The 230,686-nt window shown below is 34.5% G+C and carries 186 protein-coding genes, 1 tRNA gene and 1 pseudogene (1 of these 188 cut by a window edge); 98 read left to right on the top strand and 90 right to left on the bottom strand.

The annotated features are described in order from the left end of the window. The 6 genes from HNP25_RS03730 to HNP25_RS03705 form a co-directional block, all read left to right on the top strand. Window positions 1–609: the final stretch of a rhamnogalacturonan lyase gene (locus tag HNP25_RS03730; RefSeq protein WP_229202779.1), read on the top strand. 1,152 nt of this gene lie to the left of the window's left edge; only the last 609 of its 1,761 coding nucleotides appear in the window; its start codon lies off the left edge, out of view; its stop codon occupies window positions 607–609. A gap of 122 nt (window positions 610–731) precedes the next feature. After that, complete coding sequence (locus HNP25_RS03725) at window positions 732–1,862, top strand: glycoside hydrolase family 88/105 protein (protein ID WP_184130488.1); 1,131 nt, start codon at window positions 732–734, stop codon at window positions 1,860–1,862. Window positions 1,863–1,883: 21 nt separating this feature from the next. Next, window positions 1,884–2,651, top strand: coding sequence for a rhamnogalacturonan acetylesterase (locus tag HNP25_RS03720; RefSeq protein ID WP_184130485.1), 768 nt, complete (start codon window positions 1,884–1,886; stop codon window positions 2,649–2,651). 213 nt (window positions 2,652–2,864) lie between these two features. Further along, entirely contained in the window at window positions 2,865–4,973 is a 2,109-nt protein-coding gene (locus HNP25_RS03715) for a beta-galactosidase (protein WP_221432387.1), read from the top strand. A 942-nt stretch (window positions 4,974–5,915) separates the two neighbouring features. Continuing rightward, complete coding sequence (locus HNP25_RS03710; RefSeq protein WP_229202778.1) at window positions 5,916–6,446, top strand: transposase; 531 nt, start codon at window positions 5,916–5,918, stop codon at window positions 6,444–6,446. Window positions 6,447–6,627: 181 nt separating this feature from the next. Continuing rightward, on the top strand, window positions 6,628–6,978 hold the full coding sequence (locus tag HNP25_RS03705) for a DUF1801 domain-containing protein (protein WP_184130483.1): 351 nt from the start codon (window positions 6,628–6,630) through the stop codon (window positions 6,976–6,978). Between the two features lie 11 nt (window positions 6,979–6,989). On the opposite strand, the gene HNP25_RS03700 is transcribed toward HNP25_RS03705, so the two are convergent. Together HNP25_RS03700 and HNP25_RS03695 are read right to left on the bottom strand one after the other, a co-directional pair. Further along, window positions 6,990–8,894, bottom strand: a complete 1,905-nt coding sequence (locus HNP25_RS03700) for a tetratricopeptide repeat-containing sensor histidine kinase (RefSeq protein WP_221432386.1) — start codon at window positions 8,892–8,894, stop codon at window positions 6,990–6,992. 186 nt (window positions 8,895–9,080) lie between these two features. After that, window positions 9,081–9,635, bottom strand: a complete 555-nt coding sequence (locus tag HNP25_RS03695; protein WP_184130479.1) for a type 1 periplasmic-binding domain-containing protein — start codon at window positions 9,633–9,635, stop codon at window positions 9,081–9,083. A gap of 258 nt (window positions 9,636–9,893) precedes the next feature. Here HNP25_RS03695 and HNP25_RS03690 point away from each other — a divergent pair, with 258 nt between their 5' ends. Beyond that, window positions 9,894–10,616 carry an SGNH/GDSL hydrolase family protein gene (locus tag HNP25_RS03690; RefSeq protein ID WP_184130477.1) on the top strand — a complete coding sequence of 241 codons (723 nt, stop codon included), beginning with the start codon at window positions 9,894–9,896 and terminating at the stop codon, window positions 10,614–10,616. 3 nt (window positions 10,617–10,619) lie between these two features. Here the strand turns inward: HNP25_RS03690 and HNP25_RS03685 are convergent, their stop codons facing one another. Next, on the bottom strand, window positions 10,620–11,219 hold the full coding sequence (locus tag HNP25_RS03685; protein WP_184130475.1) for a HupE/UreJ family protein: 600 nt from the start codon (window positions 11,217–11,219) through the stop codon (window positions 10,620–10,622). Between the two features lie 129 nt (window positions 11,220–11,348). On the opposite strand from HNP25_RS03685, the gene HNP25_RS03680 reads away from it, so the two are divergent. The 6 genes from HNP25_RS03680 (at window position 11,349) to HNP25_RS03655 (ending at window position 19,208) form a co-directional block, all read left to right on the top strand. After that, window positions 11,349–11,738, top strand: coding sequence for a hypothetical protein (locus HNP25_RS03680; RefSeq protein WP_184130473.1), 390 nt, complete (start codon window positions 11,349–11,351; stop codon window positions 11,736–11,738). Window positions 11,739–11,921: 183 nt separating this feature from the next. After that, complete coding sequence (locus HNP25_RS03675; RefSeq protein WP_184130469.1) at window positions 11,922–14,285, top strand: TonB-dependent receptor; 2,364 nt, start codon at window positions 11,922–11,924, stop codon at window positions 14,283–14,285. Between the two features lie 235 nt (window positions 14,286–14,520). Then, window positions 14,521–16,155: a PepSY-associated TM helix domain-containing protein gene (locus HNP25_RS03670; RefSeq protein ID WP_184130466.1), complete on the top strand. Its 1,635-nt coding sequence runs from the start codon at window positions 14,521–14,523 to the stop codon at window positions 16,153–16,155. A gap of 144 nt (window positions 16,156–16,299) precedes the next feature. Beyond that, complete coding sequence (locus tag HNP25_RS03665) at window positions 16,300–17,109, top strand: MbnP family protein (RefSeq protein ID WP_184130463.1); 810 nt, start codon at window positions 16,300–16,302, stop codon at window positions 17,107–17,109. A 59-nt stretch (window positions 17,110–17,168) separates the two neighbouring features. Then, window positions 17,169–18,266: a cytochrome-c peroxidase gene (locus tag HNP25_RS03660; RefSeq protein WP_184130460.1), complete on the top strand. Its 1,098-nt coding sequence runs from the start codon at window positions 17,169–17,171 to the stop codon at window positions 18,264–18,266. Between the two features lie 15 nt (window positions 18,267–18,281). Further along, window positions 18,282–19,208 (top strand): transporter, encoded by a 927-nt coding sequence (locus tag HNP25_RS03655; RefSeq protein ID WP_221432385.1) that lies wholly within the window; start codon window positions 18,282–18,284, stop codon window positions 19,206–19,208. Between the two features lie 162 nt (window positions 19,209–19,370). On the opposite strand, the gene HNP25_RS03650 is transcribed toward HNP25_RS03655, so the two are convergent. The 6 genes from HNP25_RS03650 to carB form a co-directional block, all read right to left on the bottom strand. Then, window positions 19,371–20,801, bottom strand: a complete 1,431-nt coding sequence (locus HNP25_RS03650) for a hypothetical protein (protein WP_184130457.1) — start codon at window positions 20,799–20,801, stop codon at window positions 19,371–19,373. Next, window positions 20,788–21,339, bottom strand: a complete 552-nt coding sequence (locus tag HNP25_RS03645; protein WP_184130454.1) for an RNA polymerase sigma factor — start codon at window positions 21,337–21,339, stop codon at window positions 20,788–20,790. Before HNP25_RS03645 ends, HNP25_RS03650 begins: the two co-directional genes overlap by 14 nt. 46 nt (window positions 21,340–21,385) lie before the next feature. After that, entirely contained in the window at window positions 21,386–22,648 is a 1,263-nt protein-coding gene (locus HNP25_RS03640) for an Ig-like domain-containing protein (RefSeq protein ID WP_184130451.1), read from the bottom strand. A 52-nt stretch (window positions 22,649–22,700) separates the two neighbouring features. After that, entirely contained in the window at window positions 22,701–23,882 is a 1,182-nt protein-coding gene (locus HNP25_RS03635; protein ID WP_184130448.1) for a hypothetical protein, read from the bottom strand. A 294-nt stretch (window positions 23,883–24,176) separates the two neighbouring features. Further along, a complete protein-coding gene (locus tag HNP25_RS03630; RefSeq protein WP_184130446.1) occupies window positions 24,177–26,867 on the bottom strand; it encodes a CHAT domain-containing protein in 2,691 nt (896 codons plus the stop codon). Window positions 26,868–27,188: 321 nt separating this feature from the next. Continuing rightward, window positions 27,189–30,029 (bottom strand): carbamoyl-phosphate synthase large subunit, encoded by a 2,841-nt coding sequence (carB, locus tag HNP25_RS03625; protein ID WP_184130444.1) that lies wholly within the window; start codon window positions 30,027–30,029, stop codon window positions 27,189–27,191. 440 nt (window positions 30,030–30,469) lie between these two features. On the opposite strand from carB, the gene HNP25_RS03620 reads away from it, so the two are divergent. Together HNP25_RS03620 and gcvP are read left to right on the top strand one after the other, a co-directional pair. Then, entirely contained in the window at window positions 30,470–31,546 is a 1,077-nt protein-coding gene (locus HNP25_RS03620) for a DUF5694 domain-containing protein (protein ID WP_184130431.1), read from the top strand. A gap of 281 nt (window positions 31,547–31,827) precedes the next feature. Next, window positions 31,828–34,716 carry an aminomethyl-transferring glycine dehydrogenase gene (gene gcvP, locus HNP25_RS03615; RefSeq protein ID WP_184130428.1) on the top strand — a complete coding sequence of 963 codons (2,889 nt, stop codon included), beginning with the start codon at window positions 31,828–31,830 and terminating at the stop codon, window positions 34,714–34,716. 79 nt (window positions 34,717–34,795) lie between these two features. Here the strand turns inward: gcvP and HNP25_RS21955 are convergent, their stop codons facing one another. Then, window positions 34,796–36,577, bottom strand: coding sequence for a T9SS type B sorting domain-containing protein (locus HNP25_RS21955; RefSeq protein WP_184130425.1), 1,782 nt, complete (start codon window positions 36,575–36,577; stop codon window positions 34,796–34,798). Window positions 36,578–36,853: 276 nt separating this feature from the next. On the opposite strand from HNP25_RS21955, the gene HNP25_RS03605 reads away from it, so the two are divergent. Next, window positions 36,854–37,102 (top strand): DUF1456 family protein, encoded by a 249-nt coding sequence (locus HNP25_RS03605; RefSeq protein ID WP_184130422.1) that lies wholly within the window; start codon window positions 36,854–36,856, stop codon window positions 37,100–37,102. Window positions 37,103–37,112: 10 nt separating this feature from the next. On the opposite strand, the gene rlmF is transcribed toward HNP25_RS03605, so the two are convergent. The 7 genes from rlmF to tilS form a co-directional block, all read right to left on the bottom strand. Beyond that, a complete protein-coding gene (gene rlmF / locus HNP25_RS03600; RefSeq protein ID WP_184130419.1) occupies window positions 37,113–38,075 on the bottom strand; it encodes a 23S rRNA (adenine(1618)-N(6))-methyltransferase RlmF in 963 nt (320 codons plus the stop codon). An 86-nt stretch (window positions 38,076–38,161) separates the two neighbouring features. Then, complete coding sequence (locus HNP25_RS03595; RefSeq protein WP_184130416.1) at window positions 38,162–39,406, bottom strand: MFS transporter; 1,245 nt, start codon at window positions 39,404–39,406, stop codon at window positions 38,162–38,164. A 51-nt stretch (window positions 39,407–39,457) separates the two neighbouring features. Further along, the gene (locus HNP25_RS03590) at window positions 39,458–40,306 is read right to left on the bottom strand and encodes an MOSC domain-containing protein (RefSeq protein WP_184130413.1); all 849 of its coding nucleotides are present in this window, start codon (window positions 40,304–40,306) and stop codon (window positions 39,458–39,460) included. A gap of 114 nt (window positions 40,307–40,420) precedes the next feature. Further along, window positions 40,421–41,296 carry a TraB/GumN family protein gene (locus HNP25_RS03585; protein ID WP_184130410.1) on the bottom strand — a complete coding sequence of 292 codons (876 nt, stop codon included), beginning with the start codon at window positions 41,294–41,296 and terminating at the stop codon, window positions 40,421–40,423. Window positions 41,297–41,346: 50 nt separating this feature from the next. After that, window positions 41,347–41,949 (bottom strand): hypothetical protein, encoded by a 603-nt coding sequence (locus tag HNP25_RS03580; protein ID WP_184130407.1) that lies wholly within the window; start codon window positions 41,947–41,949, stop codon window positions 41,347–41,349. Between the two features lie 40 nt (window positions 41,950–41,989). Then, window positions 41,990–42,490 (bottom strand): RNA polymerase sigma factor, encoded by a 501-nt coding sequence (locus tag HNP25_RS03575; RefSeq protein ID WP_184130404.1) that lies wholly within the window; start codon window positions 42,488–42,490, stop codon window positions 41,990–41,992. A gap of 154 nt (window positions 42,491–42,644) precedes the next feature. Continuing rightward, window positions 42,645–43,973, bottom strand: coding sequence for a tRNA lysidine(34) synthetase TilS (tilS, locus tag HNP25_RS03570; protein WP_184130401.1), 1,329 nt, complete (start codon window positions 43,971–43,973; stop codon window positions 42,645–42,647). 35 nt (window positions 43,974–44,008) lie between these two features. Here tilS and HNP25_RS03565 point away from each other — a divergent pair, with 35 nt between their 5' ends. Next, window positions 44,009–45,739 (top strand): OstA-like protein, encoded by a 1,731-nt coding sequence (locus tag HNP25_RS03565; RefSeq protein WP_184130387.1) that lies wholly within the window; start codon window positions 44,009–44,011, stop codon window positions 45,737–45,739. 220 nt (window positions 45,740–45,959) lie between these two features. Beyond that, entirely contained in the window at window positions 45,960–46,535 is a 576-nt protein-coding gene (locus HNP25_RS03560) for a T9SS type A sorting domain-containing protein (protein WP_221432384.1), read from the top strand. Between the two features lie 31 nt (window positions 46,536–46,566). Here HNP25_RS03560 and coaE read toward each other — a convergent pair whose 3' ends face one another. From coaE to nusB, 6 genes are all read right to left on the bottom strand, one after another. Beyond that, complete coding sequence (gene coaE / locus HNP25_RS03555; RefSeq protein ID WP_184130383.1) at window positions 46,567–47,199, bottom strand: dephospho-CoA kinase; 633 nt, start codon at window positions 47,197–47,199, stop codon at window positions 46,567–46,569. Then, a complete protein-coding gene (locus HNP25_RS03550) occupies window positions 47,199–47,873 on the bottom strand; it encodes a YbbR-like domain-containing protein (protein ID WP_184130381.1) in 675 nt (224 codons plus the stop codon). Before HNP25_RS03550 ends, coaE begins: the two co-directional genes overlap by 1 nt. Before the next feature lie 76 nt (window positions 47,874–47,949). After that, window positions 47,950–48,264: a preprotein translocase subunit YajC gene (yajC, locus tag HNP25_RS03545; protein WP_184130379.1), complete on the bottom strand. Its 315-nt coding sequence runs from the start codon at window positions 48,262–48,264 to the stop codon at window positions 47,950–47,952. Window positions 48,265–48,295: 31 nt separating this feature from the next. Continuing rightward, the gene (locus HNP25_RS03540; RefSeq protein ID WP_184130377.1) at window positions 48,296–48,736 is read right to left on the bottom strand and encodes a DUF1573 domain-containing protein; all 441 of its coding nucleotides are present in this window, start codon (window positions 48,734–48,736) and stop codon (window positions 48,296–48,298) included. Between the two features lie 28 nt (window positions 48,737–48,764). Next, window positions 48,765–49,064, bottom strand: coding sequence for a YtxH domain-containing protein (locus tag HNP25_RS03535; protein ID WP_184130374.1), 300 nt, complete (start codon window positions 49,062–49,064; stop codon window positions 48,765–48,767). A 67-nt stretch (window positions 49,065–49,131) separates the two neighbouring features. After that, window positions 49,132–50,289, bottom strand: coding sequence for a transcription antitermination factor NusB (nusB, locus tag HNP25_RS03530; protein ID WP_184130371.1), 1,158 nt, complete (start codon window positions 50,287–50,289; stop codon window positions 49,132–49,134). 199 nt (window positions 50,290–50,488) lie between these two features. Between nusB and HNP25_RS03525 the strand changes: the two genes are divergently transcribed. Together HNP25_RS03525 and HNP25_RS03520 are read left to right on the top strand one after the other, a co-directional pair. Then, window positions 50,489–52,270 carry an ABC transporter ATP-binding protein gene (locus HNP25_RS03525; protein ID WP_184130530.1) on the top strand — a complete coding sequence of 594 codons (1,782 nt, stop codon included), beginning with the start codon at window positions 50,489–50,491 and terminating at the stop codon, window positions 52,268–52,270. 161 nt (window positions 52,271–52,431) lie between these two features. Next, a complete protein-coding gene (locus HNP25_RS03520) occupies window positions 52,432–53,244 on the top strand; it encodes an ion transporter (RefSeq protein ID WP_184130368.1) in 813 nt (270 codons plus the stop codon). 9 nt (window positions 53,245–53,253) lie between these two features. On the opposite strand, the gene porD is transcribed toward HNP25_RS03520, so the two are convergent. From porD to HNP25_RS03500, 4 genes are all read right to left on the bottom strand, one after another. Next, window positions 53,254–54,198, bottom strand: a complete 945-nt coding sequence (gene porD, locus HNP25_RS03515; RefSeq protein ID WP_184130365.1) for a type IX secretion system protein PorD — start codon at window positions 54,196–54,198, stop codon at window positions 53,254–53,256. Next, window positions 54,188–55,408 (bottom strand): bifunctional phosphopantothenoylcysteine decarboxylase/phosphopantothenate--cysteine ligase CoaBC, encoded by a 1,221-nt coding sequence (coaBC, locus tag HNP25_RS03510; RefSeq protein ID WP_184130362.1) that lies wholly within the window; start codon window positions 55,406–55,408, stop codon window positions 54,188–54,190. The genes porD and coaBC overlap by 11 nt, the downstream gene beginning before the upstream one ends. 121 nt (window positions 55,409–55,529) lie before the next feature. Further along, complete coding sequence (locus tag HNP25_RS03505) at window positions 55,530–55,850, bottom strand: DNA-directed RNA polymerase subunit omega (protein ID WP_184130359.1); 321 nt, start codon at window positions 55,848–55,850, stop codon at window positions 55,530–55,532. A gap of 51 nt (window positions 55,851–55,901) precedes the next feature. Next, entirely contained in the window at window positions 55,902–56,798 is an 897-nt protein-coding gene (locus tag HNP25_RS03500; protein ID WP_184130356.1) for an outer membrane protein assembly factor BamD, read from the bottom strand. Between the two features lie 423 nt (window positions 56,799–57,221). Here HNP25_RS03500 and HNP25_RS03495 point away from each other — a divergent pair, with 423 nt between their 5' ends. Next, window positions 57,222–60,281 carry a PVC-type heme-binding CxxCH protein gene (locus tag HNP25_RS03495; RefSeq protein ID WP_184130354.1) on the top strand — a complete coding sequence of 1,020 codons (3,060 nt, stop codon included), beginning with the start codon at window positions 57,222–57,224 and terminating at the stop codon, window positions 60,279–60,281. A 199-nt stretch (window positions 60,282–60,480) separates the two neighbouring features. Here HNP25_RS03495 and HNP25_RS03490 read toward each other — a convergent pair whose 3' ends face one another. Continuing rightward, complete coding sequence (locus HNP25_RS03490; RefSeq protein WP_221432383.1) at window positions 60,481–63,336, bottom strand: T9SS type B sorting domain-containing protein; 2,856 nt, start codon at window positions 63,334–63,336, stop codon at window positions 60,481–60,483. Window positions 63,337–63,728: 392 nt separating this feature from the next. On the opposite strand from HNP25_RS03490, the gene HNP25_RS03485 reads away from it, so the two are divergent. The 4 genes from HNP25_RS03485 (at window position 63,729) to HNP25_RS03470 (ending at window position 67,823) form a co-directional block, all read left to right on the top strand. After that, window positions 63,729–64,400 (top strand): succinate dehydrogenase cytochrome b subunit, encoded by a 672-nt coding sequence (locus HNP25_RS03485; RefSeq protein ID WP_184130349.1) that lies wholly within the window; start codon window positions 63,729–63,731, stop codon window positions 64,398–64,400. Between the two features lie 95 nt (window positions 64,401–64,495). After that, window positions 64,496–66,478 (top strand): fumarate reductase/succinate dehydrogenase flavoprotein subunit, encoded by a 1,983-nt coding sequence (locus HNP25_RS03480; RefSeq protein ID WP_184130347.1) that lies wholly within the window; start codon window positions 64,496–64,498, stop codon window positions 66,476–66,478. Between the two features lie 140 nt (window positions 66,479–66,618). Then, window positions 66,619–67,008, top strand: a complete 390-nt coding sequence (locus HNP25_RS03475) for a four helix bundle protein (RefSeq protein ID WP_184130345.1) — start codon at window positions 66,619–66,621, stop codon at window positions 67,006–67,008. Window positions 67,009–67,076: 68 nt separating this feature from the next. Next, window positions 67,077–67,823: a succinate dehydrogenase/fumarate reductase iron-sulfur subunit gene (locus HNP25_RS03470; protein WP_221432392.1), complete on the top strand. Its 747-nt coding sequence runs from the start codon at window positions 67,077–67,079 to the stop codon at window positions 67,821–67,823. Window positions 67,824–67,887: 64 nt separating this feature from the next. Here HNP25_RS03470 and HNP25_RS03465 read toward each other — a convergent pair whose 3' ends face one another. Next, window positions 67,888–69,324 (bottom strand): hypothetical protein, encoded by a 1,437-nt coding sequence (locus tag HNP25_RS03465; RefSeq protein WP_184130341.1) that lies wholly within the window; start codon window positions 69,322–69,324, stop codon window positions 67,888–67,890. A gap of 396 nt (window positions 69,325–69,720) precedes the next feature. Here HNP25_RS03465 and HNP25_RS03460 point away from each other — a divergent pair, with 396 nt between their 5' ends. After that, window positions 69,721–70,596 (top strand): aldo/keto reductase, encoded by an 876-nt coding sequence (locus HNP25_RS03460; protein WP_184130339.1) that lies wholly within the window; start codon window positions 69,721–69,723, stop codon window positions 70,594–70,596. Between the two features lie 66 nt (window positions 70,597–70,662). Here HNP25_RS03460 and HNP25_RS03455 read toward each other — a convergent pair whose 3' ends face one another. The 5 genes from HNP25_RS03455 to HNP25_RS03435 all read right to left on the bottom strand — a co-directional run bounded on the left by HNP25_RS03455 (window position 70,663) and on the right by HNP25_RS03435 (window position 75,336). Further along, a complete protein-coding gene (locus HNP25_RS03455) occupies window positions 70,663–71,247 on the bottom strand; it encodes a LutC/YkgG family protein (RefSeq protein WP_184130336.1) in 585 nt (194 codons plus the stop codon). A 208-nt stretch (window positions 71,248–71,455) separates the two neighbouring features. Next, window positions 71,456–71,848: a VOC family protein gene (locus tag HNP25_RS03450; RefSeq protein ID WP_184130333.1), complete on the bottom strand. Its 393-nt coding sequence runs from the start codon at window positions 71,846–71,848 to the stop codon at window positions 71,456–71,458. Window positions 71,849–72,202: 354 nt separating this feature from the next. Beyond that, entirely contained in the window at window positions 72,203–73,579 is a 1,377-nt protein-coding gene (locus tag HNP25_RS03445; RefSeq protein WP_184130331.1) for a lactate utilization protein B, read from the bottom strand. 86 nt (window positions 73,580–73,665) lie between these two features. Then, complete coding sequence (locus tag HNP25_RS03440) at window positions 73,666–74,382, bottom strand: (Fe-S)-binding protein (protein ID WP_184130328.1); 717 nt, start codon at window positions 74,380–74,382, stop codon at window positions 73,666–73,668. Window positions 74,383–74,460: 78 nt separating this feature from the next. Then, complete coding sequence (locus tag HNP25_RS03435; RefSeq protein WP_184130325.1) at window positions 74,461–75,336, bottom strand: AraC family transcriptional regulator; 876 nt, start codon at window positions 75,334–75,336, stop codon at window positions 74,461–74,463. 252 nt (window positions 75,337–75,588) lie between these two features. Here HNP25_RS03435 and HNP25_RS03430 point away from each other — a divergent pair, with 252 nt between their 5' ends. From HNP25_RS03430 to HNP25_RS03400, 7 genes and pseudogenes are all read left to right on the top strand, one after another. Beyond that, the gene (locus tag HNP25_RS03430; RefSeq protein WP_184130322.1) at window positions 75,589–76,845 is read left to right on the top strand and encodes an MFS transporter; all 1,257 of its coding nucleotides are present in this window, start codon (window positions 75,589–75,591) and stop codon (window positions 76,843–76,845) included. A gap of 112 nt (window positions 76,846–76,957) precedes the next feature. Then, entirely contained in the window at window positions 76,958–78,472 is a 1,515-nt protein-coding gene (treF, locus tag HNP25_RS03425; RefSeq protein WP_184130320.1) for an alpha,alpha-trehalase TreF, read from the top strand. A gap of 229 nt (window positions 78,473–78,701) precedes the next feature. Next, window positions 78,702–81,512 (top strand): TonB-dependent receptor, encoded by a 2,811-nt coding sequence (locus tag HNP25_RS03420; protein WP_184130317.1) that lies wholly within the window; start codon window positions 78,702–78,704, stop codon window positions 81,510–81,512. Window positions 81,513–81,597: 85 nt separating this feature from the next. Next, window positions 81,598–82,341, top strand: a complete 744-nt coding sequence (locus HNP25_RS03415) for a GLPGLI family protein (protein WP_184130315.1) — start codon at window positions 81,598–81,600, stop codon at window positions 82,339–82,341. Window positions 82,342–82,632: 291 nt separating this feature from the next. Then, a pseudogene (locus tag HNP25_RS03410) lies at window positions 82,633–82,839 on the top strand (2,3-bisphosphoglycerate-dependent phosphoglycerate mutase); the annotation flags it as partial. A 337-nt stretch (window positions 82,840–83,176) separates the two neighbouring features. After that, window positions 83,177–85,201 carry a DNA methyltransferase gene (locus HNP25_RS03405; protein ID WP_184130311.1) on the top strand — a complete coding sequence of 675 codons (2,025 nt, stop codon included), beginning with the start codon at window positions 83,177–83,179 and terminating at the stop codon, window positions 85,199–85,201. Between the two features lie 7 nt (window positions 85,202–85,208). Further along, window positions 85,209–87,767: a DEAD/DEAH box helicase family protein gene (locus HNP25_RS03400; protein WP_221432382.1), complete on the top strand. Its 2,559-nt coding sequence runs from the start codon at window positions 85,209–85,211 to the stop codon at window positions 87,765–87,767. 332 nt (window positions 87,768–88,099) lie between these two features. Here the strand turns inward: HNP25_RS03400 and HNP25_RS03395 are convergent. Together HNP25_RS03395 and rho are read right to left on the bottom strand one after the other, a co-directional pair. Continuing rightward, a tRNA-Pro gene (locus tag HNP25_RS03395) sits at window positions 88,100–88,173 on the bottom strand. Between the two features lie 91 nt (window positions 88,174–88,264). Further along, window positions 88,265–89,971: a transcription termination factor Rho gene (gene rho / locus HNP25_RS03390; RefSeq protein ID WP_184130304.1), complete on the bottom strand. Its 1,707-nt coding sequence runs from the start codon at window positions 89,969–89,971 to the stop codon at window positions 88,265–88,267. Window positions 89,972–90,436: 465 nt separating this feature from the next. On the opposite strand from rho, the gene HNP25_RS03385 reads away from it, so the two are divergent. From HNP25_RS03385 to HNP25_RS03375, 3 genes are all read left to right on the top strand, one after another. Next, on the top strand, window positions 90,437–90,685 hold the full coding sequence (locus HNP25_RS03385; protein WP_184130302.1) for a hypothetical protein: 249 nt from the start codon (window positions 90,437–90,439) through the stop codon (window positions 90,683–90,685). A 97-nt stretch (window positions 90,686–90,782) separates the two neighbouring features. After that, entirely contained in the window at window positions 90,783–91,844 is a 1,062-nt protein-coding gene (locus HNP25_RS03380) for an NAD-dependent epimerase/dehydratase family protein (RefSeq protein ID WP_184130299.1), read from the top strand. A 98-nt stretch (window positions 91,845–91,942) separates the two neighbouring features. Further along, entirely contained in the window at window positions 91,943–92,689 is a 747-nt protein-coding gene (locus HNP25_RS03375; RefSeq protein ID WP_184130296.1) for a glycosyltransferase family 2 protein, read from the top strand. On the opposite strand, the gene HNP25_RS03370 is transcribed toward HNP25_RS03375, so the two are convergent. Beyond that, a complete protein-coding gene (locus tag HNP25_RS03370; RefSeq protein ID WP_184130292.1) occupies window positions 92,678–93,121 on the bottom strand; it encodes a small multi-drug export protein in 444 nt (147 codons plus the stop codon). The two genes, HNP25_RS03375 and HNP25_RS03370, sit on opposite strands and share 12 nt — an antisense overlap. Window positions 93,122–93,271: 150 nt before the next feature. Between HNP25_RS03370 and HNP25_RS22115 the strand changes: the two genes are divergently transcribed. Next, a complete protein-coding gene (locus HNP25_RS22115) occupies window positions 93,272–95,017 on the top strand; it encodes a hypothetical protein (RefSeq protein WP_184130289.1) in 1,746 nt (581 codons plus the stop codon). Here the strand turns inward: HNP25_RS22115 and HNP25_RS03360 are convergent. The 3 genes from HNP25_RS03360 to HNP25_RS03350 form a co-directional block, all read right to left on the bottom strand. Next, window positions 95,009–96,550 (bottom strand): glycoside hydrolase family 10-like protein, encoded by a 1,542-nt coding sequence (locus tag HNP25_RS03360; RefSeq protein ID WP_184130286.1) that lies wholly within the window; start codon window positions 96,548–96,550, stop codon window positions 95,009–95,011. The two genes, HNP25_RS22115 and HNP25_RS03360, sit on opposite strands and share 9 nt — an antisense overlap. A 196-nt stretch (window positions 96,551–96,746) precedes the next feature. Next, window positions 96,747–97,442: a response regulator gene (locus HNP25_RS03355; protein WP_184130284.1), complete on the bottom strand. Its 696-nt coding sequence runs from the start codon at window positions 97,440–97,442 to the stop codon at window positions 96,747–96,749. Window positions 97,443–97,671: 229 nt separating this feature from the next. Continuing rightward, the gene (locus HNP25_RS03350; protein ID WP_184130282.1) at window positions 97,672–98,523 is read right to left on the bottom strand and encodes an SdiA-regulated domain-containing protein; all 852 of its coding nucleotides are present in this window, start codon (window positions 98,521–98,523) and stop codon (window positions 97,672–97,674) included. Window positions 98,524–98,730: 207 nt separating this feature from the next. On the opposite strand from HNP25_RS03350, the gene HNP25_RS03345 reads away from it, so the two are divergent. Together HNP25_RS03345 and cysM are read left to right on the top strand one after the other, a co-directional pair. Next, a complete protein-coding gene (locus tag HNP25_RS03345; RefSeq protein WP_221432381.1) occupies window positions 98,731–99,531 on the top strand; it encodes a serine O-acetyltransferase in 801 nt (266 codons plus the stop codon). 9 nt (window positions 99,532–99,540) lie between these two features. Next, window positions 99,541–100,425, top strand: coding sequence for a cysteine synthase CysM (cysM, locus tag HNP25_RS03340; RefSeq protein ID WP_184130278.1), 885 nt, complete (start codon window positions 99,541–99,543; stop codon window positions 100,423–100,425). 84 nt (window positions 100,426–100,509) lie between these two features. Here the strand turns inward: cysM and HNP25_RS03335 are convergent, their stop codons facing one another. Beyond that, window positions 100,510–100,875 carry a hypothetical protein gene (locus tag HNP25_RS03335; RefSeq protein ID WP_184130276.1) on the bottom strand — a complete coding sequence of 122 codons (366 nt, stop codon included), beginning with the start codon at window positions 100,873–100,875 and terminating at the stop codon, window positions 100,510–100,512. A 413-nt stretch (window positions 100,876–101,288) separates the two neighbouring features. On the opposite strand from HNP25_RS03335, the gene HNP25_RS03330 reads away from it, so the two are divergent. Next, window positions 101,289–102,530, top strand: a complete 1,242-nt coding sequence (locus HNP25_RS03330) for an RsmB/NOP family class I SAM-dependent RNA methyltransferase (RefSeq protein ID WP_184130274.1) — start codon at window positions 101,289–101,291, stop codon at window positions 102,528–102,530. Between the two features lie 142 nt (window positions 102,531–102,672). Next, window positions 102,673–103,890, top strand: coding sequence for a peroxiredoxin family protein (locus HNP25_RS03325; RefSeq protein WP_184130273.1), 1,218 nt, complete (start codon window positions 102,673–102,675; stop codon window positions 103,888–103,890). A gap of 142 nt (window positions 103,891–104,032) precedes the next feature. Here the strand turns inward: HNP25_RS03325 and nhaD are convergent, their stop codons facing one another. After that, complete coding sequence (gene nhaD / locus HNP25_RS03320; protein WP_184130270.1) at window positions 104,033–105,328, bottom strand: sodium:proton antiporter NhaD; 1,296 nt, start codon at window positions 105,326–105,328, stop codon at window positions 104,033–104,035. Window positions 105,329–105,611: 283 nt separating this feature from the next. Here nhaD and HNP25_RS03315 point away from each other — a divergent pair, with 283 nt between their 5' ends. The 8 genes from HNP25_RS03315 (at window position 105,612) to HNP25_RS03280 (ending at window position 114,203) form a co-directional block, all read left to right on the top strand. After that, window positions 105,612–106,817 carry a pyridoxal phosphate-dependent aminotransferase gene (locus HNP25_RS03315; protein WP_184130254.1) on the top strand — a complete coding sequence of 402 codons (1,206 nt, stop codon included), beginning with the start codon at window positions 105,612–105,614 and terminating at the stop codon, window positions 106,815–106,817. A gap of 281 nt (window positions 106,818–107,098) precedes the next feature. After that, entirely contained in the window at window positions 107,099–108,142 is a 1,044-nt protein-coding gene (locus tag HNP25_RS03310; protein ID WP_184130251.1) for a sensor histidine kinase, read from the top strand. Between the two features lie 294 nt (window positions 108,143–108,436). Further along, window positions 108,437–109,171 carry a LytR/AlgR family response regulator transcription factor gene (locus tag HNP25_RS03305; RefSeq protein ID WP_221432380.1) on the top strand — a complete coding sequence of 245 codons (735 nt, stop codon included), beginning with the start codon at window positions 108,437–108,439 and terminating at the stop codon, window positions 109,169–109,171. Between the two features lie 315 nt (window positions 109,172–109,486). After that, window positions 109,487–110,248 carry a lysophospholipid acyltransferase family protein gene (locus HNP25_RS03300; RefSeq protein WP_229202777.1) on the top strand — a complete coding sequence of 254 codons (762 nt, stop codon included), beginning with the start codon at window positions 109,487–109,489 and terminating at the stop codon, window positions 110,246–110,248. 135 nt (window positions 110,249–110,383) lie between these two features. Then, the gene (locus tag HNP25_RS03295; protein ID WP_184130248.1) at window positions 110,384–111,163 is read left to right on the top strand and encodes a TIGR00266 family protein; all 780 of its coding nucleotides are present in this window, start codon (window positions 110,384–110,386) and stop codon (window positions 111,161–111,163) included. 98 nt (window positions 111,164–111,261) lie between these two features. Beyond that, window positions 111,262–111,885 (top strand): gliding motility lipoprotein GldD, encoded by a 624-nt coding sequence (gldD, locus tag HNP25_RS03290; RefSeq protein ID WP_184130245.1) that lies wholly within the window; start codon window positions 111,262–111,264, stop codon window positions 111,883–111,885. Between the two features lie 104 nt (window positions 111,886–111,989). Then, window positions 111,990–112,715, top strand: coding sequence for a nitroreductase family protein (locus tag HNP25_RS03285; RefSeq protein ID WP_184130243.1), 726 nt, complete (start codon window positions 111,990–111,992; stop codon window positions 112,713–112,715). A gap of 21 nt (window positions 112,716–112,736) precedes the next feature. Further along, window positions 112,737–114,203, top strand: coding sequence for an amidohydrolase (locus HNP25_RS03280; protein ID WP_184130241.1), 1,467 nt, complete (start codon window positions 112,737–112,739; stop codon window positions 114,201–114,203). 533 nt (window positions 114,204–114,736) lie between these two features. On the opposite strand, the gene HNP25_RS03275 is transcribed toward HNP25_RS03280, so the two are convergent. Then, window positions 114,737–115,471, bottom strand: a complete 735-nt coding sequence (locus HNP25_RS03275) for a hypothetical protein (RefSeq protein WP_184130238.1) — start codon at window positions 115,469–115,471, stop codon at window positions 114,737–114,739. A 306-nt stretch (window positions 115,472–115,777) separates the two neighbouring features. On the opposite strand from HNP25_RS03275, the gene HNP25_RS03270 reads away from it, so the two are divergent. Continuing rightward, a complete protein-coding gene (locus HNP25_RS03270; protein ID WP_184130235.1) occupies window positions 115,778–116,749 on the top strand; it encodes a hypothetical protein in 972 nt (323 codons plus the stop codon). A 51-nt stretch (window positions 116,750–116,800) separates the two neighbouring features. Here the strand turns inward: HNP25_RS03270 and HNP25_RS03265 are convergent, their stop codons facing one another. From HNP25_RS03265 to HNP25_RS03250, 4 genes are all read right to left on the bottom strand, one after another. Next, complete coding sequence (locus HNP25_RS03265) at window positions 116,801–118,132, bottom strand: vanadium-dependent haloperoxidase (RefSeq protein WP_184130232.1); 1,332 nt, start codon at window positions 118,130–118,132, stop codon at window positions 116,801–116,803. Further along, window positions 118,129–121,470: an FG-GAP-like repeat-containing protein gene (locus HNP25_RS03260; protein WP_184130229.1), complete on the bottom strand. Its 3,342-nt coding sequence runs from the start codon at window positions 121,468–121,470 to the stop codon at window positions 118,129–118,131. The genes HNP25_RS03265 and HNP25_RS03260 overlap by 4 nt, the downstream gene beginning before the upstream one ends. A 161-nt stretch (window positions 121,471–121,631) precedes the next feature. Beyond that, window positions 121,632–123,239: a SusD/RagB family nutrient-binding outer membrane lipoprotein gene (locus HNP25_RS03255; RefSeq protein WP_184130226.1), complete on the bottom strand. Its 1,608-nt coding sequence runs from the start codon at window positions 123,237–123,239 to the stop codon at window positions 121,632–121,634. Window positions 123,240–123,257: 18 nt separating this feature from the next. Continuing rightward, window positions 123,258–126,344, bottom strand: coding sequence for a SusC/RagA family TonB-linked outer membrane protein (locus HNP25_RS03250; protein WP_184130223.1), 3,087 nt, complete (start codon window positions 126,342–126,344; stop codon window positions 123,258–123,260). A 651-nt stretch (window positions 126,345–126,995) separates the two neighbouring features. Here HNP25_RS03250 and HNP25_RS03245 point away from each other — a divergent pair. The 4 genes from HNP25_RS03245 to HNP25_RS03230 all read left to right on the top strand — a co-directional run bounded on the left by HNP25_RS03245 (window position 126,996) and on the right by HNP25_RS03230 (window position 131,650). Further along, complete coding sequence (locus HNP25_RS03245) at window positions 126,996–128,228, top strand: ROK family protein (RefSeq protein WP_184130209.1); 1,233 nt, start codon at window positions 126,996–126,998, stop codon at window positions 128,226–128,228. Between the two features lie 324 nt (window positions 128,229–128,552). Next, a complete protein-coding gene (locus HNP25_RS03240; protein WP_184130206.1) occupies window positions 128,553–129,029 on the top strand; it encodes a hypothetical protein in 477 nt (158 codons plus the stop codon). 223 nt (window positions 129,030–129,252) lie between these two features. Beyond that, a complete protein-coding gene (locus HNP25_RS03235; protein WP_184130203.1) occupies window positions 129,253–129,720 on the top strand; it encodes a MarR family winged helix-turn-helix transcriptional regulator in 468 nt (155 codons plus the stop codon). A gap of 130 nt (window positions 129,721–129,850) precedes the next feature. Next, window positions 129,851–131,650, top strand: a complete 1,800-nt coding sequence (locus tag HNP25_RS03230; RefSeq protein ID WP_184130200.1) for an acyl-CoA dehydrogenase family protein — start codon at window positions 129,851–129,853, stop codon at window positions 131,648–131,650. A 75-nt stretch (window positions 131,651–131,725) separates the two neighbouring features. Here the strand turns inward: HNP25_RS03230 and HNP25_RS03225 are convergent, their stop codons facing one another. After that, a complete protein-coding gene (locus HNP25_RS03225) occupies window positions 131,726–134,431 on the bottom strand; it encodes a TonB-dependent receptor (protein WP_184130197.1) in 2,706 nt (901 codons plus the stop codon). A 367-nt stretch (window positions 134,432–134,798) separates the two neighbouring features. On the opposite strand from HNP25_RS03225, the gene HNP25_RS03220 reads away from it, so the two are divergent. The 3 genes from HNP25_RS03220 to HNP25_RS03210 all read left to right on the top strand — a co-directional run bounded on the left by HNP25_RS03220 (window position 134,799) and on the right by HNP25_RS03210 (window position 137,730). Beyond that, on the top strand, window positions 134,799–135,794 hold the full coding sequence (locus HNP25_RS03220; protein WP_184130193.1) for an alpha-E domain-containing protein: 996 nt from the start codon (window positions 134,799–134,801) through the stop codon (window positions 135,792–135,794). A gap of 189 nt (window positions 135,795–135,983) precedes the next feature. Next, window positions 135,984–136,718, top strand: coding sequence for a proteasome-type protease (locus HNP25_RS03215; RefSeq protein WP_184130190.1), 735 nt, complete (start codon window positions 135,984–135,986; stop codon window positions 136,716–136,718). Between the two features lie 190 nt (window positions 136,719–136,908). Continuing rightward, window positions 136,909–137,730: an aminotransferase class IV gene (locus HNP25_RS03210; protein ID WP_184130187.1), complete on the top strand. Its 822-nt coding sequence runs from the start codon at window positions 136,909–136,911 to the stop codon at window positions 137,728–137,730. Window positions 137,731–137,771: 41 nt separating this feature from the next. Here HNP25_RS03210 and HNP25_RS03205 read toward each other — a convergent pair whose 3' ends face one another. Then, window positions 137,772–138,584, bottom strand: coding sequence for a tRNA threonylcarbamoyladenosine dehydratase (locus HNP25_RS03205; protein ID WP_184130184.1), 813 nt, complete (start codon window positions 138,582–138,584; stop codon window positions 137,772–137,774). A 261-nt stretch (window positions 138,585–138,845) separates the two neighbouring features. On the opposite strand from HNP25_RS03205, the gene HNP25_RS03200 reads away from it, so the two are divergent. The 4 genes from HNP25_RS03200 to tamL all read left to right on the top strand — a co-directional run bounded on the left by HNP25_RS03200 (window position 138,846) and on the right by tamL (window position 149,116). Next, window positions 138,846–140,678: an alpha-amylase family glycosyl hydrolase gene (locus HNP25_RS03200; RefSeq protein WP_229202776.1), complete on the top strand. Its 1,833-nt coding sequence runs from the start codon at window positions 138,846–138,848 to the stop codon at window positions 140,676–140,678. Between the two features lie 219 nt (window positions 140,679–140,897). Next, on the top strand, window positions 140,898–141,623 hold the full coding sequence (locus tag HNP25_RS03195) for a hypothetical protein (RefSeq protein WP_184130181.1): 726 nt from the start codon (window positions 140,898–140,900) through the stop codon (window positions 141,621–141,623). A gap of 156 nt (window positions 141,624–141,779) precedes the next feature. Then, the gene (locus HNP25_RS03190) at window positions 141,780–146,714 is read left to right on the top strand and encodes a translocation/assembly module TamB domain-containing protein (RefSeq protein WP_184130178.1); all 4,935 of its coding nucleotides are present in this window, start codon (window positions 141,780–141,782) and stop codon (window positions 146,712–146,714) included. 23 nt (window positions 146,715–146,737) lie between these two features. Further along, window positions 146,738–149,116: a translocation and assembly module lipoprotein TamL gene (gene tamL, locus HNP25_RS03185; RefSeq protein ID WP_184130175.1), complete on the top strand. Its 2,379-nt coding sequence runs from the start codon at window positions 146,738–146,740 to the stop codon at window positions 149,114–149,116. Between the two features lie 275 nt (window positions 149,117–149,391). Here tamL and HNP25_RS03180 read toward each other — a convergent pair whose 3' ends face one another. Both HNP25_RS03180 and HNP25_RS03175 read right to left on the bottom strand, forming a co-directional pair. Next, a complete protein-coding gene (locus HNP25_RS03180) occupies window positions 149,392–150,003 on the bottom strand; it encodes a hypothetical protein (protein ID WP_184130173.1) in 612 nt (203 codons plus the stop codon). A 563-nt stretch (window positions 150,004–150,566) separates the two neighbouring features. Beyond that, window positions 150,567–151,022, bottom strand: coding sequence for a hypothetical protein (locus HNP25_RS03175; protein WP_184130170.1), 456 nt, complete (start codon window positions 151,020–151,022; stop codon window positions 150,567–150,569). 51 nt (window positions 151,023–151,073) lie between these two features. Here HNP25_RS03175 and HNP25_RS21665 point away from each other — a divergent pair, with 51 nt between their 5' ends. Continuing rightward, window positions 151,074–151,229, top strand: a complete 156-nt coding sequence (locus tag HNP25_RS21665) for a hypothetical protein (RefSeq protein ID WP_221432379.1) — start codon at window positions 151,074–151,076, stop codon at window positions 151,227–151,229. A 151-nt stretch (window positions 151,230–151,380) separates the two neighbouring features. Here the strand turns inward: HNP25_RS21665 and HNP25_RS03170 are convergent, their stop codons facing one another. Next, window positions 151,381–152,565, bottom strand: a complete 1,185-nt coding sequence (locus HNP25_RS03170; protein WP_184130167.1) for an AI-2E family transporter — start codon at window positions 152,563–152,565, stop codon at window positions 151,381–151,383. A 237-nt stretch (window positions 152,566–152,802) separates the two neighbouring features. Next, on the bottom strand, window positions 152,803–152,979 hold the full coding sequence (locus HNP25_RS22025; RefSeq protein ID WP_221432378.1) for a DUF5670 family protein: 177 nt from the start codon (window positions 152,977–152,979) through the stop codon (window positions 152,803–152,805). Window positions 152,980–153,199: 220 nt separating this feature from the next. On the opposite strand from HNP25_RS22025, the gene HNP25_RS03165 reads away from it, so the two are divergent. Both HNP25_RS03165 and HNP25_RS03160 read left to right on the top strand, forming a co-directional pair. Beyond that, a complete protein-coding gene (locus tag HNP25_RS03165) occupies window positions 153,200–154,144 on the top strand; it encodes a YihY/virulence factor BrkB family protein (protein WP_184130164.1) in 945 nt (314 codons plus the stop codon). Window positions 154,145–154,153: 9 nt separating this feature from the next. Next, window positions 154,154–154,996, top strand: a complete 843-nt coding sequence (locus HNP25_RS03160) for an MBT domain-containing protein (protein ID WP_184130161.1) — start codon at window positions 154,154–154,156, stop codon at window positions 154,994–154,996. On the opposite strand, the gene HNP25_RS03155 is transcribed toward HNP25_RS03160, so the two are convergent. From HNP25_RS03155 to rpoN, 5 genes are all read right to left on the bottom strand, one after another. Further along, complete coding sequence (locus tag HNP25_RS03155; RefSeq protein ID WP_184130158.1) at window positions 154,983–156,419, bottom strand: hybrid sensor histidine kinase/response regulator; 1,437 nt, start codon at window positions 156,417–156,419, stop codon at window positions 154,983–154,985. The two genes, HNP25_RS03160 and HNP25_RS03155, sit on opposite strands and share 14 nt — an antisense overlap. After that, window positions 156,416–156,880 carry a response regulator gene (locus HNP25_RS03150; RefSeq protein ID WP_184130155.1) on the bottom strand — a complete coding sequence of 155 codons (465 nt, stop codon included), beginning with the start codon at window positions 156,878–156,880 and terminating at the stop codon, window positions 156,416–156,418. The genes HNP25_RS03155 and HNP25_RS03150 overlap by 4 nt, the downstream gene beginning before the upstream one ends. Window positions 156,881–156,891: 11 nt before the next feature. Continuing rightward, window positions 156,892–158,910: a PAS domain-containing sensor histidine kinase gene (locus HNP25_RS03145; RefSeq protein ID WP_184130152.1), complete on the bottom strand. Its 2,019-nt coding sequence runs from the start codon at window positions 158,908–158,910 to the stop codon at window positions 156,892–156,894. A gap of 194 nt (window positions 158,911–159,104) precedes the next feature. Beyond that, complete coding sequence (locus HNP25_RS03140) at window positions 159,105–160,571, bottom strand: sigma-54-dependent transcriptional regulator (RefSeq protein WP_184130150.1); 1,467 nt, start codon at window positions 160,569–160,571, stop codon at window positions 159,105–159,107. A 93-nt stretch (window positions 160,572–160,664) separates the two neighbouring features. Beyond that, window positions 160,665–162,122 carry an RNA polymerase factor sigma-54 gene (gene rpoN, locus HNP25_RS03135; protein WP_184130147.1) on the bottom strand — a complete coding sequence of 486 codons (1,458 nt, stop codon included), beginning with the start codon at window positions 162,120–162,122 and terminating at the stop codon, window positions 160,665–160,667. Between the two features lie 363 nt (window positions 162,123–162,485). On the opposite strand from rpoN, the gene HNP25_RS03130 reads away from it, so the two are divergent. Continuing rightward, window positions 162,486–163,883, top strand: coding sequence for a sensor histidine kinase (locus HNP25_RS03130; protein ID WP_184130144.1), 1,398 nt, complete (start codon window positions 162,486–162,488; stop codon window positions 163,881–163,883). Between the two features lie 11 nt (window positions 163,884–163,894). Beyond that, window positions 163,895–164,341 carry a response regulator gene (locus tag HNP25_RS03125; protein WP_184130141.1) on the top strand — a complete coding sequence of 149 codons (447 nt, stop codon included), beginning with the start codon at window positions 163,895–163,897 and terminating at the stop codon, window positions 164,339–164,341. Here HNP25_RS03125 and HNP25_RS03120 read toward each other — a convergent pair. From HNP25_RS03120 to HNP25_RS03110, 3 genes are all read right to left on the bottom strand, one after another. Then, window positions 164,331–164,855: a hypothetical protein gene (locus HNP25_RS03120; RefSeq protein ID WP_184130138.1), complete on the bottom strand. Its 525-nt coding sequence runs from the start codon at window positions 164,853–164,855 to the stop codon at window positions 164,331–164,333. The genes HNP25_RS03125 and HNP25_RS03120 overlap by 11 nt on opposite strands. Next, on the bottom strand, window positions 164,836–165,207 hold the full coding sequence (locus HNP25_RS03115; RefSeq protein WP_184130135.1) for a hypothetical protein: 372 nt from the start codon (window positions 165,205–165,207) through the stop codon (window positions 164,836–164,838). The genes HNP25_RS03120 and HNP25_RS03115 overlap by 20 nt, the downstream gene beginning before the upstream one ends. Window positions 165,208–165,293: 86 nt before the next feature. Then, window positions 165,294–165,602, bottom strand: coding sequence for a YtxH domain-containing protein (locus tag HNP25_RS03110; protein ID WP_184130132.1), 309 nt, complete (start codon window positions 165,600–165,602; stop codon window positions 165,294–165,296). Window positions 165,603–165,931: 329 nt separating this feature from the next. Between HNP25_RS03110 and HNP25_RS03105 the strand changes: the two genes are divergently transcribed. After that, window positions 165,932–166,276, top strand: a complete 345-nt coding sequence (locus HNP25_RS03105) for a response regulator (protein ID WP_184130129.1) — start codon at window positions 165,932–165,934, stop codon at window positions 166,274–166,276. Between the two features lie 57 nt (window positions 166,277–166,333). On the opposite strand, the gene HNP25_RS03100 is transcribed toward HNP25_RS03105, so the two are convergent. The 6 genes from HNP25_RS03100 to HNP25_RS03075 all read right to left on the bottom strand — a co-directional run bounded on the left by HNP25_RS03100 (window position 166,334) and on the right by HNP25_RS03075 (window position 174,143). Next, a complete protein-coding gene (locus tag HNP25_RS03100; RefSeq protein WP_184130126.1) occupies window positions 166,334–167,440 on the bottom strand; it encodes a M15 family metallopeptidase in 1,107 nt (368 codons plus the stop codon). Between the two features lie 59 nt (window positions 167,441–167,499). Continuing rightward, window positions 167,500–168,363, bottom strand: coding sequence for a DMT family transporter (locus tag HNP25_RS03095; protein ID WP_184130123.1), 864 nt, complete (start codon window positions 168,361–168,363; stop codon window positions 167,500–167,502). Window positions 168,364–168,459: 96 nt separating this feature from the next. Next, window positions 168,460–170,808 (bottom strand): ChbG/HpnK family deacetylase, encoded by a 2,349-nt coding sequence (locus HNP25_RS03090; protein ID WP_184130120.1) that lies wholly within the window; start codon window positions 170,806–170,808, stop codon window positions 168,460–168,462. A 506-nt stretch (window positions 170,809–171,314) separates the two neighbouring features. Beyond that, the gene (locus HNP25_RS03085; RefSeq protein ID WP_184130117.1) at window positions 171,315–171,920 is read right to left on the bottom strand and encodes a hypothetical protein; all 606 of its coding nucleotides are present in this window, start codon (window positions 171,918–171,920) and stop codon (window positions 171,315–171,317) included. 3 nt (window positions 171,921–171,923) lie between these two features. Beyond that, window positions 171,924–173,336, bottom strand: coding sequence for an AAA family ATPase (locus tag HNP25_RS03080; protein WP_184130114.1), 1,413 nt, complete (start codon window positions 173,334–173,336; stop codon window positions 171,924–171,926). Window positions 173,337–173,429: 93 nt separating this feature from the next. Further along, entirely contained in the window at window positions 173,430–174,143 is a 714-nt protein-coding gene (locus tag HNP25_RS03075; RefSeq protein WP_184130111.1) for a methyltransferase domain-containing protein, read from the bottom strand. A 103-nt stretch (window positions 174,144–174,246) separates the two neighbouring features. Between HNP25_RS03075 and HNP25_RS03070 the strand changes: the two genes are divergently transcribed. Further along, window positions 174,247–175,035, top strand: coding sequence for an SDR family oxidoreductase (locus tag HNP25_RS03070; RefSeq protein WP_184130108.1), 789 nt, complete (start codon window positions 174,247–174,249; stop codon window positions 175,033–175,035). Between the two features lie 126 nt (window positions 175,036–175,161). On the opposite strand, the gene HNP25_RS03065 is transcribed toward HNP25_RS03070, so the two are convergent. After that, window positions 175,162–175,599: an NUDIX domain-containing protein gene (locus tag HNP25_RS03065; protein ID WP_184130102.1), complete on the bottom strand. Its 438-nt coding sequence runs from the start codon at window positions 175,597–175,599 to the stop codon at window positions 175,162–175,164. A gap of 123 nt (window positions 175,600–175,722) precedes the next feature. Between HNP25_RS03065 and HNP25_RS03060 the strand changes: the two genes are divergently transcribed. The 5 genes from HNP25_RS03060 (at window position 175,723) to HNP25_RS03040 (ending at window position 180,829) form a co-directional block, all read left to right on the top strand. Continuing rightward, on the top strand, window positions 175,723–176,442 hold the full coding sequence (locus HNP25_RS03060) for a head GIN domain-containing protein (RefSeq protein WP_184130099.1): 720 nt from the start codon (window positions 175,723–175,725) through the stop codon (window positions 176,440–176,442). A 93-nt stretch (window positions 176,443–176,535) separates the two neighbouring features. Next, the gene (locus HNP25_RS03055) at window positions 176,536–177,633 is read left to right on the top strand and encodes a Nif3-like dinuclear metal center hexameric protein (RefSeq protein WP_184130096.1); all 1,098 of its coding nucleotides are present in this window, start codon (window positions 176,536–176,538) and stop codon (window positions 177,631–177,633) included. 132 nt (window positions 177,634–177,765) lie between these two features. Next, window positions 177,766–178,524 carry a zinc ribbon domain-containing protein gene (locus HNP25_RS03050; RefSeq protein WP_184130078.1) on the top strand — a complete coding sequence of 253 codons (759 nt, stop codon included), beginning with the start codon at window positions 177,766–177,768 and terminating at the stop codon, window positions 178,522–178,524. 150 nt (window positions 178,525–178,674) lie between these two features. Then, on the top strand, window positions 178,675–180,222 hold the full coding sequence (locus HNP25_RS03045; RefSeq protein WP_184130075.1) for a tetratricopeptide repeat protein: 1,548 nt from the start codon (window positions 178,675–178,677) through the stop codon (window positions 180,220–180,222). Between the two features lie 151 nt (window positions 180,223–180,373). Next, the gene (locus HNP25_RS03040; RefSeq protein WP_184130072.1) at window positions 180,374–180,829 is read left to right on the top strand and encodes a hypothetical protein; all 456 of its coding nucleotides are present in this window, start codon (window positions 180,374–180,376) and stop codon (window positions 180,827–180,829) included. 62 nt (window positions 180,830–180,891) lie between these two features. Here the strand turns inward: HNP25_RS03040 and HNP25_RS03035 are convergent, their stop codons facing one another. The 3 genes from HNP25_RS03035 to HNP25_RS03025 all read right to left on the bottom strand — a co-directional run bounded on the left by HNP25_RS03035 (window position 180,892) and on the right by HNP25_RS03025 (window position 185,247). After that, complete coding sequence (locus tag HNP25_RS03035; RefSeq protein ID WP_184130068.1) at window positions 180,892–182,646, bottom strand: OmpA family protein; 1,755 nt, start codon at window positions 182,644–182,646, stop codon at window positions 180,892–180,894. Continuing rightward, entirely contained in the window at window positions 182,643–183,959 is a 1,317-nt protein-coding gene (locus HNP25_RS03030; protein ID WP_184130065.1) for a hypothetical protein, read from the bottom strand. Before HNP25_RS03030 ends, HNP25_RS03035 begins: the two co-directional genes overlap by 4 nt. A gap of 76 nt (window positions 183,960–184,035) precedes the next feature. Beyond that, entirely contained in the window at window positions 184,036–185,247 is a 1,212-nt protein-coding gene (locus tag HNP25_RS03025) for a LamG-like jellyroll fold domain-containing protein (protein WP_184130062.1), read from the bottom strand. 64 nt (window positions 185,248–185,311) lie between these two features. Between HNP25_RS03025 and HNP25_RS03020 the strand changes: the two genes are divergently transcribed. The 8 genes from HNP25_RS03020 to HNP25_RS02985 all read left to right on the top strand — a co-directional run bounded on the left by HNP25_RS03020 (window position 185,312) and on the right by HNP25_RS02985 (window position 193,610). Continuing rightward, complete coding sequence (locus HNP25_RS03020) at window positions 185,312–186,016, top strand: class I SAM-dependent methyltransferase (RefSeq protein WP_184130059.1); 705 nt, start codon at window positions 185,312–185,314, stop codon at window positions 186,014–186,016. 3 nt (window positions 186,017–186,019) lie between these two features. After that, a complete protein-coding gene (locus HNP25_RS03015; RefSeq protein WP_184130056.1) occupies window positions 186,020–187,120 on the top strand; it encodes a glycosyltransferase in 1,101 nt (366 codons plus the stop codon). 4 nt (window positions 187,121–187,124) lie between these two features. Further along, window positions 187,125–187,865 (top strand): TylF/MycF/NovP-related O-methyltransferase, encoded by a 741-nt coding sequence (locus HNP25_RS03010; RefSeq protein ID WP_184130054.1) that lies wholly within the window; start codon window positions 187,125–187,127, stop codon window positions 187,863–187,865. Next, entirely contained in the window at window positions 187,865–189,364 is a 1,500-nt protein-coding gene (locus tag HNP25_RS03005; RefSeq protein WP_184130052.1) for an oligosaccharide flippase family protein, read from the top strand. Before HNP25_RS03010 ends, HNP25_RS03005 begins: the two co-directional genes overlap by 1 nt. A gap of 55 nt (window positions 189,365–189,419) precedes the next feature. Further along, window positions 189,420–190,652: a glycosyltransferase family 4 protein gene (locus HNP25_RS03000; protein ID WP_184130049.1), complete on the top strand. Its 1,233-nt coding sequence runs from the start codon at window positions 189,420–189,422 to the stop codon at window positions 190,650–190,652. Between the two features lie 132 nt (window positions 190,653–190,784). Further along, window positions 190,785–191,591 carry an FkbM family methyltransferase gene (locus tag HNP25_RS02995; protein ID WP_184130046.1) on the top strand — a complete coding sequence of 269 codons (807 nt, stop codon included), beginning with the start codon at window positions 190,785–190,787 and terminating at the stop codon, window positions 191,589–191,591. Window position 191,592: 1 nt separating this feature from the next. Next, on the top strand, window positions 191,593–192,855 hold the full coding sequence (locus HNP25_RS02990) for a glycosyltransferase (RefSeq protein ID WP_184130043.1): 1,263 nt from the start codon (window positions 191,593–191,595) through the stop codon (window positions 192,853–192,855). Beyond that, entirely contained in the window at window positions 192,852–193,610 is a 759-nt protein-coding gene (locus HNP25_RS02985; protein WP_184130039.1) for a glycosyltransferase family 2 protein, read from the top strand. The genes HNP25_RS02990 and HNP25_RS02985 overlap by 4 nt, the downstream gene beginning before the upstream one ends. Here HNP25_RS02985 and HNP25_RS02980 read toward each other — a convergent pair. From HNP25_RS02980 to HNP25_RS02960, 5 genes are all read right to left on the bottom strand, one after another. Beyond that, window positions 193,585–194,019: a hypothetical protein gene (locus HNP25_RS02980; protein WP_184130036.1), complete on the bottom strand. Its 435-nt coding sequence runs from the start codon at window positions 194,017–194,019 to the stop codon at window positions 193,585–193,587. The two genes, HNP25_RS02985 and HNP25_RS02980, sit on opposite strands and share 26 nt — an antisense overlap. A gap of 698 nt (window positions 194,020–194,717) precedes the next feature. Further along, complete coding sequence (locus tag HNP25_RS02975; RefSeq protein ID WP_184130033.1) at window positions 194,718–195,770, bottom strand: sugar phosphate isomerase/epimerase family protein; 1,053 nt, start codon at window positions 195,768–195,770, stop codon at window positions 194,718–194,720. Window positions 195,771–195,859: 89 nt separating this feature from the next. Beyond that, window positions 195,860–196,252 carry a four helix bundle protein gene (locus tag HNP25_RS02970; protein WP_229202775.1) on the bottom strand — a complete coding sequence of 131 codons (393 nt, stop codon included), beginning with the start codon at window positions 196,250–196,252 and terminating at the stop codon, window positions 195,860–195,862. Between the two features lie 68 nt (window positions 196,253–196,320). Continuing rightward, complete coding sequence (locus HNP25_RS02965; protein ID WP_184130030.1) at window positions 196,321–197,466, bottom strand: Gfo/Idh/MocA family protein; 1,146 nt, start codon at window positions 197,464–197,466, stop codon at window positions 196,321–196,323. Between the two features lie 247 nt (window positions 197,467–197,713). Further along, entirely contained in the window at window positions 197,714–198,289 is a 576-nt protein-coding gene (locus tag HNP25_RS02960) for an SPOR domain-containing protein (protein ID WP_229202774.1), read from the bottom strand. A gap of 158 nt (window positions 198,290–198,447) precedes the next feature. On the opposite strand from HNP25_RS02960, the gene murB reads away from it, so the two are divergent. The 4 genes from murB (at window position 198,448) to HNP25_RS02940 (ending at window position 202,907) form a co-directional block, all read left to right on the top strand. After that, window positions 198,448–199,464, top strand: coding sequence for a UDP-N-acetylmuramate dehydrogenase (gene murB / locus HNP25_RS02955; protein WP_184130027.1), 1,017 nt, complete (start codon window positions 198,448–198,450; stop codon window positions 199,462–199,464). 12 nt (window positions 199,465–199,476) lie between these two features. Next, window positions 199,477–200,286: a 3-deoxy-8-phosphooctulonate synthase gene (kdsA, locus tag HNP25_RS02950; protein ID WP_184130024.1), complete on the top strand. Its 810-nt coding sequence runs from the start codon at window positions 199,477–199,479 to the stop codon at window positions 200,284–200,286. Window positions 200,287–200,493: 207 nt separating this feature from the next. Then, on the top strand, window positions 200,494–201,879 hold the full coding sequence (locus tag HNP25_RS02945; RefSeq protein WP_184130022.1) for a DNA/RNA non-specific endonuclease: 1,386 nt from the start codon (window positions 200,494–200,496) through the stop codon (window positions 201,877–201,879). Between the two features lie 221 nt (window positions 201,880–202,100). After that, window positions 202,101–202,907, top strand: a complete 807-nt coding sequence (locus HNP25_RS02940; RefSeq protein WP_184130019.1) for a hypothetical protein — start codon at window positions 202,101–202,103, stop codon at window positions 202,905–202,907. A gap of 79 nt (window positions 202,908–202,986) precedes the next feature. On the opposite strand, the gene HNP25_RS02935 is transcribed toward HNP25_RS02940, so the two are convergent. Beyond that, window positions 202,987–203,202 (bottom strand): hypothetical protein, encoded by a 216-nt coding sequence (locus HNP25_RS02935; protein ID WP_184130016.1) that lies wholly within the window; start codon window positions 203,200–203,202, stop codon window positions 202,987–202,989. Window positions 203,203–203,468: 266 nt separating this feature from the next. Here HNP25_RS02935 and rimO point away from each other — a divergent pair, with 266 nt between their 5' ends. After that, complete coding sequence (gene rimO, locus HNP25_RS02930; protein ID WP_184130013.1) at window positions 203,469–204,779, top strand: 30S ribosomal protein S12 methylthiotransferase RimO; 1,311 nt, start codon at window positions 203,469–203,471, stop codon at window positions 204,777–204,779. 117 nt (window positions 204,780–204,896) lie between these two features. On the opposite strand, the gene HNP25_RS02925 is transcribed toward rimO, so the two are convergent. Together HNP25_RS02925 and HNP25_RS02920 are read right to left on the bottom strand one after the other, a co-directional pair. Beyond that, window positions 204,897–205,511, bottom strand: a complete 615-nt coding sequence (locus HNP25_RS02925; protein ID WP_184130010.1) for an inorganic pyrophosphatase — start codon at window positions 205,509–205,511, stop codon at window positions 204,897–204,899. A 92-nt stretch (window positions 205,512–205,603) separates the two neighbouring features. After that, a complete protein-coding gene (locus HNP25_RS02920; RefSeq protein WP_184130007.1) occupies window positions 205,604–206,278 on the bottom strand; it encodes a TatD family hydrolase in 675 nt (224 codons plus the stop codon). A gap of 119 nt (window positions 206,279–206,397) precedes the next feature. Here HNP25_RS02920 and HNP25_RS02915 point away from each other — a divergent pair, with 119 nt between their 5' ends. Next, entirely contained in the window at window positions 206,398–207,897 is a 1,500-nt protein-coding gene (locus HNP25_RS02915) for a cryptochrome/deoxyribodipyrimidine photo-lyase family protein (RefSeq protein WP_310587152.1), read from the top strand. A gap of 91 nt (window positions 207,898–207,988) precedes the next feature. Beyond that, complete coding sequence (gene def, locus HNP25_RS02910) at window positions 207,989–208,567, top strand: peptide deformylase (protein WP_184130004.1); 579 nt, start codon at window positions 207,989–207,991, stop codon at window positions 208,565–208,567. A gap of 279 nt (window positions 208,568–208,846) precedes the next feature. Here the strand turns inward: def and HNP25_RS02905 are convergent, their stop codons facing one another. Further along, window positions 208,847–210,472, bottom strand: coding sequence for an amidohydrolase family protein (locus HNP25_RS02905; RefSeq protein WP_184130001.1), 1,626 nt, complete (start codon window positions 210,470–210,472; stop codon window positions 208,847–208,849). Window positions 210,473–210,613: 141 nt separating this feature from the next. Between HNP25_RS02905 and HNP25_RS02900 the strand changes: the two genes are divergently transcribed. Next, window positions 210,614–211,588 carry a hypothetical protein gene (locus HNP25_RS02900; protein WP_184129983.1) on the top strand — a complete coding sequence of 325 codons (975 nt, stop codon included), beginning with the start codon at window positions 210,614–210,616 and terminating at the stop codon, window positions 211,586–211,588. 266 nt (window positions 211,589–211,854) lie between these two features. Here HNP25_RS02900 and HNP25_RS02895 read toward each other — a convergent pair whose 3' ends face one another. The 4 genes from HNP25_RS02895 to dnaG form a co-directional block, all read right to left on the bottom strand. Next, the gene (locus HNP25_RS02895; RefSeq protein ID WP_184129980.1) at window positions 211,855–212,331 is read right to left on the bottom strand and encodes a hypothetical protein; all 477 of its coding nucleotides are present in this window, start codon (window positions 212,329–212,331) and stop codon (window positions 211,855–211,857) included. Between the two features lie 75 nt (window positions 212,332–212,406). After that, complete coding sequence (locus tag HNP25_RS02890) at window positions 212,407–212,652, bottom strand: hypothetical protein (RefSeq protein WP_184129977.1); 246 nt, start codon at window positions 212,650–212,652, stop codon at window positions 212,407–212,409. A 266-nt stretch (window positions 212,653–212,918) separates the two neighbouring features. Next, window positions 212,919–213,422: a SixA phosphatase family protein gene (locus HNP25_RS02880; RefSeq protein ID WP_184129974.1), complete on the bottom strand. Its 504-nt coding sequence runs from the start codon at window positions 213,420–213,422 to the stop codon at window positions 212,919–212,921. Between the two features lie 16 nt (window positions 213,423–213,438). Then, entirely contained in the window at window positions 213,439–215,538 is a 2,100-nt protein-coding gene (gene dnaG, locus HNP25_RS02875; protein ID WP_184129971.1) for a DNA primase, read from the bottom strand. A gap of 99 nt (window positions 215,539–215,637) precedes the next feature. On the opposite strand from dnaG, the gene HNP25_RS02870 reads away from it, so the two are divergent. After that, complete coding sequence (locus tag HNP25_RS02870) at window positions 215,638–216,807, top strand: aminotransferase class V-fold PLP-dependent enzyme (protein WP_184129968.1); 1,170 nt, start codon at window positions 215,638–215,640, stop codon at window positions 216,805–216,807. Between the two features lie 134 nt (window positions 216,808–216,941). Further along, the gene (locus tag HNP25_RS02865; RefSeq protein WP_184129966.1) at window positions 216,942–217,700 is read left to right on the top strand and encodes a DUF547 domain-containing protein; all 759 of its coding nucleotides are present in this window, start codon (window positions 216,942–216,944) and stop codon (window positions 217,698–217,700) included. Window positions 217,701–217,872: 172 nt separating this feature from the next. Here the strand turns inward: HNP25_RS02865 and HNP25_RS02860 are convergent, their stop codons facing one another. The 4 genes from HNP25_RS02860 to HNP25_RS02845 form a co-directional block, all read right to left on the bottom strand. Next, window positions 217,873–218,610, bottom strand: coding sequence for a hypothetical protein (locus HNP25_RS02860; protein WP_184129962.1), 738 nt, complete (start codon window positions 218,608–218,610; stop codon window positions 217,873–217,875). A 230-nt stretch (window positions 218,611–218,840) separates the two neighbouring features. Continuing rightward, the gene (locus tag HNP25_RS02855) at window positions 218,841–219,320 is read right to left on the bottom strand and encodes a DUF6169 family protein (protein ID WP_184129960.1); all 480 of its coding nucleotides are present in this window, start codon (window positions 219,318–219,320) and stop codon (window positions 218,841–218,843) included. Next, window positions 219,301–219,450 (bottom strand): hypothetical protein, encoded by a 150-nt coding sequence (locus HNP25_RS02850; protein ID WP_184129958.1) that lies wholly within the window; start codon window positions 219,448–219,450, stop codon window positions 219,301–219,303. The genes HNP25_RS02855 and HNP25_RS02850 overlap by 20 nt, the downstream gene beginning before the upstream one ends. A gap of 349 nt (window positions 219,451–219,799) precedes the next feature. Further along, the gene (locus HNP25_RS02845; protein WP_184129956.1) at window positions 219,800–220,168 is read right to left on the bottom strand and encodes a hypothetical protein; all 369 of its coding nucleotides are present in this window, start codon (window positions 220,166–220,168) and stop codon (window positions 219,800–219,802) included. 203 nt (window positions 220,169–220,371) lie between these two features. Here HNP25_RS02845 and HNP25_RS02840 point away from each other — a divergent pair, with 203 nt between their 5' ends. The 7 genes from HNP25_RS02840 (at window position 220,372) to HNP25_RS02810 (ending at window position 228,620) form a co-directional block, all read left to right on the top strand. Continuing rightward, complete coding sequence (locus HNP25_RS02840) at window positions 220,372–221,772, top strand: DASH family cryptochrome (protein ID WP_184129954.1); 1,401 nt, start codon at window positions 220,372–220,374, stop codon at window positions 221,770–221,772. Window positions 221,773–221,932: 160 nt separating this feature from the next. Then, entirely contained in the window at window positions 221,933–222,520 is a 588-nt protein-coding gene (locus HNP25_RS02835; protein WP_184129952.1) for a LemA family protein, read from the top strand. Window positions 222,521–222,791: 271 nt separating this feature from the next. Further along, window positions 222,792–223,226, top strand: a complete 435-nt coding sequence (locus HNP25_RS02830) for a TPM domain-containing protein (protein ID WP_184129950.1) — start codon at window positions 222,792–222,794, stop codon at window positions 223,224–223,226. A gap of 45 nt (window positions 223,227–223,271) precedes the next feature. Next, on the top strand, window positions 223,272–224,063 hold the full coding sequence (locus HNP25_RS02825; RefSeq protein ID WP_184129947.1) for a TPM domain-containing protein: 792 nt from the start codon (window positions 223,272–223,274) through the stop codon (window positions 224,061–224,063). A 123-nt stretch (window positions 224,064–224,186) separates the two neighbouring features. Continuing rightward, a complete protein-coding gene (gene lpcA, locus HNP25_RS02820; RefSeq protein ID WP_184129944.1) occupies window positions 224,187–224,759 on the top strand; it encodes a D-sedoheptulose 7-phosphate isomerase in 573 nt (190 codons plus the stop codon). Between the two features lie 229 nt (window positions 224,760–224,988). Beyond that, window positions 224,989–228,003 (top strand): AsmA-like C-terminal region-containing protein, encoded by a 3,015-nt coding sequence (locus HNP25_RS02815; RefSeq protein WP_184129941.1) that lies wholly within the window; start codon window positions 224,989–224,991, stop codon window positions 228,001–228,003. A 107-nt stretch (window positions 228,004–228,110) separates the two neighbouring features. Continuing rightward, window positions 228,111–228,620, top strand: a complete 510-nt coding sequence (locus HNP25_RS02810; RefSeq protein WP_184129937.1) for a YdeI/OmpD-associated family protein — start codon at window positions 228,111–228,113, stop codon at window positions 228,618–228,620. A 52-nt stretch (window positions 228,621–228,672) separates the two neighbouring features. Here the strand turns inward: HNP25_RS02810 and HNP25_RS02805 are convergent, their stop codons facing one another. Both HNP25_RS02805 and HNP25_RS21655 read right to left on the bottom strand, forming a co-directional pair. Continuing rightward, complete coding sequence (locus HNP25_RS02805) at window positions 228,673–230,466, bottom strand: tetratricopeptide repeat protein (RefSeq protein WP_184129934.1); 1,794 nt, start codon at window positions 230,464–230,466, stop codon at window positions 228,673–228,675. A 33-nt stretch (window positions 230,467–230,499) separates the two neighbouring features. Next, window positions 230,500–230,686: hypothetical protein (locus HNP25_RS21655; RefSeq protein WP_221432376.1), on the bottom strand; the 187-nt coding region annotated here is incomplete at its 5' end.

The following is a 230,686-nucleotide window of genomic DNA, read 5'->3' as shown; positions in this document are numbered from 1 at the left end:
GTATTTGGTGTTCACGAAATTGAAGTGAAAGCCGAAAGACCAGGAGCTGCTTTGTATGATGCAAAAACGGGTGAAATTATCTGGAGAAAAAATGAAGGACAAGATGTTGGTCGTGGAGTAGCGGAAGATATTGACCCAAGTAATGAAGGAGCAGAAATGTGGTGGTCGGGTTCTGGAGGATTGTTTAATGCAAAAGGTGATAGAATCGGAGATAATCCAAGTTCAACCAATTTTGTAATTTGGTGGGATGGCGATTTAAGTCGTGAATTATTAGACGGCAATCATATCGACAAATATAAGGTTGGAAGATTGTTCACAGCCGAGAATTGTTCTTCCAATAATGGCACAAAATCAAACCCTGCACTCAGTGCTGATTTATTTGGCGATTGGCGTGAAGAAGTAATTTTCAAAACAAATGATAAAAAGGAATTACGCATTTTTTCAACGACAATTCCAACTGAGCATCGTTTGCCAACATTAATGCACGACCCGCAGTACCGACTTAGTATCGCTTGGCAAAATGTTGGTTACAACCAGCCTCCGCATACAAGTTACTTTTTAGGAACAGGCATGAAAACTCCACCCAAAGCTAATATAACAGTTAAATAATGTAGTGATTAGTAATTGGTGAATAGTGATTAGACATTTTAATAATAGAAAATCAAAGATATTTAGGCAAGCACAAAGCACAACTATTCACCAATCACTAATCTCTAAATCACTCAAACAAAATGAAAAAAAACATCACAATGGTATGGCTTATCGCTTTGATAAGTATTGTACAAATTCACGCTCAAGGGCTTCCGAAAAAGAAAGAGCTTTTGAAAGGAATGACCGTAGCCAACGAATACTTTATGACAAAATGGGCAGATGTTTCAGCACCCATCGTTCGTCCAGATAAAACTCGTCCAAGTAATATTTGGACACGTGGCGTTTATTATGAAGGATTAATGGCACTTTACGGTGTTGATAAACAAAAACGTTATTACGATTATGCTGTAGCTTGGGGCGAAGCACATAAATGGGGTTTGCGTAACGGCATCAAAACTCGTAATGCCGATGACCAATGTTGCGGACAAACTTATTTGGATTTGTATTTAATTGACCCAAAACCTGAAAGAATCCTTGACATCAAAGCCTCCATTGATAGCATGGTGAATAGCACTAAGAAAGACGATTGGTCGTGGGTGGATGCCTTACAAATGGCAATGCCTGTGTTCGCTCGTTTAGGTGTGATGTACAAAGATGACCGTTATTACGAAAAAATGTATCAGATGTATATGCACACAAAAACCATTCATGGTGACAAAGGTTTGTATAATCCAGCAGAAGGACTTTGGTGGAGAGATAAAGATTTTGACCCACCTTATAAAACGCCTACTGGTAAAAACTGCTACTGGTCACGTGGGGATGGTTGGGTTGTTGCTGCTTTGGTGAAAGTATTAGAAATCATGCCTAAAAATGCTCCACATCGTGAAGAATATGAAAAAACATATCTTGAAATGATGAAAGCCTTGCCGCCGTTGCAACGTCAGGATGGCTTTTGGAACGTTAGCTTGATGGATGAAACAGAATTTGGTGGTAAAGAATTAACAGGAACAGCCTTGTTTACTTATGGCATGGCTTGGGGAGTAAATCATGGTTTATTGAACAAAAAACAATACTTACCAATTATTTCAAAAGCAACTAATGCAATGTTAAAAGACTGTGTTCAACCAAATGGTTTCTTGGGTTATGTACAAGGAACTGGAAAAGAACCAAAAGATGGTCAACCATTGAGTATTGATAAACAACCAGATTTTGAAGATTTCGGTTTAGGCTGTTTCTTATTAGCTGGAGCTGAAGTGTTGAAAATGAAGTAGATTAACCTAAAACAATAACACATGAAACGCATTCTAATTTTATCAAGTATTATTTTTCTTTCTTTTACCTTTTTTAAAAAACAAAAACCTACGTTGTATATCATTGGTGATTCTACTGTGAGAAATGGTTCTGGTAAAGGTTCTGATGGACAATGGGGTTGGGGAAGTGTAATTCAAGATTATTTTGACACGACCAAAGTGCATATCGAAAACCATGCAATCGGTGGAAGAAGTAGCCGTACTTTCTTAACAGAAGGTCGTTGGGATAAAATCATGGCTAATCTTAAAAAAGGGGATTATGTAATGATTCAATTCGGACATAATGATGGTGGTGCATTGAATGATAGTACTCGTGCAAGAGGAAGTATCAAAGGAACTGGTGAAGAAACCCAAGAAATTGATAACATGATGACTAAAAAGCATGAAACCGTTCACACTTATGGTTGGTACATGCGTAAATACATCAATGAAACCAAAGAAAAAGGTGCTACAGCCATCGTTTTCTCGCCAGTACCACGCAATGTTTGGAAAGGTGGAAAGATTCCAAGAGATACTTATGGCAAATGGGCCGCTGAAACCGCACAAACTACTGGAGCTTTCTTTGTTGATTTAAATGAATTAGTTGCCGTAAAATATGAGCAATCGGACGAAGCAACTTTAAAGAAAAACTACTTCCCAATAGACCATACCCATACTAATTACGAAGGTGCAAAAGTAAATGCCATTACGGTAGTAGAAGGTTTGAAAGGAGTAAAAAAATGCAAATTGAATAAATTCCTTAAAAAGTAAATCGGATTTCCAATCCGAAAAAAAAATAGTAATATAAAAGCTAATAGCTTATACCTCATTGTGATGCAAATAACAATGAGGTATTTTTTTGTCTTCAAAAAAGAATCTGTTTTATTGTATCATATTGATACAATTTTATATTATTTTTGAAATAACAGTAAATTTTCAATCAAAAACAATCAAACTCAAAAACATCTCTATTACGCTCCGACTATGAAAAAATCCAGATTATCACTGAAAATCTTGGCTAAATGGCTATTCTCTCTTAGCCTAATTTTCACCAATGTACTCATACTTTCGGCACAAACAGCCGACAATAAATTACTCTTTGGTGTAGCTTATTATGATGAGTACATGCCTTATGAGCGTTTAGAGAAAGACGTTGCCATGATGAAAGAGGCAGGTATCAATGTGGTCAGAATTGCAGAATCTACTTGGAGTACTGTTGAACCACAAGATAATGTCTATGATTTTTCGCATATCGACCGTGTGTTGAATGCCATGCACAAAGGAGGAATCCATGTTATTATTGGAACGCCTACTTATGCTGTACCCACTTGGTTGGTGAAAAAATATCCTGATGTTTTAGCAGTTACGGCACAAGGTCAAAATCGTTATGGCGTGCGTCAGAACATGGATATTAGCAATGAACATTTCAGATTTCATGCTGAAAGAGTCATTCGTAAAATCATGGAACACGTAAAAGACCATCCTGCTATCATTGGCTATCAAGTAGATAACGAAACCAAACATTATAATACCGCAGGCGATAATGTTCAAAAAGCTTTTGTACAATACATGAAAGCAAAGTTTAAAACCGTAGATGCTATTAACAAAGCTTTTGGTTTAGATTATTGGAGTAATAGAATTAACAATTGGGACGATTTCCCATCAATGGTTGGCACTATCAATGCGAGCTTGAGTTCTGAATTTTCTAAGTTTCAAAGACAATTAGTGACTGATTATTTAGCTTGGCAAGTAGCTTTAGTGAAAGAATATAGCAAACCTAATCAGTTTGTTACTCAAAACTTTGATTTTGATTGGCGTGGTATTTCTTACGGAATCCAAACGGACGTAAATCATTTTGATGCAGCCAAATCAATGGACTATGCAGGTGTTGATATTTATCACCCAACACAAGATTTCTTGACAGGTATCGAAATTTCTTTTGGTGGAGATTTAGGTCGCTCGATGAAGAATGGCAAAAATTACTTGGTTATCGAAACAGAAGCACAAGGTTTTCCACAATGGACACCCTACCCCAATCAATTGCGTTTACAAGCATTCAGCCACGTGGCATCAGGGGCAAATATGTTGGAATATTGGCATTGGCATTCAATTCACAACTCAGCAGAAACCTATTGGAAAGGTTTATTAAGCCATGATTTCCAACCAAATGCTACTTACAACGAAGCAAAAAGTATCGGTAAAGACTTTGATAGATTGAGTTCACAGTTAATCAATCTTAAAAAACAAAATGAAGTAGCCATCCTTTTCAGCAATGAAGCACAAACGGCTTTCAATGCTTTTAGTTTTGGTTGGGGAGCCAAAGAACGTTATAATGATATTCTTCGTCCGATGTACGATGCCCTTTATCGCATGAATATCGGTACAGATTTTATCGACCCAAGCTCTACCAATTTTGAAAAGTACAAGCTTATCGTAGTGCCTGCCCTTTATGCAGCCTCGGATGAATTATTAAACCGTTTAAATACCTTTACCAAGAATGGAGGTCATGTAATTTATACTTTCAAAAGCGGTTTTTCTAACGAAAACGTAACGGTAAGAAATAGCATTCAGCCCGGAATTATCAACGAAGCTTGTGGAATTTCATATAATCAGTTTACTATTCCCAATAATGTATCTTTAAAAGACGACCCTTTTCAAGTGGGAACAGAAAATAACAAAATCAATACTTGGATGGAGTTAGTTACGCCTACAACTGCCAAAGTATTGGCATATTACGAACATCCATCTTGGGGAAAATATGCAGCAGTGACAGAAAACGAATATGGCAAAGGTTTAGCGACTTACATTGCTTGTATGACGAATGCTAAAACAACTGAAAATATCTTGAAAGATGCCTTAAAAAAAGCAAAACTTTGGGGAGTGAATCAACATTTGGCATTCCCTTTAATTACCAAAGAAGGCACAAACACAGCAGGAAAGAAAATTCATTATTATTTCAATTATTCTGCCGAAAGTAAAAGCCTTACTTATCCACACAAAAGTGGAAAAGAGTTAATTTCAAATACAAAAATTCAAAACAATCAAACCATAGCTTTAGAAGCTTGGGGTTTTAAAATCATCGAAGAAGAATAATCTCTAATCACACCATATCCATAGCCTCTTTGCACATAAGCAGAGGGGCTTTTTTTGTTTTCAGGATATGAATATGACTTTATTAAGCTTCAAGGGGATTTCTGTAAACAAACAAAGGGATTTTTCATGGGTGAAAAGGTTTATTTCTACCCTATTAAATAGTTTTTCAAGGGTAAAAATATTTGTTTCTACCCTGCTAAATAATTTTTCAAAGGTGAAAATATTTATTTCTACCCTATTAAATAATTTTTCAAGGCTGAAAATATTTATTTCTACCCTATTAAATAATTTTTCAGGGGTGAAAATATTTATTTCCACCCTATTAAATAATTTTTTAAGGGTGAAAATGTTTATTTCTACCCTATTAAATAATTTTTTAAGGGTGAAAATATTTGCTTTTTGTCATTCCTACATTCCAAAACGGTAACTGCAAGAGTTACCGCTACAATTTAGCATGAGATAAAATACCGAATAATAATTTCCATGAAATGAATGAGGTTTTGATTTGGGGATTTTGTGGGAAAGTGGTAGGTTGTGGGAAATTTAGATTTGCTTTTGATAATTAAGATATTGTTCGATAAAACACGAATAATGTTAAAAAGATTAGTAGTTTGTGAAGACACAAACTACGGCAAGAGACACAAACTACGGCAAGAGAGTACTCCCATTTTTACTGACAATAATGAATTCGCTTTTATTGACTTGACTGTATATTTTAAAGTTAGTACTAAACAACCTTTAGATGATGCTTATTTTGGAACAATTGCTTTAGTGTTTCAAAAAAACAGAAACACGTGGAAAAGAATTGCTATAAAAAATTGGCTAATTCTATAAAATAATTCTCCCAACCCTGATGCCGTTGTTCGTGTCTCCACGAACAATTCAACGACAAACAATAGCAAGCATAAATAATAAACGAAAATCTACAAAACCCAATGAGCTATGCAATATTCAAGTATGCAAATAGGCGTTCCATATTTTTACACCGCCACCATTTTAAATTGGCAAAAATTATTAAAGCCTGACAAGTATAAAGACATAATTATCAGTAGCTTACAACATTTAGTAGCTCAACAAAAAATTAAGGTATTTGCATTTGTTATTATGCCAAACCATATTCATCTAATTTGGACTATGCTCGCTAAAAATGGGAAAGAGATGCCAAATGCAAGTTTTATGAAATATACTGGACACAGGTTTTTAGAAGATTTATCATTGAATCATCCGAAAGTTTTATCTTATTTTGAAGTAGAATGTACCAATCGTAAATATCATTTTTGGCAAAGGAATAGTCTTCCAATTGCTTTATATTCGCCAACTGTTTGGCAACAAAAGATTGATTATATCCATAATAATCCTGTCGTTGAAAAATGGAACTTAGCTGATTTACCTGAAAACTATAGATATTCCTCTGCTAAATTTTATGAACATGGAATTGATGAATTTGGAATATTGAGCCATTGGCAAGAGTAATTCAGATTAGTAGCAGAGAAAATTGTTCGTGAAGACACGAACAACGGCGAGAAAATTGTTCGTGGAGATATGAACAATGGCGAAAGATTAGTAGTTTGTGAAGACACAAACTACGGCGAGTAAACTTTTCCTTAAGTCAAATAGTAAGCACCTCCTAACAGAAATCCCCTAAACCATCCTCATGAAAGAAGTCGATAATTTTTATTTGAAGCAAGAAGAGCCTACTAGAAGTTGTTTGATGGCTTTGAGGGAAATTATTCTTTCGCAAGACAATAACATTACGCATGTTTTGAAGTACGGAATGCCCTTTTTCTGTTACAAAGGGAAAATGTTTTGTTACTTATGGATTCATAAAAAATACCAACAACCATACCTTGGTATTGTAGAAGGCAAAAGTATTGAGCATCCCGACCTAATCATTGAAAAGCGTTCAAGAATGAAAATTATGCTTTTTGACCCAACCAAAGATTTACCTTTAGAAACTATTCAAATGATTTTGACAGCAATCATGAAATTGTATAAGGTGGAGTAATCCAAACGCTATTAAATTCTAGTAAATTCTACCACGAATTCTGTTCCTTCTTTTTCTTTACTTGATACAGTAATGGTAGCATTATTTAGTTCTACAAATTTTTTCACAAGAGCTAAACCAATCCCAATGCCTTTTTCTTTTTTGGTACCATAAGTTGAAATACTTTTCCCTGATTCTTGAAAAATCAATTTCAATTTCTCTTCCGACATCCCAACACCATCATCTTTGATAGAAACTTTGATAGCACTATCGCTCACAGCATAACTAATCACGATTTTACCTTTTGATTTTGTAAATTTTATAGCATTCGCAACTAAGTTTTGGAATAGTATTCTAATTTGGTCAGGGTCGCCTTTGATTGATAGAGCTTCTTCAAAATGATGAATCAATTGAATGTTTTTTTCGCCTGCTACCATTACAAAAACGCTGAGAATTTCATTCATAATTCCAGTTAAAGATAAACTTATTGATTGTGTTTTCAACCCTTCTTGCTGACTGTTTGCCCAAGCCAAGAGGTTTTCTAACATGGCAGAAGTGACAGTCATTTGCTCAAAAATTCTATCAAGCATTAGCTGCTTTTCGTCTTCATCCAACTCTCCTATCTTAAATAATTCTAATGCACCAAGCATTGTAGCGAACGGCCCTCTTAAATCATGCCCAATAATAGAAAACAATCTATCCTTTGTTTGATTGGAATAATTAAGCTCTTCATTTTTTTGTTCAATTAATTCACTCTGAGTGGCGATAAAATCTGTTTTTTTCTGAAGTGCTTGATATAATTTCTTGTTTTTCTTAGCATTTCTATAAGTAATGATAGAGATAACCATCAAAAACACAGCAATCAATACGATAACCAGCGTTATCATTCGGTTGATGGCTTCTTTCTCTTCTGCAATCTGATTTTTCTTAATCAATACTTCATTTTCTGCTTGTTCTTGTTTTAAGCTGAGTGCATTAATTTCCTTTTCTTTCGATTCATCAAATAAACTATCGCTATAGATTTTATCCATCAAAAGATATTTGTAGGCATTTTTTGTATCGCCAAGTGCATTATAAGATTCGTGTAATGTTCTTAGTGATTGTTCTACATCCCATTTCGTGTTGTTTTTTTGGGCAAGTAAAAGTCCTTTTTCTCCATTTACTGTGGCTTCTTTATATCTATGAAGTTTAAAATAGCATTTTGCCAAACCCGTATAAGCAAAACTATTTTCCCAATCATTCTGATATTTTTTGTTTCTTAGTACAGAGTAATAATAGAAAATCGCTTTTTGGGCTTGTCCTTTTTGAAGATAATAGTCACCAAGCCTGTTGTTTGCCATCGCAATTAAGTGTTTATCTTCTATGTTTCTGCTGATAGATTTAGATAATGAAAAATAATAAGCTGCACTGTCTGATTTCGCCATTAGGTAGGTAAGTCCTGCATTTAAATAATTTGACGAGAGCCTCGTTTGGTTGTTGATAGCGATATTAATTTTCGAGGCCTTGATGAATTCCCTCAGAGCTAATGATGGTTTCTTTTGTGAAAGATAAATGAGTCCAATCACATTAGAAGCCGCAGCAATACCAGCTTTATCGTTTAATTGAGTACTTAGTTTTAACCCTATGAGGGCATATTTTAGCGATTGGTCATAATTACATTTCATGTAGTGTATTCTACCGATATTGATATATGTAATAGCGGAACCTTTCGTGTATTTTAGGTTTTTGGAAAGTGCTAAAGCCTTTTCTGAAAAAATAAAAGCACTGTCGGAAGCAGTTTGAACGTATTCGTTTGCAATGGAATTCAATAAGTTGATTGTTGAAGTATCTGATTTTTGTTGAGCAACAGAATTTAGCTTCTTCCATTGAGAAAGTAGTTGGTCAAGTTTTTTTTGCTGTGAAAAAGCCAAGAAAGGTGACAGTATAGAAAATACCATCAATACAAGTACTTTTTGAAACATAAACTTAAGATGGGAATTGTAGCTGGATGACTATTAATTTGCTTGTTACTAACATTTCAATTAATTCTAATCTGATATAAAGATAAAATAATCCGCATAATAACAAACTTACTTAGCCATAAAACAAATTAACCCAAAAGAAAATGACTTTAGTTTACTAAATTACTCAGCCGAGAATTCATTGAGTGCTTCAATTTCATTCGATATTTTCACTTCCCAATTTTTTTGTTTTTCATGATTACTTCCATAGCTAGTTTCTGTATCATAAGCTACTCTTCTTTTAGCAAAATCAGTCATTATTTTTGTATTGATTTCGTCAATATTGATTTTCGACCAAGCCAACTTTTTACGATTTTCATAGACAAACTTCCTGAATTGCCTAACGTAGATTTCTCCCAAATCAAACAAGGTTTGTTGATACCTCAATGAAATCGTTGTGTTGTTGGTAGTATCAATCCATGAAGCACTTTTCATAAAGCAATTGGTAATTTGCTTTTTATAGTCTTTAGGTAAACCAAAAACGGCAGATACTTTGTAATCATAACTAAATTGAGCTGAAGAAAATGAATTGCCTTTATTAGCTACTTTGATTTGGAAATCATCAATACTGAGCTTTCTGTTTTTAGACCAACATATCAAATTTGTATCAATTGTAGATTTTTGAGCGAATGATGCAAAAGTGCAAAAGAAGATAATTAAGAATAAGGAATGTTTCATTTTGATGTGGTTTGTTTACAAGAAGTTAACGGACTGAATAATTTAATATTTCAAGATATAAAAAATTACGAAAATTCTAATCGTGTTATATTATGATAAAAAAAGAATGTTTTAATCCAAAAATGTTTTTTTAGATGTAATCAAGACATTTCTTTTTAATCTTTTTAAAGATAAATACAGCTTACTTTCTACTTTATTTCGTATGTACTTTCAAACAAAATACTTTGTAAAGCAATTATAAAGTAAAAATATCAAGGGATGAATCAGTTAAAATATACAATATGTTGCCTGTTTCTGTTGTTGGCTTGTAGTTCAACAGAAGAGAAAAAGTACGTTCCGCAAAATCCCAATCAAAGTGCAATACCTGTTGCTGAAACGACGCTCAAAAAATCTTTTCTGGCTCTAGGCGATTCTTATACCATCGGACAAAGTATTCCTGAAAAAGAACGTTGGTCGGTTTTGTTGAATGATTTATTGGCAAGTAAATATCAAATTACACCTCATGATATTATTGCTCAAACAGGTTGGACAACCCAAGAATTAATGCAGGGAATTAGCAGTAAAAACCTAAGCCAGCAATACGACATGGTCTCATTATTGATTGGCGTAAACAATCAATATCGTGGGCAAAGCCTTGAAAAGTACCGAACTGAATTCAAAGAATTGTTAAGTATCAGTACCAAATATGCTAAAAGCGATGCTCAAAAAGTAATGGTATTGTCAATTCCAGATTGGGGCGTTTCACCAGCAGGAAGTAATGCTGACAGAACAAAAATCTCCAGAGAAATTGATGCTTTCAACGAAGTAGCCCAAGAAGAATGTAAGAAAGTAGGAATCGCTTTTATCGACATTACAAGTATTACCAGACAAAACACTGATGGCTCGATGTTCGCCAGTGATGGCTTACATTTTTCAGGCAAAATGCACCAACTTTGGGCAATGAAAGCCCAAAGTACAGCAGAAACTATCCTGAAAAAATAAAATTTAAGCTTTTAGGAAATCAGTTCCTAAAATTAATGTGATGGCTACACCAGCGACCAAACTTGAGAGAATCAAGTTCCAATCGTGTTTTTTTACTTTGAAAATATCTAATAACAAAGAACTCAACAGTAAAGAAAGTAATACAATCAGCAATTGTCCGATTTCTAAACCGATATTAAAAGAAAGTAGCGGTTGCCAAATACTTTCTTCTTTTCCCAACAAACTTCTAAGGTAATTTGAAAAACCCATTCCGTGAATTAACCCAAAAATCATCGCCATTGGATAACGCAAAACAGAAGATTTTTCTGGTTGAGATGCACGCTCTGAAGATTTATGAAAGAGATTAATAAAACAAGTAAGCACAATGCTTACAGGAATTAAAAATTCTATGAATTCAGAACTATAAGTAATCAATTGAAGCGTAGCCAAAGCCAGCGTAAGCGAATGCCCGATGGTAAAAGCAGTAATTAAAATCGCTACTTTTTTAATATCCTTTAATCGGAAAATTGCACATAGTGCCACCACAAACAAAATATGGTCGTAACCATTGATGTCTGTAATGTGCTGAAAACCAAGCTTAAAAAAAGTTTGAAAGTCTGACATTTTGTTGATGATTATATTTTGTGGTTAGTATTCTACAAAAGTATATATTTTAAATTGATTTTTATTTAAAATAGCATCAGGGTACAACCTATTCATTCCTGTTGTAAATTGCGTGAAATTTTAAAATCCATGAAAACCAAAAACTACATAGCATTACTGCTTTTGGTGCTGATTAGCGTAAAAACGCTACTCGTGCCTGTGGTGTATTTGGATTTTGAATTAAGAAAAGAGTACATTATCCAAAACCTTTGTGAAAACCGTTTCAAACCGCAAATGAATTGTAATGGTCATTGTTATTTAGCCAAAAAACTTGAAAAAGTAGCCGAAGACAATGCCACCAAAGAAACGCAAAAACAAGGGCAGTCTATCAAGAAAATCATGGAAGAAGTATTTGATGCCGAACCATTATTCTCTTTAGAATGGGCTTACGTACCACTTTCTACAAAATCTATTTACACTTTTCTTACTGCAAATTCAGTAAGTATTGCTACTTCTCTTTTTCATCCTCCGATTATCTAATCGTTTCATCTTTCTGGTTTGTTCTTAAAGTATTTGCAAAAACGACTGTTTTTGTATGAATGTTCCTGCATTCTGTACTTTCTGAACCTTTCTTTCTTATTCATTTCTCAAGAAAAAAATGATTGTCCGAAACCTGTTGATGGTTTTTTGTGGACAAAATCGAAACGATTTTATAAAAACAAAATGAAAAATATTTTCCAATTCATGTTCGTCATTTTATTGACGGCAAGTACTTCTTTTGCTCAACACATCATTAAAGGTAAAATTTTCGACAACTCAACCAAAGAACCCGTAGTAGGTGCATCGGTAAGAGCTTTAGGCACAAGCACTGGAACAACTACCAATATCAACGGTGAATTTGCCTTGAAAACCAAGGAGAAAATTAATAAAATTTCAATCTCAAGTATTGGTTTTCAGTCTTTAGAGGTCGATTACAAAGCTGACCAAACATTTAGTATTGCTTTAGAACCTTCGGTTGAAAACCTTCAACAAGTAGTAGTAACTGCCAACCGTGAAGCAAGTTTGCGTACACAAGCTCCTGTGGCGATTTCAAAATTGTCTTCAACCTTGATTAACGATGCCAAGCCAACAAGTATGTACGAAATCATCAACAAAACGCCAGGCGTAGTGATGATGAACTACAACAACGAACAGCATGGGATGGGCATTCGTCAACCAATGGGAACGGCTGCTTACTTTTTGTATTTAGAAGATGGCGTCCCGATTCGTCCGATGGGCGTTTTCAACCACAATGCCATTATTGAAATGAATGTATTTTCAGTTTCATCGGTAGAAGTAGTAAAAGGCCCAGCTTCCTCTTTATACGGCCCAGAAGCCGTTGGCGGTGCGATTAACTTTATTACACAACGCCCAACGGCTGTTCCTACGGCAAGAGTTGGGATTCAGTTTGATAATTATGGTTATAAAAGAATTCAATACGGAGCAGGGGCAACAGTTGGCAAATTTGGTTTGTACTTAGGCGGTTATGTGGCGAAACAAGTAGATTCTTGGCAATCAAGAAGTGATTTCGACAAAACTTCTTTCAATGCCAGAGCAGAGTACAAACTTTCTGATAAAACCCGCTTAGTAAGTACTTTGGCTTATAACGATTACTACTCACAAACAGGCGGAAGCGTTGATTCAATCGCATTTTACAAAAGAGAATATTCTTCAACTTCTGATTTTACTTACAGAAAAGTATTGGCGACACGTGCCAAAATTTCTTTAGAACATACTTGGAATGCCAATGCAGAAACGACTATTACGCCATATTATCGTAATAATTCTGTCGGACAAAATCCAAGTTATCAAATCCGTTGGACGACTGGAGCGACGACTGCCAAAGGCGAAATCAATGATAATTCATTTACTTCTTATGGCGTATTGGCACAGCATTCACAGAAATTCAATTTCTTGAAAGCTCGTTTGTTAGTTGGTGGTACTTATGATTATTCAACAAATCCGTATCGTTCTTATACAATCGACCTTTCAGCGAAACTGCGTGCTGATGGAAAATCGGTTGAAAAATATACTTTGGTAAAAGAAAATCCAGATGTTTTTGTAGCCAAGTATGATGCTAAAATCTTTAACACTGGTTTATTCTCACAATTTGATTTTGAACCCATCCAAAAATTAAGACTTTCATTAGGACTTCGTTACGACCGTATGGCTTTTGATTATTTAAACTATTTGGACAACAACGCCGAAGGAACAAAAGAGTATAGCCAAGTAACGCCAAAAATCGGAGCAACTTATGATTTAGGCAATGGAAAAGGAATTTATGCCAATTATTCACAAGGCTTCTCGCCTCCGGGCTTAACGGCTGTTTTCCGTAAAACACCTACGGGAAGTGCGAATCCATTTTACTATAATTTAACACCTGCCTATTTCGACAACAAAGAAGTAGGCGGTTGGGCTTCGTTCTTGGATAACAAAATTTATATCGACGTTGCCTATTATGAAATGAATGGTAAAAACGAATTATTAAGTATTCGTCAGCCCGACAACTCTACTGATTACCAATCTGCTGGAAAAACTTTGCACAAAGGTATCGAGTACGGCATTACATATAAACCTAGTTCAGAATGGTTTATCCGTTTTGGCGGAACAAATGCCGTTCACCGTTTTATCGAATTTACTTTGAGTACAAGAGCTTCGGATGCTATAAAAGACGTAAACGGAAAAGATATGCCTTCAGCACCCTCGTTTATTGCCAATTCTGAAATCACTTACAAACCAAAATGGGCGAAAGGATTGCGTGCTGCTATCGAGTGGCAACGTTTGTCGTCGTACTACCAAAACCAAATTAATACGGTGATGTACAACGACAAAACCGCTTTCGGACTTTCGGGTGTAAGCGTATTGAATTTCCGTGCAGGTTATCAATTCAAAGGCATTGAAGTATTTACGAACATCATGAACTTGACGGACGAATTGTACGCCAATCAAGCTTCAAGAGGTAATAATGCTAGTGACAGAACAACCTTCACACCAGCCGCTCCACGTACAGTGGTGATTGGCTTGCAGTACAATTTTACGGGGAAATGATATTGAGAGATTGAGTGAGTTAGTGATTGAGTGATTATATGAAAGCAATTATTAATTCACACTCACTAAGTGTCTTTTAGAATATGTTGTTGTAGCGGTAACCCTTGCGGTTACCTCGAATTATACGGTAACCGCAAGGGTTACCGCTACAATAAAATAGATTACTTGGAGACACTCCCAAATCAAAAAAATCACTCAATCACTAATTCACAACTCACTAATTAAATAAAAAAACATGGCAAATAATATTGTAGAAGTAGCCGACGACACGATTCAGAAAGAATCGTACTTAGGAGGAATAAAGAAAAAAGTCAAACGAAATATTTATCGTTGGCACAGAATCATCGGTTTGATTACGATGATTCCTGTAATCTTTTGGTGTATTTCAGGAATGATGCACCCTTTTATGTCGCATTGGTTTAAAGTAAAATTGGCACACGAATTTGTAAAGCCAGAGGCTGTAAATCAAGCACAAATCAAATTGTCTTTGCAAGAAGTATTGAACAAAAATGAAATTACTGAATTTAAAAATTTCAGAATTGTCAGCTTCAATGACCAAACTTATTATCAAGTAAAAAGAGTAAGTAATCGTTTGGCGTACTTCAATGCTACGGATGCCAAAATGCTTGAAAATGGCGATAAAAAGTACGCAGAATTTTTGGCTCGCTATTTTACAGAAGACCCAAAATCAGCCATTAAAAGTATTGAAGAAATTACAGATTTTGATGAAGAATACGCTTATGTGAATCGTTTGTTGCCCGTTTGGAAAGTATCATTCGACCGTGCAGACGGAATGGATATTTATGTAGAAACTGAACAAACACGTTTAGCAAATTTCAACGAAAACCGTAGAAAAGCATTTTTGTGGGTATTCAGAACTTTTCACAACTGGGATTTCTTGACAAAAATTTCCAATAATACGCTCAGGATTTTCATCATGATTGGCTTCCTTGCTATCATCATTATTTCAATGATTAGCGGTTTGGTAATTTATGGTTTCATGTGGGGAAAATTCAAAAAGCCACGCAATGCCAACGATAAAGTAGGAATTTTACGAAAATATCACCGTCAAATTGGGCTTTGGGTTGCTTTTGTCACTTTTACTTTCGCTTTTTCGGGAGCTTATCACGCTACAAAAAAACTTACGCCCGACGAACGCATCAAGTATTTCTATCAACCAAGTATCAAAACAGCAGATTTACAAACGGCTACTTTGGCTTTGCCTTTAGACTGGGCTAAGGTTTCAAATCTTTCTTTAGCCACAATCGACGACAAATTGTATTACCAAGTATATACAAAATCGGAAGAAAAAGGAGCTTGGAAAAAAGAACAACAAGACAAAGCCGAAAAAATGAGCGAAGGCAAAAAGCCTGATGCCAAACCGAATGTGGCTTATTATGATGTACAAACCGCCAGCCTTTTACTAGACGGCATTATGCTTCATGCTAAAGCATTGGTCGGACATTTTATTGAACAAGGAAAAACGGGTGGCGACCCAGCTTGTTGTGAATTAGGAGAAAGTGCAGAAACAAGTGAAGACGAAAGTACTTTGCCAGCCATTGCTTCAACGAGCTATTTAACAAAATTCGACAAAGAGTATGGTTTTGTAAACAAACGCTTGCCAGTAGTAAAATTAGCTTTGGCAACTGATAACCATTTGACTTATTATGTAGAACCAGCCACCAGCAGATTAGCGGCACAAATCGTTGATTCAGACCGCCGTGAAGGACTTTCTTTTGGCGTATTACACAAATTTTTATTGATGGATTGGGCAGGAAAAGACATCCGTGACATCGCTACTATCTTCTCGGCTTTGGGCGTTTTGGTAGTGAGTTTGTTTGGACTTGCTTTGTTTTTGAAGGTGAAGTAAACCTTAAATTGGTAGAGGATATCAGCTTTTCTCTACCAATACATTTTAGATAAAATCATTATAAAGAAAATTTTAATTTTAAAAAATCTGTGTCAGTTGATGGCAAATTGTTTTGCCTTCTGCTGTACCTCAAAATATACAAATATGAAAACGAATAAATTTTTTACATTCTTAGTATTTTTAGTAATTATTATCACAGGTGCTTCTTGCAAAAATGACGAAATTAATCCGAATGATAAAAATTCAATTACACTTTCTTTCGACAATAAAGTGGGAGACAAATCTTTAGTGCTTGGAACAGGTGCTTATACCAACAGTTCTGGCGAAGATTTTACGGTTACTACATTGAATTACTTTATTTCTAATGTTTCGTTCAAGAAAGAAGATGGAACAGTAGTTAAATTCCCGAACAACTATTTCTTGGTAAAACAGTCTGATGCTGGTAGTCTTGAAGCTGAATTGAAAGATGTTCCTGCGGGAAATTACAAGGAAGTTTCTTTCATGGTGGGTGTAGATAGCACTAGAAGTACTTCTGACATCAGCCAAAGAGTTGGCGTGTTAGACCCAGCTTCTTATGGTGATGACGGAATGTATTGGGCTTGGAATTCAGGTTATATTTTCTTCAAATTTGAAGGTACTTCTTCTGTTGTTCCAACAAATGCTACTGGTAAAAGACCTTTTCAACTGCACGTAGGAGGTTTCGGAGGAATGACGACAAAAACCGCCAATAATCTTCGCACAGTTACCTTGCCACTCGCAAATGCAGCGACAGTTCGTGGTAATATTGCTCCAGAAGTACACTTGTTTGTTGATATTTCGAAAGTATTCAACGGGACAACACAAATAAAATTAGCACAAACCAATCTGGTACATGGTATTACAGCAGCAATTCCAATTGCCGATAACTACAAGTCGATGTTTAGTGTAGATCATGTTCATAATGATGCTCAATAATAATAGAAACACTTCTACTCTTCGTTAAATTGAGGAGTAGAAGTTTAATGAAATTAGACATGAAAAATCTATTCTTAACCACCAGCATACTGTTGCTATTTCTGATGGTTTTTTCTTGCTCAAAACAGCCAGATGTGGTAATTGAGCCTGAAAAACTATTTTATCAGCCCAGCAATTTCCAAAGCCCTGTCTATAAAATAGAGAAGAATCCAATCACTAAAGAAGGTTTTGAATTAGGGAAAAGTTTGTTTTATGATGGAATTCTTTCAAGAGATGGCTCAATGTCTTGTGGTGAATGCCATCGTCAAGACTTTGGTTTTACGCATCATTTGCATGATTTAAGTCATGGAATTGATGATCAGATTGGACTAAGAAATTCTTCATCATTACAAAACTTAGCCTGGGAAAAAACTTTTGGATGGGATGGTGGTGTTTTTGACTTAGACCTTTTTGCGATTTCCCCAATCGAAAATCCAGTTGAAATGGACGATAAGGTACCGAATGTATTAGAAAAATTAAGAAAGACAGAAAAATATCCTGTCATGTTCAAAAATGCCTTTGGTTCAACAGAAATTACTTCCGAACGATTTTTGAAAGCGCTTTCACAGTTTTTATTGTCTTTGGTTTCTGCAAATTCTCGGTATGATAAATTCATGAGAAAGGAAGAGGGTGTGATTTTTAATGCCACGGAATTGGCTGGAATGGAATTATTCAAACAAAAGTGTTCTTCATGCCATGCTGGTGAATTGTTTAGTGATGGAAGTTTCAGAAATAACGGTTTACCGCCAACAGAACGCCAACAAGTAGTTTATAGAATGGTGGATGGTGTAAAAAAAGCATTTATCGAACCTGTAATTGACGACGGCAGAATGCGAGTAACTGAAATGCCCGAAGATAAAAATAAGTTTAAAGTGCCAAGTTTGAGAAATGTGGAAGCAACAAAACCTTATATGCACGATGGACGATTCCAAACATTGGATGAAGTAATGAATCATTATATGACTACGGTTACGGCGACTCAAAATCTTGACCCATTGCTTAATCAAAATGGCAAACTTGGCATTCCTCTAACGGCTACAGAAAAAACACAAATTATTGCATTTTTAAGAACACTTACTGATAGAGAATTTCTTACAGATAAAAGGTTTACTCCTTAATCAACAAAAAATATTATGATAAAAGCTATTCAGATTTTTATAGTTTCAATTTTTATTACACTAATTAGTCATACAAATATTTTAGCCTGTGAAGTTTGTGGATGTGGCAATGGAGGCTCATTTTTTGGAATTTTACCGCAATCACACAAAGGTTTTGTCGGTTTACGATACTCTTATAAAAGTTATGATTCACATTTGAGCAGTGTGAACCTAAAAGCTAGAGAGGATTTCTGGAAAACTGAGCTGTGGGCTAGAGCTTATCCATTTAAAAAAGTACAAGTTTTGGCTTTTGTACCTTATTTAATTAATCAGCAAACTATTCAGAAAACGGGCAAACAACTTCATTTGAATGGTTTTGGTGATGTTACTGCATTGGCTAATTATAATGTTATCAATACAGTGAACGATACCGTAAATCATCAATTTAATCATAACTTACTGATTGGCGGCGGTATAAAATTACCATTAGGAAAGTATAAATTTGATTTATTGAGTGAAACAGAAGTAGCCAATGCCAATTTCCAATTAGGAACTGGAAGCGTAGATTTTTTACTTAATTTGGTTTATACAATTCGTCATAAAGATTGGGGGTTGAATTATGATTTTTCTTACAAAATCAATACCCCCAACAGTGATAATTACCAATTTGGGAATAGACTTAACACCAATTTGGCTTTACTTTATTTCAAAAAAATCAATTCAGATTTTACAATTATTCCTAATGTTGGTCTTTCGTTTGAGGATGCTGCTTTTGATACAAAAAATAAAATCATCAATACTCAAACTGGAGGATACTCTACTTTTGGTGCTCTTGGAGTTGAATCGTATTACAAAAGCTTTTCGATGGGAATAAATTATCAAGAACCAATTATGCAAGATTTATCTGGAGGAGAATTAAAAGCGAATGCAAGGTTAAATTTACATTTTACTATACTGATATAAAGAAATGGTTTATTTATTTGAGGAGTATTTCAATCGTGATACTCCTCAAATAAATCTTAGTTTATAATTTACTAACTTGTCCACTGAATACAGCAACTGTTAGCCCAACAACAATTAATACAATACACACTAATCCTTTCCAGAAAAAACTAAATACGCTTATCATTTTAGTTTGAAGTTTATCCCAATATTAAAACCTATTTTATTGGGTTTAATTAATAATAAAGAATTTGAATCACTTTGTTGGTTGAGCGAATAACTATAAGTTGGCTCTACAAACAAATAAGCATGATCTCCAATCTGACGAGTAATGCCATAAGCAATATTTGCAAAGGCATTCAACTGTTTACTTCCATTAATTTTATAGGCTCCCTCCACTCCTACATTTACATAATGTGAAAGTGATTCTCCTCTTAAAAAAGTATATTGTAAATCAATTTTTGTACCTAAATAATAGGCTGATTGAGCATATACTTTATTGAGTTCTGCAAAACTTGCATCTACGCCAGTATTATCGGGCGACTGCACCACTAATGAATCTGTACGAACTTGGTAACTAAAACTATGATTGGTTTTAGTGAAAGTTAAACCTGTTCTTAGCTTAAATTTATCCGACAACGTAAAAACTAAACCTGCCTGCGTATAAAAACCTAATCGGTCTGCCTCATCATTTACTGCAATTTTATGAACATAATTCGCATCATTCCCATTAGCTGTGATGGTATAATAATTAATCAGTGGCATTGCACTCACATACCATTCTACAGGTTTCGATTCTTTAAAATATACAGTAGGTTTTGGTCCACGATACTTTATTTTCGGTGTTCTGAAATGATTTGTAAATGGATGATACGCTTTTCCATCAAGCGTATTTAGTAAAATATAACGTTGGTCAGAAAACTTTGTTGCTTCAACACTTGTGTTGTTTACTGATTCCTCATCAATATTTTCATGCTTACCAGAGAATACAGCAAAACGATTTGTTTTATTGCTTTTATTCGGCGTATATTTTTTTGAATATTGATTGACTAATCCATTTTGCTTTGCTCCATCAGAAAACTCAGGCTGAACATCATCACCTAAATTTACTGGCGGAATTACCCCCTCTGCTTTCAGTCTGTTTTGTTGATTTTTTAAAGTTGTTCTTTTATTCTCTGCTGAATTCTCTTGCTGAATATTACTATTTGATACTAAACTTTCAGTTGTTGAAGGCACTAATTTGTCTGAATTTTGTAAATATTTCTTCTCAATAATTATTGATTTGTTTTCTTTATTTGAGATTTTATTGTTTTTTTCCGATATAACCTCAGAATTAATAGTTTTGTTTAACTCATTTTCAATTGTTTTTTCAATCTGTGTTTCTTCTGTTTCATTATTGGTTAATGAAGACATTAAATACACACCGATGCCTGTCAGCAATAACAAAACTGCTACTGCTGTCATTTGCCAATACGGTAATATCCTTGCTGGATTAGCAGGGAGTTGAGGTTCTATTGATTTCCAGAGTTTATCGTTTGGTTCAGATTCAAAATCAAACAATTTATCTCTGAAAATATCCTCAAAAGGGTCTTTTTCGTTATCAAGTGCGTTCATAGCTGACAATTCCCAGTTGTTTTAATTGCTTTCTGAGTAACTCTTTGGCTCTTGAAAGCTGTGATTTTGAAGTATTCTCGCTTACTCCCAATAATTCTCCGATTTCTGCATGATTATAACCATCTATTACATAAAGGTTAAATACCATCCTGTAGCCGTCGGGTAATTTATTGATGAGTGCAAGAAGTTCTTCGCTTGTAAGTGTTGATAATAGGTTGGGGTAATCATCGTTGCTTAGTACAATATTTTCATATTCTGTATTTTGTTGAAATTTTAAATTTGCATGATAATAATTGATGGCTGTATGAATTACCGCCTTTCTAACCCAAGCACCAACAGCTTTAGGGTTTTCAAGGGTATGAATGTTATTAAATATTTTCACAAATGCTTCTTGATAGATGTCTTCGGCTTCCTCGGGCGTGCGAGTATAACGACGACAAACACCCATCAATTTGCTTTTATACAGGTTATAAAAAGCGGTTTGGGCTTTGCGGTCGTTTTTTTGGCAGGCTTTGACTAATTCCTGTTCGTTGAGCATTTAGTGAGTTTTGTAGCAGTAATAAATTCTAGTTGAAATTCATTACTTATTTTTTAATTCTGATTGTAAAATTGGCTTTGATAATTTCTCCATTTGTACTGGTAACTACATACTTAAATTGATCGTTGTACTCTTTGCCATCTTGTTGTTTAAGCTTGTATAAAAGCTTTTTGTCTTCAATCCGTATCATACCATAAGCAGGTTGGGTTTCAATACTAATATTTTTGATGTTTACACAGCCAGAGATGTATAACCTATACGGAATTTCTATTTCTGCTTCTTTTACCTGACTAGCCGACAATTCCATTTCTCCATTTTTAGCATAAGCTTTACAAGTAGGAATAGCACGAATAAAAATCTCGACAAACATTTTTTGCGGATTCGCTCCATTTTTGTCATAAATCGTGTACTCCAACAAATCATTGGCTTCTTGTTTGGCAGTTTGGATATATTCAATTTCTGAATTAGCATTTACTATTGCTTTACCAAACTGTGGATTAGTTGTAATTTTCAAACTTTTCACATCATAATTATCGCAAATTTTATCGTTTTCAAGCACTTGTATTTTCTGTGTTGAAGTATCATATTTGTCGATAACAATCACGTCTGGAATCAAAATATTTTTACACCAAGTTCCTTCAATATCAATCCTTACCGCAACGATTCTACAAACTGGATTACTCCCGCCTGTGCAGATTTGATAAAAGAAAATGTCATTTTGATAAAAATTACTTTTGGGTGTGTAAACGATTTTATTATGTACAATTTCGGCCTTACCAAAATTGGGACTATCTAAAATGGCCAAAGAACTAGAATCAACAATGGCATTACAGAAACGGTCGTTTTTTAATACATCCAACACCGTTGGCGTATTCAATTTTACCGTAAAGAAATCTGGAATTGCTCCCGCATTGCAAGGCATTTTGCTATGATCCGAAGTAATATTTACTTTAATCGTATCTCGTTTATCTTTTGTAGGATTGCCATTCATCATTTTATAAATCAGGAAGTCGGTTACTTCATTCTTTGTAGAATCTGATTTATAAATTAAATAACCTGTTTTAGAAAATGAATATTTACCGTATTGAGGTGCATTTATAATTTTAATCGAACTATGTCCCGATGCTTTCAGAAGCACTTTGGTGTCAATTGCGATAAAATTATTAGGAGGAGTATAATAATTTTTTGTATCAATCAACGACATAGTAGTAACCGTTGGCTTCACTGTTGGAGCGATTTCCCTGATTTCGTCGCAAGCAACAACCAAACTCAATACCATGATGAAAAATATACCTACAAAAATTCTCATATTATTTTTTGATACTTGTTTGTTGACTTACCAACAAACAAGTATCGTTTTACTATTTATCTTTTTTGGCTGCCACAAAATTCCCGTCTTTATCGAAATAAACATAGTACTTGTCTGTTCCAAAAGTAATCAAAACTAAATATGCTTGTGCAACATCATTTTTAAGACTCACGCTTCCTTTTACAAAAATCCAACCAACATATACTTTGTTTAAATAATCTTTTATAGCCTGCGGAAGGTCGTTTGCCACAATACTTTTATCTTCAATTTTAGGAACTGTTGGTGATTTGGGTTCTAAAACACTGATAAATTTACCTTTTCCATCAAAACTAAGTGTGATAAATTTCCCCTCTTTTACAACAACAATTGTGTAAGAATCAATGATTGTATCTTTTACAAGCACCACTCCTTTTTCAAATTTCCAAGCTGCATAATTGGCTGAAAGATAATCTTTAATTACTTGCGGTAATTCTGTTTCTTTCAAATATTTAGCTTCTAGTTTTGGTACTTGTAATTTTACAGCATTCTTGTTTTTCAATACTCCTGCATTATCAAAAGTTATCTCGTATAAAACATCTCCAATTTTGGCAACAACAAAATATGTTTTCTTCCCATCCGAATTAGTTTTTACTAATGCTCTTACAAATTCATAGCCGCTCAACTGACTTTGAATATTGGCTGGCAACTCGCTTAAAACGACTGTATAAGTTTTTGGAGATTGTTTAGGGTCTGGTTTCTGTCCTTTGGGTTCTATAAAAGTAGCTAATATAGTACCAGTAGCATCAAACAGTAATGTGATTTTTTTATCATTAAATTCGATTAAAATCTTATACGAAACCTTGCCGTCAGCATCTTTTCCAATGGCTACTTTTTCTAATTTATAGCCTTTATAATTGGTTTCCAAATACAATTTTATTGCATCAATCAATGCTGTTTTGGTAGTATCTGCTTTAATTTCATAAGTACTTAAAATCTTTCCAGCAACCGAAACGGTGGCTTCGTGTGCTACACCATTCACTAGAAAATCACAACCATATACTTTATTAGAATCTATTGTTGTTACAACAAGTTGAGTAGCTGTTGGATAGTCTTGTTTAATTACAGCAGAGACTTTAGCCGCTGAAGCAGCATCTGTTGTTTCATTTTGATTTTGCTGACCAAGATCAAGGCTTTCTTCACAACTTGTTAAAATGCTAGTGAATGCCAAAGCAACGACAAATAGTATTTTTTTCATAGTATTTCACAAATTTGGATTAACAATTCAATTGAAAATTAAAAAGAGCTTCCCTTTAGTTTGTGATCACTAAACTCAAGGAAAATTTTGAGATGCATCTCGAACTATAGACAAGCTCAAGAAAGGAAATGGTTGCATGAAGGAAAAATAATTTAAAAAGGTAATAATTACTTATGTAAGAGTGATGAGTTGTGAATGATGAATTGTGAATTTAACTCAATGATATATAGTTATTTAATCTATAAAATTCCCCAAAGGCTATTAATCAAGCAATTAAGTATAAACATGCAGGTTTTACGCTGAATGTTTAACCTTTTTCCAAACAAAAAAAGCTAATATCAGGATTAAAATACCTGAAACAAAATACCATAAAAGATTTGAATTACTCAAGGCAGAAGCATCGCCGACAAGTACCGCTCCAGCCCAAAAAGTTGGTAATTGATTTTCACCTGCTTGGCTTTGTAGAAAAGCTATTTTAGCTTTTTGAAGGGCTAAATCTTTCGACAAACCTTCTGATAAATATTGATAAAATAGTTCGTTTAAGGCATAAGTTGCTTTGTTTTCAACACTCCAAAGCGTGGTTAAAGTAGCAGGAATCCCCAAAGTAGCAAAACCTCTGGATAAACTTAAAATACCTTCACCAGTAGCATTTCTTCCAACGGCAGTTTTGCAGGCAGATAATACTAAAAGTTGGGTTTTATACCGATTTAACGCACCTAATTCTGATAATTTTAGGATAGAATCTGCAAAGTAAACCATTGGTTCTTGGTCGCTATCGTCTGCTTGAGCATGCGTATATAAATGCACAATTTGATAATTATGTGCATTTTCAAAGAAATTTTTCTTGTTAGCAGCTTGATTCACAAAGGTTTTCCCGAATGAGAAATAATCTGCTACTTTCGTCAAAGATTTATCTGAATCTGTTAATTCTGTTTGATTTAAGCCTTTTTGATAAGTAACTGGTGCCATTCCAAAGAATTTATTCGACCAAGAAAAGCTTTCATTATTCATATTTTTCAATAAAAATTGAACAGAATAGGTATAACTCAACGCATAATCTTTCAATAAATATTCCGACCTTTTAGCAGATTTACTCATGGCTTCAAAAGGTAAAAAATACCCATCTTGTGCAATAATTACTCTACCTTTTGGCACACCCAATTTGGCAAAAAGTTGCTGATACAATTGATTTCCCACTTTCAAAAATCCAGAAAAATCTTCATTGGCTTGCTGGTTATCAGCACAATATTTCAGAAAACTTTTTGAGTTTTCTTCATAATTTACAATTGATATTTTCTGTAAAAATGCTTGATTAGGCATTATTTTCATGGCATAAATTGCCTCATTTCCTACAAAATACTCCACTAAACTAATCTCCCCGTTTTTAGTTTCTGTTGGTCTTTTTAAATATTTTTTTACATCTTCCAAAGATGCAGTTGTGGTATCGTACTTGTATTGATAATAAGTTGGATTTTTAAGTTCTAAGCTTTTTATAAAGGCCGATTGTTCGTCTTTAGCTTCCAATAACTGATTTTGCAATGTTGTTAATTTACTTCCTTTAATCTCTTGACCAGCCAATTTAGCATTCAATTCAGCGACTTTTTGCTGTAAAGATTTCTCTTTTAATAAGTCCTCTGCTGAAAGTTGTTGCTTGGCACTCAATTCATTCAGACGGTCATTTAACAATACGGCTTTACTTTTCTCGAAAAAATAAAATGCTTTTTCATAGTTTTTCAGAAGGTAACAAGTTTCAATGGCTTGCTCGTAAAGATGATGAGTTTTGTTTCGCCAATACAATTTTGATTCAGTTCCCGAATGCTCAAAACGCATTAAATCCACCAATTGATCGGCAAGAATATAGGTTTTCAAAGCATTTCTAAGATAGTCTTTTCGTTGAGTAGCCTTGTGATAATCAAGCCAAGTATCGGCTTTATCTTGTAATGTCGTTAGAAAATAAGATTTAAAATCTGCAGCTTGAAGTGACTTTACCGTAGGAATTTCAGTTACATTTTTAGGGTTAAAACCAATTGGTGCTACTTCTAATGCTTTTTGATAATATTCAAAAGCTTTGGGATAATCCTTTTTTTTCCAGTAAACTGCCGCAATATCATCATAGATAATTACTTTCATATAAGCATTATCCATCGTTTTCAAAGCCATTAAATAATTCTTGAGGGCTTCGTCATAATCTTGCAAATATTGGTAATAAGTAAAACCAATTTCCAAAAAATTCAAAGAGTAACTATATGTATTGTTTTTAAGTTTGTATAACGCTTGGCTTTTACGATATGACAATATTGCATCTTGATATCGTTTTTGAGCAGTAAATAATTGCCCAGCACAGTAATAAGCATAAGGCAAATAGCCAATTGGGTCATTTTTTTCTAACAGTAAAATTACTTCTTTCAGATTATCACTGGCTTTTTCAGTTTGCGACATCATCGTGAGTGTTTTTACTTTTTCAATCAAACTAAAGGCTAATCCTTCATCGTTTTTGGTTTGTTTGGCAAAATTGATACCTAAATCTACGCTACTCATTGCTTTTTCAAAATCACCCATTTTGCTAAAAATATTGGCTTTTTGGGCATAAGCTCTTGATAGATAGGCTGTTTTGGCAAGATTATTTTTGGCGATGGCGATACATTTATCAAGATTATCTAAAGCAGTTTGATAATGCCCAAGCTGATTCTCGTACCTTCCTAAATTATAATAGTTGGCTTCTAAATAAAAACGATTGATGTCCGATTTGGGAAGGCTATTCACGACAATAGCCTTTTTTACATAAGCAATGGCTTTATCATAGTCTTTATCCTGTGTATAATAAAAAGTAGCTATTTGCTGTAAAATGGAAGTATAAACAGAATCTTTCCCAAAGCATTTTTCACTGCTTGATAACAAAGTAAATAAACGTTTTTTTTGTTGAGAAGGCTCTAGTTTTGAAATTTTTTGTAGCGTATTGAGCGTTTCATTTTTGGAAGGGCACACTGCCTTCGTTGATAAAGGAAGGAAAAAAAATAAGATTGATAAAATGAAAAGTCTAAGCACAAAAGTAGTTTTTTTAGGTTAGGATCATAATGGAAAGTTTAAATTAATACTTTAAGCTAAGAAATTCATCGTTTCAAAAAACTAAATTTTATCATTTCAAGACTTCCAAAAAAGAAACCTCAGCCAAATGATATTCGACTGAGGTTTCTAAATTAACAGTATTTATTAAATACCTGATAAGCGAAAAAAAAGCAACTTTATTGATGATTGTGATGAACATAATCATCATAAGTTATTTAATCTAAGCTTACAGCTTTTTACTTATTTCGATAAATATAAATTACGTTCGCCATACACTTTGCGGAAGAAATCATCTTTCAATGAATCAATGAAGTAAATTGCTTCACCTGTTGATTTCATTTCTGGTCCTAATTCCATATTTACATTCGGGAATTTGTTGAATGAGAACACTGGAATTTTGATAGCATAACCTTTCTTCACTGGATTGAAAGTAAAATCTTTCAATTTCGCACCCAACATTACTTTCGTAGCATAGTTTACATAAGGTTCTTGGTAAGCCTTACAGATAAACGGTACTGTACGAGATGCACGTGGGTTGGCTTCGATGATATACACTACTTCGTCTTTCACCGCAAACTGTATATTCAATAAACCAACAGTACGAAGTGCCACAGCGATTTTCTTAGTATGTTCTTCGATTTGACGAATAACATTTGGCGATAAATCGAATGGAGGAAGTACCGAGTGAGAGTCACCTGAGTGAATACCTGCTGGCTCAATATGTTCCATAATTCCGATAATATACACATCTTCACCATCACAAATCGCATCTGCTTCCGCTTCGATTGCGTTTTCTAAGAAATGGTCAAGTAAGATTTTATTTCCCGGAATATCTCTTAAAATATCAACAACGTGTTGTTCTAATTCTTGTTCGTTAATCACGATTTTCATTGATTGTCCACCTAATACATAAGAAGGACGAACTAACAATGGATAACCTAATTTACGACCTAATTCTACGGCATTGTCTGCATCTTCGCATACTCCGAATCTAGGGAAAGGGATTTCATTTTCTTGCAATAAAGCCGAGAACGCACCTCTATCTTCTGCTAAATCAAGGGCTTCAAATGAAGTACCGATGATTTTGATACCGTGTTTAGTAAGTTTCTCCGCCAATTTCAAGGCAGTTTGTCCACCCAATTGAACGATTACTCCTTCTGGTTTTTCATGCTGAATGATTTCATAAACATGTTCCCAGAATACTGGTTCGAAGTATAATTTATCAGCAATGTCAAAATCTGTTGAAACCGTTTCAGGGTTCGAGTTAATCATGATGGCTTCATAACCTGCTTCTTTGGCAGCCAAGATTCCGTGAACACATGAGTAATCGAATTCAATTCCTTGTCCGATACGATTTGGGCCAGAACCTAAAACCACTACTTTTTTCTTATCCGTTACAATAGATTCGTTATCCAACGTTTCAGAACCTTGCGAGAAAGTAGAGTAGAAATATGGTGTTTTGGCTTCAAATTCAGCCGCACAAGTATCTACACATTTGTAAACACGTTTGATCCCCAAACTATTTCTCTTTTCATATACTTCAGATTCTAAGCAACGTAAAGAGTAAGCAATTTGGCGGTCAGCAAAACCTTTGTGTTTTGCTTCTTCTAATAATTCTTTTGGAACAGAGCTTAAAGTATATTTCTCTAAAGTGTTTTCAACTCGAACCATATCTTCAATTTGGTATAAGAACCATTTGTCGATTTTGGTAGTTTGTTGAATCGTTTTGAAAGAAATACCCATTTTAAAGGCATCATAAATATGGAATAAACGATTCCAAGATGGATTTGCCAAAGAGTGCATGATGGCATCTTGGTCAACCAATCCTTTACCGTCAGCTCCTAAACCATTTCTTTTGATTTCTAATGATTGACAAGCTTTTTGAAGTGCTTCTTGGAAGTTGCGACCGATACCCATTGTTTCACCAACAGATTTCATTTGCAAGCCCAAAGTTTTGTCTGCACCTTTGAATTTATCAAAATTCCAACGTGGTACTTTTACTACCACATAGTCAAGTGCTGGCTCGAAGTATGCCGAAGTAGTACCTGTAATCGCATTCGTTAATTCATCCAAGTTGTAGCCAATTGCCATTTTTGCAGCAATTTTCGCAATTGGATAACCAGTAGCTTTAGAAGCCAAGGCTGACGAACGAGATACACGTGGGTTAATTTCGATAGCGATAATATCGTCGTTTTCTGGATTTAAAGAGAACTGAACGTTACATCCACCCGCAAACTGACCAATCGCATTCATCATTTTGATTGCCATGTCACGCATTCTCTGATAAATTGTATCAGGTAAAGTCATGGCAGGTGCAACCGTGATTGAGTCTCCAGTGTGGATACCCATTGGGTCGAAGTTCTCAATCGAACAAATGATAATTACGTTTCCTAAATTATCACGCAATAATTCTAACTCGTATTCTTTCCAACCCATGATAGATTGCTCTACCAATACTTCGTGTGTTGGCGAAGCGTGCAAACCTTTGTTTAAGGCAGCATCAAAATCTTTTGGACTGTGTACAAAACCTCCACCAGTTCCACCCAACGTAAATGATGGACGAATTACCAATGGAAAACCAGTTTCCTGTGCAATCTCTTTTCCTTCCAAAAACGAGCGAGCAGTACGTCCTTTACAAACGCCTACACCAATTTCAATCATTTTCAAACGAAACTTCTCACGGTCTTCAGTCGTTTCGATTGCTTTAATATCAACACCAATAATACGAACACCGTATTTTTCCCAAATGCCCGAGGCATCACAATCAATCGCTAAATTCAAGGCTGTTTGTCCACCCATTGTTGGTAAAACAGCATCAATTGGAGTACCTTCTGCTTGATGTTTTTCTAAGATTTCAATGATTGAATTCTTATCAAGTGGTTTTAGATAGACATAATCCGCATTGAGTGGATCAGTCATAATCGTAGCGGGATTGGAATTAATTAAAGCAACTTTGATACCTTCTTCTCGGAGTGAACGAGCTGCCTGCGAACCTGAGTAGTCGAACTCGCAAGCCTGACCGATGATAATTGGACCTGAACCGATAATCAAAACGGACTTGATGGATGAATCTTTTGGCACTTTTTGTATTAGTTTTTGAGTTGGATAGTTTTAACTATGTTATTCCTAAGATATTTACTTCCCAATGTTCTAAAGTTAGAACAATATCCAAGAATTAAATAAATTAAAACCACTGATTTTGGAAAGCTTTGTGGTAATTTTTGAAGAGATACTTAACAAGGAGACTGAAATAATGGATAAAATCAACGAAACTTCGCTAACGTATCCCCAAAAATTGTACAAAGGTAATAGAAACCAACGAAAGTAAAAGGCGTAGATTTTATTTTATGTATTTATTAAATTTATTCTTTAATTAATTATATTTTACAAATTTTATCCTTCTCTCAGCTATCAATCCAAATACTTCAAAAACTTATATTATATAGTTAAAATATGATATTATCACGCAAAAGTTTATCTTTGTACACATGCCCAACATTTCAATAAACATATTTTTTCAAATGAAAATCACATTTTTACTTTTCATATATTTTTTAGTTGCTTTCAAGTTCAATGGTCTTGCACAAAAGAAAATCGAAATACTTTTAATCGGTACTTCGCATAATTATGAGTTGAATGTCACCAACGATTTTGATTATGTAAAAGATGCTGTTAGAGATTTCAAACCTGATATTTTTTGTACTGAATACCTATCAAAAGACAATGAATCTCAATCCGTTATTGAGACATATTATGGCGAGCGGATGATGCAAAGAAGGGAAATGCTCCTTGCCAAGAATATCATGGCAGAAAAGGACATTCCTGAAATCATTAAAAAAAGTTATAAAACCTTAAAGGCAAACCCTGATTCAAAACAAGCTAGAATAGATTTAGCCCATGCTTTGTACCTTAGTGAAGACCTAGGTAATGCGCATTATCAGATTTATCAATTGATGAAAGCTGATTTGGACAAAGAAGAAAGTGACTATTTAAGCAATACATTCGATGCGAAAGATTCGCTTATTAAATATACCTGTCGTAAAAATAATGAATATACTAACCTTGTTTTTCCGTTGGCCACTGAGTTAAACATCCAAAAACTATATGGTTTCGATTGTCAACGCTTTGACCCTCTTTGGAATGTAGCTTGGGAAAAATCAGATAGCCTTTACACAGCATTTGAAGATAAACTAAAAGCAGATACCAACGATTTAAACAGTAAGAAGTCGTTGAAAACAATAGATGCTTTTATGAAAGAGTATTATGCAAGCCAAAAGAGACTAAGAGCGGCGTATCAAGAAGGCACACAAATTCATTTTTTTAATACTAAAGAATTTGATGACTTAGCTGAATGGGGCGATTTTTTACGTGAAGATATTCATCAATTAGAAGGCTTTCCTTTAGAAGCATATCAAGAAAAAAGAAAATATTGGCAATTACGCAATGAACAAATGGTACAAAATACCCTAAAAATTGCCAAACAGAATAAAGCTAAAAAGATTGTAGTTTTTGTAGGAGCATCGCACAGACGACTACTTTCACAAATGTTTGAACGTAATCCGAATGTAAGCGTCAAGACGATTGATCAAGTTAATTAATTAGACTTCTTTTATTTCATTTTCATCAAATAAGGCTTCTGTTCAACACGGAAGCCTTATTTTGTATAATTCCAAGAATTACTATATCATTATTAATTAAAAATATTCTTTAAAACCTTTTTTAAGAACAGCCTGTTTTGCCAATAATTCAATCTCTATCATTTAAGTGAATTCATCCTTTTATTTTAGGTATTGCTCGTCGTTTATCTTTCGTGTTTACGATAAATTATCATTAAATTTGTAGCGTATTTAAAGCAAATAAGAATATTTTTCCTTCCAAAATGAAAATAAACTTTCAGTATCAAGAAAAATTCGAGAATCGCCACAACAATTCAAATGTTGCCGACCGTGAGGAAATGCTAAACATTATTGGAGTAGATTCTATCGAAACACTCATCAATCAAACTGTTCCTGCTGCCATTCATTTACCCCGTCCATTGAATCTTCCAAAGGCAAAATCAGAAGCCAAATTTTTGAAAGATTTCAAGAAACTGTCTCAATTGAACGACACTTACAAATCCCACATTGGGATGGGTTATTACGATACCAATACTCCTGCTGTTATTTTAAGAAACATTCTTGAAAACCCAGCATGGTACACTGCTTACACGCCTTATCAAGCTGAAATCGCTCAAGGTCGTTTAGAAATGTTGTTGAATTACCAAACCATGATTATTGATTTAACTGGAATGGAAATTGCCAACGCTTCTTTATTAGACGAAGGTACAGCTGCCGCAGAAGCTATGACGATGCTTCACGGACAAAGAAAAGCTGGAAAGAAAAATGCAGAAACAATCTTCGTTTCTGAACACTGTCATCCACAAACAATTGATGTACTTAAAACTAGAGCATTGCCTTTAGGGATTGAAGTATTGATTGGCGACCACCGTAAAGTTGATTTGACCCAAGAAGATATTTATGCTTTAGTTTTGCAATATCCTGCTTCTGACGGACAAATTTTTGATTACACCGACCTCATCGCTTCAGCACACGAATTAGGAATTAATGTAGTTGTTGCCTCAGATTTACTAGCACTTACTTTATTGAAATCGCCAGGTGAAATGGGTGCTGACGTAGTAGTGGGTACTTCACAAAGATTTGGCGTGCCAATGGGTTTTGGTGGACCACACGCTGCTTTCTTCGCTACGAAAGATGAATTCAAACGCCATATTCCTGGTCGTATTATTGGCGTATCAGTTGATGCACAAGGAAATCGTGCTTTGAGAATGGCTTTACAAACACGTGAACAACACATTCGCCGTGAAAAAGCTACTTCAAACATTTGTACTGCACAAGTATTGTTATCAGTAATGGCTTCGGCTTATGCTATTTATCATGGGCCAGAAGGTATAAAAGCCATTGCAGAAAGAGTACACGGATTAACCAAATTGACAGCTTTAGCTTTAGAAAAATTAGGTTATGATATTGAAACGGATTCATACTTCGATACGATTAAAGTAAGAGTAGGCGATAATGAAAAACGTTTGAAAATGGAAGCTGTAGCCAATGGCGTAAACTTCCGTTATTATGAAGACTATAATTTCATCGGAATTTCATTAGATGAAACTTGTACGGTTGAAGACGTAGAAACGATTGTTTATATTTTTGAAAAAATCGGAAGAAAAGAAGTAGAAGTTTCTACTTTGTTCGATCAAGTAGATTACGCTTTCCCAGAATCTTTGAAACGTACTTCTTCTTATTTAACACATCCAGTATTCAATAGTTATCATTCAGAGCATGAAATGCTTCGTTATTTAAAAGTATTAGAAAATAAAGATTTATCAATGGTTCATTCCATGATTGCTTTGGGTTCTTGTACGATGAAATTGAATGCAACGACTGAAATGATTCCTGTTACTTGGGCAGAGTTTGGTAATATTCATCCATTCGCTCCGAAAAACCAAGTAAACGGTTATACGCAAATGATTAGCGAATTGAACGATTGGCTTTGTGAAATTACAGGTTTCTCGGCGATGTCGTTCCAACCAAATTCAGGTGCACAAGGCGAGTACGCTGGTTTGATGGTTATTCGTGCTTATCACGAGTCTCGTGGTGATGCTCACAGAAATATTGCTTTAATTCCTTCGTCTGCACACGGAACAAATCCAGCTTCGGCTGTAATGGCAGGAATGAAAGTTGTTGTGACGAAATGCGATGAAAATGGAAATATTGATTTAGCTGATTTAAGAGCCAAAGCCGAACAATACGCTGAAAACCTTTCATGTTTGATGGTTACTTATCCATCTACACATGGAGTTTTTGAAGAATCAATCAAAGAAATTTGTGCGATGATTCATGAATTCGGTGGACAAGTTTATATGGATGGAGCAAACATGAACGCACAAGTAGGTTTAACTTCGCCTGCAACAATCGGTGCTGACGTTTGTCACTTGAATCTTCATAAAACATTCTGTATTCCTCACGGAGGTGGTGGCCCAGGAATGGGACCTATCGGTGTGGCAAAACAATTAGTTCCTTTCTTGCCAAGCCATGCGGTAGTAAAAGATTCTGGTGGAGATTTGGGTATTTCAGCGGTTTCGGCAGCTCAATTTGGTTCAGCCTCTATCCTTACGATTCCTTACGCTTACATCGCCATGATGGGTGGAGATGGTTTGACTCGTGCTACGGAAACAGCCATTTTAAATGCCAATTATGTAAAAGCACGTTTAGAAGGATATTATCCAGTACTTTATACAGGTTCTGAAGGTCGTTGTGCACATGAGATGATTTTGGATTGTCGTCCATTCAAATTATCTGCGGGTGTTGAGGCAGAAGACATTGCCAAACGTTTGATGGATTATGGTTTCCACGCTCCAACGCTTTCTTTCCCAGTAGCTGGAACGTTGATGATTGAACCAACTGAATCTGAGTCAAAAGCAGAATTAGACCGTTTCTGTGATGCCATGATTGCTATTCGTGAAGAAATTCGTGAAGTAGAAAACGGCGATGCTGATAAAGTAAACAATGTTTTAAAACACGCTCCGCATACGCAATCGGTAGTTTTATCAGAAGAATGGAACAGACCTTATACTCGTGAGAAAGCTGTTTTCCCACTTCCTTATGTAAAAGCTGCGAAATTCTGGCCAGCCGTTTCAAGAATTGATTCTGCTTATGGCGACCGTAATTTGGTTTGTAGCTGTTTACCAATTGAAGAATATGCTCAGGCTTAGTGCTGTCACAAACAATATACTTTTACCAAAAAAGGCTTTCAGAACTATTCTGAAAGCCTTTTTTGGTAAATCAAGCATCTTAACGGAGTATCGTTAATGTACCATTATATTGAAAAATGGGATGGTTGGGATATAGGTAAATCTTATAAATGTAAGTCCCTTCTTTGAGCAAATTCCCAGCATTTGTTCCATCAAAAGGTAAATAGTTTCCTTTTGAATAAAAAACGATATCTCCCCAGCGGTCAAAAACTTGGATTTCAGCGTCAGGATAATTATTAATGCCCGATAATTCCCACAAATCGTTTTGTCCATCGCCATTCGGTGAAAAAGCCGTAGGCACATATACTTTATCGTAAACATTGATTTTAATCGTATCTTTTGATTCACAACCTCTATCATTCGTCACAGCAAGAATGTATTCACTCGTTTGTGTTGGCGAAGCTAAGGGATTGGCAATATTAGGATTATCCAAATTGTTATTGGGTGACCAAGTATAAGTATAATCGTTTCCGATATAACCTTTCAAAGTAACGGCATTGCCTTTTCCTAAAAAAATATCATTGCCTAAATCGATTTTCGGATAAGGCGAAATATATACTTCTTGGCTACTTTCTCCATTCAAGCAAGACAAAACACCGTTTACTTTATAATTAATAACATGCTTTCCAAAACCTAGTTTTTTATAATCAAAAATATTAGTGGGTAAATTATCAATGGTAAAAACTCCGCCCGATGGCGTTCCATTTAAAGTAATGGGTGAAAAATTTGTTCCGCAAACAGAGGCAACAGCGTCCATTGATGTAGCACTCGCCGTAAAAAATTTAATTTTTACAGGTGTAGAAGTATTACTACAATTATCGGCATCCGTTACTTTTAATGAATAATCTCCAGCTGCACTTACTGCTAAATCTTTGGTGGTATTTATCGAATTTCCATTTAAAAACCATTCATAACTAGATAAACCTGTAATTCCTGATAAAATCACAGATTCTCCATCACACAAATCTGTTCTATTTAAACTATTATTGATAGTAGCTTTTGGGTCGGAAACTTTAATCGTTATTTTTTCAATAATTTCAGGACAAGTACCGCTATTTCTTACAGCATATTCTATTTCATGGTCGCCAGCTCCTGCTACCAATGGACTAAAAGTGCCTAGTGTTCCATCCGTAATTCCTACTCCTCTGTACACTCCTCCTGCTGGTGAACCTTGAAGATTTAAAGGACTAGCATTAACATCACAAATGGTTGGTACCGCATTTAACTGAACAACCAATGTGGAAAAATAGCTTAAAGTATAAGGAGTGGATACTGTAGTACAACTATTTTGGTCTGTAACGGAAAGTGTGTAAGTACCTGCTTTCCTAGCAATAATACTTAAGCCATTATCGGGTAAAATGGTATTATTATATTCCCATTTATAAAATGCAGTAAGAATTGGATTTGCCTCTAATTTTACTTCTTCTCCTTGGCAAATTTGAGTAACATTGGGCGAAGGAGTAATAATAGATGGAGGAGGAGTTAATAAAATCACATTCAATTGCTTAGAATAATATGTAATACCATTTACATCTATCACTCTCAGTCTGTAAGGCAGTGCTTCATCATGACTTATTGAGGCTGAATTAGCAAAGGGTACAGCAGACCAACCACTTGGACGAAGAATTTCCCAAGAATAAAGTACATAATTTGGATCTGGATCAATATAAACTCTAATCTGACCTCCAGGGCAAAGTCCAGCACCATCTTTTTTTAAATCAAAGGCATCCATAACCTGAGCTTTCAATTGAGAAGAAAGCCCCAATATAAGTATAATGCCAATAAAGTAAGTACTAAAAGTCTTTTGAAGAGTATGAAACACTATTGCTGATGATTTGGGTAAATTTTTCTTCCATTACAAAATGACTATTCTGTAAAAAAACGATAATGAATAATAATTATTATTAAAACCTAATTTCTATAAGATTGAAAATTAAGCAATTAAAATGATTTTATCCCATTTTAGGAATTCATTCACAAAATTAACTGCCATTTAGAAGCAAAGCAATTGAAAAATCAGGAGAAGGAGGTAACTTTGTTGGCTAAAACAATGCTGAGTTGTTTTATAATTTTCAGAAATCATTTACGCAATCATTCCATGTCTAATAACGATATATTAAAAAAACTACGAGTAGCACTTCAACTAAGAGATGATCAAATTGTAGAGATTCTCAGTTTGGTAGATTTCAAGGTTTCAAAAGCTGAAATTGGTGCATTATTTCGTAATGAAGACCATCCAAATTTCAAGCCATGCGGTGACCAAATCCTTAGAAATTTTTTAAATGGTTTAGTGATTCATCTCAGAGGTCCAAAAGAAGACAAAAAGCCTTCTCCTATCAATAAGTAAGCTTTCAGGTTTATTTTGTCCAACGACTTATTCGCCAATTTTCTTGCTGATTTTTTGATAAAAAAGTCCAAGCAAGTAATCTACTTACTTTTTGTCCCTGAGCCATTTCAATGGTTTTTACTTCTAAAGCTTTTACTTTTTTCAGTAAAGAATAGGCTCTGGGCAAAGTGATTTTCTTAGAAATGAGCGAAGTAAACCAAAAACACTGATTAGCAAAAATTGTACTTTCTTCAATCATATTCGATACAAAAGCTTCTTCTCCGCCTTCACACCAAAGTTCATTATTTTGTCCACCAAAATTCAGCGTACTTTTGTTATTTTTTCCTAAGTTTTTCCATTTACGTTCAGTTCCAGCTTTTGCTTCTGCCATTGAGGCATGAAATGGTGGATTACATAAAGTCAAATCAAAATACTCCTCAGGTTGAATAATTCCTTTAAAAATATTTTTAGAGGATGCTTGCCATCTACATGCCACAGCATTTTTCAAAGATTCATTACCTTCCACAATTGCTTGTGCCGAAGTAATTGCTTTTTTGTCAATATCCGCTCCTACAAATTGCCAAGCATACTCGTGATTTCCGATGATTGGATACACACAATTTGCACCAACGCCAATATCTAAAGCACTTACAGAACTTCCTTTCGGAATATTTCCATTATTGGAAGAAGCTAATAAATCCGCTAAATAATGAATATAATCTGCTCGCCCCGGAATCGGTGGACAAAGACAATTGGCTGGAATATCCCAATAATCAATATTATAAAAATGCTTCAAAAGTGCTTTATTAAGTACTTTTACGGCATCTGAATTAGAAAAATCTATACTTTCAACATCATACTGATTCCTAAAAACATATTTTGCTAATGCTGGCAAACTTATTATCAATTCTTCAAAATCATATCGAAAGCGATGTGGATTTCGTGGATGTAAACTTGATTTCTCAGTGATATTTTTAATTAATTCTTTTGACAATTTTTTATGATGATTAACAAATAGTGATTGGATGTGCTTGCCAAAATATAAAAGTAATATGTTGTTGACTACTAATTAACAGACAACTAAAGCTTTAAATTAAATAATTCTTTCGAGCGAATCCAGACTACCGTAACGATGATTAATGTCATCGCTCCGCCAAAAACCACAGAAGGAACTGTTCCCATCAGTTTAGCCAAAAGTCCAGATTCAAAAGCACCTAATTCATTTGAGGAACTTACAAAAATACCATTTACTGCCGATACCCTTCCTCTCATTTCATCTGGCGTAAAGAATCGTAAAACGGTTTGACGAATAATTACACTTACGCTATCAAATACTCCTGTAAAAAATAATGCAACAACCGACAACCAAATATTTGTTGAAAGTGCAAAAACTAAAGTTGCTATTCCAAAACCTGCAATAGATAATAATAAGTTTCGCCAAGCTTTTCCTAAAGGCGGAACATAAACCATTATAATCATACATAACACTGCACCAATTGAAGGAGCAGCTCTTAAAATACCTAAACCTTCTGCACCAACATGTAAAACGTCTTCTGAGTACACAGGTAACAAAGCAATTACTCCACCAAAAAGTACTGAGAATAAATCTAGTGAAATGGCGTAAAGAATAATTTTTGTTTTAAAAACAAATTCAATGCCTTCACGAAGTGAGAAAAAGATATTTACTTTTTGTTCATTCTGTTGAGGAACTGGCGGAGCAGTAATCATCGAAATGAGAATCATTACCACGACTAAAATACCTACTACGCACCATAAAGCATGAGTAAGACCAAGATAAGCATATAAAAAACCTGCAAAACCAGGGCCTAAAATTGCACCAGCTTGCCACAATGAACTTTGCCAAGTAGCAGCATTTGCAAATACTTCACTTGGAATTAAAAAGGGATTCAATGAGCCTGAAGCTGGACTATAAAAGCCTTTTGAAAAACCAATTAACATCACAACACCATAAATTACTGTTAACATCTTGGATTGTTCCAGACCAGTTGCTGGGTCTGTTGCCCAAATTAATATCACTGAACATATAGTAATAAGAGCCAAACTAACTTGCATAATGGTTTTCTTATTTCTTCTGTCGGCAAAATGTCCGCCAAACAATGCCAAAGAAATGTAAGGCAAAGCTTCAGCTAGACCTATTAAACCGAGTGCCAGTGGGTCGTGAGTGATTTTGTAAATAGAATATCCAAGTATTACTTCTTGAATTAATAATGCCATTGTGATAAAACTATTGGCAAAAATGAAGGCTACAAATTCAGGGTATTTAAGGGCTTCGTAAGGAGACTGTTTCTGTGATAAATCTGTCATATTATTAAGGTTGTACTCTTTTGCTTAATCCTATAAAAACTAAGGAGGAATCTATGAAACTTCAATTTCAAATTGAGGTAATTTTTTGGTACTAATTACTTTAATTTCGTCGCCAATCTGAATATTTTCAAGAACGGTCACTAATAAATTTTGTCCAAACAATACTCTTTTACCTGCTTTTCTATACGTCGAAAGTGTAAATAAAGGATCTTTGCCAGATTTTTCACCAGACTCTTGGTCTATCGTCGTCATGATACATCTAGCACAAGGTTTTACACCCCAAAAAGTAGCTTTCCCAATTTGAACTTCGTACCAATTTTCTTCTTCATAAGCTTCGCCTCCTTTAAAAACTAAATTCGGACGAAAACGATTCATTTTTACACCTTCTTTTAAACGATTATTCAAATCATCTAACGAAGATTGTCCGATTACCAAAAAAGGATAAGCATCCGAAAAAGAAGTAATTTCATTGCCAGTTATTGCATATTTTTTATCCACCTCTCTCCTACTGCTTTCAGGCATATACACCAATCTTACAGACATTTCTAAGGCTTTTGAAAACCATTCATTGGCTTCGTTACTTACTTCAAGAGCATCATCAATCGTATCATCCCAAACTTTTACACTTACTTTTTTATGATAATTTGTTGGAGAAAGATTTACTTTTAACGCCTCTAAATTGTTTTTCCGATGCGTAATTGCAAGATTTACTGCATCGATGGCTGTTTGAAAAAGTGCTAATTGAGGGAATTGTCTTTGCGTGAGGAAGTGTCCATTTTCATCCACCAAAAGCCATCTCCGGTCATTTTCTAATCCTCTTTCAGTAACTTTTGCTTCTTGAAGATGAATACCAGCTAATGATTTTACAGGATAAATCCAGATTTCAGAGAGTTGAAGCATAATATTTTTAGTTTCCCCAAAAGTACAAAAACCTGTGGAATTTGAAGATTCTCACAGGTTTTTGTTTTTGAAAAAGAAGTAATCTATTATATTTTGAAACTAAAATTCAGCTATTTATTTTACAGCTTTTACGGTATAACCTTGTTTTTTGAGCAACGCAATTACTCCTTTTTCACCTCCTAAATGTCCTGCTCCAACGCCAAAAAAAGTAGGTTTCTCTTTCATGATTGTACTCATTCTTGGAATCCAATTAAGGTTTCTATTTTCCAATAAATCTTTTTCAAAAGCAGTATCAGCCGTTGGAGAATTAGTCATATCCTTCAATATCGCTTCTACGTCCTGCTTTTTATAATCTGCAACCAATTTTTTAAATTCTTTTTTCCCTTCTGCCCAATTATCAACCATTTTCACGAGCATTAGCTGTGCTTGCTTTTCCATGCCCATATTATCCAAAGCATCAAATTGTTCTTTTACTAATTCTAAGCCTTTTACTTCTTTTTTCTGTTCTTGTGCCATCTTTACAAAAACCTCTTCATAACCTTGCATCGGGCAACCCAACATACTTGGTATCGTCATCGAACTTAAAATAAAAGGTTTCATGCCGTCCATAAAAGCAATATTTGTTTTCAAAGAGTCTTTGAAAAACTTAGCTACTTTTTGATAATCAGGCTCCGACATAATAGTTTTCAAAGTCTTGCCATCGGGCAACATCATGTGCTTTTGCATTTCAGTCATCATCGAAGGGTCGTCCATATCAATTTCTAAATAGATTTGTTGAGCTACCGAAAACTTACTTTTAACAACTTCTGGAAGAAAAAAATCATCTTTACAAATGGCATGAATTGTACCAAATACATAAGAAGGTTGTGAAAGTCCATTGCCAGAAATTTCATATAATAATGATTTCTCGTCTTTTTGACCATAAATCTTTCCGAAGTATAAAAAGCTAAAAATTAAAGAAATCGTAAAAAACTTAATAGGATTTGCCATTTTTGGAGGAATGTTAAAAGTTTTGATGCTTGTTAAAATAATTTCTGTTTTTAATCAATCGTTTCTGATAGTTCAGCTAAACAGTTTTTGAGCTTATCCAAATGCTGACCATATACTTTTCGGATGTAAAACTTAATCCAAAAGTACCCTAAAGGTGAAATAATTACGGTATTAATGAGTAAAAATTTTAATGACAATGTTTCAGCGTTGAGTTCTAAACCCACAATCAAACCATAAAACATCATCGGGAAAAGTAAAACATAATTGATAATCATGTAAATACGGATGAATTTCGAAAATTGCTTTACTGTAATTTTTAAAGACGTAATTAAATCTAACCTTGTTTCAAATGCTTGGAGTGAACGATATTCTACCCAAAAAATAACCAAAGTAGCAACCGTCGTAAAAATCAGTATTGAACAAACATATTTATGAAAAACAGCAACATCTGTAAAGAAAATAAAGTATGAGAAAACTGGTAAAAACACAACACTAACCAAAATTTCGAGTATCAAATTTCTTTTCAATTTTGTAATCACTGCATTTGATTTGCCTTTCATCATTACCAAAAACTCATCATTGCCAATTACTTGAGAAGAGATACTTTCAAGGGAAGTTTGCTGCCAAATATTTTTTAATTCGTCTAATTCCATCTTTTGTTTTGAGAATATTAATCTTAAAATAATTGTAAAACTACTTGGCATTTGCCATCAAAGTCCTCAGTTTTTCACGAATTCTAGTCATTTTTACTCTTACATTATTTTGACTAATCCCGATAATTTCTGCAATTTCTTCGTTAGTTTTCTCTTCAAAATACAACATCATGATGGCTTTTTCTACTTCTGAAAGTTGATCAATGGCTTGATACAATACTTTTAATTTTTCTTCAAAGCTAAAATCGTACTGATTATCAGAAATGTTAGCAATAGATTCCGACAATTCTACACGAATCGGCTTTCTACTTTCTTTTCTAAAATCAGAAATGGCGACATTCAATGCTATTTGATAAATCCAAGTTGAAACCTTTGCTTCCTGTCTAAATTTTGGGAAGGCTTTCCATAGTTGTATTACAATTTCTTGAAACAAATCTTTACGGTCATCAGGGTCACGACGATACATCCCGCACACTTTATGCACGATACCTTGGTGAATTTTGATGAGTTCAACAAATTGATTTTCTATGATTTGGCTCAACGCAAACGAGGTTTTAAAAGATTAGTCGGATGAGTATCGGTGTAATTACAAAAAAAGGAGGTTATTTAAAAAAAAGACCTTTCTGAAACGCATTCAACATTAACTCTTTTAAAATAACCTCTTAGGAATTATAATGTAAAATTCAAACTTCAAATTACTTCACTTCCATCAAGCAAATTTTAGCAGTTTTGTCAGTCACTTTAAATCTATCATCAATTCTAAAACCAATTACCCAAACGATAGAACCATTTGATGTTAGTAAGTAAACTTCTTTTTTCAGGTTCAAAGGTACTTTTTGGTCAATTAAAAAATCACTGATGAGTTTTTTCTTATTCATTCCTAGCGGACAAAACCAATCGCCTTCTTTCCATTTTCTTAGTTGAAGTGGAAAACGAATTTTATCAGCGTCCAAACAAGCTAACTTCTTGGCAGTTGGCACAACGAATCCTTCTTCTATTTCGGTAAACTCTCCGATGTTCAACATTCTATCACCAAACTCTACAACAACATTATTTTTTTCAATGGTTTTACTCGTAAAAGCCTGCAAATTTTTAGGAGTAATTACCAGTTCAGTGCGGTCTTTCACCAAAGTATGCGTAGGCGTTAAGAAAGTTTTCCCTGATTCTTTATCGAAAGCTTCAAAAATATCCTGACTTTGTTGATAGCTAAAATGATAAGGTTTCAACAATTCTGCCAGTTTAATCACAGGTTGCGAAAGTGTTTGAATCGCTTTATAATTAACATAAATCGCTTGTGAATCCGACCAAGTAATTTGCTCCCTCAGCATTTCCATTTCTTGTTCAAAAATATCTTCGACTGCTGTAATTCTTTCTACAGTTTGTTGAATGGTATTTTCAAGATTTGGATTGATTTGTTTCAACAAAGGCACTACTTCATTTCTAATCAAATTACGTTGATATTTATTTGATTCATTAGAAGAATCTTCTCGCCAAATAATCTGATTTTCGACCACATAATCAAAAAAACTTTCTTTTTCAGCAAACAAAACTGGGCGAATAATATGTCCTTTTTTAACCCTGATGCCATGCAAACCAGCGATACCAGTTCCTTTGGTAAGGTTTAATAAAACGGTTTCTAAAACATCGTTTTGATGATGAGCCGTTGCAATATAATCGAACTGATGCTGTATTCTTATTTTTTCAAACCATTCATATCTTAAAATACGAGCAGCCATTTGCGTAGAAATTTTTTCGTTTTCTGCAAAGTCTGCCGTTTGGAAAGTCGTTACATAGAATGGAACTTTGTATTTAATAGACAGTTTTTTAACAAACATTTCATCTTCGTTTGATTCTTCTCCACGAAGTCCAAAATTACAATGAGCAATAGCAAAATCAAGTTTTGCTTTACTGAAAAGGTCGCACATCACGACAGAATCCATACCACCACTTACCGCTAAAAGTACTTTTTGAGACGGTTGAATAAGATTTTGTTTGTTAATAAACGTTAAAAACTCGTTGAGCATGATTTTATTTGGCTAATTTTGCAAGCACAAGATTTATGAAATATTCCACAAAAATACATCAAATTAACGCAATTCAAGAATCGACGAAGGCATTTGAAATAGACAAATCTATTTCTAAGGTTTTATCGTATATATTTTTGAGTTCAATTCTGTTGAACATTACTTTTTTTTCAGCGAAAGCACAAACGTCAACGGGTAATCCAAGTCAAGTAGAAATCATCAAAGCAGATAGTTTAATTGGTCAAAATCAACCTTTTATGCAAATGAAGAAACTCATTGGCAATGTTGGTTTACGCCAAGGGACAACTTTACTTTATTGTAATTTGGCGATTTTGAACGAGACAACTAACATTTTGGAAGCCTACGGAAAAGTAAAAATCATTCAAGCTGATACCGTTACGATTACTGGCGATACCGCTTATTATTTCGGAAATGAAAGAAAGGCAATTATCAACGGACACGTAAAATTGGATGACAGAACGATTATCCTTTCGACAAGTAAACTTGATTATGATTTGAATACAAGTATTGCTTATTATAATACTGGTGGAAAAATTATTGATAAAAAGAGTACATTAACCAGTAAAGAAGGCTATTACAATACTGTTACTAAGCTTTTTGATTTTAAAAAGGATGTTCACGTTCTTGATAAGGAAGGAAGTTTAACGGCGGATTCTTTACGTTACAGTACTTTATCGAAAGAAGCTTTTTTTGTTGCTCCTACTTTGGTTGTGAATAAAAAGGATACGACTTACGCCAATCCGGGTAGTCAGTACAATACGGTAACAAAAATTTCTAACTTAAAAGGTCGGTCAACAGTAAAAACTGAAGACTATACCATGACTGCCGATACGATGATTTATGACCCGCCTACCGAAATTGGTATTGCGATTGGAAATATTCATTTTATCTCTAAAAAAGACAAAGCCATTCTAACTGGCGACCGTGGCAGGTATTCAAAAAAAACAGGCGTAACCAGAGTTTTTGGACATGCTTTACTAAAAAATGTTTTTGAGAATGATACGCTTTTTCTGACAGCCGACACGTTGGTTTCCTTAGATAATAAAGAAACTAAAACTAAGAAACTTTACGCTTATAAAAGAGTATTAATTTATAAAAGTGATTTTTCAGGGAAATGCGATTCACTGAGTTATAATGTGTCTGATTCAACGATTTACTTTTATCAAAAACCAGTTCTTTGGAATTTAAAAAATCAATCCGAAGCAGATTCAATCAATATATTACTCAAGAATAATAAAATCAGCGTGATGAATATGAAAGGTAAATCTTTCGTAATTTCCACCGACACGCTAACCAATTACAACCAAATAAAAGGACGTAAAATGGTTGTAAGGTTCACAAATGATTCAAAAATTGAAAAAGTAAACGTTGAAGGAAATGGAGAAAGTATTTATTATGCTGTAGATGAAAAAAATACGCTAACTGGCATGAATAGAGTACAATGTGCGAAAATGAATATGAATTTCTCTAAAAATAAAATCTCTCGCATAGCATTTTTAGGCAAACCAGAAGGTAGATTTATTCCACCAAAAGAATTAAAAGAAGAAGATAAAGAGTTAGACGGATTTAGATGGAGAGTTACAGAAATGCCTACTAAATCGAGTATTTTAGCAAGAGTTAGCCCTCCAATTATAGTATTAACAAAGGCAATTGTGAAAGACTCTATTGAAGTAAAAAAAGTAGATAAGAAAAATATTAATTTACCGAATAATAAAATAAAGAAAAAATCGTTGCCAAAACTTTGAAAATTGAACATTTTTAATATATTTTTGTTATATAAATAAAAAAGTCAAAAACAAAAGCAACCTTTCATCCGATTTTCCAGTCTTTGGTAATATAAATAATAAAAAATCTTCCTCGATTGATTAATGTTGTTTGCATAAATAATTGATAAATGAAATGAAACCTATACTTTCAAATATAAAATCTTGGTTAGTTTACGGATGCTTGATATCATCAATATCAATGTCATCATTCGCACAAACTAACGAGAACCGATACAAAAGTCGCTTGGACGTTAAGCCTAAGCAAAAGACTATGAGTCAGATTACAACTTCTTCTTTCAAGAAGAAAGCTTTTACCTATTTTCAACCTACGCATTTAACGCTTGATAGAAATATAAATTATCAGCGTTCAGCAGCAATTAGTCAATACTTTACTAATTCTTTGATGGTACAAACACCAAAAAATTATTCGACTAAAACAGAAACGCCAATAGCTTTAGCAGAAAGTAAAGCAGAAGAATCTTTTAGTTTAGAAGATAAATTATTCGATAACGATAAAATTTCAGTTTCAAATATTTACCCAAATCCTGCGGATGATGCCGCTTGGATTAAGTACAATATTTCATCACAAGTAAATGAAGTAAAGATTACTTTTTATAATGTACTTGGTAGTGAAATCAAAGAAGAAATTCTTGACAAAGATGCTAACATAAAGTCTATTTCAACTAAAGATTGGGGAAATGGTATTTATTTATATCAACTTTCGGCTGATGGACGCTCTTTAGTGACCAAAAAGTTATTAGTTAGGCACCAGTGAATAGATGCTAAAAACTAACAAAAAAGGCAATTCATTTATCTGAATTGCCTTTTTTTATGCAAGAATCTTTATTCGAAAATTGATTATACAAATCATACAAATCCAGTACTTGTTCAATCAGTGAGGTTTTCTCATCATTCTGAATGATATAATCGGCGATTTTCAACCGTTCTTCCTCTGGGATTTGTCTAGCAATAATTGCCTCAATTTCTTCCAATGAACGCTTATCTCTTTCTTTTACTCTTTGAATTCTTAATGCCAATGGACAAGTTACCACGATAACTTTATCAAAAAAACTTCCATTACCAGCGGCTTTCATCAATGCAGCTTCGTAAAGTACAAAGGAATAATGTTGATTATTGGCAATCCATTCTCTTGCGTCTTGATGAACAGCAGGATGAACCAAAGCATTTAATTGTAGTAATAAATCAGGATTATTGAATACTTCTGAAGCAACCCATTCCCGATGATAATCGCCATTACTTTTATAGGCATTCTCTCCTAATAATTGAACGATTGAAGCTTTAAGCGATAAATTGTGCGTGATAAGCCATTTAGCACGGGAGTCAGCTTCGTAAATTGGAACACCAAGTATTGAGAATATTTTACAGATAATACTTTTCCCTGAGCCTATTCCACCTGTTATGCCAATTACTTCCCCCATTATTTTATTAATTCTTCAACCTCAAAACTTACATTTACTTTCTTCTTACTTACTTTCAGCATATTGTTTTTTACCAAAGGTAAATTGATTTCATCGTCATAATTATCTTTAATTTTTTGCCCAGGTACTTTAAGATAAATTGTACTATCCATTGCTTTTAAAATAGATTCCGGCCCTTCAATCACTACAGTTCTAGGGCTAAGGTTTATCACACTTGAAACTACATAATTATTTTTCAATGGAATATGTAAACTATCTACTTTTAAGAGAAAGTCTTTCTTGATTTTGCGGTCAAATTCTAACTCAAAACGGTCTGCAACTACATAATTTACCGTCACATCTTGAATATACTCTTGAATTGAATCTGTGAGCATTCCTGTGTTTAAAAATTTAGTTTTTAAAGGTTTCGTAATTTCGTACTGAATAGGAGTTTTGTACAGGGAAAGAGATTTGCGTAATAAATCCCAACCATTACCAGAAACATTAACAGAAATTTTTTCAGGAAGTGGCTGAGTCGGAATATAAAGTGAGTCGTCGTAAGTAATACGAATAGGAAATGATATTTTTTGTGAATAGCCTTCTTTGTTCAAGGCATTCATGATCCAAAAGATGATAGCAGCAAAAAGGCTCACTATTACAGCTTTGTAATCAGTTTTTGTAGGAGCGGGTTTCATCTGAAGAAATTTACAAATTAGCGATGAGTACTTGTCTTATAAAATACTCATCGCTAATTAGAGGAATGACAAATTTTTATTCGCCAATTTGTGCAGAAGAGTCTTTAGAAATAGCTGTTTTCAAAAACACCATTCTTACTCCTTTGCTTGAATCTACTTCTAATACAACTGTTTTTTCTCTAACAGAAGTAACAGTTCCATGCAAACCGCCAATTGTTACTACTTTATCGCCAGTTTTTAAAGCATCAACATAAGCTTGTTGATCTTTTTGTTTTTTTTGTTGTGGTCGAATCATGAAAAAATACATGACAACGAACATTCCACCGATTAATAAAAGAGAAGATGCACCACCTCCGCCAAACGCTCCTTGTAATAAAATACTATTGAACATATCTATTTTTGATTAAACATTTAATGGTTTCTTACTTCTTCTTTAATACTTCTATTTTGAAAGAAAAGGTGTTTTCCGCAGGATTAGTATTCGCAAAAGCGGTTACTGTTTTACTTAATTTACCTTCTTTTCCTTTACTGTCGAATTTAACTTTGATAAAACCTTGCTCACCTGGTTCAACTGGCGTAGTTGAATACGATGGCGTAGTACAACCACAAGAAGCATTTACATTACTTAAAACCAAAGGCATATTGCCTGTATTGGTAAACTTATAAATGTGAACGATGGTATCGCCTTCTGTGATTACTCCTAAATCAACCGACTGAGAGTCTGCTTTCATTACAGGAAATTTATCACTTGTAGGTTGTAAGGCAGCAACTGCTTCTGCCGTTGATTGGTTATCACTTTTTTGCTTATTTTGACAAGCAAAAAAAACACTGATACCTAATGCGAAAATAATTATTTTTTTCATGTGATGAATATTCGAATAAAATTCAAAATTAGGCTTTAGCTTTAATCTGGCTCATCATGCTTTCCACATCTTCCAACAAACGTTCTGCTTTTTCACGTGCTTCGTTTACTACTTTTTTACCTTCAGATTTTGCCATTGTTTCAGGTATTTCTTTACCATCAATCAAGTCTGAAATTAAACCTTGTAATTGGTCACGATACTTTTGAAGTTGATAAAACAGTTTGTTACGGGTATTTTCACCTTTATCGGGTGCATATAAAATTCCTAAAGCAGCACCAACAGCAGCGCCTGTCATGAATGCCCAAAATGTTTTTGATGATTTACTCATGGTATTGTAAGTTATCGGTTAAAAATCAAATTTATAGAATAAGTACAAGGCATGGCTTCATAAACGCTTATTTATTATCAATTAAGCCTCGTCCTGATTTTCTAATGATTCCTTCTTTTTGTAATTTCTGAGAAAGTACATCCAACAAACCGTTAATAAATTGACCCGACTTTGGTGTTGAATAATTCTTAGCCAATTCAATATATTCGTTGATGGATACTTTTACGGGAATACTTGTAAAATGAATCATTTCTGCCAAACCTAATTTAAGAATCAACATATCTGTCATTGCCAGACGGTCGCCTTCCCAGTTTTTAGTTTGGTCGGTGATGAGTTTTTCGTAAGACTCATCATTATCCAAAACATTATTAAAAAGATCTACAAAAAAGTGTTTGTCATCGTCCCAATTCAAGGCTAAAGGTTGTAAAACTAAATCTTCTACCTTTTCAATCTTGAAAGTCTTTACACAAAGGCTTTTAAGTACGTCTTTATTTTCGTTCCAATTTAGGTCTTTTTCCTCGAAATAATCAGCAATGATGTGATGTTTCAATACAAATGTTTTGACAAGATACTGAACCAACGCCAAATCTTCTTCAAAAGTATGTTTGGTAATACGAAGGTACGACTGGAAAGTTGTATCAGGCAAGATTGCTTCTAAGAAAAGTTTACGCAACATATTCTGGTCATCTTCAGCCCATTTTGCATTACTTCTGATAATTCCTGTAGTAAACATTGGTAAATTCTTCAAAGCCATTAACACTTGGTTTCTAGCCAATCTTGAAGTACGATGATCTGTTTCTACCAAACGACGTTGTTCATCCCAAACGGCAATTTCAGTAATTTCTAAGAGTAATTGAAGCATTTTTAGATAAGCATCATAAACACTTTCTACTTCGGCTACCATATTATCAGTAATTGTAGCTTTATCTTTTTTCACATAACTTTTATATGACTCTAATGCGTATCTAGCAGCATTTTTAGCTTCCGCAGGAATATCATCATTGGTAGATTTCAAGTTGAATAATTCCTCAAAACGCTGTTCAGCCAACTTACGCAAAGCATCAAGCTTTTGCATTTGTTGCTCTTTAGGAATCATTAAGTCAAGATTTGGGAGAAAAGAATCAGCAATTTGGTCGAATGCTAACTGATAATCAGCACGTTCCGCTTGGCGGAAGGCATAAAGGCTTTGAAATGCCTTTGTTCGGAGAAGTCGTCTGTTTACCATTGGGTAATTTAGAAAGAACGTTTTGGTCGTGAAGCTCCAACAAAGTCAATTACTTTGTTGAAAGAGGGTGCAAAATTAGTATTTTTTAAAGAAAAAAGCACGATTCAAGCACAAAATTTTCAATTTTAATCATAATTTTACTAAATATAAATGTGCATAATGGATGAAACCTTTACTTTCTTCCATTGGTTATCGAAATATGAAATCCCTAAAGCATCTTAATCAATACTTTCTAAAATATAAATGGTACCTTATTTTAGGTACACTTTTCACTTTCATTTCCAATCTTTTTGGTGTAGTTCCAGCTCAGATTGTGCGTTATGCACTCGATTTGGTGAAAGAAACTATCGACTTATATTTTCTTTACGATGGTTTTATTTCGCAAAAAATGGTTTATGAATTTTTCGCATTTTCCATTCTGTTATATGGTTCGTTGATTTTGGTGTTGGCATTATTGAAAGGATTTTTCCTTTTTCTGGTTCGTCAAACACTTATCGTAATGTCCAGACATATTGAGTTTGATTTGAAAAACGAAATTTATCAACATTATCAGACACTTCCTTTGAGTTTTTACCGTAAAAACAACACGGGAGATTTGATGGCAAGAATCTCTGAAGATGTGAATAAAGTAAGAATGTACGTTGGGCCTAGCTTGATGTACGGTCTTAATTTAATTTCTGTTTTCATTCTTGTGGTTTGGTATATGCTTTCTGTCAATCAAAAACTTACTTGGTATGTATTATTGCCTGTTCCTTTTTTGTCGGGAAGTATTTATTTCGTCAATACGATAATCATGCGAAAATCTGAACAGATTCAGGCAAATTTATCTAAAATTTCTACTTTTACACAAGAAGCATTTTCTGGCATTAGAGTACTGAAAGCGTTTGTTCAAGAAGAACCTTCAACAATTGCATTTACCAAGCAAGCCAATGTTTACCGTGAAAAATCTTTAGATTTAGTAAAAGTAGATTCCCTGTTTACTCCTTTAGTTTCAGTTTTGGCAGGTTTAAGTTCTGTTATTGTAGTGTATGTTGGTGGTTTAGAAGTAATGGCTGGACGACTTACTGCTGGGAGTATCACAGAATTTATTTTGTATGTTTATATGCTTACTTGGCCAATGATTGCTTTGGGTTGGACAACCTCACAAATTCAAAGAGCGGCGGCTTCGCAGCAAAGAATTAACGAGTTTTTGGAAATAAAAACCGATATTATTTCTCAAGAAAATATCAATCATGAGGTTGAAGGAGCAATCGAAGTAAAAAATGTTACTTTTACTTATACAGATTCTGGTATTGTAGCTTTAAAAAACTTCTCGATGTCAATCAACGCTGGTGAATCGGTTGCGATTCTTGGTACAACTGGTGCTGGAAAAAGTACAGTTGCCAATTTGCTTTGTAGAATGTACGATGCAAACGAAGGTGAAATCAAAATAGACGGCTTACCCATCAAAAGCTTGAACGTAAATAAATACCGTTCACAGATTGGTTATGTGCCTCAAGATGTGTTCTTATTTTCTGATTCTATTCGTAATAATGTGCGTTTCGGAAGTAATGAAATGAGTGAAGAGGAAATCATTAAAGCGGCAAAAGATGCAGATTTATACAATAATGTCATTGATTTCCCAGAAGGTTTTGATACTGTTTTAGGAGAAAGAGGTGTAACGCTTTCTGGTGGACAAAAACAGCGTTTATCCATCGCTCGTGCCATTGCCCGTGAACCTAAAATTTTGATTTTAGACGATTGTCTTTCGGCGGTAGATACCAAAACTGAAAACCAGATTTTGAATAATCTACAAGGAATCATGAAAGGACGCACTTCTATAATCATCTCACATAGAGTATCTTCTGCAAAATTAGCCGATAAAATTATCATGCTTGATGATGGGAATATCATAGAACAAGGCTCGCATGAAGAGCTTATGAATGCAAATAATGCCTACAAAGAACTTTACGAAAAACAATTACAAGTAGAAGAAGTGTAAAAATGAGTTGTGAATTGTGAATGATGTATTTCGAGTTGTCTGCCACTGAAGTTTTGAGTTTGAAATACAGGTACTTGACATACAACACTTTAATCATACAAAAAAGTCCTTCATTTTATACATGCTAGTTAACTTTATGTTGTTATAAAATCTTTATTCGAATGGATAGCAATTGGTCAAGAAGAGAAATATATAAAATACTTGAGGTTACTAGGGGCAAAAAAAGTCTAGCCTCTATTATTTTCAATACTATTTTATTAACAACAATTTCTCTGAATACTTTCGCCATTATTTTACACTCTGTAAAAAGTTTAAGACATGATTTTGATACTTTTTTCAGCGATTTCGAATATTTTTCGGTAGTTTTCTTTACCATAGAATACTTCGTTCGGCTTTGGGTTTGTGTTGAAAATGAAAAATACCAACATCCTGTTTGGGGAAGATTCCGCTATATATTTTCGGCTGGTGCCTTGATTGACCTTTTGGCAATCATGCCTTTTTATCTTTCTAATTTCACTTCTGATACCGGTTTAATTAGAATTTTACGACTATTCAGAATTTTCAGGTTATTCAAATTTTCAAGATATGTACATGCTTTAAAAGTAATTGAAGGTGTTTTCAAAGAAAAAAGAGAAGAACTTATTTTAAGTTTTGTCTTCTTTTTATTCACACTTTTAATCTCTTCTTCTACGATGTATTATATCGAAAATTCGGCTCAGCCTAAAGTATTTTCAAGCATTCCAGCTACACTTTGGTGGGGAGTTACTACAATCACATCTGTAGGTTATGGCGATACCTATCCAATTACGCCACTTGGCAAATTATTAGGAGGTTTCGTGGCTGTAGCCGGAGTAGCGATGTTTGCTTTGCCAACGGGTATTTTTGTTTCTGGCTTCAATGAACACATCAAAACCTATAAAAATGAAGATAAAAACATAAAGTTCTGCCCACATTGTGGCGAAAAACTATCCTAGTTCTTTTTTCTATTTACTTAATTTTCGATATGCCTCAGAATTTGTTGGATCTAAAGAAGTAAGTAATGGCACAATTTTCTTTCTTTCATCCAATGGTGCGTCGCTAAAAATATTTAACAATTCTGTGGATTTTGCTTCAAAGAAAAGACGATACCAAACTTGACCAGGACGATTCTGGCTTACTTGTTTAATTGTATTTAAGTATTCAATAATTTGTTTTCTACTGTTTGCTGGGTCATTGGCATAATTATCCATTGCCAAACGGTGATAGGTATAAAAACCCTCACGAAGAGTTTGTAATTGTTGATTTAACAAATTTTCAGCAACCCAATATCTATTCCGAATATCATTGGAAGAAGACCAACCTCCACCAGCATTTTGTGCTAAGTTTACAACATTCAAGGCTTTTTGGGCATAATTTAATCCACCCATTTTTTCAAACGAATCATAATCAAATGCTAAAGCCAAATAAGCGTAGAAAGCTAACATTTGGGTAAGATTATCATTATAATTGTTATCGTTATAAGTCAGCGGCGTACCTGCAACATACTTAAACACGAAATTTCTATCAATATAATTTAAAAGTACTGTTTCATAAGCAGTTCCATAAACAGGACGAGTAACCTGAAGACGGGCGTTTGCCTCGTAATCTCCATTGGCTGTGGCTTTGGTAATTATTACTGCTAAAGAACAATTGATTTTTTCTTCTGGTGCAAAATTATCATTCGTCCAACGGCGATTGTTCAAAAATTCCTGCATTACATTTTGCAATTCTGTGTAAATCTGAGTCGCTCCACGTTGTTCATTTACTTGAATCTGATCGGTAGAAATACTTACTCTGCAATTGATTTCTTGTGCATTAGCTTTGTTAATAACTAACAAAGTAATCATCACAGCAAAAATTATAAATAAAGTATGTTTCTGAAAAGAGTTATTTCTGTTGTTATTTTTCATCAATATTATTTTTCAAAATGGCTTCAATAATGGCATTAATTATATCTTGAGCAACGTCTTGTTTTGACTTCAAATCAAATGCTATAATTGTATCATCTTTTTTGATAATGCTTATTTTGTTGGTATCATGCCCAAAACCAGCGCCTAAATCTTGTAATGAATTCAGTACAATCATATCCAGATTTTTAGCTTGAATTTTAGCTTTTGCGTTGGCTATTTCATTATCCGTTTCCAAAGCAAAACCAACCATTAATTGATTTTCACGCTTTTGTTGACCTAATGTTTTAGCAATATCAGTCGTTTTAACGAGTTCTATACTAAACGTATCTTCTTTCTTTTTTATTTTCTTGTCTGCTACCACTGCAGGTGTATAATCAGCTACTGCAGCTGCCAAAATGATGATGTCTGATGCTTCAAAATTAGCTTGAGACGCTTGATACATTTCTTCGGCTGAATGCACTTTTACAAGATTAATACTTGCGTCTGGTTTTTTCAAGGCTACTTGTCCACTAACCAAGGTTACTTTTGCACCAGCTTTTGCCAATTTGTCGGCAATGGCATAGCCCATTTTTCCTGTAGAATGATTACTGATAAAACGTACTGGGTCAATTGCTTCTTGAGTTGGTCCAGCAGTAATTAATACTTTTTTATCTTTTAAAACTGGATTTGCTGAGAAGTATTTTTCTAAAATTACTAAAAGTTCTTCTGGTTCAGCCATTCTTCCCTCTCCTACTAAACCGCTTGCCAGTTCTCCATAACCAGATTTGATGATTTGATTTCCATAAGATTTCAGTTTTTCGAGATTCGAAACAGTACTTGGATGAATGTACATATCCAAATCCATTGCTGGGGCAAACATTACTTCGCATTTCGCAGAAAGATAAACCGCTGTGAGTAAATCATCACAGATGCCATTTGCACATTTTGCTAAAGTATGAGCAGTAGCGGGTGCAATGAGCATAACATCAGCCCAAAGTCCTAAATCAACATGGTTATTCCAAGCTCCAGTTTCATCTTTTACAAAAGCTGAAAGTACTGGATTTTTTGAAAGTGTTGATAAAGTAAGAGGCGTAATAAATTCTTTGGCGGCTTCGGTCATTACAATTTTTACTTCTGCACCTTCTTTCACCAAAAGTCTAGTGAGTATCGCAATTTTATAAGCAGCAATACTGCCTGAAACACCCAGTATTATTTTCTTGCTTTTAAGCATAACTTATTTTTTAGCCTCTTTTTATCGTTCAACAATCATTTTATGACACAAACTTAATCAAAATCAAAAAGGTCAAATGTAAAACATCTGACCTTTTTGATTAAAAAATTAAAGAAAATATCTATTCTTCTGAACCTTCATTTTTTGGCAAAACAAAAGTGAATTTATCTTCCATAAATTCGTCAATTGCTAAAGACGTTGGCTTTGGCAAACGCTCATAGAATTTTGAGATTTCAATTTGCTCACGATTTTCAAAAATTTCTTCTAAGTTATCTACTGAAGAAGCAAATTCTGATAATTTATTATTCAATTCCTCTTTAGACTTCAAGGCGATTTGTCTTGCACGTTTCGAGATGATTGCTACGGCTTCATACGTATTTCCTCCTGCTTTGATAGCGAGTTTATCTACGTCTCTGGTAATGATTGATGGATTCGTTGCCATATCTTTGGTTGTTCTACTGTTTCTTGTTAAATGTTTTTCAATAAATACTGATTACTTCTGTTTGTCGCCTGCACCCACTTTTGAAGTATTAGATTTCTCTTTGTCTCTAGCGGCTTTGTATTCGGCTTCTAGCTTTGCAATTCTGTCACTTTCTTTGAAGCTGATGTCGTATAATTTTTCAGCTTTTTTCAAGAAATCACTTTTAGGATACTTATCCACTAAATCTTGATAAAACTTGATGGCATCATCAAAACGTTCTTTTTGTTTACTTTCAATCGTACTTTGAGCCAAATCATATTGTGATTGAACCTTCAAAAATGCCAATTCTTCGTTATAATCTGAATCTGGATAATCCTTTTGAAAGTTATTAATTTCAATAACAGCTGATTTCAAAGAAGCAATATTAAATTCACTGGTTTTATAATAAAGCTTTACTTTTTCATAAGCTTTTTGCTCTAATTTCTTTCTTAATTCCTTAATCAAGTCAGAAGTTTCGTCTCTAAACTTACTATCTGGATAGTTATTGATAAAATTCTGTAGCTCGTTAATAGCTGTAATTGTTCCACTTTGGTCAAGATTGAACTGTGGAGAATTTTTATACAAAGCATAAGCCGACATATAAACGGCTTCTTCATAATGTTCGCTTCTGGCAAAAGTTTCAGCAAAACGTTTGAAATGGAAATTGGCCATTTCATAATTACCAGTGTGGTAATCGCAATATGCTTGATAAAAAGTAGCGATTTCCTGTTGATCTGTTCCCGTTAAAATTGGCAACAATTCCTCAAAGAGTATGCTTGCTTTGTCGTACTGACCTTTCTTGAAGAAACGAATCGCAGCGTCGTACTTTTTCTTTTCATCAGTCATTTTTCTGATTTTTTCGAAATTGCTACACGCACTGAGGGTTAAAGCAAACAATATGAATAATAAAAATTTGTGAGTTCTCTGCATAAGTTCGCAAAGTTAAGTAATTTTTGGGAGTTTGAAAATCAATACTTGTATTTGTTAATCATATAATTAAGCAAAGTCAAATTTCGTCATTAAATCTGCTTAAAACACGCTATCAAGATGAGATTTAACGAATTTTAACAATTGATATTTTTCATTTTTGGGAAGACGTCATTAATTAATAAATTTCCATCTCAAACTCACTGCAAATAACATCCTCTTAAAAAAAACATTTCAAGAAAAGTCCTCAAATAGAACAGATTAGACCTCTTTTGAAATTTATCAGTTTTTCAAGCTATTCATTCCGTATAAGCGAGTACAATTTCGTATTATTTTTTTTATACTTTTGAAGGTATTAATTCAAAATGATAAATTATGTTAAACAAAGAAGCATTGAGCAATTCCTTTTCATAAACCATATTTTCCATGTCAAATAAACTATCTAAAAAACTTCGTTTAGGAATTCCAGCAATGCTAATCGGTGGTGCTTTATTTACAACTGCTTATCAAAATTCCCCTTCAAGCCGTTTCATTAATCATTATGTTGATTCTGTATTGTCAGAAACCCAAAAAAGATTACCTGATAATTCGTTAGAAGGTGTAAAAATGGCGGATGGCTTAGAAGTAAAAACCTTTGCTACTGAGCCAATGTTAATTAACCCAACAGATATTGATGTAGATGCTCGTGGACGAGTTTGGGTGTTGGAAGCCTACAATTATCGCCCAAATATCACATTGAATCCGACGAGAAAAGAGGGTGATAGAATTGTTATTTTAGAAGATAAAGACGGAGATGGCAAGGCAGATGAAAGTAAAATTTTTTATCAAGATGCTTCTTTAAATTCACCTTTGGGCATTGCTGTTTTAGGAAATGTGGTTTTGGTTTCACAAAGTCCTTATGTTTGGAAATTGACAGATACTGATGGTGATGATAAAGCTGATAAAAAAGAAGTACTCTTTCAAGGCATTGGTGGCGAACAGCATGATCACGGAATGCACACTTTTGTATTCGGACCAGATGGTAAACTATACTTCAATTTTGGGAATGAAGGTCGTCAGTTAAAAGATGCCGCTGGCAATCTGGTAAAAGACCAATTTGGCAAAGAAATTTCACCAAAAAATTACCAAGAAGGAATGGTGTTCCGATGTAATTTGGATGGTTCGGAAGTAGAATGTTTAGGACAAAACTTTAGAAATAATTACGAAGTAGCAGTTGATTCTTATGGCACAATGTGGCAATCTGATAATGATGATGATGGCAACAAAGGTGTGAGAATCAATTATGTAATGGAATATGGCGACTATGGCTACAAAGATGCTATAACACATGCTTCTTGGCCAAGTAATCGTACTAATATTGAAGAAGAAATCCCAAAACGTCACTGGCATTTGAATGACCCCGGAACTGTGCCAAACCTTTTACAAACTGGTTCTGGTTCACCAACGGGCATGATTGTATATGAAGGTAATTTGTTACCAAGTACATTTCAAGGACAAATGATTCACTGCGAGCCAGGTCATAATGTAGTACGTTCATATCCAGTTCAAAAAGCTGGTGCTGGTTATACTGCCGAAATTGTGAACATCATGAAGCAAGAAAAAGACCAATGGTTCCGTCCTGCTGATGTTTGTGTTGCACCAGATGGTTCTTTAATCGTTGCTGATTGGTACGACCCAGGCGTTGGTGGACACCAAGCTGGCGACCAAACACGTGGTCGAATCTACAGAATTGCTCCTAAAAATACGCCATATTACGCTCCAGTTCTTGATTTTTCAAAAGTACAAGGAGCGGTTTTTGCCTTACAAAGTCCAAATATCGCTAGTCGTTATTTAGGATGGGAAGCCCTTACCAAATTTGGAAAAAGTGCTGAACCTGAATTATTAAAACTTTGGAATTCAGGAAATCAACGCATGAAAGCTCGTGCTTTTTGGGCTTTGTGCAAACTTATTGATGGTAAAAAGTATGTAGAAATTGCTCTTACTGACGCTAATCCAGACATTAAAATTGCGGGTTTAAGAGCAGCTCGTCAGTTGAAATTAAATGTATTAGACTACGTAAAACAATTAGCAAAAAGTAATGACCCGCAAATTCTAAGAGAATGTGCCATTGCTTTACACGGAAATACTTCTATGGAAGTTGCCAGTATTTGGGCTGATTTAGCCACAAAGTATGATGGTAAAGACCGTTGGTATCTTGAAGCATTAGGTATTGGTGCTTCAGATAATTGGGACGCTTGTTTCTCAGCATATCTTAAAAAAGTATCTGACCCAACATCAACTCCTGCAAGTAGAGACATCGTTTGGCGTGCAAGAACGAATGAAAGTGTAAGATTTCTTGCAAGTTTGGCAACAGATTCTCACATCAGTTTAAAAGAGCGTTTACGTTATTTCAGAGCCTTTGATTTTATTAAAGGCAAAGAAAAATCTGAAACATTACTCTCTTTATTGAGAGGAAACTCTCCTGAACAAAATGAAATCAACAAGCTTTCATTAAACCACTTAGATGTAGATTTTGTAAAAACTTCTCCATTAGCAAAACAATCATTAAGTACATTATTGGCTAGTTTGAATGGAAAAGAGTATTTAGAATTACAAACAAAATACTTGTTACCAGAAGAAAACCCACGCTTAATGAGCATGGTAAGCAAAGGAGAAATGCCTCGCCAAGCTGCTGAAGCTTTGATTAAATCGCCAGAAGGTTTGATGATTGTAAAACAAACAATTAACGACCCAAAAAAAGAAAATTTAGCAATTCAGTTGTTAAACGGCATTAAATCAAACGGTGGTCAGACTTCGATAGATATTCTCAAAACGCTAATGTCAGACAAAACTCGTTCAGCAACCATTCGTCGTGAGGCTACTCGTGCAATGGGCGATAGTGATACTGGGCAAAATTTGATTTTAGCTTATTTGAAAGAAAATAAAATTCAAAAAGATTTCATTCCATTTGCCGTAGAAGGAGTAAGTAAAGCTTGGCGTAGAAATGTCCGAATCGAAGCTTCTAAATATTTAGGTAATTCAACCAGCACCAATAAAAAACTTCCTCCTTTGGCTGAATTAGTAACCTTGAAAGGTGATGTAAAAAAAGGTGCAGCTGTTTTTGCAGCGAATTGTTCGGTATGTCATCAAGTAAATGGTGAAGGTATGGATTTTGGACCAAAGCTTTCAGAAATTGGCTCTAAATTAGGTAAAGATGGGCAATATTTAGCCATTATGTTTCCAGATGCAGGTATTGGTTTTGGTTATGAAGGTTGGGATTTAAAAATGAAAGATGGTTCTACGATGAGTGGCATCATTGCTTCAAAAACAGAAACTGACATCAGTTTAAAAATTCCTGGCGGAATTATTCAAAACATCAAAACAAGTGCTGTAAAGTCCATGAAAATGATGAATAATTCAATGATGCCAACAGGTTTGATGGATGGAATGAGTAAAGAAGAAGCTGTTGATTTAGTAGAATTCTTGACTAGCTTGAAGAGAAAGTAAACAAGATTTAAGCGTTGAGTTTTAAAATTAAGATAAAATACTGCTTGAGCCATTTGTTGTTTCAAGCAGTATTCGTTTTTATACAGTTTCCATAATTACTGAGTCGAAAATATGAAGTCTTATTTTTTACTTTATAAACATAAAAAAGGCTTGAAGTGTAAATACTTCAAGCCTTTTTTATTTAATCTATCGAAGAATCTTAACGCAACAATTCAATCCAGCCTTTCAATTTAACTGTTGGTGAATTTGGATCTAAGGTTAAGAATTTTGCTTCTGCATTGTAGAAATAAGTACCTACTGGTAATTCTTTTCCATTTGTATCAGTGCCATTCCACGATAATTTTGAACCTGTATAATCATATACTTTTTGTCCTGCACGATTATACACGCTAAATGTTAAATTCTGTACAAATCTTGGACATCTTATTGCTTGGAAAACATCATTCTTTCCATCACCATTTGGTGTAAATACGTTTGGCAATTCAAAACTTGGACAATTGTCTTTACAAACAGTATTACTTGGGGCACTTTCTGTGCCGTATTTATCCGTCGATGTTACATAATAACAGCCTAAATATGAATCATTTTTAACATGCGTGAATGTCTGTAAAGGTGGTGTTGGACTCGCTACTTCACCTATTTTTGCAAAAGTTGCATCCGAACGTTCTGCATAATAAATAGTATATTTTACTATGTCCTTCGTACAATCACTTCCCGATGCAGATTTATCTGGAGTTGTCCAAGTAAGTTTATTTTCAAAGGATGTTAAATCGCAATTAAAATTGTCTTTTGTGTACTTATCACAATCAAGTATATCAATCGTCAATTGTGGTGGACAAGGAACAATATCACTCAGTGGCGTTGCACAAATAATTTGCGAGAAATTATAGTACAAATCTGGTTTGATTCTAGAGTCGCCATAAGTACCAACGGTTTCAACTTTATAGCAATAAGTAGAATCTTGCGACATTGTGGCAATTGCCAAACCATCGGCAACGTAAGTATCTGCACCAGTGTCAGTAAAAGTAAATGTACTTGCCGAAGTAACTGGCACATCTGCAATACGATTGAAAACTCCTGAACCAGAACGAGTTTCACGATAAACTCTATGCACTTGGTTTTCATTTCTCCAAGGCACAATTGCTTGCCAAGATAAGCGTACTATTTTTTTGTCAGGTGTTGCTGATAAACGAACACTACTTGCTTTGTCGGTGCTATCTAATAAAGTTAAACCTGTACCACTAGTATAATAAAAACCGATACGATAGCTATAGGCATTAGCTGTTGTATTCAAGTTTTTATCAACATAAATCGTGTCTGCTTTTCCTGATAAATCTGTATCAATATTTGGCGAAACTTGAGTAAAGTTTGTTCCGTTCAATCCTGTTGCTCTAAACAAACGATATTGATAAGGACCTTTAAAGGCATTCTTGTCTAAGCCTAAAGGACGAGTCCATTTAACAGTAATTTCACCATTTGTTGCATCTGTTCTATCCACAGAAACATTTGTCATTACTGACATCTGAACGGGTAGGTTAGTACAAGCTTGGTCTGAAACAATACTTTCAGCCTTGTTGATACCGTTTGTAAATAATACCACTGTTCTGTAGCTATAATCCGTATTACGTTTTAGGTTTTTGTCAACATAAGTTGTTGCAGAAACTGGTACTCTTGCCACTTCTACATAGCCCAAACTCCTTGGCAAACCTGTGGTACATTTATCAGGTGTGTAAGCTGTACAGCCTTCTTTTCGATAAATTACAATTTCAGAGCCTGCATTTTGACATGTATAACTATCCCAAGTTAAGGTAATTGTCTTATTACCAGCATCACCCGTTGCTTTCAAATTTTTTATTCTTGGTGCAACCACTCTAATCTTCCAAATTTTACTATCAACTAAACTTGGGATTAATGCACTTCTCGGTAAATCTTGAGCTTTGAATAAAATATCATAAGGTTCTTCACGAATATGATTACAACCTGTCTGCCAAACAAATCTACCAGAAGCAGGTGATGCTTGGTTTGCCGCTGAAGTAAATGTTGCATATTGTGGTCCAATAAAAGTAGTACCATCAGGCAGTCTATACACTGCTCCTGTTGAAATAAGCGTGATATTATCTATTCTTCCTGAATTTGCAGGAGTATCTGTAGCCGTAATTGTTTGGTTGATAAGTGTACCTGCTTCAACACAAATATCGTCTGGTACTTTTATTACAGGAGGCTTGTTGTCGGCATCTTTTACTTCAATCTGCATATCTCTTTGTGTAACAGAAATTAACACTCCATTCCGCCACTCTTCCACGTAAAAGGCACAGTTATACAAACCAATTTCTTGAGGAACATCCCAAACTAAATCGCCTGTAAGGGCATTGATAGTAAAACTGCTAGGTGTTGCTGCCACTTCGTTTGGTTGGCGAAAACCAGGAACTGCATCACCTCTTCTGTCAGTACAGTTGTCTTGGTCTCCTCTTCTACAAAAAGTAAGTCGATATGCCAAGCTATCACCATCTACATCAATAGCATTAGGGTTGTGAATAAATTTTTGTCCAACCACAGCTGTCAAATCAACCGCTGGATTTAACAGAACAGGAGTAGAATTAAGCCCTAATCCTGGATTTACCTTGAAGATGGTTTCTACATAAAAGGCTACTGCATCAGAGGCCCCTCCAATATTTCTAACACCTTGATTTCGGTTTGAAATTGCCACAGTTACTTTATAGTCTGCCGCACCTGCATAGGTATAAATTGCTTTATAAATACCTTTCCCGATTCCGTTACCGATATTTTCACCATCTCCACCACCATTTATACGAGGTGCTTTGATACTTCCGATACCATCGCCAAAACAAAAAGAAGCATTTATCTGGTCTCGCCAAGCTACAGATCCAGTATTCAAATCACAATAAATAGTGAGGGTAAATTCGTAAGTAAAAGATGAAGACGAAATTCTTTTGACAGAAATTTCCCCCCCTCTCATGTGTGTTGCGAAAGACTCAGTAGTGGCAAAAACCAAAAAGAGGCCTATAAAGAAAAGGTATAATTGTTTAAATCTCATAAAAATTTAGAATGTAAAATTCGGATGATTTGCCCACAAGTTATGTATTATTTTTTTTGCTAACTAACGAAACAAAAATTCGAACATTAAGTTAAATCACAAGAGCCAGCACAAAGGCTCTTCAAAATTAATCTTTAACAATAAAAACAAGGTCTAAGTCTTATTTTATTGTAAAAAAACGTAAAAACATTATAAATAATTGCTAAAAAGTCATAGATAATTTGATAGACAATTGTTTGGGTCGTAGTTTTGGGGGGGGATATTTAGTTTTAAATTGCTAGGTATTGATTATTGGTGAAATTTTGTATTTGGAAAAAACGCATTCACTCATTATCATTCTCTACTAGCCTAAAACTATTGACCATTTTACTGATAACTAAAACAATTAAAAGATGTCTTGGGTAACAAAAACACTAACGAGTTCACTGGGTAGAAAACTACTGATGGCCATCACGGGATTATCGTTAATCGCCTTTCTTGTTGTACACTGTGGAATCAATGCTTGTATTTTTTTAAACGACGGTGGTGAAACTTTCAATGAAGCCGCTGAATTTATGGCTCACAACTGGCTTATTAGAGCCTCTGAAGTTGGTTTAATGTTAGGCTTTCTTATCCACATTGTGGATGGCTTGATGCTTTGGAAATCAAATTCAGAAAAGCGACCTGTAAAGTATGCTGTTGTTAAAGGAGAAGCTAATTCTACTTGGTACTCACGTTCGATGGGTTTATTAGGTACTTTATTATTGATTTTCCTAATTATCCACCTTCGTCATTTTTGGGTAGTTAGTCGTTTTACGGATGTAATTACAAGTGGAGAAAAAACTTTGTACGCAGAAATGCTTGAAGTTTTCCAAAATCCAATTGTTGTAGTTGTGTATGTTTTCGGTTGTATTTCTTTAGGATACCATTTATTACATGGTTTTCAAAGTGCATTCCAAACAATGGGATGGAATCACCCAAAATATACTCCATTCATTAAATCTTTGGGAACTGGATTTTCGATTATTGTTTCGATTATTTTCGCAGCGATGCCAATTGCAATGCATTTCGGATGGGTTGCATAATGAATATGATTTTACAGAAATATAAGTTTGTTATTATCATGTCTCTTTATCATTCCATCTTATTATTAACAATTCATAATTCTTAATAAAAAATTATGTCAACTAAATTAGATGCTAAAATACCTGGCGGGTCATTACAGGAGAAATGGACAAAATTCCGTTCTACTGTACCCTTGGTAAACCCCGCAAACAAGCGGAATATTGAAATCATTGTTGTAGGAACTGGCTTGGCTGGTGCATCTGCGGCAGCTTCTTTAGCAGAAATGGGATATAAAGTTAAGGCTTTCTGTTTCCAAGATTCTCCTCGCCGTGCGCACTCAATTGCAGCACAGGGTGGAGTAAACGCTGCCAAGAACTATCAAAATGATGGTGACTCAGTTTACCGTTTATTTTATGATACAATTAAAGGCGGTGATTACCGTGCAAGAGAAGCAAACGTTCACCGTTTAGCTGAAGTATCTGGTAACATCATCGACCAATGTGTGGCTCAAGGTGTTCCTTTTGCTCGTGAGTACGGTGGCTTATTATCTAACCGCTCTTTCGGTGGTACTCAAGTACAACGTACTTTTTATGCCGCAGGACAGACTGGTCAACAACTATTATTAGGTGCTTATTCTGCTTTACAACGCCAAGTAGGGTTGGGTAACGTAGAAATGTTTACTCGCCACGAAATGATGGACGTAGTAATGATTGACGGTAAAGCTCGTGGTATCATTGCTCGTGATTTGATTTCTGGTAAATTAGAACGTCACTTTGGACATGCTGTCTTGTTGGGTACTGGTGGATATGGAAACGTATTTTACTTGTCAACCAATGCAATGGGTTCAAACGTAACGGCTGCTTGGAAAGCTCATAAAAAAGGTGCTTTCTTTGGAAACCCTTGCTATACTCAAATTCACCCAACTTGTATTCCAGTTTCTGGCGACCACCAATCAAAGCTTACTTTGATGTCTGAATCGTTGCGTAACGATGGTCGTATTTGGGTTCCTAAAAAGAAAAATGATAACCGCCCAGCAGTACAAATACCTGAAGACGAGCGTGATTATTACTTAGAACGTCGTTATCCTGCATTTGGAAACTTAGTTCCTCGTGATATTGCTTCTCGTGCAGCAAAAGAACGTTGTGATGAAGGTTATGGTGTAGGTGCTTCTAAAAAAGCGGTTTACCTTGATTTCGCAGCGGCTATTTTACGTTATGGACGTGGTGAAGCTACTAAAAAAGGTATGCACAATGCAACTACAGAAGAGTTGCAAACAATGGGTAAAGAAGTAGTGAAAGAGAAATATGGTAACTTGTTTGATATGTACAAACAAATTACTGGTGAAGACCCTTACGAATTACCAATGCGTATTTATCCTGCAGTTCACTACACAATGGGTGGACTTTGGGTTGATTATAACTTAATGACTACTGTTCCAGGGCTTTATGCAATGGGCGAAGCTAACTTCTCTGACCACGGTGCTAACCGTTTGGGGGCTTCTGCTTTGATGCAAGGTTTGGCGGATGGCTATTTCGTAATTCCTTATACAATCGGTGCTTATTTATCTAGTGATATTCGTACCAAAGCAATTCCAACAGATGCTCCTGAATTCGTTGCTGCTGAAAAAGCTGTTCAAGATACACTCGACAAATTGATGTCTATCAAAGGGACAAAATCTGTTGATTATTTCCACAAAAAATTAGGTTTAATTATGTGGGATAAATGTGGAATGGCTCGTAACGAAAAAGGTTTGAAAGAAGCGATTGCTGAAATTCAAGAAATTAAAAGACAATTCTGGTCGGATGTTCGTATTCCGGGCGATGCAGATGAATTCAATCCTGAATTAGAAAAAGCAACTCGTGTAGCGGACTTTATCGAATTAGGAGAATTGATGTGTATTGATGCTTTGAATCGTAACGAATCTTGTGGTGGTCACTTCCGTGAAGAGTACCAAACAGAAGAAGGCGAAGCTCTTCGTGATGACGAAAACTACGCTTATGTAGCTGCTTGGGAATACAAAGGCGATTCTCAATTTGAATTACACAAAGAAGAATTGGTGTATGAGAATATTAAGATTGCTCAACGTTCTTATAAGTAATTAGTGAATAGTGATTGGTGATTAGTATTTTTAACGTAATCAAAACTGTCTTATTTACCGAATTGTAATTAAGATTTGAAAATTTGAAAGTAAATACTAATCATTATTCACCAATCTCTAATCACATAATTCACAAAGCAATGGAAAATCAAAAGATTAGTTCTTTTAAAGATTTGAAAGTTTGGCAAAAATCAATAGTACTGATTAACCAAACCTATTCTTTATCCAAAGATTTTCCTGCGAATGAGAAGTTTGGATTAACATCACAAATTAATCGTGCATCAGTTTCTATTGCGGCTAATATTGCAGAAGGTTGGGGAAGAGAAAGTAAAAAATCTTTTGTACAGTTTTTAAAAATATCAAGAGGTTCTCTTTTCGAACTTGATACACTTTTAATAATAGCTGTTAATCAAAATTATTTAAAAGATTCCGACTACGACCAATTATTAATTCAGGTTAATGAGATTGGCAAAATGATAAATAGTCTTATTTTTAGTATTGAAAAAAAGCTGATTAATGATACTGAATAATTAGAGAATAGAAAACCTCTAATTACCAATCACTAATCACTAATCTCTCAAACAGAATGGAAGGAAATATGAATTTGTCGCTAAAGGTTTGGCGTCAGAAAAATGCAAATAGCGAAGGCAATTTTCAGCAATACGATGTAAAAGGTATTTCTGAAGATATGTCATTTTTAGAGATGTTCGATGTTTTGAACGAACGTCTTATCAATGAAGGCGAAACTCCAGTAGCTTTCGACCACGACTGCCGTGAAGGCATCTGTGGTATGTGTTCTATGTACATCAATGGAGAACCTCATGGCCCTAACAAAGGGGTAACTACTTGTCAGCTTCACATGAGAAGCTTCAAGAGTGGCGATACTATTACCGTAGAACCTTGGAGAGCGAAAGCATTCCCAATCGTAAAAGATTTAGCAGTAAACCGTTCTGCTTTTGACCGCATTATGGCTGCTGGTGGATATGTTTCTGTAAATACAGGTAACGCTCAGGATGCCAATTCATTACCTATACCAAAAGACAATGCAGACGATGCTTTTGCAGCGGCAGCTTGTATTGGTTGTGGTGCTTGTGTAGCAGCTTGTAAAAATGCTTCTGCAATGTTGTTCACTTCTGCAAAAATCTCTCAATTATCTTTACTTCCACAAGGACAAGCAGAACGTACAATTCGTGCTGAAAACATGGTAGCTCAGATGGATATTGAAGGTTTCGGTGCTTGTACTAATACTGGTGCTTGTGAAGCTGAATGTCCAAAAGGTATTTCTTTAGAAAACATTGCTCGCATGAATCGTGAGTATTACGGAGCGGTACTTTCTTCTAAATAAGAAAACTACCTTATAATATTAAATCCCCATTCGCCAGAGTAATCTTGGCAAATGGGGATTTTTATTACATATTCTTTAATTCTACATAAACTGCAAAATCTCCATCAAAATAGCTAAGTTGATAGCCCTTCAATACTTCTCTGGGCTTAGGAAAGAAATTCGCCTTATTATTCTTGTAATCAAATAGAATAAACTTAACATTGTTTTTTCTTGCCCAATTTGCAAGTGATTCTGTATCAGCTTTTAATGTAGATTGAGCTAGTTGAAAATCAAAATTTTCAAAACAGAGTAAACTTTCGTGATTTTCGTATTCATTAAAAAAGAATTGAAGTGGTACTAAACCTTTTGATTTTGCAGGAATAAACTTTCTTAAAGCAGCATATTTGTCTGGCAAAAATGGTCTGGAATGAATTTTATGAATCAACTGAATGATTCCTACAAAGCCAATAACAAAGTACAAAAAGAAAGCAAAAAGTATAGGTTTTGATAGTTTAAAGCTTGGTTTATCTTCTATTAAACCGAATAGTTCAATAATAAATGTCATCATTATTGGGATAAATAACATTTCATATAAACCACTTGCCCGTTTTGTTATCAACCAAAATGATATGACTAAAACGATGGCGTAAACTATTAAATTACGAGGTAATTCGTTCAACTTTTTTCTATAAGTCCAACAAAATGAAATCAGTAAAATAGAAATTGCCATTTCTTGTGGCGATTTAAAGAAGATACTAGGGAAACTTAGCATTACTTTTAGTTTATTCACTAATCCAAAAGCATTCTGAGTAGCTGGGTCATTTCTGAATTGATATAGCCAAACATCAAATCCATTTGCTTGCCATATATCATAAAAATAAAATATACTGGTTAGCGAGGCAAAAACGATAAAAATTAAAGCCTTTATCTTTTTTCCAGAGAAGATGAACATAAAAAAACCAGCAATTATATAGATTATTCCATTTAGGTGGCACAGCAAAGCCATTCCCGACAATACTCCTCCCAAAGCAACCAAGTACTTCTGCTGGTATTGGATAAGTAAATATGAAGCAAAGCCCAAAGTCATCATCATTACTTCTGGACGATACTCAAAACTCATTTTAACGATAAGCGTGTTTGAGAATAATAAAAAAAGTACGATGTATAATGAAGTCTTTTCTAGCTGACGATGAGCAATGTACCCTTTAAATAAAAATACTAATAAAGCCAAAAAGAGTAAACTTGTTAGTTTGAGTACATATAAGGAGCTCCCTCCTATCAACATCATTATGCTACCAAAACATAAGAATAGTTTATGGCTTACGAACAGTTGTTTTTCCCAACCTAACAAACCACGAAAAAATTCTGAGCGAATAACACCATCCTTTAAAAGCCAATAAGTCTCTTCAGCAAACCAAGCATCATCTCCAGTTGGAAAACGATTGTAATAACTAAGAAAGGTAAGTAACATCAAAATAGGCACTATGATAGATAGTGTAAACAACAATTTGAACTTGGTCATTAGAACTTAATTTAAGTTTATTAGATAGAGTTTTATTTATGATAGTCTTTAGAATTGGACAAAACTAGTAAATTTTCTCCTTTTTAAACTTATATTTTATTTCTATTCAACAAATTTTAACACCTTTTAACTCTTTTTCTGCTTTTATGTACTATGTTGACTTTATTCTTACTTACAGTAAATCTTACAGCTTAAAATAAGGAAACAAACTTTTCTGGATTTATAATGCTATATTTTTACTAACTCATTGATAATAATCTACTCCTTTCTTTTTACAGCTAATTGTAAAAAATTAACCTGAAACACAATTTATCAGCCTTTTTGTTTTCTGTCTTGTATAATTTTCCAATCTTTGGATAATCTTATATTCGATTATATTAAAACCAATTAATTTTTATGAATAAAGTCTATTTGAGTGATTCTGGTCCAAAGGTTTCTGAGGCAATTTATGGATTTTGGAGATGGGCAGACAACGGTGCTGAAACTGTTGCCAGTATGGAAAAAATCGTCAATTTATGTTTAGAATTAGGTATCAATACTTTTGACCATGCAGATATTTATGGCAATTATACCATCGAAGAATATTTTGGGAAACTCATTCAACAAAAAGCTATCAAAAGAGAAGAGATTGTTCTTTTTAGCAAGTGTGGCGTTCGGAAATCTGACAAAGGTTATGTTTATTATGATAATACTGAAAAGTACTTGTTAGAAAGTGTTAATAATTCATTGAAGAGACTTAAAACTGATTATTTGGATATTTTCTTGTTGAATCAAATCGACATGATTAGTAATCCTGAAGAAACAGCACAAGTATTAAGAGAGTTGGTAAACAGCGGGAAAATAAAACATGTAGGCGTAAGTAATTTAACGGTATTCCAACATCAATTATTAGAATCGTATTTGCGTAAGCCAATCGTAACGAACCACATTGAACTCAATCTTATCAATACTTCAGCCATTGAAGATGGTAGATTAGATTTTATCAAGCAACGTTTTAGCAAACCTTTGGCTTGGGCTCCGCTGGCTGGCGGTAAAATTTTGGATGGTACAGATGCAAAATCTGCTATTATAAGGGCTAAATTGACTGAAATCGGACAAAAGTATGATGCGAATATTGAGCAAACTGCGGTAGCTTGGCTTTTACAATTAGGTACTTTGCCGATTATTGGTTCATTGTCAGAAGAAAGAATCCGAAATGCTGTAAGTGCTACAGAAATTAAACTGAGCCATGAAGATTGGTATGAAATTTATAATTTAGCGATGATGAAATAGTTTTATCATCATAAAGTAATAAAAAAGGCAAGTGATTTAAGTTTCACTTGCCTTTTTTAATGAAAGCTATTGAATTACATAAACTGTCAAACCTCTTGCTCCATGAGCTCCAATGACTAAACTCTGCTCAATATCCGCAGTCTTTGATGGACCAGAAATGAAAGTACCAAAACCTGTTTCGTCAACTTTCACTCTTTCATAAGCACGGTGCATATTGGTAACAATTTCTGATTTTTTAATAATGATGACTAAATACTGAGTAATCATTGGCAATACTCTGTGCGGTAATTGCTTTTCAGAAACCCAAATAGCACCGTTTTCGGCAACCCCAAATTCGCCTTCGATAATGGCTAAGTTAAGGGTTTCTAATTCGTGCGGGTCGCTAACATTTAAACTAAAATCAGCCAAATCTGCCAATTCCTTTACGGTACTGGCAATATTGGTTACTCCTTTATAATGAGCTTGAATATCCGCTTTTATCTCTTCATAAGAGTTCACGGCGATAGCCTTTCCGCCTACAAAACTGAGAATTTCAGCAAATTTCTCGAAGTTATTTTCGTAAACCGTATCAAATTTAAACTGAACCGTTAGCTCTTTGTATTCAGGTTGATTTTGTTTGATAAGGGATAATATTTTCTCTCTGCTTGACATTTTTTTATTTTTTTTGAGACTTTGGGATTGGGGACTTTAGGACTGGAGGATTGAAGGACTCGAAGACTGAAGGACTTTAGGATTTTTTGTGCCGTGTGTCTTGTACTCACTGACCACTTTCGTCGGCTGGTGGTCTGTGAAGACACAGACCACGGCACTGAGTGATTCCTAAAGTCCTCCAATCTTGAAGTCATAAAGTCTCCAAACCTTAAAATCTATCTTCAATCAAATCCCAAAGATTTCCGTATAAATCTTTAAATACTGCTACTATGCCATAAACTTCTTCCGAAGGTTCTCTGACAAATTCTATTCCTACACTTTTCATTTGGTGAAAATCTCTCCAGAAATCATCTGTGTTTAAAAATAAAAATACTCTCCCTCCTGATTGATTTCCAACGCTTTTCTTCTGTTCCTCATTCACGGCTTTTGCCAATAACAAACAAAAGCCATTTGAATTTTGTGGTCGTACCAAAACCCATCTTTTACTTTCGGTCAGTGGTGTATCTTCTACGAGTTCAAATTGTAGTTTTCGAGTATAAAATTCAATCGCTTCGTCATAATCATGCACGACTAAAGTTATTTGGGAGATACTTTGTTTCATTTGTTTAGACTTTTGGATTTTGTGACTTGAGGACTTTAAGACTTTAAGACTGGAGGATTGGTTGAATTGTTGGAGAATTGAGGACTTTAAGACTGGAAGAATTATTTGCCGTGTTCAGTGTCTTCACTGAACACCTAGCCGACTGGTGGTCTGTGAGACACAGACCACGGCAAGCGTGTCATCTCTGAACTCTCCAACCAAATACTTGATTTTTTTTCTTGTATGTTGATTCTTGTATCCTAAAGTCCTCAAATCTTCCAGTCACAAAATCCTAAAGTCTTAAAGTCCTAAAGTCCTCAAATCTTCCAATCACAAAATCCTAAAGTCATAAAGTCCTCAAATCTTAAAATCAAATTACAAACCCTTTTCACGAATATACCAATCTCTAAAACTCTTTTTTGGTGGTTCAGGCATTTCTCTTTGGTTGTACCAAGGATTCATGCTATTATTCACCAAGAAAGGAGCATTTTTCATAAAAAATCTTCCCAATTTACCCGCTGTTCTAAAGAATTTTGGTGAATTTAAAACCGTTGCCATTGAATTAATTCCAACAGCTTTTACTTTAGAAACATGACCATCTTGTACCAACACTTGTCGCCATTTATACAATTGATCGTGAATATCAATTTTTACGGGACAAACATTTGAACACGAACCACACAGCGTTGAAGCAAAAGGTAAATCTGCATTTTTTGCCATATCTAAATTCGGTGCGAGAATTGAACCGATTGGCCCAGCCACAGCCGAATGATAACTAAATCCACCCGAACGACGATAGACTGGACAAGTATTCATACAAGCCGCACAACGAATACATTTCAAAGAATTTCTAAAATCTGGGCGACCTAATTGCGTCGTTCTGCCATTGTCAACCAAAATAATGTGCATTTCTTGACCTTCACGTGGCTTATGAAAATGACTTGAAAAAGTAGTAATCGGCTGACCAGTAGCACTTCTTGCTAACAATCTCAAGAAAACGCTGAGGTGTTCGGCTTTAGGAATAATCTTTTCAAAACCCATCGAAGCGATGTGAACGTCGGCTAAGTGCGTCCCCATATCGGCATTTCCTTCATTGGTACAAACCACAAAACCGCCTGTTTCGGCAATGGCAAAGTTTACGCCAGTCAAAGCTACCTTTCTTGTTAAGAAAGTATCTCTTAAATGTTGGCGAGCGGCTTCGGTTAAATATTGAGGGTCTGTTGCTCCTTTTTCAGTACCTAAATGAATATGGAAAGTTTCGCCAACATCTGCTTTTTTTAAGTGAATGGCTGGCAAAACGATATGCGAAGGCGGTTCATTTCTCATCTGAACGATGCGTTCACCCAAATCAGAATCTATTACTTCTATACCTTTTTCTTTCAAAAAATCATTCAAATGACACTCTTCTGTCAGCATGGATTTCGATTTTACCATGCGAGTAACACCTTGTTTTTTTAAGATAGAAAGTACTATTTCGTTATGTTCTTTGCCATCAGCAGCCCAGTGTACTTTTATACCGTTTTGCGTAGCTTTTTCTTCAAATTGCACCAATAAATCGTGCATATTCGACAAACCATGATTTTTGATTTGCGAACCAGCTTCACGCAATTGTTCCCATTCTGGAATCTGAAAAACGGCTTTATCACGCTTTGAACGTACAAACCAGAGGGTTTCGTCGTGCCAGTTTACGTAATCTTCGTCTTTATTAAATTCACCCGATGCCGTAGCATGGTCTTTGATTGGAGTATTCATCTGAGACAATTTAGTGATTGAGTGAATGGAGATTGAGTGGTTTCCAAAAAAAATTAATCACTAAATCACCAATCACTCAATTACAATTATAAACTATTCAAAATTTCAGCGATATGCTTTACTTTCACATTTGAGCCTTTTCTTCTTAAAATTCCTTCCATGTGCATTAAACAAGAAACATCTGCACCAGTAATAAATTCAGCTTCATGACGAAGATGGTCAGCTACTCTATCTTTGCCCATTTTGGCTGAAACGGCTTCCTCTGCCACACAAAAAGTACCACCAAAACCACAGCATTCGTCTTTTCTATCCAACTCAATCAACGACAAACCATCAACCATGTTCAATAATTTTTCTGGTTTTGAATATGGTTCGGCAACCAATTCCGACATTTGAGCTAATTTCAAACCTCGCTGTCCGTGACAACTTTGATGTAAACCAACTTTGTGTGGAAAATATGCTTGAAGATTTTCTACTTTTAATACATCAACCAAAAATTCTGTGAGTTCATAAATTTTAGCATTGCTACCATCTTTGCCCAACACATGGTCTTTCACATGTAGCGTACAACTACCCGATGGCGAAACAATGTATTCGTAACCTTTAAAGTTTTCAAGAAAATTTTTGTCACATCCTTTACTGAGATGTTCAAAACCAGAATTTGCCATGGGTTGTCCACAACAAGTTTGATTTAGTGGATAATGTACTTCACAACCAAATTTCTCTAATAGCTCCAAAGTAGCGATGGCTACATTCGGATAAAACTGGTCGATATAACAAGGAATAAACAGCGCTACTTTCATCGTTTTGGATCTACAATTCAATCTTTTCTATAAAGTCCAAAATTACAGTTAAAATACTCTTTAAAGCATACTGTACTCTTATGCGGAAACACTTTGATTGAGTTCTTCGATAAAAGCTCTCCGAAACTGAGAAGGACTTTTCCCTTTGAATTCTCTGAAAACACGACCGAAATAAGATACATTATTGAACCCACAATGAAAACATACATCCGTAATATCCTCGCCTTTCAAAAGCATTTTACAGGCTTGATTTATTCGATATTCATTCACGAATTCTGTAAATGTTTGATTAACATTCTTTTTAAAGTAATTACAAAAAGCAGGAATCGTAAGACTTGACAAATCAGCAACTTCCTGTATATCAATTTCTTGCCTAAAATTATCTTCTACAAATTTGTAGATTTTATTCAAACGTTCTTGATCTTTTAAACTAAAATTGTAACGTATATCGGAAGCATTGAGCAATACATATTCTGTTGATTTTGCAAGAAATTGAAGAATACCAAGTAACTCAATTAGTCTTTCAAAATGAGATAGTTCGAGTAATTTTCTAAAACGAAGATTGAGTTCTTCACGGGTTTCACCATAAAAAGAAATTCCTTGTTTAGAACGTTCAAAAAGTAATTTGATAGCAGACATTTCTTGAACTCTAATAAAGCCATCGCCTAGAAAATTTTCTTTGAATTGAATGACAACTTCCTCGTGTGTGCCAATAGCACCATAACCAAAACCTGAATGCGGAATGTCTGAGCCAATCATCACCAAATCGCCATTGGTATAGTAGCTCAAATGATTGCCGACATGCCTTCTTCCCGAACCCTGAAAGACCAACACAATTTCATATTCTGGATGATAATGATAGCTCCATCTGAAAGTACCAGCTGATACTTTATGATGCAAAATCCTGAAGGAACTCCCTTCATCTGGCTGGATTATTTCAAATTCTGCTTTCATTAAATGTTTTTTATATAAATTATGAATATTTTCATTTTTATGGCTAATTTACTGAAAAAATTACTTCATAATAATATTAATTATTAATACAGTAATATTTTATAATAATCAAAGAGTAGTTTTTTAACCAATATTGTCTGAATTTTGTGAAAGCATTAACCATTTATATAGCAACTTGTTCAATAAGCCAATAACGCCAAAGAAGCGGACTGACGTCCGCTTCTTTTTTTAATATTATAAGTAGCCCCAACCATGAACAACTGGAAAATTAAAGTATCAATATTTATCAATTATTTCCTCTTTGCCATTCTGTTGAATAGCGTTGGTGCTGTGATTTTACAAGTACAAAATACTTATGGAATCTCTGAATCTTCCGCTTCGATATTAGAGGCATTTAAAGATTTGAGTATTGCTGCTGTTTCGTTTTTGGTGGCATCGTTTATTGTAAGAATTGGCTATAAAAATTCTATGCTCATTGCATTAGGAATCGTTTCAATTACTTGTTTAATGATGCCTTTTTTAAATCAATTTTGGATGACAAAATTGTTATTCGCTTCTATTGGTACTTCGTTTGCTTTGATAAAAGTTTCGGTTTATGCCACAATTGGCTTAATCACCAAAGATAAAAATGAGCATATCAGCTTGATGAATTTCATCGAATCGTTCTTTATGATTGGCGTGCTTACTGGCAGTTTTGTATTTAGTGCTTTTATAGACGACTTAAATCCGCAGTCATCTGCTTGGGTAAATGTTTATTATTTATTGGCTGGTTTGGCGGTCTTTGCATTTATATTATTGTTGACTTCCCCTTTGGATGAATCAAGTATAAAAAAAGAAAGTACTGAAAACACTTTGGGTGGTTTTAATGAAATGCTTCGTTTGGTAATTGTTCCAGTAGTTTTAGTTTTTGTAGCGAGTGCCTTTATTTATGTATTAATTGAACAAAGTATCATGAGCTGGCTCCCAACCTTCAATAGTAAAGTTTTACATTTACCTGCCAGTTTGAGTATCCAAATGGCAAGTATTTTAGCGGCTTCAACAGCAATTGGCAGATTTTTGGCAGGAATTGTACTCCAAAAAATCAAATGGCTTTTTGTGTTACTTACTTGTGTCGTTTTGGCAGGCATTTTGGTTACTGTAGCGTTACCACTTGCCAAGAATTTAGGCAATGAAGTAATTACAGGTTGGGGAAATGCACCTATCGTTGCATTCATTTTTCCGATGATTGGTTTAGTCATTGCACCAATTTATCCAGCGATTAATTCCGTTATTTTAAGTTCACTTCCTAATCGTCAGCATGGAGTAATGTCGGGTTTAATTGTGATTTTTTCAGCATTAGGTGGCACAACTGGTTCATTAATTACAGGACATATTTTTGAAGCTTATGGTGGCGAAAGTGCTTTCTACTTTTCATTAATTCCACTGACTATTTTAATTGTTTGTTTGATTGTTTTCAACAAATTATCAAACAGTGAAAAAGTTGAATTAAACAATACAGGAGGACATTAATTGATATTTTTAGCTTGAGTATTATTCCATTTTTATAAACAATCAATAAAACAAAAAGCTACAAGGGACAAAATCATTTGAGCGATTATATACTTTGTAGTATTAAATCAAGATGTCCAACAACAATCACTTAAAGCCAAATCATCTCTTCGATGAATTGTTCGTCGCTGTGCAGATGAGCAATATTTTTCCTGACTCCAAAACCTTTAATGATTACATTCCAAAGTATTCATCTGAGCTAATTTTGGAAAAATATTTACAAGAAAAAAACAATCCCTCTTTTATCTTAAAGCAATTTATTGATAATAACTATACAGCCAATTCTATCCCGTCAAACGATTATAAAAGTGATACTTCAAAACCAATCGCTGAACATTTATCAGCTTTATGGTCGATTCTTACTCGTGAGCCAAGTCAACAAGAACAAGAAGGTTCTTTAATTCAATTGCCTTCACGCTACGTAGTTCCGGGTGGCAGATTTCAAGAAATTTATTATTGGGACAGCTACTTTACGATGCTTGGTTTGCAGGAAAGTGGGCAAATTGATTTGATTGAAGGCATTATAAATAATTTTGCTTTCTTAATTGATAAATTTGGCTACATTCCAAATGGAAATCGTACTTACTTCTTGGGGCGTTCGCAGCCACCATTTTTTTCTTTAATGGTTGAATTACTCCGACAAGAAAAAGGTGATGAAGTATTGCTTAAATATTTGCCTGCTTTAGAAAAGGAGTATGACTTTTGGATGAAAGGTAAAAATCAATTGACTAAAGACAAAGAAAGCGTTGCCATTAATAGAGTAGTAAAAATGCCAAATGGAGGTTTTTTGAATCGATACTGGGATGAAAACAATACTCCACGACCAGAAGCATATAAAGAAGACCTTGAATTAGCTGAACAAGCTACAGGAAATACCTCAGAAATTTATCGACACATCAGAGCCGCCGCAGAATCTGGTTGGGATTTTAGTAGTCGCTGGTTTAAGGATGGTCAAAATATGACTACCATTCACACCACGGATATTATTCCTGTAGATTTAAACTGTTTACTCTTAAATCTTGAAAAGACTTTATTTAAAGCTTTTTTATTGCTGGATGATAATTTTTCGGCCAACAAACTCTATAATGCCTCAAAGCAAAGAGAAAAAGCCATCAAGAAATATTGTTACAGCGTAGAAGCTGGCTTTTACTTTGATTACGATTTTGTAGCACAAAAAAATACTGAAGCTTATACTTTGGCGGCAACATTTCCACTGTTTTTTGAAATTGCTAATAAATTTCAAGCAACCAATGTTTCTAGAATCATCAAAGATAGATTTTTGAAAGATGGCGGTTTAATTACAACTACTACCAATTCTGGTCAACAATGGGATGCACCAAATGGCTGGGCACCTTTGCAATACATTACTTTTCAAGGATTAAAATCTTATGGATTTGATATTTTAGCTGATAAAATCAAAACCCGTTGGATTCAAAGTAATGAAAATGTGTATTTGAAAACAGGTAAAATGACCGAAAAATACAACGTAGAAACACCAAATACCGAAGCTGGTGGAGGAGAATATCCAAACCAAGATGGTTTCGGATGGACAAATGGCGTATTTTTGAAATTTTTAAATTGTAAGTAAATCATTCTTCTTTTAAGACACATCATGTTTATTCTAGTCGATAAACATGATGCTTTTTGCTTCTCTCCCATCTTGCTCAAAAAAATAAATCGGCACCCCTGCAACAAAAGTCTCATTCTCTTCCTCTTTTACAAAAATGTTAAAAAACGTTAAGTACTTTTTTATTAACTAAAAAAATAGTTAATTTGATTTTTGATATTTAAACCTCCACAAAATCAACTCTAACATCATGAGAAAATCTACTTTATTGCTATTATTTGTCTTTCTCGCCTTTTCTACACTTGTCATGGCTCAAAACCCTGCCAGAGTAACCATTAAAGGTATAGTTCAAGACACCAACTCAACCGTTATGTCTGGTGCAACGGTTATGTTACTTCAACCCAAAGATTCTGCTTTGGTCAATTTTTCAAGAGCGAACGACAAAGGTGCTTTTGAATTCAGAAATGTTAAAAATTCAAATTACTTACTCAAGATTTCCTACGTCGGATTCCTTCCTTTTCAGCAAAATGTCAAACCTTCGGAAACAGATATTGCAGACTTAGGAGCAATCAAAATCAAACCCATTTCCCAAGAATTATTAGAAGTAGTTGTTAGAACAGCCAAAGCACCATTGAGTATCAAAGGTGACACAATTGAATACAATGCAGCTTCTTTTAAAGTACCGCCAGGGTCTTCTGTAGAAGATTTACTACGCCGTTTACCCGGTTTGGAAATTGATGCCAGTGGAAATATCAAAGCACAAGGGAAAGATGTTAAAAAAGTATTAGTTGATGGAAAAACGTTTTTTGGTGATGACCCAAAAGCTGCTACCAAAAACTTAGGTGCTGAAACAATTTCTAAAGTACAGGTTTTCAATGGAAAATCTGACCAGGCTTTATTGACTGGTATTGACGATGGGAAAAAAGAAAAAACTATCAATCTTGAATTAAAAGACGAATACAAAAAAGGGGCATTCGGAAAAATTACAGGTGCTGTAGGAACAGAATCAAGAGGTGCTTTCAGAGGTAACTATAACCGTTTCAATAAAAAAGAACAGTTTTCAATACTTGCTTATGCCAATAATATCAACGAAACGGGTGTGAATTGGAGTGATTATGGCGAATTCAAAGGAAATAATACTTTCAATCAAAATGATAATGGTGACTTTGGTTTTGGCGGTGGCGGTCGATACTATTTTTCTGATGGCGGCGGTATTACCGATAATTTTGATGGAAGAGGTTTTACCAAAAACTTTGGTAGCGGGGTGAATTATAACTATACTTATCAAAAAACGAAATTGAGTACTAGCTATTTCTACAATCAGACAGATTTAAATCTTGACCAATTTCAAAACACTAAAACGTTCCTACAAAATAATTCTTTCTCTACAACTGATACAACAAAAACCACTAATTTCAGAGGAAACCACAGTATTGCTGGACGTTTTGAACAAATGCTCGATTCAAGCAATACATTGATTACCAAAGCAAGTTTACGTTTTAGTAATTCTAACGGAACAGATTTGAAAAGTCAGCGTTACTTAACCCAAGAAAATGCACTTCGTAATGCTGTAGCAATCAATAATAGTTCAGATTTGAATGCCTTTAACTTTTCAGGTACTGCTATTTTCAGACATAAATTCAAAAAGAAAGGACGTACTTTGGCGGCTAGTTTGATGTACAATGTTGCATCTACAGATGGAACTGATAAACTTTATTCATTAACAAAGTTTTTTGCAGCTCAAGATGTCAACGAACAAATCAGAGCCATCAGTCAATTAAATCAAAATGCCAATAATACAAACTTTTTGAAAGGTGGATTAAATTTCTTAGAGCCACTTTCAAAGAAAATCTATTGGGAAAGTTTCTATAATTTCAGTAACAATAAACAAGAAGTGGGAAGAAATGCCTTCAATGGTTTATCAAACAATGAGCGTTTTGATAGCTTGAGTACATTTTACCAAAACGATATTACTTATAATAGAATTGGTAGTAGCATACGTTATTCTCATGCAGGTATTAATGTTTCAGCTGGTTTAGCTGGGCTTCGTTATGATTTGAATGGAAAAGTTTATCCAAAAGAAGGCACTCCTTTAACTACTGAAATCAATAAAAGCTACGATGCACTTACGCCAAACCTTTCTGCAAGTATCGACCTGAAAAATAATACTTATATAGGCTTCAACTACAATTTGAATGTAGAAGCACCAAGTATCACCGACTTACAACCGGTTGTTAATAACAATAACCCTTTTTACATCACAAAAGGAAATCAAGATTTATTGCCTGTTAAAAGTCATGAAGTTGGACTTGATCTTTACAAATTTGACCCTTCTACTTTTACCAACATTAGCTTGTGGACAAGTTATAATTATTACCAGAGTCAGGTAGTTTATAATCAGGAAGTAAATCCATCAAATTTTGTTACAACAACTCGTCCAGAAAACATTTCAGGCGGTACTCGTTTCAATACAGGGCTTTACACAAGCTTTCCGATTGTAAAAACGAAACTTACAGTTAACCTTAATGGAAATGTTAATCTTACGAATAACCCAACGTTTATCAACGGAGTTAAAAATGAAACCAATAACCAAGGTTATAACATTACTTTAGGTTTTAGCATTACTCCAAGTGATAAATTATTAATGGGACTTAGTGGAAGTTTAGGTTTCACCAAGGTTAAATATTCTATTGAAGAAGGACAAAATCAGAACATTAATACAAAAGGTTTGGATGCCTCTTTAAAATGGAATTTTGCGAAGAAAACCTTCTTTGAAACAAATCTTGATTATAATGGCTATAAAAACGACCGTTTCGGATTCAATCAAGACATTCCAATCTTGAACTGTTCTGTAAGAAGATTACTGATGAAAGACAATAAAGTTGAGCTTCGTTTAGCAGCATTTGATGTTTTCAACAAACGTCAGACAATCACTCAACGTGGTTACCAAAACGTTGTAACAAACCAAACTGCATTAACGTTAGCTCGTTATTTTATGTTGAGCATTACTTACAACGTAAAAGGACATGTGGATAAATTAAAGAAAAATAATGGTTGGTAATAAATGGTTATGAAATTTGAGCAATGTTTAGCTTAAAACTCAAAGCCAATAAGTACTCCATTTTAACAATTAGAAATCTTAGCACATGAAAAAAATATTAATAATTGCATTCATTTTGTTCTCTATACAAATGTATGCACAAACCAATGAGGGAACTGTTTACTTCACTAGAACAACTTATTGGACAAAAATGAATAACCAATTAAGTTATTTGAGCAAGCAAGAAAAAGAAAAAATGACTTATATGTTTGCTGGTAAAGACGATTGGAAAGAATACATGTTACTTCATTACAATGATAATGAGAGTAAATATGTTGCTTCGGAGGAGAAGTCTGAGGAATCGGAAGGCTATGCTTGGAGAAAGGAAGAATTTAGTGTCGCCAGAAATTTCACTAAAAATACGATGTTAGATGTATTTGAAATTCTTGGAAAAACCTACATCATCGAAGATTCTTTACAAACTCCCAATTGGAAAATCTTGAATGATATTAAAGAAGTAGCAGGACATATTTGTATGAAAGCCATGATTGAAGACACGCTAAAAAAGCAGAAAATAATCGCTTGGTTTGCACAAGATATTCCTTCTAACGCTGGTCCAGAAAGGCTTTGGGGACTCCCAGGCTTAATCCTAGAATTAGACATCAACGACGGGACAGTATTGATTCAAGCATCAAAAATAGAGTCTAAAAAACTTACTCAAGAATTGGCACCGCCCAAAAAACTGAAAGGCAAAAAAATGAATGAAGTAGCCTATCAAGAAATGCTGAAGAAAATTATTCAAGAAAAAATCAAGGAAGAACGAAATCCATTTTGGTTTATTCGATATTAATAATAAAAAAGGCTGCCCAAAAAGGAAATAACAGCCAAATATTCTTTGGTAAAAACTTCACCCCTAGCCTCCTCTCCTGCAAAGAGGAGGCTTTTTAGCTAACAAAGCTACCTTCTCAGCAGAGAGGGCGGCAGTCGCTTCACTCTTCCTACTTATGCTAATACATTTTCGCCAACGACAAGTATTTCTTTCGCTTTCTCCACTTCCGAAAAAGTACCGTGTGCCACTAACATAAATTTCCCACAATAGTTTCTTCGGTATGATAGTCTTTGCCAACAATCGAAAGTTGTTCCCTATTATCAATCAGAAATTGAACCTGAGCTAAAAGCAGGGAAAAATATACTCATTGTAGCACATGGCAATAGTTTGAGGGCATTGAAGATGTATGTAGAAAGTATTAGCCCAGAAGAAATTGTAAAAATAAATATCCCAACAGGAACACCAGAGAATTATCTTTTTGACGAAAATATGAACCTCTGTAGCGTTTCTTACTTGTGATACTTCCCTTCAACCTCAGCCTAAACAAGCGAGAATACTTCTTGCTTAACCAAGCAATAATAAGTTATTTCTTCAATGCGAAATATAAAAGATTACATGGTCGCATCATTTGATACTGATAAACAAAGTCAATTCCCGATGATTTACGCTCAAAACTTTCAACAATTAAAGAAATGGAAACTGATTTGGAAGAGTGATAAATGAAATTTCTTCTTATTTTGATATATCTTTGCAAAAAACGAAAACAAGCAATTTATCGAATAAAAAATTAAAAAGACATATAAATTTTAGCGTTTAGCTTAACAATCCTGTCCTCTGAAACGTAGGAAATTTCAAAATGTACACAGGGAAAGTTAAAGTTCAACGCCATGCGGTTTGCGTGGCGTTGTCTTGCTTTTGTGTACAAGGTTTCCTACGACCACAGAGACAAAGCAGACAACGTTCCACGCTTTTTTTATGTGTTTTCTGCCGTATGGAAATCAAAGAAATACTTGAAAATACTCTCCGAAAAGAACCGAATCTATTGAGTGATAAAGGAGAAATTAAAAAATGGATTGTCATTAATAAAGCTCAAAATTATGATGAAACGCTATTAGGGCTTTTATTAGATGAGCCACGTTTAAAAACACTATTTTTTAAAGAAATTAAAAAGGCTTGGGTTTTTAATCTTAATCTTTTTACCGATTTTATTGAACAAAAAGAGTTTTTACCTGATAGTTATACAGGATTTCCTAATAAAATTGGCTTACAAATTGGGGGTAAATTCTTACGTCAGCGTAATGAAGTTTCTTTGGTATGGCCCTATAAAGATTGTGTTTTAGAGGGAGGACAAAGCAGAGAAGAAGACGCTCGAAAAGAAATTTTCTTCAATGAATTATTGGCACAGGATGAAATAACACAACTTTTTGAACCCAAAGTGATTACCAACGTTCAGTATTTTGGTGATGCAAAAGAATTAAACTCTACCTCAAACTTACTCATCAAAGGCAATAATCTATTAGCCTTACATAGTCTCAAAAAACGATTTACTGGCAAAGTAAAATTGATTTACATTGACCCTCCTTACAATACAGGAAGTGATAGCTTCCAATATAATGACTCTTTCAATCATTCTTCATGGCTAACTTTTATGAAAAATCGTTTGGAAATAGCTAAAACTCTTTTGAGAGAGGATGGGGTAATATTTATTCAATGCGATGATAATGAGCAAGCATATCTAAAAGTTTTGTGTGATGATATTTTCGGTAGTAAAAACTTTGTAGAAACTTTTATATGGAAGAATACGGATAATGCACCAGCATTATCCAAAAAAACCAGAAAAAACATAGAGTTTATTCATTGCTATGAGAAAAAGATGGATTATGATAAATCGTATGTAGGTAGAAAAAGTGATAATGACGATGCTCCTTTACTTAATTCTGGAAATGGAATATCTACATTGAAATTCCCGCCTAATAGTATAAAATTTAAAATTCCTGACGGTCAAATACATCCTAATAATTATGAAAAAATAAGTTTACTAAATACTTTAAACATAAAAGATAGTACAAATACAGATGAAGTTATTTTTGAAGGAAGATTTAAGTGGAGTCAATCAACTTTGGAACGAGAGATAGGATTGAAAACCTATTTCTTAATCAAAAGTGAAAAAATGTCAATTAGATATCAAAGAGAAGAGGCATCTATAATGGCACCTGACAAACTCATTGACCAAAATTATCTTTCAAAAGCTATTGGGATAGAAACTAATGAAGATTCAAAAAAGCATTTAGAATTATTAAAATTATCCTTTACGTCATTTCCTAAACCTGAGACCCTTGTAAGTTTTCTAATAAAATCTGTAACTGACGAAGATGATATAGTTTTAGATTTTTTTGCAGGCAGTGGAACAACGGCAGCCGTCGCTCATAAAATGAAACGACAATATATAGGTATTGAACAAATGGATTATATCGAAACGGTTACAGCAGCAAGACTAAAAAAAGTAATTGAAGGAGAACAGGGTGGTATTTCCAAAACAGTCAATTGGCAAGGTGGGGGAAGTTTTGTCTATCTCGAACTAAAAAAATACAACGAACACTTTGTTGAAAAAATCAGAGACACTCAAAATACTGATGAATTATTGAAAGTTTGGGAGGAGATGAAAAAAGTATCTTTTCTAAATTATAACATCGACATCAAAGACCAAAATAATGCCATTGATGAACTCAAAACGCATTCGCTTGAAGTTCAAAAGCAAAAATTAGTATCCATCTTGGATAAAAACCAGCTTTATGTATCCTTATCGAATATGGATGATGCTCAGTACGGAGTAACAGACCAAGAAAAAGAATTTACTAAAGCATTTTACCAAAATGATTAACTTATTTATGAAACCATTTTTATACGATACGATTGAGAAAGAAGTAGGTAGAAATTCCATCAGAAAAATTAATATACCTCTTTCTATTATTGATAATCTAAATCCAAATTTTTCCATTAGACCCTATCAGAAAAATGCCTTTCAGCATTTTATGGCTTTTGAACAAGAAGAATTTGAAGGAAAACCAAATTCTCCTTATCATCTATTGTTTAATATGGCAACAGGCAGTGGTAAAACACTCATGATGGCTGGATTGATATTGTATCTCTATGAAAAGGGGTATCGAAACTTTCTGTTCTTCGTCAATAGCTCAAACATTATTCAAAAGACGAAAGATAATTTTTTGAATAATTTATCCAGTAAGTTTCTTTTCAATCAAGGTATTTTTTTTGATAATAAGGAGGTTATTTTAAAAGAAGTTAAAAACTTTGAAGATGCTGATAATGAGAATATTAATATCTGTTTTACTACTATTCAACTGCTTCACACAAGTTTAACAAATACCAAAGAAGGTGCTTTGACCATTGAAGATTTTAAGGATAAGAAAATTGTATTAATGGCTGATGAAGCTCACCATTTGAATACTTCTACTCGTAGTCAAATCAATATTGAAGGTACTTGGGAAGGTACAGTTATGAGTATTTTAGAGCAGAATAGGGAAAATTATCTTTTGGAATTTACCGCCACAATGGATTTTGAGAGCCGAGAAATTACAGAAAAATATGCCGATAAAGTGATTTTCAAGTATGATTTAGCTCAGTTTAGAAAAGATGGTTATTCAAAAGATATTGATTTGATACGCTCTTATTTTGGAGAAAATGAACGGATGTTACAAGCTATCTTATTGAGTCAATATAGACAGGAATTAGCCACTAAAAATGTGATAAATCTAAAACCCGTAATCCTGTTTAAAGCCAAAAAGACGATTGCCGAATCAGAACAAAACAAAGAGAAATTTCATAAACTTATTGAAAATCTTAACCCAGAGATGATTGAAAGGCTTGTGAATGATTCAACACTTGAAATTATAAAAAAAGCTAATCTGTTTTTTGATGAAAATGGTATTTCATACACTACATTAACATCAAGAATACAATCTAATTTTAAACCCGAAAACTGTATTAGTGCTAATTCAGATAATGAAGCAGAGGCGAATCAGATTAAGCTGAATACCTTAGAAGATGATAATAATCCAATCAGGGCGGTATTTGCCGTTCAAAAATTGAACGAAGGTTGGGATGTATTGAATCTTTTTGATATTGTAAGACTTTATGAAGACCGTGACGGAGCGGATGCAAAAGGCAGGTTAGGAAAAACTACCTTATCAGAAGCCCAGTTGATTGGTAGAGGGGCAAGATACTTCCCTTTTTCATTGAATGGTGAAGATAAATACACCCGAAAGTTTGACAAAGACTTATCAAATGAATTAAAGATTTTGGAGGAACTTTATTATCATACAAAAGAAGATAGTCGTTATATTTCTGAAATTACAAGAGCATTAGTAGAGTCAGGAATTTATGAAGACGATAAGGATATGGTAATGAAAGAACTAAAACTCAAAGAGTCTTTTAAGAATACTGATTTTTACAAAAAAGGAGTTGTTTTTTTGAATGAAAAAGTTGTTAAAAATTATCAAAGTGTCTATTCACTATCTGATTTAGGGGTTTCTCAAAAAAATATCATTTATACTTTATCATCGGGTGTAGGAAAAAAAACTGATGTTTTTGGCGTATTGGAACAAGAAATGGACGTATTAGGTAACAAGATTGTAAAGGTTAATGATATTCCTCTTCATGTAGTACGTTATGCACTCACTACAAATCATTTTTTCTATTTTAATTCAATAAAAAAATATTTTCCAAAACTAAGTTCTTCAATTGAGTTTTGTGAACAAGAAGAATATTTAGGCGGATTAGCTATTGAGTTTAGAGGTACAGAAAAGCGAAGAAATAATCTTTCAAATCAAGATTATTTAGATGGGTTAAAATCATTATTAGTCATCATTGAAGAGCAAATGAAAGCTAATATTTCTATTTATGAAGGAACGACCCATTTTAAACCGCACCCATTACGAACTACGTTTGAAGATAAAACTTTGCGTGTAAGCAAGTACGAAGAAAGAGCAAAAGGTCAAGAAAATCTGGTAAATGATAAAGATTGGTATGCTTACAACGCAAACTTTGGAACAATAGAAGAAAAGAATTTTGTTGAGATGTTTTCAAAACGTTTTGAAAGTTGGAGTGTGAAATTCGATGATATGTATCTTATCAGAAATGAACGTTCTATTAAAATTTACGATAAAATAGGAAGGGCTTTCGAACCAGATTTTTTACTTTTTGCAAAACAAAAAGAAGGAGATAATTTAACCATGCAAGTCTTTATCGAACCCAAAGGCAAGCACTTAGCCAAAGAAGACAAATGGAAAGAAGATTTTTTACACCAATTGAGAGAAGATAAAAAAACAATCGAATTCAATACTGACCATTATTTGATTACTGGACTACCATTCTATAATACGCTACAAGAGAATGAATTTATTAGAAATATGGAATCTATACTCGAATGAGAATTTGATGAAACAAATACAACAAAAGACTGCTTCAAAACGCCAAATAAAGCCATTTGAAACAGTTTTTGTTTATTGAAAAACCTATTGTAATTTTCAGAAACCATGAATTTCAACGCCCTAATCACTTCCATCACCACCACTGTCCGTGTTTTACAGACCGAAGCTATTTCTGCCACTATTGGTGGCAGAAATGAATTGGGCACATTTTATAAAAGCATAAAAATTAATAAGACATTATCATTCTACTGAAACAAATATGAAGCATTTGAAACAAAAAACCGCTTCAAAACGCCATTTAAAGGCTTTTGAAGCGGTTTAAAATTTTATTGTCGGGATGACAGGATTTGAACCTGCGACCACACGCCCCCCAGACGTGTACGCTACCGAACTGCGCCACATCCCGTTTTTTTGAGAGGGCAAATCTATAACCCTTTTCTTAACTTGAAAACTATTCTTTTGAAAAAGCTTATAAATTTATGCACTCTCTACTCTATTTATCTATTCATCGAAACCAAGAACTCTTCGTTCGTTCTTGTTCCTTTCATTTGTTGTTGTAAAAACTCCATAGCTTCCACAGAGTTCATATCACTCATGTGTTTTCTTAGAATCCATACTCGTTGAAGCGTTTCTTTATCCATCAATAAATCTTCACGACGAGTACCTGATGCAGTGACATCGATCGCTGGGTACATTCTACGGTTCGACAACTTACGGTCAAGTTGTAATTCCATATTACCTGTTCCTTTGAATTCTTCAAAAATTACTTCATCCATTTTAGAACCAGTATCAATCAAGGCTGTAGCGATGATTGTTAATGAACCTCCATTTTCTACATTACGAGCGGCACCAAAGAAACGTTTTGGTTTGTGAAGTGCATTTGCATCAACCCCACCCGATAAGATTTTTCCAGATGAAGGAACGACAGTATTATACGCACGTGCTAAACGAGTAATCGAATCTAATAAAATTACAACGTCGTGTCCGCATTCAACCATACGTTTTGCTTTCTCTAAAACGATGCTAGCAACTTTTACGTGGCGTTCTGCTTGTTCATCAAAAGTAGAAGAAATCACTTCTGCTCTTACACTTCGTTGCATATCAGTAACCTCTTCTGGACGTTCGTCAATCAACAAAATCAATAAGTAAACTTCTGGGTGATTTTTTGAAATCGCATTCGCTATTTCTTTCAATAATACCGTTTTACCTGTCTTGGGTTGTGCTACAATCATACCACGTTGACCTTTACCAATTGGGGCAAATAAGTCAAGAATACGAGTAGAATATTGATCTGGACGAGAAGAAAGTTTTAGTTTTTCTTCTGGGAAAAGTGGCGTTAAATATTCAAAAGGAATTCTATCTCTAATTTCCTCAGTTGTTTTTCCATTCACTGATTCTACTCTTAAAAGAGCAAAATACTTCTCTCCTTCTTTCGGAGGACGAATTGAACCACGAACAGTATCACCCGTTTTTAAACCAAACAATTTGATTTGCGAAGGAGAAACATAAATATCATCTGGCGAAGCCAAATAATTATAATCTGCCGAACGAAGGAAACCATAACCTCCATCTTGCATAATTTCAAGCACACCTTCATTTTCAATAATGCCATCAAACTCACGAATAGCTTGATTATAAATCGGTTTTTTGAAAGCATTATTATTATTTTGACGAGTGACATCGCTACGGACCTCTTGCTCTTGAGGTAAACCAGCCGCAGGTTCATCAGGGGTAATGAATGATGTATCTATTACAAATTCCTCTTCTGCTTCAATCGGGAAATCTACAATTGGCTCTTCATCAAACTCATAAGTAATGTCTGAAACAACCTCTGGTTTTGCTTTGACTTCCTTAGCAATCTTGGGTTTCGGTAATTCTGTTGGGTTTTGCTTGATTATTGTGCTTTTAGCAACAATATCTGCATTATCGGCATCTTCTTTTGAAATGCGTTGTCTTTTTGGACGAGGGGCATCTGAAGCTACTCCAGACTCTTTCCTCACTTTCCTTTCTGTTTTGTTATCGTCTTGCATAGCATCTTTGGTGGAAGGTTTGCGGTTTTTTGGGGGCATTACCGCCTGTTTATCAAGAATTTTGTAGATGAGTTCTTTTTTAGGAAGGTCATTAACATTGGAAATGGCATATTCTTTGGCAAGCTCATGAAGCTCTGAAATAAGCATCATGTCTAATTCTTCAATTTTGTACATAAGGGTAAATTGATAGACTATCTACAATTAAAGTCTTTCTAAATTGTGGTTAAATATTAATAAAAACATCTTAAAAAAGATTGTCAACTTTAAAGTTAAAATTTGGGAAAAATTTGGAATGATGTGGATAATTGATGTTAAGTATTTAATAATCAAAATCTTAACGGGAGAAACACACAGGATTGTGAATTGTACTGCAATGATAATTCCATTATTTCAATTAATCAAATATTTTCTTCATTTTTTTATCATATTTTATATAAACAACTAACTATCAGTACACTTGCACTTCTAACATATTTTTAATTTTCAAGTTAAAATTCTCTAAACCTGATTTGTGCCTCAGCTTGAACTAAAATAATACTTTGTGGAATTACATTAAAAAAGGCTAAACTTTGGGATAAAATTTTTTAATTGAGATTCCCCTGTTATTTTTGTGCTATCAAACCAGAATATTACGGAAAAATGAATCGCAAAAACATTTTAGCTATCGCCAGTATCGCTTTGTTAGCCACAGCTTGTGACTATCAAAAAAATAACAATATTAAACAAGCTGACCTTCGTGAAGGAGATCAATATGTGTATGGTGTACATCCAGATTCTGCTGCTGCACAGACAAAAAACAAATACACAGCAAAACCAGAAAACGAAGTAAGAGCCAACAAAATCCGTGAGAAACTATTTAATGATAGTACGAACGCTCAAGGTAACTAATACTTTTGTTGAACATATTTCTACCTACATATTACTTCACAAAGCGTTGCAAATCACATTGTGACGCTTTTCGTATTTATTAACTTTGAACCCATAAATGAACATAGCACTTGTAACAGGCTCCGCAGGATTGATTGGTAGCGAAGCAGTCTCTTTCTTTTCAGATAAATTTGATTTAATAATTGGTATTGATAACAACATGCGTCAGTACTTTTTTGGGAACGAAGCATCTACTGCTTGGAATCGTAATCGTTTAGAAGAACAGTTTGCTAATTATAAACATTATCAGGCTGATATTCGTGAAGTTTCTCAACTGGAAGTAATCTTCAAAGAATACGGAACAGATATTAAATGTGTACTTCATACTGCTGCACAACCTTCACACGATTGGGCTGCTAAAGAACCTTTTACTGACTTTTCCGTAAATGCTAACGGCACTTTGAATATGCTTGAGATGACTCGCTTGCATGCTCCAGATGCCGTGTTTATCTTTACTTCTACCAATAAAGTATATGGTGATAATCCAAATTATTTACCATTAATAGAAACAGAAACTCGTTTTGAAATTGACGCTAGTCACCCATATTTTGAAAACGGTATCGACGAAAATCATAGTATCGACCATACCAAACATTCATTATTTGGTGCTTCAAAAGTAGCAGCCGATGTTTTAGTACAAGAATATGGCCGTTATTTCGGAATGAAAACTGGTATTTTCCGTGGTGGATGTTTAACAGGACCAAATCACTCAGGAACTGCTTTACATGGATTTTTATCTTACTTGATGAAATGTGCCATTACTGGAAATCATTACACCATTTTCGGATACAAAGGAAAACAAGTACGTGATAATATTCACTCTTACGATTTAGTGAATATGTTCTGGAATTTCTACCTAAACCCACGTGCGGGCGAAGTATATAATGCTGGTGGCGGGCGTTTTGCCAATTGTTCAATGCTTGAAGCCATTGCAATCTGTGAAGAAATGACAGGTAAAAAAATGAGTTATAGCTATTCTGAAACCAACCGTATTGGTGACCATATTTGGTACGTTTCAGACCTTTCAAAATTCAAATCACACTATCCTAATTGGAACTGGACTTTCGGTTTAAATGAAACTTTACAACAGATTCATGATGGTATTGCTTCTCGTTTATAAGAAGTAATTATCTTTCTGATTTTACGTTTATAATATTTAATTCCCCAAAATGAATCCGATTGACTACCAACGGATTCATTTTTCATATCAAAAGCATTATGAAACTAAGTGTAGTAATTCCTGCATATAATGAAGAAGAATCTATTCCAGAAACGTTAAAGTCATTGTACAATACGCTTCAAAAATATGGAATTGAGCATGAAATCTGTGTTACTAACGATAATTCAAAAGATAATACAGAAGCTGTTCTGCAAGCATTACAAAAGGAAATTCCTACCTTAGTTTACTTCACCAACAAAGGTCCAAACGGTTTTGGCTATGCGGTTAGATACGGACTAGAACGTTTTACTGGAGACTGCGTAGCAGTAATGATGGCGGATATGTCTGATGACCCAGAAGACTTAGTAAAGTATTACAACACAATGCTTGAAAAAGATGTCGATGCTGTTTTCGGAAGTCGTTTTATGAAAGGTGGAAAAGTAATTGACTATCCTAAATTGAAACTTTATATCAACCGTGTTGCTAATCTTATTATACGCTTTTTAGTTGGGATAAAGTACAATGATACGACCAACGCCTTCAAATTATACAAAAGAGAAACCATTGAAGGTATTAAACCTTTTATGTCTCCACATTTCAATCTAACAGTAGAATTACCCCTAAAAGCATACGTTAGAGGTTATTCTTTTGCTGTTGTTCCAAATAGCTGGACGAATCGAAAATACGGAGAATCTAAATTGAAAATAAAAGAAATGGGTAGCCGATATTTCTTTATTTTACTGTATTGCATGATTGAAAAATTCTTTTCTCGTGGCGATTATATGAAAAAACCATCAAGAAAATAAGTCTTTTAACCAAGTTACTTGGAATAACAAATAACTAAAAAATACCCCCCAAGAAACAGCAAAAAGTAGCATTGAAAAAAATATTTTAAAGAATGGTACTTTAAAAGATAACGCCAAAAGCGTTCCTCCGACGGGTGTAAAAAAGAGTGGAGTAAAGCAAGCAATTCCCCAAATGCCAAGTTTCTTCCAAATTTTTACAGCAAACCTAGTTCTTTTTGAAAATAGCTTTGGCTTCGTTTTTCGATACTTCGCAATTAAACGTTGAATCGTACTTCCTAAAAGAGCAATCAAAGTTACGGTAGTCATCATACCAATGATACAACATATTGCTGTTTCCCACCAAGTCAATCCCAATACAATTCCAGCGATAGGCCCATTAAAAAATTTAATGGCTGTTGCAAGCATTACGGTAAAATATTTCCCAAATGTCATAATTAATATGTTAGTCTTTGTAAGTCAACTGGTTAAGTTTTATAATTGAATAAATCTAAGAATGAAATTATTTAATTTTCAATCAATAATTTTAAACTAACTTGCGAAGGTATTAATTGTACAATGAAATGCCCAAACCTTGGTAAAATTATGTATCAAAAATTAAGATTTTTTACTTTTATACTTTGTTCTATCATAAGTATTTACACTCAAGCACAAAGTGTTTTTATTCCATTAAATCAAGATTATTATCATTTAATCGACCGCTACGAAATAAAACGAGGAAAATTTTCTGAAGGTTTTCATACTACAGTAAAACCATATACTCGAAAAGGAGTAGTTCAGCTCGTTGATAGCATTTGGGCAAGTAATTCAATCATTTTATCGGATAAAGATAGATTCAACTTAGCGTATCTTGAAAATGATAGCTGGGAATGGAAAAATAACGATACTACAGGCAATAGTAAAAAACCTTTCTGGAAAATATTTTATCAAAAAAAAGCTGACGCTTATTCAAATGCTGATGATATTCTCGACCTCCACGTTAGTCCAGTACTTAATCTAGAGTTTGGTGCAGCTACAGGCGGTGTTCAGAAAAATACAAGTATCAATACTCGTGGAATAGAAATTCGAGGAATGATTAATAAAAAAGTGGGTTTTTATACTTTCATTTCCGAAAACCAAGCTTACATTCCCGACTACGTAAAAACCTTTGTTGATGCCTACAATCAAAACGAACTCCGACAAACTAACCTTCGATTGCCTGGAATGCCAGGTGAAGGGCTAACCAAAGAATTCAAGCAAAATGCTTATGCCACAGATTTCTTCACGGCAAGAGCTTATATTACTTTTCAGGCTACCAAAAATATACAATTACAATTTGGGCATGATAAAAATTTTATCGGAAATGGCTTCCGTTCGATGATTTTGTCGGATAATGCTGCTCCAAATCTATTCCTCAAAATCAATACACATATCGGGAAATTTCAATACCAAAACCTCTTCACGCAGCTAGTTTATACAGGTTTGAAACCGAACGACCAGATTTTTCCGAAGAAGTATATGGCGATGCACCATTTAAGCCTTAATCTTTCTAAGAATTTCAATATTGGTATTTCTGAAAGTATTGTTTTTCAAAGAGACAGCACCAATGGCGATGGATTCGATTTGAATTACTTGAATCCTGTTATTTTTTATCGTTCGATAGAAAGTTTTCAAGGAAGTGGCGATAATGCCTTAATAGGTTTCGATTTCAAATGGAATTTTGCTAAACGTTTTTCTCTTTATGGACAGTTAATGTTGGATGAATTTATTGCTAAAGAGATTTTCAAACCTACAGGTTATTGGGCAAATAAAAACGGTTTACAAGCTGGCTTGAAGTATATTGATTTTTTTGGAATCAGTAATTTAGACTTTCAAACCGAAGTTAATGCTGCTCGACCATATACTTATAGCCATGATAGTGGTGCCAATTATACTCAGTATAATCAATCATTGGCACATCCACTCGGAGCTAATTTCGTAGAATGGTCTAATATTATTCGCTGGCAAGCTTTGAAAAAACTCAATATTACAGCTAGTATTATTTATGCAAAATTTGGAGAAGATAGAAATTCAACTGAAAACTGGGGACAAAATATACAAAAAGACTATGATACCAGAAGTAGAAAAGTACTTTATAACGACGATTATGGCAATGAAATTGGTCAAGGAAGAAGTACTAGAACGATGATTTATGATGTTAGGGCTTCTTATCAATTGAAACATAACTTCTTTCTTGATTTGCGTTTCTTGAGCCGAGACTATCAAAGTGAAAACAGTGCTTTGGATTATACAACTACTATCAAATCATTTGGTGTACGTTGGAATATTCCTTACAGACAGATGCTATTTTGATGACTCGTAACCATAATCGATAGTAAAAAAGGCATAATCTTCTGATTCATTATGAAGCCTATCAAAAGAGGTTACACAATAAATGTAGCCTCTATATTTTTCGGCAGCAGTATCTTCATAAGTATTCATTTTGCCAATATAGATAAGTTTTTCGGCTTTTGTTAAATCTGGCTTCTCCCCTTTCTCAAAGCGATAAACGGCGAAATAATTATTAAATTCATCATCAACCGCTTTTTCACCAGGTTGCCAAGTCAAGACAGGAATTCCTCTATCGTTTTTTATTACTAATAATTTTTGCGGAGCCAACGGAGGAATACTATCTTTCCAAGGCATCGATGGAATTAATGCTGGATAACGATAATAATTACGCCTTAAAGTATCTTGAAATCCTCCATAATTTTCGGTTAAGCTTCTTGAACTAAAGAATATACTTCCTTGACTTGAAATAGCTTCACGATTGAATCGTATCTGTTTAGGTGCTTCTGTCAGCGACCAACCCGCTTTGATTTTATAAATTCCTTGACCGATATAAAGATGCTTGCCAAAAGTATTGTCTTTCCACCAAAGGGCTAATTCGTTGTAGGGAATTTTGTTATGCGTTTGCTCGAAATAAATTTGCGGGGCAATGTAATCTATCCAACCTTGTTGAAGCCATTTACGAGTATCGGCATATAAATTATCATAGGAAGTTTGCCCTGCCAACGTACAAGATCCATCAGAACATTTAGCACCAAAATTTCGCCAAACACCAAATGGACTTATCCCAAATTTTACGCTTGGTTTTATTTTTTTGATGGCATCACTAATTTGATAAATCAAGGAATCTGTGTTACTTCTTCGCCAATCGTTAATATTTGTTATTCCTCCATTGTATTTTTTAAAGGTTTCTTCATCTTTCAAAACTTCTCCAGTCACTTCGTAAGGATAAAAATAATCGTCAAAATGTATCCCATCTACATCATAGTTTTTCACAATCTGAACCACAACGTCGGTAATGTATTTTCTTACCTCAGGAATACCAAAATTCAATAATTTTTGTCCATCATAAACCAACATCCATTCTGGTTTTGTAACGCTGATATGGTCGGGAGCAAGTGTTTTAGATTTTTTAAAAGTAGCACGGTTAAGGTTTAGCCAAGCATGAAACTCTAAATTTCTATTGTGGGCTTCCTCAATCATAAAGTTGAGCGGGTCATAAAATGGAGTAGGAAATTTCCCTTGTTGACCAGTCAAGAACTCTGACCAAGGTTCTGCACTTTTAGCATAATACGCATCGCAGGCATCTCGTACTTGTACAAAAACAGCATTCAGATTTGACTTTTTATGTTCGTTCAAGATTCTGATAAAATCTTGTTTTTGGAGTTCGGAATTATACTGACCACGTTTTGGCCAATCAATGTTTTCAACGGTTGCAATCCATGCCGCTCTGAACTCATATTTCTGAGGTTTACTCAAGGCTGAATTTTGAGCATCACAACTAAAACAAGAAATAGAAAAAAGGAAAAATATTTGTATAAATCGATTGGTCATCATCTAAAAAAGATTCATTTAGCAAGTAAATTGCCAAATAAAATCTCATATAAAGGCTACATGTATTTATACAAAAATAAGGAATTATGCCTGAAATTGGCAATCTGAAAAATAATCAGTGAGAGGAAACAAAAAAACAGGAGACAATCACTTGTTTATCAAGTAAATATCTCCTGCTTTTTTCACAAAAATCTATTTTCTAAGCTTCCAAAGTAAACATATAGCCAACACCTTTAAGCGTTTTAATATAATGTTCTGGGATTTTTTCTCTGAGTTTCCTAATATGAACATCTACGGTTCTTTCAACAACGTAAACGTCTGTACCCCAAACTTTTTCTAATAATTCATCTCTATTAAATACTTTATTAGGATGTTTTGCTAAAAAAGAAAGCAATTCAAATTCTTTCTTAGGCATCACTAATGGGTTTCCATCGTTCAAAACACTGTAATTAGTACGATTAATCACCAATTGCCCAATTTCAATTTTCTCATCACTTTCAATTTGCTGTGCCTCACGCCTGAACATTGCTTTAATTCTACTTACCAAAGCTCTTGGTTTAATCGGCTTCACGATATAATCATCTGCACCAACATCAAAAGCGGCTACTTCTGTATATTCTTCAGCACGAGCCGTAAGAAACAAAATATAAACTTCTTTGAATTCTGGAATAAGACGAAGCTGCCTAGCTGTTTCGATACCATCTTGACGAGGCATCATTACATCCAATAAAATCAAATCGGGTTTGAAAGCTTTGGCTACTTCAACAGCTTGAATACCATCTAAAGCAGATTTAATTTCAAAACCTTCTTTTTGAAGATTATACTCTAATAGTTCAATGATGTCTGGATCGTCATCAACCAGTAAAATTTTGGGAATAGGTAATGCGTTTGCCATATTTTAGTTTGCAACGAATCGTAATTTTGTTAAGGTTATCCTAATTCAATACTTACGTTGCTCAATTGTTAATGCAAAATTAATAAGCCCAATATTACGGAATTGTTAAATCTAAATCAGCTAATCTTTACAGAATTGATAAAAATAAGCCATTTATCAACTTTCAGCAAATTAAAATTGGTTATTTATTAATAACGATAAATGAATGTTCTGCATAATAAGAAATTTATCACTTTTTTTCAATTTGTATTTTTGCTAATTCGCCTTGCTCGTTTGAAATCAATAAAGTATTGTTCGTTAAAAAAGTAATGGCTTCCGATTGCTTAAAAGCAAAAGTATAACATTTTTTAGGATGCTTAAAGTCTATTTGATGATTCTTTATTCCGAAAAAGACTACCTTTCCGTAAGTTAGCAAGGCAAAGGTTTTCTCATCTGGACTAATCGCCGCTCCTGTCACCATCGCATTAATCAATACTTGTCCTTTGGGCAAAAGGGCATAATTTCCAGCTTTACTTGGCACAGCATACATTTTCACCAAATTATTTCCTCTATTTTTAGAAAACAAGTATAAGCTATCGCCATGTGCAAAAAACGCTTCACAATCAAAATTCTTATCTTCTTTGGCAGGTGGAAAACGTTCTTGGTCAGCATAATGAAATGAGATTTTCTCAACATGTGTTGGTTCTGATTCTTTTACTTTATAAATCATCAGACTTCTCCTTTTATTGTCATTATTTCCGATGTCGCCAATGTAGAGATTTCCATTATTATCACGAGTAATTTCTTCCCAATCTTCATTTTTTAAATTAGTAAAACTGATAGTCGATAGCAGTTTTCCATGAAAATCTACTTCATAAATTTCAGATTTGCCTCCACTATCATTATGCGTCCAAAAAGTAGTGTCTTTTGAACTTTTTATCAAACCAGAACATTCATTTACTTCTGAAGCCAATTTTCCGATTGTTGTTACTTTATAGAAGTGTCGTCCTTTCGAAAAATCACTTTGGCTACTTTCTTTATGACAACTACAGAATAATAATTGAAGATTGAATAACCATAAAACAATTTTGGACTGGAACATAATTTGGGATTTTAGATTGGCATGTAATTAACGATTTTTTCACCAAAACAGAATCAATTCAGTACATTTATCGTTATCATTGCGTGAAATTTACTTAACCACAGGTTAATCGTCTCAACTATAAAGCAGAACAATAAGGTTTTATTTTATGCTTTGCCAAATATCTTATCAGTTTTCTAATAACATATTTGATAAACAATGTCTCAAATGTTGCCCAATAGTTTTTTAGAGGCTCTTTGCCAAAAACATTCAAAACCCAATACTTTTCCTGCCACATCGACGGTTAAAGAATTGTTCACTGACATTTCGCTGGCATTGTTTCCCGAACAAACTCAACGACACTTTGGCTGTGTTGACGAACTCCAAGAAGCTTTCGACCAAATTCAATTAAGACTTACCCGATTACTCCGTTCCATGCAACAGCATCTTGATGAAGATGCCCGTACTTTGGCAGCTGATTATATTCAAAAACTTCCTGAAGTATATAGAATATTGTTAACTGATATTCAGGCAATCATGATGGGCGACCCAGCCGCTCAAAGTGAATACGAAGTAATTAGAGCCTATCCCGGCTTTTATGCTATCACTTTTTACAGACTTGCTCATGCTTTGTTAGCACTGAACGTACCAATCGTTCCGAGAATCCTGACGGAGTATGCTCATTCAAAAACAGGAATTGATATTCACCCGGGAGCTTTTATTGACGAATACTTTATGATTGACCACGGTACTGGCGTCGTAATTGGCGAAACCACCAATATCGGAAAACACGTAAAAATATATCAAGGTGTTACACTCGGAGCATTATCAGTAAGTAAAGAAATGGCTTCGCAGAAACGTCATCCGACAATTGAAGACCATGTAGTAATTTATGCAGGAGCAACGATTTTGGGCGGAGAAACAGTAGTTGGAGCAAACTCTATTATTGGAGGAAATGTTTGGCTCACTCGTAGCATTCCTTCTTTCACAAAAATATATCACCAAGAACAGGTAAAAATATTGCAGTAATATAATTGAATGGCAACACTCTTAGACTTAGTTGGCAATACGCCAATTGTTGAATTAAATAGAATCAACCCGAATCCGAATGTAAAAATTTACGGAAAATTAGAAGGACACAATCCGGGTGGTTCGGTAAAAGACCGTGCAGCTTACGGAATGATTCGTGGGGCGGTAGAACGTGGAGAAATACAACCTGGCATGAAACTCATCGAAGCAACTTCTGGTAATACAGGTATTGCTTTAGCGATGATTGCTCGTTTGTACGGACTTGATATTGAATTAGTAATGCCCGAAAACTCTACTCGTGAAAGAGTATTGACAATGGAGGCCTTCGGTGCAACCGTAACCCTTACTCCTGCCAGCGTTGGCATTGAAGGTTCAAGAGATTATGCAGAAGCGAAAGTAAAAGAAGGTGGTTTCTTCATGTTAGACCAATTCTCGAACCCCGATAATTACATGGCTCATTATCATTCTACTGGCCCTGAAATTTGGAGAGATACCGACCATAAAGTAACGCATTTTGTTAGCTCGATGGGAACTACTGGTACGATTATGGGTACTTCTAAATTTTTGAAAGAAGTAAATCCAAACATTCAAATTGTAGGTTGCCAACCTACTGAAGGCTCTAAAATTCCGGGCATTCGTCGTTGGGAACAAGAATATTTACCCAAAATTTTTGATGCTTCAAGAGTAGATAGAATTATGGATATTTCAGAAAAAGAAGCTCGTGAAATGGCAAATACTTTAGCCAAAGTAGAAGGCGTTTTTGGTGGAATGAGTAGCGGTGGTGCGGCTTCGGCAGCGGTGCGTTTGGCTCAGGAATTAGAATCGGGCATTATCGTTTGTATAATCTGCGACCGTGGTGATCGTTACCTTTCAAGTGATTTATTTGGTAATTGATATAATAAACCCGTAAAGTCATTCAAATCCTGTTAGTTCAGAATTAGTATTGTAAGTTGATACTAACAGGATTTGAACATATTTTTACTGCTTGTATTTCCAAATAATCATATCCTTCTTCAAACTATTTATGAAATTTTGATTTTCATCAAAATTATTGAATTTCAAATAACTTCCATCACATTCTCTCATTTGGCACAAAACACAATTATCTGGAAAGTTTTCTACAATAAGAACATCTTTTGAATTATAGCTTTCTAAATACATTACACATCTGCTACAATCTCCATAATCACCTTGTTGCATTTTCTCGGTAAACTCTTTTAACCAAGGAAGGTCAGCAGTAGGATTGACAACCCCACATACACTTCTATCTATCGTTTCTTGTTTTGAGCATCCCCCAAAAAACAATATCAATAAGCTCAATATTATTACCCCTTTAAATTTCATGGCTTAGTTTAGTTATAATTGAACGAATAATTTTCCGAGTGCATAGATTATTGTTGGCATTCGAATACCCCATAATACCTTCAAGTATTACTTCTAAATAGTATAGAATGGTATTCTCAGAATTAGGTAATTAATCAAATATATTGGATTTGCTTACTATCAAAAAAGCATAAAAAAAGCCTTGCTGATAAGCAGGGCTTTTTTGTTTTATTGTGATATAATCTTAAAACGTCCAACAGCATACTTTTGTTTCATCGTTGAAAAATTATTAAATTATTTTTCAAAATATCATTAAATATTTTCAAAATGCCAAATTCTACGAGCCAATGCCACAAAAAAGAGTAAGTCTCAACAAATTTTCGGAACTTTGTATTTATTAGTATTTATTCAAAATTTGAAAATCCAAGATTAGAATGCGTCTTCATCGTCCATTAGTGATAGCAACCGTAAAGGCTCTGCAAGAAATATTTTTCGTAAAAAATCCTCGCCAAGCCGATAAAGTAATCGAGCAAACTTTGAAATCGAACAAACAATGGGGAAGCCGTGACCGTGCCTTTATTGCAGAAACTACTTATGAAATTGTTCGCTACTGGCGATTGATTCTTTTCTCGAACAACCTTTACGAAGACAAATTAAAAGCTCCGTACTTCTGGCAAATTGTGGGTTCGTGGTTGATTATCAAAAAACGACTTTATCCAAATGCCGACAATATTGATTTATTACCCAAATGGGATGAATTTTCGCACATTCAAGCTGCTAAGATTTTAGACCGCTTTGAAGAAGGAATGTTGATTCGCAAGGTACGTGAATCTGTTCCAGATTGGCTCGACCAATTATGTGTAGCCGAATTAGGTGAAGAAAAATGGGGCGAAGAAATTATGGCGATGAACGAACAAGCTCCAGTCGTTTTAAGAGCCAATACTTTAAAAACGAATCAAGATAAATTACAAGATTTATTGGATGCCATTGAGATAGAAACCATCGTTCCAGAAGGTTTGCCTGATGCTTTGGTATTAAAACAGCGTCAGAGTATTTTCAGAACTGATTATTTCAGACAAGGTTTTTTTGAAGTACAAGATGCTGGTTCGCAATTAATTGCTCCTTTTTTGGATGTTCAACCAGGCATGAGAGTGATTGACGCTTGTGCGGGTGCAGGTGGAAAATCTTTGCATTTGGCGGCTTTGATGGAAAACAAAGGCAAAATTGTATCAATGGATATTGAAGAATATAAATTGGTAGAATTGATGAAAAGAGCCAAAAGAAATGGCGTTGATAACATCGAAGTAAAACTTATCGACCCAAAAGTATTGAAAAAATACGAAGCCAGTGCCGATAGATTATTATTGGACGTTCCGTGTTCGGGTTTAGGCGTAATTCGAAGAAATCCAGATTCAAAATGGAAACTTACGCCTGAGTTTATTGATAACTTAAAAGTTACTCAATGGAATATTCTTACAGAGTATTCAGCTATGTTAAAATCAGGTGGAAAAATGGTTTTTGCTACTTGTAGTCTTTTACCTTCTGAAAGCGAAAATCATATCAAACGCTTCATGGCTGAGTTTGGCGAACAGTGGGAATTTCTGGGCGAACGACGTACTTCTACTGCAAAAGAAGGCTACGATGGCTTTTATATGGCTTGTTTACAGAAGAAGTAATCTTTAATTTGAAGATTTGAAAATTTGGAAATAGATTAACCAATGGAACAAATACTTGAGAGTTTTTTGTTAAAAAATTAAGTGATTTGCCACATTTTCAAATTAACACATCTTCAAATTTTCAAATTCTTTCTTTATCAACATGAAAAAAATACTCATATTACTTTTATTCACTTTGGTTTGGCAAAATGTGGATGCTCAAGTGCCTACTCGTTGGCGAGCAACTGTTCAAACCGATGGCGGTGATTTACCTTTTGGACTTGAAATAAAACCTACCAAAAACAAGAATAAGTTTGATGTTTTTGTGCTGAATGCTTCTGAAAGATTCAAAACTGACGAAGCTACTTTATCAGGAGATTCCTTGATTATTCCGATTGCCATATTCGATGCTGAAATTGTAGCGAAGAAAAATGCTCAGACTTTAGTTGGTTTTTATCGTAAAAACAAAGGTCGTACTTCTTTCGCTCAATCGCCTTTTCAAGCTACTTTAGGTTATCCGTTCAGATTCAGAACCAATAAAATGTCGATTTTAGGCAATACTTCTGGCAAATGGTCGGTGAATTTTATCAATGCCGAAACTCAAAAAGCCAGTTTTGCCGTTGGTACTTTTCAACAAAAAGGAACGGTTGTAACGGGTTCGTTCTTAACTACGACGGGTGATTATCGCTACATGGACGGAAATATTGTTGGTGATAGTTTATTTCTTTCTACTTTCGATGGTTCGCACGCATTTTTGTTGAAAGCTAAAGTAGAAGGCGATAAAATCTCAGGGAAATTTTATGGCGGAATCAAAGGGTTTAGAATGTTTGAAGCTACACGTGATGAGAATGCAAGCTTGCCAGATTTAGGTAAAATCACTCACTTAAAAGAAGGTTATGAGCGTTTTGATTTTTCATTTTTGAATGAAAAAGGTGAAAAAATTTCTCTTTCGGATGATGCTTACAAAGGAAAAGTAGTTGTGGTTCAAATTTTAGGTTCTTGGTGTCCGAACTGTATGGACGAAACGAATTACTTAGTACCTTTTTACAAAAAAAATAAAGCTCGTGGATTTGAAGTAATTGGTTTAGCCTATGAAAAATCAACAGAACCAACATTCTTTAAACAGAAAATGGATTTACTTCGTAAACGTTTTGGCATTGATTATCAGTTACTCAATGCTGGGACAAACAGTTCAGAAAGTGCTTCAAAAAGTTTGCCTTCTTTGAATCAAGTAATTGGTTTTCCAACAACAATTGTATTAGATAAAAAAGGTGAAATTCGTTTGACACACGCAGGATTTTCAGGGCCAGGTACTGGTAAATATTACACAGACTGGGTTCACGAATTTGAAAGTAAAATTGATGAATTGATTAAGGAGTAGAGATTAGTAAATAGTGATTGGTGATTAGACTTTCTAATTATCCGTTATTTACGACAAATAGAGATATTAATTAAAGAACACTAAGTACTAATTTCTTCAAAAGAGAAGCCCAACAAATTTGTTGGGCTTCTATTTTGAATTTTTAATGTAACAAAGCAAAAATCACTAAATAAGCCGCTACACCAGCGAAATAGCCCAATAAAGCCGTAAAACTGATTTTTCGCATATACCAAATAAAATCTATTTTCTCCATTCCCATCACCGCAACGCCAGCAGCCGAACCGATGATTAATACACTTCCGCCTGTTCCAGCACAGTATGCCATAAATTCCCAAATTTTTGAATCGGTCGGGAAAGAAGCCAAATCATACATTCCCATCGAAGCCGCCACCAAAGGCACATTGTCAATCACCGCCGAAGCCAAGCCAATCACGACTACAATAACATCTTGATTTCCAATAGCTTTATCCATCCAAACCGCTAAATCCGACAGTAAGTGCGTAGATTCTAAAGCCGCAATAGCAATTAAAATTCCCAAGAAAAATAAAATACTTGAAGTATCAATTTTACTCAAAGCATGAGCAACCGTAAAAGGTTTCTTTTCTTCCTCATCTTTTCCAGAATGAAGTATTTCTGAAACAATCCAAACGACGCTTAAACCCAATAAAATTCCCATGTAAGGTGGCAAGTGCGTAACAGTTTTAAAAATTGGAACAAACAATAAAGTACCGATTCCAGTAAAAAGCATAATGACAGAATTCTGAGCTTGAATAGCTATTTGGCTCACATCCAAAGAAGCGTCGCTTCCCTCCTCTTTTGGCTTTTTAACAGAACCCTTTATTTTATACGTCATATAAATCAATGGAATAATCAAAGAAATCAAACTTGGAATGAGTAACATTTTCATAATGTTTACAGGCGTAATTTGTCCACCAATCCAAAGCATTGTAGTCGTCACATCTCCTATCGGCGACCAAGCACCACCAGCATTGGCAGCAATAATTACAATCCCAGCAAAGAGTTTTCGAGATTCTGAATCTTTTATCAATTTCCGAATTACCGAAACCATCACAATTGCCGTAGTGAGGTTATCTAAAACCGCAGACAAAAAGAAAGTAATAAAAGCTACAATCCAGAGTAAAGTAACTTTATTTTTACTGGTAATTCGGTCGGTAATGAGTTTAAAACCTTGATGTGCATCCACCAATTCCACAATCGTCATTGCTCCTAATAGAAAGAAAAGTATTTCAGAAACTGAACCTAAATGATGTGAAAGTTCTTGAATTACAGTTTCTTTCTCTTCAGAAAAAACAACGTAAGTAGTCCAGCACAAAACACCTGTTAATAAAGCCGTAGCCGTTTTATTAATTTTTATTGGATGTTCAAAAGCAATAGCTAAATAGCCTATTATAAAAATTGATATTATTAGAAAGTACATTTATGAAAGAGTTATGTTGCCAGTAAAGATAAATGAAAATCCAACTTTAATTTCCTAGTATCATAATTTTCAAGAGGCTTTTTTGAAAATTTACAACTTATGTAAAAGAAAAAGTACAAGTATTTCATTCCTGATTCACAAAATAGAGATAGAAATACTCAATAAATTCTATTTTTTCTTTCGCATCCCATAATACTCATCTAACTTTGTGGGATTTAATTTTTTCTTAGTGGAAAGCCATAAAATCCAACTTTCCAATTTCCATAAATAAATTCTAGCAAAAATGAGTTCAATAGTATCGCTCGCAGACCGCATCAATGCACTGGAAGAGTCAGCAACGCTCGGGATGACAAAAAAAGCCCGTGAACTTGCCGCTCTGGGACACAAAGTAATCAGCCTTTCAGTAGGTGAACCAGATTTCAAAACCCCAAAGCATATTTGCGATGCCGCTAAAAAAGCCATTGATGATGGTTTTCATGGTTATTCGCCAGTAGCTGGTTATCCTGACCTTCGCAAAGCAATTGCTGATAAGCTTAAGCGTGATAATAATATTGAGTGGAATCCTGAAAATATCGTTGTTTCAACAGGTGCGAAACATTCTTTAGCTAATGTGATTTCTACTTTGGTAAATCCGGGTGAAGAAGTAATCATTTTTGCTCCTTACTGGGTTTCATATTCTGAAATGGTGAAATTGGCAGAAGGTACTTCTGTAATTGTTGATGGTGCTTTTGATAATAATTTCAAAGTAACGCCTGAACAATTTGAAGCGGCAATCACTCCAAAAACGAAATTAGTAATGTTTGCTTCGCCAAACAATCCTACTGGTTCTGTTTATACTGAAGCTGAATTAAGAGCAATCGGAGCTATCGTAGCGAAACATCCAAATATTTTTGTAATGGCTGATGAAATTTACGAATACATCAACTTTACTGAAGCTGGACATTTCTCTATCGGTTCAATTCCTGAAATCAAAGACCAAGTAATTACAGTAAACGGTGTTGCGAAAGGTCATGCAATGACTGGTTGGAGAATTGGGTTCATCGCTGCGGCAAAATGGATTGCTGACGGTGTTGAAAAATTACAAGGACAAGTAACTTCTGGAACGAATTCAATCGCTCAGAAAGCGGCAACAGTTGCTTTCAACGGCCCTTTGGATGAAGCTTACAAAATGAAAGAAGCGTATCTTCGTCGCCGTGATTTAGTAGTTGGACTTTTACGTGAAATCGAAGGTTTCAAAGTAAATATGCCAGACGGAGCATTCTATGCTTTCCCAGATGTAAGTTATTATTTCGGAAAATCAGACGGAACTACTACTATCAAAGATTCAGATGATTTCTCAATGTGGCTTTTAGCTGAGGCGTTCGTAGCAACCGTCGCAGGAACAAGTTTTGGTGCTCCAGACTGCGTTCGTATCTCTACCGCTGCTGCTGACGAACAATTAGTTGAAGCTTGTGCAAGAATTAAAAACTCGGTTGCTAAGTTAAAATAATGATTCTTCTCAGTATCTGAAAAATAGAAATCCACAAGGTAACAATCTTGTGGATTTTTTTATAATTTACGTTTATCCTCGCAGCCAATACCGCAAAATAAACCTCAATAAGTAGCTAGATTTATAATTTTATTTGGTGGAACAATTAAAGTTTCATCTAATCACTCTCATAAACTATATCTTTCATTTATGGAAATTTCATATCTAATATTGATATAATGAAGTTTGTTTTAATTACTTTGTGAAGTAAAGCCTAACGACAAATAAGAAGATTAAGGAGTATGAAAAAGAAAAAAATATATTGGACGCTTCAATTGACCGCTTGGTTTCTTTATGTTTCATATATGGTAACGGAATATCTATATTATGATGTAAATTATATCAATACAATTTCTTACGGTTTATCTAACTATGTAATTTTAATATTAACTACTCATCTCTATTTTTCGCTAATAAGCAAAGAGAATATTGATTCTGTCGATTGGAAAAAATTAATAGGTTTTGCATTGTTAGGGAATTTTTCAATCGCCTTATTTGTCTATTTATTTAATCGATTAGTGTGGGGTATTTCTATTCCATATTCAGCTAGACTGCCTACAAACTTTCTAGAACATACATTCTTATTCGTTAAAACGCTGAGGTTTATTATGCCTTGGTTTATTTTCTATCACGGTATTAGATTTGCCCAAAAAGCAATTGATACAGAACGAGCTAAAGTAAAACTTGAAATTCATGCTAAAGAAATTGAGTTGACCAATTTACGTACACAACTGAATCCACATTTTTTATTCAATTCATTAAATAGTATTCAAGCACTTACCCTTTCCGAACCCAAAATGGCAAGAGATGCCATCATCAAACTTTCGGACTTACTCAGAGTCTCTCTTTCTTTTTATGAGTTAAAAGATATTCCTTTTCAAGAAGAATTAACCCTTGTAAAAAACTACCTTGATCTTGAAAAAATGCGTTTTGATAATCGTTTAAATTACAAAACAAATGTCAGCAAAAGTGTACTTTCGGCTAGAGTCCCACCAATGTCTTTACAATTACTAGCAGAAAATGCCATCAAACATGGGATTGGTAAACTAAAAAATGGCGGAGAAATCATTGTTTTCGCCCATAAAAAAAATAATACATTAGTTTTTGGAATCCAGAATACTGGCACAATTTTGGAGGAAAAATCAGAGAAAAAGACTCGAAAAGGAATTGGTTTAGAAAACCTCAACAAAAGGCTTTTGATTAATTATGGATTAAAAGATGCCATTCTAATTTATGCTGAGGACAACATGGTAACAGCTCAGGTAAGTATTCCTATTAAAATGTAGGATTGTCTGTTAAATATTGTTTTTCTCGCCCAAAAAACCTTATTTCAACGTTAATCAAAAAATAAATAAGAAAAAAAGTAAATTAAGGTATCTTTTTTTCTTGAAAATGATTTGAAATTTACTATATTAGCAGAAAATACAAGGTAAGTACAGCTATAGCACTACCCCTGAGAGGATCACAGGTGATGACCTATATTAAAATATTGAAAATCAGTTAGTGAGATGGCAAATAGAAAACCCTACTCTCCAAGAGCTGTTGATCGCCAATACCAAGACTTGTCCAATGTTAAGCCAATGAGTAAGAAAATTAAGACTATCTTGGTGGATGACGAGAGATTAGCTCGCCAAGAATTAAAGTACTTGTTACAAGACTATCCGGATATTCAAATCATTGATGAAGCCGAAAATGTGGATGATGCTATCGAAAAAATCCATCGTTTGCAACCAGACTTGATTTTTTTGGATATTGAAATGCCAGAGAAAAATGGTTTTGATTTATTGGATGAACTAGAATTCATCCCTAAAATCGTATTTGTAACAGCTTATAATCAATATGCGATTCAAGCATTTGAATCGGAAGCTATGGATTACCTCTTGAAACCAATGAAAGCCGAAAGACTTTCAAGAACAATTGAGAAAATCCGTGCTGAAATCCAACAAACAAGAATTTCTGAAGCTGTCTCTGAAGGAAGACTTCCGCCAGATAAAAGAATTTTCTTGAAAGATGGCGATAAATGTTATTTCGTAAGATTAACAGAAATATACATGATTGAATCTGTAGGTAATTATTGCCGTTTCCATTTCGGGAGTAACAGACCAATGATTCACCGCTCTTTGAATAAAATTCAAGAACGTTTAGACCCTAACACTTTCTTTAGAGCTAACCGTCAGCAAATTATCAATACTGAATATATCGCTGAAATAGACTCTTATTACAAAGGTGGAATGAAGGTAGTTTTGAACAATGGAATTGAATTAGAAATTTCAACTAGAAACTCGGTTGCCTTTAAAGATATGATGGGAATATAAAATGATTTTTATCACTTTTCCACTAAAAGTCCTCAAAAATTTATTTTGAGGACTTTTTTCTTTCCGCACTTGAACGGTTTTTTAAAATTTCAAAATGAATATTCATCACTTCATCCTAATTTTCAGGATAACATAACCATTAAACAGAATTTATCCTCCTATTTCTGCGAAGATGTACTTTCTCTTGCTTTTATTATCATGAGTTAAGTATATTTGCTTAATGTAATTCAATAATTACTCATAGAATGGTTTAGTAGTGGCGGCTACTAAACCTTTTTTTATTGCCAATCATTTCTCTGCAAGACCATCGGCTGAATGGCAGATTTTACTATCTTTGCCTTTATGCGAATTCTTAGATTTTTATATACCGCTTGGGCTATTTTCTGGTTTGTTTCGTTATTCTTAATCCTTTTCCCTTTCTTCTGGCTTTTTCTACAGAAAGAAACATGGAAACCGAAAGCTCATTACTTGAACCGATTATGGGGTAAACTTTACTTCCCAATAATTGGAATGCCTATCAATATAAAATATGAAACTGAAATAGATGTAAACAAAACTTATGTTTTTTGTGCCAATCACTTTTCATACTTGGATATTGCCGTGATGGGCTTGGTCATTAAAAACTATTATGCCTTTGTAGGAAAAGCTGGACTCAAGAAAGTACCTCTATTCGGCTATATGTTTAGAAAATTGCATATTCAGGTTGATAGAAATGATAAACAAAGCCGTGCTATTTCTCTGACTCGCTCTTTAAAAGCCTTGAAGAACGGTAGAAGCATCATCATTTTTCCAGAAGGTGGTATCAAAGCTAAACATCCTCCCCTGCTTCACCTTCCACTGAAAGACGGAGGCTTTATCATGGCAATCAATCAGCAAATTCCTATTGTACCGATTACTTTTCTTAATAATTTCCATATTTTAGAGGATGGAAAATACCTACTCAACCCGAAAGCCGTTGAAGTAATCGTACACAAACCAATAGAAACAAAAGGAATGACTAGCAATGATGTAGAAGCTTTGAAGGAAAAATTCAAGGAAGTTGTTCAAGGAGCATTAAATACCGCACATCAAACTTAAAGTAGTTTTCAAGAAAGTATGTCATAAAGTCCAATCAAAAGACTTTGCTACCTGTTATCCAAAATCTTTGTATCTTTTGAAAGGATAAGATTTACTTTGAACAAAATAAACAATCAAAATATAAACGATAATAACATGTACTCTCACGAAATTGATTACAAAATTATAGGAGAAGATATCCAATTAGTAGAAGTAGAACTCGACCCTAACGAAACCGTCATTGCTGAAGCTGGCACTATGTGTTACATGGAAGAAGGTATTGTTTTTGAAACCAAGATGGGTGATGGCTCAAGTGCTGATAATTCATTAATTGGCAAGCTTTTTCAAGCGGGTTCTCGTTTATTAACTGGCGAATCACTTTTTATGACCCATTTTACCAATCGTGGTTATGGCAAACGTAAAGTAGCTTTTGCTGCACCACATCCTGGTACAATCATCCCGATTAACCTTTCAACACTTCCGGGAAATACGTTAATTGCTCAAAAAGATAGTTTTCTTTGTGCTGCTTTAGGAACAAAGGTTTCAATTACTTTTAATCAAAAAATTGGTGCTGGCTTTTTCGGTGGCGAAGGTTTTATTTTAGAAAAACTTCAAGGTGATGGTTTAGCATTTGTTCATGCTGGTGGTACAATTGTAGAAAAATACTTAAACAATGAAACCCTAAGAATTGATACAGGCTGTATTGTGGCTTTTGAACAAACTTTAAGCTACGACATCCAAAAAGCTGGTAATTTAAAATCTATGATTTTAGGCGGTGAAGGGCTTTTCTTAGCCACTATGCGTGGTACTGGTAGAGTTTGGATTCAGTCTATGCCATTATCTAAATTAATTCGTACACTATCTCCTTATGGTGGCAACGCTAATAAAGAAAGTGGTTCTGTATTAGGTGGTTTAGGTAATATTTTAGGCGACTAAGCGTTGTCTGTCGGTGATTTTCATCTCCCGACAATCAATTTATCATATTCAATAAAGGCTTCATTCGTTTGAATGAAGTTTTTATATTCAAACAATCAATGATTCATCAAAAAGGATTTTTTCATCAAATTAGTGCAGGCTTATTAGCTTGCACTTTTCTTGTTTTCGGACTAAGTAGTTGTAGAAAAACAAAGGACGATAGCGATTTCGTACCAAAGCCTAAAGGTTTTAACCGCATAGATTTGCCTTCAACGCATTATGTTCAATTACTTGAAAATCATCCTTATACATTTCAATATTCCAGTCAGGCAATTATTAAACCTGATACAGTAGCATGGGCAGAACCTCATTGGCTTTATGTGTATTATCCAGCTTACAAAGCGATGATTCAACTTACCTACAAATCGCTTGATAATAATCCGACTAAACTTTCTAGGCTTATTGATGATGCTTATAAATTAGCAGCAAAACATAGCCAAAAAGCATCGTCTATTCAAAATTCTATCCTCACGACTCCACAAGGCGAAAAAGTAATGTTGATGAGATTGGAAGGCGAAGTGCCTACTTATCTACAATTCTACACTACCGACTCCACAAAGCATTATTTACGTGGAGCACTTTACTTTAACACAGCCTTGAAAAGCGATTCACTAGAACCCGTTATTGAATACCTTAAAAAGGATGTTATTAAAATGGTAAACACTCTTAAATGGAAACAATAATCTAACTCATTATATCATTTTAGTAAGCCAGTACTTAGGTATTGGCTTTTTATTTTAAGGATTTTCGAGTAAATTACATTTACAAATTATCCTAACCATAAAATATGTTTACCTCCACATTTCAAAGCATTGTTGATAGACGTCGCTCTGTAAGAATTTTCGATAATAATGCACCTTTCGATGAATCCGTCGTTTCTAAATCTATAGCCTTATCTGTACTTTCAGCAAATAGTAGCAATATGCAACTTTGGGAGTTTTATCAAATTAAAACTAAAGCTGTTCATGAAGCCCTTAACAAAGCTTGTATGGGGCAATCAGCTGCTAAAACGGCTAGTCAGTTAGTTGTTTTTGTGACTCGCCAAGATAAATGGAAAGAAAGAGTGCAATGGAACATCGACAAGCTTGAAAAACAATTTGAAGGCAAAGAATTAACTAAAAAAGACCTTAGAGCTTTTGATTATTATAAGAAATTAATGCCATTGGTTTACAGATATGATTCATTCGGCTTTAATACTTTATTGAGAAGCATTATTGTATTTTTCATGGGCTTTAATAAACCTTTCTTGAGGATTCGTAATCATGGCGACCAGCGAGTAATGTGTCATAAATCATGTGCTTTAGCTGCTCAAACATTCATGTTAAGCATGGCATCGGAAGGTTATGATACTTGCCCAATGGAAGGTTTTGATAGCGATTTAGTTAAAAAAATATTGAAGCTTCCTTCTTCAGCAGAAATTAATATGATTATAGCATGTGGTATTGGAAAACCTGAAGGTATTTATTCAGAAAGAGTCCGTGTGCCTAATCAAGAGGTAATCTTTGAAGTATAATTAACAAACTATCTTTATTTTATGAAAAAACCATTATTACTCGCACTAACGCTGATGTCATTTTTGGGAAATGCCCAAAAGAAAAAAGTAAACACAACTTCATCTTCAGAAACCGACAAGCAAACAATCATCAGCAACATCGACAAACGCTTTGATGAGTATGCAGGTATCTCTAAACAGATATGGAATTTTGCAGAATTGGGTTACATGGAAGAAAAGAGTTCTTTACTTTTACAAGAACAACTCAAGAAAGAAGGCTTTACAGTACAAGCAGGCATAGCAGGGATTCCTACTGCATTTGTTGCAAGCTTTGGTGAAGGCAAACCAGTTATTGGTATTTTAGGTGAATATGACGCTCTACCTGGCTTAGCACAACAAGCTGTTCCTGAAATCAGCCCTATTCCTAATCAAAAGGGTGGTCATGGTTGCGGACATAATTTATTTGGTACTGCTTCTGTTGCTGCTGCCGTTGAAGTAAAAAATTGGTTAGTAAAGTCTGGTCAAAAAGGGACTATCAAGATTTATGGTTGCCCCGCAGAAGAAGGTGGTTCGGGTAAAGTTTATATGGTACGAGACGGACTCTTCAATGATGTCGATGTAGTACTTCACTGGCATCCGGGTGCTCAGAATTCAGCCGATGCGGGTACTTCTTTAGCCAATAAAAATGCTAAGTTTCGTTTTAAAGGAATTGCTTCACACGCTGCTGCATCTCCAGAACGTGGACGTTCTGCATTAGATGGTGTTGAAGCAATGGATATGATGGTAAACATGATGCGTGAACATATCCCACAAGATACTCGTATCCATTATGTAATTACAAAAGGTGGTGAAGCACCCAATGTAGTCCCTGCTTATGCCGAAGTATATTATTACGCTCGCCATAAAGACCGTGAAATACTTCAAGGTGTCTGGAAGCGCATTGAAAATGCTGCACAGGGTGCTGCATTAGGAACAGGCACTAAAGTTGAATGGGAAGTATTAGGAGGTGTGTTTAATTTGTTGCCAAATATTACTTTAGCCAATGTAATGCACAACAACTTGGCTAAAGTTGGCGGAGTAGTGTATAATGAAGAAGAAAAAAAGTTTGCTATATCATTAAGTGAGACTTTGGGTGAACAAAAACAGCCTATCGAAAATGCTGCATTGGTCAAAGATTTTCGTAATGGGGCTGAAAGTGCAACAAGTGGGGGCTCAACTGATGTAGGCGACGTTAGCTGGACAGTACCAACAGTAGGTTTACAAACAGCTACGTGGGTTCCGGGTTCATCGGCACATAGTTGGCAATCAACAGCTACAAGTGGTATGGGTATTGGGCAAAAAGGAATGATTGTAGCGGCTAAAACTTTAGCTTGCACGGCTTTAGATTTGTTCAAAGACCAAGCATTAATTGACAAAGCAAAAGAAGAATGGTTGCAAAAAAGAGGTGCTAACTTTAAATACGAAGCACTACTAGGCGACAGAAAACCTGCTTTAGACTACAGAAAGTAAGATTTATAATTCTTTTTACCTATCCCCTTCCCAAATCAAGAAGGGGATTTTTTGTGCCTCATATTTTTATTTTTTACAACAACATTACCGAATAAATTATTTCAAAAAAGTGCATAGACACATAAAGAAAATATCTTCGCTCTATTAATTCTAAATGTTATATTATTAATTCAAGCACTCGACTTAGCAATTCAAACAGTCAGGTTATTAATTCAAGCTCTCGACTTATCAATTCAAACAGTCGAGTTATTAATTCAAGCTCTCGACCTTGCAATTCTAACACTCAGGTTACCTATTCAAGCTCTCGACCTTGCAATTCTAACACTCAGGTTACCTATTCAAGCTCTCGACTTGGCAATTCTAACACTCAGGTTATTAATTCAAGCTTTCAACTTGGTAATTCTAACAGTTGGGTTATTAACTCAAGTTGTACGATTTATCAAATTAAATGATAATTAACACATCAAAAAAAATAGCAAACCCTATTGCTTAAACGTCATAGGATTTGCTATATATTGATTGTCAATCAAATATTACTTTGAACTCCTGAAAGCAATACCGCTTACTTGATTGTATTCATTGCTATTTACGCCAAAAACTGTTTTAACATAAGTCTTTACATCAAAGGCAATTGCTACCAAACCAATTTTAGGTTCATACAAGGTTTTATTTCTTTGCTCTCTAAACATATCAAGTGCTACACTAGCATTTATTACTGCCGTGTTTGCTGTTCTTAACTCAGCCGAATACTCTTGTAGGGAAGCTACTTTTAGTTCAGTTTCATTAGGATTATATTCAGGATGAACATTTAACAAAGCAATTAAAGAGTTTAAGTGTTCTATTAAATAATCATAGCTTTGATGACTAGAAGAAATAGTTTTAGGAGTAATAGTAACCCCATTTTCTTCATAAGCCTCTGGCTTGGCTGTGGCTCTTTGCCCTCTTATTTTACGAATAATAGCTTTTCCTCTTTCAACAACGGCATCATCAAGACCAGCAATAGACAAGGCACCAACAACCTTAGTTCCTAATGGCTTTAAGGAGGCAAATGCTGTTTTTCTTACAATAACAGCATTATTATATGTTGCTTCAAAAGTTTTAGATTGGTCGAGCAAATCTCTTGCTACAGATAACTGATTTTCTAAATTGGGGATTTTCAATAAATCCCTTGAAGGGTTGTAACGTTCACCAAAGGTGATACACTTGGCAATAAGTGATTCGAAGTTAGAAATGTTTACTGCATTTCCAGTTTCTTGTGTAGTTTGCATAATAATATGATTTAGATTAAAAATTCGGTATAAAAAAGTATCAATTAAACGCTCAAGTAATGAAACGATTAAAAAGTTTATGAACCTATTTAGTGGTGTATCAACCTGACAAACAGGTTATTTACCTATCATTGTTGATTAATTAAAGTTAATATAGAAAATTTTAAAAAACATCATTCTGTTAAATATTTTTTAGTACAAAACTCAATATATTTTTAATTAAGAATATATAGAAAGTGTAATTACTGAGACTTTTTAATGAAGAATACCAATCATTAAAATACGCAGTCCAATTAATACTTAATCATGCACAAACAAAAAATCTTAAATATTTTAAAAGTAATAGCTATTCCAACAGGATATGCCATTGTATTGAGGCTTCTTTTTGGAATTAACACATGGCGGGAATTATTTTCAGTAATGTCAATGTCTTTTTTATTTTGTTTGCCAACCATTGTTGGTGCATTAGTTGTTTACTTTTCAAGTGAAGAAAAAGTCAAAGAAACATCTTACAAAGTAATTGCTCTGTGGGTACCTATTTTCCTCTTCTTGTTTGTGACACTTGGATTAGCCATTGAAGGTTGGGCTTGTTGGCTGATGGTTATGCCATTGTTTTTAGTGGCTGCTTCAGTTGGAGGGCTTATTGGAGGGTATTTCAAAATGAAAAAAAAGGATAATAATGTCTATGTTTCAATATTAGTACTTCTCCCAATTTTTATTGCTCCCATTGAAGCAATGATTGGTGCTATTCCCGGAACTTATGAAGCTTATACTTATATTGACATCAAAGCTCCAGCCGATAAAATTTGGCATAATGTCACTCGTGTACGCACAATAGAAGCAAATCAAGATAAAGGCTGGCTCACTAAAACGTTAGGATTCCCACGACCTATTAAAGCTGAATTAAATTTTGAAGGAGTTGGAGCCTACAGAGAAGCTATATTCACGAATGGCCTAGTATTTCATGAAACGGTATCCGACTATATTGATAAAAAGAAAATGACCTTTTCAATCAAAGCTTATCCACATGAAATACCATCCACAACAATGGATGAACATGTAGTAATTGGCGGAGAATATTTTGATGTTTTAAACGGTACTTACGAACTTGAAAAACTCAATTCAACTACGCATAGACTACATTTATATAGTCACTTTAAACTAAACACAACTTTCAATTTCTATGCAAGTTGGTGGGCAAGGTGGATTATGAAAGACATCCAAAACAATATTTTACAAGTAGCAAAACTGCGTGCAGAGCAACAAGTTTTGCAATGATAAGCTGAGAAGCATCATTCATAATCCAATCTTACCAGAAACTATAAACTACTACTTCGAAAAAGGCTGAATCCCCAAGGTTTTGATTTTATTCACAACAAATTCCCCTAAATTTCCACCTTGTGTTTGTCCGTTTTCGATAGCATCCATATAATGAATTCCACCATAAAAACGAGAAACGGCGGCTTCGTTGGCGGCTTGTCGGAAAGAAGTAAACTTGCGGGGTTGTAAATCAAAATAAATTTCAGAATCATCTACGTACTCAAAGCTATCTCCCAAAAAGTAAGTCAATACTTCTGCCGAAGCGGTTGAAATTACGCTGTGTCCGCTGGTATATTCTGGAAACGGTGGCGTTTGTAAAAGAGGTTGCCAACGAATATCTATCAATTTATTAATTACCGTTTCAGGTCTGATTCTGGTACTTCTGTATTTTTCATCCCAACAACTAATAAAAGCATCCATCAAAGTAGTAGCTACTAATGAATGAAGCATCAACGATTGTCCAAAGGGAAGTTTTGCTTTGTTCGAAGCGATACTGGTAATATTCATCCAGTGTCCGCCCGGACTCATTTTTTTGAAACCAATCGACATGTGTCCAGAAGTATTAATCGCAAAAGGGTTACAGTCCCAAAAAGCGGCGATGGTTCTTTGTTCTAAAGTGGAGTTTTTACTAATATCATATACCGCTTTCGCCAATTTATAAAATTCACTCCCCTCCTCTGCACTGTACGCAACTGGTGGAATCGGCTTAAATTGGTTACAAGTATCTATCACCATCGGTCTAATCGTTCGCCAATTAGGTTCAACGGCTTCCATATAGGCAGGCGGAGTTGGATACCAATTCCCCTCTCCTTTTATGGGCTTGTACCTTCTTAAAGTACTCAGTTTTAAATAGCCATCATTTTTTGCCCAAGCCACCATTTTTTGTGATACTTCTTGAGCTACATTGATAGAATTTGTAATTACTTGCTCTGAATAACCATCATTTTTCCAACTTTCAAGTATTTTCTTTTGGTCTTCTTCCAACTGAAAACCCGAAGGCAACATTCTTTTTCCCGTTTCCAAAATTGCGTACAAAGCTGCCAAATGATAGTCGTACTCGCCCGAATGTTGAATACTGAATTTTGGAAAACCTTTGATATAAGTACTCGGCGAAGGAATTGTTTTGTCGTGCTGTGCCAGTATTTCGTGAGCTCCCAACAAACTGTATGAGTAAAATCTACTCGCCGCTGGCGGATTTACCACATCATGGAGCATCACCATCGTCAAAGAAAAAACAGCAGGTTGTAAATAGGCTGTCGGTTCTTTTTTTGCCTTAAATCCTTGTACTGAAAAAGTACTAAGTAAAGCTATCAGCAGGGAAAATTTTCTTAGATAAATCATTCTTTATAAAATTGAAGTGCTTGGTTAAAAGCAGCAATGATTAAATATTTTTCAGCCCCAATGTTCATTTCTACAAAAGATTTTACGTCACCTTTCACCGAAAGTCCAGCAGTAGTCTGATTGAGATAGGTAAAATCTCCTTTGCCATTTCCTTTCAGTAGACAGCCATAATTGGCATCCATACTGCCTAATTTCAATCGATTGTCGGTTTTATTTCCCAACAACAAAAGGTCGTTTTTCCCGTCTTTGTCAAAATCTTTTACTAAAATCTGCGAAACTGGAGCAAATTGAGCTTGTAAAGGCAGTACTTTCTTTTGGTATTGAATACTTTTATCTGTTCCGATACTACTTAGGAAACAAACTGTTCGGTTTTCATTCAATGTTAAAATCGTTGCTTTGGCAATTTCTTCTTTCGTCAATACTTCGTTGATGGTTGCGTCAGCATAGTTTTTATAGGAAGAAAATCGTCTTCTCATCGGGAAAATTTGGTCGTTCAATTCATCACGACTTACAAAAGGATACGATTTGCCTTGTACATAAAAATTCAAGAATGGGTCAATTGAACCATTATCATCAAAATCAGCAAAATACAATTCGGCAGGCTGTTGCTTTGACACTTTTATAACAGAATTTTCGCCATAATTTCCTGCAATAATATCTTTTTGACCGTCGCCATTTACATCTTCCAAAGCCAGCGAAAACCACAAACCATTATCTGTTTCGGAGAAGTAAGTACTTGTTTTATCCACAAAACCTTCTGGCTTATTCAAGTAAATTTTGATAGGCATAAATTCACCACAAATCACTAAATCTTGTCTGCCGTCCGCATCAATATCTGTCCATTGTGCATCTGTCAGCATTCCCAATTTGGCAAAAGGAATATTTTTTATGGTAAATTTCGCCTGACCATTATTTTCTAATAAAAACGACTCTGGTGCAATAGGATAACGACCGGGCAGTACTCGTCCGCCCACAAACAAATCTATATCGCCATCTTTATCAAAGTCGCAAGGACGCACAAATGCTTTACTACTGGCACTCAAATTCGGCAAAGAGTATGTAGAAGGGAATAATTTTCCTTTGCCATTGTTCAAGAAAATTTCATCTTGAAACGAAGGTGTATTTACTTCAAAAAGTGAATATCCACCTTTGGCAATATACAAATCTTGGAATCCGTCGCCATTAGCATCAAAGAAAACTGCCGCAACGATGGATGAATTATTTTCATCGCCAATTTCTAAATTTTCAATCGGTAAAAAAGTACCATTACTCTGCTGAACCAGTACTTTTCCATTACGATTTTTATCGCCACTCACAAAAATATCTTCCAAACCATCCTTATTCACATCGCCTTTGGCAAGTACTGGCCCAGTCGCCGAATACATAAACAGCATTAAAGGCTGACGCTTGAAATCGTTTTCGATAAAAGGCTCGTGTAAATAGGGAATTTTTGAGGATACTTTCTGGAAAATTGGGTCTTCGATAAGTTCAAAAGAGGAAATTGCTTCGCTATTCTTTTTAATAGAAAGTAATTTATCTGCTGACAATGCTTTGAGCCACTGTTCGGTGTGGTCGGGCCAAAAGATTTTGAGCGAATCTACTTGCGTATTTTTTCCCAAACCAAAATGTAAACGCATTGGTTCGCATGACAAATAACCACGATAGGGATTTACTTCTTGGTATTGTACTTGACCGCCAGCATATAAATATACTTTAGAGCCAAGCACTGTTTTCGTGGTTTTGTCAGCAATAAGATTTATTTGTAAATAATGCCCTTGAGCATTTTCTCTACTGGTATTTTGATAGATAGAAGCCTCTTCATTGATATTATTAATCAACAAATCTAAGTCGCCATCGTTGTCTAAATCTGCATACGCTGCTCCGCTTGAAATACTTGGAGCAGACATTCCCCAAGCCTCTTGCTGGTTACTAAAAGTTAAATCACCATTATTTTTAAAGATATAATTAGGCAATTTTGTTGAAGGCATCGCACGCACCAAATCCATCAATTGAATGGGTTCTCTGTCCATTGCTTTTCGGATTTTGTAATCGCCCCAGTATCGTAAAAAATCTTTGTTGGTATAATCTCTTAAATAACCATTAGTGATAAAAACGTCTTTCAATCCATCATTATCAAAATCAACAATGAGCGGACACCAACTCCAGTCGGTACTTGATAGCCCCGAAAGGCGAGCGATTTCACTAAAAAATGGAATTTTATTTCGGTCATTTCCTTGATTCAGTTGCAACATATTGTGCATATATTGTTTCTGAAGACCTTGATTTTGCATGAGTTCAAAAGACTCATAATTTTCTTGTAATTGCAAAAGCTTTTGTCTTCGATTATCTTCTGGCAACATATCCAGCGAAAGAATATCAGGCAAAGCATCATTATTTATATCGGCAATGTCCACGCCCATCGAGAATTGAGCCAGATGTTGTAATGACTTTTTGGTGTCTTCCAGAAAAGTACCATTGCCTTTGTTGATGTATAAATAATCGGGTTCGTTATAATCGTTGGTAACGTAAATATCTGGTAATCCATCTTTGTTAATGTCGGCAATGGCGACACCCAAACCAAAAGTTAATGGATATTGATGAATACCTGCTTTGGCAGACACGTCTTCAAAATGTCCGTTTTTATTTTCAAATAAACGATTGCCAGCCAGAGGGTCAATTTCATTTCTGAGGCGAGCCAACTCCATGTTATCATACTTCTTTACATTATGATTGAGCAAGAACATATCTAAATCTCCGTCTGAATCATAATCTAAAAAAGCCGCTTGCGTACTGTAACAAGGACTATCTAAACCATACTCTTTTGCCTTTTCGATGAATTTTACTGAACCATCTTTCTGTTTGCCAAGATTGATAAATAACTGATTTCGGCGATTTTCCTCTTCTACTTTTCCTGAATAACAAATATAAATATCCAAGTATCCATCGCCATTCACATCCGCCATGCTTACTCCAGTTTTCCAAGCTCCTTTTCTACCTTCTAAATCTTTTGAAGCCGTTTTGGTGATGTCTTTGAATTGTAATTTTCCCAAGTTCAAGTACAGTTTATTGGCTTTCATGTTGGCGGTAAAAAACACATCTTCCAAGCCATCATTATTTACATCGCCAACGGCTACACCTGCCCCATTGAAAAAATACTCATAAGCCATTACGTTCAACTCTTCAGTTTCATCAATTTGATTGTTAAAATCAATACCTGTTTTTTTAGCATCAAGTTTTTGAAACAAAGTTTGTTGAGCAGTAGCCTTAAAGCATAACAAACTCAAGAAAATAAAGGAAAGTATTTTAGAAGGGGAATGGCTCATCACTGGAATCTTCATATAAAATCTTATAAAAAACTTCGACTAAAAAGGGTTTAGTCGAAGTTGAGAAAAAATACGATATTTTGCTAATCTGAATTCTAAATCTTTTGAATAATAGTTAAGTACTTTTAATAAAAAGAGCAAGGCATAAATACCTTGCTCTTTCATTGATGATTGATTTATTTATCCCACCAAACTCTTCCTGTGAATGTATCACCACCTGATAAACGTGCCACTGCAGCAGCATAATTTACAGGGTTGGTTGAAGCTTCTTCAACTTTGTAAGGAATTCTTCTTGGAATAGTACCATTCGAGAAGTTGTTCGCAAACACAACTGGTGTTAGTACTGGGAAACCAGAACGTCTCCAGTTAGACCAAGTTTCGATAAAGTTGAAAGTAATTGAAGTAGTTACCCAAATCTGTTCGTTGATTTGTTTCAATGAAGCAGTAGTTGAGCTAACATTCAATGGATTTGCTGTCAAATAAGCTGGAATCGCTGCTACGGCAGTTTTAATCGCTGCATCAGAAGAAGCTACGCCATTAAATTGAGCTAATGAAGCTGCTGCTGCTGTAACACCATTGTTATAATGCTCTGATGCAGAAGTAGCACCAACATTCCATCCTCTTACTTTTGCTTCTGCTAATAATAATTCAGTTTCAGCATAAGTCAACACGAAGTTTACACCACTACGATCTAAGTAAATAGCTGTTCTTGGACGAGAATATTTACCTACACCAGCTACATCATTTCCAGTACCAGAAGCTCCCGGATATTGTGGATGTTTGCTAATATCAGTAGTACCACCGTTCAAATCATAACCATTTGGTAAACCAATTTGGATTGAAGCAGTGTTATCACCTGCTAAATCTTGATTAGAGTTGTTAGCTAAACCAGCTTGAGCAACTTCAGCAATAGCAGAAATTCTTGGGTCATTTGTTGCTTTCAAATAATCCATGAAAGTTTTGCTCCAACGAACTTCACGGTAATCATCACCTACTCTTAATGCACCAGTTGTATTATTTCCTTGTGTACTATTGTCAGTTAATACTTTAGCGTTATCAGCGATAGAAGTGAAAACACCACCAGCTACTGCTTTTTCAGTCCAAGCTTTTGCTGAAGCTTCGTCAACTTTAGTCATACGCATTGCTAAGCGCAACATTAACGAATAACCAAATTTCTTCCATTTCGTTACGTCTCCATTGTACATTAAGTCTGCTGTTGGACCTGTTTTGTTTACATCTAAGTTTTTGATAGCCGTTTCTAATTCAGCTAACATTCCTGGATAAATAGTTTGTTGAGTATCATACTTTGGAAGCGTAATCGCTTCTTTTGCTCTTAAAGCTTCAGTATAAGGAACATCCCCATAACAGTCAGTGATATGAGCAATATTCAACACTTTCATAATTGTACCTACATTGTACAAGTTAGACAATGCTGGCTTATCTTTTGTAAGATTTTGCATCTCAACAGCCAAAGAAGCTGAACGGTAGTTTTCTCCGAAAATTCTTCCTTGGTACGCCAAAGCACTACCAGAAGCTACATACTTATCTCCGTTTCCATAGTAAGAGAAAGTAGAAGCTAAAGATTGTGTCCACATACTTTGATACAATAATTGCGAATATCCAGTATTGCCATAGTCGAATTGCGACTGAGACAAAAGATAGTTAGGGTTGAAGACCTCAGCACTTGTAGCATTAGGGTCTGTATTGATTTTTTCGAAATCAGAAGTACATCCTATTGGAAAAAGCAATGCCGTTAGTCCGATATATATAAATAACTTTTTCATATTCTTTGTAAAGTTTGTTTAGAATTTAATGTTTAAGTTAAATCCATAAGTACGAGTCATTGGCAAACTGTTTCCTTCGATTCCAGCATAGCCGACAAGTGAAGAGAATCCTGCTTCTGGATCGATGTTGTCTGTATATTTCAACAACGTGAAAAGGTTACGAGCAACAAATGAAACACCTACTGATTGGAATGGTAAGATACCTAACTGTTTCTTGTTAAGCGTATATCCAAAAGTAACTTGACGTAATTTGATAAAATCACCATCTAATACGTTTAAACTTGATATACGTCTTGCTAAAGTTTGGTAATAAGTTTGAGCAGGGACACTTACAGTGTTTGGAGAACCATTTTCTGTAACTCCTACTGCTACTACACCGCCTTCACGACCTTCTAATGTCATTTTGTTCAAACCTCTGTAAATTGAGTAGTAGTTTGTAGCAGACAATACTTTGTTACCAAACTTGTAATCAATCAAGAAAGCAAAATTGAAGCCTTTATAAGAGAATTCGTTGTTGAAACCACCAAATACTTTTGGTAATACAGAACCCATGGCAGTTCTTGAAGCCGCTTGTTTTGGAATACCTGCTGCATCAATTACAATATTTCCTTTAGCATCCCTCACGTAGTCTAAAGCCATAATTTGTGGACCAGCCATACCTTTTACTAAAGCAGTGTTGGCATTCAATGGACGATAAGTACCAAGACCAGACTGCTCATTATCAGTACCAGTACCAGAGATATCTAAGATTTTGTTAGCAATCGTAGTGATGTTGAATGAAGTTTTCCAGCTAAAGTTGGTAGTTTGGATTGGAGTACCGCTCAACATTAATTCTATACCAGAGTTCTGAGTAGAACCCGTTCCGATGTACTGACCTGTATAACCTGTTGCATCAGAAAGTGAACCGTTGATAATTTCATTTTTAGTTTTACGAGTAAAATAAGAAAGGTCAACACCCAATCTATTTTGGAAGAATTTCAATTCTGTACCAAATTCATATTCTGTTAAAGTATATGGTTTTAAGAACAAGTTTGGTAAAGTAGAGCCGAATGAACCAGTCGTTACACCTTGAATAGCTGAACCTACGTTATAATACTGTGAAGTACTGTATGGTCTTTCAGGTTCTCCAGATACTACTGCATAAGATGCACGTAATTTACCATAGCTAAGTTTATTAGATTTTACAATGTCTGTTAAATCCAAACTCAATGAAACAGATGGAGTGAAAATTCCATAGTTATTCACTGGCAAAGTAGAGAAAGCATCATAACGACCAGTTGTCGATAATGTAAGCAATTTCTTGTAAGCAAAGTCTAATGAGTAAAATGCAGAGTGTGTTTCTTTCTCGTTATAGCCATAGCTTCTGTTAAAAGAAAGTACGTTGTTAGGGCTATAGAAGAAAGGAATCACAAATGGACCACCGCCGATAGCAATTCTATCGTATTTATTATTTCTAAGAGCCACACCTACCAATGCGTCAATACTGAAATCTTCAGTAATATCTTTTGAAGCAGATAAGAAAGCATCAGCATTTAATTCAGAAGTAGTAGCTTTTGATAATTCATCAAATCCACCTCTCAATCCATTTGAATAAGCTGTACCTGTTGGAGTGATTTTGAATACTCCGTCATTCATATAGTCATAACCTAAACGCACTTGACCATACAACCATTTTGTGAAATCGTATTTCGCAGTAATAGCAGAAATCAAACGTTTTCTGGTAACATCATTTTGGTATCTGTTTACTACAAACCAAGGGTTTGTTACATAAATATCATCATTGTACTGAATTTCAGCACCTAATGGAGAATTTACATCATAACCTGGTTGTAAAGCAGTTTGGTTTACACTTGTTGCTAAATATTGGATGTTGTTAGCATTCAATGGACCATCACTTAATTGTGGTTTGTTGTTTGCTTTTTCATCAATATAGTTCACCATCAAGTTTACAGTTAACTTATCTCCCATTTTCTGAGAACCCGTAAAGTTGATTGTCTTACGGTCTAAACTACTATTTCTTAAAATAGATTTGTTATCTAAATTAGCGATTGACAAACGGAATGAACCTAAATCACTTGCATTTGAAACAGAAACAGAGTTTGTTACAGAAGCACCAGTTCTGTAAAAGTTTTCGATATTATCTTTTACAGCTGAATATGGATACATTTTACCATCAAATTGGATAGTAGAAGCACCATCTAATTTTTCACCCCAACTTAACATACCACTGTTCAAAGCACTTGTTACGTTTTTCGGACGCACACCATTGATACCTTGTCCATACACATATTGGTAATCAGTATTGTTAACAGCTTTGTCAGCTACAACGTTAAGGTTGTACTCAACAGCCATTTTACCTTTTTTACCAGTCTTAGTAGTAATCAGAATAACCCCGTTGGCAGCTCTTGCACCATAAAGAGCAGATGCAGAAGCACCTTTCAATACAGTCATGTCTTCAATATCATCAGGGTTGATGTTTGAAATACCGTCACCTTGGTCAGCACCACCCCATTCACCAGCACTACCTCTTTGAGTGTTGTCCATCGGCACACCATTAATTACAATCAAAGGCGAAGATGCTGTAAAGCTTGCCATACCTCTTAATAAAATACGAGCAGATGAACCTGGTCCACCACTTGTACCCGAGATATTTAAACCAGCCACACGACCAGCCAATGAATAAGCTACGTTAGTTTCACGAGCTTGCGTCATTACTCCACCATCAATTTTGGTTACAGCATAACCAATTTTTCTAGCTTCTTTAGATACACCAAGAGCTGTAACAACAACTTCATCTAAAGATTGGTTGTCGGCATCTAATGTAACATCAATTACTGATGCGTCACCTACTGGAATTTGTTTAGGAACAAATCCTACTGAACTAAATACTAATGTTGCACCTTTAGTAGCACTAATCGAATAGCTACCTGTTGCATCTGTGGTTGTTCCTTTAGTAGTACCTTTAATCTGGATACTAACCCCTGATAGGCCGACCTTATTACTGTCCGTTACTTTACCTTTAATTGCCTGCGCAAAAAGTTGCGAGCTTGAAAAGATTAGTAATGCAGTAATTAACATTGTAAAATTACTTTTGCATGCTTTCATTTTTTTTAAGATTACAGTGAAAAATAGACTTTTTTTTAAAAAAACATAACCTTTGGTCAAGATATTTGGATGACCTCAGGGCGGGATTTGGGTTTGCATGTACATGATTATATGATTAATTAATTTGATATTCAATTGATTATTTCAGTTGCACATCCTACCTCAAATTTTATACTACAAGCACATTTATATTAACATTATTCATCAAAATAGGGGTGTTTTTTAAATAAAATTTATATATATTTAACATATAATAATTTTATTTAAAATATCTCATTTTCTCATTTTGACTAAAAAGTTAATAAATATAATAAAATACTGTAAGTGTTGACCAAAAATATTAAAAAATCTAAAAAAAAATGCAAAATTTTATTAAAAACGGCAATATATTGCATAATTTAAGAATATTTTAACCCTACCCCTTAATTTATAAAATATTACTTAGTAAAATTTATTAAAAAGTATCGCAAGAATTATTTACATTACAGACAACTCGGTTGTAAGGAAATTTATTTTTTTGTTCATTTGTAATGAAACCATTTTAACTATTGCTTTTTAGCTCAGTACTGAACCCTTTTTAGGAAGATTTACAGAGGTGATTATGCCTAAAATCAATAACCTTATTTTTCACATAAACTCATTAATTGAAACATGTCTTTCACTTCCATAGAACCTTCTGAATTAGAAGTATTTGATAAAGAATCGATTGTCGATAAGAAGAAAAATAGTTTAAGACGTAAAATATTACAAGACTTATACTTCAATGGCAACAAAACCATTGCCCAGTTAACTAAAGAGATTCACTCTAGCGTGCCTTCTGTTACGGCATTATTAGAAGAATTGATGAATGAACGTTGGATTATTGAAATTGGTCCTGCTGAAGCACAATTTGGTAGAAAGCCAATCCTTTATTCATTGAACCCAAAAAATCGATATACTATTATTTTGGACATTGCGGTGCATCATTCTAAGGCAGCCATCCTTAATTTACAAAATCAAGTTCTCTTTGAGGAAGATTTGCATTTTTGCTTAGAGGATAGTCCACTTATTCTGAATAAAATTGCTGTTGCAATCAACGAAATCGTAGCAAACTATGGCATTAGCCTTAGTGAGCTTATTGGTGTTGGTATTTCAATGCCGGGTTTAATTAATCCAAAAAGTGGTTTCAATTATACTTATATAAGGGTAAATCCTGAAACGCAATCAATGGTTGAATGGCTTGAAAATAGTTTTTCACTCCCTTTCTATCTTATCAATGATACACAAGCTACCATTATTGGCGAAAATCAATTTGGTTTGGCTAAGGGTATGCAAAATGTTTTTTCTGTTAATATGGATTGGGGTGGCGTTGGTTTAGGAATTGTACTAAATGGCAAAGTATTTCAAGGTTCAAATGGTTTCGCTGGTGAACTCGGCCATATTCAAGTAAAAGAAAACGGAGAGCTTTGCCACTGTGGAAAAGTAGGTTGCTTAGATACCCTCACTTCGGCGGCTTCTTTAATCCGTAGAATTAAAGAATGTTTAAAAGAAGGGAAAGTATCTAAATTAGCAAAAACAAATCTTGAAGAAATTGATATAGAATTTGTCATTAAAGTTGCCAACGGTGGTGATGCACTGGCAATTGATTTACTTTATGATATTGGTAAAGAAATGGGAAAAGGGCTTTCAATTGCGGTACATTTATTTAACCCAGAAGCGATTGTTGTAAATGGAATTCTAGCAAAAGCGGGTAGATTTATCAGTAACCCAATTGAGCAAGCTATCAATAAATATTGTTTAGTAGATTTTAAAAGTAATTTAAGCATCGAAATTTCCACATTGGGAGAGTCTGCTAGAATGCTTGGTACACAAGTATATTTAATCGAAAATATTATCGTTGCTTAGCCATCATGTAGCATTCGTTTCAAGTATATCATGGTTGTGTGAGGTTGTGATATTCTTAAATGACTTTATTATTTTACATATATTTTTTACACACTTATCTATTTTGAATTAGTTATATAAAAATAACATCAAGTATCATCGAATTTCCTGCTTTTTTTACTCCTAAATTATTTATCGTGCTTATAATCACTGGAAATTTGGATTTTGATTAACTTTTTGAGTATTTTTATGGGCACGCCTCCAACTAATTCGCCAGAAGTAATGAAAAAGATTCTGTTTATCATAATTGTAATAACATTCACTAGCTGTCAAAAAAATGTTTATTTGACAGGTTCCTTAATGCACCAACTTCAAGAAAATGAACTTGACCTTACTCGAATACAATTTTATAATGACAATCCACTCTACTTAGAAAGGGAAGTACCATCTTCAGATGCCAATATCAAATCTGGGAAAGTAGTTTTTAAAAATGGTAGATACATCAATAGAATTGCTTTGGAAAAAAATACACCCGGCATTGTACAAGCTGAAAATAATGGACATTTGATGATTGCTTTTGAAAAGAGTAATGAAGAAAGTTCTTTAAGATTTGGGCCAGTAGCTGGTGAAAAAGGAGAATACTTCTACCAGTTGGTTGATAATAATGGTAGTCCGATGTTTTCTCGAATAGATTACGAAGGCAGTAAATACTTGGTAATTTACAAAAAACCAAGAGTACGCATCATGCTTTCAAGAAGTGTTTTCACCAATATGAAAGTAAAAATAAGAAGAATGAAAGGGAATAAAATCAAGTCACAATAAAAATAAACGTATTTTACTGCTAATGATATTTTCAATACCAGAGTAAGCTTTCAATAGCTTGCTCTTTTTTTTGGCTTAAAAACGGTTGAATAATCATTATTTTAGTAGTATGCTTGCAGAACAATTTTTTCTTTCCCATTTTTACAATATTATGCAAAGCATAACATTTAATTAAAATTTCCCTAAAACAGCTTCTTAATTTTTCATAAACAATCCATCCAATATGAAAGCAGATAAAACGGTAGATTATCACATAAAATCAGGTTGGCATGCCATTAGCAGAATGTACAACTCTTTTGCTGCACCATTCGACATGACAATGGCAATTGGTTATGTTTTATTAAATATCGACAAAAAAGGCACTCCTGCTACTAAAATAGCACCCGCTTTGGGGTTAGAACCAAGAAGTTTGACTAGAATGCTAAAATCTTTAGAAGACAAACAATGGATTAGAAGAGAAACCGATGAGGACGACCGAAGAGTAGTAAAAGTATATCTTACCGAAGAAGGCAAACGCAAAAGAGATAAAGCCCGTGAAGGTGTATTAATTTTCAACAATGCTATTTATGAAAAAATTGGTGCTGAAAAACTAGAGATTTTCTTTGAAGTGATGGAAAAAATCAGTGAAGTTGTGGATATAGATACCGCTGGTTATAAAGCCGATAATATAGGTGAAGATGAGTTTATCTAAATAAAATTTCTGGAATAAAATTATTTTAAATGTTATGCTTGCATAACATTTTTTTTATTGCTTATCTTTACATAAAATAGTATGTAAGCATCATATTTTAGGCTTTTATTCAGATTAAATTGATAAAGACATGACAATCACAGCTAATAAAGCTTCCATCAAGGGAGGCGAGTTTTTAATTAAAGACATCGACGCTTCACAGATTTTCACTCCTGAAGACTTCACAGAAGAGCAACAAATGATTGCCCAAACTTGCTTGGATTTCCTTCGTACAGAAGTACATCCACGTTTAGATGAAATTGATTATGCCAAAAACACCGATTTGATGGTTGAACTAATGGACAAAGCTGGAGAGCTAGGTTTATTAGGAACAGCTATTCCAGAAGAATATGGTGGTTTTGGGATGAATTTCAATACATCAATGTTGGTAGCAGAAGCTTGTGGTGGCGGACATTCTTTTTCAGTAGCTTTGTCGGCACATACAGGTATTGGCACTTTACCTATTTTATATTATGGTAACGAAGAACAAAAAGCCAAATATTTACCAAGATTAGCCAGTGGAGAATGGAAAGCCGCATATTGTTTAACAGAACCAGATGCTGGTTCGGATGCTAATTCTGGGAAAACTAAAGCTGTGTTATCTGAAGATGGAAAGCATTATATCATCAACGGACAAAAAATGTGGATAACCAATGGCGGTTTTGCTGATTTATTCATTGTTTTTGCTAAAATTGATGCTGATAAATCGTTAACAGCCTTTATTGTTGAAAAAGATTTTGGTGGTATTACCATGAATGAAGAAGAACGTAAAATGGGTATCAAAGGCTCATCTACTCGTCAAATCTTCTTTAATGATTGCAAAGTACCAGTTGAAAATCAGCTTTATACTCGTGAAGGAGGCTTTAAAATTGCCGTTAATATTCTAAATATCGGTCGTATCAAATTAGCTTCTGCTGTTGTGGGTGCTTCTAAAGGAATTATTGGGAAAGCCGTTAATTATGCCAACGAACGCAAACAATTTGGTACTTCAATTAGTAATTTCGGTGCAATCAAACACAAAATTGCTGAAATGAATGTGAAAGTTTTTGCCTCTGAATCAGCTTGTTATCGTGCAGGACAAAACATTGACGATGCTATTGAAGATTTATTAGCAAGTGGCGTAGAATCATCTCAAGCAAAACTAAAAGGTGTTGAGCAATTTGCCATAGAATGTGCAATGCTAAAAGTACATGGTTCTGAAATATTGGATTTTATAGTTGACGAAGGCGTTCAAATTTATGGAGGAATGGGCTTTTCTGCTGAAGCACCGATGGATAGAGCTTATAGAGATTCTAGAATTAATAGAATTTTTGAAGGAACGAATGAAATCAATCGTTTGCTTTCGGTAGGAACTGTTGTGAAACGTGCCATGAAAGGAGAAATCAATTTGATGCCTGCGGCAATGGAAGTTGGAAAAGAGATTATGGCTATACCTGATTTTAGTATTTCTGATGAAGAAGGCATTTTCGTAGCAGAGAAAAAGGTCATCAAAAATATGAAAAAAGCCATTTTGATGGTGGCTGGTGCAGCATTACAAAAATTCATGATGAAGTTTGAACAAGAACAAGAAATCATCATGAATTTGGCAGATATGATGATTGAACTTTATGTGGCTGAATCGACACTATTGAGAGTTGAAAAATTGATTACTGTACGTGGCGAAGCGGCTTGTGCTTTACAAAAAGATGCCGCTTTAATCTATTTACACAGTGCCGTTGAGAAAACAAATAATGCAGGAAAATCTGCCATTACAAGTTTTGCCGAAGGCGATGAACTCCGTGTAATGCTAATGGGCTTGAAACGTTTTACAAAAATAGAACCGATGAATCTCAAAGATGCTCGTAGAAGAATTGCAGAAGTATCTATCGAAAAAAATAGTTATGCTTTTTAGTGATAATAATATGACTTGATACGAAAAGAGGTATTTACTCAGCTAGTAAAGACCTCTTTTCGTATTAGCAATAAATTAGAATTTAATATTCAAACTTGCGTTAAAAATAGTACCTAATTGGCTAAACTGAGAGCCATCATAAGTAACTCTTGAGTAACGTCCGTTGAAGGTAATTAAATTATATTGTTCGTAATACTTTGCTGATGGTACATTGTTGTTTGCATCATAACGTGTTTTAACGCCTGTTTTAAGGTCAATAAAATCCCATTTTGGTAATACATTCAACACATTGTTTACATTAAATGTAAAAGTAGTTTTTGATGAGAATGGAATACTGATTGCTAAATCCGAAACGACTGCTGGAGTAAATTCAGTATCAGTATTAGCGTCTAAACCATTTTGATGGAAACGAGTTTTTCCAAATAAAGTATTATTCAAATTGATATTAATGCCTTTGATTAAATAATCGAATCCAAGAATTACTTTGTATTTTGGACGAGATGAAAACAATAAAGCATCTTGTGTTCTATCAAAAATTGATTTGTCAGCATCGGCTATCAATTTCGGGTTGTTGATTGAAGTATATTTATTTTCAAAAGTATAATTACCTGCTAAATTGATTCCCAATTTACCCATTCCCAATTCAACATTCTTCTGAGAAACTACAAAATCAAGCCCAGAAGTAGTTGTATTCAAAGCGTTCGCAAAGAAACTTACTGCAACAATACCATTTGATGTCAAAATGTTATCTAAAGCAGTATTGCCAGCTTCTGTTCCTTCAATTTCAGAACCTAAAACGATACGATCTTTTACTTTAATATTATAATAGTCGAAAGTAACACTCAGATTTTTCGTTGGATTCAAACCTAAACCTACTGTAAAGTTGGTTGATTTTTCAGGAGTCAATTTTGGTACTCCTAAAGCAAAAGCTTGTGGACTTACATTATTAACAACCCCTTTTGTTTGAATACCTTGACCTGGCACAAAACTAGCTTGTGCTTGTTGTTGATAAATTTGGTGTAATAAAGGTGCACGGAAACCAGTAGAATACGAACCACGCAATGTTACTTTATCTGTAAATTTATAACGTGAACTAATTTTATAAACTGTTGCATCGCCAAAATCGCTATAGTGTTCAGAACGTAAAGTACCATTCACTAAAAATTTATCGGTAATATCATATCCTAAATCTACGTATCCACCAAAGTTAAAACGAGTATTTGTTCCTGCATTGTTCGGAGTCGTTCCCGGAAAAGAATCCGCACCAGAGCCTACATAAGAAGAAGTATCTCCTACAAAAACAGTGAAGGTTTCTGCTCGAAACTCTGACCCAAACGAAAGACTCAACTTATCATTTACTTGTTTGGAAACATCAATATTTCCAACGTTGTGACTAAACTCATATCCTCCGGGTTTAAAATAAGTAGGCGAGCCTTTCCCTAAGCTACGATTTACAGAATTTGAAACTGTATATAATTGTTTGTTTCCACCAGTTGTAAAGCTTAAATCTGTTTTCCAACCATTTGATTCACTTTTGACACCGATGGTTGCAGTATAATCATTCAAATCTCCTTGGAAAGTAGGTACATACCCCAAATAGGTCTGTCCTGCTGGTGTTAAAAGTCCATTGTCAGTTGGTCTCCAATACGGAGTACGATAATTCGCAAAACTGTTTACTCTTTTATACACATAAGCAGCAGTGTAATACAATTCAGCTTTTTCGCCCACTGAATATCCACCATTTATTAAGAATTTAGCAGCGGTATTTTCTGGCTGACCATTAACATTTCCAGCATCGGGTTTAAGTGCCAAGAAACTCTTTACTTGTGCCAAAGGAGCACCAAAACCTAAACTAGCATCAGCTTCTGCATCAGCACTTACTTTACCTGGACGGTTTGCCAAAGTTGTACGGCTAAAATCAATCGTATAATTGATATATCCTTTTTCAAAATTCGAACCATTGTTCACCGAAAAACCAATGTGTTTTCCATCTCCTTTGGCAGTAATACCCATTGTAAGCGTAGCTGAACCATAATCAAACTTATCTTTTAAAATAATGTTCATTACGCCTGCAATTGCATCTGAACCATATTGAGCAGAAGCACCATCACGCAAAATCTCAACACGTTTAATGGCTTGTTGCGGGATTGCAGAAATATCAGCACCTGATTCTCCACGACCCGGAGAGGTCTGAATATACATCAATGCACTTGTGTTTTTACGTTTCCCATTAATCAAAATCAACGTTCGACTTGGTCCCATATTTCTAATTTCATAGGGGTCAAGTAATGAGGTAGCATCATTTACAGGAGTATTCACCGTATTGAATGAAGGTACTCGGTATTGAAGTGCTTTGTCGAAAGAAGTTTGTCCTGTAGATTTTAAATCTGCCGCAGAGAGAATATCAAGAGGGAGCGGCGTGTCGGTCATCGTTCTTTTAGAATTTCGGCTACCCGTTGAAATGACTACCTCTTCTAACTGATTACTAGCAACATCAAGCGAAACATTTAAAAAGCCAGTACTAACAGGCACATCTTTGGATGCATAACCAATGAAGGATACTGTTAGAACAGACACCGAGACGGGTACTTTCAGCGTAAACTCTCCTGAGCTGTTGGTTACTGTTCCGATTGATGTCCCTTTGGCAACAACAGAAGCTCCAGGTAATACAGCGCCATCCTTCGCATCTTTGACTTTACCAGTCAGGGTTTTGTCTTGGGCATAGTTTAGCCCCCTAAATCCTAGCATCGCTAGAATTGTAAGTAGAAAAATTTTTTTCATGTGTTTTTTAGAAAAGATTAATATTAATTTGGTTATTTTAACGAAAAGCTAAATAACTATTTGCAATATAACATAAAAACGATATTTTAATATACCCATCATTTTTTTTATTTATAAAGTCCCCAAAAAGGAATAATCATTTTTCAAGGAAAAATATAACTAAAAAAAGACTACAGTATTGAACACTATTTAAACTTGCTAAAATCATTCGGAAGGTGTTGATTAAATAGATTTTTCTTCTAATTTTATGAATACGTAATTGTAAAGAAAATGTCAATTTCTACTTCATATTGGTATCGCAAACCAACCTTTGGTGAAGTACAATTGTTTTCATAAATTTCCCATTAACACGTTAAACCCATAATGTATGCTTAGCAGAGTAGCAAATTCTATCTATTGGATGAATCGGTACATCGAACGTGCCGATAATTATGCCCGTTTTATTTCGGTAAACTTCAATTTAGCACTTGACTTACCTCCTGACGTACCTGAACAGTGGGAACCGCTGATTATTGCCACCGCCGATAATTATATCTTCCAGAAACATTATGATGCACCTACTCGTGAAAACGTGCTGTATTTTATGGCTTTTGATGTAAAAAATCCAAACTCGATTTTATCCTGTTTGCTTGAAGCCCGTGAAAATGCAAGAACCATTCGTGAGAGTATTTCTCGTGAAATGTGGGAGTACGTTAACCAAATTTATTGGACGGTAAAAGATGCTGCTGCCGAAAGTAAGTCATGGGAATTGGCACGGTACCAAGGTTTTTTAGAGAATATCAAAACGGGTAGCCAATTGTTTTATGGTATTGTTGATTCAACCATTACCAGAGGCGAAGGTTGGCATTTTGGGCGTTTGGGCAGATTAATTGAACGTGCAGATAAAACAACAAGATTCTTGGATGTAAAATACTTTACGCTCTTGCCTGAAATTGGTGCAGTAGGTTCACCGCTAGATTTGATGCTTTGGTCATCCGTATTAAAATCGGTGAGTGCTTATAATATGTTTCGTCAGCAGTACCAAGTAATGAATCCAACGGCGATTGTCGATTTTTTACTGCTAGATAAAAAATTCCCTCGCTCGGTTATGCACTGTATTCGTCAGGCAGAATTGTCATTATACGAAATTTCAGGTACTGCTATCACAGCTTCGTATTCAAATCCTGCCGAAAAAGCACTTAGTAAATTACGTTCTGAAGTAGAATTCACTGAAATTAAAGATATTTTTGATACGGGTTTACATCAATATCTTGATGAATTTCAACAAAAAAATAATGCTGTTGGTGCAGCAATCTTTAAAACGTATTTTGATTTAAAACCAGTAATTGAAGAAGAAATACACTTAAATATGGTAGAACAATAAGTAGTTTTTTTACTTTTGTATGTTAGTTATTTTTACTTATAACTAGCCAACCACTATTTACAAAAAAGCTGGAATCATTAGTTGACTATATAAATGATTTTGTACGATTAAACCTGCATATTAACGTTTGCTCGTTTAGAAACAAATCTTAATTGACTAATAGATTCAAACAAATTATCGACTGTGCAAATGACATACTGTTTAGGGATTAAAGTACGTGGAGGCATCGTGGCTATCGCTGACACTAGAATTACAGCTGGAACTGAGGTTTACTCCAACAAAAAGGTATCTATTCACGAAGTAGGTAACCATTCTCTTTTTATCATGACGGCTGGTCTAAGATCAGTACGAGATAAATCTATCATCTATTTTAACAGACTTACAGAAGAAAAAGGTTGCAAGTTTGACTATATGTACGAAGCTGTTAATGCCTTCGGTGATATGATTAGAAAAGTAGCTCAAGAAGACAAAGCAACGCTAAAAGCAGAGGGTTATAACTTCAATTTGCATTCAATTGTGGGCGGACAAATGCCACATGATGATGAACATAAATTGTTTTTGATTTTTCCTGAAGGCAATTGGATTGAGATTAATGAAGGCTTAAAGTACCAAATTATTGGTAATTCTAATTATGGAAAACCTTTGTTGAATCGTACTTTATCTTACGAAACTTCTTTAGAAGATGCCCTAAAATTAGGCTTCCTTTCATTCGATGCTACGCAAGTAAGTGCAAGCGATGTTGATTATCCGATTGATGTAATTGTTTATCAAAAAGATAGTTTCAATGTTATAGAACATCGCCTTACTAAAGATGATATGAGCGAAGTAACCAAAAAATGGAACGCTTTATTGAAAGATTCTGTCGATAATTTGCCAAACGAATGGCTACAAAATATTTTAGAAAAAAGCTGTGAAGTTCAATAAATAATAGAAGGCTTGATGTGTTTAAAGTATATCAAGCCTTCTGTTTCCGTTATCCATCATCCTCAAATTCATCATCTCCTTCTTCCAATTTCGGAATTTTATAATAACAGAACAGCATCATTTGTTGAATCAGATTAATCAAGTATTTCTTTGATCATTATAAATTCCGTTCCTTTTGATTAGCCACAAAATGAAAGAGTATATTTTTTTAAACGGACAAATTATTCCTGCCGAGAACGCTAATATCCATGTTAGTGACCTTGGTTTACTTCGAGGTTACGGCATTTTTGATTTTTTTCGTGCCATTGATGGAAAACCTATTTTTATAGAAGACCATCTCGACCGTTTTGAGAATTCAGCCAATTTAATGGGTTTAAAAATTCCTGCTTCTCGTGATGAACTTAGGAATATCATTTTAGAAATCATTCGCTTACATCCACAACATTTACTAGGCGTAAAAATGGTAATGACTGGCGGTTACTCTGCTGATGGTTATACTCCTGCGGAGCAATCTAATTTAATCGTCATGGGAAAACCTTTTGAATTCAAACCTGCTGATGTGGGGATGAAACTAATGAGTGTTGAATACCGAAGAGAAATCCCTGAAATTAAAACCCTCAATTATATTACTCCTATCAGGGCTTTAGCCAAAATAAAAGAATCTGGTGCAGATGATGTACTTTATCATCAAAATGGACTCATCTCAGAATCTTCTAGAAGTAATATTTTTGTCATTAAAAATGAAAAAATCATCACTCCTGTAGATGGTGCATTGTTTGGAGTAACAAGAAAACACGTGCTGAATATCGCTAAAAGGCATTTTGTAGTAGAGGAAAGAGACCTAAGTACACAAGAATATTGGGATGCCGACGAAGTATTTACGACTGGAAGCACCAAAAGAATTATCGCTATTACCCAAACCGATAACAAAGTATTTAGTGAAGGGAAAGTTGGAAAAATCACGAAAAAACTTCAAGATTTATTCTTGGAACATGAAAAAAACTTTAGTTAAACAGAGAGACAATTGTTTATCATAACAATTGCCTCTCTGTTTTATTTAGCAGCTTTTCGCTTTTTTTCTAATTCTTGTTGTTTCTTTTCTCGACTAGCCAAAGCTTTTAATTTCTTTTCCATTTCTACTGGGAAACCTAATAAATCTCTTAAAACGACCGAAGCACAGACACCTCCAAAAGCAGCTGGCATGTAAGAAATCGTACCATAAGCTGATTTTTTGTAGTTTGACCCATCCGTTAACATCAATGATTCTTCCATCATTTTTTCAGTAGAATAAACCGCTTTAATGCCCGAACGAATACCAAGTTTACGAAGTCGTTTTCTGACAAGTGATGCCAAGTAACATTCACGAGTATCAAATAAATCTGCGGTACGAATTTTTGTTGGGTCAACTTTACCGCCCGCTCCCATCGAACTTACAATTCTCAAGTTTTTTTGATATGCCGTTGTCAGCAACATCAATTTTGGCGTAATGGAATCAATACAATCCATCACATAATCAAATTTATTATTGGTTAAAATCTCTTCAACTGCTTCGGGTGAAAGAAATTGACGAATACTTGTTAGCTTCAATTCAGGATTAATTGCCAATAAACGTTCTTCCATTAAATCAGCTTTCGGCTGTCCGTGTGTGGTAGAAAGTGCAGGTAATTGTCTGTTTCTGTTAGAAGGGTCAACCACGTCTCCATCAACGATTGTCATTGTACCAACACCCGAACGAGCAATAAATTCTGCGGCAAAAGAGCCAACACCACCAAGCCCCACCACCAAAACGTGAGCATTTTGTAATTTCTGGATTCCTTCGTCTCCTATTAATAATTTGGTTCTTCCAAGCCAAGCTAAATCACTCATTTTTCAAAAATTATACTCATAAACTACAATGCTATGAGTTGATAAAAGGGCCATTTCCCCGATTTTACAAAATTACAGAACTATCACTAATTTTTTAAATCTAGCTCAGAATTGTAGAAAAAAAGCCACAATAAAGTTCATTTTGTAGAAATTATAGCATGGAAAAAAATTTTAACCATGCTTTTATAACTGGCATATAAATTTAAGTTCTGAGTTCAGAACACATTATTTTCAAACTTCTCACAACTATTAATAATAAAGATGAATAACCAAACGAACAATACAATCAGTGAAAAAATAAACGTTGACGGAATGGGTGCTATCGTCCATAACGAAGGAGTATTTTTTAGAGTTTGGGCACCAAATGCCCAAGAAGTAAGTGTTATTGGTTCATTCAATGATTGGAAACCTAATCAAGCTGTTCTTGAAAATGAAGGAAATGGCTATTGGAGTACAAATGTTCTTGAAGCAAAAGCTGGAGATGAATATAAATATTATCTAAAAACACCATCTGGGGAACTCCAACGGAATGACCCTTACGCACGCAAACTAACTAATTCCGTAGGGAATTCAATTGTATATGACCAAAACGATTTTGACTGGGAAAAAGATAATTTTCAGATGCCAACTTGGAATAAATTGGTTATCTATGAACTGCATGTGGGTACTTACCATGTAAAAAATAAAGGAAAGGTTGGCGATTTTTATAGCCTCATCGAAAAACTGGATTATTTAAAAGACCTTGGTATCAATGCTATAGAAGTAATGCCTCCTTTTGAATTCCCTGGCGATTTTTCTTGGGGCTATAATCCATCTCACCCATTTGCCATAGAATCAAGCTATGGTGGACCAGATGCTTTTAAGGCTTTTATCAAAGCTGCTCATGAGCGTGGCATCGCTGTCATTTTGGACGTTGTTTACAATCATTTTGGGCCAACAGATATGGATCTTTGGCAATTTGACGGTTGGCAAGAAAACGGAATGGGCGGTATTTATTTCTATAACGATTGGCGAGCGACTACTCCATGGGGAGAAACTCGCCCCGATTATGGCAGACCAGAAGTACGCCAATATATTCGTGATAATGCAATGATGTGGCTTGAAGAATTTAGGGTAGATGGATTAAGAATGGACATGACACCATACATCAGAAATGTAAAAGCCAATGAAGATTCAGGTGCTACTTTACAAGAAGGTTTAAGTTTAATTAGATGGATTAATAGTGATGTAGCTAAAAAATTTCCTTGGAAAATAATTATTGCTGAAGATTTACATGGATTAGATTCAATAACTGATCATCTAGGAAACGAATGTGGTTTAGGTTTTGGTAGTCAATGGGATGCCGATTTTGTTCATCCTATCAGAAAAGTGTTGATTGAGCAAGAAGACGAAAATCGCAATATGGAAAGTATTTGTTTGGCACTTCTTAATAAATATTCTGGCGATACTTTTAAAAGAGTAATCTACACAGAATCGCATGATGAAGTATCCAATGGCAAAGCAAGAGTAGCAGAAGAAATTGCATTTGATAATGTAAATAATTGGTTCTCTAAAAAAAGAGCATCATTGGGTACTGCTTTAGTAATGACTACGGGAGGTATCCCGATGTTATTTCAAGGACAAGAATTATTGGAAGATAAATGGTTTTCAGATACTGACCCAATCGACTGGACAAGGGCTGAAAAGTTCAAAGCTTTTATAGGTTTACATAAAGATTTAATAAAACTTCGGTTAAATCATTATAATAATACCGAAGGTTTATCGGGACAAAATACTCAAATTATCAGAGTAGATGAAACACATAAAATCATTGTTTTTCAACGATGGTGCAAAGGTGGGAAAGGCGATAATACTGTCGTTATTCTAAATTTCTCCAATAAATTTTATGATGATTTGGATATAGGTTTTCCACAAGGTGGATTGTGGAAACTAAGATTCAATAGCGATTGGGAAGGCTATGATAATGACTTCGCTAATTTTGATTCACATCAAATCAATACACAAGCTGGTAATTATGATAATATGCAACATTATGCTACAATGTCAATTGCCGCTTATACAGCATTGATATTTTCACAAGATAAAGACGAATAATTAGCGGTGGGTAGAGGGCATATATTCACAAGGAATGTTACGGCATTCCTTGTGTTGTTCTATAAAGACAGAAATCTTGCCTCAAAATATAAATATTCCGTTGTTTAATACGGTATTTATGTCAAAACAATGAACACTTCTTTCTATAAGCAATATCAATGAGTCTTTTAGAGTTCCATAAACAAACAGTATTAAAACCTTAAATTTCAAATATATCTCATGAAAAAATTAAGTCTTATTACCTTGATAATGAGTTTGTTCGTTATCAATGCTTTTGCACAATCGCCTGATACCATTTTCAATAAATATTACCAAAGTACTGGTGGATTGCCTCTTTGGAAAAAAGTAAAAACTTATACATTGAAACAGTCGTTCGTAGCCAATGCCGCAACTGATTATGACATGGAAGTGAAGGCTTCGTTAACGGATAAATCTATGCTAAAAACCAAAACTATCATGAAACGTAGTTTCATTTATGGCGTAGGTAAAACAGATGCTTTCTTGAAAATTCCAACGGGAAGCCGTGATAAAGCTATTGTTTATGATGTGAAAGATTTGAGTGCGAAAGAACAGGGAAATATGAAAAGAGAAGTAGATGATTTCCTTTTACCTTTCTTGAATTATGAACAAAAAGGCTATATCGCTACTTATGTTGGTTTAGAAGTAATTGGTGCACAAAGATTACACCATATTGAATTAAAAGGTAAAGACATCAAACACGATTTGTATTTCGATAATATTACCAATTTCTTAACGAAAGCAAAATACAAATTGCCAAGTGGAGAAGAAATTACTCAAGACTACAACGTTTATACAACATCTGATTTCGGTTTAAAATACCCTTCGGCTGGAACTTATTATAGTAGCATTGATAAAAAAACGGTTAAATTGACAAACGTTTTCGTTTTCAATCCAACTTTTGAAGTAACTACTTTCAAACGTTAATATATCTAGGTTTAATATCAATCCAATCGAAAGGTTGGATTGATATTTTTTTGTATAAAAAAACAGTCTATTCAAAACATCCCTATTATCTTTTCTTTTAAAATTAAAAGGTCTACCATCCTTTTAACTAGCTTTAAACCACATGAAAAAGACTAAATGAAACAGTTTGTAAAAATAGCGAGCATCATTTTTCTAAGTTTGGTACTTATTCTGATAAGTCTAATCTTTTACTTCAGAACGCCCGCTGGTGAATTGTATCTAACCGAAAAAGTAGTTTTTTATCTTCAAAAAAAAATCAACAAATCATTTTCTATCAAAAGAATTAGCTACAATATTCCAGATTGGATTGCTTTAGAAGGTGTTTATTTGCCTGATAGTAAAAACGACACCTTACTTTATGGTAACAAAATGCGTTTGGATATTGATATGCTGGCTTTGTTAAAAAACAAAGTAAGTATCAATAAAATAGAATTAGATAATATTAATCTCAATATAAAACGCACGCTGCCAGATACAACTTTCAATTTCAACTACATCTTAAAAGCATTTGAAAGTACTGAAAAAAGTAGTGAAACAAGCAAAGGCTCTCCTTTAGAATATCAATTATCCAATATTCTCCTCAAACAAGTTAATATCGCATATCTCGATGATGTAACTGGCGTTGATGCAAAAGTTAGACTAGAAAATGCCCAAACATCTTTCAAAGCCATTGACCCAAGTACTTCAAAATATCATTTAGATAAAGTATCCTTAAATGGCGGAAATTTATCTCTTCGCATTTATGAAGCTTTGGCAAAAACACCTGAAAGTACTGTAAAATCAGACAGTTTAGATGTAGCTTTTGGAGAATTTGATGCTAAAAATATTCAATGGAAAATCACAGAAGAAAGTGCTGGCTTAGTCAATACAGTAAAATTAGGTTCATTGAATGTAAAAGGCGATAAACTTTACTTAGCTGGCGAACAAGTACATTTAAAATCGGTAAATCTTTACAATACCGACGCAAAAGTAACTTTCTTGAAAAAAGTAAAAAAAGAAAAAGTAAAGACTCAAACAGCAACATCATCACCCAATAACTGGAAAGTATTGGTCGATAAAATAATTTTGGACGGCAATAACATTCAGTACCAAGACTTAAACCAAGTTGCCTTAAAAAAAGGATTAGACTATAACAATCTAAAAATCAATAATTTAAAAGCAAACTTAGAACGTTTTCGTTTCTCACCCGATAATATTTCGGGTTGGTTATATTCGAGTTCATTCAAAGAAAAATCTGGTTTTGAATTACAAAAATTCCAGACAGATTTTGCCTATACCAACCGTCAGACGTTTTTGAAGAAACTCTATGTAAAAACGCCCAACACGATTTTAAGAGATGAATTATCGTTGAGTTACGCTTCATTTGAGCAATTCAGTAAAAATATTGGTGCTTCTAAAATCAAACTTAATCTCAAAAATAGTCAGATTGCATTCAAAGATATTTTATTGTTAATGCCAGATTTTGCCCAAATACCTCCTTTCAAAGGCAATGAAAAAGCTTTGCTAAAAGTAGATGGTTTAGCAACGGGTACAGTTAATAATTTAAAAATTAGCAAGTTTTCAATCACTGGATTCGGGCAAGCTAAAGCCAATTTACAAGGAGTAATCACAGGTTTGCCAGACGTCAATAAAATGGCTTTAAAACTAAATATCAAAGAGGTTTCGCTCACTAAAAATGATATTTTAAAATTAGCCCCAGCCAATAGCATTCCTAGTAATATTGAGTTGCCACAAAAAGTAAATTTAGTAGGAAGAATCAATGGAAAAATTCAAAATTTAGCCATTAATGCTAAAGTAAAAACCGATATGGGCGGTGCTTCTTTTAATGGAAAACTGATCAATATTACTGCCGATAAAAATCAACAATACGAAGGCGTAATGAGTTTGGATGCTTTTGAAATGGGCAAATTCATTAAACAAACAGAAAACGTAGGCAAATTAACGCTCAATGCAAAAGTAAAAGGGAAAGGCTTAGACTTAAAAACGATGAATACTGCTATTGAAGGCACTATTCAACAAGCAGAAGTAAAAGGCTACAATTATAAAAATTTAGTGTTTGAAAGTAATATTGCTAATCAAATCGCTCAAATCAAAGCACATATTACTGACCCAAACATTTCTCTGAAAATCGATACTAAAGTTGATTTATCTCAAAATTTTCCTGGCATAAAAGGAAATGTTGAAATTGCTGAATTAAACCTAAAACCTTTAGGATTTTATGCTGATAACATTGGAATTCATGGGAATATTGATGTAGATATGCCATCAACCGACCCAAACAATCCAAACGGAAAAATTACTATTCACGAAGCAACGCTTTTTCAAGATGGAAAGCCAATAAGTATTGAAAACACGACATTGACTGCCCAAAATACCAAAGATGGCAGAAGGTTTGATATTCAATCGCCATTCTTAATTGCTAATATCAAAGGTGATTTTAATTACTTGCAGCTATCGGATATTTTCATCAGTAATATCAATCGTTATTTTACCATTCCTGATATTACTTTCACGCCAATTACGGAGCCTTACAAACTTTCTATTGAGGCAAAAATGGTAAAACATCCAGTTTTCAAGGCTTTTTTGCCGGGTCTTACCAAACTTGATACAGTTCGTTTTTCGGCTTTACTGAATAGTCAGGCTGATACGCTGATGAAAATGTCTTTATTCTCGCCTAATCTGGAATATGATACCATCAAAATTTCTAATGTAAAAGTAAACCTGAGTGCCAACGCTGAAAAGTTGACTTATCAAGCGTCACTTTCAGGTGTTGAAATGAGTAGCTTTAATGTCCGAAAAACATTTTTAAATGGAACTGTAGCGAATAATACGGCAACTTTTAAAGCTGTTTTTAAAGATTCTATCGACCAAGATAGAAATGAAGTAGCGGGTTTGGTTCAGAATTTTGACAATCAATACAGAGTTCGACTGGTTAAAGGTGGTTTGAAATTAAATTATAAAAATTGGGAAGTTGATTCAACGGGTTTTGTGCAATATGGAAAAGCGGGTTTACTCGTCAATCATTTTCAAATGGAGCAAGAGAAGCAGCGTTTATTCGTTAACAGTACTTCTACCGAAGCCAACGGCCCTATTAATATTACTGCCGAAAATTTCAGAATTGAAAACTTTGTCACACTTTTCGTGACGGATTCTTTAATGGCTGGCGGACAAATTGATGGACAAATTTTACTGAGTAATTATATGGTTTCGCCATCGTTTACTGGCGATGTAAAGGTGACAGATTTTACTTTCCAACAAAGCCCGATTGGGAATATAGCCGTAAATGTATTTAACGAAACTGCTGAAAAAATCACTGCAAAAGCTACTTTATTAAGTGCTAAAAACGATTTACAACTCACTGGAAATTATTACCTCAATAGCGAAAATCCACTCGATTTTAAATTATCTATCAATAAACTTGGTGCAGAAACGGTACAAGCGTTCAGTTTTGGTCAGCTCAAACAAGCCAAAGGTATTTTACAAGGACAAGCCACCATCAAAGGCTCAAGTACTCAGCCACAAATTCTGGGTGATTTAGGTTTTAGCAATGTTGGTTTCAACATTACACAATTAGGTAGCCGTTATTTGATTGACAAACAAAAACTGTTTTTTGAAGGGGAAACCATTCAGCTCAAACAATTTACCCTCAGTGATACTTTGAATCAACCATTGAAAATTGATGGAACCGTTTCGTTGGCAAATATTCCAGAAGTAAGATATGATTTGACGATTAATACCAAAAACTTCATGGTGTTGAATTCTAGCCGAAAAGACAATGATTTTTTCTACGGAAAAGGCTTTGTTGATGCTAGTTTATCAGTTCAGGGTGTTTCGTCGGCAGCTAAAATTGAAGGTGATATTAAAGTACGTGAAAATAGCAATATTTCTATCATCGTTCCTGAAAGCTTCGACGAACAAAGTGAAAGCGATGGGGTTGTGGTTTTTGTCAACCATCAAAACGAAGCACTCGTCAAGGAAGATTCTACCACGAAAGTATCACTCATGAATGATTTCGTTTCGGAAATGTCGTTAAATATTGAAGCTGACGATAAATCTGAATTTACCATTGTGGTTGATGAATTGAATGGCGACAATCTTAAAGTAAAAGGAAATGCCAGACTAAATGCTGGATTAAGTGCTGATGGACAACCATTTATTTTAGGTTCTTACGATTTAACAGAAGGCAGTTACGGCTTAACTTTTGAAGTATTGAAGCGTCAATTTTCTATCGAAAAAGGCAGTAATATCATTTGGTCTGGCGACCCAATGAATGCAGAAGTAAACATTACGGCAGTTTATAATACAGAAACGTCTCCGCTAGATTTAATGACAAACGAAACGGATGACGATACTCGTTTCAGACAAAAAATTCAATTCGATGTTTTATTAACGATGGCTGGGCGATTGACAAAACCAGACATTTCCTTCAAAATTCGACCGTCAAAAACACAAAAACTAGTCAGTAGTTCGGTGATTACAGACGTACAAAACCGTTTGAATAAGCTGGATGCCAACGAAGTAAACAAACAAGTATTTGCTTTATTGATTTTAAATAGATTTTTCTCAGAGAAATCTTCCGACTTTTTCTCAAGCAGTGGCGGGGCAAATCCAGAAGCTTTGGCACGACAAAGTGTAAGTAAATTACTTTCAGACCAATTAGATATGTTGGCATCCGACCTCATCAAAGGCGTAGATTTAGACGTGAATTTATCGTCAACACAAGATTTTTTCAATGGAAAATCAAGTGCTAGAACCGATTTAAGTTTGGGTTTATCAAAAGCTTTCTTCAATGATAAAATTGAAATTAAAGTAGGTAGAAATTTTGAATTAGAAAACAAAACGAGCATCACGAGGAATTCCGCAGAAGTATTTGATAACATTACCGTCAACTACAAACTGACAAATGATGGACGTTATCTTTTTAAAGCATTCAGAAAAAATCAATTTCAGTCTGTTTTAGATGGTTTTGTGGTTGAAACAGGCGTAGGTTTCACCGTGACAATAGAGTATGGGACTTTCAAAGAAATTTTCAAAAAGCCAAAAAGTAAATAGCTTTTCTCCAGCAAGAAATCAACATGAATAATCGAAATTTTACATATTCTTCAGCATTCAGGAAAAGTTTATCTTTACAAAAGATACTATCACTCCTATTGCTATGCACAGCATTGTTTATTTCAGGCTGTTCAGTTACCAAAAAATTACCCGCTGGCGAAAGCCTTTACGTTGGTGCGAGTATTAAGATACAAGCAGACTCAGCTGTCAATAAAAAAGAAATTGCTACCGTAAAAACCCAGCTTGAAGCTTTTGTAAAGCCAAAGCCAAATTCTGCCATTTTAGGTTTTCCATACAAAGTTTGGTTTTATTACTTGTTTGGTGAGCCAAAAAGCGAATCAGGGTTTAAAAGCTTTTTCAGAAAAAGATTTGGCGAACCGCCAGTGTTGGCAAGTAGAAGTGTAATTGGTGCTAATGCTAAACAAATTGGCTTATTGTTGAACAACCAAGGATATTTTCGTTCTACAGCTTCAGGAGTACTTACTGAAAAAAATCGTAAAACGACAGCAGACTATACCATTAATTTACATGAAAGATACATTGTTGACACCATCAAATTTTCTACGAAAGATACTTCTGTTTTCGGTAAAGCCTTTGTTGCTTCACAAACAAGGTCTTTAATAAAAAAAGGAACGCCTTATCAGTTCGATATGATTAGTGCCGAACGAGAGAGAATTGACAATTTGCTAAAAAGAAGAGGTTTCTATTATTTCAGACCCGATTTTATTATCATCAAGGCAGACTCATCTTTAGCTACTCATAAAGTAAATCTCACTTTTGAAGTAAAACCTTCTACCTCACAAGTTGCTAAAAAATTGTACTTTATCAGAGATGTACACGTGTTGGCAGATTATGGTGAAAGTGCAGTAAATGATAGTATTAAAGACTTAGAAAGTAATTATAAAGGCATCAAAATATTCGATAGAACAGGTTCTTTCCGACCTAAAATTTTTGCTGACGCAATAGGTTTTCGTCGTGGAGGAAAATATGGGAGTGCTATTCAAGATGTATCTTTGTCGAGATTAATCAACTTAAATGGAAATTTCAAATTTGTTAAAAATACTTTTGAATTAGTACCACGTTCAGATTCTGCACTGTTAGATGTATTTTACTTCTTAACACCCTTAAAAGCAAAATCTGTTGTGGCAGACTTAAATGCAACGACAAAATCGAACAATTATACGGGGTCAAATATCAGTATTTCGTGGTTAAACAAAAATACCTTCAAGGGGGCAGAATTATTAAAAATTACAGCAAACGCTGGTTTAGAATTCCAAGTTGGTGGAGCAAGCAGTACGGTTGGGGCTTTAAATACGACACGTTTTTCGATAGAAAGTAACCTTTCTTTACCAAGATTTACCATTCCATTCGTCACGATAAATCCTACAAGGAATCAGGCTCTTCCAAAAACAAATATTAATATTGGCTATGAGCAGCTAAAAAGAGGTGGCTTGTACGACCTTACTTCTCTCAGAACATCTTTGACTTATGCTTGGAAACAAAATGCTTCCATTGAACATTCTGTAACACCACTTTTAGTCAATTTAGTAAAAGCCTCTAATTTTAGTGAAGACTTTGCGTTGGAATATTTCCGAAATCCGATTTTGTACGAAGAGATTTTAGACAATAAAATTATCATGAGTACGGCTTATACATTCTCGTATATGCCACAAAATAGAGCTAATAGCCGACATAATTTTTCATTTACTGGCGGTGTAGAAGTAGCAGGAAATTTAGCGAGTTTATTGGCAAAATTAGGTTCAAACGACGATGCTTCAGTTTCTACACTTTTTGGGGTAACTTATCCACAATATGCAAGGTTCGATGCTGACTTTAGATATGGTTATCGTTTAACACAAAACCTTCGTTTAGCGAATCGTTTCTTAGTGGGTTATGGATTACCCTATGGAAATTCTTTCTTTCTACCGACGGTCAAGCAATATGTAGCAGGTGGAAATAACAGTATTCGTGCTTTCCCAGCAAGAACCATTGGTCCAGGAAGTTATTTAAGAACAGGCTCTTTACTAGAGCAAACCATTGGCGGACAATCTGGTGATATTAAATTAGAATTTAATACTGAATTAAGAGCCAAGTTTAATCAATACATTCACGGAGCAATTTTTGTAGATGCAGGAAACGTTTGGATGCAAAAAGATGCTGACATTTATGGTGCTGATGCCGTTTTTACGAAAGACTTTTATAAACAAGTAGCCATTGGTACAGGAATAGGTTTACGATTTGACTTTAGTTATTTAATCCTCCGTTTTGATTTAGCAACGCCCGTCAGAAAACCATATTTACAAGAAAATGAACGATGGGTTTTAAAAGATTTCAATTTGGGAAATCCTGAATGGCGAAAAGAAAATCTAGTTCTAAATATCGCCATTGGTTATCCTTTCTAAACAAACATTAGTCATCCCGAATTTTAAAATCACAAAAAAGCGGTCAAAAAACTAATTTCGACCGCTTTTTTATGATTGATGGGCAACGAATTCCTACTGTTTGAGCGAAGCGAGTTTAGGAATTCTTGAATTTCTTTTGTTACTTTTCTTGTTTCAAGACAAGAAAAGTAAGGATTGTACAATAATAAATAAAAAAACCTCTCAAATCGTCCTAAACCTCACTATTCTAAGAAAAAATTCGGGATGACTCATGTTTGTATGAATTGAAATTACGCTTAATGAATTTTGTAAGAAAGTCCAAAAGATAAATTTGTTCCTCGCTTACCAACAAGCCCTACATTTAAGTTGGCAAATGCACCTAAATTCTTAAATAAGAAAAGTCTTCCGCCAGCTTGTGCATAAAGAGCAGTACCTGAACCATCTAAGATTTTACCATAAATTCCACCCACATAAGGGTCAAACTTACTTGGTTTTTGATTATCCTCTCCAGAGAAGTGATAATTTAAACCTACACCCAAGAAACCATCTTCATACATACCATTTTTTCCATACCAAGCTCTAGCTTCCAAACCAATGTTTCTGGCTAAACCAAATTCACTAGCCAACAGAATAGGTAGTACATTATCTTTATACATAATACCACCTTCAACTACTAATAAACCCCTATAAAATACAGGAAGAACCTTAACACTCTCTGAAGTAACTACTTCTACATGCGTTTCTGTAGCAACTTTATTAACGTTTTGCTTTGCTCCTTTTACGATGGTATCTACTTCTATTACAACAGTACGTTTGATTGTATCAGATTGTTGTGCATTTACTGACAAAGAAAATAACGCTATTGAGAGCGTTAATATAGATAATTTTAAAGCTATTATTTTTTTCATAAATCTAATTTTTAAAAAATGTTACTTAAATCAATACATAAATTATACCAAAACCAGAGTATGTATTTTAGGGGAATTTTGTCCCTATCTTGGGGTAATTTAAGTATTTAAAATGACTGTTTTGAAAAGCTTGATTAAAAATTTTGCTATAAAACAAAAAAGGAATAGCTTATAGAAGCTGTTCCTTTAACCAAAAACCCTAACTGCTTAATTAGTATTATTATCTAAAAAGATTCTGTCTAAAAAATGCCAAATCAACGCTCCAACCTCCCTTTTTGGCTTATTTAATAAGAGTTTTAGGTAAAAAGGCAAAGGGAGTATTCTCCCTATCCTTTATCGAATACCTAACCATTACTAAATTAATAATCTTTGAAGTTGCTAAAACTTAGTTTATAAGAAACAGGGAAATCCATTCAACTTCCCTGTTTAACTATGCTATAACCACTTTTAACTTATTCATACTGATGAGATTAAAAATACGGGAGTGAAGTTCCACTCCCTATTTATCACAATCTAACCACTATGAAAAAGACTTATATTTTTATAAAAAGACCCAAAATGATTTACTGAATTTTTTCTTGAACTTTATCAATTTGTTTATTCAAATCATTTTTAAACTCTTTCCAATCACGTTTTTTTTCACTTTTCAAATCGTCTAATGCTTTATCTAATTCATCCAAAGATTGTTGTAAACCTTTCTTCTTGGCAGCTAATCTTGCTTTTTCCTGAATAGTAGCATTTTTAATATCTTCATCAGCTTCTTTCAGCTTTTTGTTGATTTCATCCTTTTTATTATCAATTTTGCTTACTAAAGCTTCCTTTTCTAACAAAATGTTTTCACCAGCTTCTTCAGCTCCATATTTTACTTTATCTGCTACGCTGTCGGCTTTAGCTTCAACAAGATCTTGAGCATCTTGTGTTTTTTCAGCTATATCTTTTTTCTCATCTCTTGAACAAGAAAAACAGGTTGAAACGATAATAAAAGCAATCACTAAATTCTTCATTCTTGTATGATTCAATTTTAAACAAAAAAAATATACCAATTTAAAAAAATTAAGCCTTCAAAAAAAATGGGCAATCAACTCCACACTTTTATGTATTATGGGCAATTATGTGCAATAAATTACACAAACATTGCCTTTTATATGAAAAATCAAGTATTGGGCTTCTTAATTTATGGCTCTAAATACAATACCACCATTGGTAAACATCGGCATCATGTTTAACATTAGTAAAAAAACATACCATTAATTTGAATAAAATTTATGTGGCTAAAGCACCACAATTCAGGGGAAATTTATCATCTATTGTATCTTATTGGGCAAAAAAAAGACGAGTATTACTTCATACCCGTCTTTCTCCACTAATTTTTTTTAATTATTCATCTTCCTTTTCTGACTTCTTTTTTCTTCCTTTTACCAACGATTTTACATCTTCTGTTGTTTCTGTAATGGTTTCAACCAATTCTGGAACAAATGCTAACATTTTCTTTTTCTTTTCTTTCATGATTCGATTATGGTCTGGTTCGCCCAATAGAAAACCGAATGGTTTTAAATCTGGCACAGAATCAAATATTACTTTTAAAATAGCAACTGTTGGTAGTGAAAGTGCCATTCCGGCAATTCCCCATAAGGCAGAGCCAAGCAATAAAGCTATGATAGCAACCAAACCATTAATACTTATTTTTGAACCTACTACTTGTGGCGTAATAAAATTCCCTTCAAGAAATTGTACAAAGATAAAAACACCCGCTACTCCTACTGCGTACATCGGCGAATCTTTGGTAATCAAAGCCATAATAATCGGTAAAATAGACCCTATTAAAATACCTACAAAGGGAATAATTAGCAAAGCTGCTGCCAAAAAACCAAAGAAAATGGCATAGTCGATTCCAAGTGCTATTAAACCCAAGGTGTTTAAGCTTCCCACTATGATGGTCACGGTGACTAGCCCTTTTAAATAACTATGAACTACTTCATAGATTTTTGTGAGTACGGTATCAATAGCATATTTACTTGTATTTTTAAAAACTCGATAAAAAAACAACTTAAAGAAATCTCGATAATACAACAGAAAAAACATGTAAATCGGAATTAATGATAAATTCCCAAGCATATTTCCCGTGGTAGAAAGTGCAGAAGTAAATACAGAGCCTCCACTACTTAAAATACCAGTTCCATACTGGCGTAATTTTGCATTCTGTGTTTTTCTTCCCACATGAAAATGATTTTCCGTCCAGCGTTGACCTTGTAAAAACAAATGTTCAAATCGTTTTTCTAGTTGTGGAAACATTTCGCTGAAACTAGCTATCTGAGTAGAAGCAAGCCAAATTACTCCAACTGCTATCATTAAAAAAAAGATTAATGAAATAGTAATTGATAAAGTTCGCCCCAAACCAATTTTTTCTAACAAATTAGACAATGGGTACAAAGCCATAGAGAGAATAATGGCAACAAAAAAAGGCACTAAAATATCTTGCAAAACCATCATCCAATACACTAAAATGGTTACTGCAATGAGTGAGAATGCAAATTTTATAATAAAGGGAAATCGTTGAGTCATCGGAACAGAGTTTTATTGATGTTAACAAGCATAATAACTGTAATTTATAACTTTTATCATTCTCATTAAAAAAGGGCTGTATTAATTTACATCCCTCTTACCTACTTGATAAAGTAATTTGATTACAAAAACAAAGAAAATAAGAAAATCCAAGCATCTAATCCTGAGTAACAATTTAATTTGCATGAAGAAATCAAACAAAAAATAATTATAAGCTATAATAAAAAATTAGAATAATCACATTTCTTTCTTGATAATTGAAATTAAAATTAAGATTATAGCAAGTACTAAAAAAAGATGAACCAGTCCTTTTAAACTTAGTAAAAAGACTCCAATTACCCAACTTAATACCAATAAAAGGGCGATTTTGCAAAAAACATTATTCACTACTAATACTTTATAAAAATTATACATACTGAAAATTACTTATTGATTTACAATTACTTGAAACGATAAAAAATACAATAAGTAACACTTTTCTAAAGATATTTTTAACTAAATTTCTATTCCAAAATCAAAAATATCCATTTAAGCTATTCACATCAAAAACTGTAGAAAATACTCCACAGTTCAATATTAATAAGGTCTGGTATCATAATATTACTCAAACAATAACATCAAAATAATACAAATAATGAAATACTCCTTCAAAGAAAAAATCGAAGAGTTCTTTAGTTTTATAGGAGAAGTTTTTCGAGAATTTTCAAATGATAATGCTACAAAGCTAAGTGCTTCTTTGTCTTATTATACAATATTTTCGCTTGCACCCATGTTGATGATTGTGATTTCGGTTGCAAGTATTTTTTTGGGAAAAGAAGCTATTGAAGGGCAACTTTTTGGGCAAATAAATAACCTGATAGGTAATGATGCAGCCAAACAGGTAGAAGCATTAATTAAAAATGCAGAGCAGTCTCATAAATCTGGCGTAGCAGCCATAATTGGATTTGTTACTTTACTGATTGGTGCAACGGGTGTTTTTGCTGAAATTCAAGATTCCATCAATTTCATCTGGTCTTTAAAAGCAAAACCTAAAAATAGTTGGGTAAAATACTTGGTCAATCGTTTTCTATCTTTTTCACTTATCCTAGGATTGGGTTTTCTTTTGTTAATTTCCTTAACAATCAATGCACTATTGAGTTTATTTGATAAACAATTACAAATGTATTTTGAAAGTAGCTTCACCATTTTCGTATTTATGTTGGTGAATACTTTAGTTATCTGGGCAATTATCACCTTGTTATTCGGTGTTATCATCAAGGTACTTCCAGATGGTAAAATTTCTTGGAAAGATACCCTTATTGGTTCAGGTATTACCTCATTGTTATTCATGGTTGGTAAGTTTTTGATAGGAGTATATCTTGGGCAGTCAACCGTAAGTACGGCATTTGGTGCAGCTGGTTCGATTGTTTTAATACTTTTATGGGTGTATTATTCATCAATCATTTTATACTTCGGTGCAGAGTTTACCAAAGTATATTCGTTCAGATATGGCACACCCATTCAACCCAATAGTAATGCTGTTTTTATTTTGAAACAAGAACTTGAAGTAAAAAAACAGTCCACCATTTCAATAAAATAATATCATTTCATGGAAACTAGCACGATTAATCCTATTAAAATAAAAGCATTACAAGTATTGAATTTTGTATTCTTTATTGTAATGGTAATTATGAATGGTTTGGCGAATGGCTTACCGCTGAATGGCAAAACGACAGGACAATTGTCGAATCAATACCCCAATTTATTCGTTCCTGCTGGTATTACTTTTTCTATCTGGGGAATTATTTACTTTCTGTTATTACTTTTCTGTATTGAACAATCAAAATCTCTTTTTCAGAAGAAACCCGATGCTACTTTGGGACTTGTGGTGAATGGAGTTGGGTATTGGTTTATTATTAATGCGATGTTGAATGCTCTGTGGATTTTAGCTTGGCATTATGAATTTATGATTGCTTCGATGCTTATCATGGTTGGGATTTTAATATCATTGGTTAAAATAAATCTTCATATAAAAACCACTCAAGTGTACCTTAGTGGTTATACAAAAACTATTTTAAAAGCTGCCTTCGGGATGTACTTGGGTTGGATTTGTATTGCAACGATTGCTAATGCAACAGCTTTTCTGGTGCATTTTGGCTGGACAGATGGTTATATACTTGGACAATCTTGGGCAAGTATCATGATTTTAGCAGGTAGTTTTATTACTTTCTTACTTGTGATTGATTTAAGAAATGGCTACGTTGGACTTGCCGTAATTTGGGCATTATTGGGTATTCTCTTAGCACGTTATCAAGCAACAGTATTTTATAAATATATCGTTTTTAGTGCTATTCTAGGAATAGTAATTGTTGTAGTCAGCACAATTATGGCATCAACCATTTTGATGTTTACAACCAAGAAAAAACTACCAGAAGAATCTAAGATACCATAGTAAAACTGATGATAAACTTAGTTCCTTTTCCAACCTCAGATTCAACCTCTACCCTAGCCTTGTGAGATTGAATGATGTTTAAGGTAGCAGCCAAACCTAAACCAATACCATTATTTTTTGAAGTAAAATAAGGTTCAAAAAGACGTTCGAGATGTTCATGACTAATGCCAATGCCATTGTCCTCGATGGTTATAACGACAGACTTACTTCTTTGTGTGGCGTAAATTTTCAGGATACCCTCTCCCTCTGTCATCGCCTCCACAGCATTGATGATAATGTTTAATAGTGCAATTTGAATTTTAGCTTTGTCAACATCAATCCAAATATCGGCAGCATAATTACAGCTTAATTTTATATTTTTCAGATTGATTCTATCAATTGCTTGTTCGATGGTACTGTCTAAGATTTCTTTTAAAGTATATCGACTAAAAGTTACTTCTGATGGTCTTGAAGTATTTAATAATTCTGTTATTAAATCATTGATTCGTTGACTGTTTCGTCTGATAATATCAATAAAAAACTTGGCATCTTCATCTTCAAAATCAACCTCCATTTGCTCGATTGATAGATTAATATTCGTCAAAGGATTACGAACTTCATGTGCCAAAGTACGTACTAAACGACCAGCAGCAGCCATTTTTTGGAAAAGCAGAGCATCTCGCTCTTCTTTTTTTCTGGCGGTGATGTCATGAATAATTCCTAAATAATAAGGTACACCATCGCTATCTAATTGGCGATTACAGTGAATTGAACATTGCTTTTTTTCACCAAATTTAGTTTCTAAAAGCACCTCAAAATCGCTAATTTCACCATCTGCTTCCAACTGATTGATATATTGACGGCGGTCGTGAGCTCGTACAAAAACGGAGTAACTTTTTAACTGATAGAGTTCCTCTTCGGTATAACCAAAGAGTTCAGCAGTAGAAGGCGTGAAATAATTGAATGTACCATCTAAACGAGCAGTAAAGATGGCTTCTTTGGTTTGGTCAAAAATATTCCTGTATTTACGCTCACTTTCACGAAGCGTTGAAAGCGTACTGGCTCGTTCGAGTGCATAGCGAATACAGCGTTCTAGTTTTTCAGAATCTAGTTCACTTTTTACTAAATAATCATACGCACCGAGTGTCATCGCTTCAACGTCAATGCGTTGATCGCCTTTTCCTGTCAATAAAATCACAGGAGATTTCAAGCCATGTTCAATGCCTACTCTCAATAAATCAATCCCTGTTTTTGAGCCTAATAAAAAATCAAAAAAACACAAGTCATATTGTTTTTTTTTGATTTTTTCGATAGCATTATCAAATGAAAATGCCCAGTCTATATCAAATTTCTGACCTTCAATATCTTTCAGATAATCACTTGTAAGCAAGAAATCGTCCTCGTCGTCATCAACCAATAATAATTTAATAGTACTATCTCTCATGATTTATTGTTACCAATCTGGTTATTATATTGAACGATTTCAAACCAATATTGCCCTATTGTGCGAATTACTTCTATAAAATTGGTAAAAGTAACAGGTTTTGGTAAAAAGTAGTTTACGTCTAAATCATAACTTTTTACAATATCTACATCCGATTTTGAAGTAGTAAGTACAATGATAGGGATTTTACATAAATCTGCATCAGATTTTATAATTTTGAGTGCCTCTCTGCCATCTACTTTGGGCATATTCAAATCTAAAAGTATTAGGTCTGGACGTGGAAATACTACTGTGTCATTGAATTTACCATTTCTTCTAAGGTAATTAATCAAATCCACTCCATCCTCCACAAATTTAATTTGATTGATGATATTATTCTCCTCTAGTGCTTCCTGAGTCATCATTCTATCGTCAGCATCATCATCAGCGACGAGAATTACGATACTTTTTTTTTGATTCATACTTTTCTTGTTTATGCCTGGTGTATTGGCAAATACATAATGAACGTTGCACCCGCTCCTAGTTCACTTTCAGCATAGATAATTCCTTGATGATTTTCAACAATCTTTTTACAGATTGCCAAACCCAATCCTGTCCCTTCAAATTCTGACCTACCGTGTAATCTTTGAAAAATTACAAATATGCGTTCTGCATATTCTGGCTCAAAGCCAATACCATTATCTTTAACTGTGATTTTACAATAACGCTTGTTTTTATAATCTAAACCCAATTTACTTAGCTCTGCCTTTGTTGCTTCTTTTGCATCAACCCAAATAACTGGTGAATGGCTAGGTTTTACAAACTTCATGGCATTACTAATTAAATTTTGAAACAACTGTTGCATTTTTGGTGCAGAAGCTTCTAGTATTGGCATTGTACCCACATGAATTTGTGCATTGGTTTCTGCTACTTTTAGCTCTAAATCACTCAAAACATTTTCGAGTGTTTTGTTCAAATTTACTTGTTCAAAAGCAACTAATTTTCTTGATAAGCGAGAGTATGAGAGTAGATTTTCCATCAATACCTCCATCCTATTGGCAGAATCAATCATTCTTGTCAAATAAAAACTGGCGTCTTCATCTAGTTGCTTTTTATACTTTTGATTGAGCCTATCACCGAAAGCAGTTATTTTTCGTAATGGTTCTTTCAAATCGTGCGAAGCCACATAGGCAAACTGCTCTAATTCTTGATTGGAGTGATTAAGTTCTTCTAACTTTCTTTCAAGTTCTTTTTCATAAGCTTTTAGTTCTGTCACTTCTACCGTATTACCTATAAACTTCAAAATTTTTCCTGCTTCGTCTGAACTTACCCAACCTTTTGTTTGAACGTATTTTTCTACACCGTCCAAATCAACAATTTTATGTTCAAAAGCATAAGGCTGTTTTTGTGTTGCGGCTTCTTGAATTATTTTTTTTACACTGGCAAGGTCTTCATCATGTACTCTGGCATAATAAAACTCAATATCAATTTTAGCAGGTAAGAGAGTTATATCACTTCCTGAATACAGTTTTTTCAAACCATCAGACCACTGTATTTCGTCTTTGTTGACATCCCATTCAAAACTGCCATAATTCATTAAAGCTTCGGCTTCTTTGAATAAATCTTTGTTTTTCTTGAGTTCTTCATAAGCGACTGATAGTTCTTCAACCTTAGCTTCCAGCTCTCCTTTGATTTGCTTAATTTCGGTAATATCTTGAGAAGTACCGATTACTCGTTTTACTTCACCTTTTTCATCCAAAAAACACTTTCCTCTTACTGCTATTTGCTTTCTATTACCTCTTAAATCTATAATTTCGTGTTCATACTCATAGATTGTTTTTTTCTCTTTTACCGCTTTGAACGACAAATCTCTTACTCGTTGTACATCATCTTCGGGAATATGCTTTTGATAAGTACCATAAGGCATTTTTGAATCCTCATGAGCAGCTTGTTCGTAGCCAAATATTTCAAATAAACCATTAGACCAGATTACGTATTCATTATTAATCTGCCATTCCCAGCTCCCATAATTAAATAATCGTTCGGCTTCATTTGATTGATTCTGAACTTGCTGTGTTTTTTCTAGCAATTCGTTTTCAACCGTAATATCATCCGCCAAAATCAATAACATACTTGGCTGATTTAAAGCATCTCTTTTTATTAAAGTACATTTATTACGAGTTGTAATTTTTTTGCCAGATTTACTGACAATTTTCAGCACAAAACTTTCACTATCATTGATGGCTACTTCTCTAAAAGTATTTTGTAAAAAATGAAAAAGGTGTTCGGGAGAAGTGAAGTTTTCGACAGGAAATGTTAAAAGATTATTGGTTAAAAATTCTTCTGGTGAATAATCCGCAATAATTTCAGTTTTGGTATTAAGATAAATGGCTTTTTTGTCTGTTAAATCTAACAGATAAACAAAACTTGGAATAGCTTCCAGAAAACCATTCAAAAAATCAGACTGATTATCAGTGTTGAATACTTCAAAAAAATGATTAGGCACGTCCATTAATTTCTATAATTAAAGAAACTACTTGTGTAATTTCAAAAAACTTAAGCAAGCAAATAAGTAACCTGTGTAAAATAAACGATGTTGTTATGTGAATTAAAGTGCTGTTTATTAATATTTTAAATCTACAACTCATCACCGCTGGCGGACTGTTCACAATTCACTCCTTTTACTCAATACAACATTGAAGCGATTTACAATTCAAAAACTTTCATTTTATTGTAAAGTGTTTTTCTGTCTATTCCTAGAATTCTGGCGGCTTTACTTTTATTGAAATTTACTTCTTTTAGCACCTTTAAAATCATATCGTATTCAGCTTCAATCGCTGCCGACTTCAAGGAAGGTTTAGCAACAACTTCGTTTGAAGAAGTACTTTCTGGAGTATTTTGAACAACTTCAACCACAGGAGCTGAAACAGAAACTGGTGTAGTTGGGCTTTCAGTAAAAAGTAATTTTGCGTAATTTGAGATTTCGAAAGGCAATGTTTTTGATTCAATCCATTCTCCGTCGGTCAACAAGGTAGCTCTTTTAATGACATTTCGCATTTCACGAAGGTTGCCATACCATGCGTAACTCATAAAATTATCAATCACATCACTTGAAAAACCTTTTACTTTTTTACCAAGTTCTTCATTGGTTTGGTCCAAGAAAAATTGAGCAAAAGTCATAATATCAGCCTTACGTTCACGAAGTGGCGGAACGTCAATACTGAATTCGTTAAAACGATGATATAAATCTTCTCTAAATTTACCTTTTTTAGAGGCTTCAATCAATTTTTCGTTGGAGGCAACCAAGATTCTCACATCTAAAGGAATTTCTTTCGTACCTCCGATGCGTTTCATCTTCCTTTCTTGAACAACTCTCAGCAAAAGTACTTGCACTTCATAAGGTAGATTTGCTACTTCATCCAAAAAAATCGTTCCACCATTGGCCATTTCAAAATGCCCGATTTTCTGATTTAATGCTCCTGTGAACGACCCTTTCTCATGTCCAAACAATTCTGAACCTGCTAAATCTTTAGAAATAGCACCACAGTCCATCGCCACAAAAGGCTGATTTGCTCTTTTACTGTGCAAGTGAATTTCTTGTGCAATGGCTTCTTTTCCAGAACCACTTTCACCATAAATCAATACGCTATAATTGGTTGGAGCAACGAGTTCAATCTGACGAATCAAGAATTTCGACTCAGCCCCTTCGCCAAAAATATAATTTGCAGGTTTAGCGTTTTTCTTTTTTGAATGAGTAGTCGTTGTTCCATTATGCTCTTCAACCAAATCTTGCATACTTCCTTTTTCAGTTTCAACACTTTCTAAGGCTTTTTTGATGGTCAATAAAATTTCGTCTGGAAAAAGTGGCTTAGTGATATAATCATAAGCTCCCATTTTCATGACATTCACTGCAACTTTTATATCTGAATAACCTGTAATAATTAATACAGGCACGAATGGAAATATCTCTTTGATTTTCAATAGTATAGTCCCGCCATCGGTATCTCCTAACCTGAAATCCGTCATGATTAAATCAGGTTTAAATTCTTGGAGTAAAGCCAAACCAGTACTGCCATCATGAGCGATGGCAACTTCATAATTATTTTTGGTCAAGAAGCGACGAAGTAGTAAACATATATCGGTATCATCGTCGATTACTAAGATTTTTTGCATAGTTTTTAATTTTTTAAAGGAAAGAGACTATTATGAAGCTACCACAAGCCGTACTTTCAAGTATTCTTTTTTAATGTTAATTACTTCAGCATTTTATAATTGTCTTCTAAGTTGAGCTGAAGAAATATTCAAATTTTCTCGGTACTTAGCTACCGTTCTTCTGGCGATATGATAGCCTTGTTGAGCCAATAATTCCATTAATTGAAAATCATTAAATGGGCTTTTCTTATTTTCATTGGTAACTAAATTGGCGATGGCTTGTTGAATTTCACGGTTTGAAACTTCACCGCCAGAATCCATTTTAATGCCTTCTGAAAACAAATCTTTTAAATTGATAATCCCAAAAGGTGTTTGTGCATATTTACCACTCGTTACTCTTGAAATCGTTGAAATATCCATATTAATTTGACTTGCCACATCTTTCAAAATCATTGGCTTTAAGCTACTGACATCGCCATTTTTGAAAAATTCTTTCTGAAAAAAAACAATGGCTTGCATCGTTTTCAACATCGTCATTTCTCTTTGCTGAATGGCTTCGATTAGCCAATTCGCCGTATTGATTTTACTGTTAACATATTGATTTGCCGCTTTATCTTTACTAGAAGCAATTGAACTAGCAAAATCTTGGTTAATTTTCAAAGATGGAATTCTGCTATTATTCAAAGCAATATCTATTTGCGTTTCGCCATACATATTGGTTTCATAAGTAATGATATAGTCTGGAATGATATTATCCTTAATAGCAATCGACGAGGTTTCTCCGTCAATGACAGGCTTGGCATTTAATGCACTGATTTGGGCAAGCGCCATTTTTAATTCATCAGAACTTACTTCTCTCAAACGCATAATTTTTTCATAATTACGCACCGCAAGTTCATCCATATTAAAAGCCACAATATCAATTGCCAAAGATACTTCTAATCCCTTTTCTTTTTTATGCTGAAGTTGTCTCATGAGGCATTCCTGTAAATCAGCCGAACCAATTCCGACAGGTTCCATCAATCGTAGTACTTTCAATAATTTTTCTACCTCATCAATATCTACATAAACACCGTTGGCAAAAGAAAAATCGTCTGCAATATTTTCTGCTGAATAAGTTAAAAAACCTTCATCGGTCAAAGAATCAATGATGTAGTCGATTAGAATACCCTGTTTTTCATCCAATGGCAAAAAATGTACTTGACTTTTCAGTTCGCTACGCCAATCTGTATTTTGGGCTATAGGCAAACTATAAAGTTCGTCGTCTTCACTGTGGTTATTTACTTTGGTTTTATAATCTGGAATATCATCATGAGCGTACTCATCCCAATCGGCATAATCATTATCGGGTTGAGTCAAAATCGGAAATTCATCAGCATCGCCATCAGCTTCAAAATCATCTGCTGAATCTTCAGAGGTTGTTGTACCTTCCTCTAATAATGGATTTTCTTCTAATTCATTTTTGATACGCTCTTCTAGCTCAAGCGTTGATAATTGCAAAAAATTAAGCATTTGTATTTGCAAAGGCGTAATTTTGAAAGTCTGACGCTGGCTCTGTGATAAATTCATCATGTTGACATAGTTTTAGGAGACTACTACCTATTTTCAATTAATGAGCCGTATTTTTGTTTTCGATTATTTTTTTTCAAAAAATCAGCAATTAAAACATTAAATCACTGATAATCAAAACATTAAATATAAAATATTTTATTCAAAAGCCATAAATTTCAGGATTTCAAAAAACACTTTAATTATACATTGCGATACTTTGATGCAAGTTGTGTAAAAAATTCTACACTTTGTAGAAAGTATTTTTAATTAAACTTATTTATCAAAAACAAGATTCCCCACAATTGCTTGTTCTCGCTTAAATCTTAAAAATATTTTCCATTACTATTTCATCAATATTTTGCTCAAAAAGGCAAATCATTAACTATGCAAAAATCTCAGACCCTACAGTTCATCATAGCTTCTTTTATAGGTTTTGCCTTTATGCTTGGCGGTTTATCATGGGTTTCTTTCGAGCAAATCGCTCAGAATACAGAATATACTCAACTTGTAGAACATACTCAATCCGTTTTATGGGTAAGTGAAGAACTTATTTCATCTATGAAAGATGTAGAAACGGGACAAAGAGGTTATATTATTACTGGTAAAAAAAGTCATTTAATTCATTACACTGAAGGGAAAGAAAAAGTGTTTTCGAGATTAGATACATTAAAAATTTTAGTGGCGGATAATCCTGTACAATTAAGAAGTCTGTCGAAAATTGAAGAAATGGTTCATGAGAAAATCAAGTACGTTGATTATAATATTGAAACAGTAAAAAACAATAAGCCTCTAGAAATCAATAAATTTGAAGAAGGCCGAAAAGCGATGGATAAGCTCAGGATATGGATTTCTACTTTTCAAAATAATGAAAAAACGATTCTTGAAACTAGAGTACGCTCCAAAATACATGGGCAATCGCTTTTGCCAATTTATCAAATCATGTTGGCTGTTGCATCTTTTACCCTTTTGTTGATTTCTTTCTACTTGGTATATACTGAACTTAAAAACCGATTCAAATTCCAAAAAGCATTAGAAAGCAAAATTGAAGAATTGAACCGTTCAAATAAAGAATTAGAACAGTTTGCTTATGTAGCCTCGCACGATTTACAAGAACCACTCCGAAAAATAAGAGCATTCTGTGATAAGCTACAAGTAAGACAAAAAATGGTTTTGAACGATGATGGAAAAGAAACATTGGATAAGATTTCAACCTCAGCCGCTAGAATGCAAGTATTAATTGATGATTTGTTGAATTTCTCAAGACTGGTAAATCATAAAACACATAGTTTGAGTTCGGTAAATCTTAACCAAATCGTTGATGAAATATTGAGTGATTTTTCTGAAATAATAACCCAGAAAAAAGCTACATTTTCAATTGCAAAGCTTCCAGAATTGAAAGCCTACAACTTTCAGATGATTCAACTCTTTTTAAATTTAATTAGTAATTCATTAAAATATACTAAAGAAGGAGTAAATCCACATACTATCATCGAATATTCTACCGTTCAAGGAAATACGATACCTCAACTTTCTAGTGTTCATGAAGAGCGTTTTTTCCATAAAATCACTATTCAGGACAACGGAATTGGTTTTGAAAGTGAATATTCAGAGAAAATATTCGTAATTTTCCAACGTTTACATAACCGCAATACCTATCAAGGTACGGGAGTTGGCTTAGCGATTTGCAGAAGAGTAATGACAAACCATAACGGTTTTATTTTTGCAGAGAGCAGCCCTTATGAAGGAGCCACTTTCAGTATCTATTTCCCGATAACTGCTTAATAATTGATAAAATGAATAAAAGATATAATATCTTAATTGCTGACGATGATGATGATGATAAGTTTTTAGTAAAATCGGCATTAGAGGATTGTACCTCGAACACACCCGTCCATTTTGTTGAAAATGGTGTCGAAGTATTAGAATACTTAAAAAATGAAGGGCAATTTGCAGATAAATATGCTTTCTCTAAGCCTTCAGTCATCATTCTGGATTTGAATATGCCAAAAAAAGATGGCAGAGAGACCTTGAAGGAAATCAAGGAAAATCCACTCTTCAAAAAAATTCCAGTTATTATTTTAACGACTTCAAAAGCGGAGGAGGATGTAAATCTATGTTACTCTTATGGTGCAAATGCGTATATTGTAAAACCCAATTCGTTTACAGAACTCACTGAAATATTGTCAACTATGACAAATTTTTGGTTAAACATCGTAACACTTGCACCGACTATCGGCTAGATGCCACTATCTCAACATCTTGTATTTCAGTAGTTTGTTGGATATGGATAGGTTTTTCACTGGTAGCGTTTTTTACCCATAGTAAAGCTTTTTCTAATAACCCTCTGCGAGGCTTAACCAGCTTTGCAGATGGTATATTGGCATTTGGGGAAATTTTATCTTTTACCCAAGCAACAGAATCTTGAACGATATGTTCTTTGTTGTTTGCGATATAGTTACTTAATACATTTTTAGCAAAATAAGGAACGGCAAGGCGTATAAGCCACGAAGAGCCTCGCAAAAGCGAATTTCTAAGTAACATATCCACACCTAAATCTAGTCCAATATTTACGAGACTATTGTTTCGGTTACTTTCAACGAATAAATTCTTAGAAACATCAACCATTTGTCGAACAGGTTGAATAGCTGACTGAAGATTAGTAATGTCTTCAGAGAGTTTTGCCTTCGCAATTAAAATGCTGTTTTCAAGCTTTAACTTTTCGGCTTTTAGCTGTTCAATATTTTCTATCTTCATCTTCGCTGTAAAATTTCTTTAAAAATGAATTTATCAAAGGTAATTTGATGTATTCGTCTTTGATAAACCAAAGTAAAATTCCTGCTATTACATAAAAAACTCCCACACCAAAAAAGCCCAATGCCATGCTGTTGAAGTATTGCCCAAGCAGCCAAGCAGTCGATAAACTCATAAATAATAAGACCACCATAGCAATTAAAATAAAAAGTAAAATTATTGTAAGGTCGGCAAGACCATTTGCAGCTTTTGATGAGGCATTTAATACGCCCAAGTTCCAGCGAGCCTCAACGTAATCAGAGGCATGCTCAAAGATGTCTTCAGAAATATCTTTTGTTTGTTCAAAGACTGCCATCGTTTTATAAAATTAAATGAAAGAGAAAATTTTATCCAAAAATTTATGCTGACCAAGTACTAAAAGACTTAGTCAACATAAAAAAACTAAACTGCTGCAACATCTTTTTGAATTGATTTTACAGAACCCACTGTAGTTTCTGCGATGTCTTCAAATTCGTCTTTAGCTTTATTCTTCCAATTTCTTGCTCTGTTTTCAGCATCATCAACCAACCCTTTAGCTTGGTTTTCGCTTTTTTTAATCAGACTCAATAATTCATCTGCCCAAGTATTAGCATTTTTCTTTACTTTTTTTCTCAAATCAGTTCCTTTTTCTGGGGCAAATACTAGTCCTATCGCTGCACCTACAGCTGCGGCGGCAGCAATTCCAATAATAATTTTTGCGTTGTTTGACATGATAAAAATTGTTTTAGCGTGAATCTTTAATACCTTCGTTGAATAGTTTAATTATATCTATTCAATTGCGTTATTTCTTCTCTAAATCTCAAAAACTTCATACCTAAACCTTGTGCGTGTTTTTTGGCTAGTTTTGAGGTGCAGTATCCTCAAATTGTGGAATTTATCTTTTTAATTCTAGCTAATCAATTAATCTCTGGCACGATTTTTTAACAATGTCTATTCAAAAAAGTGTAACTTAAAGAGTTCATCAGAAATCTTATGCTGTTCCCTATAACAATTTTGTTTAAAAGGCTGACAAGACGAAACGATTTGGACTGCCAAATGTCATGAAAAATGTAGCTTTAATTATTGATGACGAGAAAGACACCTGTCTTTTATTAAAACATTTTCTTAAAAGAAAAGGGATTTATTCATACTATGCACTAACACTGCAAGAAGGAGTTGGAAAAGCGATGGAAGTAAAACCAAACTGGTTGTTTTTAGATAATAACTTACCTGATGGTTTTGGGCTTGATCGTGTAAAAGAGATAAAATCTCTTTCACCGAACTCTAAAATAATTATGATTAGTGCAATGGGGAATTTATTTGAACTTGCATCAAGTGCAGGTGCTGATTCTTTTATTGAAAAACCTCTTGATTTTAACAAAATCGAAAAGTCAATGGCTTTATAAAATGGCATCGGAAACCGTCATCCATGCCATAAATTTATCTATATTCCTCCTCCTCTTCTATTTCCACAAACCTAAAGGAAAAGTAATTTTATTTTTTGCACTTACTAAAGTTACCGTTTGCGAAGCTAAATCGCCCACCAATAATAAATCATTGTTGTACTGATAATCATCTGAATTAGCTAACGCTGTCTGAATCTTTTCCATCAACGCATAAGGCGTTTTACCTTGCATATTCACGCATTGGCAAGGCTGATCTTGTTTGATTTTATTCAATTCTTGTAATAATTCTTTGGTGTCTTCGGCTTTATTCTCTTTTCCCAAACCTATCATTTTATTCATCCAACGATTGTATTGCGGTCTGAAAGGTTCAAATTCAAAAACTAATTCAGGATGCTTTCTCAATAATTCTGCCCCATTTTTATACAATTGAAAATGTCCAGAATCAACAAAACCTACAAAATTCCCTCCCCAAGTCAATCCATAAGCTTCTGTTAAACTATCCAATGGGCGATACAATGTAAGATTATTTGAAATTCTTTTACGACGAGTATAAATGGCTACGTCAGCCGCCAAGCCAAAATTGTGCATAGAAAGTGGCGTCGCTGTTCTTTTTTTTCCTAAATAAAGTAACTGACGACTTGTAGAACGTAAATCAGAAATTACTTTGATAGAACGATGTTTCTCTTTCATAATCGCTACGATTGAATCTCTTTTTTCCAGAAATATCTTACGTTCATCAATCAATAAATTTTCCCAACGATGATATAAATAATTGGGCTGTTTAACCAAAGCCCAAAGGTAAGCTTGTTCTTCCCAAGAAGTGTTCAAAGTAGGAAAAGCCTTTGTTTCAAGTAATTGAGCAGCCTCTTCTCCAGCAGCTTGCAAAGCCATTGTTTGAATATTACCAGTAGCATCTGCCAAAGCCACGTAAATATTTCTTGGTTTCAAGGCTTGTTTCAGCAAAGTATCGGCTAAATAATATGGTTGTGCTAAAGTATAAATCTTTAATTCACTAACGTACTGGGCTGTGTCGCAAGTAAGGTCTTTCCAAGAATTATCATCAAATAAATTGGCTGTTTTGTCTATCAAATTACAGGCAAATAAAGAAACAGAAGCAAAGAGTATTTTAAATAAATTTCTGAACAGTAAGGCAGATAAAATCATAAAGTATTAAGGATTATAAATACCAAAATACAAGAAAATAGCAGTGAATTCTAATGTATTTAGGAATTTAGTTTTTCTCGTTGTGCCAAATACAAACCCGCAATCACAAAAGAAGTACCGATATAAGTGAAAGTACTGATGGGTTCATTCAAAATAACAGCCGCATAAATAAAACCAAAAATGGGATTGAGGAAAAGCCAAAGTGAGGCTTTGACGGGGTCTATTTTGAGGAGATATAACCACAATTGCACTGCCCCAATGGATACTGGAATAGCCAACCAAAGTACAGATATGCTAAAATTAACATCATAAACATTCTTTGACCAATCGGTAAAGAAGTAGGTAACTGGCAAGAGGAAAAACCCTCCTAAGAGTACTTGCCAAGCATTAATGGTAAACAAAGGTAAATGCCATTCTTGCGATGAATAATAAACTGTTCCTACAGAATAGGCAATCATACTTGCTGAAAGAATGAGTAGCCCTTCAACATTTGCATAACTTTGTTGAAAAAGTGGATAAGTAGCGATTGCCACACCTAAAATCCCCAAAGCTAAACCCAATATCTCAGTACGTTTTACCGAACGACCTAACCAAAAAGCAGATAAAATACTGATAATTAATGGATTGGTCGCTACAGCCAAACTACCGATTCCCGCAGAAACGTATTTGAGTGCTACCACAAAACAGCCCAAATAAACAGTAACATTCAAGAAACCATAAATGGCAATTTGTTTCCATTCTTTGGCATTTGGTAATGGATTTTTCTTGACGAGATGGCTATAAACCATCATTAATATGCCCGCCAAGAAAAATCTACAAGTACCAATCACAAAGGGTTGAGCCGATAAAAGCCCTATTTTGGTGGCTGCTGAAGCGGAAGCCCAAAGCATCGCAAAGAATAATCCTGCTAGGAAATTTTTCATTTTAAACTATTAGCCTTTTCAATAATTCGTCAAAATTGATAATTTTAGTTTAAAACACTGCTTTTTTGATGCTAAAGGCATATAGTTTTCCAACAATTATTTACTTCCCGCTATTACTTCTTTATAACTTACTAATTGTATGCCTTTTTTAAGAATCGCTGTTCTTACTTTTTCACTCGTAAAAATCGTCGTTACATCTTGACGACCTTGTGCTACATCTTCATAACCAATGTGTGAAATCGCTCGAAGTTCGTCATTATCCAAACCTGGATGTTCTACAAAAACATAAGCTTTGCCCTCTTCCAATTTATCCAACATTCCGATAAATCCTTCTATTTTTTGTTCGGTATTTTTGTTATTGAAATCAAAACCCGTATAAGCTACTTTTAGGTCTTTCATCGAGTCAACATCCACCATCGTCAGCTTATATTCTTTGGCTACTCTTCTTGCCATATCTTTTACTTCTTGTGTAAAAGCGGTACTTCCCATGTGTCCAGAAACGTGGCTCAGTCTTGGAATATACTTCAATGCCATTTCAATCTGAGCTTTTAGCTCTTTTTCAATGTCTTCTATTTTCCAATCATTATCTAGCACTGCTTGTTTTGGATAATTATTGTTGTGGAAAAGCATCGGATAGAAGTATCCATCGGCATTTCTTAAACTTTTGGCTTCTGTGAGTGGTCGCCATTTTACATTATCCCACTCGCTCGTAATGGCAAAATGCAAACCAATATCTACTCTTTTGTTTTCAGCTAATAATTTCACCGCTTCTGGAAACCAAGGCGAAGCTACAATTACTTCTATCGAGGTTTCAATACCTTCTTTATACGATTTTATCAAGGCTTCATTGCCAGAATGAGAGTAACCCATATCATCACCTCTGACAATCAATTTCGGTGCATTGGCTTTTGGCGTGAATACAATGCCTTTTGAAATCGTTCTTTTACGGTTGATATTGAAAATACTTTGAAAATCTATCGAAACATTATCGTCATCGAAAGTACAAACTATCGTTTCAGTATGTGGACTTTCGATATAACGAAGCGTTAATTCAAGCGTATTTTCGTCTTTCCAAGTATAGCTTCCTGCTACTTTAAAAGCTGGAAGCCCTACCCTATTGGCTTTTGCCGCTGCCACTAAATATGGTCCAAATTTGGTAGTTTCAGACAATTCCCATTTACTTGCACCAAACGGTATTTGGTGTGTTGTTGAATCTGTTTTAAAACTTACTTTACAAACACCATTATCGAAATCGAATTTTACATTTTCAAAACTTCTATCGCCAGTAACCATTCCAAAAGTTTTACCTGATACTTTTGATTCGGTACTTGAACTAACATTTTTATTCGGAATCGGCAAAGCCAACGAAGCGGTTTTTTCTTTCAATTTGGCAAGCATTGCTGGATTTGCAGGTAATTTTTTATCTCCCAATGCTGGATAAATGTACTTCCAAAGTAAATTAAATTCTCCTTGCATATCAGGTGCTTCGGCTGTTACAATCATTACCGCATCTTTTTCGGGCAACACAATGATAAATTGACCATTGGCACCGTCGCCTCTGTAAGCATTATTTCTACTACGCCACATCTGATAGCAATATCCTTGTAGCCAATCGCTTGAATCTTTTTTAGCTTGTGTAGCATTGGGGTCTTGCATGATTTTCATGGTACTTGCTTCTTCTACCCAAGCAGCAGGTAAAATTTGCTTGCCTTTCCACAATCCTTTTTGCAGAAACAATTGCCCGAATTTCGCCATATCTTCGGTTTTCAAACGGATTCCCCAACCACCAGTATTAATGCCTTTTGGATCAACTTCCCAGTCAATTCCCGTAATTCCCAAAGGTTCAAATAATCTTGGTTGTAAATAATCAATTACTTTTTGTCCAGTTACTTTCTGCACAATTGCCGAAAGCATATAAGTAGCGGCAGAATTATACAGAAATTTTGAACCCGGTTTATTTACAATCTGAGTACGCAAAAATGCCTTCACCCAATTTTCATTTTTAGCCCCAATTTCACCCGTCGGGTCAGTTTGATGACCCACACTCATCGTCAACAAATCTTTAATCTTCAATTCAGCCAAGTATGGGCTTACTTGTGTAGGCATATCTTCTGGGAAAAATGAAATCACTTTATCTTCAACAGTAATTTTCTTTTCCGAAACAGCAAAACCAATCGCCGTAGCCGTAAAGCTTTTACTGACCGAATACATGGTATGTTTCAAATCATTATGGTAAGGATTCCACCAAGATTCTGCCACTACTTTTCCATGACGAAGTAACATGAAACTATGAAATTCGTGTTTACTTTTTGAGGCAGCCTCCAAAAAATTGATGATGGCTTCAGACGAAATGCCTTCTGCTTCGGGTGTACTTCTTGGAAGAAGAACAGGCTTTTGAGCCAACAACTGAACACTAACGAAGAGGAGAATCAATATTTTTCTCATTACCGAAGAAGATGATTAAAGATGAAAAGCTGATTGTTTTTAAACAAATTAAAGCTAATACTTATATCCGATAATCCTGTTCTATAAGTTGGGCAAATACACTAAAATACTCATGCCACGACTCATTAGGTTATTTAGGGCATCAAGGTATTCTGTCTGTCATGCCATGAGGGAACACTCCCACAGACTCCCCTATCATAACACAGTTTGAATGAGCTTTAACTCTGTATTCGTGCATTAAAGCTCACTTTTTCTGAGTAACAAGTCAGCATTTCTGAGTACTGACTCGGATTCTCTGAGCTTCAATACAGTTTGAGCGAGCTTTAACTCCGATTTTCTGTATTACGACTCACTAAAACTGTATCGTAATACAGAAAATTTGAGTTACGATACAGTTTGGGTGAGCTGAAGCTCCGAATTTATGAGTTAGGAATTTCATTGAAAAGTTTATGGAAGATTTATTGTTGTTTAATTGTACCATGAGAATGTGTAAGCAGTTAATAATATTAAAACTCAAAATAGTTAAGTGCCTTAATCTCAAACCCTAGCTTCAGAGAGCGGGCGTATTTTTCTCGATTTCGTGCCGTATTACTTGAAAATTTTGGTTCAAAACGCATACAAAGAATAGCATTGATATTTGGAAAGTAATCTTTTATTTCAAAGTTGTTATCTCTAAGGAAAGAGACAAAATTCTCTATTTGTGTCACTCCATCGAAAAAACGATTCCATTTTGATTTTTCTTTATCAAAACTTGTATCTTCCTGATTCAATTTCAATTCTACAAATAAAAAAGTCTTTTCATCAAAGACTATACAGTCGGGTCTGCCATCTTTTTTATTAGTACTGTTATAGTCATATTTTTCCTGACCGTAATTGATAAAATCACCGTCAATACAAATATGTGTAATAGGGTTTTGATTTAGCATATTAATGACCTTGAGATTCCGCTCTTGAGGTTCACTCTCTGTCATAATGGTAAACTTGATAGTGTGCTCTAAATTACTCAATCCACTAACTTCGTAAATATAAAGAGGTGTTTTTTTGGAAGATGTTTTAGTAAAACTATGTTCAGGGAATCTGTCAGTCAAATCATTTATAAACTGTTCTTTCATAGCCTAATTTTTTGAGAAATTTAAGGAATAAAGTGTATCAAAATCATTATTTAATTCTTCTGTAATAGAGTCTAAATAATTTTCTCCAATCAGTCCTGTTTCTGCATCAATAATTGAGTGACAATATATTTGATCATTGAATGAAAGTGCATAAGCTCTTACCTCATCAGGTAAAATATTAATACGTTCATTCTTTTGTTCATCTAAATTTCCAGTACCAAAGTGATTTACAATACTACTAATTGCGGTAGGTCTATTTTTGGTAACTTCTGAGTACATCAATAAATTATTCAAAATGCTTAGTACATAGGGACTGTGAGTTGTAATAATAACTTGACTTTGAGTTTTATTAATTACTAAAGCTAATAATTCCATTAACTTCTTTTGGGCTTTCGGGTACAAATGAGCTTCTGGTTCTTCTATTATTCTGAATGATTTTTGATTTTCATACAATAAATAAAATAAATCTTGTATAACTCGAATTGCTTCTTGCTGACCTGAGGAAGCTGCATTTAATGTCACTGATTTGTTTAACAAGGAATTATATACTATTTTCTCTACTCCATCCGAATTGTCGTATTTACCTTGTAAAATGTACTCTGCATTTATTTTGAAAAAAGATAATATTCTATTTGAAATAAACTCTTGCTCATTATTATTAATCAGTAAATCGAAATTATTACTTTTAAAATAATCATACAAAAATTTAGAATGTAATATAAAAGCCTTCATCAAGTGCATGTCAGCAGATTTAGGTGTTTCTTCATTTGATTTCGGTGTATTATATAAATTTCCAAAAAATAAGGTTTGAAATTGTTCAGGATATGATACCGTAATATTTCGCCCTGCTGGAAAAAACATAGGAACATAATCATCATGAAATAAAATATTCACTTTTTTTGATATTCCATTAATCATTCTTGTTTTGGCTCTTTCCAACACAATATAATTGTTTTCACTTGGCTTAGTCTGACTATTGGCAAAGGCATTAATCTCTTTAATAAGTAATCCTGTTTGTTTATTTATCTTATTAAAATACTTTCCCTCAAACTCAACGTTTAAACTATTATTCTTTTTGCATAGTTTCAAAAATGGATTTTGTTTTACATCTACTGTATGGATATTGTAGTAAAATACTATTTCAAAATCATTTTCTAACTCAGAAGTATATCCAAAATAAACTTTAAACTTATCTTGAATTTTATTCACAAATTGAGTAGCTAAAACTTCATTTGATTCTTTCGCATTTTCATAAATCAAATTAAAATAATCTTCCTTCAACGATTTGAAAAAGTAGATTAACTTAGCTAGAGTACTTTTTCCACTGGCTTGTTCTCCGATGAGGAATAAGATATTTTTAATCTCAATTTCTGCGGAGGTAATTTGTCTAAAATTTTTGACTACAATTTTTTGCATCACAAAGGTTATTTTAACTAAAAATATTCTTATTCGGGATGTAAATGTACATAAAATAGGAATTGATTGCATATCTAGTAACAAACTACTTTCTTACTCACAAAACAAAACCACTTCCCAACGAAAAGCCCATTTCCATTTGATAGAAAAACGAGTGAAACCTGCCTGTTGAATGATGTTTTCTAAATCTGATTTTCGGAAGGCTCGCCACACTGAAAGCTTAGCGTCGTTTTTTACTAAGTATGATTTTAAGAATAATTTGGTAATCCAAGCGATGGAATGATAGGCAAACCAATGTCGGTGTATATCGTTAATCACAATTGCTATACGACTTTGCTGTTTGAGTTGTTGGAGTAATTTGACTAAACTTTCATCGTCAAAATGATGACAAAAGAGTGTCATCATAACAATATCAAAAGAATGTTCTTGAAATGCTTTCGCAAAAATATTTTGATGTAAATAGGTTATTTCTGGAAATTGAGCCGTTCTTTTTTGGGCAAATTCAATCATAAAATCGTTGGCATCAATGCCAATCAGAGTTGTTTTTAATTGCTTTTTCCTTGCCCATTTAGCTATTACCATCAACATATCTCCTCCGCCACAGCCCAAATCTGCTATTTTATAAGTATTTTTTGTTGGGTTTGAAGCCTTTAGCACAGTTGCTAATCCACTAATTGTTACTTGGTTTCCACCCAAGTATTGATTGATGATTGCCAATTCTTCCAAATTCTGACGGAGTGCATCGTTATCTAAATCTAAGTCGTCAATCAGTTCTTTTTCTGTACTTCTAAATGATAAATCTGGCATATCTTTGTTGGTGAATAGTCGTTGAAAGTTTATGAGTTTAGAGTTTATGAGATAATCATATCCACGAGTAAAAGTAGTGTAATATATTTAATTTCTTCAAAACATGAATTTAGATTTAACTGATAAAAACGCCATCGTATGTGGCAGTACGCAAGGACTTGGGCGAGCTTCGGCTATTGAATTAGCTTTACTTGGAGCAAACGTAACTTTGGTTGCTCGAAACGAAGACTCACTCAAGGAAACTCTTAAAAGCTTGGATAGTTCAAAAGGGCAGCAACATACTTATTTTGTCGCAGATTTTTCAAAACCAGAAGAAGTAAAAGCGGGGATTGAAAAACATCTTGAGGCAAATCCAAGCGTTCATATTTTGGTGAATAATACGGGCGGCCCAGCAGGCGGAGCGATTTTAGAGGCTAAGATTGAAGAATTTACACAGGCATTTTCTAATCATTTAATTTGTAATCATATTTTGGTGCAAGCCTGCGTACCCAGTATGAAATCAGCAGGTTTTGGTAGAATCATTAATGTGATTTCTACTTCGGTAAAACAACCCATCAATGGCTTGGGCGTATCGAATACTACTCGTGGAGCGGTGGCTTCTTGGTCAAAAACCTTGGCAAACGAATTAGGGCAATTCGGTATTACCGTCAACAATGTTTTGCCCGGTTATACCAAAACAGCACGTTTAGACTTTGTGGTAAATGCCAGAGCCAATGCCGTAGGTTTGGCTAAAGAGGAAATGGAAAAAGTATTTCAATCGGATATTCCAGCAGGAAGATTCGGCGAAGCAGAAGAGTTCGGAGCAGCGGTAGCTTTTTTGTGTAGTCCTGCCGCTGCTTATATCAATGGAGTGAATTTGCCTGTGGATGGTGGAAGATTGACTTGTATGTAATCTTGGTTTATCCGAAGTCAGTATTAAGAAAAAATAAATTGAGAATTTAAACCTATAAGGATTTGAGGTTAAATCTCTTATTTTTAGTTCATTATATTAATCCTTATAGGTTTAACTAAATACTTATCAATACCAAACTTGGTCTAATCTTCCCAGATATTCAAAACCTTTATTTTCTGATAAAATTACTTGTAAATCATCTCCTACATTCGGGTACATCGCCAATTGATTTAATGAAGTAATTGGTTGCCAAAGGACTTCTAATGCAGAGGTTTCTTTGGCATTTAGTGCAGGGATTCCTGCTATAATGCTTGCTTTGAAAACACAGTGTAATACATCTGTTTTTTGTTGTGGCAAAATTACTTCGCCAGCTACCAGCATTGCTCCAACGGCAATTTGTATGCCTAATTCTTCTTGTAATTCTCTGATAAGTGTATCTGTAAGCGTTTCGCCAGCATCTACATTTCCACCGGGTAAATTAAAAACATCCGTATCGCCGTAACGATAACGCATCAATAATACCTTTTCATTTTCTATAATGGCTACACTTGGACGTACTTTCATAAGTTTCTAAGGGTAAAATGTTAATGGTTTGTTAATTAAAGCTTATTCTGATAAACTATGTAGGGGACAAAACTCTTCCTATTGTCTATACTTCACAAACATAAAACTTAAACTGTCAATTTTATGAAAACCTCGCAAAAATCTTTAATAATTGCTATTTCAATATTTATGCTTTCAGCTCTTTCTTCATGTTTTGTTCATATCGAAGACCCTATGCCAGCTTATTATGAACAGCATGATTATTATAACTTCAAAAATTTCGACCAAATAAAACTGAGAAATGCTTTTAAAGTAAATGTAATTCAAGGAAATTCTTATCGCATTGAAGTCATTGGCGACGAAGCAGACCTTGAAGAATTAGATGTGTATGTTCGTAACGGTACTTTGTTTGCCGAATATGTGAATTATAGAAATCGTAGATATAATGTTGTGATAAATATCACCATGCCAAGTTTAAGAATGGTCGATTTTTCTGGAGCAAGTAATTCATACATTGAAGGTTTTTCATTACGAAATCTGAACATTTACTTGTCGGGTGCTTCGCAATTAAAAACAGACTTAGACGTACAAAACCTAGTTTTTGATATTTCTGGTGCTTCACAATTATCAATGTATGGCGACGGAGAAAAAATTATTGGTACTGTTTCTGGTTCATCACAAGTAAATAATTTCAATTTTATTACGGATGAACAAAATTTAGATGTTTCAGGAGCAAGCAGAGTAAGAGTAAATACGATAAGATTCCTAAGAGTATCAGCTTCTGGAGCAAGTAATGTACGTTATAGAGGAAATCCAACGCTTGAAAGAAGTACTTCTGGAGGCAGTGTGGTTGAACGAGATTAAATTTAATTTCTAAACCAAATCGAAAAAGGGGCAATATATTGTTGCTCCTTTTCTATTTTTGAGGCTGTATCCAATTTTCAATCGTTATTACTCATGCCAAGCATCAAAGATATTACCAATTATTTAGAGCAACTCGCCCCTCTGGCTTATCAAGAAAGTTATGATAATGCTGGTTTAATTGTTGGTTCACCACAAACTACCGTTTCAGGAGTACTTGTCACGCTTGATTGTACCGAAGAAATCATCCATGAAGCCATCAAAAGAGATTGTAATTTGATTGTGGCACATCATCCTATTGTCTTCAAAGGTTTAAAACGTTTCAATGGAAAAAATTATGTAGAACGAGCGGTAATGCTCGCTATCAAAAATGATATTGCCATTTATGCAACACATACCAATTTGGATAGCGTAAAAGGTGGCGTAAACTTTATGATTGCTGAAAAATTGGGCTTGGAAAATGTCCGCATCCTTTCCCCTAAAAAGCAAATCTTGAAGAAATTAGTCACGTTTGTGCCAACAGAAAATGCTCCCAAATTGCTAGAAGCACTTCATGAAGCTGGTGCTGGACAAATCGGCGAATATAAAAATTGTAGTTTTTCGGTAGAAGGAAAGGGAAGATTTACACCATCGGGGAATGCGAATCCAGTGATTGGTACTTTAAACGAAGCCGAAGAAGTAACAGAAAATAGAATTGAAGTAATTTTTGATGCTCATCAAGAATTTAAAATTATCAAAGCCTTAAAATCGGCTCATCCTTATGAAGAAGTAGCCTATTATGTCAGTGTTCTTGAAAACGAAAATCAAGAAGTTGGTTCTGGCGTAGTGGCAACATTAACAGAATCTTTATCTGAAATTGATTTCTTAACGATGCTGAAAAGTAAAATGGCATTAAAAATAATTCGACACACGCCATTATTAGGCAAAGAAATTAAGAAAATTGCTCTTTGCGGAGGAGCTGGCGGATTCTTATTGAAAGATGCCATTAGTCAAGGAGCAGACGTTTTTATTACCGCAGATTATAAGTATCATGAGTTTTTTGATGCCGAAAATCAAATTATTATCTGTGATATAGGACATTATGAGTCAGAAGTTTATACAAAGGAGTTAATTGTTAGGTATTTGTCTGAAAAATTTAGTAATTTTGCGGTTCTCAAAAGTCAGGTCAATACAAACCCTGTACAGTATTTTTGATTTTGTTATCAGTGATTCGTGATTGGTTCAAATTGATTAATTATCTTTCCTTGAAAATGCAGGATAATTAGTCCATCTCAACTAATAACTTAATACCGATAGCGGTTACACAGATAAAACCGAATAAAACCAATGGCAGCAGTAGCAACCGAAACAACCATTGCTCAGAAATTAGAAGCTCTTTTGAAGCTTCAAAACATAGATTCAGCCTTGGATGGCATCAAAAAGATGCGAGGCGATTTACCCGAAGAAGTACGTGATTTGGAAGATGAAGTTGCTGGTATTGAAACCCGTATTAGCAAATTCAACAAAGAAATCGCTATTTTGGAAGAAGACATTACAAAAAACCGTAATGCGAAGAAAGAAGCTGAAAAGTTGGTAAATAAGTATAAAGACCAACAAATGAATGTCCGCAATAACCGTGAATATGATGCAATCTCTAAAGAAATTGAATTGCAACAACTTGAAATGGAATTGGCTGACAAACGTACTCGTGAATTTGAATTCAAGATTTTGAATAAAAAAGACGACGTTTCTGAAACAGAAACTCGTTTGAATACTCGTAAAAAAGACCTTGATGCAAAAAAGAAAGAATTAAATGTTTTGATTGCTGAAAGCGAAGAAGACGAACAAAAATTAATGAACAACCGTGATAAGGCTGTGAAATTTGTGGAAGAACGTTTATTACGCCCTTACGATAAATTGCGTGGAAATTATCCAAACGGTTTAGCAGTTGTTTTAGTAAAACGTGGTGCTTGTGGAGGTTGTTTTAGTGCAGTTCCACCACAACGTCAGGCTGACATCAAAGACAAGAAAAGAATCATTGTTTGCGAACACTGTGGTCGTATTTTGGCAGACGTTGAAGACATCGTTTTCATCTCTAAGAAATAAGCCCTTTTGGTTTGCAAGACAAAAAGCCCGTAACCTCAACGTTATGGGCTTTTTTGATGTTGATAAAATCGTTTAGGATTAGTCTGCTAGCCAACAATTTTCTTAAATAAGATTGTATAATTTCCGTTTGTACAATAATCAACGCATCCAATGACACAAAATCCTCCAAACCATATTGAAAAGATTCAGCTTTGGTTGAGAAAATACGCTTCAAAGAAAATACTCCTTACTTTTTGGATGATTTTTTTGTTGCTAAATACTTCTGGAAAAGCCTCAGATTTCGAAATGAATAACGCCATGCAAAAAGCATATTCTGAAATCTTGAAAATGAAAATTGCCAGTGGAAGAAGTATTTTAGCCCATGATAAATCGGTAAATGGCGTAAATACTTATCTAAACAGTTATGCCGATTTAATAGAATTGATGATTACGGAAGATAAAACGCTCTATGAAAAGTTTATCAATCATCAAGACGAACGCATGGATTTGATTGAAAATCTTGATAAAAAATCGCCTTACTTCCGTTTTTTATTGGCAGAACTTCATTTGCATTCAGCCTTTGTAAAATTAAAATTCGGACATGAAACCAAAGGAAGTTGGGAAATTATCAAAGCCTACAAGCTCTTGGATGCCAATGCTAAAGAATTTCCTAATTTTTTACCAAATCAAAAATCACTTGGTTTATTGCATATCTTAATTGGTTCAACACCAGAAAATTATCAATGGATTATTAAACTAATTGGACTAAAAGGGAATATCAAACTCGGTTTAAATGAACTACAAAATGTGATTCATAAAGACAGTGTTTTTAAAGAAGAAGCACAATTTTTAGAGTATGTCGTTCATGCTTACATCCTGAAATTTAATCCTAAAAAACTCAATGAATTTCAGCAATTCATTCACCAACATCAAGATAATTTACTCTTCCAGTTTTTCGGCGTAACTACTTTTATGAAAGAAGGAAAAAGTGAAATTGCTTTCGATATTCTTGAAAATCGCCCAGAAAGTACTGAGTATTTATCTTTTCCATTTCTTGAATATCTGAAAGCAGATATTTTATTACAGAAAGGACAGTATCAATTGGCTTCAAAAGGCTTTCAAACTTTTTTGACGCATTACAAAGGTTTTAACTTTGTAAAAGATACTTACTATAAAATCTTTTTAACTTACTGGTTGAATAATGAAGATGCCAAAGGAAAAGCTTTTTTAGAAAAAGTAAAATTGAAAGGCGAAAATATTGTTGAAGCTGACAAGGCTGCAACTAAATTTGCAGATAACTTTTTAGCATCAAATCCTAAAAAACAGATTAGCCAAAAAGTATTGATGAAAGCTCGTTTGGCTTGTGATGGCGGTTTTTATGATAAAGCTTTGATGATTCTGGAGAAGTATTCTGAAAGTAATTTTGAACAAATTCAAGACCAAATGGAATTTAACTACCGAAAAGGAAGAATTTTTCAATTGTCAAACAATATTCTACAAGCAATTCCTTTTTATGAACGTGCAATTATTTTATCAGCACAGCAAATTGTTTCTTTTGGTGCTAGTTCGGCTTTACAATTAGGTTATATTTACCAAGCAAAAGGTGATAAAGTAAAAGCCAAAAGTTATTTTGAAAAAGCTATTTCTTACAAAAAACACGAGTACAAAAATTCTATTGATAATAAAGCAAAAGCCGCTTTGAATGAATTAGGATACTGAAGAATGCGGAGTTTCAAACGACAAATTCTCTTTAAATGAAATGACATTGTTTATGAGATGTTGTTCTCAGAAGTAAACAATTAAAATATCATAACAAAATAATAAGCCGAAAGCTAATTGCTCAAATCGATAAAACCTAATAATCAAATTCATGAAACTACTTAAGTTACTTGCATTAATTCTTACTTTCCAATTTATTAACCATACTACGAAAGCTCAAGCGATTAGCTATTATCCTTTCAATAGTCAATTGTCGATTGCTACCAATCCTACTAAAGTAGTTTGGATGGATTTTCGTTTTCAGATGAATTCATTTACAGCTTCATTGAATACAGAACCCGCTTTGATGGTGAATCTTGGTTATACTAAAAATGCCTTTATTTATGCTGGCGGTGGAGTAAACTTTGGAATTGTGGCGTCTATTATTGATAATCAAGACATTGTAAAAGGTTATTTCGGAAGTGTGGGAATGCGTGCTTATCCTTTTGAGAAAGCACCAAAAGTAAGTGTCAATTTTGAACTCAGTCCCTATGTGAATTATGACGGAACAAGTGGCGTTTTCAGAGCTTGGCTAGGTGTTGGCTATCATTTTGGCGGGAAGAAATAATTTGTAGAGAAATTTAAAAACAGAAAAGACTTCGTTTCAGCGAAGTCTTTTCTGTTTTTAACCTAATTGATTTTAAACTGTACTCTACGATTTTTTGCTTTATTTTCATCAGTATCATTAGGGACAAGTGGTTGCGTTTCGCCATAGCCTTTTGCAATCATTCTGTCGGCTTTAATGCCTTTGGTCGTTAAGTAATCTACCACCGCCTTTGCTCTTTTTTCTGAAAGCTTCAAGTTGGCATCATCATTTCCAACATCATCTGTATGAGCTGAGATTTCTACTTTTATCGTTTTATTGCCATCCAACAAAGCCACCAAACGGTCTAACTCTTCTCCAGATTCAGGTTTTAATTCAGCTTTACCAGTTTCAAAAGTAATATCTTGTAATTGCACAACAACATCTTTCTTCAAAACCGCTAAAGGTATTTTCTTCAATCTATCTTTAAAAGCATCCACAGTATCAGGCTTGAATGAGCGAGAGAAAAACGAATAGCCTAAAGTATTGGCAGCAAATTTGTAAAGCTTGCCAATTTCAAGCGTAACATTGGCAATGTCTTTATCCACTTTTACTTCTAGTAATTGTTTCGTTTCAGCATCCATTACTTTTACTTTTGGGTCTTTCAAAATTGCCTTCGTGTCTTTATCAAGTAATTGAAACTGGAAAACTAATTTCTTTGGAATCAATTCAATATTTTTCTCAATATTATCCGTTTCTTTGGCAGTACTCATGTCCATTTTACCACGATAAGGCAAATAATCTGCCAATGGCGAAGTCGTTACATCATACTTACTTCCAACTCTATAAATCATAGAAAACAAACCGTTAGCATCTACAACAGTATTGATGGCTCTTTCTTTTGGATTAGTACTTTTTGAAGTCAATTTTATGGCAATTGGTTGTTTGGTAATGGCATCAATTACTTTTCCGTCAACGGTTACTAATTTATATTTTCGGTATTTATCAGGAATGGTTACGGTATAAATATCGCCAGCAGTATGATAATACATTAAATCACCAGCGGCCGAAACAGAAGCAAATTGGTCGTCTTCTTCAGTATTGATGTATTCAAGATTGATTGGAGTACTCCAAGAGCCATCATCTTCCTGAAAAGATTGATATAAATCAAAACCACCGACTCCATCTTTTCTCACAGAACTAAAAATCAACGTACGATTATCTGCCATAATTCTAGGAGCTTTCTCGCAATCCATATTGATGGGTGCTGGTAATTTTTCGGCTACTCCCCAAGTATCATCTTCTTGTTTTTTTGAAACCCAAATGGTGTAACACAAAGCTTTGTCTTTTCTTTTCGAGAAATTATCACGGATAAAATACATCGATTTTCCATCAGCAGAAACCGAAGGAAAACCTTCGTAAGCTTTGGTATTGATATTATTATCAAACGTTTTTGGCTCTGACCAATCTGTGCCGTTCCAAGTAGAATGATAAATATCCATATCGCCTTGTCCACCTTCAAAAGAAGCAAAAAAGAAAAGCGTTTTTCCATCGTAGCTAATAGATGGTCCACCAATCAAGTCATTGTCCTTCCCGATTTTATTGATATTCACGATGGGTTTTGGTGGCGTCCATCTATTTTTTTCATTTTTTGTAGTGTAATACAATTCCCATTTTCCTTCGCCAGCACGATCGGTTTCAAAAATCATGGTTTTGTTGTTGGCACTGATGGAAGGAGCGTATTCATTAAAGCTTGGATGATTCACTGGTGGGCCTAACGAACGGCGTACTTGGGCAAAATTCACAGCAGTATTGCATAGGCACAACACCGTAAAAAATAAGAGCGAGCTAAGACGATTCATTGAAATTTCTGGTTTGGTTTTATGAAATTTTCTAGGCTTAAAGGCAAAATCCAAAGGTTGATAAATACCAAATGAGCAGCATATCTTGGCTGGATTTCTAAACAAAACACATGAATTAAAATATATAAAAAAGTACTTATTAAAGTACAAAAAGCAAATACTTCAATGGCAATTAACTGTTTCTTTCTGAACAATTTAAAAAGATAAATCGCATTACTAAAATAACTAATTAAAACTGTAAAAGTTGATAAAAGAAAAATCGCCTTCATCAATAAATTCCAAATAGGGTTTCTATCTGGCGGACTGCTCTTTGCAAAAAACCAATAAGAAGTAAAATAAGGTACTAACAAACGAATGGCTCGCTGTAACGATTGACGAATGTTTGCTTGCCAATTGGTTTTTACTCTTTCAATCGTCATTGGTTTTAATATTGCTCGCAAAGCTTCACCATTCCAATGAAGTGGATCGGCAATTTTTTTAAATTTTGTAATGTCTTCAGCATTATAACTTCCTTTCGCTTTGGCGTTGAAACCGACATAAATACTCCAAATTCCGTTTTGTGGAGGCTGATAAGCCCATTTCCCTGAAATGTTTCTGTATAGATTCATTGAAAGAAACAAGAATAAACTAAAGACAAGTCCATACTGCCCTAGTGTTGCTTTGCTGATATTAATTAATGATTTTTCACTAATTACTTTCAGGTAAAAAAGCCCTAAACCGAAAAACAATAAATAATAGAAACTCAAAGGACGAACAAACTGTGCCAAGCCAAAAGTAAATGCAATGGCTAAAATCAATAAAGTTCTTCGTAAAGTACCAAAAGTATTTTCATTTTGCAAATACCTGATTAATAGAAAATTACCGATTACAAAAAAGAATAGAAAATTAAACTCAGCCGCCAGAAAACCCATCAAGCTTAAATAGGATACACAGATAGAAAGACTAACTGTTCCGATATATTTTATCCAAGAAAATTGCGTTTTGAAACTAAAATGGGTTAGAATAATTGCCGTGAGATATTGACAAATATTAAGAAATTGTATGATTGCTGGATTAACGGAATGAAAGATGTTAAAAACTTTACTGATTAAAAACGGATGTCCAGGTGCTTGAAAGAAAAGAAATTGCGGAGACATTTCTCCAGTTGCTAAAAACAAAACGCCCTCATCATAATAATTTTTGAAATCTGAAATTTGAGTATAATTCCAAAGAGTAATCAATAATGTATAAAAGACAAAAAGTATAATAAAAAAAACACCAAAAATTTTAAGCTCAAAGGAACTCAAAAAAGGCTTGTCTTCAGAAATTTTCATTAGTGATTGATGGAAAAATATTACAATAAAAAACTATCTTACTAGCAAGATAGCACCTTTAAATATCAAATCATTGCTAGATTTTACCACATAAGCATAAGTAACCCTCGTTGAGTGGACTGTTTTTGTAAGTACCATCCCACGGAGTTGAATATCCCTTAGAATAGAAAATTAACTCACCCCAACGGTCATATATCTCTACAATTACATCAGGATTATTTTTAATTCCATGTATCTCCCAAGTATCATTAACGCCATCGCTATTGGGGCTAAAGGCATTTGGTATCAATATTTTATCCGATTCTACACAATCTTTTACAGTAAAAATTTCTTCTTTTTTTGATGGGTCTTGTGGGAAACAAGGCTCTCCATCAGTTACTTCTACAGCTACTTTTATTTGATAATCTCCAGTTTTTTTAGTGGGGGTATAATCCAAATTTTTTGAGCTTGATGTTTGGGTTACGTCATCTATTTTCCATAAATATTTAGAGGTAGCATTACCGCCATTAGCAGTAAAAGTTATTTTATCACCTCCACATGGTGAAGCACTGTTAGAGGTAATTGTAATTGTTGGAGGTGTATTGCCATCATAAAGAGCTTTTACTTCGGCAGCATTAAGTGGGCGGTTGTAAAGGTGAATGTCGTCTAATGCACCTTTAAATCCTTGTACTCCCCCATTTCTTATTCCAAACCTAGCCTTTTCAACAGCATCACATCCATAATATGGTTTTGTATTATTTGAAGAAACGCTTTTGGCAAGTACCCCATTAATATATAAATTTAAAGTTAAATCATCTCTTACAGCAGTGAGATGATACCATTTGCCAATTTCAGGAAGTGTGCCTATTGCTAATGGGGTATTAGCAAGGGCGGGCTTATTATAAACACCAAAATCAAAGCCTACGGCATTGAAATAATTATAGCTTAAAGCTAGTGTTTGGTCTCCACACGCTCCTCCAATAGCAATCATTCTATATGAGTTTCCACTAGTGGGTATGTCACTTACAAAAACCCACATGGCATAAGAATAATTATCAAATGAAAACTTATTATCTGGAAGGTCGATAAAACTATAACCATCGAAACGATATGCACTATTAGGATTACCAAATCTATCTACTGTCAAGACAGCACCGTTTACAATTCCATTATTATTATTTCCAGATTCGTCTTTTGCATTTGCGTTGAAAGGGTAGCAACCAACTAAACCATTTTTTAGATTGATTTGCCCTATTGCAGAGGTAGAAAATAAAATTAATAAAAGTAGAATATTGTTTACTTTTTTCATATTAGGGCTTGAAGTTTTTTAATACTCTCAAAATTAGTAATTTTGTATTTTAAAACAATTTTAAATGAACGAAAGAGAAGCAGGTTTTGAACGCCTATATCCTTCTATTTTTGGCAAAATGGCAACCAGATACTATTATTTACGCCAACTTCGCCAAAAAATAGAAGAAGTAACACATCTTTTTATAGCTAATAATTCTCATAAATTAATTCTGGCAGACTATGGTTGTGGGAATAAACCTTATGAGGTTATAATAAAACCCTTTGTAGAAAAATATATAGGGGTTGATTTGCCAGAAAATACTATTGCAGACATACATATATCACCTGAAGGCAGAATAGATTTATCAGACAATGCTTTAGACATAGTCTTATCTACACAAGTGCTGGAGCATGTTGTAAATCCAACATCATATTTGGCTGAAGCACAAAGAGTGTTAAAAAAAGATGGAAAACTAATATTAAGTACACACGGGTACTGGATGTTTCACCCAGACCCTACAGATTTTTGGCGTTGGACATCTACAGGATTACAAAAGGTAGTCTCTGAATCAGGTTTTGAAATCATTTACTTTCGAGGAATTATAGGACGTTCGGCCATGGGCTTGCAGTTGTTTCAAGACGGAATAATGTTTAAACTTCCCAAATTCCTACGTCCAGTTTTAGCTTTATTGGTGCAACCTTTAATTATTTTTTTTGATAAAACTACTGCTCAAGCTACTAGAAACAAAGATGCTTGTACATTTATACTTGTTGCTAAAAAGAAGTAATATATGAATCTCTGCTTTGCATATCCTAATAAATTTCGATTTAGTGAGACCTTTATTCGAGATCAAATAGAGCAACTTCAACCTACAATAACAATATATGAAGGGTGGTATCCTTCTTTAAACCAAGTTGATAAATCTTTTTTGCCATTTCCTTTTAATTATCTATTAATAAGAGGTGGGTTAAGGAGGCTGTTTCCAAAGGTTTATCATAAAATTTATACTTTTTTTCTTTCAAACTATCTTATTGAAAATAATATTGATGTTGTTTTAGCTCAATATGGTCCAATGGGGGCCATATTGGTTGATGCATGTAACAAGGCTAATGTAGGCTTGGTCGTGCATTTTCACGGATTTGATGCTAATGAAAAAGTTACACTTTCAAAGTTTTTGCCATTGTATAAGAAAATGTTTAAAAGTGTGAAAGGTATAATAGCAGTATCCAAAGATATGAGAGAAAAACTTATTGGATTTGGAGCTAATCCAGACACTACTATTTTTAATTCTTGTTTTGTTGATACAAATAAGTTTACTCTAGGAAAACCAGAAGAAAATGATAATGTTTTTATTACGGTAGGAAGATTTACTGAAAAAAAATCACCTTTTTCGACAATAAGAGCCTTTAAAAAGGTTACAGAATCTATTTCTGATGTTAAAATGATAATGATTGGTGAAGGTGAACTTTTAAGTGAAGCTAAAACATTAGCAAAAGAATTAGAAGTTGATAGCTTAATTGATTTCAGAGGAGCAAAATTACCTCATGAAATAGCAGAATCTTTAAAGTCTGCAAGAGTCTTTCTACAACATTCTATGATTGCTTCTAATGGGGATTCAGAAGGTACACCAGTGTCAGTCCTTGAAGCCTCAGCTACAGGCTTACCTATTGTAAGCACTCGTCATGCAGGTATCAAAGATGCTGTTGTTCATGGTGAAACAGGTTTTTTAGTAGAAGAGGGAGATTGGGCATCTATGGCAGAATATATGATTAAACTAATTGAAGACCCAGCCCTTGCAGGAAGGATGGGCAGAGCTGCTCGTAAACATATTGAAGAAAATTATGAAATGAGTAAACGAGTACAAACTTTAAGAGAAATTTTAGAAAAATAATTATATGTCGATTATCAGTAAATACATATTGAAGCCGTTTGGTTTAAAAATTTCAAAAATTCAGAAAGATGAAGATTTTGTTCAAGATTCTGTTTTTTTAAGTATCTATAAACAATGTAAACCTTATACAATGACAAGCATCGAGCGAATGTATGCTCTTTATAATGCTGTAAGATACACCGTTCACAACAATATTGAAGGCGATTTTGTTGAATGTGGTGTTTGGAGAGGAGGTAGCTCGATGATGATAGCACTCACTTTGTTGTCATTAAAAGTAAAAGATAGAAAAATTTTACTTTATGATACTTTTGAGGGAATGTCTGAACCAACAGAGAATGATGTTGATTTCAAAGGGGGGGGTGCTGATAGTTTGCTTAAGCAAAATATCGAGAATAAACAAAATTCAGTTTGGTGTTTAGCGGATTTACAAGATGTTCAGAACAATATGACTCTGACGCAATATCCGCTTAAAAACATTCAATTTATAAAAGGTAAAGTAGAAGAAACTATTCCTAAAAGTATCTCAGAAAAAATTGCTCTTCTTAGGCTTGATACAGATTGGTATGAATCAACTGCTCATGAATTGAAATATCTCTATCCTATTTTAGTACAGAAAGGTGTTTTGATTATCGATGATTACGGACATTGGGAAGGATGCAAAAAAGCTGTAGATGAATATTTTTCTCACAATACTTTACTGTTAAATCGTATAGATTATACTGGTAGAATCGCAATTAAATCATAATGGGCATCGTCATACGTCAAAGCATTAAAAGTTCTATAGTTACATACGTCGGAGTAGTAATTGGAACGGTCAATGTTTTGTTTCTTTACAGTAAATTTCTTTCACCTCAGCAATTAGGTTTATATACGGCTTTAATTAGTTTTCCTCAAGTATTTGCAGCATTTTCAAATTTAGGAACACCCCATGTTGGCGTAAGATTTTTTAGTCGATTTGCCGACCCTGAACGCCAACATAATGGTTTTTTCGGCTATTTATTGTTAGCACCATTCGTAGGTTTTTTACTATTTTTAATAGCTTATGTAGGTTTAAAAGGTGTTTTTCAGTCGGTTTATATGGATAATTCTCCATTACTGATTCAATATTACTGGTACTTGCCTTTAATTACTTTTTTTCTGCTTTATGCTACTACTTTAGAAACTTACAGCAAAGTTCATCTTCGGATTGTTGTACCAACTATTCTCAGAGAAATTTTCCTGAAATCATCTAATTCGATTTTAGCTTTATTATTTGGCTTTAAGTTCATTACTTTCGACCAATTGCTCAATGGCATTATTTTGGTTTATTTCTTGAACATTTGTTTCTTGTTAATCTACATCAAAATCTTGGGGAAACTTTACCTTCGTTTTGATTTTAGTTTCTTGAAACAACCGATTTTCAAAGAAATGTATATGTACGGACTTTGGACTATCCTTGGTGGAGCAACGGCTACGATTTTACCTAATATCGAAAAATTGATGCTTCCTGCCTACAAAGGAGGTTTAGATAGTACTGCAATTTTCTTTATTGCTTCAAGTATCGGAATGGTGATTGCTATTCCTAGAAACGCCATTGCTTCAATCACAGAGCCACTTTTGGCGGAATCTTGGAAGAATAATAATCTTGAACACATCGAAGAAATTTATCAAAAATCTGCTTTGAATTTATTGATTGTCGGCGGATTTTTGTTCTTAGGAATTTGGACAAATATTGATGCTGTTTTTCAAATTATTCCAAATGCGGCAGTATATAGTCAGGGGAAATTTGTGGTTTTAATGGTTGGACTTTACAGTGTTTTCGACATGGCGACAGGATTAAACTCTGAAATTCTCAAGAATTCGCCTTACTATAAATATGATTTTGGTTTTTATATCATCCGCTTCGTAGTACTCTTATTGGTGAATTTAATTTTTATTCCAATTTATGGTTACAATGGTGCGGCTTTGGCAATGTTGGTTTCGGTAGTAGTATATAATTTGGTGAAATTCTTTTTTATCAAATATAAACTTAATCTTCAACCATTCAATTTAGCGACCGTAAAAACGCTTTTATTAGGCTTTTTCACTTATGGGATTACGCTTTTTATTCCAAGTTTTGAAGGTGATATTTGGATGAATTTTGTGAACATCGCCATAAAATCAATTTGCATTACGATACTCTTTGGCGGAGGCGTTTTGTTTTTTGAAATATCAGAAGATTTGAATAGAACGGTAAAATCGTTATTGAAAAAAGTGATTGGATAGTTATTCATATAGTCAAGAAAAAGACTAATCACCAACGACTAGTCACTAAAAAAACATGAAAATATTATTTACTTTTGGTGGCTTGCCACATTATTATAACTTAGTTCTCAATCGCTTGAATCGTATTGAAGGACAAGAAATTGTTGTAATCGCTCCAAAAAGTGGTGGAAAAACCGTTGGTTCGGGTGTACATCAAACCTTAGATGGCATTGAATTCAAAGTACATTTCTTAGAAGAGTACAAAACACTTTGGGGCAAACCTTTCTTCAAAAACTTTATTGAAACCATCGAAGCTGAACGCCCAGATGTAATCGTTACTATTTGGCCATATATCTTGGCTTTTGTCTATAATCCGATGTTACTTTGGAAAATACGAAGTATGGGGATTAAATTGATACTCAAGGAAATTCCATTCAATATCCCAAAATTCAAAGAAGCCCTTGATTTTTATGCCAACGGTGGTGTAGCGTCTGAAACGATGCAAACCAATTTAAAACCAGACAGTTTGGCGTTTAAATTGAAATATACTTTACTGAAATATTCGTATAAAAGAGCTTTCAATTTGGTAGATGCTCATGTAGATTATACCGAAGAAGCTTACGAAGTATTTGGCAGTTATGGCGTTCCGAAAGAGAAAATCTTTGTAATTTACAATTCGCCAGATACTGATTTGATTTTGGCAGACAAAGCTAAAATTGAAGGTGTAAATACTGTTTTGCCCGAAAATCCACTGCGACTTTTACACGTTGGTAGATTGGTAAAATGGAAAAGAGTAGATATGCTGATTGAGGTTTTCAGTAAACTTTTGGTGCAATTCCCAACGGCAGAATTAGTAGTTGTTGGTACTGGTCCAGAAGAACAAAATCTCAAACAGCAAGCCATTTCTTTGGGCATTGAAAAACAAGTGATTTTTACGGGTGGAGTTTATAAAATGACCGAACTCGGACAATACTTCAATGCTTCGCTGGTGTATGTTTTGGCAGGAATGGGCGGTTTGTCAATCAACGACGCCATGTGTTTCGATAAACCTGTCGTTTGTGCGGTGGCAGATGGAACAGAGAAAAAATTGGTAAGAGATGGCTATAACGGCTTTATTTTTGAGGATGGTAATGCTGATGATTTATTTAAGAAATTAGCCGTACTTTTGTCTGACCCAGCAAAAACTCGCCAAATGGGACTAAATTCTGGACAAATCATCCGTGACGAAGTAAATATTCATGTGGTAATTAAAAATTATCAAAGAGCTTTTGAGAGCTGTCGGTCATCGGCTGTCAGCAATCAGGGTTAAGCTGTTGAATTAAAATTGAGTTGACAAATTGATTGAAAACTCATGGCATGACTTAGAATCATGCCATGAGTAATATGTAAAATATCAAAAAAAGCTGAAAGCCAAGAGCCGACCGCTGATGACCATCTTAAAATGTTTGTTTTAAAATACATATTAAAAGGCCCATATCATGCTTTCAGAACGCCTGAAAGTCGTGAATTACTCAAGCTTTTCAGAAAGTACGGAGATGTAAAACGCTACGAAGCTCGTGAAGTAACATTTCAAGGAATGACCTTTCAAGTACCTGACTGTATGTCTTTCTTGTTTCAGTTTCAAGAAATTTTCGTTGAACAATTTTATAAATTCAATACCAATTCTGCAAAGCCAGTGATTTTAGACTGCGGTGCAAATATTGGTTCAAGCTGTGCTTTTTTCAAAAGAGAGTATCCAAATGCACAAATCACAGCTTTTGAAGCGGATGCTAAAATTGCCAAAATTCTACAATCAAATCTCAGTAAAAATGGGTTTTCGGATGTAGAAGTAATCAACAAAGCCGTTTGGATTGATGACGAAGGCATTGAATTTGCCTCTGAAGGTTCAGACGGAGCGTCGATTTATGGTGAAGGTGAAAAAGTAAAAGTTGCTTCTTTTCGTTTAAAAGATGTACTTGATAAAACGCCTTCGGTAGATATGCTAAAAATGGATATAGAAGGAGCTGAAACGGCTGTTTTGAAAGATTGTGCCAACTCGCTAAAGCAAGTAAAAAATATCTTTATTGAATATCACGCTTTTCCTGAACAAGCACAGGAATTAGGCGAAATTCTGAATATTTTGGCAAAAAATGGCTTCCGTTACTTTATAAATTCTGCTCAAGACCGTTCAAAACCGCTTGTCAATCATCGCTACAAAGGCAATGATTTGATGGATTTGCAGTTAAATATTTTCGGCTATCGTCCATAATATGAAAATCACGATTTTAAGCACTTTTGATACTTTTGGCGGAGCATCTATCGCAGCATTTCGTCTGAATAAAGCCTTAAATGACAATGGCTTAGAATCAAAAATGCTTGTGCAAGACCAAAAAAGTGAAGCTCCAAATGTAGAAACAATTGCTCCGAATTGGTTTTTGAAAAAAGTAGCTCTTGCCAGATTCGCTTTCGACCGCTATCAATTTGCTTTTTATGAAAAGTCCAAAGCAGTAAGATTTATTTTTTCGCAAGCAAAAATCGGTATTGATATTAGTCAACATTCATTGATTCAAAAGACTGATATTATTCATTTACATTGGATTAATTTTGGTTTTCTTTCGCTTGATGCTATCCAAAAACTTATCGAAACGCAAAAGCCAATTGTTTGGACTTTGCACGATATGTGGCTTTTTACGGGTGGTTGTCATTATTCAAGAGACTGTACTCATTATCAACAAAGCTGTGGAAATTGCACAGAATTTTTGAAAAATCCTTCTCCTACAGATTTGTCAAATCAAGTCTGGAAAGCCAAGAAAACAATTTTACAAAATGCCAATATCACCATCGTTGCTTGTAGTAATTGGTTGGCAGAAAAGGCAATGACGAGTACTTTATTAGAAGGTAAGAAAATTGTTTCAATTCCAAATCCAATTGATACTTCATTGTTCAAGCCGACCGAAAAATCAATTGCTCAACAACATTTTCAGTTAGATACTAACAAACGTTATATACTTTTTGCCGCAGCTAAAATCAGTGATATTCGGAAAGGATTTGTCTATTTTAAAGAAGCTTTAGCGATTTTAAAAAAGGAGTATTCGGTTGATGATAAAGCAGTTGAGCTGATTATTTTCGGACAAGCGAATGCCAGTGATTTTGAAAATCTTCCTTTTAAAGTAAATATTTTAGGCAAACTTTCAGATTTATCCGAAATCGCTTTGGCGTATTCTTCCGCTTCTGTTTTTGTAGTTTCTTCTTTAGAAGATAATTTACCGAACACCATTATGGAATCTTTGGCTTGCGGAACACCAGTTGTGGGTTTTGAAACTGGTGGCATTCCTGAAATGATTGAGCATCAAAAAAATGGATATTTAGCCACTTTTAAATCTGCTGAAGAGCTTGCAAAAGGTATTTTCTGGACATTATTTCAAGCCGATTATCAATTACTTTGTCAAAATGCTAGACAAAAAGTAATTGACAATTATGCAGAAGAAGTAGTAGCAAAACAGTACCAAGCTTTATATGAATCATTATTATGAAATTAAGTATCATTACCATTACTTATAATGCTGAAAAATTCCTAAAAAGAACCATTGAAAGTATTCTGGCTCAGTCAAATCAAGATTTTGAGTACATTATTATTGATGGAAAATCGAAAGATTCAACTTTAGAAATTGCGAAAGTATATAGCGAAAGAGTAAATCTGTTGGTTTCTGAACCCGACAAAGGTTTGTACGATGCTATGAATAAAGGTTTACGTTTGGCTTCGGGCGAATTTGTTTGGTTTATGAACGCTGGCGACGAAATTAATGATAGTAAAGTTGTGGCAAGTTTTATGAAATCTTTGGCTGAAACCAATGCTGATGTGTTTTATGGAGATACGTATTTTGTAGAAGAAAATGGTATAATACAAGGCTTGCGTTCGGAAATTACACCTCATCGTTTGCCCAGAAATCTCAAATGGCAAGACATGAATTTAGGCATGTTAGTTTGTCATCAAGCTTTTATCGCTCGTAAATCTATCGCTCCTTTTTACTTAGAAAACAACCTCAGTGCTGATATTGATTGGGAAATTGAATGTTTGAAAAGAGCAAAAAAAGTACAGTTTTTGGATACAGTAGTGGCAAAATACTTGGTTGGTGGTATTTCCAACAAACAGCTTAAACGCTCCTTAATCGACCGCTACGAAGTACTAAAAAAGCATTTCGGCTTATTCGGAGCAATAATGGCACATATTCAAATCACGATTCGAGGGGTAAAACTCATACTCAAAAAGGGCGGGAAGTATTGGTAGGTATCATCAAAAATGTCCGTGCTTCCAACGACATTACTTCTTCTTTTTGGTAAAATAACAAAGCTCTGTCACGTAAGGCATATTCGCTACTCAAAAAAGCATTACAAGTTTCAAGTAATGCTTTTTCTAGCCCAAATCTCTCTAAAAAAGCCTCAACTGTTTTCAACCAAAACCAAGTAAGTGTTTCATGATAACCTCTTTCAAAATTAATTGGACCACCCACCGAACTATTGAATAAGATAATTCTTTGTCGGACTAAGTGCATCGCCTGCGTAAGGTTGTATTGACGCAAATACCAAAGACCCATCGCTAAATGTGCTTCATGTGTCCAATCCTCAGCTGGCAAAGTACAAGTATTGAATTTTTCGATTAAGGATTCTATTTCGGATTCGGATTGGAAAAGTCGCATGGGATTTGTGATTTTGGAATGTGGATTTTATATATCAAGATTTATGATCCGATTAGCAAAATGTATCATAATAAATCCATAAATTATATTATAATTTTTACAATTAAAACAGTATTTTTTTATAAAAATAAAAAATATATTACTCCCAGCTACGAACCTCAGCCCTGAAAGGGCGAAATCTATCAACACATGGCAAAGCCTTGTGCTACCGCTACCCTACCAGCTACGAACCCCAGCCCTGAAAGGGCGAAATCTATCAACACATGGCAAAGCCTTGTGCTACCGCTACCCTACCAGCTACGAACCCCAGCCCTGAAAGGGCGAAATTCCATAGCACAGGGTAACGCCCTGTGGCTTATGATTACGAGATATGGAAGACGTTCATGTGAATATGATGGTTCACGTTTTTCAATGGGCGTTACCCATTGTTGATGGATGCCGCCCTTACAGGGCTGTGGGGTTTTCATTTTCGCCTTCTTCAATGGGCGTTACCCATTGTTGATGGATGCCGCCCTTGCAGGGCTGTGGGGCTTCTGTATTTGCCTCCTCAGCAATGCGATATTAGTACTTATGTAATGCAGAAAGTTGTCATTAAAAAAACTGTGCATAAACATAAAAACCTCATAAGCTCGCTTATGAGGTTTTCTTTTACTAAAATCTATATTTCAGAAATCCGAAATCCACAATCCCAAATCGAATTAAATTCCCAAAATCTTCTTATTCAATTCAATATCAGCACCACCGCCAGCAAAATCATCAAATACTTTAGATGTCGCTTGGATGATGTGAGAATCAATAAATGGAGCTCCTTCTGTTGCACCTTGAACAGGGTCTTTGATAGCACATTCCCATTCTAACACTGCCCAGCCATCGTAGCCGTATTGTGTTAATTTCGAGAAAACAGAACCAAAATCCACTTGTCCATCGCCCAAAGAACGGAAGCGTCCAGCACGATTTACCCATGATTGATAACCACCATAAACACCTTGTTTTCCAGTAGGATTAAATTCAGCATCTTTTACGTGGAACATTTTGATTCTTTCGTGATAGAAATCAATGTATTGTAAATAATCTAAACATTGCAATACAAAGTGCGATGGATCATAAAGCAAGTTTGCACGTTTGTGACCACCTACTTTTTCTAAGAACATTTCAAAAGTAACACCATCATGTAAATCTTCGCCTGGGTGAATTTCGTAGCAAAGGTCAACGCCAACGTCTTCAAAAGCATCCAAAATTGGCAACCAACGGTTTCCTAATTCTGTAAAGCCTTGATCAACCAAACCCGCAGGGCGTTGTGGCCAAGGATAAACCGTATGCCACATCAAAGCACCAGAGAAAGTAGCATGAGCTTTTAAACCTAAGTTTTGAGACGCTTTTGCTGCATACTTCAATTGTTGCACTGCCCATTCGGTACGAGCTTTAGGATTTCCTTTTACTGAATCTGGAGCAAAACCATCAAACATTACATCGTAAGCAGGGTTTACTGCTACCAACTGTCCTTGTAAGTGCGTAGAAAGTTCAGTGATTTCGATACCTTTATCAGCTAATTTACCTTTCAATTCGTCACAGTAGGTTTTTGATTCTGCGGCTAATTGTAAATCAATTGCACGAGCATCCCAAGTAGGGATTTGTACTCCTTTATATCCTAAGTCAGCTACCCAAGAAGTAATAGAATCAAGGGTATTGAAAGGAGCAACGTTATCTAAAAATTGTGCTAAAAATATAGCAGGTCCTTTGATTGTTTTCATTGTGTTTATTGAATGATTGAGTGAGTTGTGATTGAGTGATTTTAAAATTTCAATCAACAACTCATTAAAACTTTACCAAATTTTATCTACTATTTATTATTTACGCTAACTGTTTTTCTGGCTTTAGCGAGGATTTTTAAAATTTCGTAACCTTCATTAATCAGACTTCTAACTTTTATATCTTCATAAAACTTTGCATCTATGGAATATTCTAACCAAAATATACTTTCATCCAATTCTTCAATGACTATGCTGATTTTTGCATAGAATTCATTTTTACTCCTCGCCCTTCTTACTGCTCTGTAGTTGGCAACAGCAGAAGATGATGAACGAATAAGTTGTCTGGCGATATTCTTAGCAGAAGCAGTTTTTAAAAATAAGTCATCACATAAAGGCATACAGCGTAATCCAAATGCTTTTATGCGTCCAAATATAAGTTCAGCAAACTCATCTTTTGGAAGATAATTGTTAGTATTCATCATTTTAAGGCGTAAAATAAGATTGGTGATTAAGTCAATCACTCAATCACCAATCACTCATTCACTAAATATTATACCTTCACCCAGCTTTGGCTTCTGTGGCTATCGAGGATTCTTTCGCAGATTAATAATTCTCTATAACCGTCTGCAAAAGTTGGATAGCTTGGATTTTCTGGTTGTTTGCCAGCGGCAACGGCTGCATATACTTCTTTGAATAATTGTTTTGAAGTATCAGGGAAGCCTTCATTGTGTCCACCTGGGAATGTCATCAATGCACTTGCTTCTGGGTACGCCAAAGAAGGGTCACGCATTAATGATTGGTTGTAGCCATCACGATTACCAATCCAGATTTCGTTTGGTGCTTCTGAGTTGAACGCAAATGTTTTCTTGCCTCCAGAAATTTCTAATTTCAATTGGTTTTTACGTCCAGCCGAAACTTGAGAAACTGTTACCGAACCACGGTTTCCATTATCAAAACGTAATAAAACGTTGGCATGGTCTTCAGTAGTAATTGTTACATCTGCATAATCTTCTGGTTGAAGCATTTTGCCCGAATACGTTTCTACTGGTTTCAATGGCTTTTTACGAGTTTTGTGAATGGTATTGAAATCCGCCATTACTTCAACCGTTTTCAAGCCAGTGATGTACTCGATAATGTCCATTAAGTGTGAACCAATATCTGCAATCGCACGAGAATCGCCAGATTTATCTGGTTCTAAACGCCAGTTATAATCAGTTTCATAGAATAACCAGTCTTGTAAATAAGAACCAATTACGGAGTAAACATCTCCTAAATCACCTTTTTCACGCATCGTTTTCATTTGGCGAACCAAAGGATAATAGCGTAAGTTGAAGTGAACCGCATTCACCAAACCAGTTTCTTTTGCTAAAGCAACCAATTCTTCTGCTTCATGTAAATCTTTTGCTAATGGTTTTTCACAAACTACGTGCTTGCCAGCCAATAAAGCTGCTTTTGATTGTGAGTAGTGCAAGAAGTTAGGCGTACAAATATGCACACAAGCAATATCTTCCATCGCCAACAGTTGTTCAAACGTACAAGGACGCTCGATTCCCAATTGTGCAGCCTTGGCAGTCGCTAATTCAATATTTACTTCACAAAGTGCTGTTACTTCTACATTTGGAAGTCTTCTTAATGCCTCAATATGAGCAGGCCCAATAAACCCAGTTCCGACTACGCCGACTTTGATTTTTTCCATGGTTAAATAATTGTTATTTGGATAAGTATTCTTTTTTGGTTGAAATTATATGAGATAATAATATTTCTCTACATTCAAATCCTTCAAATGTAATTAATATTTATCAAGAATATTGAGGTTTTGTACCGTTTAAATAGACTTTTCAAGGTCATTACTTAATAAAAGTCACATATTTTGAGTTAAATTTTGCAAAAGCTGATGCTCACAAAAATACTAAACCCCAAAACTAATAAACCAAATTCTTACACTATTTCACTAATATTCCTCTTTTAATCTCTACTCTATCAGGCAAAATCATTGCAGAAGGATAGTAATCTTTTATTGTTAAAAAGTACCTTTCTGCATCCATTCTATTTAAAAAATCGCCAATTTTTACTTTATAAATCGGTTGCTGATAGCTAAGATAGGGATATATTTCTGGATATGTTTGGTAAGTATAAATCTTGGCATCATCAGCGGCTTTTCTGTCATTTCCTACATAAATCTGAATTCTGAAACCATTTGCGTAACGAATACTTTTGTTCTTTAGCGAAATCGTATCTAAAATAGCATCTAGCTTTTTGTTGATGTGCATTGGCTCTTCGGTTAAATAAGCCTTTTTTGTATTTTTTTTCGGAGCATTCAGCGTATCATTTGCCTCGTTTAGCTGTTTATATTTTGGCAAATATTGCGATAAATCTTCTTCGTAAATTTTATCTATTTTTTTGTGAGATGACTTTGTACTAGCAGAAGTAGTGGAACTTTTGCTAGAAACGACCTTGGGGGAACAAGCACTTAGGGTTACTAAAAATATGGACAAACAAATAAAAAGAAAGCGTTGCATATAAAATTGTGTTTTTCAGATAGACTTTTGGTGGCTTGAAAAGAAGTATTCATCAAAGATACAATTTTTGACAAAAACTTGAAATATCCTTTTTCATTGTAACTTTGTTTCCGCTATTGAGTATCCTTAATTCTGATTTTTTGATTTCTAAAAACCCCATGAATATTCAACAAAATATTTCTTTAAAACCCTTCAATACTTTTGGTCTGGAAGCTTCTGCACAATATTTTGTTGAAGTAAATACTGTTGAAGAACTGAAAGATATTCTCCAAAATCCTGATTTCAAGAACCTTGATAAATTGTTTTTAGGAGGCGGAAGTAATTTGCTACTTACCAAGAATTACGAAGGATTGGTGATAAAAATTGCCTTAAAAGGAGTTGAAAAAGTTTTTGAAGACGAAAATACAGTCTATATTAAAGCGGGAGCAGGCGAAATTTGGCATCATTTTGTAATGTATTGTGTTGAAAACAATTATGCAGGTATTGAAAATCTTTCTTTAATTCCAGGAACTGTTGGTGCTGCACCGATGCAAAATATTGGTGCTTATGGCGTAGAAATCAAAGATGTTTTTCAGGAATTGCAAGCACTTAATCTGGAAACGCTTGAAATAGAAACATTCAGTTTAGCAGCTTGTCAGTTTGGTTATCGGGAAAGTATTTTTAAACATTCTTTGAAAGGAAAATATGTAACAACATCCGTTACTTTTCATTTGAATAAAATAGCAACTTTCAAAACTGCTTATGGTGATATTCAAAAAACGTTAGCAGAAATGAATGTGACAGCACTTTCAATCAAAGCCATAAGCGATGCCGTCATTTCAATTCGTAGAAGTAAATTGCCAGACCCAGCCGAAATTGGTAATTCGGGAAGTTTTTTCAAAAATCCAGAAATTCCACTTGGACAATACAAAACCTTAATCGAATCTTTTCCTACTTTACCAAGTTACCCAATCAACGAAACGACCGTAAAAGTACCAGCAGGGTGGTTAATAGAGCAAGCGGGGTGGAAAGGTTTTAGAGATGGACAAATTGGCGTTCATGCTCGTCAGGCTTTGGTTTTAGTGAATTATGGTGGAGGAAATGGCAACGAAATCAAGAAACTAGCCGAAAAAGTACAGCAATCAGTACTGGATAAATTTGGTATTAAATTGAGTCCAGAAGTAAATTATATATAAAACATCTCAAGAATGAACATCCCAAAATTAAAACATACCGAAAACAATAATTTCTTCTTGATGGCAGGAAGTTGTGCCATTGAAAGCCGTGATTTGGCTTTTGAAATTGCCGAAAAAATTAAAGGAATTACTGACCAATTTGGCATTCCTTACATTTTTAAAGGTTCGTATCGCAAGGCAAATCGTACTAAATTAGACTCTTTTACAGGGATTGGCGATATTACTGCTTTGGAAATTTTACAAGAAATTGGCAATCATTACGATTTGCCTACGGTTACGGATATTCACGAATCTCAAGAAGCGGAAATGGCAGCGAAGTACGTTGATGTGTTGCAAATTCCTGCTTTTTTATGTCGCCAAACAGACTTATTGGCTGCGGCTGCTCGTACTGGCAAAGCGGTAAATATCAAAAAAGGGCAATTTATGGCAGGCGTTTCCATGAAGTTTGCTGTTGAAAAAATCCTTCACGAAAATCCTTCGGCACAAGTATTTTTAACAGACCGTGGAAATTCTTTTGGTTATGGCGATTTAGTCGTGGATTATCGTAACATCCCTGAAATGCAAGCACATGGAGTACCTGTGGTGATGGATTGCACGCACTCTTTACAAAGACCCAACCAAACTTCGGGCGTAACTGGCGGACAACCAAAAATGATTGAAACCATTGCCAAAGCAGCCATTGCAGTTGGTGCTGATGGAATTTTTATCGAAACGCATCCAAATCCAGCAATCGCAAAATCTGATGGAGCAAATATGTTGCCTTTAGATAAATTGGAAGAATTATTAGAAAAACTCGTTCGAGTACGCCAAGCGGTGGTGTAATTGAGTGATTGAGTGAGTTGTGAATTAGTGAGTTAGTGATTATTTTAAATTTGAGTATAATCAACCACAATTGAAAACAATCATTAATTCACAACTCACTCAATCACAATTATAAAACAATCACTAATTCACAATTCACTCAATCACAATTGAAAACAATCACAATTATCCAAAGTCGATTTCCACACAATTTTTTTCCCAAAAACAATGTTCAGAAAAACTTCCATTCCAACTTTCCTTGGCGTAATGATGTCTTTGTTTACGATGTCAGTTCCTTCATCGTATGCTGTTGAAAAATCTTTTCAAGAACCTATTACAAAAGTTGCTCAAAATTTTCCTGAAAAGTTTGAAACGGCTTCAAAAAACAGCTACGCAATTGATGTTGTAAGTACTTCATCAGGAGAATGGACATTCGATAATGCGATGATTGGAGGTTCTGATAACGACGCTAAAAATGGAGAAAAGTCGGTCAGAATGAAAGAAAAGGCTAAACTGACAATGAATTTTGATATTCCTACGGGCATTCAGCAAGTAAAACTGAAGTACGGAATTTATCAAACCGATGAAGAAGCTAGCTTTGAACTCTGGGTTTCAACCAACGCTGGAAAGACTTGGATGAAAATGGGAAAAGCGATAAAAGCAACGAATAAAAAACTAAAAATAGCAACATTTGAAGTAATTACTAAAAAGCCAAGTAGAATAGAAATCAGAAAAACCGATGGTACAGAAAACCGCTTAAATATTGATGATATTAGTGTTGTTACTTATTCAAACACTGTTAAATCGCCCAATACTTCTACTACTGTTCAAGAACCCATAGTTTTGATTTCAAAACCCACACGTGATGACAATCTTGCTTTGGGGAATCCTTCAAAAGCTGTTTCAAATACTTCTTCACCCAATAATTTTTTGATGACAAAAGCATCTTATTCACTTTCCTATAATAAAAGTAAAAACATTGCGAATTGGGTTTCATGGCATTTAAGTAAGGCTTGGAAAGGTGATGCGGCTCGTCAGAATAATTTTCGTACCGATAATACATTGCCAGATGGTTGGTATCAAGTAAATCCGAGAGATTATTCAGATACAGGCTTTGATAGAGGTCATTTATGTCCTTCAGATGACAGAGATGGCAGCCCTGAAGAAAACCAAGAAACTTTTTTCATGACGAATATGGTGCCACAAGCTCCTGAAAATAATAGAGGAATTTGGAAGCATTTAGAAGAATACACAAGAACATTGCTTGAACAGGGAAATGAATTATACATTTTAGCAGGAACGCTCGGACAAGGTGGAACAGGAACAAATGGCACAACAAAAACTATTGGCAAAAATAATAATGTTGTAGTACCAGCCACTATTTGGAAAGTAATTGTAGTATTGCCAGTTGGCGACAAAGATGCTGTGAGAGTTAACACAACAACGAGAGTAATTGCAGTAAATATGCCCAATCTGAATTCAGTAGGAGCGGAAGATTGGAAAAAATATAGAATATCAGTAGATGAATTAGAACGCTTGACGGGTTATGATTTTTTGTCTAATGTTCCTACAAATATTCAGCAAGTAATTGAAGCTATTGTTGATAAGGATTAATGATATTTGAAGGTTTATTACTTACTCGATTTTAGGAATCAATTATCAAAATCTGTTGCTTTGAACTTAAAGTTCATCGCTATTTAACAACTTATTTTAAGACTTTTTAAGATTTTTTCAGGGGAAAACTATTTTAAATTGTCGTGATTTTGACAATTTAAAAATTAATTTTGCGTTTGAATATAATTGAGAAAATGAGATTTCATCATTGCCCTTGTCCTATGAAACGATTTATACATTTAACCATCATCTTATGCGCTACATCTTTAGGTGTAAGGGCTCAATCTGATAGTCTCAAATTTATTACTATTTCTCCAACAGGTTCAATCAAAAATATTGACTGGTTAGAGAAAAATACGGTTGGTCAATTTGGCATCGACCTTAAACTTCAGCCAAGTAAAAAAGTAAATATCACACTTAGTTCAGCATTCTTCAAAACAATCGGAGCAAGTGTTTTGACTCCATCAAATCCAGCGGCTTTTTATGCTAGTTACGATAAATTCGGTACTAATCAAGGTGTTGTAACTGCAACGCCAAAAACTACATACAGTGGTGGCTTTATCAACGCAGATGTTGGAATACCTTTTAAATTAAGAGATAGTTCAAACATAAGTATTGAGCCTTTTTTAGGATTAGAAGGGAAGATTTGGAATCGTACTACCGACTATGGCACAGAAGGAAGTCCTTTATTAGTAGAAGAAAAATATAAATTTCTTTCACCATCTTTTGGAGCAAAATTGAATTACTCGACCAAGTCTAAAGTAAAACTTACACTAAGAATCTCAGGAAGTTATCCCCTTATTTCTAAGTTAAAGTTAGACGAAAAAAATCTCAATTCACCTAATTCAGAAATAGATTTAAAAGGACAACTTTCTCCTGCTGTTGAAATTGGTGCAAAAATTAAAAAATTAACCATCAAAGTTCGTTATGAACGAATTAACTTCGGCTCATCTGATTCCTTAATAAAGCCACGAATTCCATCTTCAAGAGCCAATGTATCAGGAGTATCAGTTAGTTATGATTTTTAATAGCTTTTAAGCTCTGAGCCGTGAGCTTTGAGCTTTTTTTATTGAACATTATATTAAGAAAAAAGCTCAAAGCCGACAGCTAATTCTGCGTTCCCTGCTTAATCGCCTCATAATCCGTTTTCAAGCGTCCCATTTCTCTGGCAATAAAAGTTTGTAATTGAGCATTGAAAGTTTTTTTATCTTCTTCATTCAAGGAAGCATAAAAATCTTTTAATTCTTGATTGATGGCTGCACGCTCTTCTGCTGAAGCGGCGTTGATTGAACGTACATGATATTGTTTGAAATTGAAATCCATATAAATAATTTGAAAATTTGAGGATATGTTAATTTGAAAATTAACAAGCCAATTCAGTCACAAAAAGTATGATTCTTTATTTTTGAACAACAAAGTTAGAGCTTTCAATAGAAATAAAAGTAAATTCTACAATTGATTTAAACGTTTCTACGCCATCACTTCAAAAGAAAAAAGCGAAGGCTTCTCTTCAAAGCTGAATGCTGAAAAATTTTGTTGTAAATTGCAGGCTAATTAAAAATTTCCCATCAGCATTTGGGCTTCTTGAAATGAAAACTAAAACATTACGTAAGAATAAAGTAAATATCGTAACGCTGGGTTGTAGTAAAAACTTGGTGGATTCAGAAGTAATTTATACGCAATTGAAAGGCAATGGCATGAATGTTACGCATGAATCTAAAAAGGACGATGCCAACGTTGTGATTGTAAATACTTGTGGATTTATTGATAATGCCAAACAAGAATCTATTGATACAATTTTGAGATACGTAGATGCCAAAGAATCTGGCATTATTGATAAATTGTACGTTACGGGCTGTTTGTCGCATCGCTATAAAGATGAATTAGAGGCTGAAATTCCAGCCGTTGATGCTTTTTTTGGCACAAACGAATTACCTCGTTTGCTAAAAACACTAAAAGCAGACTACAAGCACGAATTGATTGGCGAGCGTTTATTGACTACGCCAACGCATTATGCATATTTGAAAATTGCGGAAGGTTGCGACCGTCCTTGTTCATTCTGTGCTATTCCTTTGATGCGTGGCGGACATGTTTCTCGTTCTATTGAAGATTTGGTCGTTGAAGCAAAATCTTTAGTAAAACGTGGCACAAAAGAATTGATTCTAATTGCCCAAGATTTAACTTATTACGGATTAGATATTTATAAAAAGCGTAATCTTTCTGAATTATTAGAGCAATTTGCCGACATCGAAGGACTTGATTGGATTCGTTTGCAATATGCTTATCCAGCAGGTTTCCCGATGGATGTGTTGGACACAATGGCAAAATATCCAAACATTTGCAAGTACTTGGATATGCCTTTACAAAGTGGTTCTTCGGAAGTATTGAAAAGAATGCGTCGTGGAATTACTCGTGAAAAAACTGAAGATTTAATCAATGCCATTCGTGATAAAGTACCTGAAATTGCTTTGAGAACGACTTTAATTTCTGGGCATCCGGGAGAAACCGAAGCAGATTTTGAAGAAACTTATCAATTTGTTGAAAAAATGCGTTTCGACCGTTTGGGTGTTTTCACCTATTCGCACGAAGACGATACGCATTCACATTCATTTGAAGATGATGTACCTGCGGAAGTAAAACAAGAGCGTGCCGACGAAATTATGGCTTTACAACAAGATATTTCGATGGAATTGAACCAAAACAGAATCGGGAATACTTACAAAGTATTATTCGACAGAAAAGAAGGTGGATATTTTATCGGAAGAACACAATTCGACTCGCCAGAAGTGGATAACGAAGTATTAGTTCCTGCTACGCAATATGTGCGTTTGGGCGATTTTGCCAACGTAAAAGTAAATCGTGCAGAGGAATTTGATTTGTACGGGGAAGTGGTTTCTTAATTTGAAAATTTGGTAATTTGAAAATTTGAAGATTGTACTTGTGGGGAAAGATTATAACATCAGGCATCCACTACATTATTTTCAAATTTTCAAATCTCCAAATCTTCAAATTAAATATTATCCTACCAAGTTACGGTAATCTTCTCTTGATTTCAAAATGATTTGGTGAGCTACTTCTGCACCGTAAACCTCATCAATATCAACCGCTACTTTTTCTTCTCCTGGAATATTCTTGTACGTTAAGAAATAGTGAACCAAACGGTCAATAATTGGTTGAGGACACTGAGAGATGTCTGTCCAAGCACCATATAATGAATCGCCTTTCAAAACAGCGATGATTTTATCATCTGCTTCTCCTTTATCAATCATTCTAATTCCACCGATAGGAATCGCCTGACAAATAATATCTCCATGTGTGATAGTACGTTCAGAAAGAACTAAAATATCCAATGGGTCACCATCGCCTGATTCAATCGCTTTTCCAGATTGCTCACGAGCATACTGTGCTGTACTTTCGCCACAATAAGTTTGAGGAAGGAAGCCGTACAAGGCAGGAACGATGTTAGAGAATTTTTGAGGACGGTCGATTTTCAAATAACCAGTCTCTTTGTCGATTTCATACTTTACAGTATCTGTTGATACAATCTCGATGAAAGCAGTAACTACTTTCGGCATGTTCTCTCCAATCTGGATGCCATGCCATGGATGGGCTTTATAAAAGTTTCTTTGCATACTAATTGGTTGGTAGTGGATGGACAGTGGTGTGTGAGGAATACCCGTTTTAATCTCTTTCGCAACCGGTTTTTTGACTCTTGATTTTTTTTTCATACCACGCTCAAATCGACACTTACTACTTTTTTGAAATTTTGTAATATTTGTTCTTGTAAAACTTCAACAGGCTGGTTTAAATAGTTTGAAGCATGGGCAAATATAGTCGAAATAAAGCAATTTTTGTCGTCTGTTTCTAAAAATAACTGCTGAATTGGCATAGTTGAGATGATTTTGCTGGCATTCGATTCAGAATTTAATATAGCCGTTCCGAAAGAAAGATAAAATTGATGTTTAATTAATTCTTCGGCAATTTGGGCATTATTATTAAAGCCATGGACTATCATTGGAATACTGGATTTTAACTTTTTTTTCAAAGCAATCAGTTCTGAAAAAGCCTTTACACAATGAATAATCACAGGTTTTTGCAAGCTTTCTGCCAAACGAATTTGTCTGATAAATACTTCTTCTTGAAATCTCAAATCTAAAGCTATCAATCTATCCAAGCCACATTCGCCAATGGCTAAAACGTTTGGTTGGCGAGCTAATTTTTCTAATTGAGCAAAATCCTCATCAATACTTTCAGGCTTGATATACCACGGGTGCAAACCAACCGAAAATTTCCCCACAGCCATATCCATCCAACCCGAAACGGTTTGAGCATTAACAATACTCAAAGTATCTTTTTCTGTGGAAGGATGATGTGTGTGGATGTTGAGATAGATGTGCATTGGAAATTCAGCTTTGCGTTTAAAATAAGTATGAGTGATTCTACAAATTAAAACTCATTCTCAAAACAAATATACTCCTTTCAAGATTTATAAAGTACTCAAATGTCCTATCAAAATAAGTGATAAATATCTTGTGGTTTAAACGTGACCTTCGTTTGAGAGACAACGAAGCCTTGAAAGAAGCATTAGCGGATAATAAACCGCTTTTGATGCTCTATTGCTTTGAACCTTCGCTGATGCAAGATGCCCATTATTCTGCTCGACATTGGCAGTTTGTTTGGGAGGCTTTACAGGATTTGAACCAACAATTACAAAGTATCCATCCGCAACTTTCTATTAAAATTATTCACGGAGAAGTAAGCTCCTACTTGGAAACTTTGCACAAAAAAGAAACGATTCATAAAATTTTTTCACATCAAGAAACGGGGCTTAAAATTACTTATGACCGTGACAAAGCGGTAGGTACTTTCTGTAAACAAGAGCAAATTACTTGGCAGGAATTTCAGCATAATGGTGTAGTGAGAGGCAAACGCAATCGTGAAAACTGGGTAAAAGAATGGCATCAGTACATGAGTAAGCCATTGGCAGAAGCTGATTTCAGTAATATTGAATCGAATTTGAGATTACCAGAAGATTTGTCTATTCAAGCAATTAACAATCCTGCAATACTTTTCAAAGACTATACTTTCAATAAGGCACAACAGCCCGGAGGAGAAAGTTTTGCTCATCGTTATCTTCATTCCTTTCTGAACGAAAGAGTAAAAAATTATGCAAAATCGCTCTCAAAACCTTTGGCTTCTCGCAAAGGATGTAGTCGGCTTTCGCCTTATATTGCTTGGGGTTGTATCAGTGTTCGACAAATTTATCAAGCTCAAACAAAGGCTTCAAAGGCAAATCCAACGCTCAAGTGGCAATTGGATAATTTTGGTTCAAGATTGCGATGGCATTGTCATTTTATCCAAAAGTTTGAAATGGAAGACCGAATGGAGTTTGAAAATCTCAACCGTGGCTACGATTCACTTCTGATTGCTGAAAATGATGATTTTTTTAAAGCTTGGGCTGAAGGTAGAACGGGTTTCCCGTTAGTAGATGCTTGTATGCGTTGTTTGATTGGAACAGGTTATCTTAATTTTAGGATGCGGGCGATGTTGGTTTCGGTACTTACTCATCAACTTTTTCAGCATTGGAAAGAAGGAGCTTTGCATCTGGCAAGATTGTTTTTAGATTTCGAGCCTGGCATTCATTATCCACAAATCCAGATGCAAGCTGGTGTTACGGGCATTAATACGGTTCGGATGTATAATCCTATCAAACAGTCGCAAGAACATGACCCCGAAGGTATTTTTATCAAACAATGGCTTCCTGAATTAAAGAATTGTCCTTTGGCGTACCTCCATGAACCTTGGAAAATGACGACCTTAGAACAAGATTTTTACGGTTTTCATCTCAACATAGATTATCCTTTGCCACTTATCAATTTTGAAGAAAATACCAAAATTGCGAAAGAACGAATATGGGGACACCACAAAACAGATGAAGTAAAAGCCTCAAAAAAGCAAATTTTAGAAAAACATACCATTCCAACAAAGGAAGGCTTACAACGAAGAAAGAAAAAATAAACCTTTTCTGTAACTTTGTGGAAAGATTTGCGAAAGCGAATCACATACATAACCAATCGGTGAGTTTTGCCGAATTCAGAAAATACAGAAAATGATTTATCCTATAGTTGCCTACGGTGATTCCGTTCTCAGAAAAGTTGCCGTTGATATAGAAAAAGGCTCAATTGATGTTAAGAAATTATCAGAAGATATGTTTGAAACCATGTACAATGCTTCTGGTGTAGGTTTGGCTGCTCCGCAAATTGGCTTGGCTCTCAGAATGTTTGTGGTGGACGGTCGCCCGTTTAACGAAGGCGAAGATTTAGACGAACGAGACAAAGACCCTTCTTTGGTAGATTTCAAAAAAGTATTTATCAATGCTGAAATTTTAGAAGAAGACGGCGACGAATGGGCTTTTGAAGAAGGCTGTTTGTCGATTCCAAATATCCGTGAAGATGTTTATCGTCCTGAATTTGTGAAAATCAAGTATGTCGATGTTGATTTCAACGAACATATTGAAGAGTACGAAGGTTTGGCCGCACGTATTATACAACACGAATACGACCATATCGATGGAATTCTTTTCACCGACCACTTAAGTCCTGTGAAAAAGAGAATGCTGAAAAACAAGTTGGCTAATATTACAAAAGGAAATATCAAAGTAGATTACAAAATGAAATTTCCGAAGTAATTGTTTACAGTACTTTTTATAAACATGAGTCATCCCGAATTTGGAATCATAAAAAAGCGGTCGAAAAACTAATTTCGACCGCTTTTTTATGATTGATGAATAACGAATTCCTACTGTTTGAGCAGAGCGAGTTTAGGAATTCTTGAATTTCTTTTGTTACTTTTCTTGTTTCAAGACAAGAAAAGTAAGGACTAGATAATAATACATACAAATCTCCAAAGCTTATTATTCCAAAGAAAAATTCGGGATGACTCATGTTTATTTATTAATGAATAATAATTACTCCTTATTCCCCTGAATTTTTGAACCAGTCTTTTTCTCTAATCCCGGTTGAAAAATCTCGAAGTTTTCTTTTTTCTTCGCATCTGCTACAATTTTACGAACGTCTTCTAATAATTTTTTAGCATCATAAATTACACCGTCTTTAATCGTGTATTTTACACCACCAACACGCACTACTTCATTGTTTTCTGTTAACCTGATTGCTCCTGTTCCGTAAAGATTCTTTAGATTTTTTAGTGGATTTTCTTCTAAAATTACCATATCAGCCAATTTTCCTACTTCTATACTTCCAATTTTATCAGCCATTCCCAAAGCCTCCGCTCCTTTTAAACTTGCCGCTCGAATTACTTCTAAAGGATGAAAACCTGCTTCTCTCAACAATTCCAATTCACGGATGTAAGCGAAACCATACAACTGAAAAATAAAGCCTGAATCCGATCCAGCCGTTACTCTTCCTCCTCTATTTTTATATTCATTGATAAATGCCATCCAAAGTTTATAATTTTCTTTCCATTGTACTTCTTGCTCTGTTCCCCATTCTTGCCAATACGAACCATGCGAAATACGTGAAGGCTGATAAAAACGCCATAATTGTGGCATGGTGTATTCTTCATGCCATTCTGCACGGCGAGCTAACATTAATTCACGGTTGGCTTCATAAATATTAAAAGTTGGGTCGATGGTGAAATCCAACTTTAGCAATTCGTCCATTACTTCATTCCAACGTTTTGAACCGGGCTTTGCAGCTTGTTTCCACAATTTTCCTGCTTCTTCAAAACGATTTTGTTCATTGCTATAATTATAATCAGCTGGATAATCCTGAATCGTTTGGCTTTCAAAAAGTGCTTCTGGTAAACCGTACCAATGTTCCATTGAAGTAAGTCCAGCTCTGGCAGAATTCAACACATTCCAACGTGCCACATCTACTTGTGCATGATGATAAGCCGAACGTAAGCCTAATTCTTTATTTCTTTTGATAGCTGTTTCAATTACTTCTGGTCTTGCTCCGAAAAACTTAATACCGTCAGCTCCTTTTTTAGCATTTTCCTCTACCCAAGCTTTTGCTTGTTCTGCGGTTGAAATAGTTTCTTTTGCACCCATTCCAAATGCGGTATAAGCTAAAATTCTTGGTGCAGTAATTTCATTTTTTAATGACTTTGCTTTTTGTTCTAAAACCCAATCTAAACCATTTCCAGCCGATGGGTCACGAATGGTAGTGATACCATGTCCAAGCCATAATTTATAAACATATTCTGCGGGTGTTCCTTGCGATTTTCCACCGATATGTCCGTGCATATCTACAAAACCGGGCAACATATACATGCCTGTACAATCTAATTCTTTATCGCCTGCATTCAGTTTCGGGCGACTTTTTGGGTCAATCGGAACGCCTGGATAACCTACTACTTTTATTTCTACAATTTTATTTTTCTCGACAACTATGTCACAAGGTCCTTGCATGGGCGAGCCTGTTCCGTTGACTAGATTTACTCCTCTGATAATCATGCGGTTGAATTGTCCTTCACCTTCTGCTCGTGGCGGAGCTTTTTCAATTTGTGCGTTAGATTTTAAAGAAAAGATTAATAAACAGCAAGTAAGGAAACTTGATAAATGTTTTTTCATGGTTTAAATGTTTGATGAATGTTGATAATTTAGATTAATGGCTATCGAAAAGCGACACTTGTTTTATTCTTTTTCTAAGATACGGAATTTATCTAAAATGTGTAAATTGAATCTCATTTCAATCTTTGAAATTTACATTGTATGAATCACTTCATCAGAAATAATTTTTTAGCCATTTGGGTTACATTAGCGGTTGTTTTTGCTTTTGCAAAAGGTGCAACCGTTTATCAACAAGAACCAGCCAAAGCAATACTTACTTCTCTGGCAATGCCGACGGCTTCAGACAAAGCTTTTGCTGATTATTGGTATAAAGGCAAAGCCGAAATCAATAGTTATACTTTAGAAAAAGACCGTTACGGACAAATTTGCCCGGGAGAAGCTGTGTTAGTTTTTGTTACCGAAGATTTCAGAACGGATAAACAAGTAAAACTAGAATCTGATAATAAAGAAGCTGCTACGAATGTATTAAAAGTAAATTTTATCGAAAAGTTTCTGACTGGAATTTATGATTATTCTGTGATGACTTCTGTGTTTTCGCCAGTTGATACTAAAGCTTTTCCTCATGCTTTAAAAGTAGCTACTTCTGTACAAGAATGGTGCGGAATGGCTTATTTACAGTTGAATAATCGAAACAGAGCTTATCAAATAGAAGGAAAAAGCTATTTTGAAAAAGAAGTACAAGAGGATATAGCTTTAGAAAGAGTACTATTAGAAGATGAAATTTGGAATAAAATTCGACTTAATCCTGAAAGTTTACCAACGGGTGAAATTAAAATTATTCCAAGTTTTACTTATTGTCGATTGAGACATCAATTGCCCGCAGTACTTCAAGCAAATGCAAGCTTAAAAGATTATGCTGGAACGGATTTTAGCGAGAAAAAACTGAAAGTATTTAGTCTTGATTATCCTGAAAAGAAGCGTTCTGTAGCAATTATTTTTCAAGAAGCATTTCCGTATAAAATTATGGGTTGGACAGAGACAAACATCAGCAAAGGAAAGTCTTTGACAACCAAAGCTACTTTAAAGAAAACAATCATAACTGACTATTGGACAAAACATAACGTAACAGATTTACCTTTAAGAGATAGTTTGGATTTGAAATATGGGTTGAAGTAAGCCGATAATGGCATGACTGATAGGATGTTTCACTTTACTGAGTCATGAAATAAGGACACTTATCTCGTTCAAGACTGTGTCTTGGACGTTTGCTTTAATTCAGTTTGAAACTGAATTAAAGTTTAGCACAAGTGACGCTTTGCTTAACACTTACGCTAGTTTGGAACGGACTCGGTTGCGTTCTAAGAACGCCTGACACACTGACGTAGTTAAACACTACGACATGCGAGGGCTTTTACAACAGGAAGAAAATGTTATAAAAAACATTATGGCATACCATCAAGTATTGTATCTAACCAAAAAGTAGACCTTCCTTCACTTTTAATGTTTTCAATTAGTTTTTTTATAATTATGTAGTTCGAATGATGTTCAGAATGAATTGTTGGTATGATTTCTAAAAATATAGGTATATTATTTTTATTGTTCAATATTCTAATTATTGACATTTGCAATATGAATTCAGCCTGAGGTATAAAGGCATCGACATTTAATAAAAGTTCATATATATAAGTGCCTACATTAGTGGTAACATCAAAATAATTTTCAACATACTCTTTCCACATTGCATAAATATCAGACGTATTCCCCGATGGGCTTTCATCAAGTAAAACGGAACAAAATTTTCTAAATGTTGTTGAGTCTTTGTTGTCGTACATCTCCTCGAATAAAGCTTTATATTCCTCTATATTATCATCCAATACGTATCTAATTTCGTACAATCTTGAATACAGTTTATCATTCATAAGTTTTATTGTCTTAGAAAACTCCTAGATATTTTGACGCTTTGCTTAACACTTGTGCTAATTATGGTAGAAATATCACCAATCTATCTCACCTTTTTGGCGTTTCTTTTCCTCACAAGAATAAAAAAAATATCCTAATCTAAAAATATCAGATATTTTATATTTTGTGACTTTAATTTTAGCAAATACTACTTCATCATAATTAAATTCTAAAACTGTGAAATCTGTTTTATGCATATTATTATACTTAAAAATAGCCTCAAGTATAACTTCATCATCTCCGCTTATCACGTCAAATATTAATTCATTATTTTGCTCCATCTACTAATATTAATTTTATGTTTGGAAACATTTGATTAAACTGTTCAATAATTCCTATACAGGATTGACAATATTCATTCTCTGAAATTATCTCATCTCGTTCAAGACTGAGTTTTGGACGTTTGTTTTAATTCAGTTTGAAACTGAATTAAAGTTTAACACAAGTGAGGCTTTGTTTAAAACTTGTGCTAGTTATGTCAACACTCTCAGAGCCTGACATCGAACAAAAAGCGGTCAAAAAACTAATTTTGACCGCTTTTTTTATACTAACTATTATACCCCAAAATACTTTCTGGAGAATCATAGAAAATCAAATCTCCTGATTTCTTCCCTACTTCTGCCCAAGCCTGATTTTCTATTTTCATCCCAACTACTGCACAAGTTGGCATTGCACCAATATCTGCATGTGTTAAGTACTCTGCAAAATAACTAATACTTGGATTATGCCCCACAATCATCACATGGTTAAGATTGGCGGGAATGGCATTCACTGCATCTAAATAATGTTTTGGCGAGCTTTCGTATAAATCACTCAATACATACACTTTCTCTTCTGGAATACCCAATTGTTCACAAAGCACTTTTGTTGTCATTTGGGTGCGTTCGGCATTTGAAGTAATGATTAAATCAATTGTGCTGATTTTGGTAGATAAATTTCTGCCCATTCTAGCGGTATCAATCATCCCACTGGAGGTAAGTGGACGAACAATATCGGGACTTACTGAATCTGAAGCTTTGGCATGGCGAACCAAATATAATGTCTTTGTCATGTTGATTAATTAATGTCTATCTACCTACAACCGTTCCTAATTCTTTGGCGATTTCTTTTTCTATTTGCTTGGCTTCCATAAATAATCCTAACAAATGTGTTTGTTCATCAGCATCCGAAGTTTTGGCAAGTTTTTGCATCAAATCCTTCATTTGCTGTTCGTTATATGCTTTTTTCAAGCGTAAAATATTCTGAAAAGCTAAATCTGCCAACTTATCGTCTTCGGTCGGCACAATGATTTCGTGTTTCAACCAAGCTTCCGAAGCTGCATATCGTTCGGTTACTAAATTGATGGCTTCTTGTTGAATAATGGGGTTACTATGTGCGATAAAAAACTTAGCATCTAATACAATTCCTTGAATGAATTTCTCACGACATAGCTGTAAAATATTATCATAAATTGGCGTTATAAAATTCATGCCATCAATTTCTGATAAAATATATTGCATTAAAGTAACACCCGGTGCAACACCTGGATCTACTTCTTTTATACCATGACTCACCAATAATCGCACACATTCCCTTTCTTGCAAAGCAATTCCCGTTGGAATTACCTTATTAGCTGGTGGAATATTAGCTGGTACGTTACTTACTGGAACCTTATTATTTGGAACAAAATCAGTTGGGAAACCCGAAAATTCATCTTCCTCCGAAAAACTTGGTAAATCATCAAAATTTACATTCGGTTGCGAAGTTGGTTGGCTAAGTGTTACGCCAGCAGGTAAATCATTTTGCAATCGCTGACGATTAGCATCTCTTTGACTGTCTTTTTCTCGCTGTTTACTTCTTTCAAAGGCAATTTTGTTACTTTCTGTAATCAAAATTGCTTCATCAATCTGCATTAAACTCGCTGTTTTTTGAAAGAAAACAGACCTTGTGATGGAATCAGGGATTTTAGAAATACTCCCCACCATGTCTTTTATCAACTCTGCTCTTTTGAAAGGGTCACTCCCAGCTTCTTTGAGGAATAATTCTGCTTTGAAAGTAATAAAATCGCTGGCGTTTTTGTGGATATATTCTACAAAAGCATCAGAGCCTATTTTCTGAACATAACTATCTGGGTCTTCGCCTTCTGGAAAAACGACTAATTTCACATTCAGTCCTTCTTCCAAAATCATGTCCATTCCTCGCAAAGATGCCTTGATGCCCGCAGGGTCGCCATCATATAACACAGTGATATTTTGCGAGAAGCGAGCGATTAATCGAATCTGTTCTATCGTCAAAGAAGTACCCGAAGACGCTACTACGTTTTCGATTCCTGCTTGATGCAAAGAAATAACATCGGTATAACCTTCTACCAAATAACAAACATCCTTTGTTCTGATTTCATTTTTGGCTTGAAAAATGCCATAAAGTACATTCGATTTATGATAAACTTCTGTTTCAGGCGAGTTCAAATACTTTGCCTGTGATTTATCATTTTTCAGAATTCTTGCTCCAAAAGCAATTACTTTTCCCGAAACATTATGGATAGGAAATGTTACTCTATTTCTAAAACGGTCGAATGTTTTTTGGTTTTGCTGAGGATTTTCTTGCTCATTTTGCTTCAAAATCGTCAGCCCAGCCTTCACCAAAATATCTAAATTATAACCATTTTTCAGGGCTTCTTTAGTAAAAGCATCCCAGTTTTCAAGGCTATATCCTAATTCAAAAGTACGAATGGTTTTATCTGAAAAACCTCTTTCTTTGAAATAAGGATAAGCAATTGACTGCCCTTCTTCGTGTTGAAAAAGATTATTTTGGTAATAATTCTTGGCGTAATTAAGGGCAATTAATAAGCTTTCACGCTCATTTTGGGCTAATTGTTGTTCGTCGGAAAGTTGTGTCTCTTGGATTTCGATGCCGTACTTTTTGGCTAAATGTCGAAGGGCTTCTCCATATCCCAAACCTTCAATATCCATGATAAAACGGATAGAATCACCCGCTTTTCCACAACCAAAACATTTATAAATTCCTTTTGCTGGCGAAACAGAAAAGGAAGGAGACTTTTCGCCATGAAAAGGACAGCAAGCCCAAAGGTTTGCACCTTTTTTCTTCAAAGAAACATAATCGCCAATTACATCGGCAATATCAGCACTTTGTCGGATTCGTTCTATGGTGGCTTCATCTATTCGCATAATTCAAAATTACATCTTTTTGCTTTGAACAAAGCATTTATGAGTTAAAAATCGTTAAGAATTTGTATTTTTGAACAATTTCAAATCAACATCAGCAACATGAATTTATCCTGCCAAAAACATCTTTTTAGCCTCGAAGAAGGCACACATTATATCAATTGTGCCACGATGGCACCTAATCTAAAATCGGTAGAAGAAGCTGGTATTCAAGGAATTTTACGCAAATCGCAACCACAATATATTACTTCGCAAAGTTTTTTTGAATCGGTAGAACCCGTCAAAGAAGCCTATTCAACATTGATTAATTGTCCCGAACCAGAACGCATCGTTATTCTTCCCTCATCTTCTTACGGCATGGCGATTGTGGCAAAAAATCTTTACCGAAAACCTAATTTACAAGCAGGACAAGAAATCATCATGGTCAGTGAAGAATTCCCTTCGGATGTTTATGCTTGGGAAGAAGTTTGTGCAGATAAAGGTTTGATTATGAAAGTAGTGCCTCCGCCTGAAGGATTGGAAAATCGTGGAAAAATCTGGAATGAAAGGTTGCTAGAAGCCATCACGGCTAATACTTGTTTGGTAGTAGTGTCGCCAACCCATTGGGCAGATGGCACTTTGTTTGATACTGAAATCATCGGAAAGCAATGTCGTTCGGTAGGTGCATTACTTGTTTTAGACGGTACGCAAAGTATCGGAGCGATGCCTTTTGATGTACAAAAAGTACAACCTGATGCCATTATCAATCCCGGATATAAATGGCTTTTAGGGCCTTATTCGGCAGGAGTAGCCTATTTTGGGGCTTATTTTGATGAAGGAACGCCTTTAGAACGCAACTGGATTAATCGAGTAGGTTCAGAAGATTTTAAAAGCTTGATGAATTATCAAACGCAGTATAGAAGTAAGTCTGATAGATACAACATGGGCGAAAAAAGTAATTTTATTTTGAACCCAATGTTAGCGGCGGCTCTTATTCAAATCAATACTTGGGGCGTTGATTCAATTAATCAATATTGTGATGAATTGTTGAAAGAACCTTTGAAGCTTTTACAAGAAAAAGGCTATTGGGTAGATGAAAAACCCTACAGAAGTAATCATTTGGTAGGTATCAGGATTCCGCCCAAAGCTGATTATCTAACCATACAAAAAGCTTTGCAAGAACGTAAAGTATTTGTCTCGTTCAGAGGCGAAGCCATCCGACTAGCACCACACGTTTATAACGATGCCAATGATATTGATGTGTTGATGGATGGATTATTGAAGGGGATTTAAAGAAAAAAATAACTCATGGCATGACTGACAGAATATTTTAATGAGTCATGTCATGAGTATTATGAATAAACCAATTTTATTACATTTGTTTTACTCTTTATCATGAAAGAGTATTTTAATAATCCCCCAAAACTATGAAATTACTCATTATTCTTGCCACAATTTTTACTGTTTCTGCGAGTTGTTTTAATTCAAATGTGCCAAATTCGGATGCAAAGCCTGTGAGTCATGATGCTTGGACTACTTTGCTGAAAAAGTATGTAAACACCAACGGCATGGTGAATTATAAGGCTTTTCAAAAAGATTCTGTTGCCCTGAATAAGTATTTGGAAATGCTTTCAAAAAACACACCCAACGAAAAAACGTGGACGAAAGATGAGCAATTGGCTTATTGGATTAATGCCTATAATGCTTTTACGGTACAATTGATTCTAAGAAATTATCCTCTGAAAAGTATTAAAGACATTGTGAAAGTAAATATTACTTATATCAATTCTCCTTGGGATATAAAATTCATCAATTTGATGGGGAAGAAATTTGATTTGAACGATATTGAAAATGGTATTATCCGTAAAAAATTTGATGAACCACGCATTCATTTTGCTTTAGTTTGTGCAGCGATTTCTTGCCCAAAACTAAGAAATGAAGCCTTTACCGCCACCACACTCGACGAACAATTAACCGACCAAGCCATAGATTTCTTGAACGATAACAAGAAAAATGTAGTCTCAGCCAAAGGAGCAAATCTGTCAAGTATTTTTGATTGGTACAAAGGCGATTTCACCAAGAAAATGCCTTTACAAGCCTTTGTTAATCAATACGCCAAAGTAAAAATGCCCGCAGATGGCAAAATTCAATTTGTGAATTATAACTGGGGATTAAATGGGCTTTGATTGGGGAAAAAACTAGTCGTAGGCATTCCCCTACGGACTAAATTGTAAAGAGTGTCACGCTTGCTCTATGATTCAGGGATAATAAAACTTCTCAATCTTCTGATTAGGCAATTTCGAGCGAGACGCTCTTCTTTGTTTTAGGTCTTAGGAGAGCCTAAGACCAGTAGGAGCTTTATTTCTTATCATAATCCTCTGGTAGTTTCATCGTAAAGGCTTTCATTTTACTCCTACTTATTTTCTTTGTTATTTGATAATTTTCACGATTAAGGTATTGTATCATTATCGGATAATTATCTTTTGAGTTTACATTTTCGAGCTCACCATTGAGGTAATTGAAAAGATTAAAAAGCCAGTAACTGTGTCCTCCATAACCTTTCAAAGTCATCGTGATAATTTCATAGTTTCCATCTCCGTCAAAATCTCTCTCTAATCTGCTATCAATGGCTTTGTCGGAAAAAGAAATTTTTGTAAAATGCCCTTCTTTATTTTGAAAGAGATATATTGTTCGCAAATTCATTGATGCTGTACCAGAACCCATATACCAAGCAATTATTTTAACGTCTTTTAAATTATCGCCATTTATATCCGCAACTCTTATAGATTCCAGATTCACATCATGAAAAAACATTGGCTCAAAACTCTTTCTAAGCAATCTTTTATTACGATACACTCTTATCGAAGAGCTATCATACGCAAAAGTTGTGAGTTGAATGGTTAAATTATCTTGGTTATCAAAGAATTTAGGAATTGTCAAGGTACAATGAAACTTATTTTCCTTTTCTGTCTTATCATAAAATTTCCAGTTCTTATACTCTCGGTATTTAATAGCTGGATATTTTTCAAAAGGATATTGTCCTTTTGCGTTTAAGGTTAAAAATATTAGGGCAAAAATTAGCAATATTGGCTTCATTGTAAGATAAATGTTGACTCGTAAAATACGAGTGTTTTTATAGGGGTTAGGTTCTTCTAAGACTGCTGTTGAGGGGAGGGTGAACTCGAAATACTATACCGAGCCAACTATTTGAAGTGTAAGATTACTATTTATTTCACCACGAAGTTTATAACTTAGTGGTCAGGGGTTGTTATTGAGAAAAAGATTTCTCTTTCTTTGGGGGCAGTAAATGCTACTACCTTCTGTCTTTACACTATTTCCAGATATTTTATATACTCTGTAAATCCAATGTCTTCAATTGGGCTTATTATACCAATGTAAGTTTCATAATAAGTAAGCTTTATCTTTTTAAAATAGGTATTGTAGTTTTGATTATTATAAAAGCCAATCCATTTTTTAAAAAGATAATTCCTCACTTCTAAATTTTCATCAAGATTATCACATATATAAATGATAGAATGTCCATTTTCTTGCATGAAAAAATCTAATATCTTATGAATTGTATCTCTAATTCGGTAGTCTTTAATAGTTCCTAATTCTTGTTGATTAAAAAAACCAAATTCATAAATATTAAATGAATGATAGCATTTGTCATTAAAATGTACATCTGCTCTCTTAAAGGTGGCTATATAATCTATGGAATAATCCGTTGTAAAAGAAAAAACAAACTCATCTTGAGTTTGTTTTAATAATCTAATTTCGTATGGCTTATATTGTTCTAATAACATTTGTTTTTAAGTAATCTAATTCGCCCGCTTTTACTCTTCTTGCAAAATCCCTCTTTTCTTCAATTTTTTGTTCAATCATTCTCTTGAAGTCTTCAGGTATTGTCTTGTTTATAGTTTTTACATTTTCCATGATAGTAAATGTTTTTATTGAGCATTTCTAAACCCAAATACAAATACTCAATTGATTAATTTGTTTAACGTAAACAAAAGTATCAATATATATTGACATTTTCTAAAATTAGTTGTTAATTTTAACAACTAATAGTGTATATTATAAATGAAAAGCAAAAAGTCTATTCGTATTTGTTTGAATATGCTTTTGCTGGAACTGGTCGTAGGTTTTTCCTACGTCCTAAAATGAAAAGAGCGTCTAGCTCGCCTTATGATTCAGGAATCACAAAATATGTCTTCAATGACATAAAACATCTCTCGGAAATCACAAAATAGGTCAACACACGAGAGTATAGAGTATTCAATATCTATTGAATACAACATTGATACTTTAAAGTAAGTATCTTACCTGTTGGTTGCTTTATATTGAATGTGTCTGTTCCTATATTCTTTATTAGACTATCACCGATATTAATTTTCCCTCTTAATTGATAAATATTGTCATCTCCGCAACTTTCAAAAGAAATAAACTTTGCTCCTGATTCTTTTGAATAAAAATTAAGTTTTAATGGTCTGTCTATTACAGTATCAACCTCAGTAATTGTTGCCTTTATAAACATAGGTTTAATCTCATCGTTTATATGATCTTCACAATTAAAGCATCCCATAATATTCATTGCTATAAATAAAAGTAATAGCTTCTTAGTAATCTTAGTTATCAAATTGATTTGCTTCATATTTCTTCTTTTAATTTTATTCTTTCTCTGTTAATAGGTCTTTAGAAAACTAAAACCTTTCTCTTTCTCTCTCTTCAAAAAACTTTCAGCCCAATTATTAGTTGATACAATTTAGCTATTAATATACAATTCCCCGATACTGTTTTCAGGTTTTGCTCAATCATTTTCAAAAACTATTGCCGATTTCCGCAATCTTAAATTTTATGAAAATACTCCTTTGGTTTCGCAACGATTTACGTGTTCACGACCATGAAGCTTTGTTCAAAGCGTCTCAAAAAACTGCTCAAGTATTTCCGCTTTACGTACTCGACCCCAGAATTTTCCAAGAAATGCCGATGGGTTTTCCCAAAACAGGCAATTTGCGTACTCAATTTCTTGTTGAATCGCTTGAAAACCTTCGTAAAAACCTCCAAAGTATTGGCTCAAACTTAATTATCAGGATTGGTCATCCTGAAGAAATTATTCCACAATTAGCGAAAGAGTTGTTGATTGATGAAGTATTTGTTTCAGAAGAAGTAACTTCAGAAGAAACGGATATAGATACTTCGGTAGAAGTTGCTTTGAAAAAAGAAGGCATCAAAATTAAGTTTTTCTGGCAAGCTACGCTCTATCATTTGGATGATTTGCCCATGAAAATTGAAAATTTACCTAATATTTTCACCCAGTTTAGAAACCAAGTAGAAAAAGCGACCAAAGTAAGAAGTACTTTCCCGATTCCTAAAAATCTTAATTTCTCAAACACGATTGACATTGGAGAATTACCAAAGCTTGATTTTCCCGAAACAAATCAACAATTATACAAAGGTGGCGAAGACGAAGCTCTAAAAAGATTGGAGGAATATTTTTGGCAAAAAGACTTGCTGAAAGTATATAAAGAAACTCGCAATGGAATGTTGGGTTTGGATTATTCTTCTAAATTCTCGCTTTGGCTGGCAAATGGCTGTATTTCGCCAAGATATATTTATGAACAAGTAAAAAAATACGAAGCCGAACGCACCCAAAATGATTCTACTTATTGGTTAATTTTTGAATTACTTTGGCGTGATTATTTCCGTTTTGTGGCTTTGAAGTATGGCAACAAAATCTTTTTTGAAAAAGGTATTCAAGGCAAAACGATTGTTTGGAAACAGCATAAAAGTATTTTTGAAAAATGGCGATTGGGCGAAACGGGCGTTCCCTTGATTGATGCCAATATGAAAGAATTGTTGGCAACAGGCTTTATGTCGAACCGTGGACGACAAAATGTAGCGAGTTTTTTGGTAAAAGATTTACAAATAGATTGGCGTTGGGGTGCTGCTTGGTTTGAAAGTCAATTGATAGATTATGATGTATGTTCTAACTGGGGAAATTGGCTTTATGTGGCGGGTATTGGCAACGACCCAAGAGAAAATCGTTATTTTAATATTCTGAAACAAGCCCATAACTACGACCCAAAAGGCGAGTACGTAAAATTTTGGTTGCCAGTCTTAGCCAATATCACTGCTGAAAAAGTACATTCAGTAGCTTTGTTGACCGCCGAAGAACAAAGAAAATATCAAGTAACGATAGGAGTAGATTATCCAAAAGCGATAGTTGATGTAAGGAAATGGAATATTAAAAAATAACTGAAAAGAGTTTTTGACCGTTCAAAATCAAAAAACAAATATTCAGCATAGAAGTAGTGTAAGCGTTGAAAAAACATCTACATTTGAAACAGTTTTACAGAGTGGTATAATTATTTTACCTTTGTATTACTTCACATATTCACATTAAATAATTAAAACTATGTCAAAAGGACTTCTTATTGGATTAGGTGTTGCCGCATTATTGTTATTCTGGGGTATTGGTGTCAGAAACGGCATGGCAACCGAAAATCAAGAGGTTGAAGCATCTTGGGCGAAAGTACAAACTGCTTATCAACGTCGTGCAGATTTGATTCCAAATTTAGTAAAAACGGTACAAGGAGTAGCTAACTTTGAAAAAAGTACGCTGACCGATGTAATCAATGCACGTGCAAGTGCAAGTCAAATCAAATTAGATGCTAAGGATTTAACGCCTGAAAATATGCAGAAATATCAAGCGGCACAAAGTCAGTTAAGTGGCTCATTATCACGTTTGATGGTTGTTGCAGAAAGTTATCCACAATTGAAAGCTACTGAGAGTTTCTCGGAATTACAGTCGCAATTAGAAGGAACTGAAAACCGTATCAAAGAAGAGCGTGACCGTTTCAATGATACTGTTAAAGGTTATAACAACAAAATTGTTACTTTCCCGAACAGTTTAATTGCTGGCTTCTCTGGATTTACAACCAAAGGCTATTTCGAAGCCGACGCTGGTGCATCAAAAGCTCCATCGGTTGATTTTGGAAAATAGTTTTTCGATGAAATCGCACAAGGCGAAAAGCAGAAAACAAGATAAATTTTCGCTTTTCGCCTTTTTTATTGAGTGAGTTAGTGATTGAGTGAATTAGTGATTTTTTTTTAGTTGTGAGTTATCAATTAGTGAATTGTGAATTTAATATTTATAAAATCATTCATTGAAAAAATCACTCAATCACAACTCACTCAATCACTCAATAAAAAAATCACACAATAAAAAAATCACTAATTCACAATTCACTAATTCACTAATTCACTCAATAGACATGCCTCAGCACTTTTTTAATGAAGCACAAAAAGCACAGATTGTAAAGGCAATTCAGGCAGCAGAATTGAATAGTTCTGGAGAAATTCGACTGCATATTGAAAAGAATTGTACTAAGCCCGATGTGTTGGATAGAGCCAAAGAAGTATTTCAAGAAATTGGCATGACCAACACGGCACAACAAAACGGTGTACTTTTTTACTTAGCCATTGAAGACCGCAAATTTGCGGTTATTGGCGATAAAGGAATTGATAAAGTAGTACCAGAAGATTTTTGGGAATCGACCAAAGAATTATTGAAAAGTCATTTCTCACAAGGACTTTTCACCGAAGGCTTTATCAAAGCGATACATTTGGCAGGCGAACAGTTGAAACAATACTTCCCTTACCAAACAGATGATACAAACGAACTGCCAGACGAAATTTCGTTTGGTTAAATAAGTCCAAACCTTTTCTGTGAAGGAAGGGATTTTTTTATGAAGATGTTTAAGAAATTTTCCATTTACGTAATTGGGCTACTCTTTAGCTTTTCGCTATTGTCGTTCCAATTCACTTTGAATGCTCAGGCTATTCCTGAAAAACCTAATCCGCAAAGATTAGTAAACGATTATGTCAGTATTTTATCAAGTTCAGAAAGAGAATCTTTAGAGCAAAAACTCAGAGGTTATGCCGATTCAACTTCCACACAATTAACCATTGTGATTGTAAAAAATACGGGAGAATCTGACCCTTATGATTTTGCCATGAAAATTGCGAAAGATTGGGGCGTTGGTCAGAAAGATAAAAACAATGGTTTAGTACTTTTATGGGCGACTGAAACTCGTAAAATCAGAATCGTGACGGGGCGTGGCATGGAAGCAACCATTACGGATGCCATTGCCAAAAGAATTATTAATAAAACGTTATCACCCAATTTCAAAGCGGGTTTGTGGTATCAAGGTTTAGATGAAGCCACAACCGAAATGATGAAAAGGGCTTCGGGCGAATTCAAAGCAGATGAAAAAGATGATGGTGGTGGTGGTTTAGGCTTTTTCTTCATCATTTTTATATTGGTAGCGATTGTATTGTTTATTATCTCTAAAATCAACAAACGTGGTGGCAGAGGTGGTGGTGGAGGCTTCAACAGTGGCGGTTGGGGCGGCCCAATCATTTTCACTGGTGGTGGTTTTGGTGGCGGACACTCTGGCGGAGGAAGTAGTGGCGGAGGAGGTTTCGACTTCGGTGGTTTTGGCGGTGGCGACTTTGGCGGCGGTGGTGCTGGTGGAGATTACTAAGCATAATCAAGAATATAAGAAGGCTTCGTTTCGGCGAAGCCTTTTCTATTTCAGCCCTTGCTACAAGATTTATAATAATGTTTCGTAATTTTGATTGACATTAAAATAAACATAGAAAAATTCGTGATTGATATTATTGCACAAGAACTCAACGAAGCACAATTAGTACTTCAAAACTTTATTGCTAATCCAAAAAATCTTGCTGATATTCAAGCTGCTGCCCAAATAATGGCTGAGGCTATTCGTTCTGGGAACAAAATAATTTCTTGTGGTAACGGTGGTTCCCACTGTGATGCGATGCACTTTGCAGAAGAGTTGTCAGGTCGCTATCGTGACGACCGTCGTTCGTTGCCTGCCATTGCAATTTCAGATGTTTCTCATATTTCTTGCGTAAGTAACGATTATGGGTTTGACCATATTTTTTCTCGTTTTGTAGAAGGTTTAGGAAGTAAAGGAGATGTTTTGTTGGGTATTTCTACAAGTGGAAATTCTGCTAATATTATCAAAGCAGTCGAAGTGGCTAAAGCCAAAGGCATGAAAATTGTGTTACTTACTGGGAAAGACGGTGGAAAATTAGTTGGACAAGCTGATGTAGAAATCAGAGTTCCACATTTCGGTTATGCCGACCGTATCCAAGAAGTACACATAAAAGTAATTCATATTTTGATTTTATTAATTGAAAAGTTGGTGATTTAATGATAAGACTTTAGGACTGTAAGACTTTAAGATTAAAAGACTAAATTAAGGACAAATGATTAAAAGGGCTAAGGATTTGTCTATGGATTTGGAAACTTAATACTAAAGTCTTCAAATCTATATAATCTAATGTTTCTAGTCCCTAAGTCCTCTAGTCTTCAAGTCAGTGTAAGTCTTACAGTCAATCCTAAAGTCTTTTAGTCTTAAAATCCTAAAGTCTCCCCAAACCATGAAAAAAGCATTCATCATTCTAATTTCGATTATTACTTTATTGGCTGTTGTTCTTTTTGCAGTGCCTTTCTTTTTTAAGGATACGATTCAAGCAAAAGTCAATGAGGAAATTCAGAAAAAAGTAAAAGCAAAGGTTTACTATAACGATTTTGATTTATCTTTTTTCAAGCATTTTCCTTCATTAACCATTTCTTTAACAGACTTTGGTGTGGTTGGACATTCACCATTTGCAAGTGATACGTTGATACAAGCGAAGGTATTTTCTTTATCTGCCGACTTAAAATCAATTATTTCTGGCGATAAAGTTGCCATTAACTCAATTGCAATTGACAGCCCTAAAATCTTGGTTAAAGTATTGCCCGATGGCTCTGCCAATTACGATATTTATAAGTCGGATTCGCTACAAGTTCAGCAAGAAGAGACAAAAACAAAAAGTAATTTCAATATCGGAATTGAATCATGGAAATTGACCAACGGACAAATTACTTATGATGATAGACTGAAAAACACTTTTGTGTTACTTCAAAATATTACCCATGAAGGTTCAGGAAATATTGGTGCTGAAATCTATGATTTGACGACCAATACTCAGGTTGAAAAAGCTTCTATCAACTACGGAGGAACAGAATATTTGCACGACAAAACATTGTCTGCTGATATGAAAATCAATATCGACCAAAGTAAAAACAAGTATTCCTTCGCTAAAAATTCATGGAAAATAAACGATTTTACCTTGAATTTTGATGGCTCAGTCGCCATGCCCGATACTTCAAGTATTGTTTTAGATATTACTTATTCATCGCCAGAAAATACCTTTAAAAACTTACTTTCATTAGTCCCAAATATCTATACTGATAAATTCAAAGATGTTGATGCTGATGGAAATGTACAATTTGATGGTTTTGTAAAAGGAACGATGAATGCTACTTCATTTCCTACTTATGCCTTTAATTTATTGGTAGAAAATGCCATGTTCCAATATCCTGATTTACCAACGGCAGTTACGGGAATTAACCTTGATTTGAAAGCAAGTAATACCACAAACGACCTGAATAATTCAGTATTGAACATCAAGAAATTCAACATGAATTTGGGTAAAAATCCTATCAATGCACGTGCTTTAATAGAAGGTTTGGGAAAATCAAAAGTGGATGCAGATGTTGTGGCTAAAGTTGACTTACAGCAAATAGGGCAAATCTTTCCGATGAAAGGCTTAGAAATGCGTGGACTTTACAGCATGGATTTAAAAGCAAAAGGCACTTATGATTCACTGACAAAATCTTTCCCACAGGTGAACGCTGTAATGAGTTTAGTGAATGGATACATTAAATCTGACCAATTCCCTCAACCTATTCAAGACCTAAATGTAAAGGCTAATTTAATAAATACTAATGCCGCTTTAGCTTCGACTCGTTTAGCCATTACTGAAATGAGAATGATTTTAGATGGCGAACCTTTTACGGCTAATGGTGTAATAGAAAACTTCGAAAATTACAACTGGGATATTAAAGCAAAGGGAAAAATAGATTTAACAAAAATGACCAAAATCTATCCTTTGACTGACATGACTTTGAAAGGAAAAATAGATGCAGATATAGAAACCAAAGGAAAAATGTCGGACGTGAAGGCAAAACGTTATGCTAGTTTGCCTACTTCTGGAAAAGCAACGATGCAGAATTTTGAATTTGTTTCAAAAGAATATCCACAAGGAGTAAAAGTTACTTCAGCCGACATGACTTTTACGCCAACAGCCATCAAAGTAACCAATGCAAAAGGTTTCTTAGGAACAAGTGATTTTGTGGCAGATGGAACATTTACCAATTACATGGATTATGCCTTGAACAACGGCACTGTAAAAGGTAAAATGAATGTAAAATCGAACAAATTCAACGTAAATGAGTGGATGACGGATAGTCCGAAAACTACTACTGCTGGTGGAACTGCACAGCCACTTCAAGTAGTTGAAATTCCAAAAAATATTGAATTAGTGATGGATTCGGACATTGGAGAAGCACTGTATAGTCAGATGAAAATGCAGAATATCAAAGGTGCTTTAGTGGTAGGAAATGGTGCAGTGAAAATGCAAAACGTGGCTTTTCAATCTTTGGGAGGAAAATTCACGACGAGCGGAACTTACAATACTTCCAATTTAGCCCATCCTTTATTTGACTTCGCCTTAAACCTTGAAAATATTGAAATCGCTCAGGCTTATCAACATTTGAATATCGTAAAATCCTTGATGCCAGTAGCACAATATTTAATAGGAAATGTTACTTCTAAATTACAGATCGGTGGAGAATTAGGACAAGATATGATGCCAAAAATCAATTCCTTGACTGGCGATGGCTTGATGAAAGTTTTACAAGCAACTATTTCAGAAAGTAATCCTTTGGTTCAGAAATTGGTAGAAACAACGAAAATTGCTAAATTGAAAGAAACTAAATTGAGTAATTTATTAATGCAATTTGAAATCAAAGATGGAACATTTAGTGTAAAACCTTTTGATATTAAATTTGAAGATTATAAAATTACAGCCAGCGGTCGCCATGGTTTGACAGGTTCGATGGATTATAATTTACTCTTGGATGTACCTTCTGGTAAAATTGGTGAAGCTTTTGGCAATGTATTTCAAAAATGGACTGGTAAAAATCTTCAAGGAAGTGACAGAGTAAAATTTGATTTACAATTGGGAGGAACACTCAAGAATCCAGCTTTTGGTTTTAAAGGAAGTAGTACTGCCAATTCTTTAAAAGATGTTGCAAAAGCTACTTTACAGGCACAAATCAATGAGAACAAAGATAAAATATTAGATCAACTCAATATCAAAAAAGATGCCTTGCCTGCACAAATTTTAGACAAAGAAGCCATGGAAGCCAAAGCAAAAGCAACGGCAGATAGTATTAAAAAAATAGCTGCTGATAAAGCTAAAAAACTATTAGAAACTCAAAAGAAAAGTGTTATTAATGGGCTTTTCAACAAATTTAGTAAACCAACTAAAAAAGATTCAGTGTAGAGAGTGTAATTGGAAATTAGTGATTGGTGATTAGATTTTTTAATAAACATTTCATATCATTTAAAGCCAATTCTAATTACTAATCACATAGAAAATCACTCAAAAAAATGGTTACATTCACAGCGGTACTTCAAAAGTTTGATAAGAAAGGGGAAAAAACTGGTTGGACTTATTTTGAAGTACCAGTAGATATTGCACAGCAAATCAAAGCGGATACTCGTGTGAGTTTTAGAGTAAAAGGTAAAATAGATGATTTTTTGATAAAGCTGGTCGCTCTTATCCCAATGGGTGAGGGCGACTTTATTTTGCCCATTAATGCACAAATACGAAAAGGAATTCGAAAAACAGAAGGAGCAAGCGTACAAGTAAGTTTGGAAGAAGATAAAAGTGAATTAACGATTTCTCCTGAACTATTAATTTGCTTAGAAGATGATGCAATCGCCTCAAAAGCTTTTCATGCAATGCCCAAAAGTCATCAGTTTTATTACAGTAAATGGATTGAATCAGCAAAAACTATTGAAACAAAAACTAAACGCATCGCCATGACGGTTCAAAGTCTAGCAATGGGCATGGATTACGGGCAAATGTTGAGGTATTTTAGAGATTTGAGTAAATGAAATAGTGAAAAATATATTTATATTTTTCTAATAGGGTAGATTAAAAAAAATGCTACTTACTAAAAAACCTGCCAATCCATCCTTTCATTTTTTCCTTACCTTTAATCTCTTTATTATCAAGAATTTCACCGTTTTTACTTTTACAATTATCGTATAGGTATTTAATCATAGCTTCTGATTGTTCAACTTCTACTTGTAATTCAATCGACTTATTGAAATTATGTAAAGCCGATTTGTAGTTTTTTAACTTAAAATTAGTTAATCCTAAGTTATGCCAAATATTACCTAATTCAGGAGCAATAACTATAATTTTTTCAAAATAGATAAGTGCGTTAGAATATTCTTTCATTTGAAAGTATGTTGTACCTAGACAATGTAAAATATCAAGATTATCGTTCTCTATAACAAGTGCTTTATTCAAATATTTTAAAGCTGATGAATACTTCCCCAATTCATCGTAGGCAATACTAATATTTTTTAAAGCCGATAAATTATCAGGGAAAACTTCAAGTACCATTTTTAAAAATTTAATACAGTCGTCATATCTTTTTAACATGAGCAATGTGGCACTAAAATTCAAAAATACCTCCATATATAAATCATCAAAAAGTATGTCAGAGGGAAAACTATTTACTGCTTTCTGAAAAAATTCTACTGCTTTATGATAATCATTCCATGAATGATAGTACAAACCAATTTGATTGAGTGCGTAAATATTTTTTGGTTGGATTTCAAGTACTTTTGTAAAATAATCAAATGCGTTTTCAGCATCGTTTAATTTCATGTATATCTCGCCAATTGACAGCAAAGTTATTATATCAGTTGGCTGAATTTCAATAATTTTTTCATAGCACAAAATAGCTTCATAATAATCATCTAATCTATAAAAAAGCTTCGCTAAGTTACCTCTTGCTAAAACATTATCAGGTTTGATTTCAATTGCTTTTGTATAACAATCTTTAGCTTTTCTGTTCTCTTTTATTTTTGTATAACAGTTACCTAAATTACCCAAAACTCCACTATTATTGGGGTCAACTTCAATGGCTACTTGTAATGTCTCTAAAGCTTTATCATTTTTATCTAATGTAAGATAAAGTACTCCTAAATCATTCAAAGCATCTATATATTTAGGATTAATTTGAACAGCTTTTTGATAAAATTTTAAAGCCATTTGTTTTTCCTCAAGTTTCATATAAGCAGCTCCTATATGAAACCATAAAGTTTCGTTATTAGGTTCTACAGTTAGCCCTTTTTTTAAAAACTCTATTGCATCTTGATATTTGTGAACCTTTAAAAAACAGATTCCAAAATTAACCCATAGACTTGATAGATTTTTATCAAGATAAAAAGCATTCTGAAAAAATTCGATTGCTTTTGAATATTCTTGAATATCATGATGATAATGTCCTAAATAACTCCATCCTATTGCAGAATTAGGAGAGATATTAACTGCTTTCTGTACAGATTCGATTGCGCTTGGATAGTCACGATTAAATTTATAACAAGCTCCTAAATTAAGCCAAGCTAAATCAAAATTTGGTTGTATTTCAATAGCTTTTTGGAAACATTCAATAGCCTTTTCAATATTTCCCCCCAAATGATAGTTTGTTCCTAATTCGTGCCAAGCTTCAACAAAGTCAGATTTAATTTGTATTGCCAACAACAAATTTTCAAGAGCTTTTTGATATTCACTAATTTCTGAATAAGAGATTCCTAAATGATAATATACTTTTTCGTCATTTACATTAGTTAAGAGTTCAGTAATAAAGCATTCAATAGCTTGATGAAAATCATTTTTTTCAAAGGCAATTTTACCTAAATCAAAGTAGTTTTTTTTGTTCTCCATAACAGGGATGTAGTTTTGAAATTTATATATACATTATGAAAATAATACGAAATTACCATTTATTAATAAGGATTGTATTAAATGTAAAAAAACCACAAGGATTAAAGTTCTTGTGGTTTTTATATTTGGCTCAACCCTTAAACTGGGCTGATGATTAAACATTGTTGATAATTTCTCAAATCTGGCGTTAAAAGTAGTTGAAAAGTTTCTTGTAAAGCCT

Origin of the sequence: Arcicella rosea (assembly GCF_014204325.1) — a bacterium.
Classification (GTDB): domain Bacteria; phylum Bacteroidota; class Bacteroidia; order Cytophagales; family Spirosomataceae; genus Arcicella; species Arcicella rosea_A.
Note: the sequence above shows the minus strand (reverse complement) of the source record. Positions and strands in the feature narration are given on the sequence as shown.

Excerpts from the sequence above, each read along its gene's own strand:
- HNP25_RS03725 (WP_184130488.1), top strand. The coding sequence starts at position 732 with ATGAAAAAAAACATCACAATGGTATGGCTTATCGCTTTGATAAGTATT.
- HNP25_RS03720 (WP_184130485.1), top strand. The coding sequence starts at position 1,884 with ATGAAACGCATTCTAATTTTATCAAGTATTATTTTTCTTTCTTTTACC.
- HNP25_RS03715 (WP_221432387.1), top strand. The coding sequence starts at position 2,865 with ATGAAAAAATCCAGATTATCACTGAAAATCTTGGCTAAATGGCTATTC.
- HNP25_RS03710 (WP_229202778.1), top strand. The coding sequence starts at position 5,916 with ATGCAATATTCAAGTATGCAAATAGGCGTTCCATATTTTTACACCGCC.
- HNP25_RS03705 (WP_184130483.1), top strand. The coding sequence starts at position 6,628 with ATGAAAGAAGTCGATAATTTTTATTTGAAGCAAGAAGAGCCTACTAGA.
- HNP25_RS03700 (WP_221432386.1), bottom strand. The coding sequence starts at position 8,894 with ATGGTATTTTCTATACTGTCACCTTTCTTGGCTTTTTCACAGCAAAAA.
- HNP25_RS03695 (WP_184130479.1), bottom strand. The coding sequence starts at position 9,635 with ATGAAACATTCCTTATTCTTAATTATCTTCTTTTGCACTTTTGCATCA.
- HNP25_RS03690 (WP_184130477.1), top strand. The coding sequence starts at position 9,894 with ATGAATCAGTTAAAATATACAATATGTTGCCTGTTTCTGTTGTTGGCT.
- HNP25_RS03685 (WP_184130475.1), bottom strand. The coding sequence starts at position 11,219 with ATGTCAGACTTTCAAACTTTTTTTAAGCTTGGTTTTCAGCACATTACA.
- HNP25_RS03680 (WP_184130473.1), top strand. The coding sequence starts at position 11,349 with ATGAAAACCAAAAACTACATAGCATTACTGCTTTTGGTGCTGATTAGC.
- HNP25_RS03675 (WP_184130469.1), top strand. The coding sequence starts at position 11,922 with ATGAAAAATATTTTCCAATTCATGTTCGTCATTTTATTGACGGCAAGT.
- HNP25_RS03670 (WP_184130466.1), top strand. The coding sequence starts at position 14,521 with ATGGCAAATAATATTGTAGAAGTAGCCGACGACACGATTCAGAAAGAA.
- HNP25_RS03665 (WP_184130463.1), top strand. The coding sequence starts at position 16,300 with ATGAAAACGAATAAATTTTTTACATTCTTAGTATTTTTAGTAATTATT.
- HNP25_RS03660 (WP_184130460.1), top strand. The coding sequence starts at position 17,169 with ATGAAAAATCTATTCTTAACCACCAGCATACTGTTGCTATTTCTGATG.
- HNP25_RS03655 (WP_221432385.1), top strand. The coding sequence starts at position 18,282 with ATGATAAAAGCTATTCAGATTTTTATAGTTTCAATTTTTATTACACTA.
- HNP25_RS03650 (WP_184130457.1), bottom strand. The coding sequence starts at position 20,801 with ATGAACGCACTTGATAACGAAAAAGACCCTTTTGAGGATATTTTCAGA.
- HNP25_RS03645 (WP_184130454.1), bottom strand. The coding sequence starts at position 21,339 with ATGCTCAACGAACAGGAATTAGTCAAAGCCTGCCAAAAAAACGACCGC.
- HNP25_RS03640 (WP_184130451.1), bottom strand. The coding sequence starts at position 22,648 with ATGAGAATTTTTGTAGGTATATTTTTCATCATGGTATTGAGTTTGGTT.
- HNP25_RS03635 (WP_184130448.1), bottom strand. The coding sequence starts at position 23,882 with ATGAAAAAAATACTATTTGTCGTTGCTTTGGCATTCACTAGCATTTTA.
- HNP25_RS03620 (WP_184130431.1), top strand. The coding sequence starts at position 30,470 with ATGAAAATCACATTTTTACTTTTCATATATTTTTTAGTTGCTTTCAAG.
- gcvP (WP_184130428.1), top strand. The coding sequence starts at position 31,828 with ATGAAAATAAACTTTCAGTATCAAGAAAAATTCGAGAATCGCCACAAC.
- HNP25_RS03605 (WP_184130422.1), top strand. The coding sequence starts at position 36,854 with ATGTCTAATAACGATATATTAAAAAAACTACGAGTAGCACTTCAACTA.
- HNP25_RS03595 (WP_184130416.1), bottom strand. The coding sequence starts at position 39,406 with ATGACAGATTTATCACAGAAACAGTCTCCTTACGAAGCCCTTAAATAC.
- HNP25_RS03590 (WP_184130413.1), bottom strand. The coding sequence starts at position 40,306 with ATGCTTCAACTCTCTGAAATCTGGATTTATCCTGTAAAATCATTAGCT.
- HNP25_RS03585 (WP_184130410.1), bottom strand. The coding sequence starts at position 41,296 with ATGGCAAATCCTATTAAGTTTTTTACGATTTCTTTAATTTTTAGCTTT.
- HNP25_RS03580 (WP_184130407.1), bottom strand. The coding sequence starts at position 41,949 with ATGGAATTAGACGAATTAAAAAATATTTGGCAGCAAACTTCCCTTGAA.
- tilS (WP_184130401.1), bottom strand. The coding sequence starts at position 43,973 with ATGCTCAACGAGTTTTTAACGTTTATTAACAAACAAAATCTTATTCAA.
- HNP25_RS03565 (WP_184130387.1), top strand. The coding sequence starts at position 44,009 with ATGAAATATTCCACAAAAATACATCAAATTAACGCAATTCAAGAATCG.
- HNP25_RS03560 (WP_221432384.1), top strand. The coding sequence starts at position 45,960 with ATGTCATCATTCGCACAAACTAACGAGAACCGATACAAAAGTCGCTTG.
- coaE (WP_184130383.1), bottom strand. The coding sequence starts at position 47,199 with ATGGGGGAAGTAATTGGCATAACAGGTGGAATAGGCTCAGGGAAAAGT.
- HNP25_RS03550 (WP_184130381.1), bottom strand. The coding sequence starts at position 47,873 with ATGAAACCCGCTCCTACAAAAACTGATTACAAAGCTGTAATAGTGAGC.
- yajC (WP_184130379.1), bottom strand. The coding sequence starts at position 48,264 with ATGTTCAATAGTATTTTATTACAAGGAGCGTTTGGCGGAGGTGGTGCA.
- HNP25_RS03540 (WP_184130377.1), bottom strand. The coding sequence starts at position 48,736 with ATGAAAAAAATAATTATTTTCGCATTAGGTATCAGTGTTTTTTTTGCT.
- HNP25_RS03535 (WP_184130374.1), bottom strand. The coding sequence starts at position 49,064 with ATGAGTAAATCATCAAAAACATTTTGGGCATTCATGACAGGCGCTGCT.
- nusB (WP_184130371.1), bottom strand. The coding sequence starts at position 50,289 with ATGGTAAACAGACGACTTCTCCGAACAAAGGCATTTCAAAGCCTTTAT.
- HNP25_RS03525 (WP_184130530.1), top strand. The coding sequence starts at position 50,489 with ATGAAATCCCTAAAGCATCTTAATCAATACTTTCTAAAATATAAATGG.
- HNP25_RS03520 (WP_184130368.1), top strand. The coding sequence starts at position 52,432 with ATGGATAGCAATTGGTCAAGAAGAGAAATATATAAAATACTTGAGGTT.
- porD (WP_184130365.1), bottom strand. The coding sequence starts at position 54,198 with ATGAAAAATAACAACAGAAATAACTCTTTTCAGAAACATACTTTATTT.
- coaBC (WP_184130362.1), bottom strand. The coding sequence starts at position 55,408 with ATGCTTAAAAGCAAGAAAATAATACTGGGTGTTTCAGGCAGTATTGCT.
- HNP25_RS03505 (WP_184130359.1), bottom strand. The coding sequence starts at position 55,850 with ATGGCAACGAATCCATCAATCATTACCAGAGACGTAGATAAACTCGCT.
- HNP25_RS03500 (WP_184130356.1), bottom strand. The coding sequence starts at position 56,798 with ATGCAGAGAACTCACAAATTTTTATTATTCATATTGTTTGCTTTAACC.
- HNP25_RS03495 (WP_184130354.1), top strand. The coding sequence starts at position 57,222 with ATGTCAAATAAACTATCTAAAAAACTTCGTTTAGGAATTCCAGCAATG.
- HNP25_RS03490 (WP_221432383.1), bottom strand. The coding sequence starts at position 63,336 with ATGAGATTTAAACAATTATACCTTTTCTTTATAGGCCTCTTTTTGGTT.
- HNP25_RS03485 (WP_184130349.1), top strand. The coding sequence starts at position 63,729 with ATGTCTTGGGTAACAAAAACACTAACGAGTTCACTGGGTAGAAAACTA.
- HNP25_RS03480 (WP_184130347.1), top strand. The coding sequence starts at position 64,496 with ATGTCAACTAAATTAGATGCTAAAATACCTGGCGGGTCATTACAGGAG.
- HNP25_RS03475 (WP_184130345.1), top strand. The coding sequence starts at position 66,619 with ATGGAAAATCAAAAGATTAGTTCTTTTAAAGATTTGAAAGTTTGGCAA.
- HNP25_RS03470 (WP_221432392.1), top strand. The coding sequence starts at position 67,077 with ATGAATTTGTCGCTAAAGGTTTGGCGTCAGAAAAATGCAAATAGCGAA.
- HNP25_RS03465 (WP_184130341.1), bottom strand. The coding sequence starts at position 69,324 with ATGACCAAGTTCAAATTGTTGTTTACACTATCTATCATAGTGCCTATT.
- HNP25_RS03460 (WP_184130339.1), top strand. The coding sequence starts at position 69,721 with ATGAATAAAGTCTATTTGAGTGATTCTGGTCCAAAGGTTTCTGAGGCA.
- HNP25_RS03455 (WP_184130336.1), bottom strand. The coding sequence starts at position 71,247 with ATGTCAAGCAGAGAGAAAATATTATCCCTTATCAAACAAAATCAACCT.
- HNP25_RS03450 (WP_184130333.1), bottom strand. The coding sequence starts at position 71,848 with ATGAAACAAAGTATCTCCCAAATAACTTTAGTCGTGCATGATTATGAC.
- HNP25_RS03445 (WP_184130331.1), bottom strand. The coding sequence starts at position 73,579 with ATGAATACTCCAATCAAAGACCATGCTACGGCATCGGGTGAATTTAAT.
- HNP25_RS03440 (WP_184130328.1), bottom strand. The coding sequence starts at position 74,382 with ATGAAAGTAGCGCTGTTTATTCCTTGTTATATCGACCAGTTTTATCCG.
- HNP25_RS03435 (WP_184130325.1), bottom strand. The coding sequence starts at position 75,336 with ATGAAAGCAGAATTTGAAATAATCCAGCCAGATGAAGGGAGTTCCTTC.
- HNP25_RS03430 (WP_184130322.1), top strand. The coding sequence starts at position 75,589 with ATGAACAACTGGAAAATTAAAGTATCAATATTTATCAATTATTTCCTC.
- treF (WP_184130320.1), top strand. The coding sequence starts at position 76,958 with ATGTCCAACAACAATCACTTAAAGCCAAATCATCTCTTCGATGAATTG.
- HNP25_RS03420 (WP_184130317.1), top strand. The coding sequence starts at position 78,702 with ATGAGAAAATCTACTTTATTGCTATTATTTGTCTTTCTCGCCTTTTCT.
- HNP25_RS03415 (WP_184130315.1), top strand. The coding sequence starts at position 81,598 with ATGAAAAAAATATTAATAATTGCATTCATTTTGTTCTCTATACAAATG.
- HNP25_RS03405 (WP_184130311.1), top strand. The coding sequence starts at position 83,177 with ATGTACACAGGGAAAGTTAAAGTTCAACGCCATGCGGTTTGCGTGGCG.
- HNP25_RS03400 (WP_221432382.1), top strand. The coding sequence starts at position 85,209 with ATGAAACCATTTTTATACGATACGATTGAGAAAGAAGTAGGTAGAAAT.
- rho (WP_184130304.1), bottom strand. The coding sequence starts at position 89,971 with ATGTACAAAATTGAAGAATTAGACATGATGCTTATTTCAGAGCTTCAT.
- HNP25_RS03385 (WP_184130302.1), top strand. The coding sequence starts at position 90,437 with ATGAATCGCAAAAACATTTTAGCTATCGCCAGTATCGCTTTGTTAGCC.
- HNP25_RS03380 (WP_184130299.1), top strand. The coding sequence starts at position 90,783 with ATGAACATAGCACTTGTAACAGGCTCCGCAGGATTGATTGGTAGCGAA.
- HNP25_RS03375 (WP_184130296.1), top strand. The coding sequence starts at position 91,943 with ATGAAACTAAGTGTAGTAATTCCTGCATATAATGAAGAAGAATCTATT.
- HNP25_RS03370 (WP_184130292.1), bottom strand. The coding sequence starts at position 93,121 with ATGACATTTGGGAAATATTTTACCGTAATGCTTGCAACAGCCATTAAA.
- HNP25_RS22115 (WP_184130289.1), top strand. The coding sequence starts at position 93,272 with ATGTATCAAAAATTAAGATTTTTTACTTTTATACTTTGTTCTATCATA.
- HNP25_RS03360 (WP_184130286.1), bottom strand. The coding sequence starts at position 96,550 with ATGATGACCAATCGATTTATACAAATATTTTTCCTTTTTTCTATTTCT.
- HNP25_RS03355 (WP_184130284.1), bottom strand. The coding sequence starts at position 97,442 with ATGGCAAACGCATTACCTATTCCCAAAATTTTACTGGTTGATGACGAT.
- HNP25_RS03350 (WP_184130282.1), bottom strand. The coding sequence starts at position 98,523 with ATGTTCCAGTCCAAAATTGTTTTATGGTTATTCAATCTTCAATTATTA.
- HNP25_RS03345 (WP_221432381.1), top strand. The coding sequence starts at position 98,731 with ATGTTGCCCAATAGTTTTTTAGAGGCTCTTTGCCAAAAACATTCAAAA.
- cysM (WP_184130278.1), top strand. The coding sequence starts at position 99,541 with ATGGCAACACTCTTAGACTTAGTTGGCAATACGCCAATTGTTGAATTA.
- HNP25_RS03335 (WP_184130276.1), bottom strand. The coding sequence starts at position 100,875 with ATGAAATTTAAAGGGGTAATAATATTGAGCTTATTGATATTGTTTTTT.
- HNP25_RS03330 (WP_184130274.1), top strand. The coding sequence starts at position 101,289 with ATGCGTCTTCATCGTCCATTAGTGATAGCAACCGTAAAGGCTCTGCAA.
- HNP25_RS03325 (WP_184130273.1), top strand. The coding sequence starts at position 102,673 with ATGAAAAAAATACTCATATTACTTTTATTCACTTTGGTTTGGCAAAAT.
- nhaD (WP_184130270.1), bottom strand. The coding sequence starts at position 105,328 with ATGTACTTTCTAATAATATCAATTTTTATAATAGGCTATTTAGCTATT.
- HNP25_RS03315 (WP_184130254.1), top strand. The coding sequence starts at position 105,612 with ATGAGTTCAATAGTATCGCTCGCAGACCGCATCAATGCACTGGAAGAG.
- HNP25_RS03310 (WP_184130251.1), top strand. The coding sequence starts at position 107,099 with ATGAAAAAGAAAAAAATATATTGGACGCTTCAATTGACCGCTTGGTTT.
- HNP25_RS03305 (WP_221432380.1), top strand. The coding sequence starts at position 108,437 with ATGAGTAAGAAAATTAAGACTATCTTGGTGGATGACGAGAGATTAGCT.
- HNP25_RS03300 (WP_229202777.1), top strand. The coding sequence starts at position 109,487 with ATGGCAGATTTTACTATCTTTGCCTTTATGCGAATTCTTAGATTTTTA.
- HNP25_RS03295 (WP_184130248.1), top strand. The coding sequence starts at position 110,384 with ATGTACTCTCACGAAATTGATTACAAAATTATAGGAGAAGATATCCAA.
- gldD (WP_184130245.1), top strand. The coding sequence starts at position 111,262 with ATGATTCATCAAAAAGGATTTTTTCATCAAATTAGTGCAGGCTTATTA.
- HNP25_RS03285 (WP_184130243.1), top strand. The coding sequence starts at position 111,990 with ATGTTTACCTCCACATTTCAAAGCATTGTTGATAGACGTCGCTCTGTA.
- HNP25_RS03280 (WP_184130241.1), top strand. The coding sequence starts at position 112,737 with ATGAAAAAACCATTATTACTCGCACTAACGCTGATGTCATTTTTGGGA.
- HNP25_RS03275 (WP_184130238.1), bottom strand. The coding sequence starts at position 115,471 with ATGCAAACTACACAAGAAACTGGAAATGCAGTAAACATTTCTAACTTC.
- HNP25_RS03270 (WP_184130235.1), top strand. The coding sequence starts at position 115,778 with ATGCACAAACAAAAAATCTTAAATATTTTAAAAGTAATAGCTATTCCA.
- HNP25_RS03265 (WP_184130232.1), bottom strand. The coding sequence starts at position 118,132 with ATGATTTATCTAAGAAAATTTTCCCTGCTGATAGCTTTACTTAGTACT.
- HNP25_RS03260 (WP_184130229.1), bottom strand. The coding sequence starts at position 121,470 with ATGAAGATTCCAGTGATGAGCCATTCCCCTTCTAAAATACTTTCCTTT.
- HNP25_RS03255 (WP_184130226.1), bottom strand. The coding sequence starts at position 123,239 with ATGAAAAAGTTATTTATATATATCGGACTAACGGCATTGCTTTTTCCA.
- HNP25_RS03250 (WP_184130223.1), bottom strand. The coding sequence starts at position 126,344 with ATGAAAGCATGCAAAAGTAATTTTACAATGTTAATTACTGCATTACTA.
- HNP25_RS03245 (WP_184130209.1), top strand. The coding sequence starts at position 126,996 with ATGTCTTTCACTTCCATAGAACCTTCTGAATTAGAAGTATTTGATAAA.
- HNP25_RS03235 (WP_184130203.1), top strand. The coding sequence starts at position 129,253 with ATGAAAGCAGATAAAACGGTAGATTATCACATAAAATCAGGTTGGCAT.
- HNP25_RS03230 (WP_184130200.1), top strand. The coding sequence starts at position 129,851 with ATGACAATCACAGCTAATAAAGCTTCCATCAAGGGAGGCGAGTTTTTA.
- HNP25_RS03225 (WP_184130197.1), bottom strand. The coding sequence starts at position 134,431 with ATGAAAAAAATTTTTCTACTTACAATTCTAGCGATGCTAGGATTTAGG.
- HNP25_RS03220 (WP_184130193.1), top strand. The coding sequence starts at position 134,799 with ATGCTTAGCAGAGTAGCAAATTCTATCTATTGGATGAATCGGTACATC.
- HNP25_RS03215 (WP_184130190.1), top strand. The coding sequence starts at position 135,984 with ATGACATACTGTTTAGGGATTAAAGTACGTGGAGGCATCGTGGCTATC.
- HNP25_RS03210 (WP_184130187.1), top strand. The coding sequence starts at position 136,909 with ATGAAAGAGTATATTTTTTTAAACGGACAAATTATTCCTGCCGAGAAC.
- HNP25_RS03205 (WP_184130184.1), bottom strand. The coding sequence starts at position 138,584 with ATGAGTGATTTAGCTTGGCTTGGAAGAACCAAATTATTAATAGGAGAC.
- HNP25_RS03200 (WP_229202776.1), top strand. The coding sequence starts at position 138,846 with ATGAATAACCAAACGAACAATACAATCAGTGAAAAAATAAACGTTGAC.
- HNP25_RS03195 (WP_184130181.1), top strand. The coding sequence starts at position 140,898 with ATGAAAAAATTAAGTCTTATTACCTTGATAATGAGTTTGTTCGTTATC.
- HNP25_RS03190 (WP_184130178.1), top strand. The coding sequence starts at position 141,780 with ATGAAACAGTTTGTAAAAATAGCGAGCATCATTTTTCTAAGTTTGGTA.
- tamL (WP_184130175.1), top strand. The coding sequence starts at position 146,738 with ATGAATAATCGAAATTTTACATATTCTTCAGCATTCAGGAAAAGTTTA.
- HNP25_RS03180 (WP_184130173.1), bottom strand. The coding sequence starts at position 150,003 with ATGAAAAAAATAATAGCTTTAAAATTATCTATATTAACGCTCTCAATA.
- HNP25_RS21665 (WP_221432379.1), top strand. The coding sequence starts at position 151,074 with ATGGGCAATCAACTCCACACTTTTATGTATTATGGGCAATTATGTGCA.
- HNP25_RS03170 (WP_184130167.1), bottom strand. The coding sequence starts at position 152,565 with ATGACTCAACGATTTCCCTTTATTATAAAATTTGCATTCTCACTCATT.
- HNP25_RS22025 (WP_221432378.1), bottom strand. The coding sequence starts at position 152,979 with ATGTATAATTTTTATAAAGTATTAGTAGTGAATAATGTTTTTTGCAAA.
- HNP25_RS03165 (WP_184130164.1), top strand. The coding sequence starts at position 153,200 with ATGAAATACTCCTTCAAAGAAAAAATCGAAGAGTTCTTTAGTTTTATA.
- HNP25_RS03160 (WP_184130161.1), top strand. The coding sequence starts at position 154,154 with ATGGAAACTAGCACGATTAATCCTATTAAAATAAAAGCATTACAAGTA.
- HNP25_RS03155 (WP_184130158.1), bottom strand. The coding sequence starts at position 156,419 with ATGAGAGATAGTACTATTAAATTATTATTGGTTGATGACGACGAGGAC.
- HNP25_RS03150 (WP_184130155.1), bottom strand. The coding sequence starts at position 156,880 with ATGAATCAAAAAAAAAGTATCGTAATTCTCGTCGCTGATGATGATGCT.
- HNP25_RS03145 (WP_184130152.1), bottom strand. The coding sequence starts at position 158,910 with ATGGACGTGCCTAATCATTTTTTTGAAGTATTCAACACTGATAATCAG.
- HNP25_RS03140 (WP_184130150.1), bottom strand. The coding sequence starts at position 160,571 with ATGCAAAAAATCTTAGTAATCGACGATGATACCGATATATGTTTACTA.
- rpoN (WP_184130147.1), bottom strand. The coding sequence starts at position 162,122 with ATGATGAATTTATCACAGAGCCAGCGTCAGACTTTCAAAATTACGCCT.
- HNP25_RS03130 (WP_184130144.1), top strand. The coding sequence starts at position 162,486 with ATGCAAAAATCTCAGACCCTACAGTTCATCATAGCTTCTTTTATAGGT.
- HNP25_RS03125 (WP_184130141.1), top strand. The coding sequence starts at position 163,895 with ATGAATAAAAGATATAATATCTTAATTGCTGACGATGATGATGATGAT.
- HNP25_RS03120 (WP_184130138.1), bottom strand. The coding sequence starts at position 164,855 with ATGAAGATAGAAAATATTGAACAGCTAAAAGCCGAAAAGTTAAAGCTT.
- HNP25_RS03115 (WP_184130135.1), bottom strand. The coding sequence starts at position 165,207 with ATGGCAGTCTTTGAACAAACAAAAGATATTTCTGAAGACATCTTTGAG.
- HNP25_RS03110 (WP_184130132.1), bottom strand. The coding sequence starts at position 165,602 with ATGTCAAACAACGCAAAAATTATTATTGGAATTGCTGCCGCCGCAGCT.
- HNP25_RS03105 (WP_184130129.1), top strand. The coding sequence starts at position 165,932 with ATGAAAAATGTAGCTTTAATTATTGATGACGAGAAAGACACCTGTCTT.
- HNP25_RS03100 (WP_184130126.1), bottom strand. The coding sequence starts at position 167,440 with ATGATTTTATCTGCCTTACTGTTCAGAAATTTATTTAAAATACTCTTT.
- HNP25_RS03095 (WP_184130123.1), bottom strand. The coding sequence starts at position 168,363 with ATGAAAAATTTCCTAGCAGGATTATTCTTTGCGATGCTTTGGGCTTCC.
- HNP25_RS03090 (WP_184130120.1), bottom strand. The coding sequence starts at position 170,808 with ATGAGAAAAATATTGATTCTCCTCTTCGTTAGTGTTCAGTTGTTGGCT.
- HNP25_RS03085 (WP_184130117.1), bottom strand. The coding sequence starts at position 171,920 with ATGAAAGAACAGTTTATAAATGATTTGACTGACAGATTCCCTGAACAT.
- HNP25_RS03080 (WP_184130114.1), bottom strand. The coding sequence starts at position 173,336 with ATGCAAAAAATTGTAGTCAAAAATTTTAGACAAATTACCTCCGCAGAA.
- HNP25_RS03075 (WP_184130111.1), bottom strand. The coding sequence starts at position 174,143 with ATGCCAGATTTATCATTTAGAAGTACAGAAAAAGAACTGATTGACGAC.
- HNP25_RS03070 (WP_184130108.1), top strand. The coding sequence starts at position 174,247 with ATGAATTTAGATTTAACTGATAAAAACGCCATCGTATGTGGCAGTACG.
- HNP25_RS03065 (WP_184130102.1), bottom strand. The coding sequence starts at position 175,599 with ATGAAAGTACGTCCAAGTGTAGCCATTATAGAAAATGAAAAGGTATTA.
- HNP25_RS03060 (WP_184130099.1), top strand. The coding sequence starts at position 175,723 with ATGAAAACCTCGCAAAAATCTTTAATAATTGCTATTTCAATATTTATG.
- HNP25_RS03055 (WP_184130096.1), top strand. The coding sequence starts at position 176,536 with ATGCCAAGCATCAAAGATATTACCAATTATTTAGAGCAACTCGCCCCT.
- HNP25_RS03050 (WP_184130078.1), top strand. The coding sequence starts at position 177,766 with ATGGCAGCAGTAGCAACCGAAACAACCATTGCTCAGAAATTAGAAGCT.
- HNP25_RS03045 (WP_184130075.1), top strand. The coding sequence starts at position 178,675 with ATGACACAAAATCCTCCAAACCATATTGAAAAGATTCAGCTTTGGTTG.
- HNP25_RS03040 (WP_184130072.1), top strand. The coding sequence starts at position 180,374 with ATGAAACTACTTAAGTTACTTGCATTAATTCTTACTTTCCAATTTATT.
- HNP25_RS03035 (WP_184130068.1), bottom strand. The coding sequence starts at position 182,646 with ATGAATCGTCTTAGCTCGCTCTTATTTTTTACGGTGTTGTGCCTATGC.
- HNP25_RS03030 (WP_184130065.1), bottom strand. The coding sequence starts at position 183,959 with ATGAAAATTTCTGAAGACAAGCCTTTTTTGAGTTCCTTTGAGCTTAAA.
- HNP25_RS03025 (WP_184130062.1), bottom strand. The coding sequence starts at position 185,247 with ATGAAAAAAGTAAACAATATTCTACTTTTATTAATTTTATTTTCTACC.
- HNP25_RS03020 (WP_184130059.1), top strand. The coding sequence starts at position 185,312 with ATGAACGAAAGAGAAGCAGGTTTTGAACGCCTATATCCTTCTATTTTT.
- HNP25_RS03015 (WP_184130056.1), top strand. The coding sequence starts at position 186,020 with ATGAATCTCTGCTTTGCATATCCTAATAAATTTCGATTTAGTGAGACC.
- HNP25_RS03010 (WP_184130054.1), top strand. The coding sequence starts at position 187,125 with ATGTCGATTATCAGTAAATACATATTGAAGCCGTTTGGTTTAAAAATT.
- HNP25_RS03005 (WP_184130052.1), top strand. The coding sequence starts at position 187,865 with ATGGGCATCGTCATACGTCAAAGCATTAAAAGTTCTATAGTTACATAC.
- HNP25_RS03000 (WP_184130049.1), top strand. The coding sequence starts at position 189,420 with ATGAAAATATTATTTACTTTTGGTGGCTTGCCACATTATTATAACTTA.
- HNP25_RS02995 (WP_184130046.1), top strand. The coding sequence starts at position 190,785 with ATGTTTGTTTTAAAATACATATTAAAAGGCCCATATCATGCTTTCAGA.
- HNP25_RS02990 (WP_184130043.1), top strand. The coding sequence starts at position 191,593 with ATGAAAATCACGATTTTAAGCACTTTTGATACTTTTGGCGGAGCATCT.
- HNP25_RS02985 (WP_184130039.1), top strand. The coding sequence starts at position 192,852 with ATGAAATTAAGTATCATTACCATTACTTATAATGCTGAAAAATTCCTA.
- HNP25_RS02980 (WP_184130036.1), bottom strand. The coding sequence starts at position 194,019 with ATGCGACTTTTCCAATCCGAATCCGAAATAGAATCCTTAATCGAAAAA.
- HNP25_RS02975 (WP_184130033.1), bottom strand. The coding sequence starts at position 195,770 with ATGAAAACAATCAAAGGACCTGCTATATTTTTAGCACAATTTTTAGAT.
- HNP25_RS02970 (WP_229202775.1), bottom strand. The coding sequence starts at position 196,252 with ATGATGAATACTAACAATTATCTTCCAAAAGATGAGTTTGCTGAACTT.
- HNP25_RS02965 (WP_184130030.1), bottom strand. The coding sequence starts at position 197,466 with ATGGAAAAAATCAAAGTCGGCGTAGTCGGAACTGGGTTTATTGGGCCT.
- HNP25_RS02960 (WP_229202774.1), bottom strand. The coding sequence starts at position 198,289 with ATGCAACGCTTTCTTTTTATTTGTTTGTCCATATTTTTAGTAACCCTA.
- murB (WP_184130027.1), top strand. The coding sequence starts at position 198,448 with ATGAATATTCAACAAAATATTTCTTTAAAACCCTTCAATACTTTTGGT.
- kdsA (WP_184130024.1), top strand. The coding sequence starts at position 199,477 with ATGAACATCCCAAAATTAAAACATACCGAAAACAATAATTTCTTCTTG.
- HNP25_RS02945 (WP_184130022.1), top strand. The coding sequence starts at position 200,494 with ATGTTCAGAAAAACTTCCATTCCAACTTTCCTTGGCGTAATGATGTCT.
- HNP25_RS02940 (WP_184130019.1), top strand. The coding sequence starts at position 202,101 with ATGAAACGATTTATACATTTAACCATCATCTTATGCGCTACATCTTTA.
- HNP25_RS02935 (WP_184130016.1), bottom strand. The coding sequence starts at position 203,202 with ATGGATTTCAATTTCAAACAATATCATGTACGTTCAATCAACGCCGCT.
- rimO (WP_184130013.1), top strand. The coding sequence starts at position 203,469 with ATGAAAACTAAAACATTACGTAAGAATAAAGTAAATATCGTAACGCTG.
- HNP25_RS02925 (WP_184130010.1), bottom strand. The coding sequence starts at position 205,511 with ATGCAAAGAAACTTTTATAAAGCCCATCCATGGCATGGCATCCAGATT.
- HNP25_RS02920 (WP_184130007.1), bottom strand. The coding sequence starts at position 206,278 with ATGCACATCTATCTCAACATCCACACACATCATCCTTCCACAGAAAAA.
- def (WP_184130004.1), top strand. The coding sequence starts at position 207,989 with ATGATTTATCCTATAGTTGCCTACGGTGATTCCGTTCTCAGAAAAGTT.
- HNP25_RS02905 (WP_184130001.1), bottom strand. The coding sequence starts at position 210,472 with ATGAAAAAACATTTATCAAGTTTCCTTACTTGCTGTTTATTAATCTTT.
- HNP25_RS02900 (WP_184129983.1), top strand. The coding sequence starts at position 210,614 with ATGAATCACTTCATCAGAAATAATTTTTTAGCCATTTGGGTTACATTA.
- HNP25_RS02895 (WP_184129980.1), bottom strand. The coding sequence starts at position 212,331 with ATGAATGATAAACTGTATTCAAGATTGTACGAAATTAGATACGTATTG.
- HNP25_RS02890 (WP_184129977.1), bottom strand. The coding sequence starts at position 212,652 with ATGGAGCAAAATAATGAATTAATATTTGACGTGATAAGCGGAGATGAT.
- HNP25_RS02880 (WP_184129974.1), bottom strand. The coding sequence starts at position 213,422 with ATGACAAAGACATTATATTTGGTTCGCCATGCCAAAGCTTCAGATTCA.
- dnaG (WP_184129971.1), bottom strand. The coding sequence starts at position 215,538 with ATGCGAATAGATGAAGCCACCATAGAACGAATCCGACAAAGTGCTGAT.
- HNP25_RS02870 (WP_184129968.1), top strand. The coding sequence starts at position 215,638 with ATGAATTTATCCTGCCAAAAACATCTTTTTAGCCTCGAAGAAGGCACA.
- HNP25_RS02865 (WP_184129966.1), top strand. The coding sequence starts at position 216,942 with ATGAAATTACTCATTATTCTTGCCACAATTTTTACTGTTTCTGCGAGT.
- HNP25_RS02860 (WP_184129962.1), bottom strand. The coding sequence starts at position 218,610 with ATGAAGCCAATATTGCTAATTTTTGCCCTAATATTTTTAACCTTAAAC.
- HNP25_RS02855 (WP_184129960.1), bottom strand. The coding sequence starts at position 219,320 with ATGTTATTAGAACAATATAAGCCATACGAAATTAGATTATTAAAACAA.
- HNP25_RS02850 (WP_184129958.1), bottom strand. The coding sequence starts at position 219,450 with ATGGAAAATGTAAAAACTATAAACAAGACAATACCTGAAGACTTCAAG.
- HNP25_RS02845 (WP_184129956.1), bottom strand. The coding sequence starts at position 220,168 with ATGAAGCAAATCAATTTGATAACTAAGATTACTAAGAAGCTATTACTT.
- HNP25_RS02840 (WP_184129954.1), top strand. The coding sequence starts at position 220,372 with ATGAAAATACTCCTTTGGTTTCGCAACGATTTACGTGTTCACGACCAT.
- HNP25_RS02835 (WP_184129952.1), top strand. The coding sequence starts at position 221,933 with ATGTCAAAAGGACTTCTTATTGGATTAGGTGTTGCCGCATTATTGTTA.
- HNP25_RS02830 (WP_184129950.1), top strand. The coding sequence starts at position 222,792 with ATGCCTCAGCACTTTTTTAATGAAGCACAAAAAGCACAGATTGTAAAG.
- HNP25_RS02825 (WP_184129947.1), top strand. The coding sequence starts at position 223,272 with ATGTTTAAGAAATTTTCCATTTACGTAATTGGGCTACTCTTTAGCTTT.
- HNP25_RS02815 (WP_184129941.1), top strand. The coding sequence starts at position 224,989 with ATGAAAAAAGCATTCATCATTCTAATTTCGATTATTACTTTATTGGCT.
- HNP25_RS02810 (WP_184129937.1), top strand. The coding sequence starts at position 228,111 with ATGGTTACATTCACAGCGGTACTTCAAAAGTTTGATAAGAAAGGGGAA.
- HNP25_RS02805 (WP_184129934.1), bottom strand. The coding sequence starts at position 230,466 with ATGGAGAACAAAAAAAACTACTTTGATTTAGGTAAAATTGCCTTTGAA.